217 protein-coding genes and 6 tRNA genes (1 of these 223 running past the window's edge) are annotated in these 224,906 nt (G+C 62.6%); 133 read left to right on the plus strand and 90 right to left on the minus strand.

Going from position 1 to position 224,906, the window contains the following annotated elements; translation table 11 throughout:
• Positions 1–738, plus strand: partial view of a class II fructose-bisphosphatase gene (glpX, locus tag ACMDCR_RS16445; protein WP_413987640.1) — the 3' portion only. The gene continues 261 nt to the left of window position 1, outside the view; 738 of the gene's 999 nt are visible here — the last part of the coding sequence; its start codon lies off the left edge, out of view; its stop codon occupies positions 736–738.
• Between the two features lie 232 nt (positions 739–970).
• On the opposite strand, the gene ACMDCR_RS16450 is transcribed toward glpX, so the two are convergent.
• Complete coding sequence (locus ACMDCR_RS16450; RefSeq protein WP_413993645.1) at positions 971–2,032, minus strand: class I SAM-dependent methyltransferase; 1,062 nt, start codon at positions 2,030–2,032, stop codon at positions 971–973.
• 391 nt (positions 2,033–2,423) lie between these two features.
• Between ACMDCR_RS16450 and ACMDCR_RS16455 the strand changes: the two genes are divergently transcribed.
• The 23 genes from ACMDCR_RS16455 to ACMDCR_RS16565 all read left to right on the plus strand — a co-directional run bounded on the left by ACMDCR_RS16455 (position 2,424) and on the right by ACMDCR_RS16565 (position 25,953).
• Positions 2,424–3,260, plus strand: coding sequence for a glycosyltransferase family 2 protein (locus ACMDCR_RS16455; protein WP_413987641.1), 837 nt, complete (start codon positions 2,424–2,426; stop codon positions 3,258–3,260).
• A 75-nt stretch (positions 3,261–3,335) separates the two neighbouring features.
• On the plus strand, positions 3,336–3,527 hold the full coding sequence (locus ACMDCR_RS16460; protein ID WP_413987642.1) for a DUF4089 domain-containing protein: 192 nt from the start codon (positions 3,336–3,338) through the stop codon (positions 3,525–3,527).
• A complete protein-coding gene (locus ACMDCR_RS16465) occupies positions 3,524–4,942 on the plus strand; it encodes an AtzE family amidohydrolase (protein ID WP_413987643.1) in 1,419 nt (472 codons plus the stop codon). The genes ACMDCR_RS16460 and ACMDCR_RS16465 overlap by 4 nt, the downstream gene beginning before the upstream one ends.
• A 165-nt stretch (positions 4,943–5,107) precedes the next feature.
• Positions 5,108–5,782: a hypothetical protein gene (locus ACMDCR_RS16470; protein WP_413987644.1), complete on the plus strand. Its 675-nt coding sequence runs from the start codon at positions 5,108–5,110 to the stop codon at positions 5,780–5,782.
• A gap of 93 nt (positions 5,783–5,875) precedes the next feature.
• A tRNA-Asp gene (locus tag ACMDCR_RS16475) sits at positions 5,876–5,952 on the plus strand.
• Positions 5,953–6,337: 385 nt separating this feature from the next.
• Positions 6,338–6,703, plus strand: a complete 366-nt coding sequence (locus ACMDCR_RS16480; RefSeq protein WP_413987645.1) for an NADH-quinone oxidoreductase subunit A — start codon at positions 6,338–6,340, stop codon at positions 6,701–6,703.
• Entirely contained in the window at positions 6,673–7,281 is a 609-nt protein-coding gene (locus tag ACMDCR_RS16485; RefSeq protein ID WP_413987646.1) for a NuoB/complex I 20 kDa subunit family protein, read from the plus strand. Before ACMDCR_RS16480 ends, ACMDCR_RS16485 begins: the two co-directional genes overlap by 31 nt.
• A gap of 27 nt (positions 7,282–7,308) precedes the next feature.
• The gene (locus ACMDCR_RS16490) at positions 7,309–7,920 is read left to right on the plus strand and encodes an NADH-quinone oxidoreductase subunit C (RefSeq protein ID WP_413987647.1); all 612 of its coding nucleotides are present in this window, start codon (positions 7,309–7,311) and stop codon (positions 7,918–7,920) included.
• Between the two features lie 68 nt (positions 7,921–7,988).
• Entirely contained in the window at positions 7,989–9,176 is a 1,188-nt protein-coding gene (locus ACMDCR_RS16495; protein ID WP_413987648.1) for an NADH-quinone oxidoreductase subunit D, read from the plus strand.
• A 60-nt stretch (positions 9,177–9,236) separates the two neighbouring features.
• Complete coding sequence (gene nuoE / locus ACMDCR_RS16500) at positions 9,237–10,352, plus strand: NADH-quinone oxidoreductase subunit NuoE (protein WP_413987649.1); 1,116 nt, start codon at positions 9,237–9,239, stop codon at positions 10,350–10,352.
• A gap of 78 nt (positions 10,353–10,430) precedes the next feature.
• Positions 10,431–11,732 (plus strand): NADH-quinone oxidoreductase subunit NuoF, encoded by a 1,302-nt coding sequence (gene nuoF / locus ACMDCR_RS16505; RefSeq protein ID WP_413987650.1) that lies wholly within the window; start codon positions 10,431–10,433, stop codon positions 11,730–11,732.
• A gap of 1 nt (position 11,733) precedes the next feature.
• Positions 11,734–12,201: a DUF3291 domain-containing protein gene (locus ACMDCR_RS16510; protein ID WP_413987651.1), complete on the plus strand. Its 468-nt coding sequence runs from the start codon at positions 11,734–11,736 to the stop codon at positions 12,199–12,201.
• Between the two features lie 154 nt (positions 12,202–12,355).
• Complete coding sequence (nuoG, locus tag ACMDCR_RS16515; RefSeq protein ID WP_413987652.1) at positions 12,356–14,434, plus strand: NADH-quinone oxidoreductase subunit NuoG; 2,079 nt, start codon at positions 12,356–12,358, stop codon at positions 14,432–14,434.
• Positions 14,435–14,447: 13 nt separating this feature from the next.
• Entirely contained in the window at positions 14,448–15,494 is a 1,047-nt protein-coding gene (nuoH, locus tag ACMDCR_RS16520; protein WP_413987653.1) for an NADH-quinone oxidoreductase subunit NuoH, read from the plus strand.
• Positions 15,491–16,018: an NADH-quinone oxidoreductase subunit NuoI gene (gene nuoI / locus ACMDCR_RS16525; RefSeq protein WP_413987654.1), complete on the plus strand. Its 528-nt coding sequence runs from the start codon at positions 15,491–15,493 to the stop codon at positions 16,016–16,018. Before nuoH ends, nuoI begins: the two co-directional genes overlap by 4 nt.
• A gap of 106 nt (positions 16,019–16,124) precedes the next feature.
• A complete protein-coding gene (locus ACMDCR_RS16530; protein WP_413987655.1) occupies positions 16,125–16,733 on the plus strand; it encodes an NADH-quinone oxidoreductase subunit J in 609 nt (202 codons plus the stop codon).
• Positions 16,734–16,735: 2 nt separating this feature from the next.
• Positions 16,736–17,044, plus strand: coding sequence for an NADH-quinone oxidoreductase subunit NuoK (gene nuoK / locus ACMDCR_RS16535; RefSeq protein WP_284311687.1), 309 nt, complete (start codon positions 16,736–16,738; stop codon positions 17,042–17,044).
• A 4-nt stretch (positions 17,045–17,048) separates the two neighbouring features.
• Positions 17,049–19,175 (plus strand): NADH-quinone oxidoreductase subunit L, encoded by a 2,127-nt coding sequence (nuoL, locus tag ACMDCR_RS16540; RefSeq protein WP_413987656.1) that lies wholly within the window; start codon positions 17,049–17,051, stop codon positions 19,173–19,175.
• A complete protein-coding gene (locus ACMDCR_RS16545; RefSeq protein ID WP_413987657.1) occupies positions 19,175–20,686 on the plus strand; it encodes an NADH-quinone oxidoreductase subunit M in 1,512 nt (503 codons plus the stop codon). The genes nuoL and ACMDCR_RS16545 overlap by 1 nt, the downstream gene beginning before the upstream one ends.
• A 14-nt stretch (positions 20,687–20,700) precedes the next feature.
• Entirely contained in the window at positions 20,701–22,128 is a 1,428-nt protein-coding gene (nuoN, locus tag ACMDCR_RS16550; RefSeq protein WP_413987658.1) for an NADH-quinone oxidoreductase subunit NuoN, read from the plus strand.
• A gap of 13 nt (positions 22,129–22,141) precedes the next feature.
• A complete protein-coding gene (locus tag ACMDCR_RS16555; protein WP_413987659.1) occupies positions 22,142–22,915 on the plus strand; it encodes a biotin--[acetyl-CoA-carboxylase] ligase in 774 nt (257 codons plus the stop codon).
• A gap of 62 nt (positions 22,916–22,977) precedes the next feature.
• Positions 22,978–24,648, plus strand: coding sequence for a ribonuclease J (locus tag ACMDCR_RS16560; protein ID WP_413987660.1), 1,671 nt, complete (start codon positions 22,978–22,980; stop codon positions 24,646–24,648).
• 105 nt (positions 24,649–24,753) lie between these two features.
• Positions 24,754–25,953, plus strand: coding sequence for a patatin-like phospholipase family protein (locus ACMDCR_RS16565; protein ID WP_413993646.1), 1,200 nt, complete (start codon positions 24,754–24,756; stop codon positions 25,951–25,953).
• A gap of 39 nt (positions 25,954–25,992) precedes the next feature.
• Here ACMDCR_RS16565 and ACMDCR_RS16570 read toward each other — a convergent pair whose 3' ends face one another.
• The gene (locus ACMDCR_RS16570; RefSeq protein ID WP_413987661.1) at positions 25,993–26,940 is read right to left on the minus strand and encodes an IS110 family transposase; all 948 of its coding nucleotides are present in this window, start codon (positions 26,938–26,940) and stop codon (positions 25,993–25,995) included.
• A gap of 546 nt (positions 26,941–27,486) precedes the next feature.
• On the opposite strand from ACMDCR_RS16570, the gene ilvD reads away from it, so the two are divergent.
• The 4 genes from ilvD to ACMDCR_RS16590 all read left to right on the plus strand — a co-directional run bounded on the left by ilvD (position 27,487) and on the right by ACMDCR_RS16590 (position 32,274).
• Positions 27,487–29,328: a dihydroxy-acid dehydratase gene (gene ilvD / locus ACMDCR_RS16575; RefSeq protein ID WP_413987662.1), complete on the plus strand. Its 1,842-nt coding sequence runs from the start codon at positions 27,487–27,489 to the stop codon at positions 29,326–29,328.
• A gap of 262 nt (positions 29,329–29,590) precedes the next feature.
• Positions 29,591–30,535, plus strand: coding sequence for an ABC transporter substrate-binding protein (locus ACMDCR_RS16580; protein ID WP_413987663.1), 945 nt, complete (start codon positions 29,591–29,593; stop codon positions 30,533–30,535).
• A 183-nt stretch (positions 30,536–30,718) separates the two neighbouring features.
• Positions 30,719–31,492 carry an ABC transporter permease gene (locus tag ACMDCR_RS16585; protein WP_413993647.1) on the plus strand — a complete coding sequence of 258 codons (774 nt, stop codon included), beginning with the start codon at positions 30,719–30,721 and terminating at the stop codon, positions 31,490–31,492.
• Positions 31,489–32,274, plus strand: a complete 786-nt coding sequence (locus tag ACMDCR_RS16590) for an ABC transporter ATP-binding protein (RefSeq protein ID WP_413987664.1) — start codon at positions 31,489–31,491, stop codon at positions 32,272–32,274. Before ACMDCR_RS16585 ends, ACMDCR_RS16590 begins: the two co-directional genes overlap by 4 nt.
• Positions 32,275–32,289: 15 nt before the next feature.
• On the opposite strand, the gene ACMDCR_RS16595 is transcribed toward ACMDCR_RS16590, so the two are convergent.
• The 5 genes from ACMDCR_RS16595 to ACMDCR_RS16615 form a co-directional block, all read right to left on the minus strand.
• Entirely contained in the window at positions 32,290–32,679 is a 390-nt protein-coding gene (locus ACMDCR_RS16595; RefSeq protein WP_413987665.1) for a RidA family protein, read from the minus strand.
• 133 nt (positions 32,680–32,812) lie between these two features.
• Entirely contained in the window at positions 32,813–33,577 is a 765-nt protein-coding gene (locus ACMDCR_RS16600; protein WP_413987666.1) for an amino acid ABC transporter ATP-binding protein, read from the minus strand.
• Between the two features lie 113 nt (positions 33,578–33,690).
• Positions 33,691–34,344, minus strand: coding sequence for an amino acid ABC transporter permease (locus ACMDCR_RS16605; protein ID WP_413987667.1), 654 nt, complete (start codon positions 34,342–34,344; stop codon positions 33,691–33,693).
• A 15-nt stretch (positions 34,345–34,359) separates the two neighbouring features.
• Positions 34,360–35,019, minus strand: a complete 660-nt coding sequence (locus tag ACMDCR_RS16610; protein ID WP_413987668.1) for an amino acid ABC transporter permease — start codon at positions 35,017–35,019, stop codon at positions 34,360–34,362.
• An 88-nt stretch (positions 35,020–35,107) separates the two neighbouring features.
• Positions 35,108–35,953, minus strand: a complete 846-nt coding sequence (locus tag ACMDCR_RS16615) for a transporter substrate-binding domain-containing protein (protein WP_413987669.1) — start codon at positions 35,951–35,953, stop codon at positions 35,108–35,110.
• Positions 35,954–36,088: 135 nt separating this feature from the next.
• On the opposite strand from ACMDCR_RS16615, the gene ACMDCR_RS16620 reads away from it, so the two are divergent.
• Positions 36,089–36,874 carry an IclR family transcriptional regulator gene (locus ACMDCR_RS16620; RefSeq protein WP_413987670.1) on the plus strand — a complete coding sequence of 262 codons (786 nt, stop codon included), beginning with the start codon at positions 36,089–36,091 and terminating at the stop codon, positions 36,872–36,874.
• Between the two features lie 67 nt (positions 36,875–36,941).
• Here the strand turns inward: ACMDCR_RS16620 and ACMDCR_RS16625 are convergent, their stop codons facing one another.
• On the minus strand, positions 36,942–37,448 hold the full coding sequence (locus tag ACMDCR_RS16625) for an N-acetyltransferase family protein (protein WP_413987671.1): 507 nt from the start codon (positions 37,446–37,448) through the stop codon (positions 36,942–36,944).
• Between the two features lie 64 nt (positions 37,449–37,512).
• Positions 37,513–38,172 (minus strand): alpha/beta hydrolase, encoded by a 660-nt coding sequence (locus ACMDCR_RS16630; protein WP_413987672.1) that lies wholly within the window; start codon positions 38,170–38,172, stop codon positions 37,513–37,515.
• 260 nt (positions 38,173–38,432) lie between these two features.
• Between ACMDCR_RS16630 and ACMDCR_RS16635 the strand changes: the two genes are divergently transcribed.
• The 11 genes from ACMDCR_RS16635 (at position 38,433) to ACMDCR_RS16685 (ending at position 48,125) form a co-directional block, all read left to right on the plus strand.
• On the plus strand, positions 38,433–39,605 hold the full coding sequence (locus ACMDCR_RS16635; protein WP_413987673.1) for a cysteine desulfurase family protein: 1,173 nt from the start codon (positions 38,433–38,435) through the stop codon (positions 39,603–39,605).
• Positions 39,606–39,758: 153 nt separating this feature from the next.
• Complete coding sequence (sufB, locus tag ACMDCR_RS16640; protein WP_413987674.1) at positions 39,759–41,231, plus strand: Fe-S cluster assembly protein SufB; 1,473 nt, start codon at positions 39,759–39,761, stop codon at positions 41,229–41,231.
• Positions 41,232–41,305: 74 nt separating this feature from the next.
• On the plus strand, positions 41,306–42,052 hold the full coding sequence (gene sufC, locus ACMDCR_RS16645; protein WP_413987675.1) for a Fe-S cluster assembly ATPase SufC: 747 nt from the start codon (positions 41,306–41,308) through the stop codon (positions 42,050–42,052).
• 2 nt (positions 42,053–42,054) lie between these two features.
• Positions 42,055–43,377: a Fe-S cluster assembly protein SufD gene (sufD, locus tag ACMDCR_RS16650; RefSeq protein ID WP_413987676.1), complete on the plus strand. Its 1,323-nt coding sequence runs from the start codon at positions 42,055–42,057 to the stop codon at positions 43,375–43,377.
• A 56-nt stretch (positions 43,378–43,433) separates the two neighbouring features.
• Complete coding sequence (locus tag ACMDCR_RS16655) at positions 43,434–44,678, plus strand: cysteine desulfurase (RefSeq protein WP_413987677.1); 1,245 nt, start codon at positions 43,434–43,436, stop codon at positions 44,676–44,678.
• Positions 44,679–44,689: 11 nt separating this feature from the next.
• The gene (locus ACMDCR_RS16660) at positions 44,690–45,073 is read left to right on the plus strand and encodes an SUF system Fe-S cluster assembly protein (RefSeq protein ID WP_413987678.1); all 384 of its coding nucleotides are present in this window, start codon (positions 44,690–44,692) and stop codon (positions 45,071–45,073) included.
• 179 nt (positions 45,074–45,252) lie between these two features.
• Positions 45,253–45,630: a HesB/IscA family protein gene (locus ACMDCR_RS16665; RefSeq protein ID WP_413993648.1), complete on the plus strand. Its 378-nt coding sequence runs from the start codon at positions 45,253–45,255 to the stop codon at positions 45,628–45,630.
• Positions 45,631–45,642: 12 nt separating this feature from the next.
• Positions 45,643–45,996 (plus strand): TfoX/Sxy family protein, encoded by a 354-nt coding sequence (locus ACMDCR_RS16670; RefSeq protein WP_413987679.1) that lies wholly within the window; start codon positions 45,643–45,645, stop codon positions 45,994–45,996.
• 12 nt (positions 45,997–46,008) lie between these two features.
• Positions 46,009–46,278: a DUF1467 family protein gene (locus ACMDCR_RS16675; RefSeq protein ID WP_413987680.1), complete on the plus strand. Its 270-nt coding sequence runs from the start codon at positions 46,009–46,011 to the stop codon at positions 46,276–46,278.
• A gap of 94 nt (positions 46,279–46,372) precedes the next feature.
• Positions 46,373–46,894 carry a DsbA family protein gene (locus ACMDCR_RS16680; RefSeq protein ID WP_413987681.1) on the plus strand — a complete coding sequence of 174 codons (522 nt, stop codon included), beginning with the start codon at positions 46,373–46,375 and terminating at the stop codon, positions 46,892–46,894.
• 283 nt (positions 46,895–47,177) lie between these two features.
• Entirely contained in the window at positions 47,178–48,125 is a 948-nt protein-coding gene (locus tag ACMDCR_RS16685) for an IS110 family transposase (RefSeq protein WP_413987661.1), read from the plus strand.
• A gap of 24 nt (positions 48,126–48,149) precedes the next feature.
• Here the strand turns inward: ACMDCR_RS16685 and ACMDCR_RS16690 are convergent, their stop codons facing one another.
• Positions 48,150–48,374 carry a DUF2842 domain-containing protein gene (locus ACMDCR_RS16690; protein WP_413987682.1) on the minus strand — a complete coding sequence of 75 codons (225 nt, stop codon included), beginning with the start codon at positions 48,372–48,374 and terminating at the stop codon, positions 48,150–48,152.
• Between the two features lie 153 nt (positions 48,375–48,527).
• On the opposite strand from ACMDCR_RS16690, the gene ACMDCR_RS16695 reads away from it, so the two are divergent.
• On the plus strand, positions 48,528–49,610 hold the full coding sequence (locus ACMDCR_RS16695) for a COX15/CtaA family protein (protein WP_413987683.1): 1,083 nt from the start codon (positions 48,528–48,530) through the stop codon (positions 49,608–49,610).
• Between the two features lie 100 nt (positions 49,611–49,710).
• On the opposite strand, the gene ACMDCR_RS16700 is transcribed toward ACMDCR_RS16695, so the two are convergent.
• From ACMDCR_RS16700 to ACMDCR_RS16720, 5 genes are all read right to left on the minus strand, one after another.
• The gene (locus tag ACMDCR_RS16700; protein ID WP_413993649.1) at positions 49,711–50,997 is read right to left on the minus strand and encodes an O-acetylhomoserine aminocarboxypropyltransferase; all 1,287 of its coding nucleotides are present in this window, start codon (positions 50,995–50,997) and stop codon (positions 49,711–49,713) included.
• Positions 50,998–51,080: 83 nt separating this feature from the next.
• On the minus strand, positions 51,081–51,602 hold the full coding sequence (locus ACMDCR_RS16705) for a CoA-binding protein (RefSeq protein ID WP_413987684.1): 522 nt from the start codon (positions 51,600–51,602) through the stop codon (positions 51,081–51,083).
• Positions 51,603–51,620: 18 nt separating this feature from the next.
• Positions 51,621–52,214, minus strand: a complete 594-nt coding sequence (locus ACMDCR_RS16710; protein WP_413987685.1) for a hypothetical protein — start codon at positions 52,212–52,214, stop codon at positions 51,621–51,623.
• Positions 52,215–52,219: 5 nt separating this feature from the next.
• A complete protein-coding gene (locus ACMDCR_RS16715; protein WP_413987686.1) occupies positions 52,220–53,041 on the minus strand; it encodes an NAD kinase in 822 nt (273 codons plus the stop codon).
• A gap of 147 nt (positions 53,042–53,188) precedes the next feature.
• The gene (locus ACMDCR_RS16720; protein ID WP_413987687.1) at positions 53,189–55,882 is read right to left on the minus strand and encodes an Rne/Rng family ribonuclease; all 2,694 of its coding nucleotides are present in this window, start codon (positions 55,880–55,882) and stop codon (positions 53,189–53,191) included.
• A gap of 696 nt (positions 55,883–56,578) precedes the next feature.
• Here ACMDCR_RS16720 and ACMDCR_RS16725 point away from each other — a divergent pair.
• The 4 genes from ACMDCR_RS16725 to ACMDCR_RS16740 all read left to right on the plus strand — a co-directional run bounded on the left by ACMDCR_RS16725 (position 56,579) and on the right by ACMDCR_RS16740 (position 62,789).
• Positions 56,579–57,919, plus strand: coding sequence for an N-acetylmuramoyl-L-alanine amidase (locus tag ACMDCR_RS16725; RefSeq protein WP_413987688.1), 1,341 nt, complete (start codon positions 56,579–56,581; stop codon positions 57,917–57,919).
• A gap of 202 nt (positions 57,920–58,121) precedes the next feature.
• Positions 58,122–60,572 carry a penicillin-binding protein 1A gene (locus ACMDCR_RS16730; RefSeq protein ID WP_413987689.1) on the plus strand — a complete coding sequence of 817 codons (2,451 nt, stop codon included), beginning with the start codon at positions 58,122–58,124 and terminating at the stop codon, positions 60,570–60,572.
• Positions 60,573–60,770: 198 nt separating this feature from the next.
• Positions 60,771–61,902, plus strand: a protein-coding gene (gene prfB, locus ACMDCR_RS16735) for a peptide chain release factor 2 (protein ID WP_413987690.1) whose coding sequence is annotated in 2 segments (ribosomal slippage) — positions 60,771–60,839 and positions 60,841–61,902 — 1,131 coding nt in all. Because the reading frame shifts where the segments join, the coding sequence is not laid out codon by codon here.
• A 104-nt stretch (positions 61,903–62,006) separates the two neighbouring features.
• Positions 62,007–62,789: an inositol monophosphatase family protein gene (locus ACMDCR_RS16740; protein ID WP_413987691.1), complete on the plus strand. Its 783-nt coding sequence runs from the start codon at positions 62,007–62,009 to the stop codon at positions 62,787–62,789.
• Between the two features lie 118 nt (positions 62,790–62,907).
• Here the strand turns inward: ACMDCR_RS16740 and ACMDCR_RS16745 are convergent, their stop codons facing one another.
• The 3 genes from ACMDCR_RS16745 to ACMDCR_RS16755 all read right to left on the minus strand — a co-directional run bounded on the left by ACMDCR_RS16745 (position 62,908) and on the right by ACMDCR_RS16755 (position 65,680).
• Complete coding sequence (locus ACMDCR_RS16745) at positions 62,908–63,474, minus strand: dual specificity protein phosphatase family protein (RefSeq protein ID WP_413987692.1); 567 nt, start codon at positions 63,472–63,474, stop codon at positions 62,908–62,910.
• Positions 63,475–63,671: 197 nt separating this feature from the next.
• Entirely contained in the window at positions 63,672–65,015 is a 1,344-nt protein-coding gene (locus tag ACMDCR_RS16750) for an ATP-binding protein (protein ID WP_413987693.1), read from the minus strand.
• Complete coding sequence (locus ACMDCR_RS16755) at positions 65,012–65,680, minus strand: response regulator (protein WP_413987694.1); 669 nt, start codon at positions 65,678–65,680, stop codon at positions 65,012–65,014. The genes ACMDCR_RS16750 and ACMDCR_RS16755 overlap by 4 nt, the downstream gene beginning before the upstream one ends.
• A 197-nt stretch (positions 65,681–65,877) precedes the next feature.
• Here ACMDCR_RS16755 and ACMDCR_RS16760 point away from each other — a divergent pair, with 197 nt between their 5' ends.
• The gene (locus ACMDCR_RS16760) at positions 65,878–66,123 is read left to right on the plus strand and encodes a hypothetical protein (RefSeq protein ID WP_413987695.1); all 246 of its coding nucleotides are present in this window, start codon (positions 65,878–65,880) and stop codon (positions 66,121–66,123) included.
• Positions 66,124–66,134: 11 nt separating this feature from the next.
• On the opposite strand, the gene ACMDCR_RS16765 is transcribed toward ACMDCR_RS16760, so the two are convergent.
• Entirely contained in the window at positions 66,135–67,868 is a 1,734-nt protein-coding gene (locus ACMDCR_RS16765) for a PHA/PHB synthase family protein (protein WP_413993650.1), read from the minus strand.
• A gap of 235 nt (positions 67,869–68,103) precedes the next feature.
• On the opposite strand from ACMDCR_RS16765, the gene ACMDCR_RS16770 reads away from it, so the two are divergent.
• From ACMDCR_RS16770 to guaA, 5 genes are all read left to right on the plus strand, one after another.
• Positions 68,104–68,469 carry a hypothetical protein gene (locus ACMDCR_RS16770; RefSeq protein ID WP_413987696.1) on the plus strand — a complete coding sequence of 122 codons (366 nt, stop codon included), beginning with the start codon at positions 68,104–68,106 and terminating at the stop codon, positions 68,467–68,469.
• Between the two features lie 92 nt (positions 68,470–68,561).
• Positions 68,562–69,779 carry an LL-diaminopimelate aminotransferase gene (locus ACMDCR_RS16775; protein ID WP_413987697.1) on the plus strand — a complete coding sequence of 406 codons (1,218 nt, stop codon included), beginning with the start codon at positions 68,562–68,564 and terminating at the stop codon, positions 69,777–69,779.
• Positions 69,780–70,029: 250 nt separating this feature from the next.
• Positions 70,030–71,526, plus strand: a complete 1,497-nt coding sequence (gene guaB / locus ACMDCR_RS16780; protein WP_413987698.1) for an IMP dehydrogenase — start codon at positions 70,030–70,032, stop codon at positions 71,524–71,526.
• A gap of 113 nt (positions 71,527–71,639) precedes the next feature.
• The gene (locus tag ACMDCR_RS16785) at positions 71,640–72,929 is read left to right on the plus strand and encodes an RsmB/NOP family class I SAM-dependent RNA methyltransferase (protein ID WP_413987699.1); all 1,290 of its coding nucleotides are present in this window, start codon (positions 71,640–71,642) and stop codon (positions 72,927–72,929) included.
• Positions 72,930–73,123: 194 nt separating this feature from the next.
• Entirely contained in the window at positions 73,124–74,674 is a 1,551-nt protein-coding gene (gene guaA / locus ACMDCR_RS16790) for a glutamine-hydrolyzing GMP synthase (protein WP_413987700.1), read from the plus strand.
• Between the two features lie 148 nt (positions 74,675–74,822).
• Here the strand turns inward: guaA and ACMDCR_RS16795 are convergent, their stop codons facing one another.
• Together ACMDCR_RS16795 and ACMDCR_RS16800 are read right to left on the minus strand one after the other, a co-directional pair.
• On the minus strand, positions 74,823–75,425 hold the full coding sequence (locus ACMDCR_RS16795; protein WP_413987701.1) for an NADPH-dependent F420 reductase: 603 nt from the start codon (positions 75,423–75,425) through the stop codon (positions 74,823–74,825).
• A gap of 177 nt (positions 75,426–75,602) precedes the next feature.
• A complete protein-coding gene (locus ACMDCR_RS16800) occupies positions 75,603–76,337 on the minus strand; it encodes an SDR family NAD(P)-dependent oxidoreductase (RefSeq protein ID WP_413987702.1) in 735 nt (244 codons plus the stop codon).
• Positions 76,338–76,626: 289 nt separating this feature from the next.
• Here ACMDCR_RS16800 and ACMDCR_RS16805 point away from each other — a divergent pair, with 289 nt between their 5' ends.
• From ACMDCR_RS16805 to ACMDCR_RS16815, 3 genes are all read left to right on the plus strand, one after another.
• Positions 76,627–77,523: a LysR family transcriptional regulator gene (locus ACMDCR_RS16805; protein ID WP_413987703.1), complete on the plus strand. Its 897-nt coding sequence runs from the start codon at positions 76,627–76,629 to the stop codon at positions 77,521–77,523.
• Positions 77,524–78,201: 678 nt separating this feature from the next.
• On the plus strand, positions 78,202–78,606 hold the full coding sequence (locus ACMDCR_RS16810; protein WP_413987704.1) for a nuclear transport factor 2 family protein: 405 nt from the start codon (positions 78,202–78,204) through the stop codon (positions 78,604–78,606).
• 20 nt (positions 78,607–78,626) lie between these two features.
• Entirely contained in the window at positions 78,627–79,526 is a 900-nt protein-coding gene (locus ACMDCR_RS16815) for an EthD domain-containing protein (RefSeq protein WP_413987705.1), read from the plus strand.
• On the opposite strand, the gene ACMDCR_RS16820 is transcribed toward ACMDCR_RS16815, so the two are convergent.
• The gene (locus tag ACMDCR_RS16820) at positions 79,523–80,470 is read right to left on the minus strand and encodes a GlxA family transcriptional regulator (protein ID WP_413987706.1); all 948 of its coding nucleotides are present in this window, start codon (positions 80,468–80,470) and stop codon (positions 79,523–79,525) included. The two genes, ACMDCR_RS16815 and ACMDCR_RS16820, sit on opposite strands and share 4 nt — an antisense overlap.
• A 223-nt stretch (positions 80,471–80,693) precedes the next feature.
• On the opposite strand from ACMDCR_RS16820, the gene ACMDCR_RS16825 reads away from it, so the two are divergent.
• Positions 80,694–82,010, plus strand: a complete 1,317-nt coding sequence (locus tag ACMDCR_RS16825; RefSeq protein WP_413987707.1) for an MFS transporter — start codon at positions 80,694–80,696, stop codon at positions 82,008–82,010.
• Between the two features lie 81 nt (positions 82,011–82,091).
• Positions 82,092–82,583 (plus strand): DUF3237 domain-containing protein, encoded by a 492-nt coding sequence (locus ACMDCR_RS16830; protein WP_413987708.1) that lies wholly within the window; start codon positions 82,092–82,094, stop codon positions 82,581–82,583.
• Positions 82,584–82,677: 94 nt separating this feature from the next.
• Here the strand turns inward: ACMDCR_RS16830 and ACMDCR_RS16835 are convergent, their stop codons facing one another.
• The gene (locus ACMDCR_RS16835; protein WP_413987709.1) at positions 82,678–83,562 is read right to left on the minus strand and encodes a LysR family transcriptional regulator; all 885 of its coding nucleotides are present in this window, start codon (positions 83,560–83,562) and stop codon (positions 82,678–82,680) included.
• 116 nt (positions 83,563–83,678) lie between these two features.
• Here ACMDCR_RS16835 and ACMDCR_RS16840 point away from each other — a divergent pair, with 116 nt between their 5' ends.
• Both ACMDCR_RS16840 and ACMDCR_RS16845 read left to right on the plus strand, forming a co-directional pair.
• A complete protein-coding gene (locus ACMDCR_RS16840) occupies positions 83,679–84,140 on the plus strand; it encodes a VOC family protein (RefSeq protein WP_413987710.1) in 462 nt (153 codons plus the stop codon).
• 34 nt (positions 84,141–84,174) lie between these two features.
• Positions 84,175–85,008, plus strand: coding sequence for an oxidoreductase (locus ACMDCR_RS16845; protein WP_413987711.1), 834 nt, complete (start codon positions 84,175–84,177; stop codon positions 85,006–85,008).
• Between the two features lie 317 nt (positions 85,009–85,325).
• Here ACMDCR_RS16845 and ACMDCR_RS16850 read toward each other — a convergent pair whose 3' ends face one another.
• Both ACMDCR_RS16850 and ACMDCR_RS16855 read right to left on the minus strand, forming a co-directional pair.
• Positions 85,326–85,874: a carboxymuconolactone decarboxylase family protein gene (locus ACMDCR_RS16850; protein WP_413987712.1), complete on the minus strand. Its 549-nt coding sequence runs from the start codon at positions 85,872–85,874 to the stop codon at positions 85,326–85,328.
• A gap of 106 nt (positions 85,875–85,980) precedes the next feature.
• Complete coding sequence (locus tag ACMDCR_RS16855; protein ID WP_413987713.1) at positions 85,981–86,703, minus strand: DJ-1/PfpI family protein; 723 nt, start codon at positions 86,701–86,703, stop codon at positions 85,981–85,983.
• 65 nt (positions 86,704–86,768) lie between these two features.
• Between ACMDCR_RS16855 and ACMDCR_RS16860 the strand changes: the two genes are divergently transcribed.
• From ACMDCR_RS16860 to ACMDCR_RS16875, 4 genes are all read left to right on the plus strand, one after another.
• Positions 86,769–87,761 (plus strand): GlxA family transcriptional regulator, encoded by a 993-nt coding sequence (locus ACMDCR_RS16860; protein WP_413987714.1) that lies wholly within the window; start codon positions 86,769–86,771, stop codon positions 87,759–87,761.
• A 140-nt stretch (positions 87,762–87,901) separates the two neighbouring features.
• Complete coding sequence (locus ACMDCR_RS16865) at positions 87,902–88,207, plus strand: putative quinol monooxygenase (RefSeq protein ID WP_413987715.1); 306 nt, start codon at positions 87,902–87,904, stop codon at positions 88,205–88,207.
• A gap of 51 nt (positions 88,208–88,258) precedes the next feature.
• Positions 88,259–88,573 (plus strand): EthD family reductase, encoded by a 315-nt coding sequence (locus ACMDCR_RS16870; RefSeq protein ID WP_413987716.1) that lies wholly within the window; start codon positions 88,259–88,261, stop codon positions 88,571–88,573.
• Between the two features lie 100 nt (positions 88,574–88,673).
• Positions 88,674–89,462: a sigma factor-like helix-turn-helix DNA-binding protein gene (locus ACMDCR_RS16875; RefSeq protein WP_413993651.1), complete on the plus strand. Its 789-nt coding sequence runs from the start codon at positions 88,674–88,676 to the stop codon at positions 89,460–89,462.
• A gap of 55 nt (positions 89,463–89,517) precedes the next feature.
• On the opposite strand, the gene ACMDCR_RS16880 is transcribed toward ACMDCR_RS16875, so the two are convergent.
• From ACMDCR_RS16880 to ACMDCR_RS16890, 3 genes are all read right to left on the minus strand, one after another.
• Positions 89,518–90,246 (minus strand): esterase family protein, encoded by a 729-nt coding sequence (locus tag ACMDCR_RS16880; protein ID WP_413987717.1) that lies wholly within the window; start codon positions 90,244–90,246, stop codon positions 89,518–89,520.
• Positions 90,243–91,208 carry an acetylxylan esterase gene (locus tag ACMDCR_RS16885; protein WP_413987718.1) on the minus strand — a complete coding sequence of 322 codons (966 nt, stop codon included), beginning with the start codon at positions 91,206–91,208 and terminating at the stop codon, positions 90,243–90,245. Before ACMDCR_RS16885 ends, ACMDCR_RS16880 begins: the two co-directional genes overlap by 4 nt.
• A 93-nt stretch (positions 91,209–91,301) precedes the next feature.
• Entirely contained in the window at positions 91,302–92,132 is an 831-nt protein-coding gene (locus ACMDCR_RS16890; protein ID WP_413987719.1) for a helix-turn-helix transcriptional regulator, read from the minus strand.
• 93 nt (positions 92,133–92,225) lie between these two features.
• Here ACMDCR_RS16890 and ACMDCR_RS16895 point away from each other — a divergent pair, with 93 nt between their 5' ends.
• Positions 92,226–93,122, plus strand: coding sequence for an SDR family oxidoreductase (locus tag ACMDCR_RS16895; RefSeq protein ID WP_413987720.1), 897 nt, complete (start codon positions 92,226–92,228; stop codon positions 93,120–93,122).
• Positions 93,123–93,202: 80 nt separating this feature from the next.
• On the opposite strand, the gene ACMDCR_RS16900 is transcribed toward ACMDCR_RS16895, so the two are convergent.
• Positions 93,203–94,111 carry a LysR family transcriptional regulator gene (locus ACMDCR_RS16900; RefSeq protein WP_413987721.1) on the minus strand — a complete coding sequence of 303 codons (909 nt, stop codon included), beginning with the start codon at positions 94,109–94,111 and terminating at the stop codon, positions 93,203–93,205.
• A 117-nt stretch (positions 94,112–94,228) separates the two neighbouring features.
• Here ACMDCR_RS16900 and ACMDCR_RS16905 point away from each other — a divergent pair, with 117 nt between their 5' ends.
• On the plus strand, positions 94,229–95,056 hold the full coding sequence (locus ACMDCR_RS16905) for a class I SAM-dependent methyltransferase (RefSeq protein ID WP_413987722.1): 828 nt from the start codon (positions 94,229–94,231) through the stop codon (positions 95,054–95,056).
• A 9-nt stretch (positions 95,057–95,065) separates the two neighbouring features.
• Entirely contained in the window at positions 95,066–95,572 is a 507-nt protein-coding gene (locus ACMDCR_RS16910) for a hypothetical protein (protein ID WP_413987723.1), read from the plus strand.
• 104 nt (positions 95,573–95,676) lie between these two features.
• On the opposite strand, the gene ACMDCR_RS16915 is transcribed toward ACMDCR_RS16910, so the two are convergent.
• Entirely contained in the window at positions 95,677–96,309 is a 633-nt protein-coding gene (locus ACMDCR_RS16915; protein ID WP_413987724.1) for a DUF6923 family protein, read from the minus strand.
• A gap of 63 nt (positions 96,310–96,372) precedes the next feature.
• Positions 96,373–97,593: a helix-turn-helix domain-containing protein gene (locus ACMDCR_RS16920; protein ID WP_413987725.1), complete on the minus strand. Its 1,221-nt coding sequence runs from the start codon at positions 97,591–97,593 to the stop codon at positions 96,373–96,375.
• A 123-nt stretch (positions 97,594–97,716) separates the two neighbouring features.
• Between ACMDCR_RS16920 and ACMDCR_RS16925 the strand changes: the two genes are divergently transcribed.
• Positions 97,717–98,517 (plus strand): DUF899 domain-containing protein, encoded by an 801-nt coding sequence (locus ACMDCR_RS16925; RefSeq protein ID WP_413987726.1) that lies wholly within the window; start codon positions 97,717–97,719, stop codon positions 98,515–98,517.
• 191 nt (positions 98,518–98,708) lie between these two features.
• Positions 98,709–99,104 carry an MmcQ/YjbR family DNA-binding protein gene (locus ACMDCR_RS16930; RefSeq protein ID WP_413987727.1) on the plus strand — a complete coding sequence of 132 codons (396 nt, stop codon included), beginning with the start codon at positions 98,709–98,711 and terminating at the stop codon, positions 99,102–99,104.
• A 73-nt stretch (positions 99,105–99,177) separates the two neighbouring features.
• Here ACMDCR_RS16930 and ACMDCR_RS16935 read toward each other — a convergent pair whose 3' ends face one another.
• The 5 genes from ACMDCR_RS16935 to ACMDCR_RS16955 all read right to left on the minus strand — a co-directional run bounded on the left by ACMDCR_RS16935 (position 99,178) and on the right by ACMDCR_RS16955 (position 103,605).
• Positions 99,178–100,278 (minus strand): Ldh family oxidoreductase, encoded by a 1,101-nt coding sequence (locus ACMDCR_RS16935; RefSeq protein WP_413987728.1) that lies wholly within the window; start codon positions 100,276–100,278, stop codon positions 99,178–99,180.
• A 72-nt stretch (positions 100,279–100,350) separates the two neighbouring features.
• A complete protein-coding gene (locus tag ACMDCR_RS16940) occupies positions 100,351–101,517 on the minus strand; it encodes an NAD(P)/FAD-dependent oxidoreductase (RefSeq protein ID WP_413987729.1) in 1,167 nt (388 codons plus the stop codon).
• Positions 101,518–101,657: 140 nt separating this feature from the next.
• Positions 101,658–102,479, minus strand: a complete 822-nt coding sequence (locus ACMDCR_RS16945; RefSeq protein ID WP_413987730.1) for an alpha/beta fold hydrolase — start codon at positions 102,477–102,479, stop codon at positions 101,658–101,660.
• Between the two features lie 96 nt (positions 102,480–102,575).
• Complete coding sequence (locus ACMDCR_RS16950; RefSeq protein ID WP_413987731.1) at positions 102,576–103,124, minus strand: isochorismatase family protein; 549 nt, start codon at positions 103,122–103,124, stop codon at positions 102,576–102,578.
• Between the two features lie 37 nt (positions 103,125–103,161).
• Entirely contained in the window at positions 103,162–103,605 is a 444-nt protein-coding gene (locus ACMDCR_RS16955) for a MarR family winged helix-turn-helix transcriptional regulator (protein WP_413987732.1), read from the minus strand.
• 120 nt (positions 103,606–103,725) lie between these two features.
• Between ACMDCR_RS16955 and ACMDCR_RS16960 the strand changes: the two genes are divergently transcribed.
• The gene (locus ACMDCR_RS16960; RefSeq protein ID WP_413987733.1) at positions 103,726–104,283 is read left to right on the plus strand and encodes a DNA-3-methyladenine glycosylase I; all 558 of its coding nucleotides are present in this window, start codon (positions 103,726–103,728) and stop codon (positions 104,281–104,283) included.
• A gap of 60 nt (positions 104,284–104,343) precedes the next feature.
• Here the strand turns inward: ACMDCR_RS16960 and ACMDCR_RS16965 are convergent, their stop codons facing one another.
• Positions 104,344–105,294 carry a GlxA family transcriptional regulator gene (locus tag ACMDCR_RS16965; RefSeq protein WP_413987734.1) on the minus strand — a complete coding sequence of 317 codons (951 nt, stop codon included), beginning with the start codon at positions 105,292–105,294 and terminating at the stop codon, positions 104,344–104,346.
• 118 nt (positions 105,295–105,412) lie between these two features.
• Between ACMDCR_RS16965 and ACMDCR_RS16970 the strand changes: the two genes are divergently transcribed.
• From ACMDCR_RS16970 to ACMDCR_RS16985, 4 genes are all read left to right on the plus strand, one after another.
• Positions 105,413–106,150 carry a GNAT family N-acetyltransferase gene (locus ACMDCR_RS16970; protein ID WP_413987735.1) on the plus strand — a complete coding sequence of 246 codons (738 nt, stop codon included), beginning with the start codon at positions 105,413–105,415 and terminating at the stop codon, positions 106,148–106,150.
• A 155-nt stretch (positions 106,151–106,305) separates the two neighbouring features.
• The gene (locus ACMDCR_RS16975; RefSeq protein ID WP_413987736.1) at positions 106,306–107,148 is read left to right on the plus strand and encodes a universal stress protein; all 843 of its coding nucleotides are present in this window, start codon (positions 106,306–106,308) and stop codon (positions 107,146–107,148) included.
• Between the two features lie 129 nt (positions 107,149–107,277).
• Positions 107,278–107,766, plus strand: a complete 489-nt coding sequence (locus tag ACMDCR_RS16980) for an NUDIX domain-containing protein (RefSeq protein WP_413987737.1) — start codon at positions 107,278–107,280, stop codon at positions 107,764–107,766.
• Positions 107,767–107,813: 47 nt separating this feature from the next.
• Positions 107,814–108,383 carry an HdeD family acid-resistance protein gene (locus ACMDCR_RS16985; protein WP_413987738.1) on the plus strand — a complete coding sequence of 190 codons (570 nt, stop codon included), beginning with the start codon at positions 107,814–107,816 and terminating at the stop codon, positions 108,381–108,383.
• Between the two features lie 321 nt (positions 108,384–108,704).
• Here ACMDCR_RS16985 and ACMDCR_RS16990 read toward each other — a convergent pair whose 3' ends face one another.
• Both ACMDCR_RS16990 and ACMDCR_RS16995 read right to left on the minus strand, forming a co-directional pair.
• Positions 108,705–109,172: a response regulator transcription factor gene (locus ACMDCR_RS16990; protein WP_413987739.1), complete on the minus strand. Its 468-nt coding sequence runs from the start codon at positions 109,170–109,172 to the stop codon at positions 108,705–108,707.
• Positions 109,173–109,355: 183 nt separating this feature from the next.
• A complete protein-coding gene (locus ACMDCR_RS16995) occupies positions 109,356–109,640 on the minus strand; it encodes a helix-turn-helix domain-containing protein (protein WP_413987740.1) in 285 nt (94 codons plus the stop codon).
• Positions 109,641–110,320: 680 nt separating this feature from the next.
• Here ACMDCR_RS16995 and ACMDCR_RS17000 point away from each other — a divergent pair.
• The 3 genes from ACMDCR_RS17000 to ACMDCR_RS17010 all read left to right on the plus strand — a co-directional run bounded on the left by ACMDCR_RS17000 (position 110,321) and on the right by ACMDCR_RS17010 (position 111,357).
• Positions 110,321–110,551 carry a hypothetical protein gene (locus ACMDCR_RS17000; protein WP_413987741.1) on the plus strand — a complete coding sequence of 77 codons (231 nt, stop codon included), beginning with the start codon at positions 110,321–110,323 and terminating at the stop codon, positions 110,549–110,551.
• Between the two features lie 34 nt (positions 110,552–110,585).
• Complete coding sequence (locus ACMDCR_RS17005) at positions 110,586–110,936, plus strand: hypothetical protein (RefSeq protein WP_413987742.1); 351 nt, start codon at positions 110,586–110,588, stop codon at positions 110,934–110,936.
• Positions 110,937–111,012: 76 nt separating this feature from the next.
• Entirely contained in the window at positions 111,013–111,357 is a 345-nt protein-coding gene (locus ACMDCR_RS17010; RefSeq protein WP_413987743.1) for a RidA family protein, read from the plus strand.
• Between the two features lie 130 nt (positions 111,358–111,487).
• Here the strand turns inward: ACMDCR_RS17010 and ACMDCR_RS17015 are convergent, their stop codons facing one another.
• From ACMDCR_RS17015 to ACMDCR_RS17030, 4 genes are all read right to left on the minus strand, one after another.
• On the minus strand, positions 111,488–112,093 hold the full coding sequence (locus ACMDCR_RS17015) for a histidine phosphatase family protein (protein WP_413987744.1): 606 nt from the start codon (positions 112,091–112,093) through the stop codon (positions 111,488–111,490).
• 154 nt (positions 112,094–112,247) lie between these two features.
• Entirely contained in the window at positions 112,248–112,583 is a 336-nt protein-coding gene (locus ACMDCR_RS17020) for a hypothetical protein (RefSeq protein WP_413987745.1), read from the minus strand.
• A 92-nt stretch (positions 112,584–112,675) separates the two neighbouring features.
• Complete coding sequence (locus tag ACMDCR_RS17025) at positions 112,676–113,101, minus strand: DUF1801 domain-containing protein (RefSeq protein ID WP_413987746.1); 426 nt, start codon at positions 113,099–113,101, stop codon at positions 112,676–112,678.
• A 43-nt stretch (positions 113,102–113,144) separates the two neighbouring features.
• Entirely contained in the window at positions 113,145–114,020 is an 876-nt protein-coding gene (locus tag ACMDCR_RS17030; protein WP_413987747.1) for a LysR family transcriptional regulator, read from the minus strand.
• A 95-nt stretch (positions 114,021–114,115) separates the two neighbouring features.
• Here ACMDCR_RS17030 and ACMDCR_RS17035 point away from each other — a divergent pair, with 95 nt between their 5' ends.
• A complete protein-coding gene (locus tag ACMDCR_RS17035) occupies positions 114,116–114,994 on the plus strand; it encodes a DMT family transporter (RefSeq protein ID WP_413987748.1) in 879 nt (292 codons plus the stop codon).
• Positions 114,995–115,005: 11 nt separating this feature from the next.
• Complete coding sequence (locus tag ACMDCR_RS17040; RefSeq protein ID WP_413987749.1) at positions 115,006–115,329, plus strand: antibiotic biosynthesis monooxygenase family protein; 324 nt, start codon at positions 115,006–115,008, stop codon at positions 115,327–115,329.
• A 103-nt stretch (positions 115,330–115,432) separates the two neighbouring features.
• On the opposite strand, the gene glnA is transcribed toward ACMDCR_RS17040, so the two are convergent.
• Together glnA and ACMDCR_RS17050 are read right to left on the minus strand one after the other, a co-directional pair.
• Entirely contained in the window at positions 115,433–116,842 is a 1,410-nt protein-coding gene (glnA, locus tag ACMDCR_RS17045; RefSeq protein ID WP_413993652.1) for a type I glutamate--ammonia ligase, read from the minus strand.
• Positions 116,843–117,005: 163 nt separating this feature from the next.
• On the minus strand, positions 117,006–117,344 hold the full coding sequence (locus ACMDCR_RS17050) for a P-II family nitrogen regulator (RefSeq protein WP_413987750.1): 339 nt from the start codon (positions 117,342–117,344) through the stop codon (positions 117,006–117,008).
• A 287-nt stretch (positions 117,345–117,631) separates the two neighbouring features.
• Between ACMDCR_RS17050 and ACMDCR_RS17055 the strand changes: the two genes are divergently transcribed.
• On the plus strand, positions 117,632–119,107 hold the full coding sequence (locus ACMDCR_RS17055; protein WP_413993653.1) for an NAD(P)H-hydrate dehydratase: 1,476 nt from the start codon (positions 117,632–117,634) through the stop codon (positions 119,105–119,107).
• A gap of 90 nt (positions 119,108–119,197) precedes the next feature.
• Here the strand turns inward: ACMDCR_RS17055 and ACMDCR_RS17060 are convergent, their stop codons facing one another.
• Both ACMDCR_RS17060 and ACMDCR_RS17065 read right to left on the minus strand, forming a co-directional pair.
• Complete coding sequence (locus ACMDCR_RS17060) at positions 119,198–120,136, minus strand: cation diffusion facilitator family transporter (RefSeq protein ID WP_413987751.1); 939 nt, start codon at positions 120,134–120,136, stop codon at positions 119,198–119,200.
• Between the two features lie 292 nt (positions 120,137–120,428).
• A tRNA-Leu gene (locus ACMDCR_RS17065) sits at positions 120,429–120,513 on the minus strand.
• 441 nt (positions 120,514–120,954) lie between these two features.
• On the opposite strand from ACMDCR_RS17065, the gene tig reads away from it, so the two are divergent.
• From tig to ACMDCR_RS17100, 7 genes are all read left to right on the plus strand, one after another.
• The gene (gene tig, locus ACMDCR_RS17070) at positions 120,955–122,376 is read left to right on the plus strand and encodes a trigger factor (RefSeq protein WP_413987752.1); all 1,422 of its coding nucleotides are present in this window, start codon (positions 120,955–120,957) and stop codon (positions 122,374–122,376) included.
• Positions 122,377–122,715: 339 nt separating this feature from the next.
• Complete coding sequence (locus ACMDCR_RS17075; protein ID WP_413987753.1) at positions 122,716–123,348, plus strand: ATP-dependent Clp protease proteolytic subunit; 633 nt, start codon at positions 122,716–122,718, stop codon at positions 123,346–123,348.
• A 278-nt stretch (positions 123,349–123,626) separates the two neighbouring features.
• Entirely contained in the window at positions 123,627–124,886 is a 1,260-nt protein-coding gene (clpX, locus tag ACMDCR_RS17080; protein ID WP_413987754.1) for an ATP-dependent Clp protease ATP-binding subunit ClpX, read from the plus strand.
• A gap of 514 nt (positions 124,887–125,400) precedes the next feature.
• Positions 125,401–127,824, plus strand: a complete 2,424-nt coding sequence (lon, locus tag ACMDCR_RS17085; RefSeq protein ID WP_413987755.1) for an endopeptidase La — start codon at positions 125,401–125,403, stop codon at positions 127,822–127,824.
• A 108-nt stretch (positions 127,825–127,932) separates the two neighbouring features.
• Positions 127,933–128,008, plus strand: a tRNA-Val gene (locus ACMDCR_RS17090).
• Positions 128,009–128,073: 65 nt separating this feature from the next.
• Positions 128,074–128,208, plus strand: a complete 135-nt coding sequence (locus ACMDCR_RS17095; RefSeq protein ID WP_413987756.1) for a hypothetical protein — start codon at positions 128,074–128,076, stop codon at positions 128,206–128,208.
• A gap of 385 nt (positions 128,209–128,593) precedes the next feature.
• Complete coding sequence (locus tag ACMDCR_RS17100) at positions 128,594–128,803, plus strand: hypothetical protein (protein WP_413987757.1); 210 nt, start codon at positions 128,594–128,596, stop codon at positions 128,801–128,803.
• A 20-nt stretch (positions 128,804–128,823) separates the two neighbouring features.
• Here the strand turns inward: ACMDCR_RS17100 and ACMDCR_RS17105 are convergent, their stop codons facing one another.
• From ACMDCR_RS17105 to rfbF, 5 genes are read right to left on the minus strand one after another with little or no spacing between them, the layout of a single operon-like run.
• Positions 128,824–129,780, minus strand: coding sequence for an ion channel (locus ACMDCR_RS17105; protein ID WP_413987758.1), 957 nt, complete (start codon positions 129,778–129,780; stop codon positions 128,824–128,826).
• Positions 129,781–129,783: 3 nt separating this feature from the next.
• On the minus strand, positions 129,784–130,314 hold the full coding sequence (gene rfbC, locus ACMDCR_RS17110; RefSeq protein WP_413987759.1) for a dTDP-4-dehydrorhamnose 3,5-epimerase: 531 nt from the start codon (positions 130,312–130,314) through the stop codon (positions 129,784–129,786).
• Positions 130,311–131,543: a methyltransferase domain-containing protein gene (locus ACMDCR_RS17115; protein WP_413987760.1), complete on the minus strand. Its 1,233-nt coding sequence runs from the start codon at positions 131,541–131,543 to the stop codon at positions 130,311–130,313. The genes rfbC and ACMDCR_RS17115 overlap by 4 nt, the downstream gene beginning before the upstream one ends.
• Before the next feature lie 10 nt (positions 131,544–131,553).
• Entirely contained in the window at positions 131,554–132,618 is a 1,065-nt protein-coding gene (gene rfbG, locus ACMDCR_RS17120) for a CDP-glucose 4,6-dehydratase (RefSeq protein ID WP_413987761.1), read from the minus strand.
• Positions 132,615–133,388, minus strand: coding sequence for a glucose-1-phosphate cytidylyltransferase (gene rfbF, locus ACMDCR_RS17125; RefSeq protein ID WP_413987762.1), 774 nt, complete (start codon positions 133,386–133,388; stop codon positions 132,615–132,617). Before rfbF ends, rfbG begins: the two co-directional genes overlap by 4 nt.
• A 75-nt stretch (positions 133,389–133,463) precedes the next feature.
• Here rfbF and ACMDCR_RS17130 point away from each other — a divergent pair, with 75 nt between their 5' ends.
• On the plus strand, positions 133,464–134,648 hold the full coding sequence (locus ACMDCR_RS17130; RefSeq protein ID WP_413987763.1) for a glycosyltransferase family 61 protein: 1,185 nt from the start codon (positions 133,464–133,466) through the stop codon (positions 134,646–134,648).
• Positions 134,649–134,672: 24 nt separating this feature from the next.
• Here the strand turns inward: ACMDCR_RS17130 and ACMDCR_RS17135 are convergent, their stop codons facing one another.
• Both ACMDCR_RS17135 and ACMDCR_RS17140 read right to left on the minus strand, forming a co-directional pair.
• The gene (locus tag ACMDCR_RS17135) at positions 134,673–135,449 is read right to left on the minus strand and encodes a pyrroline-5-carboxylate reductase (RefSeq protein WP_413987764.1); all 777 of its coding nucleotides are present in this window, start codon (positions 135,447–135,449) and stop codon (positions 134,673–134,675) included.
• 86 nt (positions 135,450–135,535) lie between these two features.
• Positions 135,536–137,434 (minus strand): potassium transporter Kup, encoded by a 1,899-nt coding sequence (locus ACMDCR_RS17140; RefSeq protein WP_413987765.1) that lies wholly within the window; start codon positions 137,432–137,434, stop codon positions 135,536–135,538.
• 143 nt (positions 137,435–137,577) lie between these two features.
• On the opposite strand from ACMDCR_RS17140, the gene recJ reads away from it, so the two are divergent.
• Positions 137,578–139,386, plus strand: coding sequence for a single-stranded-DNA-specific exonuclease RecJ (gene recJ / locus ACMDCR_RS17145; RefSeq protein WP_413987766.1), 1,809 nt, complete (start codon positions 137,578–137,580; stop codon positions 139,384–139,386).
• A 9-nt stretch (positions 139,387–139,395) separates the two neighbouring features.
• Here the strand turns inward: recJ and ACMDCR_RS17150 are convergent, their stop codons facing one another.
• The 3 genes from ACMDCR_RS17150 to ACMDCR_RS17160 all read right to left on the minus strand — a co-directional run bounded on the left by ACMDCR_RS17150 (position 139,396) and on the right by ACMDCR_RS17160 (position 140,973).
• On the minus strand, positions 139,396–139,686 hold the full coding sequence (locus ACMDCR_RS17150) for a cysteine rich repeat-containing protein (protein ID WP_413987767.1): 291 nt from the start codon (positions 139,684–139,686) through the stop codon (positions 139,396–139,398).
• Between the two features lies 1 nt (position 139,687).
• Complete coding sequence (locus ACMDCR_RS17155) at positions 139,688–140,593, minus strand: sterol desaturase family protein (RefSeq protein ID WP_413987768.1); 906 nt, start codon at positions 140,591–140,593, stop codon at positions 139,688–139,690.
• A 71-nt stretch (positions 140,594–140,664) separates the two neighbouring features.
• Complete coding sequence (locus ACMDCR_RS17160) at positions 140,665–140,973, minus strand: hypothetical protein (RefSeq protein WP_413987769.1); 309 nt, start codon at positions 140,971–140,973, stop codon at positions 140,665–140,667.
• A 184-nt stretch (positions 140,974–141,157) separates the two neighbouring features.
• On the opposite strand from ACMDCR_RS17160, the gene ACMDCR_RS17165 reads away from it, so the two are divergent.
• A complete protein-coding gene (locus ACMDCR_RS17165) occupies positions 141,158–141,880 on the plus strand; it encodes a response regulator (RefSeq protein WP_413987770.1) in 723 nt (240 codons plus the stop codon).
• Positions 141,877–143,235, plus strand: a complete 1,359-nt coding sequence (locus ACMDCR_RS17170) for a sensor histidine kinase (protein WP_413987771.1) — start codon at positions 141,877–141,879, stop codon at positions 143,233–143,235. Before ACMDCR_RS17165 ends, ACMDCR_RS17170 begins: the two co-directional genes overlap by 4 nt.
• Here ACMDCR_RS17170 and ACMDCR_RS17175 read toward each other — a convergent pair whose 3' ends face one another.
• Positions 143,236–144,261: an aldo/keto reductase gene (locus ACMDCR_RS17175; protein WP_413987772.1), complete on the minus strand. Its 1,026-nt coding sequence runs from the start codon at positions 144,259–144,261 to the stop codon at positions 143,236–143,238.
• A gap of 175 nt (positions 144,262–144,436) precedes the next feature.
• Between ACMDCR_RS17175 and ACMDCR_RS17180 the strand changes: the two genes are divergently transcribed.
• Complete coding sequence (locus tag ACMDCR_RS17180) at positions 144,437–144,871, plus strand: winged helix-turn-helix transcriptional regulator (protein WP_413987773.1); 435 nt, start codon at positions 144,437–144,439, stop codon at positions 144,869–144,871.
• A 35-nt stretch (positions 144,872–144,906) separates the two neighbouring features.
• Here ACMDCR_RS17180 and ACMDCR_RS17185 read toward each other — a convergent pair whose 3' ends face one another.
• Both ACMDCR_RS17185 and ACMDCR_RS17190 read right to left on the minus strand, forming a co-directional pair.
• A complete protein-coding gene (locus tag ACMDCR_RS17185) occupies positions 144,907–145,755 on the minus strand; it encodes a class I SAM-dependent methyltransferase (RefSeq protein ID WP_413987774.1) in 849 nt (282 codons plus the stop codon).
• A 302-nt stretch (positions 145,756–146,057) separates the two neighbouring features.
• On the minus strand, positions 146,058–146,666 hold the full coding sequence (locus ACMDCR_RS17190) for a TetR/AcrR family transcriptional regulator (RefSeq protein ID WP_413987775.1): 609 nt from the start codon (positions 146,664–146,666) through the stop codon (positions 146,058–146,060).
• A gap of 120 nt (positions 146,667–146,786) precedes the next feature.
• Between ACMDCR_RS17190 and ACMDCR_RS17195 the strand changes: the two genes are divergently transcribed.
• The 11 genes from ACMDCR_RS17195 (at position 146,787) to ACMDCR_RS17245 (ending at position 160,334) form a co-directional block, all read left to right on the plus strand.
• Positions 146,787–148,394 (plus strand): carboxyl transferase domain-containing protein, encoded by a 1,608-nt coding sequence (locus ACMDCR_RS17195; protein WP_413987776.1) that lies wholly within the window; start codon positions 146,787–146,789, stop codon positions 148,392–148,394.
• 8 nt (positions 148,395–148,402) lie between these two features.
• Entirely contained in the window at positions 148,403–149,164 is a 762-nt protein-coding gene (locus tag ACMDCR_RS17200) for an enoyl-CoA hydratase-related protein (RefSeq protein ID WP_413987777.1), read from the plus strand.
• Positions 149,161–151,179, plus strand: a complete 2,019-nt coding sequence (locus ACMDCR_RS17205) for an acetyl/propionyl/methylcrotonyl-CoA carboxylase subunit alpha (protein WP_413987778.1) — start codon at positions 149,161–149,163, stop codon at positions 151,177–151,179. Before ACMDCR_RS17200 ends, ACMDCR_RS17205 begins: the two co-directional genes overlap by 4 nt.
• The gene (locus ACMDCR_RS17210) at positions 151,176–152,099 is read left to right on the plus strand and encodes a hydroxymethylglutaryl-CoA lyase (protein WP_413987779.1); all 924 of its coding nucleotides are present in this window, start codon (positions 151,176–151,178) and stop codon (positions 152,097–152,099) included. The genes ACMDCR_RS17205 and ACMDCR_RS17210 overlap by 4 nt, the downstream gene beginning before the upstream one ends.
• Complete coding sequence (locus ACMDCR_RS17215) at positions 152,092–153,255, plus strand: isovaleryl-CoA dehydrogenase (RefSeq protein ID WP_413987780.1); 1,164 nt, start codon at positions 152,092–152,094, stop codon at positions 153,253–153,255. Before ACMDCR_RS17210 ends, ACMDCR_RS17215 begins: the two co-directional genes overlap by 8 nt.
• A gap of 9 nt (positions 153,256–153,264) precedes the next feature.
• On the plus strand, positions 153,265–154,455 hold the full coding sequence (locus tag ACMDCR_RS17220) for a thiolase family protein (RefSeq protein ID WP_413987781.1): 1,191 nt from the start codon (positions 153,265–153,267) through the stop codon (positions 154,453–154,455).
• A gap of 3 nt (positions 154,456–154,458) precedes the next feature.
• Positions 154,459–155,724, plus strand: a complete 1,266-nt coding sequence (locus ACMDCR_RS17225) for a 3-methyl-2-oxobutanoate dehydrogenase (2-methylpropanoyl-transferring) subunit alpha (protein WP_413987782.1) — start codon at positions 154,459–154,461, stop codon at positions 155,722–155,724.
• Entirely contained in the window at positions 155,724–156,737 is a 1,014-nt protein-coding gene (locus ACMDCR_RS17230) for an alpha-ketoacid dehydrogenase subunit beta (protein ID WP_413987783.1), read from the plus strand. The genes ACMDCR_RS17225 and ACMDCR_RS17230 overlap by 1 nt, the downstream gene beginning before the upstream one ends.
• A gap of 242 nt (positions 156,738–156,979) precedes the next feature.
• Positions 156,980–158,206 carry a dihydrolipoamide acetyltransferase family protein gene (locus tag ACMDCR_RS17235; RefSeq protein ID WP_413987784.1) on the plus strand — a complete coding sequence of 409 codons (1,227 nt, stop codon included), beginning with the start codon at positions 156,980–156,982 and terminating at the stop codon, positions 158,204–158,206.
• Positions 158,207–159,360: 1,154 nt separating this feature from the next.
• The gene (locus ACMDCR_RS17240) at positions 159,361–159,771 is read left to right on the plus strand and encodes a lysozyme inhibitor LprI family protein (RefSeq protein WP_413987785.1); all 411 of its coding nucleotides are present in this window, start codon (positions 159,361–159,363) and stop codon (positions 159,769–159,771) included.
• Between the two features lie 185 nt (positions 159,772–159,956).
• On the plus strand, positions 159,957–160,334 hold the full coding sequence (locus ACMDCR_RS17245) for a hypothetical protein (protein WP_413987786.1): 378 nt from the start codon (positions 159,957–159,959) through the stop codon (positions 160,332–160,334).
• 1,435 nt (positions 160,335–161,769) lie between these two features.
• Here ACMDCR_RS17245 and ACMDCR_RS17250 read toward each other — a convergent pair.
• The gene (locus tag ACMDCR_RS17250) at positions 161,770–162,474 is read right to left on the minus strand and encodes an SOS response-associated peptidase (protein ID WP_413987787.1); all 705 of its coding nucleotides are present in this window, start codon (positions 162,472–162,474) and stop codon (positions 161,770–161,772) included.
• Positions 162,475–162,935: 461 nt separating this feature from the next.
• Here ACMDCR_RS17250 and ACMDCR_RS17255 point away from each other — a divergent pair, with 461 nt between their 5' ends.
• Entirely contained in the window at positions 162,936–163,511 is a 576-nt protein-coding gene (locus ACMDCR_RS17255) for a hypothetical protein (protein ID WP_413987788.1), read from the plus strand.
• 193 nt (positions 163,512–163,704) lie between these two features.
• On the opposite strand, the gene ACMDCR_RS17260 is transcribed toward ACMDCR_RS17255, so the two are convergent.
• Positions 163,705–164,124, minus strand: coding sequence for a hypothetical protein (locus tag ACMDCR_RS17260; RefSeq protein WP_413987789.1), 420 nt, complete (start codon positions 164,122–164,124; stop codon positions 163,705–163,707).
• A 21-nt stretch (positions 164,125–164,145) separates the two neighbouring features.
• Between ACMDCR_RS17260 and ACMDCR_RS17265 the strand changes: the two genes are divergently transcribed.
• Positions 164,146–164,391 (plus strand): tyrosine-type recombinase/integrase, encoded by a 246-nt coding sequence (locus tag ACMDCR_RS17265; protein WP_413987790.1) that lies wholly within the window; start codon positions 164,146–164,148, stop codon positions 164,389–164,391.
• 11 nt (positions 164,392–164,402) lie between these two features.
• On the opposite strand, the gene ACMDCR_RS17270 is transcribed toward ACMDCR_RS17265, so the two are convergent.
• Both ACMDCR_RS17270 and ACMDCR_RS17275 read right to left on the minus strand, forming a co-directional pair.
• Positions 164,403–164,477 (minus strand) — tRNA-Glu (locus ACMDCR_RS17270).
• Positions 164,478–164,591: 114 nt separating this feature from the next.
• The gene (locus ACMDCR_RS17275; protein WP_413987791.1) at positions 164,592–165,032 is read right to left on the minus strand and encodes a VOC family protein; all 441 of its coding nucleotides are present in this window, start codon (positions 165,030–165,032) and stop codon (positions 164,592–164,594) included.
• Between the two features lie 116 nt (positions 165,033–165,148).
• On the opposite strand from ACMDCR_RS17275, the gene ACMDCR_RS17280 reads away from it, so the two are divergent.
• The 8 genes from ACMDCR_RS17280 to ACMDCR_RS17315 all read left to right on the plus strand — a co-directional run bounded on the left by ACMDCR_RS17280 (position 165,149) and on the right by ACMDCR_RS17315 (position 170,406).
• Positions 165,149–165,862: an SIR2 family NAD-dependent protein deacylase gene (locus ACMDCR_RS17280; RefSeq protein ID WP_413993654.1), complete on the plus strand. Its 714-nt coding sequence runs from the start codon at positions 165,149–165,151 to the stop codon at positions 165,860–165,862.
• Between the two features lie 171 nt (positions 165,863–166,033).
• Positions 166,034–166,624, plus strand: a complete 591-nt coding sequence (locus ACMDCR_RS17285; RefSeq protein WP_413987792.1) for a cold-shock protein — start codon at positions 166,034–166,036, stop codon at positions 166,622–166,624.
• 4 nt (positions 166,625–166,628) lie between these two features.
• Positions 166,629–167,105, plus strand: coding sequence for a DUF192 domain-containing protein (locus ACMDCR_RS17290; RefSeq protein ID WP_413987793.1), 477 nt, complete (start codon positions 166,629–166,631; stop codon positions 167,103–167,105).
• Positions 167,106–167,269: 164 nt separating this feature from the next.
• Positions 167,270–167,346: transfer RNA gene (locus ACMDCR_RS17295), tRNA-Pro, on the plus strand.
• Between the two features lie 35 nt (positions 167,347–167,381).
• Positions 167,382–167,687, plus strand: a complete 306-nt coding sequence (locus tag ACMDCR_RS17300) for an ETC complex I subunit (RefSeq protein ID WP_413987794.1) — start codon at positions 167,382–167,384, stop codon at positions 167,685–167,687.
• Between the two features lie 53 nt (positions 167,688–167,740).
• Positions 167,741–167,817: transfer RNA gene (locus ACMDCR_RS17305), tRNA-Arg, on the plus strand.
• Positions 167,818–167,897: 80 nt separating this feature from the next.
• Positions 167,898–168,608 (plus strand): hypothetical protein, encoded by a 711-nt coding sequence (locus ACMDCR_RS17310; protein WP_413987795.1) that lies wholly within the window; start codon positions 167,898–167,900, stop codon positions 168,606–168,608.
• 43 nt (positions 168,609–168,651) lie between these two features.
• A complete protein-coding gene (locus ACMDCR_RS17315) occupies positions 168,652–170,406 on the plus strand; it encodes an ArnT family glycosyltransferase (RefSeq protein ID WP_413987796.1) in 1,755 nt (584 codons plus the stop codon).
• Between the two features lie 87 nt (positions 170,407–170,493).
• Here ACMDCR_RS17315 and ACMDCR_RS17320 read toward each other — a convergent pair whose 3' ends face one another.
• Both ACMDCR_RS17320 and ACMDCR_RS17325 read right to left on the minus strand, forming a co-directional pair.
• Positions 170,494–171,762, minus strand: a complete 1,269-nt coding sequence (locus ACMDCR_RS17320; protein WP_413987797.1) for a DNA polymerase IV — start codon at positions 171,760–171,762, stop codon at positions 170,494–170,496.
• Positions 171,763–171,765: 3 nt separating this feature from the next.
• Positions 171,766–172,059, minus strand: a complete 294-nt coding sequence (locus ACMDCR_RS17325) for a DUF3572 domain-containing protein (protein ID WP_413987798.1) — start codon at positions 172,057–172,059, stop codon at positions 171,766–171,768.
• Positions 172,060–172,176: 117 nt separating this feature from the next.
• Here ACMDCR_RS17325 and ACMDCR_RS17330 point away from each other — a divergent pair, with 117 nt between their 5' ends.
• On the plus strand, positions 172,177–172,545 hold the full coding sequence (locus tag ACMDCR_RS17330; RefSeq protein WP_284311843.1) for a response regulator: 369 nt from the start codon (positions 172,177–172,179) through the stop codon (positions 172,543–172,545).
• A 176-nt stretch (positions 172,546–172,721) separates the two neighbouring features.
• Here the strand turns inward: ACMDCR_RS17330 and rpmG are convergent, their stop codons facing one another.
• The 5 genes from rpmG to rnr form a co-directional block, all read right to left on the minus strand.
• Positions 172,722–172,889 carry a 50S ribosomal protein L33 gene (rpmG, locus tag ACMDCR_RS17335; RefSeq protein WP_284311846.1) on the minus strand — a complete coding sequence of 56 codons (168 nt, stop codon included), beginning with the start codon at positions 172,887–172,889 and terminating at the stop codon, positions 172,722–172,724.
• A gap of 136 nt (positions 172,890–173,025) precedes the next feature.
• The gene (locus ACMDCR_RS17340; protein ID WP_413987799.1) at positions 173,026–174,207 is read right to left on the minus strand and encodes an MFS transporter; all 1,182 of its coding nucleotides are present in this window, start codon (positions 174,205–174,207) and stop codon (positions 173,026–173,028) included.
• Complete coding sequence (locus ACMDCR_RS17345) at positions 174,207–174,923, minus strand: NUDIX hydrolase (RefSeq protein ID WP_413987800.1); 717 nt, start codon at positions 174,921–174,923, stop codon at positions 174,207–174,209. Before ACMDCR_RS17345 ends, ACMDCR_RS17340 begins: the two co-directional genes overlap by 1 nt.
• Before the next feature lie 2 nt (positions 174,924–174,925).
• The gene (locus tag ACMDCR_RS17350; RefSeq protein WP_413987801.1) at positions 174,926–175,333 is read right to left on the minus strand and encodes a DUF983 domain-containing protein; all 408 of its coding nucleotides are present in this window, start codon (positions 175,331–175,333) and stop codon (positions 174,926–174,928) included.
• The gene (gene rnr / locus ACMDCR_RS17355; protein WP_413987802.1) at positions 175,330–177,633 is read right to left on the minus strand and encodes a ribonuclease R; all 2,304 of its coding nucleotides are present in this window, start codon (positions 177,631–177,633) and stop codon (positions 175,330–175,332) included. Before rnr ends, ACMDCR_RS17350 begins: the two co-directional genes overlap by 4 nt.
• A gap of 509 nt (positions 177,634–178,142) precedes the next feature.
• Here rnr and ACMDCR_RS17360 point away from each other — a divergent pair.
• Positions 178,143–178,544, plus strand: a complete 402-nt coding sequence (locus ACMDCR_RS17360) for a thiol-disulfide oxidoreductase DCC family protein (protein WP_413987803.1) — start codon at positions 178,143–178,145, stop codon at positions 178,542–178,544.
• 249 nt (positions 178,545–178,793) lie between these two features.
• On the opposite strand, the gene topA is transcribed toward ACMDCR_RS17360, so the two are convergent.
• From topA to ACMDCR_RS17385, 5 genes are all read right to left on the minus strand, one after another.
• Positions 178,794–181,469 carry a type I DNA topoisomerase gene (topA, locus tag ACMDCR_RS17365; protein WP_413987804.1) on the minus strand — a complete coding sequence of 892 codons (2,676 nt, stop codon included), beginning with the start codon at positions 181,467–181,469 and terminating at the stop codon, positions 178,794–178,796.
• 251 nt (positions 181,470–181,720) lie between these two features.
• Positions 181,721–182,872, minus strand: a complete 1,152-nt coding sequence (gene dprA, locus ACMDCR_RS17370; protein ID WP_413987805.1) for a DNA-processing protein DprA — start codon at positions 182,870–182,872, stop codon at positions 181,721–181,723.
• Entirely contained in the window at positions 182,869–183,483 is a 615-nt protein-coding gene (gene plsY, locus ACMDCR_RS17375) for a glycerol-3-phosphate 1-O-acyltransferase PlsY (RefSeq protein ID WP_413987806.1), read from the minus strand. The genes dprA and plsY overlap by 4 nt, the downstream gene beginning before the upstream one ends.
• Before the next feature lie 41 nt (positions 183,484–183,524).
• Entirely contained in the window at positions 183,525–184,817 is a 1,293-nt protein-coding gene (locus tag ACMDCR_RS17380) for a dihydroorotase (protein ID WP_413987807.1), read from the minus strand.
• A 10-nt stretch (positions 184,818–184,827) separates the two neighbouring features.
• Complete coding sequence (locus tag ACMDCR_RS17385) at positions 184,828–185,772, minus strand: aspartate carbamoyltransferase catalytic subunit (RefSeq protein WP_413987808.1); 945 nt, start codon at positions 185,770–185,772, stop codon at positions 184,828–184,830.
• A 52-nt stretch (positions 185,773–185,824) separates the two neighbouring features.
• On the opposite strand from ACMDCR_RS17385, the gene ACMDCR_RS17390 reads away from it, so the two are divergent.
• The 3 genes from ACMDCR_RS17390 to ACMDCR_RS17400 all read left to right on the plus strand — a co-directional run bounded on the left by ACMDCR_RS17390 (position 185,825) and on the right by ACMDCR_RS17400 (position 188,013).
• Positions 185,825–186,019: a hypothetical protein gene (locus ACMDCR_RS17390; RefSeq protein WP_413987809.1), complete on the plus strand. Its 195-nt coding sequence runs from the start codon at positions 185,825–185,827 to the stop codon at positions 186,017–186,019.
• A gap of 165 nt (positions 186,020–186,184) precedes the next feature.
• Positions 186,185–187,714: an ATP-binding cassette domain-containing protein gene (locus ACMDCR_RS17395; RefSeq protein WP_413987810.1), complete on the plus strand. Its 1,530-nt coding sequence runs from the start codon at positions 186,185–186,187 to the stop codon at positions 187,712–187,714.
• Between the two features lie 89 nt (positions 187,715–187,803).
• Complete coding sequence (locus ACMDCR_RS17400) at positions 187,804–188,013, plus strand: hypothetical protein (RefSeq protein WP_413987811.1); 210 nt, start codon at positions 187,804–187,806, stop codon at positions 188,011–188,013.
• Here ACMDCR_RS17400 and ACMDCR_RS17405 read toward each other — a convergent pair.
• From ACMDCR_RS17405 to ruvX, 4 genes are all read right to left on the minus strand, one after another.
• Positions 188,006–189,529 carry a D-arabinono-1,4-lactone oxidase gene (locus tag ACMDCR_RS17405; RefSeq protein WP_413987812.1) on the minus strand — a complete coding sequence of 508 codons (1,524 nt, stop codon included), beginning with the start codon at positions 189,527–189,529 and terminating at the stop codon, positions 188,006–188,008. The genes ACMDCR_RS17400 and ACMDCR_RS17405 overlap by 8 nt on opposite strands.
• Positions 189,530–189,611: 82 nt before the next feature.
• Positions 189,612–189,941 carry a hypothetical protein gene (locus tag ACMDCR_RS17410; protein WP_413987813.1) on the minus strand — a complete coding sequence of 110 codons (330 nt, stop codon included), beginning with the start codon at positions 189,939–189,941 and terminating at the stop codon, positions 189,612–189,614.
• Between the two features lie 318 nt (positions 189,942–190,259).
• On the minus strand, positions 190,260–191,621 hold the full coding sequence (locus ACMDCR_RS17415; protein ID WP_413987814.1) for an FAD-dependent oxidoreductase: 1,362 nt from the start codon (positions 191,619–191,621) through the stop codon (positions 190,260–190,262).
• A gap of 6 nt (positions 191,622–191,627) precedes the next feature.
• Complete coding sequence (gene ruvX / locus ACMDCR_RS17420; protein ID WP_413987815.1) at positions 191,628–192,092, minus strand: Holliday junction resolvase RuvX; 465 nt, start codon at positions 192,090–192,092, stop codon at positions 191,628–191,630.
• Between the two features lie 138 nt (positions 192,093–192,230).
• Here ruvX and ACMDCR_RS17425 point away from each other — a divergent pair, with 138 nt between their 5' ends.
• The 7 genes from ACMDCR_RS17425 to gatB all read left to right on the plus strand — a co-directional run bounded on the left by ACMDCR_RS17425 (position 192,231) and on the right by gatB (position 197,874).
• Positions 192,231–192,929: a metal-dependent hydrolase gene (locus ACMDCR_RS17425; RefSeq protein WP_413987816.1), complete on the plus strand. Its 699-nt coding sequence runs from the start codon at positions 192,231–192,233 to the stop codon at positions 192,927–192,929.
• 299 nt (positions 192,930–193,228) lie between these two features.
• Positions 193,229–193,516: an Asp-tRNA(Asn)/Glu-tRNA(Gln) amidotransferase subunit GatC gene (gatC, locus tag ACMDCR_RS17430; protein WP_413987817.1), complete on the plus strand. Its 288-nt coding sequence runs from the start codon at positions 193,229–193,231 to the stop codon at positions 193,514–193,516.
• Positions 193,517–193,599: 83 nt separating this feature from the next.
• On the plus strand, positions 193,600–195,138 hold the full coding sequence (gatA, locus tag ACMDCR_RS17435; RefSeq protein ID WP_413987818.1) for an Asp-tRNA(Asn)/Glu-tRNA(Gln) amidotransferase subunit GatA: 1,539 nt from the start codon (positions 193,600–193,602) through the stop codon (positions 195,136–195,138).
• A 2-nt stretch (positions 195,139–195,140) separates the two neighbouring features.
• Positions 195,141–195,476, plus strand: coding sequence for a chorismate mutase (locus ACMDCR_RS17440; protein ID WP_413987819.1), 336 nt, complete (start codon positions 195,141–195,143; stop codon positions 195,474–195,476).
• An 85-nt stretch (positions 195,477–195,561) separates the two neighbouring features.
• Positions 195,562–195,951, plus strand: coding sequence for a hypothetical protein (locus ACMDCR_RS17445; RefSeq protein WP_413987820.1), 390 nt, complete (start codon positions 195,562–195,564; stop codon positions 195,949–195,951).
• Between the two features lies 1 nt (position 195,952).
• Entirely contained in the window at positions 195,953–196,369 is a 417-nt protein-coding gene (locus ACMDCR_RS17450; protein ID WP_413987821.1) for a type II toxin-antitoxin system VapC family toxin, read from the plus strand.
• Positions 196,370–196,407: 38 nt separating this feature from the next.
• Positions 196,408–197,874, plus strand: coding sequence for an Asp-tRNA(Asn)/Glu-tRNA(Gln) amidotransferase subunit GatB (gatB, locus tag ACMDCR_RS17455; protein ID WP_413987822.1), 1,467 nt, complete (start codon positions 196,408–196,410; stop codon positions 197,872–197,874).
• A gap of 154 nt (positions 197,875–198,028) precedes the next feature.
• Here gatB and ACMDCR_RS17460 read toward each other — a convergent pair whose 3' ends face one another.
• Positions 198,029–198,406 (minus strand): DUF2147 domain-containing protein, encoded by a 378-nt coding sequence (locus ACMDCR_RS17460; protein ID WP_413987823.1) that lies wholly within the window; start codon positions 198,404–198,406, stop codon positions 198,029–198,031.
• Positions 198,407–198,633: 227 nt separating this feature from the next.
• Here ACMDCR_RS17460 and dusB point away from each other — a divergent pair, with 227 nt between their 5' ends.
• The 5 genes from dusB to ACMDCR_RS17485 all read left to right on the plus strand — a co-directional run bounded on the left by dusB (position 198,634) and on the right by ACMDCR_RS17485 (position 206,256).
• Positions 198,634–199,674, plus strand: coding sequence for a tRNA dihydrouridine synthase DusB (dusB, locus tag ACMDCR_RS17465; RefSeq protein WP_413987824.1), 1,041 nt, complete (start codon positions 198,634–198,636; stop codon positions 199,672–199,674).
• Positions 199,671–200,771, plus strand: coding sequence for a two-component system sensor histidine kinase NtrB (locus ACMDCR_RS17470; protein ID WP_413987825.1), 1,101 nt, complete (start codon positions 199,671–199,673; stop codon positions 200,769–200,771). Before dusB ends, ACMDCR_RS17470 begins: the two co-directional genes overlap by 4 nt.
• An 18-nt stretch (positions 200,772–200,789) precedes the next feature.
• On the plus strand, positions 200,790–202,229 hold the full coding sequence (gene ntrC / locus ACMDCR_RS17475) for a nitrogen regulation protein NR(I) (protein ID WP_413987826.1): 1,440 nt from the start codon (positions 200,790–200,792) through the stop codon (positions 202,227–202,229).
• 242 nt (positions 202,230–202,471) lie between these two features.
• A complete protein-coding gene (locus ACMDCR_RS17480) occupies positions 202,472–204,778 on the plus strand; it encodes an ATP-binding protein (RefSeq protein ID WP_413987827.1) in 2,307 nt (768 codons plus the stop codon).
• A 107-nt stretch (positions 204,779–204,885) separates the two neighbouring features.
• The gene (locus tag ACMDCR_RS17485) at positions 204,886–206,256 is read left to right on the plus strand and encodes a sigma-54-dependent transcriptional regulator (protein ID WP_413987828.1); all 1,371 of its coding nucleotides are present in this window, start codon (positions 204,886–204,888) and stop codon (positions 206,254–206,256) included.
• Between the two features lie 84 nt (positions 206,257–206,340).
• Here the strand turns inward: ACMDCR_RS17485 and mdoH are convergent, their stop codons facing one another.
• A complete protein-coding gene (mdoH, locus tag ACMDCR_RS17490; RefSeq protein ID WP_413987829.1) occupies positions 206,341–208,533 on the minus strand; it encodes a glucans biosynthesis glucosyltransferase MdoH in 2,193 nt (730 codons plus the stop codon).
• Positions 208,521–210,050: a glucan biosynthesis protein gene (locus tag ACMDCR_RS17495; RefSeq protein ID WP_413987830.1), complete on the minus strand. Its 1,530-nt coding sequence runs from the start codon at positions 210,048–210,050 to the stop codon at positions 208,521–208,523. Before ACMDCR_RS17495 ends, mdoH begins: the two co-directional genes overlap by 13 nt.
• A 381-nt stretch (positions 210,051–210,431) precedes the next feature.
• Here ACMDCR_RS17495 and glmU point away from each other — a divergent pair, with 381 nt between their 5' ends.
• Positions 210,432–211,787: a bifunctional UDP-N-acetylglucosamine diphosphorylase/glucosamine-1-phosphate N-acetyltransferase GlmU gene (gene glmU, locus ACMDCR_RS17500; RefSeq protein ID WP_413987831.1), complete on the plus strand. Its 1,356-nt coding sequence runs from the start codon at positions 210,432–210,434 to the stop codon at positions 211,785–211,787.
• A 232-nt stretch (positions 211,788–212,019) separates the two neighbouring features.
• Here glmU and ACMDCR_RS17505 read toward each other — a convergent pair whose 3' ends face one another.
• On the minus strand, positions 212,020–212,307 hold the full coding sequence (locus ACMDCR_RS17505) for a helix-turn-helix domain-containing protein (RefSeq protein WP_413987832.1): 288 nt from the start codon (positions 212,305–212,307) through the stop codon (positions 212,020–212,022).
• Positions 212,294–212,653, minus strand: coding sequence for a type II toxin-antitoxin system RelE/ParE family toxin (locus tag ACMDCR_RS17510; protein ID WP_413987833.1), 360 nt, complete (start codon positions 212,651–212,653; stop codon positions 212,294–212,296). Before ACMDCR_RS17510 ends, ACMDCR_RS17505 begins: the two co-directional genes overlap by 14 nt.
• Before the next feature lie 235 nt (positions 212,654–212,888).
• Here ACMDCR_RS17510 and ACMDCR_RS17515 point away from each other — a divergent pair, with 235 nt between their 5' ends.
• Complete coding sequence (locus ACMDCR_RS17515; protein WP_413987834.1) at positions 212,889–215,660, plus strand: valine--tRNA ligase; 2,772 nt, start codon at positions 212,889–212,891, stop codon at positions 215,658–215,660.
• Positions 215,661–215,728: 68 nt separating this feature from the next.
• Here ACMDCR_RS17515 and ACMDCR_RS17520 read toward each other — a convergent pair whose 3' ends face one another.
• Positions 215,729–216,442, minus strand: a complete 714-nt coding sequence (locus ACMDCR_RS17520) for an HAD family hydrolase (protein WP_413987835.1) — start codon at positions 216,440–216,442, stop codon at positions 215,729–215,731.
• 139 nt (positions 216,443–216,581) lie between these two features.
• On the opposite strand from ACMDCR_RS17520, the gene betC reads away from it, so the two are divergent.
• Both betC and ACMDCR_RS17530 read left to right on the plus strand, forming a co-directional pair.
• The gene (betC, locus tag ACMDCR_RS17525) at positions 216,582–218,102 is read left to right on the plus strand and encodes a choline-sulfatase (protein WP_413987836.1); all 1,521 of its coding nucleotides are present in this window, start codon (positions 216,582–216,584) and stop codon (positions 218,100–218,102) included.
• A gap of 541 nt (positions 218,103–218,643) precedes the next feature.
• Positions 218,644–219,390, plus strand: a complete 747-nt coding sequence (locus ACMDCR_RS17530) for a tetratricopeptide repeat protein (RefSeq protein WP_413987837.1) — start codon at positions 218,644–218,646, stop codon at positions 219,388–219,390.
• A 47-nt stretch (positions 219,391–219,437) separates the two neighbouring features.
• Here the strand turns inward: ACMDCR_RS17530 and ACMDCR_RS17535 are convergent, their stop codons facing one another.
• Positions 219,438–221,678, minus strand: a complete 2,241-nt coding sequence (locus ACMDCR_RS17535; RefSeq protein WP_413987838.1) for a CHASE2 domain-containing protein — start codon at positions 221,676–221,678, stop codon at positions 219,438–219,440.
• A 230-nt stretch (positions 221,679–221,908) separates the two neighbouring features.
• On the opposite strand from ACMDCR_RS17535, the gene ACMDCR_RS17540 reads away from it, so the two are divergent.
• On the plus strand, positions 221,909–222,676 hold the full coding sequence (locus ACMDCR_RS17540) for a FecR domain-containing protein (RefSeq protein WP_413987839.1): 768 nt from the start codon (positions 221,909–221,911) through the stop codon (positions 222,674–222,676).
• A gap of 22 nt (positions 222,677–222,698) precedes the next feature.
• On the opposite strand, the gene xth is transcribed toward ACMDCR_RS17540, so the two are convergent.
• The 3 genes from xth to ACMDCR_RS17555 all read right to left on the minus strand — a co-directional run bounded on the left by xth (position 222,699) and on the right by ACMDCR_RS17555 (position 224,892).
• Positions 222,699–223,481, minus strand: a complete 783-nt coding sequence (gene xth / locus ACMDCR_RS17545) for an exodeoxyribonuclease III (protein WP_413987840.1) — start codon at positions 223,479–223,481, stop codon at positions 222,699–222,701.
• An 86-nt stretch (positions 223,482–223,567) separates the two neighbouring features.
• Complete coding sequence (gene erpA / locus ACMDCR_RS17550) at positions 223,568–223,897, minus strand: iron-sulfur cluster insertion protein ErpA (RefSeq protein ID WP_413987841.1); 330 nt, start codon at positions 223,895–223,897, stop codon at positions 223,568–223,570.
• Between the two features lie 194 nt (positions 223,898–224,091).
• A complete protein-coding gene (locus ACMDCR_RS17555; protein WP_413987842.1) occupies positions 224,092–224,892 on the minus strand; it encodes an ABC transporter permease subunit in 801 nt (266 codons plus the stop codon).
• Positions 224,893–224,906 lie beyond the last annotated feature (14 nt).

Here is a 224,906-nt window from a genome sequence, read left to right on the forward strand (position 1 = left end):
CTGGGACCGAAGGTCGATATCGCCGTGGACCCCCTGGAAGGCACGACGCTCTGCGCCAAGGACATGCCGGGCTCCATCGCCGTGATGGCCATGGCCAGTGCCGGCTCGCTCCTGAATGCGCCCGACGTTTACATGGACAAGATCGCCGTCGGCCCGGGCTACTCGGAGGGCGTGGTCGATCTCGACGCCAGCGTCGAGGACAATCTGCACTCCCTCGCCAAGGCCAAGGGCGTCAAGCCGCGAGAGCTGACGGCTCTCGTGCTCGACCGTCCGCGACATGCGCCGATCATCGACGCAATTCGCAAGGTAGGCGCCTCCATCCGCGTCATCACCGATGGCGACGTGGCCGGCGTGATCTTCACGACCAATCCGCTCGACACCGGCATCGACATCTATCTCGGTATCGGCGGCGCGCCGGAAGGCGTGCTGGCGGCCGCTGCGCTGCGCTGCGTCGGCGGCCAGATGCAGGGACGCCTGATCCTCGACACCGAGACCAAGCGCGAGCGCGCGCTCAAGATGGGCGTGACCGATCCCACCAAGAAATACCGCATGGAGGAGCTCGCTTCGGGCGACGTCATCGTGGCCGCCACCGGCGTCACCGACGGCGCTTTGCTGCAGGGCGTGAAGTTCCGCGGACCCGTGATCACCACGGAAACCGTGATCTACCGCTCGCTGAACGGCACCGTGCGCCGGATCCACGGTGAACATCGCCAAATGTCGAAGTTCAATCTCGACTGAGGTGCGCTCCCTGGGATCGCGCGCTTCCAGCCTGCTCTTGCAAGTGCTGCGCGGGCAAGAAGGGGTGCAATTGGTGCGCCGATTTTCTCAGCCACATCGACCAACCGTCGATGTGGCGAGAACGGCATCTTCCGCTATGTCGAGGGCATGCAGGTCCGAAGACCGGCACGCCGATTGCCGCTCAAACCTTGGATGAATCGAGCGGGCAAGAGTCGCGCGATTCCGGCGCCTCCTACAACCTCACTTCCAGGATCAGGTTGAAGGGCGTTTCGGCGGCGCGGCGGAAGCGAGTGAAGCCGGCTTCTTCCGCGACCTTGCGCAGGCGTGCCTCACCGGCCTGGGCGCCGAGCGCAAGGCCGACCTCCTGGTCGAGCGAAGCCGGGGTACAGATCACGGTCGAGGCTGCGTAATAGACGCGCCCAACTGGGTTCAGATTGTCCTCCAGCCTGTCATTGGCGAAAGGCTCCACGAGCATGCAGGTGCCGTCGGGCGCCATCGTGCTGCGGATATGGCGGAGCGCTCCAACCGGATCGCCCATGTCGTGCAGGCAGTCGAAGAAGCAGACGAGGTCATAGCCGCCAGCCGGAACGGTCTTTGCCGTACTCACATCGAAGCTGACGCGATCGGCCATGCCGGCATCCCGTGCCGCCTGGCGGGCATCGTCGATCGAACCTTGATGATAGTCGAAACCGTGGAAACGTGAGTTCGGGAAGGCCTGCGCCATGATCATGGTGGAGACCCCGTGCCCGCAGCCGACATCGGCGACGGCGGCACCGCGCTCCAGCTTCTTCACGACGCCCTCCAGTGCCGGGAGCCATTCCTGGACGAGGTAGTGGCGATAGCTCGTGCGAAAGAAGCGCGCCGTGCCACAGAACAGGCATTTGTTACGCTTGTCCCAGCCGACACCCTTGCCGCTCTTGAAAGCATCGGAGATGAGAGGCTCGTCGCGCATGGTCGCCGCCACGAGATCGCCGACGGCGCCCAGGAAGACGGGGCTGTCATCGTCGGCGAACACGGCCGCCTGCTCCGGCTCCATCGAGAATTTGCCGCTGGCCGTATCGTAGACGATGTAGCCGGATGCTGCCTGGGCTGAAAGCCATTCGCGGACATAGCGCTCGGCTGTCCCGGTCTTCCCGGCGAGCTCAGAGGAGGTCATCGGGCCACCTTCGGCGAGCGCCTTGAAGAGACCCAGCCTGTCGCCGATGAGCAGCAAGGAGGCGTTCATCGCAGCGCCGACATCATTGAGCATCTTGCCCATGAAGGCGTTCAGCTTGTCTGGATCTATCGTCTGCATCTGTACGTTCATCGTCCAATCCTCGTCTCGATTTGTTTTGGCAGAACGAGCACTTGCCGGTTCGACACTCCAAACGCACTGATGCTTTCCCGCCCCCGCATGGCGATTTCGGCCATATGATATCGAGGGATGTGCGGAGATCCTGGCGCGGTTCAGGCGGTGGGAGCCGCTGTCCGACAAAAGTTACGTCTGTTCTAGGGATGAAGATTTGCTTCCGGTGTTGCGAGGAGTGCTCCAGCCGGCCCGACACGTCGCCACACTACAGGAAAGCTATAGGTGCCGCTCCTGACCAGAAGTCGTAATCCGAAAGAGGCGGCGCCTCGGAAGGTGCCGGTTGGCTGCGGCCGATGACAGGCTGGCCTTTTTGAAGCGCTTCGATTAGATCACGGCCATGTCGATCATCGCCAAGCCGCTCATCGCCCCGTCAAAGCCGAACCCCACGCCCGTGCCATCCAGCCCGCTGCCCCTCTCCGTCTTCATCATCGCCTTCAACGAGGCCGACAGGATCGGCCCGACGATCGAGGCTGTCCGCGAGTTGACCGACGATCTGGTCGTGATCGATTCGGGCTCGACGGATGGCACCCAGGAGATCGCGTCGAGGCTCGGGGGGCGGGTGATCCACAATTCCTGGCCGGGCTACGGGCCGCAGAAGCGTTTTGCTGAGGATCAGTGCCGGCACAACTGGATCCTGAACGTCGACGCAGATGAGGTCGTCTCGCCCCGCCTGGCTGCTTCGATCCGGGCCCTGTTCGAGGGTAGCGGTCCTGCTGCCGACGGTTATGAGACCACGATCGCCGAGATCTTTCCTGGCGAGCGCGAGCCCCATCCCTGGGGCCATACGCTTTCGCCTGTTCGGCTCTATCGCCTCGACCGCGGGCGCTATGTCGATTCGACCGTGCATGACCGGGTGCATTTCAATGTGAGCCCGCGAATCGAGCGACTCAAGGGCAAGATCCACCACTTCTCCGTGCGCTCCCTCGGCGACGAGATCGCCAAGTTGAACTCTTATACCGAGCAGCAGGCCGAGGATCTCGATTTACGCGGCAAGACGCTCAATACCTGGCGCATCCTCACCGAATTTCCGCTCAATTTCCTGAAGGCCTATATCGGCCGGCGCCATTTCGTGCGCGGTCTGTATGGCATTGCCACCGCGACGAATTACGCCTATTTCCGCTTCCTTCGACTGGCCAAGCACATGGAGCGGCGGCGAATGCGCGATCTGGAGTGACCCTTCCATATTGGGCTTGTCATCGAGCGGGGAAGAGGTGACATTTCCTGTCGGAATCCTCACGAGGGCGAGGCGATGGGCGACAAACCGGACTTCGATGCACTGGCTGTGATCGATGCCGTGGGGCCGATGATCGGCATTCCGATCTCCCCCGACTATCGCGAGGGCATCGCCACCAACCTGAAGATTACGGCCGAGTTCGCGGAGGCGGTACTTGCCTTTCATATGGACGATGCCGACCAGTCAGCTCCGGTCTTTGAAGCATGACGGGCCTTCTCGACGCCGGTTGCTCGCCAAGCCTGGGCATTCTCGAAATCTCCACGAGCGTGCGTAGCGGGCGCTTTACCGCGCGGGCGATGGTGGAACATGCGCTGGCTCGCATCGAGAAGTTCGACGACAGGATCGGAGCCTTCACGGCCATCGTGGCGGAACGGGCGCTGGCCAAGGCCGATGCCATCGATGTCAGGCACGCCGCCGGCAAGCCCGTGGGAGCGCTTGCCGGAGTGCCCTTCGCTGCCAAGAACCTTTACGACGTTGCCGGGGTGATCACGCTCGCGGGCTCCAAGATCAACCGCGTCAACCAGCCTGCCAGGCGCGATGCCACACTGATCGAGCGCCTGGAAGGGCAGGGCGCGATCTGCATCGGCGCCCTCAACATGGGCGAATATGCCTATGATTTTACGGGCGAGAATTTCCACGATGGCCCCTCGCGCAATCCGCATGCGACAGACCATATGGCCGGTGGTTCCTCGAGCGGCTCGGCGAGCGCCGTGGCGGCAGGATTCGTGCCTCTGTCGCTCGGCACAGACACCAATGGCTCGATCCGGGTGCCGGCGTCGCTCTGTGGCCTGTTCGGCTTGAAGCCCACCTTCGGTCGGCTGAGCCGGGCCCGGACTTTTCCCTTCGTCGCCAGCCTCGATCACACAGGCCCGCTGGCCCGTTCCACCCGCGATCTCGCACTCGCCTATGACGTGATGCAGGGGCCCGATCCCGACGATCCCGCCTGCACGGAGCGCCCCGCGCAGCCGGCCCTGTTCGAACTCGGCCGCGGTGTCGAGGGGCTACGCATCGCCGTCGCCGACGGCTACTTCGCCCAGTCGGGCAATATTGAGGCTTTCGAGGCGGTGCGGCGCTGCGCCAAGGCGCTCGACGCTACCGAGGTCGTTACCGTACCGCAGGCCGCCGTGGCGCGCGCTGCGGCCTTCCTGATCACCACGACGGAGGGCGGCGCCCTGCATCGCGAGCGGCTGATGACCCGCGCGCAGGACTTTGACCCCGCCGTGCGGGATCGCCTGATCGCAGGCAATATGGTGCCCGCAACCTGGGTGGCTCAGGCGCATAAGTTCCGCCAGTGGTTCAAAGGCGAGATGCATCGCATCTTCGAGCGAATCGATATCATCCTGGCGCCGGCGACGCCTTGTCGCGCTCCGAAGATCGGCCAGGCAACCATGGAGGTCGGCGGCAGCACCTTGCCGGTGCGCGCCAATCTGGGACTATACACCCAGCCGATCTCCTTCATTGGCCTACCCGTTGTCACCGTTCCGCTCTGGAGCGAAAACCAGAAGCTGCCCATCGGCGTGCAGGTGATCGCGCCAGCCTGGCGCGAGGATCTTGCATTGCGCGCCGCCTGGGCGCTGGAGACCGCCGGCGTCGCCCGTGCTCCCGTCGCCAATCTGGAGTAGGGTGCAGTCCCATCGCGGGAATCTGGCATGGGAGATGCCACGACTCTGGCAGCTTTCGCGAGGGGGTCGCGGGCGCCCTCAATCGCAATTTGGCTCCGCCTCCTGTTTCAACGCATTATTTGGCTGAAAGCGCCCAGGCTTCTGGAAAATGTTTCAAGGAAAATCATGCTGTCTTCTGCTTTGCGCGCAACCGGCCTGATTGCGCTTGCCGTGGGTTTGCTGTGCGGCTTTTCGTTTCTCGCCAAGCCCGCTTCGGCCATGGATTTCCGCACCGCCGACCTGGCGCTGGGCAAGTGCAAGGGCCGCTGTCCAAGCGTGATGGTTGCCACCGGCGAGATCACGTCTGGAACCACCCAACGCCTCATCGCTTTCGTGCAGCAGGCGGCGGGCCAGCGCGCCAGCAACGTGCTCATCATCGATTCGCCTGGCGGGCATCTCATCGAGAGCCTGAAACTGGGCCTCGTGCTGCGCAAGCTGAGAACCAGCGTCTTCGTTGGCCGCGTGGTCTCGTTGAATGGGCAGAGCATCGCGGTGAACGGCTCCTGCATGTCGGCCTGCGTCTACACGCTGATGGGCGGCAGCAAGCGCTTCGTAACGGCGGACTCGCACGTCGGGGTCCACCGCGAGTTCCTGCCCAACAGCACGGGTAGCGATCCGCTCTCCGTGTTGCGCAGTACGCAGCGCTTTCCACAGGTCACGCAATTGCTCCGCGCCTATTCCCAGCGCATGGGAGTGAGCCCGGCTCTGATCGATCTTGCCGAGCAATATGGCGGCGGTGGCATCCGGATCCTGACACCGCAGGACATCACGCGTTTTCGTCTCGCAACAATCGCAAAATGAATTTGGGGTGAGGGGCGAATTCGGCTTGACACTATGCAAGCCGGCACATAAACACCGCGCCACGCCAGCGCGGTTCGCCGCCGCTGACGGGACGGGGGAGTAGCTCAGTTGGTTAGAGCGTCGGCCTGTCACGCCGAAGGTCGCGGGTTCAAGTCCCGTCTCTCTCGCCATTAGTGACCAAAAAGCCAGCCTTCGGGCTGGCTTTTGCTTTTCTGGATCGCCGGGTGCCAGGAGAGTACAATACGGTGCATGCATCCAGGCTTTTCACGCAAAAGTGGGTATGCGTCATCCTCATGACAGAATTGCCATTTTGTTTGCCGCATTGCGGTAGGAATCTCCTGGCTGGAACGCTTCCAAGCTTGCGCCTCCCATAGCCGTGGTTTAAGGCTCGCTGCAGGCCGTCCTTGGTTCGGCGCGAGGGAATATTTCCAAAGCGCTATGGCAGGATGGCTGGCGTGAACGCCGCTACCAAAGCGACCTCATGCCCGTATCGTCCAAACCGTGGCGGCCAGCGTTTCAGGCGCTTTCGGCCAGCCACAGCCAGGGTTCGTGCTGATGGACAATCTTCTCGCCGGCTATCTGCCGCTCATCATCTTTATCGGGGTCTCGGCCGTGATCGGTCTGGCGCTTCTGGTGGCGCCCTTCATCGTGGCGTTCCAGCGCCCGGACCCGGAAAAACTCTCGGCCTATGAGTGCGGCTTCAATGCCTTCGACGACGCCCGTATGAAGTTCGACGTGCGCTTCTACCTGCTGTCGATCCTGTTCGTCGTCTTCGACCTGGAAGTGGCCTTCCTGTTTCCCTGGGCAATCACGTTCAAGCATCTTGGGGCGGTTGGCTTCATCTCGATGATGGTTTTCCTGGCCGAACTGGTGCTCGGCTATGTCTATGTATGGAAGAAGGGCGCACTCGAATGGGATTGAACCTCGATTCTGCCGGCGGCACGCTGGTTGCGCCGGCGCCCAAGGGGATCATCGATCCGAACACCGGCAAGCCGGTCGGTTCCACCGATCCCTTCTTCGTTGACATCAATGCCGAGCTGGCCGACCGCGGCTTCCTCGTGACCACGGCGGACAACCTCATCAACTGGGCCCGTACCGGCTCGCTGATGTGGATGACATTCGGTCTCGCCTGCTGCGCCGTCGAGATGATGCAGGTCTCGATGCCGCGCTATGACGTGGAGCGCTTCGGCTTCGCCCCGCGTGCCTCGCCGCGCCAGTCGGACGTGATGATCGTCGCTGGCACGCTGACCAACAAGATGGCGCCGGCCCTGCGTAAGGTCTACGACCAGATGCCAGAGCCCCGTTACGTCATTTCCATGGGTTCCTGCGCCAATGGCGGCGGCTATTACCACTATTCCTACGCCGTGGTGCGTGGCTGTGATCGCATCGTGCCTGTCGACATCTACGTTCCCGGCTGCCCGCCGACGGCCGAGGCTCTGCTGTACGGCGTGTTGCTGCTGCAGAAGAAGATCCGCCGCACCGGCACTATCGAGCGTTGAGCAGGGCTGAACCGGGGTAAGTTTCAAATGGCAAATACCGAAGTTCTGCAATCGATCGGCGAAGCACTCCAGACGGCTTTTCCTCAGGCCGTCATCGGGGTGGTCCATGCCTATGGCGAACTGACCGTCAGCACCGACCCTGAGAACATCCTCGCTGTGCTCAAGCATCTTCGCGACGATGCCGGTTCGCGTTTCGTGTCGATCATTGATGTCTGCGGCGCCGACTATCCGGCCCGCGAGAAGCGTTTCGATGTCGTCTACCACCTGCTGTCGCCGACGAAGAACGTTCGCATTCGCGTCAAGGTCGAGACGGACGAGGCGACGCCCGTTCCCTCTGCCGTGGATATCTTCCCCGGCGTGCTGTGGTTCGAGCGCGAGGCCTATGATCTGTACGGCATTCTCTTCACCGGCCATCCGGACCTGCGCCGCCTGCTGACCGACTACGGTTTCGACGGACACCCGCTGCGCAAGGACTTCCCGATGACCGGCTTCGTCGAGGTGCGCTGGGACGACGAGGCCAAGCGCGTCGTCTACGAGCCGGTGCGCCTCAACCAGGAATTCCGCAACTTCGACTTCCTCTCCCCCTGGGAGGGCACGGACTACGTGCTGCCCGGTGACGAGAAGGCGAAAGCCGGCTGATTGCAAGGACATCGATTGCGCGACTTGCCACCGAGAAGATTGGCCAGATCGGAAAGTTTGGGAACGAGATGAACGATCAACCACACCTGCGTAATTTCGCGATCAATTTCGGGCCCCAGCATCCGGCCGCCCACGGTGTGTTGCGCCTTGTCATGGAGCTGGACGGCGAAATCGTCGAGCGCGTCGATCCGCATATCGGCCTGCTGCACCGAGGCACCGAGAAGCTGATCGAAGCCAAGACCTACATGCAGGCGATTCCTTATTTCGATCGGCTCGACTACGTCGCGCCGATGAACCAGGAGCATGCCTATTGCCTGGCGATCGAGCGCCTCCTGGGCATGGAAGTTCCCAGGCGTGGCCAGCTCATTCGGGTGCTCTACTCGGAAATCGGCCGCATCCTTTCCCATCTCCTCAACGTGACCACGCAAGCCATGGATTGCGGCGCCCTGACGCCGCCGCTCTGGGGCTTCGAGGAGCGCGAAAAGCTCATGATCTTCTATGAGCGTGCCTCCGGCAGCCGCATGCATGCCGCCTTTTTCCGCACCGGCGGCGTCCACCAGGACCTGCCGCCCGAACTGATCGACGACATCGAGGCCTTCTGCGATCCCTTCCTGAAGGTCTGCGACGACCTCGAGGGCCTCCTCACCGACAACCGCATCTTCAAGCAGCGCAATGTCGATATCGGCACCGTCTCGCTCGAGGATGCCTGGGCCTGGGGGTATTCGGGCGTGATGGTCCGCGGTTCGGGCGCCGCCTGGGACCTGCGCAAGTCGCAGCCTTATGAATGCTATGCCGAGCTCGATTTCGACATTCCGATCGGCAAGAACGGCGACAATTTCGACCGCTACAACATCCGCATGGAAGAGATGCGCCAGTCGGCGCGCATCATGAAGCAGTGCTGCGCCCTGCTGCGGGCGGCCTCGGGGCTGGTCTCGACCCCGGACAACAAGGTCGTGGCGCCCAAGCGTGGCGAGATGAAGCGTTCGATGGAAGCGCTCATCCATCACTTTAAGCTTTACACCGAAGGCTATCACGTGCCCGAGGGCGAGGTTTATGCGGCAGTCGAGGCACCGAAGGGCGAATTCGGCGTCTATCTCGTCTCCGATGGCGGCAACAAGCCCTATCGTTGCAAGATCCGTGCGCCGGGCTTCGCCCATCTCCAGTCGATGGACTGGCTCTGCCGCGGTTACATGCTGGCGGACGTTTCGGCCATTCTCGGTTCGCTCGATATCGTGTTCGGCGAAGTCGATCGTTGATTTGATGTGTATGTCGCGGCCGAGGCTCTCGGTCGCAGGACAGGAAAGAGGATTGAGCGCATGTCCGTTCGCAGGCTCGCGCCCCAGGAACTCCAGCCGGCAAGCTTCGCCTTCACGGCCGAAAACGAGGCCTGGATCGACCAGCAGATCGCCAAATATCCGCCCGGGCGCCAGGCTTCGGCCGTGATCCCGTTGTTGTGGAAGGCGCAGGAGCAGGCTGGCGGCTGGGTCTCGCAGGCGGCGATCGAGGTGATCGCAGCCCGTCTCGGCATGGCAAAGATCCGAGTGCTCGAGATCGCGACCTTCTACACGATGTTTGCGCTCGAGCCGGTCGGCAAATTCTTCATCCAGCTCTGCGGTACCACGCCCTGTCAGCTATGCGGCGCCGAGGGCCTCAAGGATGTGATGCGTAAGCGCATTGGTCCACAGCACCACGTCACCGAGGACGGCAATTTCTCCTGGCTCGAGGTCGAGTGCCTGGGCGCCTGCTGCAACGCGCCGATGGTGCAGATCAACGCCGATTTCTACGAAGACCTCACCCCCGAGATCCTCAACAAGATCATGGACGACCTTGCCGCCGGCAAGGAAGTCAAGCCCGGCCCGCAGAATGGTCGCTTCTCATCCGAGCCTGAAGGCGGCGCCCAGACGCTGACCGATCCCTCGCTGTATGACGGCTCGGTCATCGGTTCCTGGAAGAAGCGCTTCGAGGAAGAAAAGGCCAAGAAGGAAGCTGCCGACGCGGCGAAGGCCGCCGCGGCCGCCAATCCCGCGCCCGCGCCTGCTGCTCCGGCGCCGGCCGCAACGCCTGCACCTGCCGCTCCAGCAGCAGCCGCTCCTGCTGCTCCCGCGCCGCTTGCACCGGCTCCGGCGCCTGTCGCCTCCGCGCCGGTATCCGACGAGTACAAGCCGGTCTTCCTGACGGCGGCCCGCGAAGGTGGCCCCGACGATCTCAAGCTGATCTACGGCGTCGGCCCGAAGCTGGAGGAAGTCCTGCACAACATGGGCGTCTACCATTTCGACCAGATCGCCGTCTGGAATTCTGACAATCTCGCCTGGGTCGACCAGAATCTCGGTGCCTTCAAGGGAAGGGCCGTCCGGGACGGATGGGTGGAACAGGCCAAGAAACTTGCAACCGGCTGGCGTCCCGAACGCTCGGCCGGCGACAAGCCGGACTGAGAATGGGCGGGGAGGGCGGCCTGAAGCCATCATCCCATCCCGATAGCGTTACAAAGTTTCCTTACTGACAGGTTCGCCATGCTTGCTGATCGCGACCGCATCTTCACCAATCTCTACGGGCTCCAGTCGCCCGGGCTCGAGGCCGCCTACAAGCGTGGCTCGTGGGATGGCACCAAGCTGATCATGGAGATGGGCCAGGACTGGATCATCAACGAGATGAAGGCGTCCGGACTGCGCGGGCGCGGGGGTGCGGGTTTCCCGACGGGCCTGAAATGGTCCTTCATGCCAAAGAAGTCGGACGGGCGGCCGAGCTATCTCGTCGTCAACGCCGACGAGTCCGAGCCGGGCACCTGCAAGGACCGCGAGATCATGCGGCATGATCCGCACACCCTGGTCGAGGGCTGCCTGATTGCCTCCTTCGCCATGAACGCCCATGCCTGCTACATCTATATCCGCGGCGAATATATTCGCGAGCGGGAGGCCCTGCAGCGCGCCGTCGACGAGGCCTATGCGGCCGGCCTGATCGGCAAGAACAACAAGCATGGCTGGGATTTCGATCTCTACGTGCATCACGGCGCCGGCGCCTATATCTGTGGCGAAGAGACGGCCCTGCTCGAAAGCCTCGAGGGCAAGAAGGGCATGCCGCGCATGAAGCCGCCCTTCCCGGCGAATATGGGCCTCTACGGCTGCCCCACCACGGTCAACAATGTCGAGTCGATCGCCGTGGCTCCCACCATCCTTCGTCGTGGCGCGGGCTGGTTCGCCGGTATCGGCAATCCGAACAACGTCGGCACCAAGCTCTTCTGCATCTCGGGCCATGTGAATAAGCCCTGCAACGTCGAAGAGGCGATGGGAATCACCTTTCGCGAACTGATCGACCGCCATTGTGGCGGCATCCGTGGCGGCTGGGACAATCTGAAGGCTGTCATTCCCGGCGGATCTTCGGTGCGCATGGTGCCGGCCGAGCAGATCATCGACACGCCGCTCGACTTCGACTCGCTCTCCAAGCTGCGCTCGGGTCTCGGCACCGCGGCCGTCATCGTGATGGACAAGTCGACGGACGTGGTCGCCACGATTGCCCGCCTGGCCTATTTCTACAAGCATGAGAGCTGCGGCCAGTGCACGCCCTGCCGCGAAGGCACCGGCTGGATGTGGCGCGTGCTCACCCGCATGGCAGAAGGTCGTGCCCAAAAGCGCGAGATCGACATGCTGCTCGACGTCACCAAGCAGGTTGAGGGCCATACCATCTGCGCCCTGGGCGATGCCGCAGCCTGGCCGATCCAGGGCCTCATCACGCATTTCCGTCATGAGATCGAAGCCAAGATCGACCAGTATGCCGCCAACCCGCATTCGGACCCGGTCCTGCAGGCCGCGGAGTGAGATGATGCATCTGGCGGAGCTGAACATAGCCAAGTTGCGTTTCACCGAGGGCGATCTCCGCGCGGCCGAGTTCTTCGAGAATTTGGCGCGTGTGAATGGCCTGGCCGAGCGCATGTCTGGCTTTGTCTGGCGCCTCAAGGATGAGGGGAGCGACAATGCCACCTCGTTCCGGATCAATGACGATCCCATGGTGATCAGCAATCTCTCCGTGTGGGAGAATGTGGAGTCGCTGGAAAAATTCGTCTTTCAGACCGTCCATACCGGCTTCTATCGCAAGCGCGAAGCCTGGTTCGAGAAGCCTGCCGCCCCGCATTTCGTGATGTGGTGGGTGGAGGAGGGACATCGGCCGGATCTGAAGGAAGCGGCGGAGCGGCTGGCCCATCTCGTCGAGCATGGGCCCAGTGATTTCGCCTTCGATTGGGCACAGGTCCCCGCCGCACAGCTGTGGCGGGAGGCCCGTTGCGCCTGACAATTTCGCCGGGGACGACCTGTTGCCCCCGGCCGTTCACAGCGCGTCTTTTTCGCATCGCAGCAGTTGATCGCGGCGCGGAATTTTGCGAAGTCGAGTTTGGAAAGAGTCTGGACTGCGTCCTGCAGTCCGGGCCTGATCGTCAAGGTTATCCATGGCCAAGTTGATCGTCGACGGACAGGAAATCGAGGTCCCGGCGGAGTATACGCTCCTCCAGGCTTGCGAGGTTGCGGGGGCTGAAATCCCGCGTTTCTGCTTCCACGAGCGCCTGTCTATTGCCGGCAACTGCCGCATGTGCCTGGTCGAGGTGAAGGGCGGCCCGCCCAAGCCCACGGCCTCCTGCGCGATGGCCGTGCGTGACCTGCGTCCCGGTCCCAATGGCGAGCCGCCGGTGGTGCTCACCAAGAGCCCGATGGTCAAGAAGGCCCGCGAAGGGGTGATGGAATTCCTGCTCATCAATCACCCACTGGATTGCCCGATCTGCGACCAAGGTGGCGAATGCGACCTGCAGGACCAGGCCATGGCCTACGGGGTCGACAAGAATCGCTATGCCGAGAACAAGCGGGCCGTCGAGGACAAATATATCGGCCCGCTGGTCAAGACGGTGATGAACCGTTGCATCCATTGTACACGCTGCGTCCGTTTCACCACCGAGGTGGCCGGCGTTTCCGAGCTGGGCGCCATCGGTCGCGGCGAGGACATGGAGATCACCACCTATCTCGAAAAGGCGATGACCTCCGAGCTGCAGGGTAACGTGCTCGACCTTTGCCCGGTCGGCGCGCTGACCTCCAAGCCCTATGAGTTCCATGCTCGCCCCTGGGAATTGTCGAAAACCGAGTCCGTCGACGTGATGGACGCGGTTGGCTCGGCTATCCGCATCGACGCCCGTGGCCGCGAGGTGATGCGCATCATGCCGCGCACCAATGAGCTGGTGAACGAGGAGTGGATCTCCGACAAGGCTCGCTTCATCTGGGATGGCCTGCGCACTCAGCGCCTCGACAAGCCCTATCTTCGCGTGGATGGTCGCCTCAAGGCCGTGACCTGGCAGGAAGCGTTCGGCGCCATCGCCGCCAAGGTGAAGGCCGCCAGGCCCGAGCGCATCGGCGCCATCGCCGGCGACCTTGCCGCGGTGGAAGAGCTCTATGCTCTCAAGGACCTGGTCACCAAGCTTGGCTCGAAGAATCTCGACGCGCGCCAGGACGGCGCCAAGATCGATCCTTCGCTTGGCCGGGCCAGCTATATCTTCAACCCCACCATCGCTGGGATCGATGAGGCGGATGCCATTCTGCTGGTCGGCACCAATCCGCGCCGAGAAGCGGCCGTGCTCAACGCCCGCATCCGCAAGCGCTGGCTGCGTGGCGCCAAGGTCGCGATGATCGGCGAACAGGCGGATCTGACCTACACCTACGACTATCTCGGAGCCGGTGCGGACACCTTGGCTGATCTAGCGGCCGGCAACGGTCCCTTCGCCGAAATCCTGAAGGGTGCCGCCAAGCCGATCATCATCGTCGGCGCCGGGGCTTATGCCCGGGCCGATGGCGCGGCGCTGCTGTCCCTGGCCGCCAAGGCCGCCGGTGCACTCGGCGTGGTCAAGGATGGCTGGAACGGCTTCGGCGTGCTGCACAATGCTGCCTCACGAGTCGGCGCTCTCGACATCGGCTTCGTGCCTGGCGAAGGTGGTCTCGATGCCGCCGGCATGGCCAAGGCCGGCGCGCTCGACGTGCTCTTCCTGCTGGGCGCCGACGAGATCCCCGTCGAGCCGGGCGCCTTCGTGGTCTACCAGGGCAGCCATGGCGACCGCGGCGCCCATCGCGCCGACGTCATTCTGCCGGCCGCAGCCTATCCGGAGCGTTCCGGCCTCTATGTCAACACCGAGGGCCGTGTGCAGCTCGCCAACCGCGCAGCTTTCCCGCCCGGCGAAGCGCGCGAGGATTGGGCCATCCTGCGGGCGCTCTCCGAGGCGCTCGGCGCCAGGCTCGGCTACGACTCGCTGGCTGCGCTGCGCAAGACGCTCACAGCGGCTTTCCCGCAGTTCGGCTCGGTCGACCATGTCGTGGCCGGCGATCCAGCTGCAGTCGCCAGGCTGGCCGATCTGGGTGGCACGCCGGACAAGGCTGCCTTCGCGGCTTCCATCGGCGACTTCTATCTGACCAATCCCATTGCACGCGCATCGGCGGTGATGGCGCAGTGTTCGCAGCTCGCCTCGGGTGCGCTGCCACTGGCTGCGGAATAAGGGCGGGCGAAAGATGACCTTTTACAGCTTCCTCGTCACTGTCATCCTGCCGCTGATCTACAGCGTGGTGCTGCTGGTCTGTCTCCTGATCTTTATCGCCTATTACCTTCTGGCGGATCGCAAGATCTGGGCGGCGGTGCAGCTTCGCCGCGGACCCAATGTGGTCGGCCCCTTCGGCCTTTTGCAATCCTTCGCCGACCTTCTGAAATTCGTGCTGAAGGAGCCGGTGATCCCGGCGGGGGCCAACAAGGGCGTCTTCCTCCTGGCGCCCTTCGTCACCTGCGTGCTCGCTCTGTCGGCGTGGGCGGTGCTGCCGATCACCTCAGGCGTTATGATTGCCGACATCAATGTCGGCATCCTCTACGTGTTTGCGATCTCCTCGCTCGGTGTCTACGGCACCATTATGGCCGGCTGGGCGTCGAACTCGAAATATCCCTTCCTCTCGGCCCTGCGCGCCGCGGCCCAGATGGTGTCCTATGAAGTCTCGATCGGCTTCGTCATCATCACGGTGCTGCTCTGCGCGGGATCGCTGAACCTCACCGCCATCGTCGATGCCCAGCAGACGCGCGGCCTCGCCAGCCTGATCGGCCTGCCCTGGCTGACATTCCTGAACTGGTACTGGCTGCCGCTTTTCCCGATGTTCATCATCTTCTTCATCTCTGCGCTCGCCGAGACGAACAGGCCGCCCTTCGACCTGGCCGAAGCTGAATCCGAACTCGTTGCCGGCTTCATGGTCGAATATGCCTCGACGCCGTACCTCTTGTTCATGCTCGGCGAATATGTGGCGATCATGACCATGTGCGCCCTGACCACCATCCTGTTCATGGGTGGCTGGTCGGCGCCGCTTTCCTTCCTGCCGTCCTGGGGCATTTTCGGCGTCATCTGGTTCCTCCTGAAGGTGAGCTTCGTCTTCTTCATGTTCGCGATGGTGAAGGCCTTCGTGCCGCGCTACCGCTATGACCAGCTGATGCGTCTTGGCTGGAAGATCTTCTTGCCGCTGTCGATCGCCATGGTGGTGATCGTCGCTGGCGTCCTGCAATTCACAGGGTGGGCACCATGAGTTCAACTGATCTCTCCGGCGCACCACGCCCCAAGGTTGGTCTCGACCAGGCGGCGAAGTCGCTGTTCCTCAAGGAATTCGTCTCGGCCTTCTTCCTGTCGATGCGCTATTTCTTCAAGCCGAAGGCGACGCTCAACTATCCCTTTGAAAAGGGCCGGTTGTCGCCGCGCTTCCGTGGCGAGCATGCGCTGCGACGCTATCCCAATGGCGAAGAGCGCTGCATCGCCTGCAAGCTGTGCGAAGCCATCTGCCCCGCCCAGGCCATCACCATCGAAGCCGGTCCGCGCGGAAATGACGGCACCCGCCGCACCACGCGCTACGACATCGACATGGTGAAGTGCATCTATTGCGGCTTCTGCCAGGAGGCCTGCCCGGTGGATGCCATCGTGGAAGGCCCGAATTTCGAGTTCGCGGTGGAGACACGCGAGGAGCTCTTCTACGACAAGGACCGGCTGCTTTCGAATGGCGACCGCTGGGAGCGGGAAATCGCCAAGAACATCGCCAAGGACGCGCCTTACCGTTAGGGACTTCTGCCTGCCCCTAAGGGGCCGAGAATAACAAGGCTCCGGCACCGCCTGGAGCGCAGTACGATGTAGACGGCGCGGAAACGAGCCGGAGAGGGGTTTGAACATGAATGTGGCGACAGCCTTCTTTTACCTGTTCGCCTTTGTTTGCGTGGCATCGGCCTTGATGGTCATCCTGGCCCGCAACCCTGTGCATTCGGTGCTCTATCTGATCCTGGCCTTTGTCAACGCGGCTGGCCTGTTCATGCTGGCCGGGGCGGAGTTCCTGGCGCTGATGCTGATCGTCGTCTATGTCGGCGCGGTGGCCGTGCTCTTCCTCTTCGTCGTGATGATGCTCGACGTCGACTTCACTGAGCTGCGCCAGGGCTTCCTGCAATATCTGCCGATCGGCTTCCTCGTCGGCCTGATCGTGTTGATCGAGCTCCTGATGGTGGTGATCGGCTGGGTGATCTCGCCCGGCGTCGTGCCCAATCCAAACACGCAGATCGATACCTCCGTCACCAACACCGAGGCGCTCGGCCACGTTCTCTATACGCAGTACGCCTACTTCTTCGAAGGCGCGGGCCTGGTCCTGCTGGTCGCCATGATTGGCGCCATCGTGCTGACCCTGCGCCACAAGGAAGGCATCAAACGCCAAAATCCGGCTCTGCAATCGGCGCGTACGAAGGCGCAGTCGGTTGAGGTCATCAAGGTTCAGCCAGGGCAGGGGATCTGACAATGGCCGTCGATCTTTCCAATTTTCTTGCCGTCGCCGCCGTCCTCTTCACCATCGGCGTGCTGGGCATTTTCATCAACCGCAAGAATGTCATCGTCATCCTGATGTCGGTGGAGCTCATTCTCCTGTCGGTCAATATCAATATGGTCGCCTTCTCCGCCGCGCTGCATGACATTACGGGTCAGGTGTTCACCCTGCTGATCCTCACTGTGGCGGCCGCGGAGGCTGCGATCGGTCTGGCTATTCTCGTGGCGTTCTACCGCAACCGCGGCTCGATCGCCGTCGAAGATATCAACGTGATGAAGGGCTGAGGGCGTGTATAACGCAATTGTCTTCCTGCCGCTCCTCGGCTTCCTGATCGCCGGCATTGCCAACATGCTGACCTGGCGGATGTCGCCGCCGGATGCTGCCGAGACCTCCGCCCATGGTCACGATGATCACGGTCATGATGCCCACTCGGCCGATACACACATGGCCGAGGCCCATGGCGACGATAGCCATGGCTATGACGATCATGCCGTCGAGGCCTCTCCCCATTCGGACGGCAAGATCCGCTTCGCCGAATATCTGACCACGGGCCTGCTCTTCGTCTGCTGCCTGCTCTCCTGGATTGCCTTCTTCAGCGTCGGCTTCGCCGGCAATACCACTCTCGTGCCCGTGCTCGACTGGATCCATGTCGGCAAGCTGCAGGTCGACTGGGCCCTGCGCATCGATACGCTGACGGCGGTGATGCTGGTGGTGGTGACGACTGTGTCTTCACTCGTCCACCTCTACTCCGTCTCCTATATGGCAGATGATCCCTATCGGCCGCGCTTCTTCGCTTATTTGTCGCTGTTCACCTTCGCCATGCTCATGCTGGTGACCGCCGACAATCTGGTGCAGATGTTCTTCGGCTGGGAGGGCGTGGGCCTGGCGTCTTATCTGCTGATCGGCTTCTGGTTCAAGAAGCCCTCCGCCAACGCCGCCGCCATCAAGGCGTTCGTGGTCAACCGCGTCGGTGATTTTGGCTTCTCGCTCGGCATTTTCGCGGTGTTCGCGATCTTCGGTCAGGTCGGTTTCGAAGGCATCTTCCACGATGCCGCCGCCAAGGCCTCGACCAACATCCACTTCCTGGGCCATGACTGGCCGGCGCTGGAAGTCGCCTGCTTCCTGCTCTTCATGGGCGCGATGGGCAAGTCGGCGCAGTTCCTGCTGCACACCTGGCTGCCGGATGCCATGGAAGGGCCGACTCCAGTCTCCGCCCTCATCCATGCGGCCACCATGGTCACCGCCGGCATCGTGATGGTCGCCCGCCTGTCGCCGCTGTTCCAGCATGCGCCGGAAGCTCTGACCTTCGTTACCTTCATCGGTGCCACCACGGCCTTCTTCGCCGCCACGGTCGGCCTCGTCCAGAACGACATCAAGCGTGTCGTCGCCTACTCGACCTGCTCGCAGCTCGGCTACATGTTCGTCGCGCTTGGCGTCGGCGCCTACAATGTCGGTGTCTTCCACCTCTTCACGCACGCCTTCTTCAAGGCTCTGCTGTTCCTCGGTGCTGGCTCGGTCATCACCGCCATGCACCATGAGCAGGACATGCGGAAGATGGGCGGCCTGAAGGCCAAGATCCCGCTCACCTATTGGGCGATGATCATCGGCACGCTGGCCCTCACGGGCGTCGGCATTCCTTTCACGCAGATCGGCTTCGCCGGGTTCAACTCCAAGGACGCCATCATCGAATCCGCCTATTCCGCCTATGCGGAGAGCGGTGGCCTGGTGCCGCTCTATGCCTTCTGCATGACGGTGATCGCCGCGCTGATGACTTCCTTCTATTCCTGGCGCCTGATCTACATGACCTTCCACGGCGATACCCGCGCGGATCATCATGTCTATGATCACGCCCATGAATCGCCGATGCCGATGATGATCCCATTGGCGGTACTGGCCTTCGGCGCGACCTTCGCCGGCATGATCTTCCACTACTCCTTCGCGACAACCGAAGGCCTGGAAGGCTTCTGGCGCGAGGCTCTCTCGCTGGGCGATGGCACCAAGGTCATCGAGGGCATGGAACATGTGCCGTGGTTCGTGCATCTGGCGCCGTTCACGATGATGGCGATCGGCTGGGTCACGGCCTGGTACATGTATCGCGTCAACCCGTCGGTGCCGGTCAGCCTCGCCGAGCGCAATCCAGTACTCTACCAGTTCCTGCTCAACAAGTGGTACTTCGACGAGATCTATGACTGGGCCTTCACCCGCCCGGCCAAGTGGCTCGGCCGCTTCCTGTGGAAGAAGGGCGACGGCGCCACCATCGACGGCCTCGGCCCCGATGGCGTCTCGGCCCGCGTGGTCGACGTCACCCGCGGGGTGGTCAAGCTACAGTCGGGCTATCTCTATCATTATGCCTTCGCCATGCTGATCGGCATTGCGGCCTTGTTCACCTGGTCCATGCTCGGAGGCACGCACTGATGTCGTCCACTTTCTCCTGGCCGGTTCTCTCGGTTACGACGTTCCTGCCGATGGTCGGTGTCGTGCTCATGCTGATCCTTCGGGGCGATCCCGAAGGCATCAAGCGCAACTCCCGTATCATCGCACTGTGGACCACCGCGGCGACCTTCATTGTCTCGCTGTTCCCGCTCTTTGCCTTCGATCCCTCCAACACGAACTTCCAGTTCGTGGAGACCGCGAACTGGCTCGGCGGCACCGTTGGTGGCGCGATCAGCTACCGCATGGGTGTCGACGGCATCTCGCTGCCCTTCGTCATCCTCACCACCTTCCTCATGCCCTTCTGCATCCTCGCCTCCTGGCGCTCGATCCAGAACCGCGTGCGTGAATACATGATCGCATTCCTCGTGCTGGAAACGCTGATAATCGGCGTGTTCTGCGCACAGGACATCGTGCTGTTCTACCTGTTCTTCGAAGGCCAACTGATCCCGATGTTCCTGATCATCGGCATCTGGGGTGGACAGCGCCGCATCTATGCCAGCTTCAAGTTCTTCCTCTACACGCTGCTTGGCTCGCTGCTCATGCTCGTCGCCATCATGGCGATGTACTGGAACGCCGGCTCGTCCGATATCGCCGTGCTGCTGAAGCACCAGTTCCCGGCTCACATGCAGACCTATCTCTGGCTCGCCTTCTTCGCCTCCTTCGCCGTGAAGATGCCGATGTGGCCTGTGCATACCTGGCTGCCTGACGCCCATGTCGAAGCGCCCACCGCGGGTTCGGTCATCCTGGCGGGCGTCCTCCTGAAGATGGGCGGTTACGGCTTCATCCGCTTCTCCCTGCCGATGTTCCCGGTGGCTTCCGAATCTTTCGCGCCGCTGGTGTTCACGCTCTCGGTCGTCGCCATCGTCTACACCTCGCTGGTGGCGCTGATGCAGGAGGACATCAAGAAGCTGATCGCCTATTCCTCGGTCGCCCATATGGGTTTCGTGACCATGGGCCTGTTCTCGATGAACGAGCAGGGCGTGCAGGGCGCGATGTTCCAGATGATCTCGCACGGCATCGTCTCCAGCGCACTCTTCCTCAGCGTCGGCGTGGTCTATGACCGCATGCATACCCGCGAGATTGCGGCCTATGGTGGCATCGTCAATCGCATGCCATGGTATGCGCTGGCGCTGATGGTATTCACCATGGCCAATATCGGCCTGCCCGGCACCTCGGGTTTCATCGGCGAGTTTCTCACCTTGATCGCTGCCTTCTCGGTCAATAGCTGGGTGGCTTTCTTCGCCACTTTCGGCGTGATCCTGTCGGCCGCCTATGCGCTCTGGCTCTATCGCCGCGTCGTCTTCGGCGCGCTGGAGAAGCCGAGCCTTGCCGGTGTCGCCGACCTGACCTGGCGGGAGTTTGTCATCCTTACCCCCCTTGTGCTCCTCACCGTCTATTTCGGCGTCTATCCCAAGCCGGTCCTGACCATGAGCGAAGCGGCGGTCACCAATCTCGTCCAGGCAGCCAAGGCTGCCATCGTAGCGCTCAACTGATCTGAAGGTCCGCCATGTATGCTTCTCAAATCGCAACGGCCCTTCCAGAGATCGTTCTGGTGCTCGGTGCCATTGCGCTCCTGCTGATCGGGGTGTTCTCGGCGCCGCGCGCCTATGGCCTCGTGACTTCCCTCTCAGTGGCCCTGCTGGCAGTGGTCATTGTGCTGGTGGCGATGAGCCCCGACGCAAAGGCCTTCAGCGGCTCCTTCACGGTGGATGCCTTCTCGCGCTTCACCAAGATCATGGTGCTGATTGGCGCCGGTGCCGCGATCCTGATGTCGAACGACTATCTCAAGGCCAAGGGCATCGAGAAGTTCGAGTATCCGGTGATGATCTTGCTGGCCGTCACCGGCATGATGATGATGCTGTCGGCCAACGACCTCATCGCGCTCTATATCGGGCTCGAACTGCAGTCGCTGGCGCTCTATGTTGTGGCCGCTATCCATCGCGACGACTTGAAGTCGACGGAAGCGGGCCTCAAATATTTCATCCTCGGCGCGCTGTCCTCGGGCATGCTGCTCTACGGCGCCTCGCTGATCTATGGCTTCTCCGGCACGATCTCGTTCACGGGCATCGCCGCAGCGGTGAAGGATCACGTCGGTCTCGGCCTGATCTTCGGCATTGTCTTCCTGCTCGCCGGCCTGGCCTTCAAGATCTCGGCGGTGCCTTTCCACATGTGGACACCTGACGTCTATGAGGGCGCTCCGACGCCGGTGACGACTCTATTCGCCGGTGCTCCCAAAATCGCCGCGATGGGCCTCCTGGTGCGGGTGATTATCACCTCATTTCCCTCCGCCTTGGCGCAGTGGCAGCAAATCGTGGTGTTCCTCGCCATCGCCTCCATGGCGCTCGGTTCCTTCGCCGCCATTGGGCAGAACAACATCAAGCGCCTGATGGCCTATTCCTCGATCGGGCACATGGGCTTCGCTTTGGTTGGCCTCGCCGCCGGAACGGTGGAAGGTGTGCAAGGCGTGCTCATCTACCTCGCGCTCTATTTGGGAACGGTCATGGGCAGCTTTGCCTGCATCCTCTCGATGAGGCGAGACGGCACGTATGTCGAGAGTATCACCGACCTCTCTGGCCTATCCAGCACGCATCCCGTGCGGGCCTATGTGCTGGCCGCGCTGATGTTCTCGCTGGCCGGTATTCCGCCTTTGTCAGGCTTCTGGGGCAAATGGTATGTCTTCGTCGCCGCCGTGCACGCCAATCTCTACTGGCTGGCCGTGCTGGGCGTGCTCACGAGCGTGGTGGGTGCCTTCTACTACCTGCGTATCGTCAAGCTCATGTTCTTCGATGCGCCCTCACAGAGCCTCGAACCGATGTCCGGCGCCATGAGGGCGGTGCTGTTCGTCTCGGCGGTGACGCTCGCCTACATTCTCTATCCGGCGCTGATCAACGGCCCCGCCGCTTCTGCGGCGGCGTCGCTATGGCCTGCGGGTTGATTTCGTCGAGGCAATGAAACTCGGCACAGGGGCACAGACGGCAGGCTTCCGTCACCTGCATCTCGACATCACGGGTTCAACCAATGTCGAGGCTTTGGCACGCGGGCAGGAGGACCGGCTCTGGGTCACCGCCCGCGAGCAATCGGCGGGCAGGGGACGCCGTGGTCGGGCCTGGTCCTCTCCAGCCGGCAATCTCTATGCCTCGGTCGTTCTGGCCGATCCGGCCGAGCCAAGGCGGGCGGCGGACCTGTGTTTCGTTGCCGCACTCGCAGCCAGTGATGCCATCATAGCCACGGCGCCGCGAGCCGCCACGGCCATGACGCTGAAATGGCCCAACGACATTCTCATCAATGGCGCCAAGGTCGTCGGCATCCTGGTCGAGGGCGCTCATGCGGGCGATGGTTTCTCCGCCGTGATTGGCTGGGGCGTCAACATCGTCAGCCACCCCGACCATACGCCCTATCCGGCCACGCATCTCGCCGCGACCGATACGGCGCTGAATGTGGACATTTACTTCGCCGCCTTGTCGGATGCCTTTGCCAAGCGCCTGGAATTGTGGCAACGCGGGGCGGGGTTCGCCGAGATCCGCAACGCCTGGCTGCGCCGAGCCGCCGGGCTCGGGCGCCGCATCGTGGTGCGCCTGCCCTCCGGGGATCTCGAGGGCGTCTTCGAGGCCCTCGACAGCGAGGGCGCCCTGATCCTGCTCGACGACGCCGGCCAGCGTCGCCCGGTTTCCGCCGGCGAGATCTTCTTTCCGGGGCTTGTTCCAAGTTCCATCGATCCATGAATGTCCTGGCTGCAGATCCTGCAGCAGGAATAATGGCGCTTCGCGCCTGTTAGGAGCCTGTTATGGCACGCGATACGGCCGACCTCGTCTTCTGTGCCCTGGGCGGCATCGGCGAGATCGGCATGAACATGGCCGTCTATGGCTATGGCCCGGCGAACAAGCGCCAATGGCTTATGGTCGATTGCGGGGTTTCCTTTGCCGACGAGGCCCTGCCGGGTGTTGATCTTGTGATGCCCGATACCCGCTTCATCGAGGCTCAGCGCAAGAACCTGACAGGCATCGTGCTCACCCACGCGCATGAGGATCATTTCGGCGCGCTGGTGCATTTATGGCCGAAGCTGCAGGTGCCCGTTTACGCGACCAAATTCACCGCAGCCCTGCTGGAGGCCAAGCGCCTGCATGAGCCGGACGCGCCCCAGATCGACATCCGCGTCATCCCTTCGCAGGCCCGCTTCACCCTCGGCCCGTTCGATATCGAGCTGGTCAATGTTGCGCACTCCATTCCCGAATCGAACGCGCTCGCCATCCGCACACCCGCCGGCATGGTCGTTCACACCGGCGACTGGAAGATCGATGAGACGCCCGTCATCCCGCCGTTGACCGATGCGGCCAAGCTCAAGGCGCTGGGCGACGAGGGCGTGCTGGCCCTCGTCTGCGATTCCACCAATGCCATCCGAGAAGGGCGCTCGCCCTCCGAACGCGATGTCGCCAAGAGCCTCGCCGAGATCATCGCCGCAAAGAAGGGCAGGGTGGCGATCACCACTTTCGCCTCCAATGTCGGGCGCATCCGCTCCATTGCGGAGGCGGCCGTGGAGAACGGTCGCAGCGTCGTCATCGTCGGCCGCGCCATGGAGCGCGTTTGCCAGGTGGCGCGCGAATGCGGCTTGCTCGATGGCATTCCTGATTTCCTCAGCCCGGAGAACTATGGCTTTCTGCCGCGCGACAAGGTCGTGGCCGTGCTCACCGGGAGCCAGGGCGAGCCACGTGCGGCGCTCGCCCGCATCGCCCGCGGCGAGCATCCCGAGGTGACCCTGGCCAAGGGCGATACGGTGATCTTTTCCTCCCGCACCATCCCGGGCAACGAGAAGGCGGTCGGCAATATCATCAACGGCCTCGTCAAGCAGGGCGCCGACATTGTCACGGACCGCAACCAGCTCGTGCACGTCTCCGGCCATCCGCGCCGGGGCGAGCTCACGGATATGTATCACTGGACCCGGCCCAAGATCGCTATCCCCGTGCATGGCGAAGCCTGGCACCTGTCCGAACATGCCGAACTGGCGCGCTCGCTCGGCGTGCCGGAGGTGATCGCGGCCGGCGATGGCCAGATTATCGCGCTGCGGGCCGGGGATACGAAGGTGATCGACGAAGCCCCTACCGGCCGCGTCTGCCTCGACGGCGATATCCTGGTCAACGTCGCCGAGGAAACCATTCCCCAGCGCCGGCGGCTGTCCTGGTCCGGCGCGGTCACGGTCGCGCTGGCCCTCTCTGACAGGGGCGATATCATCAGCGAGCCGGATGTGAAGTTCTCCGGCCTGCCCCAGAAGATCGGTGACGGCCGGGCCATGGACGACGTCATCGCCGATGCCGCCCTGCTGGTGCTGGAGGGCCTGCCCAAGCCCAAACGCCGCGATCCCGACGCGGTGGAGCTTGCGGTTGAGCGTGCAGTCCGCTCGGCCGTCAACGCCGTCTGGGGCAAGAAACCGGTCTGTCATGTGATTGTGCTGGTGGTTTGAGGTCAGCAACGCCGCAGCGCTTGGTATGCCATCTGTCTGTCTTGGTCGTTTGGTAAGGCCGCTGTTCTGGGGCGCATGAACCGACCGAAAGGGTGAACCTTGCCTGTGAAGACCGCGCGAGCTGCCGCCTCTCAAACCAATGTTGCCACGAAGCCCGAGACGCCGGAACTTCACGACAAGCATGCCGATTTCGAACGCGTCGCGCTCCTCCTCCAGGGCGGCGGCGCGCTTGGCGCCTATCAAGCCGGCGCCTATCAGGCGCTGGAGGAAAACGGCATCCAACCCAACTGGATCGCCGGCATCTCCATCGGCGCCATCAACGCATCCATCATCGCCGGCAACGGGCCGGGGGAGCGCGTGGCGCAGCTGCGCCGCTTCTGGGAGATGATCACCGATCCGCCTTTCGAACCGGCGTTCGAATGGGTCAAGCTTTTCGCGCGCGAAGGCGATCGTCAGCATCGATTCGTCAACCAGCTTCAGGCCGGGCAGGTGCTGCTGAAGGGGGCGCCGAAATTCTTCGAGCCGCGCTTTCCGCCGCCCTATCTCATGCCACCCGGGGTGCTCGGCGCCACCAGCTTCTACGACACCGCGCCCCTGAAGCAGACCCTGCTGGAACTCGTCGATTTCGACCTGTTGAACACGTGCGAGACGCGGTTCGCCGTCGGTGCCGTTAACATCGCCACCGGCAATTTTGCCTATTTCGATAATGGCCAGGGGACGCCGCGTATCACGCCCGAACACATAATGGCGAGCGGGGCGCTGCCGCCGGGCTTCCCGCCCATCGAAATCGACGGCCAGTTCTATTGGGATGGCGGTCTCGTCTCGAATACGCCGCTCGAATGGATCCTGCACGACAGGGACCTCGATACGCTCGCCTTCCAGATCGACCTGTGGAACGCCCGCGGCGATATCCCCAAGGATCTCGCCGAGGTCGAAGTGCGTCAGAAGGAGATCCAGTATTCCAGCCGCACGCGTGCGGCGACCAACCGCGCCCGCGACTTCCAGCGTCTGCGCGGTGCCCTGAAGCGCATCCTGGCAAGGCTGCCGGAGGATTTCGGCTCGGAGGAGGATGTCGATCTCCTGACCCGCGCTCTCAACCGCAAGACCTGCAATGTCGTGCAGTTGATCTACCGCGCGCAGAAATATGAGGGAGCGAGCAAGGACTACGAGTTCTCGCGGCTGATGATGGAGGAACATTGGGCGGCGGGCTATCGCGACGCCTGGCATTCGCTCGAACATCCCGAGATTTTCCGCAAGCCCCGCAATGCCGAGGGCTTCGTGAGCTATGATTTCGGGGTGGAGTAGCCGCCGGGAGCGCTGCTTCCTGGGAGTATCCGTATTCGGTCAAGCAGCTTTAGGCGTCCAAATCCGATTATCTCGCAAGAGGGCGTTAGCGAGGATGATGAGCTTGCGCATGATGGCGACGATGGCGATTTTTTTGGGTTTTCCGGCGGCGACCATGGCCTGGTATTTAGCGGCGAGGTCGGGGTTCCATCGGATAGCGGCGACCATGGGCATATAGAGGGCTCGTCGCAGAAGGGCTCTTCCCCCGCGAATGAAGCGCTTGCCATTTTTGCTGCCGCTGTCGCGTGGGACAGGGGCGAGGCCGGCCAGGCTTGCGGCTTGAGGGGGAGACAGGGTGCCCAGTTCAGGCATGTGGATGAGCATGGCGTGAGCTGTGATGGGTGCCACGGCGGGGATGGAATCGAGGATTTCGGCTCTGCGCTTGAAGGCGGGATCCTTGTCGGCCCGCCTGGCGATCTCCTCGTCGATGGCGTTTATCTGCGCTTGGGTCAGAGCCAGTGTCTTGGCGAGTTGGCGCTTGATCAGGGGGAGTTCGGCGGTTTGCTGGCGGGTCTGGGTTGCCACTTTGATCTTCATCAGGGCGTCCCGCGCCGCGGCCAATTGCTTCATCTCCTCAAGGGCCTGGCTGACGATGAGGGTCGGCTCGGGCTGGACGGCCTGGCCATAGCGGGCCAGGGTCATGGCATCGATGCGATCGGTCTTGGCCAGCCTGCCAATACCTTCGGCAAAGCGTCGGGCCTGGCGCGGGTTGAGCTTGACGGCCGGCAGGCCGGCCTGGTTGAGCGCGCGTTCGAAGGCGCGATGATAGGCCCCCGTTGCTTCGAACACCACACGCTCGACAGTCCAGGAAGAAAGCCAGGCAAGCAGGGCGCGATGGCCCGCCTGGGTGTTGGCAAAGCGCTTGATGAGGCCTGCCGGGTGGACAGCCACATCCAAATGATCCTTGCCGATGTCGGTGCCGACATTGTGTGCTAGGCTGCTCGTCATCTTTTCCAAGTCCTCTGCTTGTCTCCGGAGCAATGCCGGTATCCGTTCAGGCCTCATGGAAAAGAGAGGGGTGGTCAGACTCCTAAGTCAGTCCTTCGATTATCGCAGGCACGACCCGTCCCCTCCCGCCTCCAGCTCGGCGGCCACCGAGCTGGAGGCATCCAAAAGCTAGGCTTGCACGATGGGATTGAAATAGACAATCGCAGGCATCCTTGCCTGCTCTTGGAAACGTAGCGCTCGCCGGAAGCAAAGATGCAGGCAAGGATGCCCATAGGCGCTAACTTTGTGGAAAAGGCGCAGGGAACGCGGAGTGGCGATCTCCGATCGCCATCTTCTTCACCGGCAAGCACATCGTTTCCAAGATTGGCGATCGGAGATCGCCGCTCCAAGCCAGTGCCCTCCCACCCAAAGTTGGCACCCATAGGCAAGGATGTCTGCGATCCCAGGGCCTCCGCGCTCCCGGCTTCCTGCTTGCCTTCTGCCCGTCACAGGCCCATATACGGTCCCTTGCTCAACCTTTTTCTGAAAAAGCCATAGAGAAGACCCATGCCTGCCTATCGTTCCCGCACAACCACCCACGGCCGTAACATGGCCGGTGCTCGCGGCCTCTGGCGCGCGACTGGTATGAAGGACGGGGACTTTGGCAAGCCGATTATCGCGGTCGTAAACTCCTTCACTCAATTCGTGCCCGGGCACGTCCACCTCAAGGATCTCGGCCAGCTGGTGGCGCGCGAGATCGAGAAGGCGGGTGGCGTCGCCAAGGAGTTCAACACCATCGCGGTCGACGATGGCATCGCGATGGGCCATGACGGCATGCTTTATTCGCTGCCCTCGCGCGAGCTCATAGCCGACAGCGTCGAATACATGGTCAACGCCCATTGCGCCGACGCGATGGTGTGCATCTCCAATTGCGACAAGATCACCCCCGGCATGCTGATGGCCTCGCTGCGGCTCAACATCCCCTCGGTGTTCGTCTCGGGCGGCCCGATGGAGGCCGGCAAGGTCATCCTGGGCGGCAAGCAGAAGGCGCTCGACCTTGTCGATGCCATGGTGGCGGCCGCCGACGACAAGGTCTCGGACGAGGACGTGAAAGTAATCGAGCGTTCGGCCTGCCCGACCTGCGGCTCGTGCTCTGGCATGTTCACCGCCAATTCGATGAACTGCCTCACCGAGGCGCTCGGCCTGTCGCTGCCCGGCAATGGTTCGACGCTGGCGACCCATGCCGACCGCAAGCGCCTGTTCGTCGAGGCGGGCCATCTTATCGTCGATCTCGCTCGCCGCTATTACGAGCAGGAGGATGAGAGCGTGCTGCCGCGCAAGGTTGCGAGTTTCGGTGCCTTCGAAAACGCAATGACGCTTGATATCGCCATGGGCGGCTCCACCAACACGGTGCTGCACATCCTGGCAGCCGCCCATGAGGGCGAGATCGACTTCACCATGGACGACATCGACCGCCTTTCGCGCCGCGTGCCGGTGCTCTGCAAGGTCGCGCCGGCCGTGTCCCATGTTCACATGGAAGACGTGCACCGCGCCGGCGGTATCATGGGCATCCTGGGCGAGCTCGATCGGGCCGGCCTGATCAACCGCGACCTGCCGACGGTGCACTCCTCGAGCATGGCGGACGCGCTGGAGCGCTGGGACATCGCCCGCACCAAGAGCGAGAGCGTGCGCCACTTCTTCATGGCAGCGCCGGGCGGCGTGCCGACGCAGACCGCCTTCAGCCAGGACCGCCGTTGGGACGACGTCGATCTCGATCGTGAGAAGGGCGTCATCCGCTCGGCCGAGCATGCCTATTCCAAGGATGGCGGCCTCGCCGTGCTGAAGGGCAATCTGGCGCTGGACGGCTGCATCGTGAAGACGGCGGGCGTGGATGAGTCGATCCTGAAGTTCTCCGGCCCCGCCGTGGTGTTCGAGAGCCAGGACGCGGCTGTGGACGGCATTCTCAACAACAAGGTGAACGCGGGCGACGTCGTCGTCATCCGCTATGAGGGACCGCGTGGCGGGCCGGGCATGCAGGAAATGCTCTACCCGACCAGCTATCTGAAGTCGAAGGGCCTGGGCAAGGCCTGTGCGCTCATCACCGACGGCCGCTTTTCGGGCGGCACATCCGGCCTTTCCATCGGCCATGTCTCTCCGGAAGCGGAAGAGGGCGGCACCATCGGCCTGGTCGAGCCTGGGGATATGATCGAGATCGACATCCCCAACCGCACGATCGTGCTTGCGGTGCCGGAAGAGGAGATCGTGCGCCGTCGCCAGGCCAAGGGCAATGGCCCCTGGCGTCCGGCTGCGCCACGCAAGCGCAGAGTCACAGCCGCCCTGCGCGCTTATGCCTCGATGGCGACCAGTGCCGCCAAGGGCGCGGTGCGCCAGGTGGCGGATTTCGACTGACCCGGTGGGAGCGCGGACATCCTGTCCGCTCTTGAAACGATAATGTTGTGAGAAAAGGGTGCGACCGCGAGGTTTGCGCCCTTTCTTTCACGCGCACTGTTTCCAAGAGCGGACGAGGACGTCCGCGCTCCCAGGAAGCGCTCCCGGCGCCTTTGACAGCGCTTTTGAAAGCATGCGAGAAACATGAAATGCCGGTAATGTTTTCCGGCCGCATCGCTTTCATTTTCCCGTATTCACCGCCTCGCCATAGGAGCGTATTCCCGTGAAGAAGACCCTGTTCGGCTTGTCCCTGGCCCTTTCCCTCGGCTTGGCGGCGCCCGCCATGGCCGCGACCTCGGTCGCCATCGGCATCAGCGGCTGGACCGGCTTTGCCCCGCTGACCTTGGCCAAGGTCGCCGGCATCTTCGAGAAGCACGGGCTCGATGTCACCATCAAGAAAATACCGCAGGCCTCCCGCCCGTTGGCTATCGCCTCGGGTGATCTGCAATGCGCTGCAACCACTGTGGAGACATGGATAGTCTGGAACGCCAGCGGCGTCACCACCAAGCAGATATTTCAGCTCGATGAATCCTATGGCGCCGATGGCATCGTCGCGCGGGGGGCCATCAAGACGGTGGCCGACCTCAAGGGCAAGCAGGTGGCGAGTTCGGCCCCCGGTACCTCGCCCTATTTCCTGCTTGCCTGGGTGCTCAACAAGAACGGCATGAGCACCAAGGATGTCACGGTGGTCAATCTCGAGCCGGATGCTGCGGCTCAGGCTTTCCTGGCCGGGCAGAACGATGCAGCTGTGAGCTATGAACCCTATCTCTCCGCCGTGCGCGACAAGCCTGACCAGGGCCACATCCTGGCGACGACGCTCGACTATCCCATGGTGATGGACACGCTCGGCTGCACGCCCGCTTTTCTCGACGCGCACCCCGACGCCGCCAAGGCGCTGGCGGACAGCTATTTCGAGGCGCTCGACATGATCAAGGCCAGTCCCGACAAGTCGAACGAGATCATGGGCGCCGATGTGAAGCAGTCGGCGGCGGAATTCGCGGATTCGGCCAAATATCTGCGCTGGGCCAACCGGGATGACAACAAGAAGTTCTTCAACGACGAATTCCCAACCTTCTCCAAGACGGCCGCCGATCTGCTGATCCAGATGGGCCTGATCAGCTCGGCGCCCGATGTCTCGACGCTCGCCGATCCGCGCTTCGTGAATTGAGAGTACAGGAACCTATCCGCATACGCGGCTATCATTTGCGCACATCCCGGCGAGCAGCGCGGGTCATCCTTCTCCGCAACTAAAGGAAAGGTCATCCGCGCCTCTTTCAGCCTGGATGAATCCTGCACGCGTCGAGAGGCGTGCACGTTCGTCACCCGCCCTATCCATCACAGGATCCCGATGCTGCGTCCGCTCGAACCCATAGGCACACTGCTCCGGATCGTCCTGGGTATTTCGTTCTTCGTTCTTTTCGTGGGTTTCTGGGCGTGGCTCACCTTTAGCGGCCACGTCGCGCCGCTCTTCCTCGCCAATCCCCTCAAGATGCTCGCCGATGGCTGGGACTTGCTGGTGCGCGAGAATTTTCTCCTGGATATCCTCATCACTGTCTGGCGCGTGGTGGGCGGTTTTCTGCTCGCCGCCGTGGTGGCTGTGCCGCTTGGCATCCTGATGGGTGCCTGGAAGCCGGTGGAGGCGCTTCTGGAGCCCTTTGTCTCCTTCGCGCGCTACCTGCCGGCCTCCGCCTTCCTGCCGCTGCTGATCCTATGGGCGGGCACGGGCGAACTCGAAAAGCTGCTGGTCATCTTTCTCGGCTCGGTCTTCCAGATCATCCTGATGGTGGCCGTTTTCGTCGGCAATACACGGCGTGACCTGGTCGAAGCCGCCTATACACTGGGCGCCGGCAACACCAGCATCGTCAAGCGGGTGATCATTCCGGCTAATGCGCCCGACATTGCCGAGACGCTGCGACTGGTACTCGGCTGGGCCTGGACCTATGTCATCGTCGCCGAACTGATCGGAGCTTCGTCCGGCATCGGCAATATGATCATCTTCAGCCAGTCGAAGCTCGCCACGGGCCGGATCATCTTCGGCATCATCGTCATCGGCCTGATCGGCCTTGTTTCCGATACCGTGTTCAAGCTGCTCAATCGCCGGCTTTTCGCCTGGAGACTGGCATGAGCATGGTTGTCATCAAGGGTGTCTCGCGCAGTTTTGCGGGCCGCAATGGCGGTGCGTCGGTCAAGGCGCTTGAGCCGATCAACCTTTCTGTCGAGCGCAATGATTTCCTCACCATCCTCGGCCCCTCCGGCTGCGGCAAGTCCACCTTGTTGCGTATCGTGGCCGGCCTCGATAAGCCGACCATCGGCGAGGTCTCCGTCAATGGCCGCCCGGTGACGGCCCCGGGACGGGACCGCGGCATGGTGTTCCAGTCCTATACGCTTTTCCCCTGGCTGACAGTAGCCGAGAACGTCGCCTTCGGCTTGCGCGAGAGCGGCCTGGCGGAGACGGAGTGCCGGGCCGTGGTGGCGCAGTGGTTAGAGCGCATCGGCCTGCAGAGCTTCGCCCAGCACTACCCCAAGCAGCTCTCCGGCGGCATGCAGCAGCGCACGGCCATCGCGCGCGCGCTCGCCAACAATCCCGACATGCTCTTGCTGGACGAGCCGTTCGGCGCGCTCGACAACCAGACGCGAAGCCTGATGCAGGAATTGCTGCTCGGCATCTGGGAGCGCGAGGCCAAGACCATCCTGTTCGTGACGCATGACATCGAGGAGGCCATCTTCCTCGGCTCGCGCGTGGTTGTGATGTCGGCGCGCCCCGGCCGCATCAAGACGATCCTGCCAGTCGACTTGCCGCACCCACGTCACTACACGCTGAAGACGGCGCCGGAATTTTCCGAGCTGAAGCGCCGGCTGACCGAGGAGATCCGGGTGGAGGCGGTGCTCGCCGCGAACGAGCATTGACCAAACAGGCTGGCCTCACGCGGCCGGCGCGTAGGCGATCGCCTCGATCTCCACTTTGCAGTCGACCATCATGTCGGCTCTCACGCAGGAGCGGGCCGGTAGCGCGGCTCCGAAATACTCGGTGTAGACGCGATTGAAGCTCCAGAAGTCCCGCGTATCGGCGAGCCAGGCAGTGACCTTGACGACGTGGCTGAGATCGAGGCCAGCGGTGGCCAGGGCCGCCTTGACGTTTTCGAGGGTCAGTCGGGTCTGCTCGACAATGCCGCCTTCGACGATTTCACCGTCCGCGCCCATCGGCACCTGGCCGGATATGAAGACGAAGTCGCCGGCGCGCACGGCCTTGACGAAGGGCAGGGCTTTGCCGCCCGCGCCGCTGCCGGCCGATCCGAAACGTTCGATGCTCATGTCAAATTCTCACTTGCTACACGAAAGAGGGTTAGAGCGCTTTACTTTCAAATCGGATCACCAAGAATCGCAAAATGCATTCGATACCAACGCGTTAAGACGGCAATCCGGTCCCGTCTGAATGCATTTTGCTCTAGTGGCGAGCGCTGCCGAGGAATTCTGCCAGGCGCTTGCTCTTGGGATTGCCGAAAATCTCCGAAGGTGGCCCCTGCTCGGCGATCAGTCCCTTCTCCATGAAGACGACACGGTGGGACACGTCGCGGGCAAAGCGCATCTCGTGGGTGACAAGCAGCAGCGTCGCTCCCTCAGCCGCCAGGGCCTTCACGGTGTTCAGCACTTCCTGCACCAGTTCGGGATCGAGCGCCGAAGTGATTTCGTCGAGCAAGACGAGCTTCGGGTTCATCGCCAGAGCACGGGCGATAGCGACGCGCTGCTGCTGGCCGCCCGAAAGCTGGCTTGGATAATTGTCCATTCGTTCGCCAAGCCCAACCCGCTTGAGCCAGGTTTCGGCGATCGAGCGGGCCTCCTCCTTGGCGAGGCCCTTCACCTTGCGCAGGCCGAGCATGACATTGCCGGCGGCGCTCAGATGCGGGAAGAGGTTGAAATTCTGGAAGACCATGCCGGTCATCGAGCGCTGGCGCGAGAGTTCGCGGTCGCCAAGGCGATGGCGCCTGCCGCCCTGCAGGCGATAGCCTATCGATTCGCCGTCGAGCAGCACCTCGCCGCCATCGAACTCCTCCATCAGATTGACACAGCGCAGCAGCGTCGTCTTGCCAGAACCACTCGATCCGATGATGGAGACCACTTCCTTTTCATGCACATCGAGATCGACACCCTTGAGAACCTCGACTTTGCCGAAGTGCTTGTGAAGCGCCTTGATCTGCAAAAGTGGCTGCATGTTGGTCTCCTCTAAAGCAAAATGCGTTCGGGGAAAAACTGATTTCCAAAACAACTCGTTGTTATCAAAAGCATTTTGCGACTCTTGGTGATTCGATCTGGAGATGAAACGCTCTAGCGGAATGCGACGCGGCGCTCGACGGCTTTGCCGAGACGTTCGATGGCGAAGTTGAGGATGAGATAGATGCCGCCGGCCAGCAGGTAGAACTCCATGGTCATGGAGTTGCGCGCGATGATCTCCTGCGTCTTAAGCAAGAGTTCGCCAACGCCGATCACCGACAGCAGCGTCGAGGCCTTCACCAAGTCCACGCTTGTGTTGATCCAGGTCGGCAGCATCGAGCGCATCGCCTGGGGCAGCAGCACATAGAGAAGGGTCTGCGGGAAGGTGAGGCCAATGGAACGGCCTGCCTCGGTCTGCCCGCGCGGAATAGCCTGCAGGGCGCCGCGCAGGATCTCCGCCACATGCGACCCGCAGAAGAGGGTGAGGGCGATGATGCCTGCGATGAAGGAGCCAGTCTTCAGGCCGAACACCGCCGGCATATAGAAGGTCGCCAGCACGAGCACCAGCACCGGCGTGCCGCGCATGATGTCGATATAGATGCGGCAGAGATAACGGACGATCAGCGGCCCATAGACGAGCGCCAGACCGACGGTCGTGCCGAGCAGCGTGCCGAGGATGATCGCCAGCGCGGAGATCTCGATCGTGTTCACCACCCCCAGCAAAAGAGGAAAGCGGGCGATCCATATTTCGTTGAGAATGGACGACACAGGCGGCCCTCGCGCTCAGAATTTCGGGAAGCGGCGCTCGAGGCCGCGCAGGGCGGCAGCCATAAGCAGGCAGGTCGCGATGTAGAGGGCGCTCGCCACCGTCCAGGTCTCTATGATGCGGAAGCTCTCCACATTGATCTTGCGGGCCTGATAGGTGAGTTCCGGCAGGGAAATGGCTGCGGCGATCGAGGTGTCCTTGAACAGGGATATGAAGGTGCTGCCGAGGGCGGGCAGGGCATTCCGGACCATGATCGGCGCCACGACATAGGCATTGGTCTGCAGGCGGGTGAGGCCAATGGCCCGCGCTGCCTCGACCACGCCCTTGGGCACCGAGATCAGCCCGGCGCGGAAGACTTCCGCCAGGTAGGCACCTGAGTAGACCGTGAGCGCGGCGATGAAGCTTGGGATCTTGTCGAGCCTGATACCGACCTGCGGCAGGGCGAAGTAGATGATGAGCACGATCACCAGGATCGGCGTGTTGCGGATGATCGCGACATAGCCGGCCACCAGCCTGCGCGCCAATGGCGAAGGGCCCACGCTGGCAAAGCCGCAGACGAGGCCGATCACCGCGCCGAGCGCCACCGAGGCGATGGCAAGGCCGATGCCGAGGGCAAGGCCCCAGACCAGCTTGTCGAAGCTCGCCCAGACTACCGAGAAGTTCAGCGTGTAACCCATGGCCCGCTTCCTCACCCCCTCCAGCCGTCACGCTGTTGCGTGATTGGCCGGCAGCGAAGCGCCCGAATGCGCTCCGCTGCCCGTGCAATCAGCGCATCTCGGTTGGAAAGCCCGGGGTCGGAGCAGGCGGGGTGACGCCGAACCAGGTTTCAAAGGACTTCTTGTAGTCGGGGAAGTCGACGCCCGTCATGGCCTCGCGCAGAGCTGTGTTGACGAAGTTCAGCCAGTCCGCATCGCCCTGCTTGACGGCGCAGGAATAAGTCTGCGGGTTCCAGGCATAGCCGGCGTCGACATATTTGTCCGGGTTCTTTTTCATGAACCAGCGAAGGGAGGAGAGATCGGTCGCCGCGGCGTCGGAGCGGCCTGAGTTGAGAGCCTGATACATCAGGTCGAAGCTGTCATACTGATCGACCTTGGCGTCCGACAGGGCCTGGTGGACCATGTCCTCGGCGTAGACGTTCTGCAGCACAGCGACGGTGACACTGGAACCTGCCGACTTCAGCGCATTGTAGTCGGCATATTTGCCACCCTTTGGCAGAAGCAGGCCGACGCCCTCGCGATAATAGGGGATGGTGAAGGCCACCTGCTGGGCACGCGGCGCTGTCACGGTCATCGCCTGGCAGGTGATGTCGACCTGGCCGGTTGTGATGTTGGGAATACGCGCATCCGAGGATTGGGTGACGAACTCGACCTTGCTCGGATCGTTGAACAGGCCCTTGGCCAGGATGTGGGCGATGTCGATGTCGAAGCCCACAAGCTCACCCTTGTCGTCCTGGAAGTGCCAGGGTGGGTTGGTGCTGCCGGTTCCGACGATGAGCTTACCACGCGCCAGTACCTCCTGGAGCTTGCCGTCGGCCTGCGCCCCGCTGATTGCGGACAGGCAGAGCGTCGCCGCGCCCAGGCCGGCGACGAGCACTTTCATGAAGCGGTTCATCTGTTTTCCCTCTATAGGCCTGCTCGTGCGATTGTCTTGTATTTCGGACAGTCGTCTTTTATGCAGGACAGCATGACGCTATACGGGCAGGTGTTTTTGTGTCAAGAGGGGCTGTTGCGAATTGGAAGAAGCCGAATGGATGAGCGGGTCGGTCAGTCGAAGCCATCTCCCGTCTCGCTGACGGAGCGTCAGCGGGGTATCGATCGCGTCATCGATGTCCTGGAGGCCTTGCTGCGGCTGCGCCAGCCAACCAAGGTCGGCGATCTTGCCCGCAAGATCGGGGCGCCACGCTCGACGCTCTATGCCATCGTCAACCGACTGGTCGAGGCGGAGATGCTCGAGCCGGTGGGGGAGGACGGCTATATCTATTTCGGCAAGGCTATGCATCTCTATGGCCGCGCCTACGCCGAGGCAAATCCGCTGCATCGCCGCTGTCGAGCCGTGTTGGACAGATTGGCGGCGGAGACCAGTGCGACGGCGCAGCTCTGTGCTCTGCGCGGCCACAAATATGTCGTGGTAGATTCTAGCGATGGCTCCGGCCTCTTCCGTATCACCACCGATATCGGCGTCGAGGTGCCGCTGCCCTGGACGGCGTCAGGCCGGCTCCTGCTCGATCACATGACGGCTGCGGAGGTTCGCGCTTTCGTACCGGCCGAAGATTACAGGCTGCCCGACGGCCGCATGGTGGATACCGAGGAGTTCGTGGCCGGCGTGGCGGAGGCTCGGATCAACGGGCGTTGCATGACGACAAGCCTTTCCGACCGCTTCACCTCCTGCCTTGCCGCGCCCATCCGCGACCGGCGTGGCGTCGCCGTTGCCACGATCTGCCTTGTGGTGCCGGCCGATACGGCGGATGGCCGCAAGCGTGAACTGCTCGACAAGATCGTCGCGGCTGGGGTCGACCTTTCGGACCGGCCGTGAATGGAAGTGGCGGCCTCCGGATCGCCATTGCCCTATCCGGTAAGCATATCGTTTCCAGGAGTGGTGGTCAGGGACTGTCACTCCCTTTCGCCAACGCCTCCAGCGCTTCGCCGGTCAATCTGCAGCCGATCCATTCCTTGCGCAGGATGGCGCCGTGCTTCTCGTAGAAGTCGATGGCGGGCTGGTTCCAGTCGAGCACCGACCATTCGAAGCGGCCGAGCTTTTCGGTGAGGCAGCGCTGGGCGAGGTGTCGCAGCAGCGCTTTGCCGATGCCGTGCTCACGGAATTCCTGGCGGACAAAGAGGTCCTCAAGATAGAGGCCATGGCGGCCGAGGAAGGTCGAGTAGTTGTAGAACCAGAGGGCAAAGCCCGCGGTCTCGCCGTTCCACTCGGCGATGTCGCAGAACACGCGGGGCTGATCGTCGAACAGGGTTGCCGTGATGTCTGCATCGCTGGCGGTGACCTCGTGCAGCAGCCTCTCATAGACGGCGAGCTGCCGAATGAGGTCGAAGATGGCGGCGGCATCCTTCGGTTCAGCGCGGCGAATGGTCAGCGAGCAGATCGTCGGGGACATGGGGGCTCTTCCAGCAAAATGCCCGCCGGGAAGGCGGGCTTGAAACGAAGCTCGCTGATGAAGCTCAGGCTGCGTCGATCTCGTTGAGGCCGAGGCGCTTGTCGAGATAGGAGGAGCAAGAGGCGATCAGCTCATCCGTCTTGTTGTCGAAGAAGTGATTGGCGCCCGAGATCACCGACTGTTCGATGATGATGCCCTTCTGCGTCTTCAGCTTGGAGACCAGGGTCTCGACATCCTTGAGCGGTGCCACGCGGTCGGCGTCGCCATGCACGATCAGGCCCGAGGAGGGGCAGGGGGCGAGGAAGGAGAAGTCGAAGCGGTTGGCTGGGGGCGCGACCGATATGAAGCCCTCGATCTCCGGGCGCCGCATCAGGAGCTGCATTCCGATCCAGGCGCCGAAGGACACGCCTGCAATCCAGCAGGACTTGGCTTCCGGCGTCACCGCCTGAACCCAGTCGAGCGCCGAGGCGGCATCCGACAATTCGCCCGCACCATGGTCAAACGAACCCTGGCTGCGGCCGACACCACGGAAATTGAAGCGCAAGGCCGAGAAGCCGCGCTGCACGAAGGCATAGAACAGATCGTAGACGATCTTGTTGTTCATCGTCCCGCCGAACTGAGGATGGGGATGCAGGACGATGGCGATGGGGGCTCCGCGCTGCTTGGAAGGCTGGAACCGGCCCTCGATGCGGCCTGCAGGGCCGGTGAACGTAACTTCGGGCATAGATAAAGCGCCTCTTTGTGTGCCTTGAACCCGCGCTCCGGCTCCGACGACTGGCCTTGACGGCCGGGGAGAGAAGGAGTAGTTCTTTAGAATAATTCTAAAGAGACCGTCGCCTGGGCGACGCGCTCCGGTCCCTGCGTCGATAAGGACGCATTACACCCAGCCCGCGTTCGGGTAGCGCTTCTTAGCACGAAGAGCAGGGCGTTTTGCAAGCTTTTCCGTATCGATGGACTGCCTAAACGACGGATATTTGACGTTTGATGAGATCGCGCCTCTATCTGGACCACAACGCGACGACGCCGTTGCGGGCTGAAGCCCGTGACGCGATGGTCGTGGCCTTGGATCAGTGCGGCGCAGCGTCCTCCATACATGGGGACGGGCGCGCCGCGCGCAAGCGTGTCGAGGCAGCGCGACAGCAGGTTGCCACCCTTGTCGGCGCGCAGGCGAAGAATGTCGTGTTCTGCGCCTCCGCCACCGAAGCCAACAACATGGCGCTCAATCTCGATTGGCAGCGAGGCGGCAAGCCGGTCGTTCAGCGCATGGCTGTATCCAGCATCGAGCATGCCAGCGTCCTGAATGGAGGTCACGCCAGCGAAGCCCCCGTGCTTCTGCCCGTTAGTCCCGATGGCGTCATCGACCTCGAAGCCGTGAGGACATTGCTGGCCCGCTGGCGGGCTGAAGGCGTCAACGGCCTCGTTTCCGTGATGCTCGCGAACAACGAGACGGGCGTGATCCAGCCGATGTCGGAGGTTGCGGCTCTGGTGCATGCGGCAGGGGGCCTCGTTCATTGCGACGCGGCACAAGCGGTCGGAAAGATCTCTTTCTCAATCAACGAGATCGGCGCTGATCTTCTTACGCTTTCGAGCCACAAGATGGGCGGCCCGCTCGGTGCCGGCGCGCTCGTGCTCGGCAGCGACAGCCTTCACCAGCCCCACCCGTTGATCCGCGGCGGGGGGCAGGAGAGGGGCATGCGGGCCGGCACAGAGAATGTGCCCGCCATTACCGGTTTCGGCGCTGCCGCCGAAGCTGCGCAGCATGGCTTCGGCGTTTTCGGCGGTCATGTGCGGGCCTTGCGTGACGAATTGGAGCAGCGCCTGCGCGCGAATTCGCCGGATCTGGCGGTTTTCGGCGAGGGCGGAAAGCGCCTGCCCAACACGCTCAACTTCGCCGAGCCGGAGATGCCGGCCGAAACGGCATTGATCGCGCTGGATCTTGAGGGTATTTCCGTTTCGTCAGGATCAGCCTGTTCGTCGGGCAAGGTCAAGGTCAGCCATGTGCTGACGGCCATGGGTGTGGCCCCTGGACTCGCGAACTGCGCGTTGCGCGTGTCGCTGGGGCGCGAAAACACAGTCCAGGACATTGAGTTTTTCATCGCAGTCTGGACAAGGCTGCGGAAGAACATACATGAGAGAAAGCAGCATCGGGCGGCTTAAACGCTTGTCTGGACTGTACAATTTGCCGCTTTCGGGTGGCGCCAAGGCGTTTTGCGATTTGACGGAAACGGCAAGAATCGCAGATCGCGTCAAAACAGGAGGCTAGAGCAAGACCGGTTTTCGTCGAAACGCGTTTTGCTCTTGGAATTTAGTATGCCTGCAGTTCAGGAAACCGTCGAACAGGTCCGGGCGATCGACGTCGATCAGTACAAGTACGGCTTCGTCACGGATGTCGAGATGGAGCTTGCACCCAAGGGCTTGTCCGAGGAGATCGTACGCTACATCTCGGCCAAGAAGGGTGAGCCTGTCTGGATGACGGAATGGCGGCTCGATGCCTATCGCCGCTGGAAGACCATGCAGGAACCGACCTGGGCTCGCGTCGAATACCCGAAGATCGACTACCAGGATCTCTATTACTACGCCGCGCCCAAGATGAACGCGGCGCCGAAATCGCTCGACGAGATCGACCCCGAGATCCTCAAGACCTATGAGAAGCTCGGCATCCCCCTCCGGGAGGTGGAAGCGCTCGAGGGCATTGCCCCGGCCAACCGCATTGCCGTCGACGCAGTGTTCGACTCCGTCTCGGTGGTCACTACCTTCAAGGCGGAATTGGCCAAGGCCGGCGTGATCTTCTGCTCGATTTCGGAAGCACTGCGCGAGCATCCGGATCTTGTGAAGAAGTATCTAGGCACCGTGGTGCCTTCCACCGACAACTTCTTCGCCACACTGAATTCGGCCGTGTTCTCGGACGGCTCCTTCGTCTATGTGCCTCCGGGCGTACGCTGCCCGATGGAGCTGTCGACCTATTTCCGCATCAACGAGGAAAAGACCGGCCAGTTCGAGCGTACGCTGATCATTGCCGACAAGGGCGCCTATGTGTCCTATCTTGAAGGCTGCACGGCGCCGCGTCGCGACGAGAACCAGCTTCATGCCGCCGTGGTGGAACTGGTCGCGCTCGATGATGCCGAGATCAAGTATTCGACGGTGCAGAACTGGTATCCTGGCGATTCGAAGGGCAAGGGTGGCATCTACAACTTCGTCACCAAGCGCGGCGATTGCCGCGGCGCCCGCTCGAAGATCTCGTGGACCCAGGTTGAGACCGGGTCGGCCATTACCTGGAAGTACCCATCCTGCATCCTGCGCGGCGAGGGCTCGCAGGGCGAATTCTATTCGATCGCCGTGTCGAACGGGCGCCAGCAGGTCGACAGCGGGACCAAGATGATTCATCTCGGCAAGAACACCAAGAGCCGCATCATCTCCAAGGGCATCTCGGCAGGGCGTTCCAACAACACCTATCGTGGCCTGGTCTCGGCCCACCGCAAGGCAAGCAATGCGCGCAATTTCACCAATTGCGACTCGTTGCTGATCGGAGAGCACTGCGGCGCGCACACGGTGCCCTATATCGAGTCGAAGAATTCGTCGGCCGTATTCGAGCACGAGGCGACCACCTCGAAAATCTCGGACGACCAGTTGTTCTATTGCCTCCAGCGCGGCCTTTCGGCTGAGGAGGCGACGGCGCTGATCGTCAACGGCTTCGTCAAGGACGTGCTGCAGCATTTGCCGATGGAGTTCGCGGTCGAGGCGCAGAAACTCATCTCCATCAGCCTGGAGGGTAGCGTCGGCTGATCCGGCACCCTCCCAAGAAATTCAGCGCCGGGATCTCCGCGATTCCAGTGCCACCATATTCAGGACCGATAGAAATGCTCGAAATCAAGAACCTTCATGCCGAGATCGACGGCAAGCCGATCCTTCAGGGGCTCAGCCTCAAGGTGGCCGACGGCGAGGTCGCGGCCATCATGGGCCCTAACGGCTCCGGCAAGTCGACCCTCTCCTATATTCTAGCCGGCAAGGACGATTACGAAGTCACCGAGGGCGAGATCCTGCTCGATGGCGAGAACATTCTGGAGGTGCCGGTGGAGGAGCGCGCTGCCCGCGGCGTATTCCTGGCCTTCCAGTACCCCCTGGAGATCCCAGGTGTCGCCACCATGACATTCCTCAAGGCCTCGCTCAATGCCCAGCGCAAGGCGCGCGGCGAGGGTGAATTGTCGACGCCGGAGTTCATCAAGCGCGTGAACAAGGCGGCGGATGATCTGAGGATCCCACGGGAAATGCTGCGCCGTGCCTTTAACGTCGGCTTCTCCGGCGGCGAGAAGAAGCGCATGGAGATCCTGCAGATGTCCCTGCTGCAGCCGAGCCTTGCCGTGCTCGACGAAACTGATTCCGGCCTCGACATCGACGCGCTGCGTATCGTCGCCGAGGGCGTGAACGATCTGCGCTCGCCCAAGCGCTCCTTTATCGTCATCACCCACTACCAGCGCCTGCTCGAGCATATCGTGCCCGACAGCGTGCATGTGCTTTCCAAGGGCCGCATCGTGAAGTCCGGCGGCAAGGAACTGGCGCTCGAGCTCGAAGCCAATGGCTATCGCGATTACGAGGAAGCGGCGTAACCATGGCCAACGTCATCCCAGTCAAGACTCCGGCGGAGACGGCGCTGGACGAAGCCTATGGCGGCCTGCGACAGGTGCTGCCGGGCGAGGCCGGCGTGCGCAGCCTGCGCGAGAACGCCATTGCCAATTTCCGCGCGAGCGGCCTGCCGCATCGCCGCGTCGAGGACTTCAAATATACGGATCTGCGCGCCCTGATGCGCGACGCCAATCCGGTTTCCACCGGCCCCAAGGACCTGCCTTCGGCCGACGGGAAGGCGGAAGCCTTTCTCGCTGGCATCGACCATGTCCGCCTCGTCATCGTCGACGGTGCCTATTCGCCTTCGCTCTCGAATGTTTCGGAGTTGCCGGCTGGCCTGCATGTGGCCTCGCTGGCCGAGACGCTGGTTTCTGCCGATGCGACCTTGGTCGCCGAGCTCGGCGCCAGCGCGCCCGACAATGCCGTGCTCGATCTTAACACCGCCTTCATGAGCGACGGCGTGGTCGTTACGGTCGATCCTGGCGTGGCGATCGCGAAGCCGGTAGCCATCGAAACGCGCCACAGCGCCACCGCGGCGCAGGCGACGTTCACCCGTTCTCTGGTCGTTCTGGGGGCCGGCGCCCGGCTGACGCTGATCGACAGCTATGAGGGGCCGGACGGCGTGGCGCATCAGACTAATGCCGCACTGGCGGTGAAGGTCTGTGATGGTGCGGAGCTGCACCGCCTTAGCTTCCAGGCGCAAGGGCTTGAGGCGCAACACCTTTCCTCGTTACTCATCACGCTCGGCAGAAACGCCCGGTTTCAGAGCTTTGCTTTGGAAGGCGGCGCGTCCGTGTCGCGCAACCAGCTCTTCCTCACCTACACGGGCGATAATGCCAAGGCCCTGCTCAGCGGGGCGACGTTGCTCGCCGGTACCCGACATGCCGACACCACGCTTGTAGTCGACCATCTGGCATTGGGGGGCGAGAGCCGCGAACTGTTCAATGCGGTGATCGACGGCGAAGCGCGTTCAGTGTTCCAGGGCAAGATCGTGGTTCGCCATGGCGCCCAGAAGACGGACGGTCGCATGATGAGCCGCTCCCTGCTGCTCTCCGAAACTGCCGAGGCCAATGCCAAGCCGGAGCTCGAAATTTTCGCCGACGATGTGCAATGCGCCCATGGGGCGACCTGCGGCGCGCTCGACGAGGACCTTCTGTTCTATTGCAAGGCCCGTGGTATCCCCCAGGCCGAGGCCGAAGCGATCCTGGTGCAGGCTTTCGTCGGCGAGGCGATTGAGACGGTCGAGAATGAAGCGCTGCGGGAGAAGTTGAGCGCCCTTACAGAGGCGTGGCTTACCCGCCGCGTGTGATGCGCTGACGCTCCCTCCTCGGAGTGGGCGTCAGTGTGCATGGAAGGAATTGTATTGTGAACAAGCCCGTTGCCGCCATTCCCTATGATCTCGCCAGGGTCCGGGCCGATTTCCCGGCGCTGGCCCTGAAGGTCTATGGCAAGCCGCTCGTCTATCTCGACAACGGCGCCTCGGCCCAGAAGCCGCAGGCGGTTCTCGATCGCATGATGCATGCCTATACGCATGAATATGCCAATGTTCACAGGGGTTTGCACTATCTTGCCAATGCGGCGACCGAAGCCTACGAGGCCGGCCGCGAGAGTGTACGCAAATTCATCAATGCGGCATCGACCGAACAGGTCATCTTCTCGCGCTCGGCCACCGAGTCGCTCAACCTCGTGGCTGCCTCGATGGGCCGCCTGCTCGAGATCGGCGAGGAGGACGAGATCGTCCTCTCCATCATGGAGCATCATTCCAATGTGGTGCCCTGGCATTTCCATCGCGAGCGCGCCGGCGCCGTGCTGAAATGGGCGCCGGTGCGCGATGACGGTTCCTTCGATCTCGAAGCCTTCGAGAAATTGCTGACGCCGCGCACCAAGATCGTTGCCATCACTCACATGTCCAATGTCCTCGGTACGGTGACGCCACTCAAGGAGATTGTGGCGATTGCCCATGCCCGCGGCATTCCCGTGCTCGCCGATGGCAGCCAGGGTGCGGTACATCTCGATGTCGACGTCCAGGATCTCGACGTCGATTTCTATGCTTTCACCGGCCATAAGGTCTATGGGCCGACCGGGATCGGCGTGCTCTACGGCAAGAAGGAATGGCTGGAGCGGATGCCGCCCTTCAATGGCGGCGGCGAGATGATCGGCGAGGTCACCGAAGACGCCATCACCTATGCCGCGCCGCCACATCGCTTCGAAGCCGGCACGCCGCCGATCGTTCAGGCTATCGGGCTCGGCGCGGCGCTCGAATATATGATGGCGCTCGGGCGGGAAAATATCCGTGCGCATGAGCAAAAGCTGCTGGATTATGCGCAGGAGCGGCTCTCCAGGCTCAACTCGATCCGAATCTTCGGCACGGCGCCCGGCAAGGGCGGTATCGTGTCCTTCGAGTTGAAGAATGCCCACGCGCATGATGTCGCGACAGTGCTCGACCGCTATGGTATTGCAGTGCGAGCGGGTACACATTGCGCTCAGCCGCTTTTGGCGCGATATGGCGTGACATCGACATGCCGTGCCTCCTTTGGGCTCTATAATACGCTCGACGAGGTGGACGCGCTGGCGGAAGCGCTCGTCAAGGCGCAGACATTTTTTGCATGACGGAGGCATTGATGGCCGACGGAAATCTGGCCGAGGCGCGGCCCAATGAACCGGCGGTCGCCAAGGCGAGTGCGTTGCCCCCGGAAGAGATCGATCGGCTGACCGATGGCATCGTCGCGGCACTGAAGACCGTGTTCGATCCGGAGATTCCGGCCGATATCTACGAACTTGGCCTGATCTACCGGGTTGAGATTGCCGACGACCGCAAGGTGACGATCGACATGACGCTGACCGCGCCAGGCTGCCCGGTTGCCGGCGAAATGCCGGGATGGGTCGAGAACGCGGTGTCGTCCGTGCCGGGTGTGTCGGAAGTACATGTCAATATGGTCTTCGATCCGCCGTGGGACCAGTCCCGCATGTCGGACGAAGCACGCGTGGCGCTGGATATGTGGTGAGTGATGGGAGCGGGTCTTTAGACCCGGCCTCTTTCTCGTGGGAGTAACGTTTGTCGGCAGCTCTGAAGACCTGCCCGCCGATCCCCTCGCATTTGTGCGGATTCGCACTTATATTCGTCTCGTGTTGTCCGAGCGTCGGGCCTTGAACCCGGCGCTGTTGGAGTGATCCCGTGAGCAAGATTCGTCCCCAGTTCAAGGTTGTGTCGCTGACCGAAGCGGCGGCCGAGAAGATCAAGGCCATCATGGCCAACGCCGACGAGCCTTTCGAGGGCGTACGCGTTGGCGTGAAGAATGGCGGCTGCGCGGGCATGTCCTACACCATGGAGTATGCCCAGAGCGTCAATCCGCTCGACGAGGTGGTCGAGGACAAGGGCGTTAGAGTCCTGATCGACCCCAAGGCGGTGCTTTTCCTGCTGGGCACGCAGATGGATTATGTGACCGATAAGCTCTCGGCCCAGTTCGTCTTCAACAATCCGAATCAGACCTCGGCGTGCGGCTGCGGCGAATCGGTCGCAATCACGCCTGCCTCGGGTGAGGCGCTGGCCGCGACGGCGTGAGTTCCGCCGCGGATGGACCACGAACATCTGCGCGACCTTTTCGCCGGCCTGCCGCGGCTTTCGATCCGACGCCTATTCGGCGGTGTCGGCCTCTATTCGGACGGGATCGTCTTCGCGCTGGGGGCCTTCGATGAGATCTGGATCAAGGCGGATGTAGAGACCGTCCCGCTGTTCGAACAGGCGGGATCCCGGCGCTTCTCCTATCAGGGCCGCAATCGCACGGTGCAACTCCCTTATTGGAGCCTGCCCGATTCGGCGCTCGATGATCCAGACGAGGCGCAGAAATGGGCACGCCTCGGTATCGCCGCCTCCTTGCGGACACCCAAATCGGCGCCTAAGAAAGCAAGGTCGAAGAAACAACCATAAGAAAACGCCGCCATGTCCCCTGTGCTCTGTATCGCGCTCTTTTTCGTCATCTGGTGGATGGTCCTGTTCGCCGTGCTGCCGCTCGGCGTGAAGAGCCAGTTCGAAGCGGGCGAGGTGGTGCCGGGCAGCGAAGGGGCGGCGCCGCAGCAGCCGATGCTCCTGAAGAAGGCGGGCATCACGACGGTAATCGCTCTCATCCTGTTCACCATCGTCTATCTGGTGGTGACCAAGCATCTGATGCCACATCAGATCTTTGATCTCGTGCCGAATCTCAAGCAGTAATAGTGGCAGGCACGTCTGCTCTTGGGCCGCCGCGCTTTGCACGGTGGTGCGGGCGGAGCGTCCTACTTCCAAATTTGCCTGGAGTCCGCCGCCAATGGCCGCACTGACACGTGATATCGAACCGCAGGATCATGTGAAGGGGGTCGACGATGCTCCCGTCACCCTCGTGGAATATGGCGATTTCGAATGCCCTTATTGCGGGGAGACGGTGGGCGTCATCGATGGCGTCCAACTCCTGATGGGCGAGCGGCTGCGCTATGTTTTCCGTCACTTTCCCCTGATTGAGCCGCATCCCCACGCGCTGCATGCCGCCGGCCTGTCGGAGGCAGCGAGCGAGGCCGACAAGTTCTGGGACGCTCATCGCATCCTCTATGACAACCAGCATGCCCTCGACGACCGCTCGTTGCGCAATTACGGCCGCCGGCTTGGGCTGGCTGCCGACGCAATCGAAGCGGCTCTGGCGGGGCGTTACGCCAAGCGCATCGATCTCGATTTCCAGAGCGGCATCGAGAGCGGAGTGAACGCCACCCCGACCCTGTTCATCAACGGCCAGCGTTATGATGGACGGCGCGATGTGCGGGGGCTGCATGCCGCGCTGCTTGCAGCTGCGGGGTAGTTCCCGGGATCGCGGGCATCCCTGCCTGCTCTTGGAAACGAAGCGCCCGTCGGAAAGGAAGATGCAGGCAAGGATGCCTGCGATTGTCTATTTCAATCCCATCGTGCAAGCCTAGCTTTTGGATGCCTCCAGCTCGGTGGCCGCCGAGCTGGAGGCGGGAGGGGACGGGTCGTGCCTGCGATAATCGAAGGACTGACTTAGGAGTCTGACCACCCCTCTCTTTTCCATGAGGCCTGAACGGATACCGGCATTGCTCCGGAGACAAGCAGAGGACTTGGAAAAGATGACGAGCAGCCTAGCACACAATGTCGGCACCGACATCGGCAAGGATCATTTGGATGTGGCTGTCCACCCGGCAGGCCTCATCAAGCGCTTTGCCAACACCCAGGCGGGCCATCGCGCCCTGCTTGCCTGGCTTTCTTCCTGGACTGTCGAGCGTGTGGTGTTCGAAGCAACGGGGGCCTATCATCGCGCCTTCGAACGCGCGCTCAACCAGGCCGGCCTGCCGGCCGTCAAGCTCAACCCGCGCCAGGCCCGACGCTTTGCCGAAGGTATTGGCAGGCTGGCCAAGACCGATCGCATCGATGCCATGACCCTGGCCCGCTATGGCCAGGCCGTCCAGCCCGAGCCGACCCTCATCGTCAGCCAGGCCCTTGAGGAGATGAAGCAATTGGCCGCGGCGCGGGACGCCCTGATGAAGATCAAAGTGGCAACCCAGACCCGCCAGCAAACCGCCGAACTCCCCCTGATCAAGCGCCAACTCGCCAAGACACTGGCTCTGACCCAAGCGCAGATAAACGCCATCGACGAGGAGATCGCCAGGCGGGCCGACAAGGATCCCGCCTTCAAGCGCAGAGCCGAAATCCTCGATTCCATCCCCGCCGTGGCACCCATCACAGCTCACGCCATGCTCATCCACATGCCTGAACTGGGCACCCTGTCTCCCCCTCAAGCCGCAAGCCTGGCCGGCCTCGCCCCTGTCCCACGCGACAGCGGCAGCAAAAATGGCAAGCGCTTCATTCGCGGGGGAAGAGCCCTTCTGCGACGAGCCCTCTATATGCCCATGGTCGCCGCTATCCGATGGAACCCCGACCTCGCCGCTAAATACCAGGCCATGGTCGCCGCCGGAAAACCCAAAAAAATCGCCATCGTCGCCATCATGCGCAAGCTCATCATCCTCGCTAACGCCCTCTTGCGAGATAATCGGATTTGGACGCCTAAAGCTGCTTGACCGAACACGGATACTCCCAGGAAGCTACTTCCTTCCCGGCTTCTCCATCCATTTGATGATCGCCATCGCCGGGAAGATCCAGGCGATGCCGAGGATGGCGTAGAGCGGCAGTTGCAGCCAGGGCGAGGCCTCTGTAATGCGCCCTTGCGCGAAGGCGGTGGCGAAGAGGGCGTAGACCACCACGAGCACCAGCATGGCGAGAACGCCAACAAGCTTGCGTAGGGAAGGGGGCTTGTAGTCCTGGGCCATATTCGCTCGGCTCTGTCGTCAGGCCCGGCTGCGACGCGAGCGCGCGTTGCCGTGGGCCAGTGTCTTCTGTATCTGTGCGCCTTCTAACGCATCCGACACAAAAGTGCAGAATATTCGGGTGCGCGATGTGGCAAATTTCGAAAGGCTGATAGCGTGACGGCGATCGCGGGTGGCAGGGTGACGGCCAGCAGCACCTCCAGTCATTACGGCATCATCCGCGCCTGGCTCATCCTGGTCGCGCTGATGGTGGTGGGCATGGTGGTGCTCGGCGGTGCCACGCGCCTGACGGGATCGGGCCTTTCCATCACCGAATGGAAGCCGATCCGCGGCACCATTCCCCCACTTTCCGATGCCGACTGGGCAGCTGAATTCGAGCGCTACAAGCAGATCCCGCAATATGTGAAGTTGAACCTCGGCATGTCGCTCGATGAGTTCAAATTCATTTATTGGTGGGAATGGACGCATCGCCTTGTCGGCCGGCTGATTGGCTTCGTCTTCTTCGTGCCCATGCTGGTGTTCTGGCTCAAGGGCTGGCTGACGCGCGAGCTCACCTGGAAGCTGGTCGGGCTTCTGGTGCTCGGCGGAAGCCAGGGGGCGCTCGGTTGGTGGATGGTGGCTTCGGGCCTCGCCGATCGCACGGAGGTCTCGCAATATCGCCTGGCGATGCACCTGACGCTGGCCTGTATCATCCTCCTCGCCATTGCGTGGGTTGCGTCCTCGCTGACCGACAGACGCGATGGTGGTGTACTGCCTGGTTCCGCCAGGGCGATCGCCTTCGGGCTGGTGCCACTTGTGATAGTGCAGATTTTCATGGGCGGACTGGTGGCGGGCCTACGCGCTGGCCTGTCCTACAACACCTGGCCTTTGATGGACGGGCACTTCCTCCCGACGCTCGGCAATCTCTACATTATGGCGCCAAGTTGGGTGAACCATTTCGAGAATGTGCTGACGGTTCAGTTCCAGCACCGCATGGTGGCCTATCTCATCGTGATCCTGGCGCTGCTCCAGGGCTTCCTGGCCCTTAGCCAGGGTAGCGGCGCGGCTCGCAGCCGAGCCTTGCTGATTGCGTTCATCGCCCTGGCACAGGCCGGCATCGGCATCATGACGCTGCTGCTGGTGGTGCCGCTATGGTCGGCGATCCTGCACCAGCTTGGCGGCGTCATCCTGCTTGCGGCCGTGACCGTGCATGCACAACGGCTGACGGTTGGAGCCGACGGGCTTGCCACAGCGGGATAGCCCCGGACCGGCATGCGAAGGCGGCGCCTGTTCGTGGGCGCCGCGGTCCGAAGAGCCGCCTGGAAGCCAGCGGTTCCAACAGCGACAATCCAATAGACGCTCAGTCCGTGGCCATAGCCTGGTCGAGGTCGGCGATGATGTCCTTGACGTCCTCGATGCCCACGGAAATGCGCACGACGTCCGGGCCGGCGCCGGCCGTGACCTTCTGCGTGTCGGAGAGCTGCCGGTGCGTGGTGGAGGCGGGGTGGATGATCAGCGAGCGCGTGTCGCCGACATTGGCGAGATGCGAGAACAGCTTCACGTTGGAGACCAATTTCACGCCAGCTTCGTTGCCACCCTTGAGGCCAAACGTGAACACCGCTCCGGCGCCCTTGGGACAATATTTGCGGGCGAGGGCGTTGTAGCGGTCGGTGTCGAGCCCGGGGTAGGACACCCAGGATACCTCCGGATGTTCCGAAAGATAGGTCGCGACCGCCAGGGCATTGTCGGAATGCTTCTGCATGCGCAGCGGCAGCGTCTCGATGCCGGTGAGGATCAGGAAGGCGTTGAAGGGCGAGAGCGCCGGGCCGAGGTCGCGCAGGCCGAGAACGCGCAGCGCAATGGCGAAGGCAAAATTGCCGAAGGTCTCGCCGATAACGATTCCGCCATACTCAGGCCGGGGCGAGGACAGGAAGGGGTAGCGCCCGGACGACAACCAGTCGAACTTGCCGCCGTCGACGATAACGCCGGCGATCGAGTTGCCATGCCCGCCAAGGAACTTGGTGGCCGAATGCACCACGATGTCGGCGCCAAACTCGATGGGACGGCACAGATAGGGCGAAGCCAGCGTGTTGTCGACGATCAGGGGGATGCCCGCCTTCTTGGCGATGGCCGAGATTGCCGCGATGTCGGTGACGATGCCTCCCGGATTGGCGATGGATTCGATGAAGATCGCCTTGGTCTTCGGGGTGATCGCTGCGGCAAAGCTGGAAGGATCGTTGGCGTCGGCCCAGCGCACATTCCAGTCGAAGGAGCGGAAGGAGTGGTTGAACTGGTTGATCGAGCCGCCATAGAGCTTGTTGGAGGCAATGAACTCGTCGCCAGGTTGCAGCAGGGCGTGGAAGACCAGCACTTGCGCCGCATGGCCGGAGGCAACGGCGAGGGCGGCCGTGCCGCCCTCAAGGGCCGCGACGCGCTCTTCCAGCACGGCGTTGGTGGGATTGCCGATGCGCGAATAGATATTGCCGAAAGCCTGGAGACCGAACAGGGAGGCCGCGTGGTCGACGTCATCGAAGACGAAGGATGTCGTCTGGTAAATCGGCGTGGCACGGGCGCCGGTGGTCGGATCGGGCTGCGCGCCCGCATGGATGGCAAGCGTCGAAAAGCCCGGTTGCTGCTCGGCCGACATCATTTCCTCCTGAGATCATGTTCTAAGGACGTATTCGTCTGATAAAAATGCGCACCGTCAAGGTGCCGTTGGGTGGGCTCGGCCTAATTGCGCAGGCCGAGGCGCTGGAAACCGCGCGTGTCCCGTGTAGCGCGCTTGGAGGAAAGCGCGCGTGAATTGACCCCGGCCCAGCCGATTTCGCCGGAGAGGCGGCCGTATTCGATCTTGGGGCAGCGATTCATCACAACCTTGATGCCCGCCGCCTCGGCTTTCGCGGCCGCCGCATCGTTTCGTACCGTGAGTTGCATCCAGATCACCTTCGGCAGCACGGGCAGGGCCAACACCTCATCGACCACCCCTGCGGCCGCTTCCGAATTGCGGAAGATATCGACCATGTCGACCGGGAGCGGCAGTTCGGCCAGGCTGCCGTAGACTGGGAGATCCAGGATAGTCTTGCCGGCCAGGCCTGGATTGATCGGGTACATCTCGTAGCCGCGGAGCTTGAGATATTTCAGCACGAAGTAACTCGGCCTCACCTCATTCGCCGAAGCGCCAACCATGGCGATACGGCGCACGCTGCGCAGGATATCGTTGATATACTCATCCGAATAGGAATCGTGGTTCATTCGCAATCCGCTGGTCGATCAATTGGATTCGGCTATCGGCTTGAGCCTGTCGAGATAGGGCTCTACGGCCTCCGCGTTGCCGGGCAGGGGCGTTGAATCCTGCAGCGAGGCGTATTGGTCCTCGATCTGCTGCAATGCCTCTTTCTTCTTGTCCGGCGTCAGGCTGGTGTCGGCTTCGACCTCAGCCCTGGCTTTGGCCTTCTCGGCGTCGAGATCGACCTGCGAAGCGCCGGGGGTGGCTTGGTTGTCCCCGTTATCGGGAACGTCCGCCTGGTAGGCAAGCATCACCGAATTGGTAACGATTTCAAGCTCATCGAAATCCTTGTAATGAAATTTGGCGAGAAGAGCCGCGGTCTGCGCCTTGGCTTCGGGAACGTTGTCGAAGGCCGGCAGGGAGGCAACGGGGTCATCGCCCGGCGTCTCCGAACGGTCTCCATACTTCCTGGTGAGCCCGGCCGCCAGTGCCGACAATTCGCCATGGGCGGCGATGAAATTCTCGATGATGGGGCCAGTGAGCCTGATCTGGTCGTCCTGCGCCGAGGCCGGCGCCACGAAGCCCGCCACCGGAACGATAAAGCCCGAAGCAAGCCAAAGGAGGCGGAGGAAGCGCATGGCGACTACCAGTCGAATTGTTCGCGCAGGATGCGCTCATCGAGCGAATGTCCGGGGTCGTGCAGCATGACGAGATCCTGCGACGAATCCATGGCTATCTCCACCCGGTGCACATCCTTCACCTCGAAATTGTCGGCAACAGCATTGACCGGGCGCTTGGCCGGCTCCAGCACCTCGATGGTCACATGCGCGCGCTGCGGCAGGATGGCGCCGCGCCAGCGCCGTGGGCGGAAGGCCGAGATTGGCGTCAATGCCAGCAGCGGGGCGTCCAGCGGCAGGATCGGGCCGTTGGCGGAGAGATTGTAGGCGGTCGATCCAGCCGGGGTGGAGAGGATCAGCCCGTCGCAGATCAAGGTTTCCAGCCGGACATGATGGTCGATGGAAATGCGCAGCTTGGCGGCCTGGAAATTGGCGCGCAGCAGCGAAACCTCGTTGATCGCATAGGATTTGGTGCACTGGCCGTGTATGTCGGTGGTGTTCATGCAGAGGGGGTGCACCACGCTCTTGCGCGCCTTGGAGAGGCGCTCGTTGAGATCATTTTCCCGGAACTCGTTCATCAGGAAGCCGACCGAGCCGCGGTTCATGCCATAGATCGGGATCTTGCGACCGCGCTGCTTGTGCAGGGTCTGCAGCATCAGTCCGTCGCCGCCGAGCGCCACGATCACATCCGCCTCGCTGGGCGGCACATTGCCATAGCGCGCCGTCAGCGATTTCAGCGCCTTTCGCGCAGAGGGCGCGGTGCTCGCGACAAAGGCGACCTTCATGTAATGGTGCTTGCTCGTCACTGATGGCAACGGAACGGTTTGTGTTGGGAAATCAAGGGGCATTACGCGGTTTCCTCATCTGATGGATGGGGAAATCGCAGTGCCCCCTTCATGAATCTATCTTGAAAGAATACCACCTGCCAATGCCCCGCAGACGAAAACGCCGCACTGAAGGCCAGTGCGGCGTCAACGGCCCAGCGGATCAGGCCTTTACTTCTTCGACCACCAGCCTGCTTTCTTAGGTTTGGCGGGGTCGACGGTGTCGACATAGACGTAGGCTGCGGGATTGGAAACCGCGACTTCGCGCACGACCGGTGCGGGAGCCTCTTCCGGCACGGGCTCGGGCTCCGGTTCCGGCGCGGCGGCGACCGGTTCGGGCACGACAGGAGCCGGCGCGGGTTCGGGGATGCTTTCCACGACTGGCACGCTGTCGGCCTCGACGGTGATCGGCACTTGCTTGCGCCCGCGACGCTTGGGCTTGGCGGGCTTTTCCTCGGCTGGCGCTTCCGCAATCACAGGCGCAGGTTCGGCATCGACGGTCACGACATCGGGTGCAGCGGCCTCGGCGGCCTCTGCAGCCGGCGCGGCCTCGTCCTCTGCTCCGCGACGGCCACCACGGCGTCCCCGGCGGCGGCGTTTGCCGGCCTCGACCTTCTCTTCCTCAGAGGGCTCGGCAGCCACGGTCTCGGCGGCGGTGGTTTCCGCGGCGGACACGATCTCGTCCATGCCAACATCCGCGGGCTCCGCAACCGCGTCCACGCCATCACCCTCGTTGCCCTCTTCATTCGAGGTGGCGGCGGTGGACGAGGCTTCCGCCTCGGCGCTGCCGTTGCCCCGCCGGCGACGACGGCGACGGCGGCGCTTGCGGCCCCCTTCGCTGCCTTCGCCTTCGCTTTCGGCACGATGGGGATGCGGCTTGCGGCCACCCTTCGGGGCCTCGGACTCTTCGTCCTCCTCCTCTTCGATCTCCTCTTCCTCGACCTCGACGATTTCCTCGACGGGCGGGAAGGAGTCGACCTGAACCGTGGTCACCGCCGGGCGCACTTCCTGCGGGGTAGCCAGTTCACCGCGTTCGATAAGGTAATTCTGGCTGCCGACAATGGTCTCGTCGGCGCTGACGGTGATCAGCACGCCGAAACGAGCTTCAAGCGCATAGAGATGGCCTCGCTTGTGGTTGAGCACATAGAGAGCCGTGGCGGTGCGGGTGCGCAGCACGAGGTTGTGCGTGGCGCTCTTGAGGAGCTGATCTTCCAGAGCGCGCAGGATATGCAGCGCCACGGATGTGACCGAGCGGACATGGCCACTGCCGCCGCAATGCGGGCAGACCTCGGTAGAGGACTCCAGGACGCCAGTGCGGATGCGCTGGCGCGACATCTCCATGAGGCCGAAGTGTGAGATCCGGCCGACCTGGATACGCGCGCGGTCGTTCTTGAGGCAATCCTTGAGCTTGCGCTCGACGGTGCGGTTGTTGCGGCCCTCGTCCATGTCGATGAAGTCAATGACGATAAGGCCGGCGAGGTCGCGCAGGCGCAGCTGGCGGGAGACTTCCTCCGCCGCTTCCAGATTTGTCTTGAGGGCGGTGTCCTCGATATTGTGCTCGCGCGTGGCGCGGCCGGAGTTCACGTCGATAGAAACCAGCGCTTCAGTCTGGTTGATGACGATATAGCCGCCGGACTTGAGGCTCACACTGGGCGAGAACATGGCGTCGAGCTGGGCTTCCACGCCGAAACGCTGGAAGAGTGGCGCCGCCTCGCGATAAGCCTGCACGTTCTTGGCATGGCTCGGCATGAGCATGCGCATGAAATCCTTGGCCTCGCGGTAGCCGTCGTCCCCGGCGACGATAACTTCGTCGATATCCTTGTTATAGAGATCGCGGATCGAACGCTTGATCAGCGACCCCTCTTCATAGACCAGCGTGGGCGCGGCAGACTTGAGCGTGAGGTCGCGAACATTTTCCCACAGGCGCAGCAGATATTCGAAGTCGCGCTTGATCTCGACCTTCGTCCGCGAGGCGCCGGCGGTGCGCAGGATGACGCCCATGCCATCAGGCACATCCAGCTCGCCGGCCACGGCCTTGAGGCGCTTGCGGTCGACCGCATTGGTGATCTTGCGGGAGATCCCGCCACCGCGGGCGGTGTTGGGCATCAGGACCGAATAGCGACCGGCCAGCGATAGATAGGTGGTGAGAGCGGCGCCCTTGTTGCCGCGCTCCTCCTTGACCACCTGCACCAGGAGGACTTGGCGGCGCTTGATCACTTCCTGGATCTTGTACTGCTTGCGGGTGCGCACCACGCGCTCGGGAATGTCGTCCGCGACGTCACCGCCGCCAAGCGCCTCGACATGCTCTTCGTCGCTGCCGGAGCCAACTTCGACGATGCCGCCGGAACCGCCTTCCTCGCCGCCACCATTTTCGTCGGCACTGTTGTCATCGCGGGCCTCGACTTCGGTCTCAGCCTCTGGCGCGGGAGTGGAAATGCTGGCATCGCCTTCCGACGCCTCCGCCGCTTCCGTTCTGTTCTGGCCGCGATTGCGCCCGCGGCGACGATCGCGTCCGCGCCGGCCTTCACCGCCGCCAGTGCCAATGCCGCCCTCATCCTCGTCATCCTCGTCGCGATGCGAGCGCTGCTCTTCAGCCAGGAGGGCGAGGCGATCGGCCACAGGGATCTGGTAATAGTCGGGATGGATTTCCGAGAAGGCGAGGAAGCCATGGCGGTTGCCGCCATACTCCACGAAGGCCGCTTGGAGCGAAGGCTCGACCCGAGTTACCTTGGCAAGATAGATATTGCCGCGCAGCTGCTTGCGATTGGCTGCTTCGAAATCAAATTCTTCAACGCGATTGCCGCGGACCACCACGACCCGGGTCTCTTCCGGGTGGGCGGCATCGATCAACATTTTGTTGGCCATTATTATTTTCTCTCTCGCAAGCGCGGCCATGATCACTCGGATAGCTGGCGGCAATAACGGCCGGCACAGCCATGCCGATGAGGCAGGCGCTTGCTCTGTTGGCGGGGACAAGTCTCGATGAAGGGCGACTGGTATGTCCCGAAGGCGAAAGCGACAGTATCCGGGCAATCCCATGAGGGAGTGCACGCTGCTTCACTTCGTTGCGTCCGGGGGATGCTATTGTCTGCATCGCTCCATCACCGGGTTCGGGTCGCAAGAGGGGCCTTGCGACGGCGCTCTCGGTCGATGGGCAGGACGGGATATCCAACTGGCGCTCGCGCCAACCCGGATCGCAAGGCGATCCGCACACCACCGGTGATTCTCCTTATCCTCTGAGGACACATCAGCAGCCGGATGAAGATCGGCTAGGCCGGCACCGCATACGATCGTTACGCTTGTGCTGCGCAACCGGTCTGCAGGGACCCTTCTGATGCTCGAATTCGGCATGGTCGGAGAACCATTCGAGAGCAGAAATTGTTTTATCGAGTTCTTGTTCGATTTGGCAAGGATTTCCGTAGCCTGTTGCAGGAAGGACACGTATTTCGAGCCGGTGGCGTTAACGCAAGACATACGCTTTTCGACGATCATCATTGTTTCGCCACTTCGTCACGGATATGTGCACGGACGAGGGAAAGGGCAAGCCGACGGGCGGCCCTGATGATGGAGATGACGGCTGGGATGAAGCTCGTCGCCGCGATGGTCCTGGGAATGCTGACTATTGTCGACTGGCACGGCGCTCTCGCCGCCCAGGGCGACCCCGCGCCCGTGCCCGCCGTAACCCAGGCGGCCCCGGCGCCGGCCGCGACAGCACCCACTTTGGCGCAGGCCGATGCACTGGCCGCCAGCGATGCCCGTCTGGCCGGCGATGAGAAGCGCACCCGCCTCGTTATTGACCTCAATGGGCCGACCGACAAGCTGAACTTCCGTGTCTTCGTGCTGGCTGATCCCTATCGCGCCGTGGTCGACCTGCCACAAATCACCTTCAACATTGCCCCGGACATCGGCAAGCATGGCCGCGGCCTGATCAGCGCCTATCGCTTCGGCCTGATCGCGCAAGGCAAGTCGCGCGTCGTCATGGATCTGACCGGCCCGGTTTCGGTGGACAAGTCCTTCCTGCTCGATGCGGTCGACAACCAGCCCGCGCGCCTCGTCATCGATCTCGTCAAGACCGACAGGCCGACCTTCCTGCGTACGGTGGCGGCACAAAAGGCTTCCGACATGACGGCCACCCCACCACCTCCGCAGGACGCCGATACGCTGCTGCCGGAGATCCAGCCCGGCCTTCCTATCGTGGTGCTCGATCCCGGACATGGCGGCATCGATGCCGGCGCAGCCTCGCCCTCGGGCGAACAGGAAAAGACCATCGTCCTGGAATTCGCCAAGAAGCTCGCCGAGAAGATCAACGCCACTGGCCGTTATCGTGCGGTGCTCACGCGAGAAGACGACACCTTCATCACGCTGTCGGGCCGCATCCAGTTTGCCCGGGCCAATCGCGCCTCCCTGTTCGTCTCCATTCATGCTGACACGCTGCATGATCCGTTCGGCGTGAGGGGTGCCACCATCTATACCCTCTCGGACAAGGCATCCGACGCCGAATCGGCTCGCTACGCCGAGCAGGAGAACAAAGCCGATGCCATCGCCGGTGTCGATCTCACGGCCGAACCCGGCGATGTCGCCGACATCCTGATCGACCTCACGCGGCGGGAGACCAAGACTTTCTCCAACCGCTTCGCCAAGGTGCTGATCGACGAGTTCCAGGCGGCCGCCACGCTCAACAAGAACCCGCACCGCTCCGCCGGCTTCATGGTGTTGACCGCACCGGACATCCCCTCGGTCCTGCTTGAGCTCGGCTATCTCTCCAGCCGGGACGATGTGAAGCTGCTGACCTCCGACGATTGGCGAAATCGCGCGACGGATGCAGTGGTCACCGCAGTGGATGCCTTTTTTACGCAGCGTCGCCAGAGCCAGCCGGCAGTCTCCAACGCTGCGGCGCCCTGATATCATTAATGATATGTTGCGGGCGGGCCGCAGTTTCTCCACAAACGACCTGCAAAAGCGTAACCATGCCCCTCCCGCCCTTGGGTTCGGTTGCCGGGACATGGTAGAGAAGGGGAAGAAAGCGCCGCTTGCGCGTAGGTGCAGCATGCACTAGCCCCAGGCCCACCCGGATGGGGACGATATTGCCGATGAAAGCGTTGTGATGAGACTTCTGGTTCGATTCCTTGGATTTTTGTTCACAACGGCATCGATGTTGTTCCTTGTCGGGGGCTCATTCGTTGCCCTCTATGTGTGGGCGAATACCCGCGACCTGCCGGATACCGCCGCGCTCAAGGATTACGAACCTCCGGTGATGACCCGCGTGCATGCGGGCGACGGCACGCTGCTCGCCGAATATGCACGCCAGCGCCGGCTCTATCTGCCGATCGAGGTGGTGCCGCCCTTGCTGACGCACGCCTTCATGTCGGCTGAGGACAATGATTTCTACAATCATATCGGCATCGATCCCAAGGGCGTGCTGCGAGCCGCCCTGTCGAACCTCACCCATCACGGCCGCAGGCCGCAGGGCGCCTCCACCATCACACAGCAGGTTGCCAAGAACTTCTTCCTCGCGCCCGACCAGAGCTATGTCCGCAAGATCAAGGAAGCCATCCTGGCGCTTCGCATCGAGCAGACTTATCCGAAGGACAAGATCCTCGAGCTCTATCTTAACGAGATCTATCTCGGCATGGGCAACTACGGCGTCGCCGCCGCGGCCCTCAACTATTTCGACAAATCGGTCGACGAACTGTCGATCGCCCAATGCGCCTATCTGGCGGCGCTGCCGAAGGGGCCGAATAACTACAATCCGATCACCAAGCACGATGCGGCCATCGAGCGCCGCAACTGGGTGATCGGCCAGATGGTCGAGAACGGCTATATCACCAAGGAGGAAGGTCGGAAGGCACAGGCCGAGCCGCTTGCCGTCAATCCCCGCATGGTGAATGGCGCCCAGACCTATGCCGCCAACTATTTCACAGAGGAGGTCCGCCGCGAGATCGCCGAGCGCTATGGCGAGGACAAGCTCTATGAAGGCGGGCTGTCCGTGCGCACCACGCTCGACCCCAAGCTCCAGCGTGAAGCCCGCGCCGCCATGGTCGAAGGGCTGGTGCGCTTCGACGAGCGCGGGGGCTATCGCGGACCGGTGAAGAATGTCGATCTCGGCGAGGATTGGGGCGTGACCCTCGGCGCCGAGAAGCGCCTGAGCGATATCGCGCCCTGGCAGCTCGCCATTGTGCTGGAAGCCGGTGACACCAGCGCGCGTGTCGGCCTGCAGCCACCGCTTGACCGCTCCGGCAATGTCGCGGGTGACCGGCCGACCGGCACCGTCAACCTCGATGGCGTCAAATGGGCGCGCTGGGCCAGCGGTCCGCTGCGCGGCAAGGCGGTGGGCAAGGTCAGCCAAGTGCTGAAGCCCGGCGATGTCGTCTATGTCGAGCCGCAGGCGGATGGGAGCTATCGCCTGCGCCAGATCCCAGAGATCTCCGGCGCCATGGTGGTGATGGATCCCTATACCGGCCGCGTGCTCGCCATGGTCGGCGGCTTCTCCTACGACCAGTCGGAATTCAACCGTGCCACCCAGGCCCAGCGCCAGCCCGGCTCTTCCTTCAAGCCGTTCGTCTACGCCGCGGCCCTCGATAGCGGCTACACGCCCGCGACACTGGTGAATGACGCGCCGGTCGAGGTGAACCAGGGTAATGGACAGGATACCTGGAGGCCGGAAAATTACGGCGGAAAATTCTATGGGCCGGCGACCCTGCGTTTCGGCATCGAATATTCCAGAAATGTCATGACCGTCCGCCTCGCCCAGGACATGGGCATGCCCCTGGTTGCGGAATATGCCCGCCGCTTCGGCGTCTATGACGACTTGCCACCCTATCTTTCCATGGCGCTGGGGGCAGGCGGCACCACCGTGATGCGGATGGTCGCCGGCTATGGGATGCTCGAGAATGGCGGCCGCCTGATCAAGCCGACCTTGATCGACCGAATCCAGGATCGCTGGGGCCACACGATCTACAAGCACGATGAGCGTGTCTGCCAGGACTGCAATGCCGACAGTTGGAGCAACCAGCAGGAACCCAAGCTGATCGATAATGCCGAGCAGGTCTTGGATCCGATGACGGCCTATCAGGTCACCTCGATGCTGGAGGGTGTAATCCAGCATGGCACGGCGCAGGTGCTGAAATCGCTCAATCGTCCGCTCGCCGGCAAGACAGGCACGACCAATGATGAGAAGGATGCCTGGTTTGTAGGGTTTTCGCCGGACCTCGTCTGCGGCCTCTATATCGGCTATGACGTGCCGCGGCACATCGGCAACGGCATTACCGGCGGCAGCCTGGCCAGTCCTATCTTCGGCGCCTTCATGAAGCAGGCTCTCGCCGACAAGGCGCCGGTGCCCTTCCGCGTGCCGCCGGGAATCAAGCTGATCAGCATCGACCGCAAGTCCGGCATGCGGGCCTCCGGCGATGGGTCCAACGTCATCCTCGAAGCCTTCAAGCCCGGCACCGCACCGCCCGATTATTACTCCGTCATCGGCTCTGGCGGCGGAGGAGCTGGCGGCCCACAGGCCGGGGGCGGCGGCGCGGTTTCCGCCGGGACCGGCGATCTTTACTGAGGATCGAACTCGAAGTGGCGATCCGCCATCGACCTCCTTGCGGCAGGCAGATCGTTTTCAAGATTGTCGATCTCCAGCCACTTTGGCGAAGCCAAGGGGCGTGATCGACACTCCGCGCCATCGCGATTCACCCTTTCACTCGGTCGAGGGCTTGCCTATATGGTGCCCGGCCAATCAATTTAAACGAGCGATTCACTCATGCGCGCTGAAATCCTGTCCCTGGCGGACGACATCAAGCAGTCTGCGGGACTGCTGAGGAGGCATCTTTGACTGGGATACGTCCTACGCCCGCCTGCAAGAGCTGAACCATCTCACCGAGCAGCCCGACTTCTGGAACGATGCCGAGAGGGCGCAGAAGCTGATGCGCGAACGCACCGATCTCGATGATCGGCTGTCTTCGCTCGTCCGTATCGAGAAGGATCTCGACGAAACGCTGGAGCTTGCCGAACTCGGCGAAGCCGATGGCGATGAATCGATCGTCGATGAAGCTCAGGCGGCACTCTCCAGCCTGAAGACCGAGGTGGTCGAGCGCCAATTCGAAGCCCTGTTCTCAGGCGAGGCCGACGGCAACGACACCTATATCGAAATCAACTCCGGCGCCGGCGGTACCGAGAGCCAGGACTGGGCCAACATGCTGCTGCGCATGTATACGCGCTGGGGCGAGCGGCACCGCTTCAAGGTCGAGTTGATGGACTTCACCGACGGCGAAACCGCGGGCATCAAGTCCGCGACGATCGTGGTGAAGGGCGAGAAAGCCTATGGCTGGGCCAAGGTGGAATCGGGCGTACATCGCCTGGTGCGCATCTCGCCCTATGATTCCAACGCCCGGCGGCATACCTCCTTTGCCAGCGTATGGGTCTACCCGGTGATCGACGACTCCATCAATATCGAGATCAACGAGTCGGACTGCCGTATCGATACCTACCGCGCATCTGGCGCCGGCGGTCAGCACGTCAACCGGACGGACTCGGCGGTGCGCATTACCCATCTGCCTTCCGGCATCGTGGTGGCCTGCCAGCAGGACCGCTCCCAGCACAAGAACCGGGCCACGGCCTGGGGCATGCTGAAGGCGCGCCTCTACGAGGCCGAGCTCAAGCGGCGCGAGGAAGCGGCGATGGCGACCCATGCCGGCAAGAGCGACATCGGCTGGGGCCACCAGATCCGCTCCTATGTGCTGCAGCCCTACCAAATGGTGAAGGACACGCGCACCGGCTACACCTCCGGCACGCCCGGCGACGTGCTGGACGGCGACCTCGACGATTTCATGAAGGCGGCCTTGGCCCAGCGCGTCTATGGCGGTGGTCCGGAAGGGGTCGAGGATATTGACTGATCCGGCGTGCCAATCTCCAGATCGGCAAGTTTTTTACATCGCCGCTGCCTTTCTCCGAGGGCTCGTGCCTGCGGAATTCACTGAGATTCAAAGGACTAGAGACGGTGTCTGATCCAATTTATCAGCGTTATTCCTTCGCCCATGGCCTGATCCGCGAGGCGGGTGCGCTCGCGTTGGGGTATTTCAACGAGCTTGGTTCCCTGACCGTCAAGAGCAAGGGCTTGCAGGATGTCGTGAGCGAGGCTGATCTGCAGACCGAATTGCTGATCAAGAAGCGCATAGCCGAGGCCTATCCCGAGGATGCCTTCTTCGGCGAGGAGACGGGACCAACCGGTATCGAGAGCCAGCGCGGCGTCTGGGTAGTCGACCCTATCGACGGTACGCAGCCTTTCTTGAGCGGGATCTCGTCCTGGTGCGTGTCGATCGCCTTCGTCCATGACGGCGAGCTGCAATTCGGCCTGGTCTATGCACCCAATGACGACGAACTCTTCGCCGGTGGGCTGCAGGCGTCCTCGACGCTGAACGGCCGGCCGATCGAATTGCAGAAGGGCGCCCAGCTAACCGACGGCGTCGTGAGCGTGGGCTACAACAATCGCATCCAGCCCGAAACGGTGATCTCCACCCTGGAGCAACTCCTCAAAGCCGGCGGCATGTATCATCGCAATGGCTCGGGGGCCTTGTCGCTGTGCTATGTCGCCTGTGGCCGCCTGCTCGGCTACGTCGAGTCTCACATCAATTCCTGGGACTGTTTGGCGGCGATTGCCATCATCCGTGCCGCTGGTGGGCGAACGAACGACTTCCTAGCCCAAGATGGCCTGATCAACGGCAATGCCATCATCGCCGGCAACGCGGCCGTCTATCCCGCTATCGAGGCGTTGGTGAGCTAAAGCACTCAACCGAGAAGTTCGAGGAATCTCGACCCTTTGTCATCACTGGGCTTTACTCGACTGACGTGCGACTTTCGAGCCAAGTCCCGCAATCGGACGCGTAGCCCCGTCAACGAGCTCAGGAGTTCTTGAACCCCAGCCAGGGTTCGAGATTCTCGAAGGTAAGGTCCATCGCATAGGCGGCGCTGAGCGGCGAAGAGATATGGCCGAAGCGGATAGAGAGCTGCCGCTCGGCCGTCGCCTCGTCGACCTTGCTAACGGCGGCAAGGTAAAGCGCTGAAGCGAGGCCACTACGATCGGCGCCGCCTTCGCAATGGATCAGGATCGGCTTCGGGGCGGTCCTGAAAATCTCGATGAGAGCCTGCGCCTGCGCTTGCGTGAGCTCCCGCTTGGCCGACATCGGGAAATCGATATGGGTGAGGCCAAGCACCTTGGAAGCCCCGACCTCGGAATCGTACCACAGAGTGCCGGGATTGCTGCCACGCAGGTTAACGATCGTCTTGATCTTGTACCGGTTGGCGTAGGCGGCGATTTCCAGCGCATCGGGCTGGGCCGAGCGGTAGAGCTCCCCTGGGCGAACTTCGTTGAAATTATTGCTAAGCACAATGTCGGCGGCATAGCCACCCGCGGCGGACAAGGCCAGCAGGACAAGGCCGGCGAAACCGTAGAACCAGGCCCGTCTCATGGAAGAATGAGCTTTCGCCCGGCGAGCGGCGAAAGTGCCCCGACTATGATCGTCCGAATGCAGACGAGCATAGCCGAGGGTTCAACCAGCCTGTTGAGTTGGTTAAGGGAAAAGAGTTTGGCCATATTGCAGCCCATTCCTTAGGCGTGCCGTGAAAAGACCGGCCCAGCGCCGTGGAATTCTCTAGGCTGTGAGAATTAGGGGTGAGTTAGAGGGGCTTCCGGCTGGCCGAAGGGGCCTGGAAGCCGCAATTCGGCGATAAGACCTGTCCGGTCCGCGCGATTGTGCAGGGTGAGGTAGAGCCTGTGCCGCTCGGCAATGGATCGTGCGATGGCAAGGCCAAGACCGCTGCCCTCGACCTCCTGCCCGGCGACCCGATAGAAGCGCTCGAAGACCCGTTCGAGCAGCGGCCCGGGAATGCCGGGTCCTTCGTCTTGGATTGTAACGACGATGTCGTTCTCGGCAGCTTTGACCTCGACCTCGACCTTGCCGCCCTCAGGCGAGTGGCGCACGGCATTGTCGACGAGGTTTGAGATCAGGACCTTGAGCTCGCCAGGCGAAGTTTCCACCGAGGGAAGTTCCGCCGCCTGCAGCTCGAGTTCGGTGCTGCGGCTGCGAGCGAGCGGAGCGATTGCGGCGATGCATTCGCGGACAAGGAGGGTGACTTCGGTCGGCTCGGGCGGCGCGGGGGTGGCCTCGGCGTCATAGCGCGCCAGCTTCAGGAGCTGCTGCACCAGGGCAGAGGCGCGGCTGACACCCTGATCCACTTCGTCCAGTCGCTCCTTAATGGCGCGCGTCGTAGCGATGCTGCGGACATTGCTCACCTGCAGCTTCAGGGCGGCAAGCGGGGTGCGCAGCTCGTGGGCGGCATCCGAGACGAAGCGGCGCTGACGCTCCATCGAGGCCTGCAGCCGGAAGAGCAGGTCATTGATCGCTCGGATGAAAGGCGCGAGCTCGCGCGGGACATCTTCTACCGCGATAGGCTCCCTGCTCGTCACCTGCCGTTCGGCGACGCTGGCTGCCAGCTTGTCGAGCCGGCGGCTGAGACGATCGATCACCAGGCCCAGCAACAGCCAGGAGAGCGGAATGAGGATGGCGATCGGGATGGCAGCGCGCAGCGCGGCGTCGGCCGAGAGCTCTTGCCGTACATCCAGGCGCTGTGAAACCTGCACGGTGCGGCGCGCATCGATATCGGTGAAGGTACGCCAGGCGTGGTTCGCCGTCCGGACATTGTTGAAGCCGTTCTGGGCCTGCCGGGGAACGGCGGCCGTTGGATTGGATGACCGCGCCTGCGTCTCGCCCGCCATCCAGAGCTCTACGACGAAGTTCTCCTCTGCTTCGAAGGAAGGATTGTAGGGCACGGGCTGCAAATCCGTGGGCAGGGCCTCGCCGATATAGTGAGCAAGCTGGCGCAGCTGGTTGTCGAGCAGTTCGTCGGACTCCCGCGTAACCTGAATATAGGAAGCCACCGTGGTGACGATTCCGCTGAACAGCAGCAGCAGCGAGAGCCAGATGAAGGCTGTGCGCCGCAGCGAAATCATCGTGTTGCCTTGTCGATCATCCAGCCCACGCCGCGCATGTTGAGTATGATGTCCTTGCCGAACTTGCGCCTGATATAGTGGATCAGCACGTCGATGGCATTGCTTTCTACTTCCTCACCCCAGCCATAGAGCTGCTCTTCCAGTTGGGCGCGCGAGAAGATGGCGCCGGGCCGCTCCATTAGGGTGCGCACGAGCGCGAATTCCTTGGCGGGGAGGATATGGGTGGTGCCCCTGAAGGTCATCTGATGACTGTTGAGGTCGAGCGTTATCTCGCCGTTAGTGAGGTCGGAGACAGCCTGCCCACCGTGACGGCGGCGCATCACGGCCCGCATGCGAGCGAGAAGCTCGCGCATCTCGAAGGGTTTGACCAGATAGTCATCCGCTCCCAGATCGAGGCCGTCGACCCTGTTGTCGATATCGTCCCGCGCCGAGATTATCAAGGTGGAGATCTCTACGCCCTTGTCGCGCAGGCTGCGCAGCAGATCGAGGCCGCTGCGGCCGGGCAGGCCAATATCGAGGAGGATGAGAGTGTAGCTGTGCGTGACGAGGGCATGCTCCGCATCGTTGGCGTTGCGGACCCAATCGACGGTCATCGCCTCGTCCCTGAGAGCGGTGCGCAGGGCCTTGCCAATCATCGGATCGTCCTCGACGATCAGGACACGCATGGAACCGGGCTCACGTTTGAAACGGATCTTCCTTAGACGGGGTGGAAGCTTAGATAGTGAGAATTAGTTTAGAATGAGGGAAAACACGCCTCATAAGTCATTGGTTTGGGCCTTACGTCACGCCCGATATCCTCATCCTAAGCCTCCCCTAAGTCACGGCTTATAGGGTTGGAGCGTCCTGCACGGAGCGCTCCCACATGGAACCTGGACGTGAAACGATCAGATCGGTGGCTTTCGCCATGGGCTACGTCGCCCTCGGCCTGAGCATCGGCCTGTTCGTGGTCGATCTCGGATCGATGCATTTTGCCATGGCTTTCCGCATGCTGGCGCCCGCCATCCTTCAGGCGTTCTCGCTCTTCCTGTTTCATGACAGCTTCGCCATCCGGCACGCGGCCAAGGACAAGGCGGCGGCAAGTTCAGCCCACCTGCCTCACGTCGGTTGAGGCGGCGGCGTCTAACCCTTCACATAGGTTCCTGGCGCATCGCCTAATGTCTTGCGGCGTCCGCCCGGCGAGCGCTTGCTCGCGGGGACTTCCTCCGGCGCCTGATGCTTGAGCCAGGTCAGCCAGTCCGGCCACCAGGAGCCGGCGTGCTCGGTAGCGGCGGCGAACCAGTCCTCGAAACTGCCGGCAGGATCGCTGCCGAGCCAGTACTGGTATTTCTTGCGGACAGGCGGATTGACGACGCCGGCGATGTGGCCCGAGCCCGATAGCACATAGCGCACTGGACCGCCGAAAGCCTGGGCACCAATGAAGACCGAATTCGGCGGGGCGATATGATCCTCGCGCGTGGCCAGCTCGTAGACCGGGATCTTCACCTTCCTGAGGTCGAGGGTTTCGTCGCCCACAACCATCTTCCCGCGGGTGAGATTGTTCTCAAGATAGCAATTGCGCAGGTAGAAGGAGTGGTTCTTCTGCGGCATGCGGGTGGCGTCGGCATTCCAATAGAGCAGGTCGAAGGGCGTTGGCTGCCTGCCGCGGACATAATTGTTGACGAGATAGGGCCAGATCAACTCCTGGCTGCGCAACATGTTGAAGGCTGCGGCCATTTTGGCGCCGGGGAAATAGCCGTGCTCGTCCATCTTCTTCTCGATGGACTGAATGTGGTCTTCATCGGCGAACACCTTGAGGTCGCCGGCATTTTCGAAATCGACCTGGGTTGCGAAGAGAGTGGCGGAGCCGATGCGGGCGTCGCCCTTGGCGGCCATCCAGGCGAGCGTCACCGAGAGCAGGGTGCCGCCGACGCAATAACCGATGGCGGAGACCTCCTTTTCGCCCGTGATCTTGCCGATCTCGTCAAGAGCGGCGAGGGGGCCTTCCTTCATATATTCGTAGAAGCCCTTGTTGCGCTGCTTCTCGTCCGGATTGACCCAGGAGATCACGAAGACGGTGATGCCCTGGTCCACGCACCATTTGATGAAGCTCTTCTCCGGAGTCAGATCGAGCACGTAGAATTTGTTGATCCAGGGCGGGCAGATCAACAAAGGCCGCTTCAGCACGTTCTCCGTGGTCGCCGTATATTGCAGGAGCTCCATGGTGGCATTGCGATAGACCACCTTGCCAGGCGTGGTCGCCAGGTTGATGCCCACCTCGAACTTCGAGGTATCGGACTGACGGATCCTGAGATCGCCGCCGCCCGCGTCGATGTCTTCCTTGAGCATATGCAGGCCGCGCACCAGATTCTCGCCGTTCTCCGCAAGCGTGTCGCGGATCAGGGCAGGGTTGGTGGCGATGAAATTGCTCGGTGAGATCGCGGCGGAAACCTGGCGCACATAGAAGTCGGCTTTGTGGCGCAGATGCGGGTCCAGGCCATCGGCATCCTTCACCAGCTTTTCGGCCCAGCGCGTGGTGATGAGATAGGCCTGCTTGAGAAGATCGAAATACTGGTTCTCGCTCCATTCGGGATCGCGGAAGCGCGAATCCCTGGGATCGGGCTCGGCGGCTGGCTTGGCTTCCTCGCCCGTCATGCGCTGCAGGGTGGAGGCCCACAGCGACATGAAGCCGGTGGCAAGGCTCGCCTGTGCCTCCAGCGTCCGCTGGGGATCGGTCAGCCAATATTCGGCGAGATGACCCAGCGTGTTCACCGCGTCGGTGACTTCCTCGGCGAAGTCGTTCTTGACTCTTCCGTCTTCACGCGGTCGCAGATAGGCAGCGAGGGCCTTGCCGCCTTCCTCGACAGCCCGGCCCATATTGCGCGCGAGCGATTCGATGTCGATCGGTCCGAACGCGGCGGTACCGTCGGCGGAATGCTGTTGGCCTGTTGGCTTATCGTTCTTCATAAGCAACCATTAGAGCATGTTTTCGCACCATGTGAACGCTCCTGTAAGCATCGCTTGTGCACCATGGTTTCGAAATGCTCGATTTCCCTCTATTTGCCAGACGCCACGCATCATATAATCGGAACGCGAAAATTGTGAGATGCTAATGCGGATCCTCGTACTCGTTACCACTGCCGCTCTGGCAGCCATCGGTCTTGCCGGCTGCGCGAGCGATACGAAGCAAACGGCTCATGCGCTGGGTTTGACCTCCGGGACCCTGCCGGCGCCAAAGCCCTTCGTGGTCGAGTCGCGTCCCGCGCAGACCCCCATTTATCCGGCTGTCGGCGTGACCCCGCCGCCACGCAGCGACCGCGTTCTCGGGCAGGATGAGCGCAAGGCGCTGGAGGCAAGCCTCCTCGCCACGCCGGGGCGGCAACCCTCGCCGGACGAAAAGGCAATCAAGAAGACGGGTGCAAAAAAGCCGGTGGTGCCTGCCAAGCGACAGAAGGCCAGCTTCTTCCCGTCGAATTAGGCCCGGCATTTCTTTTGCCATCTTTGACCGAAATGATTTAGAGGTACGTCCCCTTCAACCTCGAAAGCGCTGTTGCGCGCGAAAGCACTGCGATGTCTGACTTCTACTCAACCCGCCGTTTGCCGCCTTATGTCTTCGAGCAGGTCAACCGGGTAAAGGCAGCAGCGCGCGCGCAGGGAGCCGACATCATCGATCTCGGCATGGGCAATCCCGACTTGCCGACGCCGAAATTCATCACTGACAAGCTGATCGAGACAGCGCAGAAGCCCCGCACCAATCGTTATTCCGCCTCCAAGGGCATTCCCGGCCTGCGCAAGGCGCAGGCGAACTACTATGCCCGCCGTTTCGGCGTGAAGCTCGATCCCGATCGCCAGGTGGTTGCCACGCTCGGTTCGAAGGAAGGCTTCGCCAATATGGCGCAGGCGATTACCGCGCCCGGCGATGTCGTACTGTGCCCCAATCCGTCCTATCCGATCCACGCCTTCGGCTTCCTGATGGCGGGCGGCGTGATCCGCTCCGTGCCGGCCGAGCCGAATGAGGAGTTCTTCCGTTCGGCGGAGCGGGCGGTGAAGCATTCGATTCCCAAGCCTATCGCGGTGATCGTGTCCTATCCCGCAAACCCCACTGCCTGCGTCGCCAGCCTCGATTTCTATCGGGATCTCATTGCCTTTGCGAAGGCGAACGACCTGTTCGTGCTCTCGGATCTTGCCTATTCCGAGATCTATTTCGGCAGCGAGCCGACACCCTCGGTGCTGCAAATCCCAGGTGCCATGGACGTGACGGTGGAATTCACCACACTTTCCAAGACCTTCTCCATGGCGGGCTGGCGCATGGGCTTTGCCGTCGGCAATGAGCGCCTGTGCGCGGCGCTCGCCCGCGTGAAGTCCTATCTCGACTATGGCGCCTTTACGCCGATCCAGGTTGCGGCAGCCGCTGCCCTGAACGGGCCGGAGGATTGCATCGTCGAAATGCGCGAGACCTATCGAAAGCGCCGCGACGCGCTTGTCGAGAGCTTCGGCCGCGCCGGCTGGGACGTACCGATTCCGCCCGCCTCGATGTTCGCCTGGGCGCCGATTCCGCCCAAGTTCAAGGATCTCGGCTCGGTGGAATTCTCCAAGCTCCTGATCGAAAGGGCCTCCGTCGCGGTGGCGCCCGGCATCGGTTTCGGCGAGCATGGCGACGATTACGTGCGCATCGCCTTCGTCGAGAACGAGCAGCGCATCCGCCAGGCTGCCCGCAACATCCGCAAATTCATGGATGGGGCGGAGCAGACGCTGCACAATGTGCTGCCGATGTCGAAGAGCGCATAGGCCGGGAGGGCGGGTCTTCAGACCCGCCTTTTTTGTAACGCCTGTGTTCCATGCCGGTCTGAAGACCGGCACCCCAAAGGCGACCCTGCCGAGAAATTGCATGGCTGACAGGCGCCAAAAAGACATCTGACCGTCTTCCGCTTGTCGATTCCAAATGGTAAACGATCGCGCCAACCAAGTTCGGGCAGCGTGGGCGTCGTTCGCCCACTGCCCATCTTATTTCCGCTTCTTCATACTTTGAGAGTTGGCAATGACACGCATCGTTGATTCATCGCTTTTTCCCGAAGCGCTCACCTTTGACGATGTGCTGCTGACCCCAGGCCATTCAGAGGTAATGCCGGGGCAAGCCGACATCCGCTCGCGCGTCACCCGCTCCATCTCGGTCAATCTGCCGCTGCTGGCCTCGGCGATGGACACGGTTACGGAAGCCAACATGGCGATCGCCATGGCGCAGAATGGCGGCATCGGCGTCATCCACCGCAATCTCACCCCCGAGGAGCAGGCCGAGCAGGTCCGGCAGGTCAAGCGCTTCGAAAGCGGCATGGTGGTCAACCCGATTACCATCCCTCCGGAAACCAGGCTGGCCGATGCGCTGGCCCTGATGAAGCGTCATCAGATCTCCGGCATTCCGATCGTCACGGGCGCCGCGCCTGGCGTGCCGGGCATCCTTGTTGGTATCCTGACTAACCGCGATGTGCGTTTCGCCGACAAGCTCGACCAGCCGGTCGCCGAACTGATGACCAAGGAGCGCCTGGTCACTGTGCGCACCGGCGTCGCGCAGGAAGAGGCCAAGCGCCTGTTGCATCAGTTCCGCATCGAAAAACTGGTGGTTGTCGACGAGGACTATCGCTGCGTCGGCCTGATGACCGTGAAGGATATCGAGAAGGCGACGCTCCATCCCAATGCCTGCAAGGACGAGCAGGGTCGTCTGCGCGTCGCCGCCGCATCGACGGTGGGGGATGGTGGTTATTCGCGCTCGGAAATGCTGATGGATGCCGGCGTCGACATGATCGTCGTCGACACGGCCCATGGTCATTCACAGAAGGTTCTCGACGCCGTCTCCCGCATCAAGCGGATATCCAACTCCGTCCAGGTCGTCGCGGGTAATGTCGCCACTGGCGAGGGCGCGAGAGCGCTGATCGGCGCCGGCGCTGATTCCATCAAGGTCGGCATCGGCCCGGGCTCGATCTGCACCACGCGCATCGTCGCCGGTGTAGGTGTGCCACAGCTTACCGCCATCATCGACGCCGCCAATGCTGCGCGCGAGCATGACGTACCTGTGATCGCCGATGGCGGCATCAAGACCTCGGGCGACTTCGCAAAGGCGATCGCCGCGGGTGCCTCGGTTGCCATGGTCGGCTCGATGCTCGCCGGCACCGACGAGACGCCCGGCGAGGTCTATCTCTACCAGGGCCGCTCCTACAAATCCTATCGCGGCATGGGCTCGATAGGCGCCATGTCCGCCGGTTCGGCCGACCGTTACTTCCAGGCCGACATCAAGGATTCGATGAAGCTGGTTCCCGAGGGCATCGAGGGGCAGGTCGCCTACAAGGGGCCGGTCTCTACCGTGCTGCATCAGCTTGCCGGCGGCCTGCGCGCCTCGATGGGCTATGTCGGCGCCGAGACGATCGAGGAGTTCCAGGAGCGGGCCCGCTTTGTGAAGATCACCGGCGCGGGCCTGCGCGAGAGCCATGTGCATGACGTGACCATCACGCGCGAGAGCCCGAACTATCCGGGGCGAAACTGACTTTCCTGGGATCGCAGGCTTCCAGCCTGCATCTTCCCCTTCTCTTCTTCCCTCCGTTTCCAAGAGCAGGCAAGGATGCCTGCGATCCCAGGAAGCGTGCTCCCAGGTGATATTTGACCCCCGCCGCCCGCCTTTCTGCCGCCATCGAAATCCTCGCCGACATCGAGACCCGGCGCCGCCCGGCCGCCGATGCCCTCAAGGATTGGGGCCTTTCACATCGGTTCGCCGGCTCCGGCGACCGCGCCGCGCTGGCGGGCCTCGTCTATGACATGCTTCGCCGCCGCGCGTCGGCGCGTTGGCTCATGGAGGCGGAGACGCCGCGTGCCACGCTGCTCGGCATGCTCGCCCTGCAGCGTGGCGAGACGCCTGAAAGCCTCGCCGGCCTGTTCAACAGCGAGCGTTTCGCGCCGGAACCTCTCACAACGCACGAACAGGCGGCGCTCGCAACCCGAAGGCTGGCCGATGCCCCGCCTGACGTGCAGGCGGATGTGCCGCATTGGCTCTGGACGTCGTTCGAGGCGGCTTTCGGAGCTGGCGCGGTCTTGGAGGGGCAGGCGCTCGCCGAGCGCGCGCCCGTCGATCTGCGCGTCAACACGCTGAAGGCTTCGCGCGAGAAGCTGCTGGCAGAACTTGAGCCTCTACATGCTGCCGTAACGCCGCTTTCGGCCTGGGGCCTGCGTGTGCCCCTGGGACCCGACGGCCGCAGTCCGGCCGTGCAGGCCGAGGAGAGCTTCCAGAAAGGCTGGTTCGAGATTCAGGATGAGGGCTCGCAGCTTGCCGGCATCATCGCAGCGGCCAAGCCCGGCGAACAGGTGCTGGACCTCTGCGCCGGCGGCGGTGGCAAGACGCTGGAATTCGCCGCGGCGATGGAAAACAAGGGCCAGATCTTCGCCACTGACAGCGACAAGCGCCGCTTGGCGCCGATCCATGAGCGTCTGAGCCGGGCTGGTGCCCGCAATGTCCAGGTGCGCACGCCGCGCGGCGCTCTGGCGATCGAGGATCTCGACGGCCATATGGACATGGTGCTGGTGGACGCGCCCTGCTCGGGTTCCGGCACCTGGCGTCGCAACCCCGACGCCAAATGGCGCCTGCGCCCCTCCAGCCTCGCCGACCGCCAGAAGGATCAGGCGGCGGTGCTCAAGGCCGGTGCCAAAGCGGTGAAGCCGGGCGGCCGTCTCGTCTTCGTCACGTGCTCGGTGCTGCCCGAGGAAAACGACGCCTCCGTGCAAGCCTTCCTTGCCGACCACGGCGATTTCAAGCCGGCGCCTCTTCAAGCGCTGGCGAAGGCTGCCGACTTCCCCGGCTTCGCGCGTTTCGCCTCCTCGCAGGGCTTTGGCCTGCAGCTGTCCCCGAACCGCTCCGGGACCGACGGCTTTTTCGTCTCGGTTCTGCACCGGGCCTGAAGTCTCCGGGTGCACGGGCATCCTGCCCGTTCTTCAACGCAACCGCTTCCAAGAACGGGCACGATGCCCGTGCACCCGGGGAGTTTGCGCGTGCGCACAAATCTTTTCCCGTACACCTTCATTTCATTGCTGCCATGCAAGAAATTCGCCGTGCCTCGGTTGCATAGACAGCCCCGGTCGACTACCTCGCTCCCATGACACACAACGCCATTCTCATCATTGACTTCGGTTCGCAAGTCACCCAGCTGATCGCCCGTCGCGTGCGAGAGGTCGGCGTCTATTGCGAGATCCATCCCTTCCAGTCGGCGGCGGAAGCCTTCGAGAGATTGAAGCCGAAAGGCGTGATCTTTTCGGGCGGGCCGGATTCAGTGACGCGCCTCGGCAGCCCGCGGGCGCCGCAGGCGGTGTTCGATTCCGGCGTGCCGATCCTGGCCATCTGCTACGGCCAGCAGACCCTGGCGACGCAGCTTGGCGGCAAAGTCGAAGGCGGGCACGCTGCCGAATTCGGCCGCGCCGATGTCGAGATCAAGGAGGCAAGCCCGCTGTACGCAGGCCTCTGGGAGCCCGGCAAGCGCTATCCGGTATGGATGAGCCATGGCGACCGGGTCACGCAACTGCCCGAAGGCTTCAAGGTGGTCGGCACCTCGGAAAACGCCCCTTTTGCCATCGCGGTGAATGAGGAGCGCAGATATTACACCACCATGTTCCACCCCGAGGTGGTGCATACGCCCGACGGAGGCAAGCTCCTGCGCAATTTCGTGCGAGAGATCGCCGGCGTCGAACCTGACTGGACGATGTCGGCCTACCGCGCCGAGATGGTCGAGAAGATCAGGAAGCAGGTCGGAGCTGGCAAGGTAATCTGCGGCCTGTCGGGCGGCGTCGACTCCTCCGTGGCGGCCGTGCTCATCCACGAGGCGGTCGGCAACCAGCTCACCTGCGTCTATGTCGATCACGGCCTGATGCGGGCAGGGGAGTCCGAGCAGGTCGTGGACCTTTTCCGCGACCACTATAACATCCCACTTGTCCATGTTGATGCGTCGGAGCTGTTTCTCGGCGCGCTCGCCGGTGTCACCGACCCGGAGATCAAGCGCAAGACCATTGGCCGCCTGTTCATCGAGGTGTTCGAGGCAGAGGCGAAGAAGATCGGTGGCGCTGAGTTCCTGGCCCAGGGTACGCTCTATCCCGACGTGATCGAAAGCGTCTCCTTCTCCGGCGGCCCCTCGGTAACCATCAAGTCGCACCACAATGTCGGCGGTCTGCCCGAACGCATGAACATGAAGCTCGTGGAACCGCTGCGCGAACTCTTCAAGGACGAGGTGCGCACGCTCGGCCGCGAGCTCGGCCTCACTGAAGCCTTCGTCGGCCGCCACCCTTTCCCGGGCCCGGGCCTTGCCATCCGCATCCCCGGCGAGATCACCCGCGAAAAGCTCGACACGCTGCGCGCCGCCGACGCCATCTATCTCGACGAGATTCGCAAGGCCGGCCTCTACGACAAGATCTGGCAAGCCTTCGCCGTGCTGCTGCCGGTGCGAACGGTAGGCGTAATGGGCGACGGGCGCACCTACGACAGCGTCTGTGGCCTGAGGGCGGTGACCTCGGTTGACGGCATGACGGCGGATTTCTTCCCCTTCGACATGAACTTCCTGGGCAGAGCGGCGACGCGGATCATCAACGAAGTGAAGGGCATCAACCGCGTGGTCTATGACGTCACGTCGAAGCCGCCCGGGACGATTGAGTGGGAGTGAAGGGGAGTACCGTGGAGTGGTAACGGATAGCAGAGGACATTCGAGCGAATCCTAGGCCATCGATAGTAGTCGATAGATTCTAAGCGACCCGCAGATCTTCCGCTCCGTTGGGTGTCTCCCCGCTCTTTGAACGGCGCCGATACGCCGATTACTGCTCCTTCTTGAACAAGTCCTGGAAGATCAACTGGCCCCAGATGCGACCGCGTGCGTGCACCAGCGCGCCACCTTCGCTGAGCTTTCCCAGCTTGACGGGTGCGAACCCGAGTTGTTTGGCCAAATCCGCCACTGGGGCGATCGCATCCTCGCCGTCGTCGCTCGACAGAAAGATGACCCGGTGGCCGCCCTCGACGATCGGATCGGCAGCCAGGGTGGCGGCAATCAGGTGATTGAAACCTTTCACGAACTTGGCGCCGGTGAACGACTTTGCAACGAAGGCGGAGGAAGGGAGGCCGTCCAACTCCTCAAGGGGAACTAACGCGTTCGTCGCGTCGATGATCGTCTTGCCTTTCCAGTCTGGCAGGGCCTTCGCGACCTCGCGATGCTCCCCGAACGGGACGGCCAAGATGATTGTGTCTGCCTCGAGTGCATCCCGCAGCGACTTGGCGACGACCGTGGATCCAATCGCCCGAGCCTGCGACGCCAACGCCTCGGGCGGCCGGCGGCTCGCGACGGTCACGTCGATGTTTTTACGGGCGAAGGCGTGGGCGAGGGCCTGGCCTACCTTGCCGAATCCTACAATCGCATAGCTCATAATACTTCTCCAATCCGTGTAGATATTGATTCCCCGGCCTTCAACGGCGCTGGGTCATCGGTTCTGCTGTGTGGCGACCTTCGCGTAGACGTGCTGTCGTGAACGACTTCGCGGCCGGGTTGACCGTTCAGCGCGGAAGTCCTACCGATCAGCCACTTCCCGCGATCCGGCGCGAATTCAGATGGCGGAGAAACCGCCGTCGACAGACAACTCCACCCCATTCACGAAGCTCGAATCGTCTGAAGCAAGAAACAGCGCGACCGCCGCAATTTCCTCAGGACGACCCATCTTTCCCCGCGGGATCAGGGATTCGAACATCCGCTTCGCCTCCTCGGTGAGAACTTGGTCCTGCATAGGTGTGGCGATCGGCCCCGGGCTCAGCACGTTCACCCGGATATTCCTGCCCTTCAGTTCGTTGAGCCAAGTGCGTGCGAATGAGCGCAACGCCGCCTTGCTCGCCGAATACACGCCGTAACCAGGAAAACCTTTCACCGAAGCAACTGACCCGGTCATGAAGATCGATCCGCCGTCGTTGAACAGCGGCAACGCCTTCTGAACCGTAAACAGCGTGCCGCGCGTATTCAGGCCGAAGGTCGCATCGAAATGCTGCTCGGTAATCTCGCCCAGTGGGACAGCTTCGCCCGTACCGGCGCTCGCGTACAGGACGTCGATCTTGCCCCTTTCCCGCTCGACTGTATCGAACAGGCGGTCGAGGTCGTCGAGATTGGACACGTCGCCACGTACGCCGGTCACGTTCCGGCCGATCAGCTTGACGGCCTCGTCCAGCGCCTCCTGCCTTCGGCCCGTGATGAAAACATGGGCGCCTTCTTCAACGAACCGCTTGGCGCTCGCCAGCGCCATGCCGCTCGATCCACCCGTGATGACTGCAACCTTACCCTCAAGCTTTCCCATGACTTCTCCCTTCCGGCTCCGTCTTTGATCGTTCGGGGAAGCCCCCGAGAACCTCGACATGGGTCTGCGGGCGTCAGGCGGTGAGTGCAGAAGCGCGCACATCGGTGGTGCGAAATCGATCCGGCTGGGCGACTGACGCCAGCCGCGACGATCGGTGTCCGCCATTCAGGATTGGGCCGCGCATGTCGGCATAGACTATGACGACTGCGGCGCTACCCACATACGAGACGCTGTTCGATGTGTTAGATACGGGCTTTGGAAGGCGCACCGCGCGGTGCCGGATTGCACCATGATCGATTGGGATGACGTTCGCTATTTTCTTGCCGTTGCGCGCGGAGGCTCGGTGCGGGCTGCCGCCGAGCGCCTCGGTGTGAACCACTCGACCGTGCTCCGACGCATCGCCCAGCTCGAGGAACGCCTCGGGGTGCACATGTTCGAGAAGCTGCCTTCGGGCTACCGCCTGACGGCTGCAGGCGAGGAGGTCCTCGAGTTCGCGGACCAGATGGAAGCGTCGTCGCACCTGCTGGAGATGCGCGTCTTCGGGCGCGATCAGAGCGTGCGCGGGCTTCTGCGGGTGACGCTGGCACCGCCCCTCGCGACACACCTGCTCATGCCTGACTTCGCCGATTTCGCGCGTCTGCATCCGGATATCGAGATGGAAATCCTGTCGTCCGGTGATCTGGCAAATCTGACCAACCGAGAGGCCGACGTCGCGATCCGCGTCGTCTACGACCGCAAGACCCTGCCGCTCAATCTTCACGGCCTGAAGGGACCGGATGTATTCGGCGGTATCTACATGTCGCGCGATCTGCTAGCCGCGTGGCGTGCGGGGGTGCCGGATCCGATCCGGTGGATCGTCATAAGCATTCATGGAATCCCGGACTGGGCTGACGAGGGTGAGGTTCGCACCACGGGGGTTCCATTCAGGACCACGGACGCCGGGGCGCAGATCGTTGCAGTACGGCAAGGGCTGGGGATCACGACACTGCCGTGCTTCGTCGGAGATGCCGACCCTCTGCTGGCGAGAGTGCCGGGCACCGACCTGCACATGTACGGAACGCTCTGGCTTCTCACACAGGGGGAGACACGCAAGACGAAGCGCGTGCGGCTCTTCACTGAGTTCGTGTCCCGCAGGCTCGCCGCGTACGCTCCGCTTCTCGCGGGGCTGTCCATATCGCGCGATTGACGCGCGGCAGGTCGCCGGCGACGCTTGCCTTAATCCAGTCGGAAGCCGAACTGCGATCGCTCCAAGTGACATCGCCGCCAACACCTGCGCTGCTGACTGTCGTCTTCGGCTATGGCGGCGGTGCAATGTTGCCAGTGGATTCGAGAAAAGGGGAGCGATCGATATTGTTCGTCGCTGAAAGTGGAGATCTTCTGCAGCGATCAAATTCCTCTTTTAATTCAAAAGGCATGCGCATCTGACGGTTCGGGCGACGGGAGTTTTCAAGGTGGAGGAATTTTTGCAACGACAAATCAACTCGTTAGGCACGATGCGAACAATCGAGTGGGAGTGAGGGGCATGCTGTGGAGTAGAATGGAATAGTACAGAGTAAGTGAACGGCGTCGGCGCAGCGATAGCAGTCGATAGCGCCTATGTCCCGACCGTGCGTCGGCATTCTCGCTGACATTGTTCGTCGCACCAGATCTCTTCATAACGAGCTGATATATAGAAGGTTTTTCGATAGTTGAGTATCGGTGCCGCCGGGCCATTCCCTAAGGGGATGGCGGGCGATGTCCCGAACTACTGGTGTAAGTGACATTGGAGTCGCCGCATCCGCGACATACAACTGAACGATGCCTGGAGCACTGACCGAGGTCGATAACGGCGGCCAACGGCAAGGTGACGCGGAAGAGAGCCGTGATGACGGACGCAGCCACTATCGATGACGCCAAGGCGATCGTGAAGTCCTTCTATGACGGCGGCGCACGAGGCGAGATCACCAGCTTCGCCGACCGGCTGGCGGAAAAATTCGAGCTCTTCGTCCCACCGTCGCTTCCCTGGGGCGGGCATTTCGACAAGGCGCAGTATCTTTCCATCCTGCCGCAGGTCGCCGCGATCCTCGATTTTGCGCGGATGCACTACATCAGCCTTACCGCCGAAGGTCAGCATGTCGTGGCGCTGATCGACATCGGGGTGCAGGGCACCGACAAGTCAGTGATCATCTCCGAGCATTGGGACATCGAGGACGGCAAGGCAATCCGGCTTCTGGTCGCCTATTTCGATCCGAAGATCCTGCTCGACCAGATCAACTCTTCTCAGAATTGACCCATCCGGAGGACATCCTCATGTCGACGCAGGACTATTCGGCCCGCGACAAGGCGGTCCGCCACAACATCTACGCCTCGGTTCGCCGTCGTGAGGGTGTGCCGCATGACCTGTTCACGAGCTATTGGCGCGACGTTCACTCGACGCTCTGCTCGCGGCTTCCCGGTCTCGGCTTTTATGTCCAGCAGCATTTCGACCGCGATCGCACGGCCAATCTCTGGCCGCTCGCCGATGGCGTGCGTCCTATCCGGACGGTCCTCGACGGTTCCGCCGAACTCGGCTTTGCCAATCTCGATGATCGGGCCACCTTCGCGAAAGCCGGCACGATCCTTTATGGCGACGAGGCCAATTTCATCGGCGAAGCGGTCGCCTATGCCCTTCCGAACGGCTCGCTGACCTATGTCGACAGGGAAGAGGATGGGGCCCGCAACGGTCCGGACCGCTATCATCGTGTGCATGTCTACATGAACCGCAAGCCTGGTCCGGCATCCTCCGCCTGGCTCGCGGAGACCAGTGCCGAGCTTGCGCGGTCCGAAGCCGTCCAGAAATGGAAGCTGCACCTGCCGGAACCCTACAGCAACGAGCATCCTGCGCCGCCGTCCCCCAATGTTGAGCACATAGTGGACGACGATCGGCTCAACCTCGCAGTCGCCGAAGTGGCCTTCATGAGCGCCCGCGCCGCGCGTGAGTTCTTTGCGACGCCGACCTTTCAGAAGGTTCTTGCGCGACAGGGCAAGCACGTCGATGCACTCGGCGCCTATCTCGTGACCGGCTTTTACACTTTCGTGCGCGATGGACGTCCAACGACCGCGGGTTTGCGTGGCAGCCGCCCGGCCGAGCTCATCGATGCAGCCGGCGCCGCGAACCAGCTCGAGGCCGCGGTGGTCGGCCTGTTCACGGCAGATGGCCGCGGCGTCTAAGCGTCGGCACCCAACCGCGCGGCGCGCCGGATCGTCTGCGGCGGCTGGCCGAAGGCCCGCAGAAAGGCGCGGCGCATGCGCTCGCGATCGGTGAAGCCGTTCTCGATCGCGATCTCATCGAGTGTGTGACGGCTTTGCTCCAGCATCAGTCGCGCCGCCTCGACACGAAGGTTCTCCACCGCTCGGGCCGGCGTCTGGCCCGTTTCGGCGCGAAAGGCGCGGCTGAACTGGCGTGGACTGAGATGGGCGGCCTCTGAGAGTTGCTCGACGCTCAGAGGCAACCGGAGATTCTGCCGCGCGAAGACCAGCGCGTTCTGGATGCGATCCGACTTGGCATCCATCTTGAGGAGTGTCGAATGCTGGGACTGGCCGCCCGCGCGCCGGTGGTAGACAACGAGGTTCTGCGCCACGACGCGGGCAAGTTCGGCGCCGTAATCATTCTCGATCATGCCCAAAGCGAGGTCGATCCCTGCGGTCATGCCCGCCGATGTCCAGATCGGACCGTCGATAATGAAGATGCGGTCCTCCTCCATCCTCACCCGCGGGAAGCGAGCCTTCAGGTCGCGTGCGAAGAGCCAATGCGTCGTCGCTCGCCGGCCGTCCAAGAGCCCGGCTTCCGCGAGAATGAAGGCGCCGGTGCAGATCGACGCCACCCGTCTGCAAGCGCCACCAGCCGCGCGGAGGAAGGCGATCAGGCCGTCCGACGATGGTTTCGGCATCATCAGCCCGCCGGTGATGACGGTGTCGAAAATCCCGGGGTCGTCGAAACGCTCGGTCTCGAGGCCTGCACCAAGCGTGTTCTTCACCAGGCCCCCATCCTCCGAAAGGAGGGTGATGTCGTAGCGCGCCTCGCCCGCCGCGACATTGGCGACCTCGAAGGCCGAAATCGCCGCAAAGCACATCATCTGAAATCCTGGCGAGAGCACGATCGCGATGCGAGGCAAGGGCGGCTCCTGCATGTCCTGATTAGCTAGGATCTACGACATTTAAGGCACCATCCGGGATACTTACAATACGCCTGGCTGGAGATCATCGTGATCTGTCGGTGCCGAATCCAATCCCGGAACCCGTCGAGCGGAAGTTGCATCCCATGAAGGCTATCCAAGCCATCGGTATCGGCCACCGCTTTCCGGATCGGCCGATCTACAACGTCTCCGAGTTCCTCTGATGGAGGGCATCAAGCCACCGGTTTTGCCACTGCGGCTGGTTCCGTTGCTGGCAGTTGCGTGTGGTTTGTTGATCGCAAATCTCTATTTCATCCAGCCGATTGCCGACCTCGTCGCCACCGACTTCAGGATACCTCGCCAGCAAGTCGGCCTACTTACCACGCTGCCACTCGCGGGTTATGGAAGCGGCCTGCTGCTGGTGGTGCCATTGGGCGATCTCGTCGAAAATCGCCAGCTCATACTTGTAATGACAACGACCGAAGCAATCTGCTCGGCCTTGCTGTGGTTCGTCGGCCAGCCCGGTCTGTTCCTGGGAATTGGTTTCGTCGCGGGTGTTTCGGCGAGTGCGATCCAAGTCATCATGCCCTATGTCAGCCAATTGTTGCCCGCGGAGCGCCAGGGGCGGGCCGTTGCGAACCTCGTGAGCGGAGTGATGCTGGGCATCATGCTGGCGAGGCCGGCATCGAGCTTCATCGCTGACACACTGGCATGGCGCTCAGTCTTCCTCATCGCCGCGGCTCTGATGGCGTTGATGACCGCCATCTTGTTCATTTCTCTGCCGGTTCGTCGGCCCTCCGGCGCTCAGACCTATGGTGAGCTCATGCGATCGATGGGAGACATTTTTCGCAAAACCGAAATCCTTCGGCGCCGAGCCTACTACCATGCAGCAATGTTCGGCTCCTTCATCTGCTTCTGGACGGCGGTTCCTCTGTGGCTGGCCGAGGCGCCGTTCAATCTCTCGCAAGGTGGTATCGCGTGGGTCGCGCTCGCTGGCGTCGCCGGCGCAATTGTGCCGCCGGTCGCGAGCCGTCTCGTCGACCAAGGCTACAGCCGCGCAGCGACGGCGGGCGCAATGATCCTTGCAATGCTGGCGTTCGGCGCGACGCTCCTGGCCAGCAGGGGGATCGTCACGATCGTCGTGATCGCGGCGATCGTGCTCGACGGCGCGGTGTCGGCGAACCTCGTGTTCGGGCAGCGGGCGATCTATGCATTGGCGCCAGAGCAGCGGGGCCCGATGAATGCGCTCTATATCGCCATCTTCTTCGTTGGCGGGTCGGTGGCGTCAGCCAGCGCAGCCTGGAGTTTCGCCCACTTCGACTGGCCGGGCGTCGTCGTCGTGGGCGTGCTGCTGCCTCTGTCTGCGCTCCTCTACAGTTTTAGCGAGGAAACGAGCCCTTGTTTGGCGAGTGCCAGTTCATCACAGGCCGGGTCGGTCGAGATCTTCACCGTGGATTTTAGAGAGCGCCTCAGTTCAGACCTGCCCTGTCCTGAGAAACGACCGCAATCCGGACCGCCATGTCCGCCTCGTCCAGACTGACGGTAATCCAAGACTTCAAGCCTTTCGCCAATACCTTGGGGCGCCTCTGCTTTGAATCCCAGCTCGATCTTTGGAGGTCACATGCTTGCCATTCCAACAGACTTACCGGCATCGCTGCTGTCCGTGGGAACTCGGCCGCTCTTCGTGATGCATATGCAGGTCCAGCCCTATCAGATCATCGGAGGGGCGCCTGGCGCTTTCCGACGGGTTGGCGTGGTCCCAGGCGGCATTTTCGCAGGTGAAAGCCTGTCGGGGAAAGTCCTGCCCGGAGGAAACGACTGGCAGACCGTTCGAAGCGACGGCAGCACGCTGCTTGAGGTAAGGCTGGTGCTCGAAGCGGTAGACGGCGCGACGATCGGCATGTTCTACAAGGGGCTCCGCCATGGTCCGGCGGATGTCATCGAGAGGGTCAACAGGGGCGAGGACGTCGACCCTTCAACTTACTACTTCCGAACCAATCCCATGTTCGAGACGGCGGCGCCGGCGTATAGCTGGCTTAACGGTATCATCGCGGTTGGAGTCGGTTACCGCACTCCATCTGGCGTTTTCTACAGCCTCTTCGAGATCCTTTGACCGCATGCCCCGCCGATCCGGCGCCAACGACCGACTCGCACCCTTATCGAAGGCGGCTGGACCGACGTCCGCAAAAGGCGCTGCAACCGATACACTAGACACGCAGTGCTTCGACGACTGCACGCAGCCCGGCCGAGATATGCTTGCGTGTAGGATAGTAGACATAGAGCCAGTCTTCCGGCGCGCACCACGATGCCAGGCACTCCACCAGTTCTCCATTTGCAAGGTGGGAGCGGGCGCGATCCTCCCAGACATAAGCAAGGGCCACGCCGGACATGGCCGCCTCGACCATCAGTTCCTGATCATCGAGCGAGAGCGGTCCGGTTGGTTCGAATTCGATGATATTTCCGGCGCGGCTGAATTCCCATGGGTAGGCCCTGCCACTGGGGTGGATGTTCCGGATGCATACATGTTCCTTAAGGTCAGTCGGCGTCCGAGGCACGGGATACCGCGCGAAATAGGCAGGGGATCCGACAACGGCTAGACGCAGGCGCGGCTTGATCTTGACCGCAGTCATGCCGTCGCGAAGGCTCTCGCCAAGACGGATACCGGCGTCGAAGCCTTCCTTGACGATGTCGACGAGCCGGTCAGTCGCAACGATCTCCAGCTCGAGATTGGGATTATTGGCGAGCAGCGGCCCCATCACCGGCCCGAAGACAAAGCGTGCGATCGAGTTGGGCGCGTTGATCCGCACCTTGCCGAAAGGCGTGTCGCGATACTGGTTGAGCGCATCCAGCGCCGATCCGATCTCGCCGAAAGCCGGCGAGAGCTGGGACAACAGCATCGCGCCCGCCTCCGTCAGCGAGACGCTGCGTGTCGTTCGGTTGAGCAGGCGAATGCCGACACGCGCCTCCAGATTGCTCACCGCGTGGCTGATTGCCGAGGCGGTGACCCCTCGTTCCGCGCCCGCGCGACGGAAGTTGCGGTGTCGTGCCACGGCATCGAAGGCCGCCAGCTCGGACAGGTCGGTTGCACGCATTGTTGAACCCTGTTCAGTATTGACAGGAAATTTATCGCGCTAATCAGAGCAATGGAAAAGCCTCAAATTCCCCTCGTGGGCCGGCGCTGGTGCCGACCCGAAAAAGGAGGCAGATCATGGCCGACTTCATTTCCCCCGCGCCAAACAGCTCTTCGCCATTCGCCGACATGCGTGGTCACCACGTCGCCGTGCGGACCCCAGATCTTGAGACCGCCAAGCGCTGGTATGTCGAGAAGCTCGACTTTCGCGTCATCGCCGAGTGGGACTATGCCGACGAGCAGCTTGCCTATATCGTGCCCGCGACCGACGACCACTTCTACATAGAGATCCTGGGTGGTGGCGATCCAATCCCGCAGGATGCCAATCCTTATACCGACTTGGGCGACAGCCTGAACTGGGCCGGTTACCATCATTTCTGCCTGACCGTGAACAGCCTCGACACGACCGTCGAGACGCTCCGCTCTCGCGGCGTCACGATTGTGACCGAGCCGTTCGAGTTGCCTGCCATCAGCCGGCGCCTCGCATTTTTCCGCGATCCCTTCGGCAATCTCATCGAGTTGGCCGAGGTGCTCCCCTGAGCCATCCCTCATCCAATCTGAAGGAGTAGTCGCCATGAAGACATGGTTCATAACCGGCGCCTCGCGTGGGTTTGGCGCCCTCGTCGTCGAACGCGCACTGGCCAAGGGCGACGCGGTCGTCGCCACTGCCCGCAACCCGCAAGTCGTCATCGACCGCTTCGGCCCGCATCCGAATCTCCTTGCCGTCGCACTCGACGTGACGGACGAGGAGAAAGCGGTCGCCGCGGCTAAGGCGGCGGTCGACCGCTTCGGCAGGATCGACATCCTGCTCAACAATGCCGGCTTCGGCTTGATGGGCGCCGTGGAGGAGGCAAGTGCTGCCGAGGTCGAGGCAGTCTATCGCACCAACGTGTTCGGGCTGCTAACCGTCACCCGTGCTGTCCTGCCGCATATGCGCGCGGCGCGCTCGGGACGCATTCTCAACATCTCGTCGATCGGCGGCTATCACGGCGCTGCCGGCTTCGGTATCTACAGCTCGACAAAGTTCGCGGTCGAGGGGCTGTCCGAGGCCCTGCACGACGAGCTCGCCCCGCTCGGCATTCATGTGACGGTCGTCGAGCCCGGCTATTTCCGGACCGACTTCCTCGATGCCTCGTCGCTGTCGGTCAGCCCGGCCCGTATCGCTGACTATGATGCGACGGCAGGCAAGGTAAGGACCGTGGCTACCGGCCTCAGTCACAATCAGCCGGGCGACCCCGAAAAGCTCGCCGAAGTGCTCTCGACATTCGTCGACGCACCGAATCCACCAGTGCGCCTGCCGCTCGGCAGCGACACGGTGGCGGCAATCGAGAGGAAGCACGAGGCCGATCGAGCCATCCTGGCGGAATGGCGCGCTGTATCGGTCTCCACCGATTTCGTGACGGAGTAGACCTCGGACAGCCGGAGCGAGGACGGACGCTTCGCGCCGGCACGCCTATTTGCAAGTCTGCGTGGACGTTCAGTCGGCTGAGGTCGCGTCGTCCATCCGGGTTTTCGGCGCGACCTCCATGGTGGCGGCTTTGTCGACCAGCAACGTGACCCTACCCAGCTTGGACTCCGTTGCGTCGAATAAGGCCGAGACATCATCGGGGGTGCTGGCATCTGCTCTAGCGGCGACGTCAAAGCCATCCCCGCCAGGCCGCATGACGCTGGCGGCGCCGATCCTTCTCGACGCCCCCCGTGACGATCACCACTGGCGACAACGTCTCAGCCTTGCCAGGCGTGTGCCTGAAACGGAGCCTCCAGCGTGGGCTTCGTGATGCTGCCTGTGTAGTTGGTGATCGTGGACGCGGCGACCGCGGCGATCACTTCGAGGAGATGATCTTTGCCGAAGCCCGCTGCGAGGAAGTGGTCGACGTCCTGATCGCTGAGACGTCCGCGCTTCTCGATCATCGTCTTCGCCAGGGCCGACAGCGCCGCGTATTTGTCGTCCTTCGGCAGGCGACCTTCGCGGATGGCCTGCACATCGGCCGGGTCGATCCCCTCCTTAAGCGCCAATGTAGTATGAAATGCGACGGCCCATGCGCTCGCATTGGTCACCGCGTCGGTGAGCAGGACGATCTGGACCTGGGCTTCCGTAAAGCTGCCGCCATGCACGTTGCCGAACAGGCCGACAAGGCTGTTGATCAGGATCGGAGAGGTCGATATCGCCCCGGCGATGTTCGGGATCATGCCGAAAGCCGACTGCAATTGCTGCAGCGCCGGCTTCGAGCGTTCCGGGGCGGATTCCATTGTGTGAACGGGGAAAGTCGTCATAGGCGTCACTCTCGTTGAGGTTGATTGCGATGTGACCTATCTAGGACGACTGCTCTTGGCGGGGGCGCCAATAAACCCTCGTTTCTCGCCAAACGGGGCGGGGAGGCTACACGTTGTCCGCGGCCGGAGCGACGATCCCAAGCTTGGCGGCGATACGCCGCGCGGTTTGTTCGCGCTGCTCGGTGATGGCCAGCGCCGAGCGCCGGGCTTCAGCCAATATCGCGGGCGGCGCAGTTTCCGGCGTGCCGCTGTTGAACGGCGGCTCAGGCGCGTAGGCCATGTAAAGCTGGATCGCCTGTGCGACCTCCTCGCCGCGCAACTCGGCAGCAAGCCGCAAGGCACCGTCAATTCCGGCCGTCACACCCGCCGCAAAGACGAAAGCTCCGTCGACGACTACGCGTTCGTTGACGGGGATCGCGCCAAAGAACGGCAACAGGTGGAATGCCGACCAGTGTGTGGTCGCGCGGCGGCCCTTGAGCAAGCCCGCAGCGCCGCAGATCAGGGCACCCGTGCATACCGAGAAAATGCTGCACGCGCTCGAGGCCTGCTGCCGGATCCAGCCCAGTACCTGGGCGTCTTCCATCAGGGCCTCCTGACCATGACCGCCCGGTACATGGAGGACATCCAGCGGCGGCGCCTCGGCCAGGGTTGCGTCAGGTGTAAGTCGCAATCCCTTCAAGTCGCGAACCGGCGATGCGGTCTTGCCATAGATCCGATAGGTCGCGTTGGGGAGGCGTGAGAGCACCTCGAACGGCCCCGCCAGGTCGATCTGATCGAGACCCTCGAACAGGAGGGAACCGATATGCAGGTGGACATCGTGCGGTATCATCGTCGTCTCCATGCCCACGATCAGCGGTGGACAGGGTGAGCCTAGCGGGGTATGGTTTGGCGAGAATGCCAAAACACCCTCGTTCCTCGCCAAACGCCATTCGAACCATCGAGGTGCTCGCTTTTCCAGCGGTGCAACTGCTCGATGTCACCGGGCCAGTTCAGGTCTTCGTCTCCGCCAATGATCTGGTCGCCAATGCTGGAGGTACGCCGCCTTACCGGCTCAAGCTTGTGACGCAGGGCGATGAGGGTGTCATGTCCTCGGCTGGGGTGGCATTGACGGCAAGTCCGCTCAGTCGACACGGCGAGCCGCTGGATACCTTGCTTGTCGCTGGAGGCCCGGGAGTGGAGGCGGCCGCTGCAAGCCCCGTGTTCGTCGATTGGGTGCGTCAGCGATCGACGCGGGCGCATCGCGTGGCTTCCGTTTGTACCGGCGCATTCTTGCTTGCAGCGGCAGGCCTGCTGGAAGGCCGCCGCGCGGTGACCCATTGGAAGGATTGCACTAGACTTGCTCAGCGCTATCCCAGCGTGCGTGTCGAGCCAGATCCGATCTTCGTGCGCGACGGCCCGATTTGGACTTCGGCTGGGGTGACGGCAGGGATTGATCTGGCCTTGGCGCTCGTGGAAGAGGACCTCGGCCGTTCCGTGGCGCTTGCCGTGGCTCGACACCTCGTCGTTTTCCTCAAGCGGCCGGGCGGGCAGGCACAGTTCAGCGCCACTTTGGCTCTACAGGCAGCAGAGGATAGATTCGGCGCGCTTCACGACTGGATAAACGACCATCTGAGCGATGATCTCTCGCTTTCTGCCTTGGCCGAGCAGGCGGGCATGAGCGAGCGCAGCTTCAGCCGCCACTATGCGGAGGTGACGGGGCAAACACCGGCCCGCGCGGTCGAGCGGCTGCGCGTGGAAGCAGCGCGACGCCTGCTTTCCGAGTCGGGCACCCCGGTCAAGCGCATCTCACAGCGTTGCGGCTTCGGTTCGGAGGAAACCATGCGCCGCAGCTTCCTGCGCCTGCTTGCCGTCACCCCGCAGGACTATCGTTCGCGATTCACGTTTTGAAATTCGCAATTCCAATTGGCGTTGCAGATTTCGGCAAAGCGCACTGCTTCGAGATCATTTTCCAAAGAACCTACTACGTCGCGATCCGTTTCCACCCTTCGGGCCGTCCTTGGTGTGTCTGAAACACAAGGAGACATGCCATGTCCGACGAGTCCGTTATTTTAATCAATCTGCTGAAGGTCAAGCCCGGGAAGCAGGATGCGCTGATCGCGCTCCTGAAACAGAACACCGACACGGTGGTCCGCACGCTCCACGGCTGGAAGAGCACCCGGCTGATCGCGGCAAACGACGGCGCCGGTGTCGTCATATACTCCGAGTGGGAGACCCCGGCAGCCGTAGAGGCGATGCGCTCCGATCCGCGCATGAAAGCCTATTTCCCGCAGATCATCGAGCTGGCGAGCTTGAACTCGATCGTAGGTTCGCCGGTGTTGAGCGAAACCCGGTGAGGGTGAACACACAGCAAGTTTGCATCACACACGCAACAAGGGAAAACCGCAATGGCTCGCATGGTCGTGATTTACCGTACACCGAAGAACCCGGAAGCATTTGACCGACATTACTTCGAAATCCACGTGCCTCTCGCCAAGAAGATTCCGGGTCTCAGGAAATACGAGGTCAGTGACGGCCCCATCGCAACGCCGGTAGGAACCTCCGACGTTCATCGGATCGGGACGCTCTATTTCGACGACCTTGCGGCGATCGAAAGGGCGTTTGCAAGCCCGGAGGGAAAGGCGGCTGGAGCGGACCGCCGAGTTTTTGCGCCCGACGACTCGGGCGTTCAAATGTTCCTTTTCGACAGCAGGGAAGTTTAAGGGGCGCGGAGGCGCCAATAGGTCTCGACAAATGGACACTGACGAATTCGAGGATCGCCTGAAAGTGCTGCGGCCACGCCTTCATCGCTACTGCGCACGCATGACGGGATCTGCGGTCACTGGCGAGGATGTATTGCAGGATACCCTCGTCAAGGCCCTTCACGCGAGAGCCCAGGGCGCCACGGTGGACAATCTCGAGGGCTGGCTGTTTCGCATCGCTCACAACGCGAGCCTCGATTTCCTACGCGACAGGTCCCGGAACACGGTCGTTCCGCTTACCGAAGATATCGAAGCGGCGCCGATACCTGAGGCGGACATCGTCGCAATCAGCTTTCAGACGTTTCTGCGGCTGCCTGAACTTCAGCGCTGCGCGGTGATCCTCAAGGATGTTCTGGGTCATTCGATCGACGAGATCGCAGGCATCGCCGAGTGCTCTCCGGCGGCCGCCAAATCGGCGCTTCAGCGCGGGCGCGCCGCGCTGCGGCAGCTCGCGCAGGCGCCCGAGGACACCCGCCTGCCGCTGATGTCCGATTCAGACCGGCGGAAGATCGCCGCTTATGTCAATCTGTTTCGAAGCGGCGATTTCGACGCGATCCGCGCCATGCTCGCCGACGACGTGAAGCTCGATCTGGTGAACCGACTCAAACTGGAAGGGCGCGACAAGATTGGCATTTATTTCACGCGCTATGCGGAAGAGGCCAAATGGCGGTTCGCCCTCGGTGCGGTTGAAGGACGGCCGGCCATGCTGGTCTTCGACGGCACCGGCCCGATGGAAAGACCTGCGCATTTTGTGCTGATCGACTGGTCGGAAGGCCGGATCCTCGAGATCCGGGATTTCCTGTTCGCCCCCTATGTGCTCGAAGCCATAGATTGGGTGCGGCTGGGCTGAAAGGTTACGCAGCCAGTTTCCTCCGGCATTCTCTCCGGTTCAACTTCACCCAACCTCAAACATACAGCGCCGCCATCCTTCGCCATGCCCCGGCGCGATGGGCGCGTCCGTCCCAGAAATGAAGCTGGTGACGAATGCTCTTTTCGTTGAGGAGGTGGCTGAGGTGACGGTTGTTGTCGAGGAAAGGGTCGGCATTTCCGATGACGAGGACGATGTCCAATTGGCGCAGCTTGTCCAGCCGCCAGTCGCAGTTGAGGCCGGGCAGGAAGTGCGTCGGGGTGTGGAAATAGATGTCGTCGCTATAATAGCCGTCGAACAAGTCTCCGAAACATTCCACCTGCATTGTAAGGTCATAGCGGCCGGAGAAGGCGACGAGCTTGCGGAAGAGGTGCGGATGCCGGAAAACCAGGCTGGCCGCCTGGAAGGCACCGAGACTGCAGCCCAGCGCCATCGTGCAATCGTGCGAGTTGGTCGAGGCCATCAGCGGCAGCACCTCGTTGAGGATGTATTCCTCGAAGGCGGCATGCCGGCGGATGCGGTCCGAGGGATGACGACCTGCGTCGTAGAAGGTTTCCTGCGCCAGCCCCTCGATGCAATAGAGCTGCAAATGTCCGGCATTCACCTTGTCGGCGAGGCTGGCGACGATGTTGAGCTTCTCATATTCCCAGAAGCGTCCGTCCCGTGTGGGGAACATGAGCACCTTGGCTCCGGCATGGCCGAAGATCAGTAGCTCCATGTCCCTGTGAAGCCGCGAACTATACCAGCGCCGATAATCTCGCCTCATGTCGCCCTGAAGAACTGCCTGACCTTTTCCGTAAGGAGTGCTTGCTGCTCCTCGCAGCCGGGATAGTCGAAATGACCCGCATCCAGCATGACGGTTTCATGATCGTTTGATGTCGGCAGCGCATTGGCCACCGAGAACTGGCAGGGCGGCGCCACCACTGGATCGAAGCGGGCGACGGCGAGGAGCATGGGAACCTGAATACGCGTCGCCGCCGTCGCCGCATCGAAAAGGCTGAGGGTATCGAGCACGCCCTCGTGGGTCTTCCGATAGTTCTGAACGGAATGGGCGCTGCCGGTGGTGGGCAGGGTCAGCCAGAGCGGCATGTTGCCGAAGGTCGGCACAACCAGATGGCCACGATCGATGCGTCTGTCGAAGGGAATCGCCAGTGCCCCGATGCCGCCACCGAAGCTGATGCCGCCATAGCCGATCCGCCCCTCAAGCTGGGGATAGAGCTCGGTCAGAACGGAGATGGCTACCCACAAATCCTCGACACACCCACCAAGGATATAGCTCCGCAGCTTGTCGATATCATTGAGCACGTGCCAGGCGGGATCGCTCGAAATCGGTGGACGGCTGCTGCGCGAGAGCCCGCGAAAGCAGGGAAACAGCACCGCTGTCTCCTTGACCGGAATGTCGAAATCCGGCTGGTCGCGCCCGCCATAGCCGTGGCCGACGACAAGGCCACGCCTGATCGTTCCCTCTCGCGGCAGCAAAAGCCAGCCGCCGATCCGGAAGTCATCGGTCGAGGTGTAGACGATGTCTTGGACGTGCCAGTTCGGATGGCTCAACTCGCTCTTGTCCAGTTGCGGCTGTGGGGTCACACCCAGCGCCTCGACATAACGCGCGCTCCAGAAATCGTCGAAGTGAGCCGGCGCCTGGGGCGGCCTTATCGCGCGAAGCTCGTCGAGCCCAAGGCCGTAGGTTGGGTCGAAATCATAGGGATGCTCTGTCGGAATGGTCATGAGATGCTTGTTTCGTCAAAACGGGCGGGAGGTGAGCGTGGCTCTGGGCCGCGGCTCGCGCTGACACGCTCCGCGCGTCCACCGTAGAACGGGTCATTGGGCGTCGAGCAGCGTCTTTATCCGCTCCGCATCCCCTGGGGTCACCAAATTGTAGACCACCATGGTGAGATCGAGCCGACCGTCGACCGCGAAGGCTGAATACTCGAAAACCAATGGGCCGAGAACGGGGTGTCGTATCTGCTTGAGGCCCTCCACATGGCTGCTGACGTCGTTGTCGCGCCACATCGCCCTGAATTCGGGGCTGAGACGGCAGAGTTCGTCGACGAGAGGCTCGACCTCCGCTGCCGCTCCGGCGCGGGCGGCGTCTACCCGGAAGGCGCCCACCACGAAGCGCGCCACGCTCTCCCAGTCATATTGCGCGGCGCGGAAGCGGGGATCGAGAAAGATGAAACGCAGGATGTTGCGCTGCTCCGGAGGCAGGGATCCATAGTCGATAAGCATGACGGTCGCCGCCCGGTTCCAGGCCACGACATCCCAAATGGCGGTGCGGATGAGGGCTGGGCTCGGCAGTAATGCGTCGAGCACGCGTTGCAGCCGTGGGGTGACGCCCTCGCCCTTCTGGTAACGCACCTCGGGCGGCCGTCCGAGGCCGAGGAGAAAAAGGTGCTCGCGCTCGACATCCGTCAGAAGCAGGGCATGGGCGATGCGATCAAGCACATCCGCCGAAGGTGCGCCACCCCGACCCTGTTCGAGCCAGGTGTACCAGGTGGGGCTGATATTGGCGCGCTGCGCCACTTCCTCGCGGCGCAGGCCGGGCGTGCGGCGGCGCTGCGAGGAAAAGCCGAAGGAGGCTGGATCGAGCTTCGCCCTGCGGTCCTTCAAATAGGTCCCGAGCAAGGCTTCATGCGTGGCGTGATCGCTCATCCTGTTAGCCATTATAATACGATAATGTCACTACTTTACCAGAATAAATCATCAGCACATGTTTGTCTTCATCCAAAACAGGAGATCGCGCTCATGCGTGTGTTTGTGACCGGCGCCGCCGGATTTATCGGCTCGGCCGTCGTCAAGGAAATGATTGGTGCGGGCCATCAAGTTTTGGGCCTGACCCGCTCGGACAAGGGGGCGCAAGAACTGGCTGCGGCCGGCGCCGAGGTGCATCGTGGCTCCCTCGAAGATCTGGACAGCCTCAGAGAGGGCGCCGCTCGATCGGACGGCGTGATCCATCTCGCCTTCAATCACGATTTCTCCAGATTCGTGGCCAATTGCGAGGATGATCGGCGTGTGATCGCGGCTCTCGGTTCGGCTCTTGCCGGTTCGGACCGCCCACTGATCATCACCTCCGGGACCCCAATAGCCAACACCGTGCCCGGTCAACCGGCTGAGGAAGACAATCCGATCATCGGTTCCGACGTGCATCCTCGCGCTGCCTCGGAAGAGGCGGGGCGCGCTGTCGCTGCCGATGGGGTCAATGTGTCGGTGATGAGGCTTCCGCAGGTTCACGATGCGGCGAAGCAGGGGCTCATCACCCCGCTGATCGAGATGTATCGCGAGAAGGGCGCCTGCACCTATGTCGGAGACGGACTTAACCGCTGGCCGGCGGCCTATGTGCTCGACGTCGCCCGCCTCTACAGGTTGGCGGTCGAAAGGGCTGAGCCGGATGCCAAATATCATGCGGTCGGGGAAGAGGGTGTGCCGACGCGCGACATTGCCGAAGCCATCGGCCGGCGCCTGGAGCTGCCGGTGAAATCCATCGCCCCGGAAGAGGCACAAGCCGCTTTCGGCTGGCTCGCAATGTTTGCCGGGCGCGACATGCCAGCCTCCAGCGCGCAAACGCGGCGAAAGTTGGGATGGCAGCCCTCCGGGCCGGGACTGCTCGCCGATCTTGAGCGATTGCATGTCTCTGGTGCCTGAAGCTTTCTGGCGCTCGAAGCGCGCATGGGTTTCGACGGAGGTCCCCGGTGTCGCGGCTGGCGTTTCCTTGCTATCGGAAGTCAGCCCTGATGCCTGACATGCTCTATGAAGGCGCGCAGTTTCGGCAGGACTTGGCGCCGGCCTGGGTGATAGAGGAAAACCCCCGGTGTCGACACGGCGAAGGAAGATAGCACCTCCAGCAATCGGCCATCGGCGATCGGTGCTTGCGTGATTGGCGCAGGCACCTGGGCGAGACCCAGGCCCTGGATTGCCGCCCCGAGGAGTGTGGGGTAGTCGTGCGCGACGAGCGGGCCGGAGACGATGGCTTCGACCGCCTTGCCGTCCTCCATAAAAGACCAGGATCCAATGGAGCCGTTCGAACGGCGGATACGCAGGCAGGCATGGCCGCGCAGGTCGTCGATGCGTTGCGGCGGTGGGTGCCGGTCAAGATAATCGGGGCTCGCGACGACCGCGAAAGGGAAGGGCGGCGTCAGGCGGATGGCGACCATGTCGGGTGAGATGAACTGGCCGAGGCGGATGCCGGCGTCGAAGCCGTGTGCCGCGAGGTCGACCATTTCCTCGCTCGCTGCGATCTCCACTTCGATTTCGGGATAGGCTTGACAGAAGGAGGCGATCTGCGGCTCGAGAAGCAGCGGCACGACCGCTCGGGGCACGGCGAGACGCAGGAGTCCGGCGGGACGTTGCCCCAGATCGCGGGCAGCCTCAGCGGCGGCCACAAGTTCCTCGAAGGCGGGCGCCGCCCGTTCCAGGAAGCGTTTGCCGGCCTCGGTCAGCCCGACACTGCGCGTCGTGCGGGTGAGAAGCGCGGCGCCAACCCTTGCTTCAAGCAGACGTATCGTCTGACTTACGGCCGACGTCGTGACGCCCAGAGCCGCCGCCGCCCGACGGAAACTGCGGTGCCGAGCGACGTTCAGGAACGTCTCCACACCGTCCAACGCACCTTGTCTGACTGTGAAGTTCTGCTTCATGGCCCGTCAACATTATCGCCGATAGAAGCTCACGGGAAGCTGTCTTACATCTGGCTTGTGCACCAGAGCCGGGAACCGAAACCGGCAATACCCCTGAAGCCGAGGAGAAATCCTGCCATGACCGATCTACTCGACGATGTGCGTGATCACTATCGCGCCACCGGTCTCATCGAACGACTGACGGCGGCGCTCGCCGTTCTCGGGCCCGAGGAGAGGCCGCTCACTCCCGAACAATTGAGCGGTCTCGACCAGTTTCACACGCGCGGTCTCGCGGCGACCGCCGAACTGGCGAAGCTGGCCGGAATCACGGCCGATACGCGCGTGCTCGATGTCGGTTCAGGCATCGGCGGGCCCGCGCGTTTCCTTGTCGCGACCCATGGTTGCCGCGTGGCGGGCGTCGATCTCAGCGAGTCCTTCGTCGAGGCCGCGCGCTATCTGACCGCTCGCACCGGACAGGGTGAGGAGGTCTCCTTCGAGGCCGCCAGCGCCCTGGAACTTCCTTTCGGCAACGCCAGCTTTGATGTCGCGTTGCTCCAGCATGTCGCCATGAACATCGCCGATCGGCCGCGCCTCTACCGCGAGATCCGTCGGGTGCTTAAGCCGGGCGGGCGGTTCGCCACATATGATGTCGTGCTGAGGGGCGGTGAGCCGCATTACCCGCTCCCCTGGGCGCGCACGCCGGCAACGAGCTTTCTCCTGACGGCCGAGGGCACACGCGAGGCGATCGAGCCGGCCGGCTTCCAGGCCCTCATCAGGCAGGACGACACCGAGACGGCCAAAGCCTGGTTCGCCGGATTGCGTGCTTCGGGACCGCCGCCTTCCCCCAATCTTGGCGTGGTGATGGGGCCGGAATTTCCTGCGCTTACCGGCAATCTAGGGCGCAGTCTCATGGAAGGCCGGCTGGGCATCCTCACTGCGGTGTTCGAAGCCGTGGCGGTTCGATAGGAGAGGCAGATGTCACCCGAAACCCTCTTCCGTATTCATCTCGCGTTGGGCTACGTGGCATGGCTGCTTTGCTTTGGCACCTATATCCTGCCCAGGCTCAAGGCGATGGACCCGGTCGATGCACTTCGCGCCATTGCGACCCTGCACAGTTTCCGCTTCTTCGGGCTTGTCTTCATCCTGCCCGGCGTCGTCGGCCCCAATCTGCCGGCGGACTTCACGGTGTTCGCGGCCTATGGCGACTTCGCCACAGGCGTACTGGCCATGATCGCGCTGATCACAGTGAGAATGAGGTCGCTCTTTTGGCTGTTCGTCATTGCCTTCAATCTCGTCGGAGTGACGGACCTCATTGTCGATTATGTTCACGCCACCCAGGTAGACCTGCCAGCGCGGGCAGGGGAATTGGGAGCCACCTATGCGATCCCGATCCTCTATGTGCCGTTGCTGATGATCACGCATGTCGTCGCGTTCTATCTGCTGCTGCGTTCACCGCTCCGGCGGGAACGCCCCATCACTTGAGCCGGCGCTGGCGCTCCATCCCCGCCTGCTCGGTTCCGCCAGCTGGAAGTCGCCAGTCTTTACGGCACCGCCGGGCCGGGGGCTTGGCGCCAGCCGACGGGGCCTCAGTCCGATCGGCGGACGGCTCTCACTTTCCCGCTTCGCCCGCCCCCGCAGAAGAAGCAGCCATTGCCGTCGCTTTCCAGCCCGGAGATGCCCGCGCCGGCAGGCATGTCGAGCCTTTCCAGCACCTTGCCCGTGGCAGGATCGATGCGCCGCAGCTCGCTCTCATCGTTCTCCCAGGTGCCGTGCCAGAGTTCGCCGTTGGTCCAGGTGACGCCTGTGACATGGCGGTTGGAGTCGATGGTACGCAGAACTTTTCCCGTTTCTGGGTCGATCTGGTGGATCTTGCGGTCGCGATATTGTCCCACCCACAGCGTCCCCTCGGCCCAGGCGAGGCCGGAATCGCTCCCGCCGCCCGGCGCGGGGATGGCAGCAAGCACATCGCCGGTGGCCGGATCGATCTTCTGGATGCGATCCTCGGCGATCTGGAACAGGTGCTGTCCGTCAAAGGCCGTGCCGGCATGCGCGGGCACCTCGATCGAGCGTTCGATCTCGCCGCTCTGGGGATCCAACGCATTCAGCCTGTCGCCCGCGGCGAACCAGACTCGCTGGCCGTCGAAGGTGACGCCACCCACCTGCTCGACGCCAGGAAAGGGACCGTATTCGCGCACGATGTTCGCTGCTGATCTTGTCATGCTTTCGCCCTCCATGTCTCATCCACTCCGGCGCCGGCCGGCTGTCATCTGGTCGACCGGATGCTAGCCGCCCGGCAGCGGCGCCGGGAGTAACAAGGTCGTCGTGAAACCTGGAACCGGCGTGGTCATCCAGCGCAACGCCCGTCCGCGACCGACGGATTGTACCTTGCCCGCCAGGGCGAGCCCATCGAGAGCGCGCTGTACCGTGCGCTGGCTGGCGCTGAGCGCCAATGCCAACGCGGAGCTCGACCAGGCTTCGCCATCGGCCAGGAAGGCGAGTACGGCCCCGTGCTGTTCCTCGACCGGCCGCGCCAGGATGAGGACATCGCGGGCCCGGCATGGCGCCAGCGCAAAGCCTTGCTTGGTGGCGCTGATGTCGGCGACGGAATGCAGAATGCTGCGAAGGCGGCCGATCTCCACCCGCAGCCGGGCGCGGTGCGATTCATCAGCGTGTCGGGCGCCGAAAGCCCGCGCCAATAGCAACTCCCGCGTGACATCGCCTGGCCATGCTTCGGCGAGGGTGCGCGCCAAGGCAAACAGGACGGGGCGTGTCGCAAGCGGTATCGCTGCTTGCGCGTCACGCACCACATGACGGCAGGCGTCCACCACCAGTGCCTCGGAGGTTTGCAGCGCTTCGACCTCGTCCAGCAGCAGCGGCCGCTCCTTTCTGCCGGAGATCAGGCGCGCGGCAGGGCTGTTCAGTGCCTGAGCCGTGCTTTCGACCTCCGCGGTGAGGGCGGGAATATCAGCCTCGTGTGCGGCCTGTTTGGCCCGGGCGAGGGCGTCGCGTGCAGTTTTGGACCGAAGACGCCGCATGGCGATGCCGGCGATCGCCAGCTCGTGCGCAGTTCTCAGGGCTGGCGGCAGGAGATCGGGATCGAGCTCGCCGAGTTTGCGCTCAGCTTCGTCCAGACGCCCGATCAGGAGCAGGCGGCGGGCTTCGAGATGGCGGGCGTGAGCGCCGTTCACCCGGTCACCATGCCGCTCCAGTGTTGCCCGCGCTGCGTCGAGCGTCTTGGCGGGCCAGCCGAGGTCGCGCGAGACCAAGGCGATTTCGGCCTCCGCCACGATGCATCGCGCCCGCGAGAGCGCCTCTTTCGGCCCGAAGGCGCGGGCGGCCTGACGCAGCAGAAGCTTCGCGCGATCGAGATCGCCGAGCTGCGCCATCGCGATGCCACGAAGTGCCAACGCAGGCGGATCGTTGCGCAGGGCAACCCGGTTCAGGGCGCCGAAGGGGTCACCCGCGGCCAAGGCATGTGCTGCGGCTGTGATCAGCGAGTCCATCGAAATCCCGCCACACTTGTCACTCCCACCTTCGATAGCCGGTTACTAATCTATCTCACGACCACCGACCAGCCGCCATGGCGCCGGGTGGCGAATGGCGGGGTTAAGCAAGGGAGAGCAAGGATGACGACGACTCATAAAATCGGCACGCGCGAAGAATGGCTGGCAGCCCGGCTCGACCTGCTCGAAGCGGAGAAGGAACTGACGCGCCGCAGCGACGAGGTGGCGCGCAGGCGCCAGGATCTGCCATGGGTCCGCATCGACAAGACCTATCGCTTCGAGACAGAGGCGGGGAGCGCCACCCTGCCGGATCTCTTTGGCGGACGCTCGCAGCTCCTCGTCTATCACTTCATGTTCGGCCCGGATTACAAGGCAGGCTGCCCGTCCTGCTCGGCGATTGCGGACGGCTTCGACGGCTTTGCCGTGCATCTCGCCAATCACGACGTGATGCTCCATGCGGTGTCACGTGCACCGCTTGGGAAATTGCAGGCTTATAAGCAGCGGCTGGGCTGGCGCTTTCCTTGGGCCTCTTCCTTCGGCAGCGACTTCAACGCCGATTTCAACGTCGGCTTCACCGATGCGCAGCAACGCGAAGGCGGCATCGAATATAACTACCGGCGAGAGCCTGCATGGGAAGGGCAGGAACCAGCGCCGAAGGAGCGGGCGGAGAACCCGCCTGCCGAAGGGGGAATCCTTGCCGAGATCGCGGCCACGGCCGGCACCGATCCCTCGACATTCATCCGCGAGCGGCCGGGCATGAGTGCCTTCGCGCTGGTAGATGGCGCCGTCTACCACACCTATTCGACCTACGCGCGTGGACTCGACGGCTTGTGGGGCATGTATCAGTGGCTCGACCGAGCGCCTCTGGGCCGCAACGAAACGGGCATGTGGTGGCGGCGCCGCGACGAATACGCAAAGGCTTGAAACCCGGTTCATAGGGTACCCGCATAGAATGACGGCCCCGCAAGGGGCCGCTCCGGGTACCGTCCATCGGAAGAGAGGGCAGTGGCGCGCTACGCCTGGCGGGAATGCCAGGTGGAGCGCCCTTGCAATATGTTCTCATTTTGTTCTATGTTGTTTTTGTCCAGGATGAGGTGCCTGTCTCTGGGAGTCCGATGAATCCTTTCGAACCCGAAAGCTTCGAGCGCTTCGCTCTCTCGCTGGCCGGCGTTTCGCTGGTTGAGCAGTGGGGAGCCAGGGTCGCGAAGGTGGGCGGCAAGGTGTTCGCGCTGGTGAGCCTGACGCCGCCCGATCTGCACCATCTGGTGTTCAAGACCGGCGAGATGAGTTTCGAGGTGCTGACTGCCCTGGCGGGCGTCAAGCAGGCGCCCTATTTCGCCAAGCGGCAATGGGTCTGCGTTGCCCCGGACGCCGCGCTGAGCCCTGACGAAATCGAGGCTTATCTGAGACGGTCCTACGGGCTGATCGCCTCGAACCTCACGAAGAAGCTGCAGCGCGAGCTGGGTCTCCTGGAGCAAAGCGCGTTTACACGCAAACGCCCATTGCTCTAACTCCTTGTTTCAACGCGTCTTTGCGATTCTTGCCGATTCCGCCGAATCGCAAAACGCTCTGGAGCCGTGAGGATCAGGCGCCGAGCAGGAAGGGGGCTCCGGCTGCAAGGGCAATCTCGCGGATTTTCTCGAGAAGCCCCGCCGACATTGGAATGCCGTCGACGAGGCGCTGCTCTCGTGTGAGCCATTCGGGATCGCCGGGGATTAGCACCGGCTCGTCCGGCTTGATGGGACGGGTCGCTCTGAGGGTGGCAACGACATCCTCGACATCGCGCTGGAACTCGTCGAGCGGGCGGAAAGCCTGTGGGTCGATGGCCATGAAGAAATGGCCGATATTGTCGGGATCGCCCGGCTTCTGGGTCTTGTTGCGTGTCGGCGAGAAGGAGCCACCGGAGAGCGAGCCGGCCAGGATCTGGGCGAACAGGCCTAGACCGTAGCCCTTGTGGCCGCCGAGTGTCGTGCCGGCGCCTCCGATTGGGGTAAGGCCACCCTCGCCATTGCTCGACAGGCGCTGAAAGGCGAGGCCAGACTCACATACGACTTCGCCCCGGGCGTCGACTACCCAGCCCGCCGGAAGGGATTTGTCGGCGAGGGCATAGATCTTCACCTTGTTGCTGGCGACCACGCTGGTGGCGATGTCCAGAATGATCGGCAGGGCATCACCCGAGGATGCCGCCAGAGAGATGACATTGGTGCCGAGCACCGCTTCGGCGGCACGTGTCGGCACCACGCTTACAAACCGGGTGGTTGAAACAGCCATGCCGATCAGGTTCGCCCTGGCGGCCATGTGGCTATAGATCCCCGCGGCGCCGAAATGATGCGAGTTGAAGACCGAGACAGCGGCAATGCCCATCGCCTTGGCCTTGTCGATGGCAAGCTCCATCGCCATGGCGGAGACGGGATGGCCGAGCCCGGCGCCGCCATCGATCAGCGCCGTGGCTGGCGTCTGGCGCATGATGCGCGGCTCGGCCTTGAGCTTGAGTTGGCCGGTTTCATAAATCTGGCGATAGAGCAGCAGCATGGAAATGCCGTGGGAATCGACACCGCGGAGGTCCGTCTCGGTCATGATCTCGGCGGTGGTGCCGATCTTGTCCTCGGGCATGCCCCATGCCCGCAGCACGGCCTCGATCTGCGCACTCACGACGGCGGCGGGCACGTTCAGGAAGTCGGTCATCGATCATTTTCTCGCGGATATATATGTTTATTGTCAAATGGATATGGAAAAAAGCTACTATGATTTCTCAAGTTAGGCTGGTCTTTGCATAAGCGCCAGGCGCTTCACTTCCTCTGCTATGGCAAGAGAGGAGGTAAGGCCCGGAGATTCAATGCCGTAGAGGGAGAGGTAAGCGGGGTGGCCGGTCTGCCAGGGGCCATGAATGACGAAATCGCCTGCGCCGCCGCAGGGGCCGGTGATCTTTGGGCGCACACCGGAGTAGGCAGGCTGCAGGGCGCCATCACGAAGGCCCGGCCAATAACGCCGGATGGCGGCGTAGAACTTCTCCGCACGACGCGGATCCACCTCATAGTCGATCGTCTTGGTCCACTCGACGTCGGGACCGAAGCGGGCTTGTCCCGCGAGGTCGAGGGTGAGGTGCACGCCGAGCCCACCAGGTTCCGGCACGGGATAGATTAGGCGCTGCGAGGGCGCCCGGCCTGCCAGCGAGAAATAGCTGCCTTTGGCGAGATGGCGTTCCGGTATTGTGGTCTTGTCGAGCCCCTCGATGCTGCGCGAAACCGCCCAGGCATCGAGTCCCGCGCTGTTGACCACGAGCTTCGCCTCGATCTCGATGGGATCGCGGCCGCCAACGCTGAGAAGCATGCGGTTGCCCTCAAGCCGGCCGCCCAGCACGGGCGAGTGGGTGACAACGCTCCCGCCATGGGTCTCGATATCGGCGACATAGGCCGCCATCAGGCCATGGCTGTCGACGATGCCGGTGCTCGGCGAAAGCAGCGCCGCCGCCGCGACCAGGTCGGGCTCCATCCGTCGCACGGTGTCGCCGTCAAGAAGTATGCAGTCGTTGACATTGTTGGCGATGGCCTGCTTCTGCAGCTTTTCCAGATAGGCCAGCTCGGCCTCATTGGCGGCGACGACCAGCTTGCCGCAGCGCCGGTGCGCGATGCCACGCTCCTCGCAATAGGCATAGAGCTTGTCCTTGCCTTCGACGCAGAGCTTCGCCTTCAGGCTGCTGGTCGGATAATAGAGGCCGGCGTGGATTACCTCGCTGTTGCGCGATGAGATGATGCTGCCGGTGATCGCCTCGGCCTCGAGCACTACCACCTCCCGGCCGGCCAACGCCAGGGCCCGGCCGATGGCAAGACCGATGACGCCGCCGCCGATCACCACGCTATCGAGGGCAAGGCGCGAGGAGGCTGAGAAACTTCCGCCAGGGTTCTCGACCGACGCCTCGCTCATTCAATAAACATCCAGGGAAAACGCCATGACTGAAGGTCTAGCCTCCGCGAGCCGAGGGTCAAGCGCCGAATTAGAATGTTTGCGAGCGGGCTCATTTGAGCCAAGCCCCCATCACAAAAAGTCGAGGTTCCTCCGTTCGTTCATTCAGGACTTGGAGCGTTGAAGACTCTGCTGACGAACGTCAACATCGCTTGGTTGAACAGCGCCGGCCGCTGCAGGGGCGCGAAATGGCTGACGCCGGGCAGGATCACCAGCCTCGCGCCGGGAATGCTGCGTGCTAGATATTCGGCGTGGTCGAGCCTGATGAACTCCTCATGCTCGCCTTGCGAAATGGTGACGGGTACGCGTATGCGGGCGAGATCCTGCGCTGTGTAGTTCGGCTGGGTCTTCATCATTTGCGTAACCGCGGCCACGAAAGGTTCGAACTCGTCCGGCGTCGGCGATAGCGCGGCATAATCTTGGCCGTGGCGCGCGAAGCAGCGGTCGAGCGCCACGCTCGGCTGCAGCTCCTTGGTGCCGCCAGGATCCATGTTGCAGGCAAAAAAGAACACGCCGGCCACACGCTCCGGCGCCTTGTCGGCCAGGATCAGGGCGATGCAGGCGCCGTCGCTCCAGCCGACAAGGGCGGCCTTTTCGAGTTTCAGCCCGTCCATCACGCCCAGGACGTCGCCGGCCATGCGGTCATAGCTGTAGGGCTGCTCGTCGCGGCTGCTGTGGCCATGGCCGCGGCTGTCCATCAGGACCGCCTGGTAGCCGGCCGCGAGCAGGGCGGGTACCTGATAACCCCAATTGCCGCCGTGCCCGAGCCCGCCATGGAGCAGGATCACCGCTGGCCCGGCGCCGAAGGACGCGTACCAGATATGGGCGCCATCATGTTCGACATGGCCCTCCTCGCGCCCGGGCGGCAAGGGCGCCGCCCCATGAGTGGCGAAATGCTCGAGCTCGTCGTCTCGGAATTCCATAGTGGTATCGCTCCCGTTGATTCCTCTGAAAGACGCGCAGGGCGGGAGGATACCGACAAGGCGGTGCGATGCTCAGGCTTTTTCTGGGGCTCTCGTTCAGCCGAGCCTCGCGAGCACCTCCTCGGTGCTGGTGCTTTCGCCGATGCGAGGGAAGGTTCTGGCGAGGCTGTTCTCGTGCGCTTCGGTATTGAGATCGGTCATGGCGTCCGTCACCAGCACAACATTGTAGCCATGGTCGTAGGCGGTGCGGGCGGTGGCTTCCACGCCGACAGAGGTGGCCATGCCGGCGAAAAAGACCTGGGTCACTCCACGCCGGCGCAGGATCTGTTCCAGGGCGGTGCCATAAAAGGCGCCAACCTGCATCTTGGTCACTGTGTAATCGTCAGGCTGCCGGTCGAGCTCGGAAACCAGATCCGTCCAGTCGGCCGGCGGCGTGAAGTTGAAGGTGGCATCGGTGCGGCCCGGTGCCCTGCCGGCGACATTCACGAGCACCACGGGCAGCTTGCGGGCGCGAAAGGCGCGGGCCAGCCTGGCCGCGCGCTCGACGATCTGCGCGGCCGGATGGGCAGTCGGCAAGCCAACGATACCCTTCTGGAGGTCGATGACGACGAGGGCGGCATTGGTGTCGATTTGGGACAGAGCCATTGTGCAATCCTTCGGTACTAAAAGTGGAGGAAAAGGTTCAGCTTTCGGAGAGACGTCGGATGATCGCCACGGCAGCTGTGAGGGTTTCGCGATCCGCCTCATCGAGCTTCGCCATGGCGGCGGAAAGCCATTCGCGCTTCAGGAGCGTGTGTTGCTGGCGCGTGTGCAGGCCATGGTCGGTGAGTCCATAGAGGACCTGCCGGCCATCGCTGGGGTGGGGGCGGCGCTGTACCAGGCCGTCCTGCTCCAGGCTCGCGAGGGAAGCACCCATCGACTGGGGCTTCACGGCCTCGGCGCGGGCAAGATCCGCCGTTGTCATCCAGCCGGCCTGTTCGAGGCGGGCGAGGACGACGGCCTGCGACCAGGTCAACTCGCTGGGGTTGGATTCCGCCCGAAGTCGGCGCAACAGCTGTCCCGCTGCCTGCAGGAGGTCGGAGACGGCAGTCTCGAAGGGCAGGGGTGCATCGGCCTTTCTGATCATGGAGCGAGCATAGATATTAGAAGCTTAACTGGCAAGCTACCCTTCTAATTTTCCTGCTTATCCACCTGCTATGCTGCCGGGAGATTCGATTTCCGGTCAGTCGTCCAGAAAGGCCTTCCCATGAGCGACACCCACCTCCACCACCGTTGCAACTGGGCTGAGGGCGATCCACTGATGCGGGCCTATCATGACGAGGAATGGGGCGTGCCGCAGCGCGATCCGCGCATGTTGTGGGAAATGCTGATGCTGGAAGGCTTCCAGGCGGGCCTCGCCTGGATCATCGTGCTGCGCAAGCGCGAGGCCTTCCGCGAGGCTTTCGCCGGCTTCGATCCCCGCAAGGTCGCCAAATTCGACGGGAAGGACGTAGAGCGGCTTATGGCCGATCCCGGCATCGTGCGGGCTCGGGCCAAGATCGAGGCGACCATTCGCGGCGCACGGATCTATTGCGAGATGGAGGATAGCGGCGAGAACTTCGCCGATTTCTGCTGGTCTTTCACGGATGGACAGGTGCTAAAGGGCGACGGCACCAGCTGGATCGCTTCCTCGCCCCTGTCGGAGAAGATCTCGAAGGAGCTGAAGAAGCGCGGCTTCAAATTTGTGGGCCCGACCATTGTCTATGCCTGGATGCAGGCCGTCGGCATTGTCAACGACCATGCTCTCGGTTGCTTCCGGCGCTGACGGAAGCAATGCGAAGATGGGCTTGCAAAACCCATCCGCTGCAAATGAACCGCTCCATGCCTAACCAACGCGCCTCCTGATTTCGCGCACACCACGCCCCAGTCGGCGCCGCAGGAGCGTCCGCAATGTCGAGCCCTCGGCATAGCCGACCTTCCGGGCGATGGCATCGACGCTCTCGGTTCCGGTCCGGAGGAGATGGACAGCCCGCTCCATTCGCAGGTCCTGGATGTACTCGACCGGCGTCTTGCCGAGCACGTCACGAACGCGCCGCGCCAGCGTGCGCTTGCTGCTGGCGAGGGCTTCGGCAGCCGCCTCCAGCGTGAGGGCGCTATCGAGATGATCGCGCACCCAGCGATCGAAGCGGCTCACCAGCGGATCGGCATGAGCGAGATGGTCGGGAATGACGTAGGCCGATTGCGAGGGACGGGTGTCGATGATCAGGTAGCGAGCCACCAGGTCGGCAAGATCCGGGCTGCTGCGCCGGATCAGCCAGAGAACCATGTCGACGACGCTGAGAGCCGCGCCCGCGGTGAGAAAAGCGCCGGAGGGCACGATGATGCGATCAGGTTCGAGCTGAACCTGCGGATAGCGCTCGCGGAAGAAGGGCGCCAGCCACCAGCTGGTGGTGGCATGCTCCCCGTCGAGAAGGCCGCTCTCGGCCAGCACGAAGGTGGCGATGCAGGAGGCCGCGATGGCCGCGCCGTCCTTCGACCAGGCACGCAACAGCGCGCCTGCGCTGGCGATGTCGGGCAGGGCAAGGGCGGTGCGCAGCGCCTCCGGCATCTTGTGACCGATAGCCGGCACGAGCACCCAGTCGAACACCATGTCGGAGGCGGCCACCTGCAGGGGAATGCGAAATCCCTGCGCGCTGACGGCCTCGTTGCGAAGGCCGATAAGGCGAACCGTGAAGCGCTCTTCGCCGGAGAGGTCGTTGGCCGTGGTCAGCACATCGAGGATCGCCGCAAGCGCGGTATCGAAGACATGGTCGAGCACAAGAATGGCAATCTTCATGGCCGTATCGATATCAAAGATGTCAATCCTGCCAATATCCACGATTAGGGGCAGTGGGTAAAGTCCCATGCAAACACTGGCTGGCCACAATGTAGGCCTGCACTCGAACGAGAAACCCATGTCGAACATTGGAATTGCGTCATCGGCCCATGTGCTTGATCATCCGATCTGGAGCGCGCTCAACGGCACGCAAAAAGCGCTGGCCGAGGGCGGCGTTCTGGCGCGCCGCTATCCCGTCGACGTGGCGCCCTTCGCCGCGTTGCGGGACAATTCGGCCGAGTGTTTCACGGCGCTCGCCAGGCCGATGACGCTAGGGGATCGTGCCGCGCTTTGCACGATCGAACCGGTGGAGCCGCCCGAAGGCTTCGAGGTGCTGATGGCTCGCAAGGGAGACCAGATGATCGGCGTGCCGGCAGATATTCCTGCCAACTCGGCCGAGATCGTGGAACTCGGCGAGGAGGATGTGGCGGCAATGATGGAACTGGCGGATCTGACCAAGCCCGGCCCCTTCAACACGCGTACCCACAGCCTCGGCACCTTTCTCGGCATAAGGGTCGCCGGGCGACTGGCCGCCATGGCAGGCGAGCGCATGCGGCCGGGCCGGTATACTGAGATCACGGCCGTGTGCACGCATCCCGATCATCGCGGCCATGGCTATGCGCAAGTCCTGTTGGGGGAGGTCGCCCGCCGAATTCACGGTCGCGACGAGATCCCGTTCCTGCATGTCTTTTCCGACAATCATGCCGCCATCGGGCTCTACCGGCGTCTCGGCATGCACACACGCCGGCAGTTGCATTTTACCGCTCTGGGGCTTGCTTCCCGGAGCATTGTTGGCCCCCCGCGCCAGGGGCGATGATCGCAGGTCGCTCCCGCGCCAGTTCAGTGCCCGAAATCGATTTTACGCTTTGGTCAGGACCAATTTACCTTGCGGATCGGTGAGCATCGTGGTGCAAATTCAGGACTAAAGAAATTCTTGCGTCTTCAAGAAGACGATAAGTCCCTGGTTTTCGCATGCCCTATCCAAATCTGCTGGTTCACGTCCAGGATGACGATGACAGTGACGCGAGGATCCGTCTGGCAATTTCGCTCGCACGCCGGTTTGGAGCCAAGCTGACAGGCGTAGCGGCCGCCAAGATCGATCCTGTCGTTTCGGCGCCCACCGCTCTGGCACGCCCAACGCATACCGGCGCTGTGACGATGGTGGACCTCGAATTCATCGAGTCTGGCCTGCGCGCTGCGGAGGCGCGCTTCCGGCGGATCATCACGGCGAGCCGGATTCGTACGTCTTGGCACAGTCGCCTCGATTATCCCGCCGAGGCCCTCTGTCTCTATGCGATGACGAGCGATCTGGTGGTCGCCGGTCGGCGGGCAGAGGCAACGCTGCATGCTCCGCAGTCGGCCTTCGATCCCGCCGACGTCATCATGAAATCGGGCAGGCCAGTGCTGGTGGTGCCGCCGGGCATGCCGGGCCTCTCCGGCGCGCGGGTGGTCGTGGGCTGGAAGAACACGCGGGAGGCACGGCGCGCCATCATCGATGCGCTACCCTTCCTCCAGGCTGCCACGCAGGTGAGCGTTGTTGAGTTCGCGCGCCGGCAGGATATGCCGGCGGCACGCGAGCAGACTGTGGCCGTGGCCGACTTCCTGCGGACCCATGGCGTTGCCGCCACGAGCGAGGCCGTGCCCTATCGAAGGGGCACCACCGCCGAACAGATTGTCGCCTTTGCCGAGCAGGCCAACGCCGATCTGATCGTGGCAGGGGCCTATGGCCATACCTGGCTGCATGAATGGATCTTTGGCGGCGTTACGCAGGTCCTGCTGCAACGCTGCCCCGTCTGCTGCCTTTTGAGCCACTGAGGCGTCGTCCAGTCCCACTGTATACATATGCATATTCCGTCGGGGCTACGGCCGGACCGCTGCGGGGTTGCCAGTCGTAGATGAGCGCGCCACAGTGGGCTCTCCCCGGACAAGCCTGAGGAGCTTGAGATGCCTTCCCGAAGCGCCGGCATCGTGCTCTACCGCCAGCGCGGCGAGACGATCGAGGTCCTGCTGGTCCATCCCGGCGGCCCCTTCTGGGCGAGGAAGGACCTCGGTGCCTGGTCGATCCCCAAGGGAGAATACGCGGAGGGCGAGGACCCGCAAGCCGCTGCCAGGCGGGAATTCGAGGAGGAGTTGGGCCACGGGCTGCCGTCCGGCGATCTCCTCTCGCTCGGCGAGGTCGTACAGTCGGGTGGCAAGCGGGTGCAGGGCTGGGCACAGGCGGGCGATTTCGAGGTGACAGCGCTTCGCAGCAACCTTTTCGAGTTGGAGTGGCCGCCGCACAGCGGCAAGCGCATGCAATTCCCAGAGGTCGACCGTGCGGCATGGCTCGATCCGGCGCGGGCGGCAGAAAAGATCATCCCGGCCCAGAAGGCGTTCCTCGACAGGCTCATGGCGCTTTTGTCCGAGCGCGGGCCGGCATCGCCATCACCGTAAATCGACCCAGGAATCGAAATTCGTCATCGAAGAGAAGGAGACCGAACATGTCGCTGAAACCGCCGATCACGCCCTCAAGCCAGAGCGGACCTCTTCTCAGCCAATGGGGCATCTTCCTCGCCGAAGGGATCATCCTGCTGATACTGGGTTGCGTGGCCATCGTCGTGCCGCTGCTGGCGGGCCTGGTGACGACGGTCTTCCTCGGCTGGCTCTTCCTGCTTGCCGGCATCATCGGCCTCGTCGCCACTCTTCGCGCGCGCGAAGCCCCCGGCTTTGCCTGGGCGCTGATCTCTGCCCTCCTGGCCATCCTTGCCGGCGTCGCCTTGATCTGGAACCCGCTGCAGGGCTTGCTCTCGCTCACGCTGCTGCTAACCGCCTTTTTTGCGATCGACGGCATCCTGATGATCGTGTTGGCCATCTCCCACCGCCGCAGCCTCTCCGGCCGCTGGGAGTGGATGCTGGTGAATGGCGTCGTCGATCTCATTCTGGCCGCCTACATCATCTCAGCACTGCCGGGTTCAGCCCTCTGGGCCATTGGCCTGATCGTTGGTATCGACCTCGTTTTTGGCGGCGCCACGTTGATCGCAATGGCTCTGGCCGCCCGTAGGGACAGTTGATGTGCCACTGGTGTTGACGCCATGGAGCCGGTCGAAAGGATGCTCCTGGTTCCAGCCGGTCTTCGGCAACCGCGCCTGGTATGAGCCAATGACCAGTGAGCCCAACACAGGCATCCTACTCCCGGCTCCGATCAGTTGCCTGGCGAGACCTCGCAGCCGCATCGGCAACTCCCGCATGGTAATGCCGTCGCGCGATGCGTGGGCCGATGACAACGATCCTTGGATCAACAAGTAAATGCAATCGTTTCGGGAATTAATATTCTTTTATCAATCTATGATTGTACATTTGGTGTTTGGACATTGTCGTGTGGCGGAGCGTGCTCATGGGCCTTCATTCACGACTTTTTGACCGGCGATCTTCGCGGCCTCCCCCCTTGTCGTTACATCGAGGACACGCAGGAGGAGCGAGACGTGGTTGCGCACCGTAAATGGAGAGATTGAAAGCGCACGCGCGATCTCCTTGTTCGAGCACCCCATCGTGATCAGCTTCAGGATACTTGCCTGGCGCGGTGTCAGCAGGGGAGTAATCTGGGCCATTGGCGGTTGGCGAACGCAGGCGCCCAATTGAGAGACGAATTCGGGCAGCAGCCGCGTTGTGGCGCCAGAACCATTGGGACCTTCGTCCACGAAATGGATGGAGGCTTGCGGGAATTGTCTGCGCAGTTGCCGGACTAATTCCTCTCCCTCGGCATCGATGATCACCAGGATGCGCCGGCGGCCTGCGGAACCGGAAGAAGCGGGCGGCGGGAAATCGTCTTGTTTGGAATGAGCCATTGCGACCGTTGCCATGTCAGGCTTTGGTCGCCGAGAGGCAGGCCGCGGACAATGAGGGGAACAACAAGCGGACCTCGAAGACGGTTACAATGCAACCAATGCTTCCGCTTTTAGATCGATTCCGTCTGTTCCCTGGGTTACTGGAGGCGGCCTTTGTGAAGCACCAACTCTTCCCTGCGCATCTCAATCAAGAGGCCATCAATCGTCGTTCTCCGCGGTGAGTTCTTCCGGTCGCAGCCAGGCCTGCCTTATGCCGCGGCGCAGGCGCAGGCCGGGGCCGTTGCCATCATCGGGGAGGAAGACGATGCCGGCTTCCTCGAAGGCAAGCTGGAGCGCAACTACATCCTGCCGCTGAGGCGTTCTCTCGCCCTTCTCATACTCTGCGATAATCGTCCTGGGCACGCCGGACTTCCTGACCATGTCGGCAATATCGAGATCAAGAAATGCTCGGGCGGCGCGGCTGAGAGCGGGAGAAAGAAACATGAGGAAACGCCTTGCGCTGTTGAGCCGGGTTTCATTGAGCGCTCGCGCGCCTTAATGGGAGATGTATGAAATGTGAAATCAGTTCGTACATGTTCGCACTCGTAAACTTGGGCGGTCGATCTCCTTGAAAGCACAACGCTTTAAGGTTGTTGAGTGTTCGTCTTCGAGCGTTGGCTTTCTTGCCAGGGGGGGGTAGCAACGCTGTCAGCCGTCAGATGCGGACGTCGCACTCAGACTCCTTTTCGATGGTTAGCCTCGCATTGGATCAAGTATGACGAAATCTGCCTAGGATCGGCAATCCAAATTGCCTTAATCCGCGACCGTCTTTTGGATGACCCTGTCTCTGCAAAGGATTTACACCGTAACACTTTTCGTCGATTTTCGTGCCGGGTTCGCACTAACGAAGGCGAGAATGAAGCCTTAAGTCGCCCAAACTTGATACGTCCCTGAGTTACAATAGTGCTTCAGATCGAATACATTCCTGGATACTGCTTCTGCAATCTATTGGGCGATGGTTCTTATGGCGACGAAAAGTAATTTTCTTATGGAAGATTACCGAGGAAACGCTATTCTGTAAGCAAGAACAAGGTAAACACAAGTTCGTAGCACGGCTCAAGCGAGTGTACGGTTTGTTTTTGTCATCCTCTATGTCACAGGCGGCAGCAAACCCTGGTGAAACAATGCGTGCGAAACTCAGCACGGTCGCAGTCGTCTTTACCGCAGCCTTTGCGGTTGAAGTCGATGGCCCGCATGCAGGCGCGGCGTCTATCGTGAACAGGCTGTCCGCCGAATTTGATGATGTTGTTGTCTATTCGCATGAAAACCACCATCAGTTTCCCTGGACCGAGGACGCCAAGGACGCCTTCAGGTGGCGCTGGCCAGGCGTGACACTGGTCACGCATTTGCGATGATCCGGATGTCATCGCGGCTGTTGCACCCTTTCCCTTGATCGAGTTGCTCGGCTTCGTGGGAAAGATCGAGGAGGTGCATGCGCGCGGCAAGGCCGCTCTGGTGCCCGCTGAGGGGACGGGGCTGAAGATGAAACTCAGTTCCGCCTTGGTCTCAGGTTTGCCAGCTCTTGCATCCACCCAGGCCTTTGAAGGTTTGCTGTCCGACTATGGCGGAGCCGTTATCCAGATCAACGAAGCGAAGCTACGGAGCGTGCTGGACGCCGATCAAATTCTTGCCAAGGCCCATGCGAGCGCGATCCGATGCCATGCGATATTCGACGCCACTGGAGAAGCCGATGCGGCCCCGTCGGCCGTCCGATCCGTCCTCTCATTGCCGTCATCGTGAAACGACGCTCGAGCGATGGCGGAGCGCGGGCAGGCCTGCTAGATGAGGCGCGCAGTTTCACAAAGAGGAACGACCCATGATCAAGCGCCTTCACCCCGGTCCGCGTTTCTGCAAGGCGGTCATCGCCAACGGCATCGTCACTACCGCCGGCATCACGGCCAGCAACGCCAATGCCGACACTGTTGCCCAGACAAGCGATATCCTGGCCCAGATCGATGCGCTCCTGGCCGAGGCCGGTACGTCGAAGGCCAATCTGCTTACCGTCAATATCTGGCTGCGCGACATCGCCCATTTCGCCCAGATGAACAGCGTGTGGGACAAGTGGATCGACATGAACAATTTGCCGGTGCGTGCCACCGTCGAGGCTCGCCTCGCCGCGCCCGAGTTGCTGGTCGAGATCCAGGTCTCTGCGACTGTCTGAGCGGACTTGTGAGCCGGGGGGCTCGCGATATCGTCGTCGCCGAGCTCCCGACCTGCGCATTCGAAATGTGACATATGATGGCAGTCATGTGCCATAGCGCGGAGTTCAAGGGGGGCAAGCGTCATCAATCTCAGCTGCGTGCCACTTTCTCATAGGCTGCGCCCGACAACCATTCGCAGTTCTCGATCGGGCGGGCCTGGAAGGCGGTGAGAAAGCGTTCCATATCGGTCTTGTCGCTCGCGGCGGGATTGTTGGCGAGGAGCCGCCAGGCCTGCATGATGTGACCGTGGGTGAAGATGGCCATGGTTCGCGCCGGACTTGCCTCGATGCGCCTCGCCGCCTCGCGCACCCGGTCCAGCATTTGCGCGAAGGATTCAGCGCCGGGGCCGTCGATCAGGGAAGGGTCGCAGGCTTTCCAATAGGCATCCACCAACGGCCGGCGCTGCTCGACCGTGGTGTTGGCGCAGCGCACCGGCGAGAGATAGGTGAATTCCTGCACGGGCCAGGTTTCGATCGGCGTATCCGCAAAGCGCTCCGCCGTGGGCCCGGCCGTCTGGCGGGCGCGCAAATAGGGGGAGACCACGATCAGGTCGGGCGCCGCGGAGAATTTCTCCGCCATCTCGCGAGCCTGGTGCCAGCCCTTGTCGGTCAGTGCTATGGATGAAGCATCCTTGGTGGCCAAGCCGGCATTGGCCGTGCTTTCGCCGTGGCGAATCAGCCATATTTCTTTCGACACGCGCGTATCCCTTCGAGCAAGGCGCGCTTACACATAAACGCTCATTGCTCTAACTCCTTGTTTCAACGCGCTTTTGCGGTCCCTGCCCCATTCGGCAAGATCGCAGGACGCTTTGGAACACACGGGTGCTGTTAGCACAGTCCAGCCGGAAGACCTATTGAGCCTGGTCCGTTGTGGATGGCTGATCAGGATACCAGGACGAGGAATCGGGACCGATATTTGGGTAGAGCGGGCGTTGCCTGGCGGTGACGCTCAGCTTGCAGCACGCGCTGTTGGCACCGTCGCCGAAGGTCTTAGCCGGCTTGTCGCTGTCATCGGCGCTCCATTGCGACTTGGCCTTCGTCAGCGGCGCAGCCTTGGCCGGCTTGGGCTTGAGCTGCGCCGGCTTGGGTTGGTCGAGCGTGAGGTCGGGCGGTGGGAACTTATCGGTCGCGAGAGCGGGGGGCGCCGCGAGCACCATGGCCGTGATGAGGAAAGCGATGGTCTTCATGTCGTCAATCCGCCTGCATGCCGGCAGATTGCTATCAGCGCGGCAAAAAAGCGAGCGGAGATTCTGTGTGATCGTGCGGGAGTGGCGGAAAATCAGACGCCGCGTTTGGCATGCACATGATAGGTCAGGGCCATGGCGATGCAGTGACGCAGCGGCTCGGCCGGAATGGTCGCCCCGACGTCGAATAGCAAAGCGCGGCTGCCTTCAATGCTGAACGTCTCAGGGTAGTGCTGCTGGATCATGGCGGCTAGCTGCGTCGGGCAGGGGAAATAGAGCGCATAGCAGCGCAGAGAGCCGCGATGGGCATTGATGCTGATGGTGGTGCCCATCCGCGCCTTCACGGCGTGATAAGCCGGCTCGTTCCATTTGAGTGTTTCGATGAGGCCGCCGAGCTGTGGTAGCCCTGCCGCGACATCGAAGATGGTCTGGCGCAGATGCAACAAAGGTTGGCGCAGGGAGCCAGGTAGGGCCTCGAATTTGGCGGCGACCAGCGGATTGTCGAATGGGGCTGGCGGCAAGGTGCTCTCCTGTTTCGCCCTGTCTTACACCACCGGCCTTGATCTATCTTGCGGAGAGGATTGGCGGCAGGGCCCTCATCGCCTCGCTCAGGTGATCGGCCAGCAGGGCGCCTGCCCTGGAGAGGCTCGGCGCGCGGTGCAGGCGGATCTCCGCCGCGGGCAACGGCGGCAGACCGTGTTCGCCCGACAGCACCTGCAGCCTGGCTGGCTGGAAGCTCGACTTGACGACGGTCACGGCCAGGCCCTGCGCCGCGATCGCCTCGACGGCCGAGAGGTTGTGGCTGATGAAGGCGAGGCGCCAGGCCCGCTCGGAACTGTCCAGCGCCTCGATGGCCCAGCGGCGGAAGAGGCAGCCATGCGGGTAGAGCGCCACGGGCAGGGGATCCATCTCCCACACCCGATGCGCGGCACTGGTGACCCAGACAGCCTGGTCGCGCCTCAGCAATTCGCCTTCCCGATGACCCTCGGGATGCATGGCGACGACGAGATCATAGGCTTCGCCGAGCCGGCCGACCATACCGCTGGTGAGGCCGGTCTCCATCTCGACATGAATACGCGGATAGAGGGCGATGAAACGGGCAAGCAGCGCCGGCAGCACCAGTGTGCCGTAATCGTCCATCACGCCGAGGCGCACGCGTCCTTCGAGGTGATGCTGGCGCAGCCGCCCGATGGCTTCCTCATTGAGGCTGAGGATGCGGCGCGCATAGGAGAGTAGCCCTTCGCCGGCGCTGGTGAGGTCGACGGTAGCCTTGGTACGGTGAAAGAGTTCCGTGCCCAAGCGCTCTTCCAGCCGCTTGATCTGCATGCTCACCGCCGATTGGGTGCGGTTGAGCAGGCTGGCGGCGCGGGTGAAGGAGCGATTATCCGCCACTGCGACGAAGGCTTGCAGGAGTTCGGGGTTGAGAAGTGGCTGGGTCATAACGGAATATGATGACCAGCATGGCAGAAATTCAATTCCTTTATGGCATCGCCTGCGCGTAGATGAGGTGAGGTTGATGTTTCGGAGAGCTGGCGATGTGGGGCGTTCTGGCCGCTGTCCTTTCGAGTGGCATCGGCGGTACCGCCGTGGTGGCCACGCGTGCTCTGTCTGGAATGATCGATCCAATATCGCTCGGTGCCCTGCGCTTCGGCCTGGGCTTCCTCTTCCTTTTGCCGGTGGCCGCGCTGCAGAAGGAAGCCTGGCCCGCCAAGATGGACTGGCCGCGGGTTGCCGGCCTTGGCGTGCTGTTCTTTGCCGTGTTCCCTTTCTTCTTCAATGCCTCGTTGCATTTCACCACGGCGGCGCGCGGGGCGCTGGCGCTCTCGACCCTGCCACTGTTGACCATGGTGGTGGGAGCGGGGCTCGGCGTCGAAGCGATCACGGCGCGCAAGACGCTTGGGGTTCTCATCGCCATGGCCGGCGTGGCACTGGCACTGCTTTCTGGCCTCGCCAATGCGCCGGAGGGCGCTTGGCAAGGCGATCTCCTGATGGTCTGCGCTGCGCTCTGCATGGCCCTCTACACCATCTGGTCCCGCCCGCTCATCCTCCGCTCAGGGCCGATCCGTTTCACCGCCGTGGCCATGGGCGTGGGAGCGTTCTGCCTCGTCGCGATCTCGGCCGCGGATGGGGGCCTCTCGCGCACCTCCGCCCTCGCGCCGGGGCAATGGCTGGCCTGCTGCTATCTCGGCATCGTCGGAAGCGCCTTCATCTTTTTCCTCTGGGCCTTCGCCATCACCCGCACCACACCGACGCTGGTCGCCATCTCAGTGGCAGTCAATCCGATCATGGCATCCCTCGCCGGCCAGGTCTTCCTGGATGAGCCGTTGCGCTGGAACATCATTGCAGGTCTGATCACGGTATGCACTGGCATCGGCATTGCCACTACGGCGGCTAGGATGCCGGCGCGAACCTGAAGGAGGAGACCATGATTGGGGATAGCGACGACAAGCCGAAGTTCATCCGTATCTGGCGGGGGCGGACGCGCAAGGAGGATTTCGAGGCCTATTCGCGCTATCTGCACGAGGCGGGCGTACGCAAGATCGAGAGCATTCCCGGCAACATCAAGGTGGAGATGTTCCGCGCGCTGCGCGGGGACCAAGCCGAATTCATGGTGGTCTCCTACTGGCCGAGCCTTGAAGCTATCCGCGCCTTCTCAGGCGAAGATGTCACGCGCACGCGTCATCTGGAGAAAGATCCGGACTTCCTGCTGGAACTGCCGACCTTCGTGGAGTTGTTCGAGGTTTATTGAACAGCACTGACGCCGATATGAAACCGGTCGGCAAGTCCAAAAGAAAGAGGCCGATGCGTTGCCGCACCGGCCCTTCGATCTGTGCCCCTGGATTTTGGGCTTCTTAAACCGAGTAATACATCTCGAACTCGACCGGGTGCGGCGTCATCTCGAAGCGCATCACTTCCTGCATCTTCAGTTCGATATAGGAATTGATGAAGTCGTCGGTGAACACACCGCCCTTCTTGAGGAAGTCACGATCCTTGTCGACGGCGCCGAGCGCTTCGCGGAGCGAGCCGCAGACGGTTGGGATCTTCTTGAGCTCCTTCGGCGGGAGATCATAGAGATCCTTGTCCATGGCAGAGCCGGGGTCGATCTTGTTCAGGATGCCGTCCATGCCGGCCATGAACATGGCCGAGAAGGCAAGATAGGGGTTCGCCGCCGGATCGGGGAAGCGGACCTCGACGCGCTTGGCCTTCGGGTTCGTGGTGTAGGGGATGCGGCAGGAGGCCGAGCGGTTGCGGGCCGAATAGGCCAGCAGCACCGGTGCTTCATAGCCCGGAACCAAGCGCTTGTAGGAGTTGGTCGCCGGATTGGTGAAGGCGTTCAGCGCCTTGGCGTGCTTGATGATGCCGCCGATATAGTAGAGGCAGGTTTCCGACAGGTCGGCGTATTTATTGCCCGCGAACACCGGCTTGCCATCCTTCCAGATCGACTGGTGCACATGCATGCCCGAGCCATTGTCGCCGAACACGGGCTTGGGCATGAAGGTTGCCGTCTTGCCATAGGTGTGGGCGACGTTGTGGATGCAGTACTTGTAGATCTGCAGGTGGTCGGCCATGCTCACCAGCGTGCCGAACTTCATGCCGAGCTCGTGCTGGGCGGAGGCGACCTCGTGGTGATGCTTCTCGACCACGACGCCCATCTGCTGCATGGCGGCGAGCATTTCCGAGCGCATGTCCTGCGCAGAATCAAGCGGGGGAACTGGGAAGTAGCCGCCCTTGGTGTTGATGCGGTGGCCGAGATTGCCGCCTTCATATTCGGTGTCGAAATTGGAGGGCAACTCGGTCGAATCGAGCTTGAAGCCCGTGTTGTAGGGATCGGCCTTGAAGCGCACGTCGTCGAACACGAAGAACTCGGCCTCGGGGCCGAAGAAGGCGGTGTCACCGATGCCGGTCGACTTCAGATAGGCCTCGGCGCGCTTGGCGATGCCGCGCGGGTCGCGGCTGTAGCCCTCGCCTGTCGAGGGCTCGACCACGTCGCAGGTAATCGACATCGTGGCGGCCGAGAAGAAAGGGTCCATGGTCGCCGTGGTCGGATCCGGCATCAGGCACATGTCGGATTCGTTGATCGCCTTCCAGCCGGCGATCGAGGAGCCGTCGAACATCGTGCCTTCGGTGAAGATCTCATCGTCCACCAGGGAGACGTCGAAGGTTACGTGCTGCCACTTGCCACGCGGATCGGTGAAGCGGAAATCGACATATTTAACGTCATTGTCCTTGATCGCCTTCAGGACGTCCTTGGCGGTCTTCATCATATAGCCTTTCCTTCTCTAGGCACGGTTTCCTAAAGCAAAGCGCGTTTGGGCATAAACGCTCTTTTGCTTCAACTCCTTGTTTCGAACGCGTCTTTGCGGTTCTTGGCGACAGCGCAAAATCGCAAAGCACCTTGGCGCTAGGCGATCTGCCCACTTTTGCTTAGATAGCGTCGAGGCCGCTCTCGCCGGTACGGATGCGGATGGCTTCTTCGATATTGAGGACAAAAATCTTGCCATCTCCAATGCGCCCGGTCTGGGCAGCCTTGCGGATGGCTTCGATGGCGCGCTCGACACGCTCGTCGGGCACCACAACCTCGATCTTCACCTTGGGAAGAAAATCGACGACATATTCGGCGCCCCTGTAAAGCTCGGTGTGGCCTTTCTGCCGCCCGAAGCCTTTTGCCTCCGTCACCGTAATTCCCTGCAGGCCAACCTCCTGCAGCGCCTCTTTCACCTCGTCCAATTTGAAGGGCTTGATGATGGCTTCAATTTTCTTCATGGGGTCTCCTCGATTTCAGCACATAGTGCGCAGAAACCTTCTTGCTGGTAGCAGGTCGCATGCCAAACCGCCAACAGGAAAATTCGTGTTTACGTTCAAAGTGTTGTCGTATTGAGGGCCGGGAATTGGGCAGGTGACGCAGCAAGACTGCACAAAGTTTCGCCAGCCTGCCAACAAATTGTGCGATTGCGAAGTGTAATTTTCGCACAGCAACGCATTTTTTGATGATTTTTCGACCGAATGCGACGAGGTGGCGCATATGAACCAGGGGATTGGAGGGGATCTTGATCGAATTGTTGAGTCCGTCCGAAATGGCCGACGCCGACCGTCTTGCCATTGCGGAAACCATGACGGCCGGCCAGTTGCTCGAACGGGCAGGGCGGGCCGTCGCGGATGCGGCCTCGCGCTGGCCCTTCAACACCCCCATCCTCGTCCTCTGCGGCACCGGCCTCAATGGCGGTGACGGCTTCGTGGCGGCCCGAATTTTACGCGAGCGCGGCTACCGGGTGCGCTTGGGCATGATCGGGCTGGTCTCTTCGCTGGGTGGGGAGGTCGCCTATGCCGCCGAGCAATGGGGCTCACCGATCGAGGATGCCTTCACCCTGACGCTGTCCCGGGAAGGCATCGTCATCGACGCACTGCTCGGCGCAGGGCTCTCGCGCGACATCACCGGGCCGCTCGCAGGCTTGATCGAGCGTGTCAACGTTTCAGGCCTGCATGTCATCGCGGTCGACCTGCCATCGGGTATCGATGGCAACAACGGGCAGATCCGTGGCGTCGCCATCAAGGCGCAGGAGACCGTGACCTTCTTCCGGCGCAAGCCCGGCCATCTCCTCGTGCCGGGGAAGGTCAATTGCGGCGCGCTCCGGGTCGCCGATATCGGCATCAGCGAAAGCGTTCTGGAGACGATAAAGCCGAAAACCTTTGCCAACCAGCCGGTGCTGTGGCGGCAGCACTTCCCGCACCTGATGCCTGAGGGTCATAAATATGCCCGCGGCCATCTCGTCGTGCTGTCGGCCGGAATCGAGGGCACGGGCGCCGCGCGGTTGGCGGCCAGGGCGGGGCTGCGCGCCGGCGCCGGCCTCGTCACCGTGGCGAGCCCCTCCGATGCCCTGCCCATTCATGCCGCCGCGCTCGACGCCATCATGGTGCGGCGCTGCGATGGGCTGGAGGGCCTTGCCGCCATTCTCGAGGACAAGAGGCGCAACGCCTTCGTTATCGGCCCGGCACTGCCGCCGGATGAGGAGACCCGCTCGCGGGTCGACATGGCCCTGGGCGCGAGCCGGGCGGTGGTAATCGATGCCGGCGCGCTCACCGCCTTCGCCGCCGAGCGCATCCGTTTCATCGCGACGCTACGGGCTGCGAAGGGCGCCGTCGTGCTTACTCCTCATGAGGGCGAATTCGAACGTGTGTTCGAAGATATCTCCAGCAAGCATGCTTCCAAGCTCGAACGCGCCCGGGCAGCCTCCGAGGCAACCGGCGCCGTGGTCCTGCTCAAGGGCGCCGATACCGTGATCGCCGCGCCGGACGGGCGCGCCGCCATCAACGCCAACGCGCCGCCGACACTGGCGACCGCCGGATCGGGTGATGTGCTGTCGGGCCTGATCGGCGGATTGCTGGCACAGGCCATGCCGGCCTTCGATGCGGCCTGCGCCGGCGTCTGGCTGCATGGCGAGGCGGCCAACCAGTTCGGGGTAGGGCTGACGGCGGATGACTTGCCGGGGATGCTTCCGACGGCGCTGGCCGGGTTGATAAAGACCTGACTACGACGCTCTCCTGAATGCGCCTGGAAGGAAGGATTGGTCGGCCTCCTCGAGATCTGAAGTGTCAAAGACCATTGCTGGTCATTCTCGCTACTGGTTATGGACGGTCGCCATGTGTGCTTCGGAAGGCGCCTTCTCAGTTTGCAGCGTCACATGCCCGATCCCGAAATGCTCCTTCAACTCTTCGGCCGCATGAAACAGCGTTTCATCGGAGGGCGGGCTTTCCGGCATAACCAGATGACAGGACAGCGCGGTTTCGGTTGTGCTGAGGGACCAGACGTGCAGATCGTGCAAATCACTCACGCCCGGCAGGTCGAGCAGAAAAGTGCGCACCTTATCCATGTCGATACCGGGCGGCACCGCGTTGAGCGACATGGTGAGCGAGCCGGTCAGCAGGCTCCACGTCCCAACGACGATCACGACATTGACAACAATGCTTATCGCCGGGTCGATCCAGTGCCATCCGGTCAGCAGGATGACGAGCCCCCCAACGACAACGCCAAGCGAGACGAGAGCATCCGAGGCCATATGCATGAACGCGCCACGCACATTCAGGTCGCCCTTGCTGCCTGATGCAAACAGCCACGCGCAGAAACCGTTCAGGACGATGCCACAAGCAGCGACAATCATTACGGTCTTGCCGGCGACTGGCTCTGGCTGTGACAAGCGCTGAAGGGCTTCCCATGTCAGCCCGCCGACGACGACCAGCAGGAATACGGCGTTGAACAGGGCCGCTAGAATGGAAGTGCCCCCCAGGCCGTAGGTGAACCGGCTGGTGGGCTTGCGCTTCGCCAAGATGACAGCTGCCCAAGCGACGCCGAGGCCGAGCGCATCCGACAGATTATGCCCAGCGTCCGCCAGCAGCGCGACCGAATTGCCGAGTAGCCCGTAGACGACTTCGATCACCACAAATATGGCATTGAGCGCCACGCCCAACGCAAAGCGCGTCCCGAAATTGGCGGGCGCGTGGACGTGACCGCCGTGGCCGTGCCCTTCGTGGTCATGCGCGTGCTGGTGGTTGTGCGTCATGCGTACGCTCCCCCGAGAGAGATATCTGCCTACATGCTATAGCGGCTAGAGAAGCAAGCCTTGTGACTACGGGATGGCGAGGTTTGATTCCTGGAAGACACCCATCCCTATCTCAAGGGGCGATACCCTCCTTGTGGATGTGCTTATAGCGAGATTCGATCTAATCAGGATTAGCACTGCGCGGGGCGACACGATCATCTGCTGCAGCAACTGCGGTGTCGAAGCTTTCTGAAGCCCTCCTTGCCATCGGGCAAGGAAACCTATCGACAAGCCGCCGCGCGCCATTGCCGTATGGTGCCCTGCGAGGGACTTGAACCCCCATGCCTCTCGGCGCGAGAACCTAAATCTCGTGTGTCTACCAGTTCCACCAGCAGGGCAAAGCGAAAGGTGATCTTTCAAAACGCGCAGTGACACGAAGAGCAAACCCTTGGCAAGTGCTTTCTGTCGCGGATGGCAAGGAAGGGCGCAACTGGTCCCGTCGGCCTCTTGTCGGCCCGTTTATACCAAAAAGAGCCACAGAACAGCTTGCAATCCACAAGGCGGTGGATGTAAAAGCCCCAATCCAATCGCCACCCCACGTGGCCAATGATGCGCCACATCTTCGCCCCAGGGCCTGATGGGCCGTATTGGCGCCGGAGGGTGGTATAAGGTAAGTCCTTGTTATCCCAAGGTTTTGGGCTTTCAGTCGTGTCGGGCCACCGGATATCTTTCTCCGGTGTTGAAAGTCGTGGGAACGCCGCTTCCCCGCCGACACAACCGTCTGTCTTCGAAGCCGGGATAAAGGGCGGCAACGAACTCACGGATTCGGGACAAGATTTATGCAGGTGACCCAGACCCTGGCCGATGGCCTGAAGCGGGAATTCAAAGTGGTTGTGCCGGCGGCCGATATCGCCTCTCGCGCCGACGCTCAGCTCGAGGACATGAAGACCAAGGTCCGTGTCAACGGCTTCCGCCCGGGCAAGGTGCCGGTGGCGCATCTTCGCCGCCTCTATGGTCGCTCGGTGACCGCCGACATCGTCAACAATTTCGTAGGCGAGGCCAACCGCAAGATCGTCGATGACAACCAGATCAAGCTGGCCATGGAGCCCAAGCTGGATTTCGGCGCCGACGATGAAGGCGTGACCAAGGTTCTCGACGGCAAGGCCGATCTCGCCTGGACCGTGGCCGTGGAAGTGTTGCCGACCTTCGAGGTCGGCGACGTCACGGGCATCAAGATCGGCAAGCCCGTGGCCGATGTGGAGGATTCCGAGGTGCAGTCGCGCCTGGAGGACCTTGCTCGCCGCAATGTCACCTATAGCGACAAGAAGGCCAAGTCGAAGGCCGAGAGCCGCGACCGCGTGATCGTCGATTTCGTCGGCAAGATCGACGACGTCGAATTCGAGGGCGGCAAGGGTGAGGACATCTCGGTGGACCTCGGCTCCAACACCTTCATCCCCGGCTTCGAGGATCAGCTGATCGGCGTCACCGCCGGCGAGGAAAAGATCATCGACGTCACCTTCCCGGTGAACTACGCCTCCGACACGCTGGCTGGCAAGGCCGCGACCTTCGATGTCAAGGTCAAGGCTGTGCAGGCCCCGGGTGAGCTGGTTGTTGACGACGAACTCGCCAAGTCGGTCGGCCTGGAGTCGCTCGACAAGCTCAAGGAAGTGATCAAGACCTCGATCGAGAATGAATATGCGTCGGCCTCGCGCAGCAAGGTCAAGCGCCAGCTCCTCGACGCGCTCGACGCCAAATATTCCTTCGATCTGCCGCCGACCCTGTTCCAGCAGGAGTTCGACAATGTCTGGCAACAGGTCGAGCGCGAGATGGCGCAGAGCGGCCGCACCTTCGAGGAAGAAAACACCACCGAGGAAGCCGCGAAGGAAGACTATCGCAAGATCGCGGCCCGCCGCGTGCGTCTGGGCCTCGTGCTCGCCGAGATCGGCGAGAGCAACAAGATCCAGGTGACTGAGGAAGAAGCGACCCGCGCCGTGATCGATCGCGCCCGCCAGTTCCCGGGCCAGGAGCGCCAGATCTGGGAGTTCTACACCAAGAATCCGCAGGCTATTGCCGAGCTGCGCGCTCCGATCTTCGAGGACAAGGTTGTCGACTACATCCTCGGTCAGGCCGAGATCACCGAGAACAAGGTGAGCAAGGAAGAGCTCTTCAAGGAAGACGACGAGGAGACTGCTCCCGCCGCCGCTGCCGAAGAGAAGCCGGCCAAGGCCAAGAAGGCCAAGGCCGCGAAGGCTGCAGAGTAAGTGCCGCACGCGGCCTCCTCTGTAAACGTCTGATGCGGTGGCCGGATAGATCTCGGTCCAAGGAAATCCGATGCAGTGGCCGGGCATGTCCCGGCCACTGTCGTTACCTGTGCAGGAGCCATGCAAAAAGGGGCGGGCAGGGGGGCTTGCGGTGGGCACTTCGACGACACATTTGCGACAGAGGGGCTCTCTCTGACGTGGGGCGGGCTCCACTCTCGACCCTTTCGGTGCCTGTCCGTTCTTGCTGCCGGGGGCGAAGGTTCACTTGACAAATGAACCTGCAATCCCCGCCCTGAGAGGGAACACCGAATGCCTAGATTCGCCTTCTGGAGATAATTGATGCGCGACCCTGTCGATTACTACACCAACAACCTGATCCCGATGGTGGTCGAGAGCACCAACCGGGGCGAGCGGTCCTGGGACATCTACTCACGCCTGATGCGCGAGCGCATCATCTTCCTGACTGGCGCGGTCGAGGACTATATGGCCTCCGTCGCCGTCGCCCAGCTGCTCTTCCTTGAGGCCGAAAACCCCAAGAAAGAGATCGCCATGTACATCAATTCGCCGGGTGGCGTGGTCACTGCCGGCCTGTCGATCTACGATACCATGCAGTTCATCCGCTGCCCGGTCTCGACGCTCTGCGTCGGCCAGGCTGCTTCGATGGGCTCGCTCCTGCTGGCGGCCGGTGCGAAGAACATGCGCTTTGCCTTGCCCAACGCCCGCATCATGGTGCACCAGCCCTCGGGCGGTTATCAGGGCCAGGCCACGGACATTCTCATCCATGCGGAGGAGACTCGCCGCGTGAAGCAGCGCCTCAACGAGATCTATGTCCGCCACACCGGCCAGGACATAAAGAAGATCCAGGAGGCTCTCGAGCGCGACAACTTCATGGACGCCGAGCAGGCCAGGTCTTTCGGCCTTGTCGACCAGGTGCTCGAGAAGCGGCCGGACGAAGTGGGCACGAAGTCCTGAGACAGGTCTTGGGATGACAGGCCCAGGGATTCTTGGTTCGAATCTCCGGGCGCAAGAGTTTCGCCACAGTTCGTTGCGATGGATATCGTTAATGACCTGTTGACGTGGGCGGCGCTAGATTCCAGCATCATGCTGAAATCTGGTGCGCTCGTACCGAGAATGGCAGGGGCCAGGCGATTGGCACGGCCTTTGCCTAACGAAATGTTATCCCGCAGAATGGTATCCTGCGGAATTATGCGGAATTCTGTTCCGCCGAGAGAGCCCGAAAGGGGGACGCCATGACCAAGGCCGGCAGCGATTCGAAGAACACGCTCTACTGCTCCTTCTGCGGCAAGAGCCAGCACGAAGTTCGCAAGCTCATCGCCGGCCCGACCGTTTTCATCTGCGATGAATGTGTCGAGCTGTGCATGGACATCATCCGTGAGGAGAATAAGTCCTCATTGGTTAAATCACGTGACGGCGTGCCGACGCCGCGCGAGATCTGCAAGGTGCTCGACGATTATGTAATTGGCCAGATGCAGGCCAAGCGCGTGCTCTCTGTAGCCGTGCACAATCATTACAAGCGCCTCAACCATGCCACCAAGCACAGCGACGTGGAGCTGGCGAAGTCCAACATTCTGATGATCGGGCCGACCGGCTCGGGCAAGACGCTGTTGGCCCAGACCATGGCCCGCATCATCGACGTGCCCTTCACCATGGCCGATGCCACCACGCTGACGGAAGCCGGTTATGTCGGCGAGGATGTCGAGAACATCATCCTCAAGCTGCTCCAGGCGGCCGACTACAACGTCGAGCGTGCCCAGCGCGGCATCGTCTATATCGACGAGGTCGACAAGATCAGCCGCAAGTCGGACAATCCCTCGATCACCCGCGACGTCTCGGGCGAAGGTGTGCAGCAGGCGCTCCTGAAGATCATGGAAGGCACGGTGGCGAGCGTTCCCCCGCAAGGTGGGCGCAAGCATCCCCAGCAGGAATTCCTGCAGGTCGATACCACCAACATCCTCTTCATCTGCGGCGGTGCTTTCTCCGGGCTCGAGAAGATCATTTCGGGCCGCGGCAAGGGTACGTCCATCGGCTTTGGCGCGCATGTGACCACGCCCGAGGATCGCCGCACTGGCGAGATCTTCCGCGAAGTCGAGCCGGAGGACCTGCTGAAGTTCGGCCTGATCCCTGAGTTCGTCGGCCGCCTGCCGGTGATCGCGACGCTTGAGGACCTCGACGAACCGGCCTTGATCAAGATCCTGACCGAGCCGAAGAACGCTCTGGTCAAGCAGTATCAGCGCCTGTTCGAGATGGAAGGCATCGACCTCACCTTCCAGGAGGAGGCTCTGTCGTCGATCTCGAAGAAGGCGATCGAGCGCAAGACCGGCGCGCGTGGCCTGCGTTCGATCATGGAGGGTATCCTGCTCGACACCATGTTCGAATTGCCCGGCCTCGACGGTGTCGAGGAAGTGGTGATCTCGAAGGAAGTGGTGGATGGCGCGGCCAAGCCGCTCTTCATCTACTCGGAGAAGCAGGAAGTCTCCTCGACCGCCTGAAGCTCGTCCGCAAGCCCTGACATTCCGCAGTGCCGGCCGCGAACGCCGGCGCTTGCTTGTTAGGGTTTGTTACAAGGTTTGATCGAGACAGGCCCTTGGTTGCGTCACCGCGGATTGCGCCTCGGGAGCCGGGGGATTAATCTGGCCCTTGTAATAGCCGGTCGAATCAAAGCCGTTTGGCGGCCAACACTTCTGCGTTCCAGCATGGTTTTTTGCTTGAAACGACCAAGTTGCCGGTGATGAAAGGCAAGGATCCGGTGCAATTTTCGATCGTGTCTGTGCGAAATTACACAGGCAATTTGTTGAGAGTAAAACAAAGTCAGACCAGCTCAATTTACAGGCACGGGCTGGCTTGACACTGTGCTCACTGCTCTCCACCTAATCAGCATTGAAACAACTGCGCCCATTCGGGGTGGTTGGGAATGCCTTCAGGGTCGGGTCTCGCGTTGACCAGGGAGGGTGGCGCCGCTGGCACGGCTATTGCAGCGTGATACGGCGCAGGAAAGGATAAGCAATGACAACGAATAAACAGCGTCCCCCGGTGCCGGCTGGCACTGTCGGTACTTTTCCGGTGCTGCCGCTTCGCGACATCGTCGTATTTCCGCATATGATCGTTCCGCTCTTCGTCGGCCGGGAAAAGTCGATCCGGGCACTGGAAGAGGTCATGCGTACCGACGGTCACATCTTGCTGGCGACGCAGCTCAATGCTGCCGAGGATGATCCGGCTACAGACGCAATCTACAAGCTCGGCACGCTCGCCACTGTCCTGCAGCTCCTGAAGCTGCCCGACGGCACCGTGAAGGTGCTGGTCGAGGGCGTGGACCGCGCGAAGGTGATTCACTATTCGAGCCATGACGACTACTACCAGGCCCAGGCCGAGGTTCTGGGCGATGGCAATGGCGAGAAGGTCGAGGCCGAGGCCCTGGCCCGGTCCGTCGTGTCCGAATTCGAGAGCTATGTGAAGCTCAACAAGAAGGTCTCGCCCGAGGTCGTAGCCACGGTCACCCAGATCGAGGACTATTCCAAGCTGGCCGACACCATCGCCGCCCATCTGGCGGTGAAGATCTCGGACAAGCAGGAAGTGCTGGAGATCCTGTCGATTCCGGCGCGCCTGGAGAAGGTTCTCTCGCTGATGGAAAGCGAAATCTCGGTCCTTCAGGTCGAGAAGCGTATCCGCACGCGCGTCAAGCGCCAGATGGAGAAGACGCAGCGCGAGTATTATCTCAACGAGCAGATGAAGGCGATCCAGAAGGAGCTGGGCGACGAGGAAGGCAAGGACGAACTCGGCGAGCTTGAGCAGAAGATCAAGCAGACCAAGCTCTCCAAGGAGGCCCGCGACAAGGCGCAGGCCGAGATGAAGAAGCTACGCCAGATGTCGCCGATGTCCGCCGAAGCCACCGTCGTGCGCAACTATCTGGACTGGCTCATCTCCTTGCCCTGGGGCGACAAGTCCCGGATCAAGAAGGATCTGCCGCATGCCCAGGAGATCCTGGATGCCGATCACCATGGCCTGGAGAAGGTCAAGGATCGCATCATCGAGTATCTCGCGGTGCAGCAGCGCGCCAACAAGCTGACAGGCCCGATCCTGTGCCTCGTCGGTCCTCCGGGCGTCGGCAAGACGTCGCTCGCCAAGTCCATCGCCAAGGCGACGGGCCGTGAGTATGTCCGCATGTCGCTCGGCGGCGTGCGCGACGAAGCCGAGATCCGCGGCCACCGTCGCACCTATATCGGCTCGATGCCCGGCAAGGTCATCCAGTCGATGCGCAAGGCCAAGAAGCAGAATCCGCTCTTCCTGCTCGACGAGATCGACAAGATGGGCATGGATTTCCGCGGCGATCCGTCTTCGGCCCTGCTGGAGGTGCTGGATCCCGAGCAGAACTCGACCTTCAACGACCATTACCTCGAGGTCGATTATGACCTGTCGAACGTGATGTTCGTGACGACGGCGAATACGCTCAACATCCCGCCCGCCTTGCTGGACCGCATGGAGATCATCCGTCTCGCCGGCTATACGGAGGACGAGAAGGTCGAGATTTCGAAGAAGCACCTCATCCCCAATGCGGTGCAGAAGCATGGTCTGAAGGCGAAGGAGTTCGCCATCGATGACGAGGCCCTGCTCACTCTGGTGCGCCGCTATACGCGGGAAGCCGGCGTGCGTAACCTCGAGCGCGAGATCTCGAACCTGACCCGAAAGGCCGTCAAGGACATCCTGATGTCCAAGAAGAAGAGCGTGCGTGTCACCCCGGCTCTGCTCGAAGAGTATCTGGGCGCCCCGCGCTATCGCTACGGCCAGGCTGAACTGGAAGACCAGGTCGGCGCGGTGACGGGCCTCGCCTGGACGGAAGTCGGCGGCGAGCTTCTGACCATCGAAGCGGTGATGATGCCCGGTAAGGGCAGGATGACCGTGACGGGCAATCTGAAGGATGTGATGCGCGAATCGATCTCGGCGGCGGCCTCCTATGTCCGCTCGCGGGCGATCGACTACGGCATCGAGCCGCCGCTGTTCGACAAGCGCGACGTCCACGTGCATGTGCCGGAAGGCGCTACGCCCAAGGACGGTCCGTCCGCCGGCATCGCCATGGCCACCGCCATGGTGTCGGTGATGACGGGTATCCCGGTCCGCCGCGATGTCGCCATGACGGGCGAGGTCACCCTGCGCGGTCGCGTGCTGCCGATCGGTGGCCTGAAGGAGAAGCTGCTGGCCGCCCTGCGCGCCGGTATCAAGACTGTGCTCATCCCTGAAGAGAATGCCAAGGATTTGGCCGATCTCCCGGACAATGTGAAGAACAGCCTTGAGCTGGTGCCGGTGTCCCGGATGGAAGAGGTTCTGCGCAAGGCGCTGGTGCGCATGCCCGAGCCGATCGTCTGGGAAGAGGACAAGAATGCTCCGCCGCCGGTGGTTGCCGGTGACGATGCCGGCGCTGTCGTCGCGCATTGAGGCTTGACGACACAGGAAACGGCCGTGCCTCCGGGCGCGGCCGTTTTATTTTGCCTTGCGCAACAGGCCCAAGCACAATAGACAGGCGCCGTGGCCCTTGCGCCACCCGGGCGGTTAGCTCAGTTGGTAGAGCATCTCGTTTACACCGAGAGGGTCGGCGGTTCGAGCCCGTCACCGCCCACCAGAATTGATTTCTGGCCAGCAACCCTCCACCTCCTTGTACATTTGCTGTCTTGTTGGTCTTGGCTCTTGTTTAAGAAGGGTGCCTTTCCTTCGCACAAGGAAGCCCGCGAGACTACCATCCGCTATCGCCGTCATGCCGCTGGCTACGGGGCCGAGGCGCGCACCGATCATGTGCTGGCCGTGATCGTATACAGCGACTGAGACAACCGCCGCCTCGGCCGTACCTGAGCAAGGCGAACCGGGTACCCCATTGCGGCGCCCCGGCCGCTTGATGCGGTCAGACATGCTCTACCCATGGGGAAGCGCGGGGGGCTACCCTGGCTGCGTGCTCTGCCAAAGATAGCGATTGCAAGATCGTCCAGGGTCTTTGTACCTGAAGAGACCTACCCCAAGGTTGATAATTATTTTCTATTGAAGATTGTACCTTCGTAAACTTGGCAATCTCATCGCTCTCGGGGGATATGCTGTTCGATAACATTTACGTGATCGCGCGTAGCCCTCGTTAAGCAATTCTGTTCAAGAATCATTCATGGGCGGTCGCTAGTTTGTCTGCAGCGCTGGGGAGCGCCTCAAGGAAGCCAATATCATGAAGAAGATTGTTCTCGCTGCCGCAGCTCTGTCCTTCGCCGCTCTTGCTTATGCTCCCGTTTCGGCTTCGGCTGCTCCGGTGCGTGACACCGCTTCGGTCGGTGCGGGGATGTATCACCATCACTATCACCACCACTGCAAGATCGTGCGGACCAAGGTCCGCCATCACGGTCATTGGGTCTGGACGTCGCGCAAGGTCTGCCGCTGAGGCCAGAGCCTGAACCGCGTTCACAGCTGCCGCCGGTCCGTTTCCTCGGGCCGGCGGTTTTCATTTGTCAGCAGGTTGTGCGGGATGGTGTCGTGGAACCGCGAGTAATCCATGATGATGGAGTTGTCGGCCGACGGCGTGAGAATGTCGGCAAAACTCGCATGCCAGTCGATATCCTGATGCCCATAGATCTTGCGCGCACGGACATCGTCATTGGAGGTCTCGTCGCGGCCACGCACGGTGACGATCAGGTTCACATCGCTGGCTTCCAGAGCAGCGGCGTCCATATTGTGGAGCAGGCTGGTCTCGTCGATGACATGGATCAGCGTCCAGCTCAGCGCAAAGAGGGGGTTCTCGCTGCGATCGAGCTTGAGGGCGTGAAAGCGCCGGTAGCGGGCGCTCTCCTGATTGGTCTCCAGCCGTGTCATCCAGAGCTTGGCGGTGGCGTCCGAGATGAGGTTGTGCCGGGCATTGGCAAAGCGTGCCATCAGCACCGGCTTGCGGTCATAGCGTGAGACCACCAGCTTCTGGGTGAAGAGGATCTGTGCCCGCGGACGCGAGAAGCGCGCGAACACCAGGCCGGTGAGGATGGCGATCGACATCGTTCCCATGAATATCTCGATCGTCGCCAGGATGTGGCCATAATGCGTCTGCGGATGCATGTCGCCATAGCCGACGGTGGCGAGAGTCTCGACCGAGAAATAGAAATGGTCGACAAAGCCGCCGGTCGGGACATTTGCGACCGGTGGGTAGCCAAGGCGCGCGAGCCACCAGAAGGCCAGCGCGAAGATCGCCGCAACGCCGAGATAGACAACTGCCGCGGAAAGAAAGAAGCGCGGCCAGCTCGCCGTCATCGCTCGGTAATAGAAATCGCCGAACGGGTGACGCCTGAGCCCCCTGATGACGAAATGGCGCCCCGCGAGCGTGATGCCCTGGCCACGAGGCGTATGGTCTCTGGGCTTGGGCAATCTCGCCATGTGCTATCCAGCGAAAGCCGGCCAGGTCTGGTCGGCTTGGGAGATGGAAGCCGGCGAGTGCGGCCAGTCAATGGCGAAGGCCGGATCGTCATAGCGATAGCCGCGGGCATGGCCGGGCACGTATTTGCGCCCCATGCCGTAGAGCACGTCGGTGTCGGCGGTCAGCGTCAGGAAGCCGTGGGCGCAGCCTTCGGGAATATAGAACTGGTTGGTCCTCTCGGCCGTCAGCTCGACGCCGACCCATTGCCTGAAGCTCGGGCTTTCCGGGCGCAAGTCGACGGCGACATCGAAGATGGCACCGCGCGCTACCTGCACCAGCTTGGCTTCAGCGAGGGGCGGATCCTGGAAATGCATGCCGCGCAGGGTGAAGGCCTTGTCATTGCGCGACAGGTTGCTCTGCGCCAAAGTGAAGTCGATGCCCGCCGCGGCAAATTCGTCGGGGCAGTAGATACGGGAAAAAAACCCCCGGTCGTCGCGCCACCGCTGGGGCTCGATCAGAAAACACCCGGGGATTTTGGTTTCGGTGAAGATCACGGCATCATCTTGATTTGGGGCACGGCGGTGACGAACAGGCTGCCTGCCGGCATCAGCGGGCGGGTCTGCTCCATCACTTCCTCGGCGATGTTCCAGGGCAGGATGACGAGATAATCGGGCGCAATTTCGCTGATCTTGTCCGGCGAGTGGATCGGGATCTGGCTCCCGGGCAGAAGACGGCCCTGCTTGGCAAGCGAACGGTCGAACACCGCGACGATGTCGGCCGGCGTGGCGCCGCAGAAATTGAGGAAGGTGTTGCCCTTGGCCGCCGCGCCATAGGCGGCGATCTTCTTGTTGGTGGCCTTTGCCTCGGCCAGGAAGGCGAGGAAGCCGCGCTTGACCTCGGCAACCTTGTCGGCGAAACCCTCATAGCCGGCCAATGTGTCGAGACCGGCGGCATGCTCCTTGGCGCGCAGGGCGTCGAGACGGGCCGAGGGCTGATGGCTGGAGCTGGCGGGCGCGGCATAAAGGCGGAGAGAACCGCCATGCGTCGGCAGTTCCTCGACATCGATAGCCTTGAGGCCTACGGAAGCGAACACCTTCTCAACTGTAACCAGCGAGAGATAGGAGAAGTGCTCGTGATAGATGGTGTCGAACTGCACCTTCTCGATCAGGTTCAGCACATGCGGGAACTCGAAGGTGACGACACCCTCCGGCTTCAGGAGCGTGGCAAAGCCACCGACGAAGTCGCGGATATCGGGCACGTGGGCAAGCACATTGTTGGCCGTCATAAGATCGGCCCGCTTGCCTTCGGCGACCAGGCGCCTGGCCGTCTCGACGCCGAAGAAGGCGACTTCGGTATCGATGCCCTTGGCACGCGCCGTCTCGGCTACATTCGCCGCCGGTTCAACCCCGAGCACCGGTACGCCGGCCGCCTTGAAATGCTGCAGGAGGTAGCCGTCATTGGAGGCGATCTCCACCACCAGCGAATCCGGGCCGAGATGGAAGCGCCCGATCATCGCCTCGGCGTAGCGCTTGGCGTGAGCGACCCAGCTGTCCGAATAGGAGGAGAAATACGCATAGTCGGAGAAGATGGCATCCGGCGGCACGGAATCGTCGACCTGCACCAGCAGGCAGCTCGGGCAGACGCGGGCGTGCAGCGGAAAACTACGCTCGGGATTCTTATCGTCCGGCAGGCGATAGTCATTGGCGAGCGGCATGGAGCCGAGATCGCACAAGGTTGTGGTGAGGGGCGTCGCGCAGAAACGGCAATTGGGGACGAGGGGCATGGCAATTGCCTCAGAGCATTGAGAAATGGGAGATTTGATCGAGAGTGAAGGCATGCATGTCCTGGCCCGCGGCCTCGGCAGCATACCACTGCGCCGTCCATTCCAGGCTGGGTTGTCCGGCGAGCAGGTCCTGCCAGCCGAGCAAGCGGCGCGCTTCGTTGGAATCGACGGTGAGCGCCTTCATCTCGATGGAGCCGGGAACGGGCCTGTGCGCCCAGTCGGGCTTGCGGCCGAGGGCCGCAAAGACGGCATCGGCCACGGCGGCGACGGGCAGGGGGTGGTTGGGATCCGGCCCGAAATTAAGGGCGCGTGGCATATCCGGTCCATCCACGAGCGCCTCGGCGTAGACAAGATAGCCGTTCACGCAGTCGAGCACATGCTGCCAGGGACGCGTCGCCTCGGGATGGCGCAGTTCGAGCGTCCTGTCGCTGCGCACGGCGCGCACGATATCTGGCACGAGACGGTCGGCCGAATGATCGCCGCCGCCAATGACATTGCCCCCACGGGCCGTGGCGAGCGGTACGCCGGCCTTGTCGAAGAAAGAGCGCGCATAGGAATAAGCGACGATCTCGGAAGCCGCCTTGGACGCGGAGTAGGGGTCCTTGCCGCCGAGCTTGTCGCCCTCGATGAACGCGGCGCCCTTCTCCTCGTTGAGATAGACCTTGTCCGACGTCACGGCCAGGATGCCCTTTAGCCCCTCGCTGCCGCGCAGGGCCTCCAGCAGATGAGCGGTGCCCATCACATTGGAGGCGAAGGTCTCGATCGGGTCGGCGAGGGAGCGGCGCACCAGGGCCTGCGCCGCCAGGTGCAGCACGATGTCAGGCCGCGTCTCGGCGACGACGCGCTTGACGGCGGCCAGGTCTCGCAGGTCTCCGAACACCGAGCGGATGCTGCGTTCGACGCCGGTGGTCCGGAAGAAGGGCTGGTCCACTTCCGGCGGCAGGGCAAAGCCTGTGACTTCGGCACCAAGTCTGTGCAGCCAGAGGGCGGCCCAACCTCCCTTGAAGCCGGTATGGCCCGTGAGGAGGACCTTCCTGCCACGCCAGAATTCAGCCTTTGGCAGCGCGCCGCTCACGCCCACACCTTCCAGGGGGCCTTGCCCTGTGCCCAGAGCTGCTCCAGATGGTTCTTGTCGCGCAACGTATCCATTGGATGCCAGAAGCCTTCGTGACGCCAGGCCATCAACTCGTCATTACGGGCCAGCGTTTCCAAAGGCGCGGCCTCCCACGGTATTGAATCGCCGGCGATGAGGTCCGTCACGCTTGGGTCGAGCACGAAGAAGCCGCCATTGATCAGCGTGTTGTCGCCCGGCGGCTTCTCGACGAAGCTGGTGATGCGATTGCCGTCCAGGGTGATGGAGCCGTAGCGACCCGGCGGTACCACGCCGGTCAGGGTCGCGCGCTTGCCATGCTCCTTGTGGAATGCGATCTGGGCGGTGATGTCGATATTGCCGACGCAGTCGCCATAGGTGAAGCAAAAGGGCTCCCCGGGGGTGAGAAACGAGGCAACGCGCTTGAGGCGCCCGCCTGTCATACTGGCCTCGCCCGTATCGACCATGGTCACGCGCCAGGGCTCGGCCTTCGGATTGTGATAGGTAATCTCGTTCTTCTCTGCGTCGATGGTCACATCCGCATTGTGCAGGAAGTAGTTCGAGAAATACTCCTTGATCATGTAGCCCTTGTAGCCGAGGCAGATCACGAAGTCGTTGATGCCGTGATAGCTGTAGATCTTCATGATATGCCACAGGATCGGGCGGCCGCCGATTTCGATCATGGGCTTGGGGCGCAGATGCGATTCTTCCGAAATGCGCGTGCCCATGCCGCCGGCGAGAATGATAGCTTTCAAGGTTTGACTCGATAGACAGAGGGTAATTGCGCGGCTATAGCCGCTTGGCTACTCAATGGCAATCAATTGGCAGAAATGGCGCGCGTCAAATCCGGATTTCGCAAGCGTTTTAACATCCGCTATTGGCGCTGGCAGGCGACCCACGCCACCATAGGCAAAATAGGCGTTCTGCGCCGCCGCTTTTCCTTCTATCCCCGGGCTGTTCACCCCACCAGGGTGGCAACGCGAGTCCTGGAAGACAGATCCTTCGACCTCCCAACCCTGTTTACCCCGGAGGAGACGGCGTTCGTCCGCGATAAATGCTGGCCTTACGACACGCTGGCGGGCGACTGGGCGGGCGAGCCCTCCGCCAAGGCGCGCCAGATCGCGGTGACGATTCGTGATGCGGAAATGCTGGGCCATGTCGGCCTGATCATGGCCCCGCAGCATCAGGCCGTGGTCATGTCGCAGGAGGGAACAGCCAATTGGAACTTCGCCAAGGCGAAAACGCTGCGCCAGGACCTGCCGGTCGCCGGGCGCTGCCATTTCCTTGCCCGCACGGACAATTACTACCACGCGCTGTTTCACGACCTCGTGCCGCTGGTGGATTATCTGGAAAGACTGCATCCCAGAGGCATGCCGCTCACCCTGGTGTGCACGCCCGCACGGCTGGCGATCCTGAGACAGGCCTGCGCGCTGCTGGAGAAGGCTTATCCGGGGCTGCGCACGATTGAACTGGCTGAGGATGCGAAGGTGCCGGTGGGAGAGGCCCTGTGGCTGTCCTTCGAGGCCGGCAACGCCGAATGGAACTTCGCGGATGCCGCTCCCGTGCATCGCCTTGCAGAGATTTTCCGCGAACATTACGGGGTGCCGCGCGGCGGCAGTCGCCGGCTTTTCTTCTCGCGCGGCGGCAGCAAGATCCGGCGCCTCCTCAACGAGGATGCCCTTTTCGAGATCGCGAAGGCACATGGTTTCGAGCGCTTCGAGGCACGGGCCGACAATCAAGCCGAGCAGGTTCGGTCCTTCAGCGAGGCCGATATCGTAATCGGCGTTCATGGCGCCGGGCTCGGTAATCTGGCTTTTTGCCGGCCGGGCACGAAGATGCTTGAGATCTTCCCCGAGAATTTCACCAAGAGTACCTATTTGTGGGTGAGCCGGCATATCGGCCTGGACTACCATTGGATCGTCGGTGGCCGGGGAGACTACGACCAAGCCTTCAGCCTGGACGAAACTGCCTTCAGACAGAAGCTGGAAGCCCTGTTGCGGCAGGAGCTCACCTGATCCCCACAGGCTGGTTGGCCTGCCTCACGATTGGGACGCCAGGATACGCAGATGCACACTGCCCAGGCTCTCCGCGAAAGCATCGAACATGCCCCGGGCCGTCAGTTCGCGCAGGACCTGTTCATTGATGCCGCCACGCGTCGCATATTCTTCGGCGAGGTGCATGAAGCCTGGATCCGACGTCGCGTCCGGCGCGTGCGCCAGCGCCTTGTAGATTGTAGCGATATAATCATTCGCCTTCGCATCGGCGACGCCGTGGTCCTTCAGCCAGCCATAAACGGTATCGAGATATTTGAAGTAGGCAGCAAAGGTCGCGGTGACCACGCTAAGGGCGTTGAATTCATCGGCATCGTCAGTCGCAATCACTTTTCCCAATCGCCCGAAAAAATCCGCCATGTCCGGATCGGACGGGTAGATCAGCGTCGCGCCCTGTCTCCGGGCGATCATGGGCATGGGCAACGCCTTCGTCACCCGCGCCGCAGGGGAGGCGAGGCCTGCAATGTCCTCACGGGACAAGGTGGCGATCAGGCTGACGACGTGATGATCGGGACGAAAACGCAAGGCCGAGAGTATCTCGCGTGCGACCTGAGGCCGGACAGCGACCATGATGGTGTCACACGCGTCGAGCACCGCCTGATTGTCGGTGGCAACCCGTACATCCGCATAGCGGGAGGCGAGATCGTCGGCAATTTCCTGGTTGCGGGGCGACAGGAGCACCGGCACGGAATTGTCGGTGTGGGATTTGAGCCCGGAGACCACCGCGGAGGTGAGCGCCCCCGTCCCGATAAAACCAAGTTTCATGAATGCCCGCCCCCTGTCCTCGGAAAAGTCGCCGGCCGACGATAGTCGGGGCCACGCCGTCGACAAACCCATAACGGCAAGCAGTGTCAGATTTCGATCTCGGCGCCGAGCTGCACCACCTGCGTGGCCGGGATGCGGAAATAGGAGGCCGAGCGTTCTGCGTTGCGCTGGAGCATGGCGTAGAGCACCTCGCGCCAGAAGGCCATGCCCGGGAGCTTCTTGGCCGGTATCACGGTCTCGCTGCCGATATAGAAAGACATCCTGGCGAGGTCGACTTCCGGGATCAGGCCGCGCTGCAGCGCCAGACGCAAGCCACGCACCACATCCGGTTCCTCCATGAAGCCGAAATGCAGGATGACGCGCTGGAAGTCCGGTCGCAGCGGGATGATCTCTACCCGATCTTCCTCCTTGATGCGGGGGATCTCTGCACTCTCGACCGTCACCAGCATGACCCGTTCGGGAATGGCGTGGGTGTGGCGCAGGAAGATGCTGAGCGAGAGCGGCATGCCGGACGATGCGGAACTCAGGAAAGCCGCTACGCCGGGTAGCCGGACCGGCCTTTCGGCCTCCATCGTGTTGAAGAAGGTCGTCTCCTCGACGCGCAGATGCTTGCGGGCGTTTTCGGCGAGGATCTGGCCACGCCGCCAGGTCAGCATCAGCATGGCGACTGTGACGGCCAGCAGCAGCGGATACCAGCCGCCCTCGAACAGCTTGATGCCATTGGCCGCGACAAAGATCACATCGACGATGAAGAAGGCGCCGTTGACCAGGATGACGAGGAAGAGGTTGTAGCCCCACTGCCGTGCTACCAGCGCCGCCAGCAGCGTCGTGATGGCCATCAGAAGCGACACTGCGATACCGTAGGCGCCGGCCAGGGCCGCCGAAGAGCCGAAGCCGACGACAGCCACGATGGTACCGATGCAGAGCAGCCAGTTGACGGTGGGCACATAGATCTGGCCGAATTCGTCATGCGCCGTCTGCTTGATGGTAAGGCGCGGCAGGAGGCCGAGCTGCATGGACTGGCGGGCGAGCGAGAAGGCGCCGGAAATGATGGCCTGGCTCGCGATCACCGTCGCGGCCGTGGCGAAGATGATGATGGGGAAGTGCAGCCAGGCCGGCACCAGGTTGTAGAACGGATTGTTGGCCGCGCTCGGATCGCTGAGCAGCAGGGCGCCTTGCCCCAGATAGTTCAGCGCCAGGGCCGGCAGGGCAACGACAAACCAGGCGAAACGAATGGGATTGCGGCCGAAATGGCCCATATCGGCATACATCGCCTCGCCGCCGGTGACCGCCAGAAAGGCGGCGCCGAGCACGGCGAAGCTGACGGCTGGATTGGCGTTCAGCAGGAAATGCAGGGCGACGAAGGGGTTGAGCGCCATCAGGATCGCGGGATCGCGGGCGGTGGCGAAAGCCCCCAGCAAACCGATGGCGATGAACCAGAGCAGCATGATCGGTCCGAACAGGCGCCCGATCAGGCCCGTGCCATAGCGCTGCATCAGGAAGAGGGCGAGCAGGATGACAACCGTGAGCGGTACCACGATCTTCACCAGCGAGGGCGCGGCCACCTCCAGCCCCTCGATGGCGGAGAGCACGGAGATCGCGGGCGTGATCGCACCGTCGCCGTACAGCAGGGCAGCGCCGACCAGGCCCACCACCAGGAGGATAGTGCTCTGACCCGCCTTGCGCCGCCCGCTGCCTTCAAGAATGGCGAGCAGGGCCACGATGCCGCCTTCGCCTCGGTTGTCGGCGCGCAAGATCAGGATGGCGTATTTCAGGGAAACAATGAGGATCAGCGCCCAGAAAATCAGCGAGACCACGCCCATCACGATCCAGGACTGCGTTGCTCCGCCCGGGCCGCTGGAACCGATGGCTGTCTGCAGGGCATACAGCGGGCTGGTGCCGATATCGCCATACACGACGCCGAGCGCTGCAAGGGCCAGGCCGGGCGAAAGGCGGGATCCGGAGGCAGGCGCCTTTGCTGTCATGGATGTCGCCCGAAACCGCGTGACCACTCTGAGGCGGTTAATGGCAGATTGTGAGGCGACGTCAAGGAAGGTAGACAAAATTGCTGCGCAATCCGGCAGAAAATCTGTGGCGAAGCAGTGTTGAGCGCCGATATGCTTCGACCATGCAAGCAGCTTCAACTTCAGCGCGTTTTTTTCTGGACGTGCAATCCTCCTTCACGGGGAAGGCTTGGCGCGAGCGCCTCGACAGCCACGGCCAGATGCAGGCGGTGGCGCTGGCGCAGCGTGCCGGCCAACCTGATCTCCTCGCGCGCGTCCTCGCGGGGCGGGGCGTGACGCCGGAGGAGGCGGAGGCCTTTCTGGCGCCGACGGTGCGCCACTACATGCCCGATCCCTCACGCCTGACCGATATGGACGCGGCGGCCGACAGGCTCGCCGATGCGGTGATGCGGCAGGAGAAAATCGCCATCTTCGGGGACTACGACGTCGACGGTGCAACATCCTCGGCACTGCTGGCCGGCTGGCTGCGCGAATCGGGGCTGGCCCCACGCATCCATATTCCCGACCGCATCTATGAGGGCTATGGCCCCAACGAGGAGGCGATACGCCTATTGTGGGCCGACGGCGCCAGCCTTCTTGTGACCGTCGATTGCGGCACCACGAGCGTCGAGGTGCTCGGCAACGCGGCGGAGATGGGCTTTCAGACGCTGGTCGTCGATCATCACCAGGCTGGAGAGACACTTCCTCCTGCGGTGGCCGTGGTCAATCCCAACCGTCTCGACGACCTCTCCGGCCAGGGGCATCTGTGCGCCTGCGGCGTGACGTTTCTTCTCATCGTCGCCACGAGCCGCACGCTGAGGCGGCGCGGTTGGTGGACCACCGCGCGCCCGGAGCCGGATCTCCTGTCACGGCTCGATCTGGTCGCTCTCGGCACGGTGGCCGATGTCGTGCCGCTCAAGGGGCTCAACCGGGCCTTCGTGGCGCGCGGCCTAGCCGTGATGCGCCAGCGCCAGAGGGCGGGTCTCAGGGCCCTGATGGACATGGCGCGGCTGGACGGGCCGCCGAGGCCCTATCATCTCGGCTTCCTGCTCGGTCCCCGTATCAATGCCGGCGGGCGCATCGGCGATGCGGCATTGGGCGCGCGGCTGCTGCTGACGGAAGACGAGCAGGAGGCCGCGTCGATCGCCGCGACCCTCGATCGTCTCAACCGCGAACGGCAGACGGTCGAGGCGATCATGCTCGAGGAGGCACTCAACGAGGCCGTTGCCTCTCTCGGGCTGGAGGAGAAGGGCGCGACCGTGGTCACGGCTTCGAGCAACTGGCATCCCGGTGTCGTCGGGCTGGTCGCAGCGCGCCTCAAGGAGCGTTTCGGCCGCCCGGCCTTTGCCATTGCATTCAACAAGGAGGGCGTCGGCACCGGCTCAGGCCGCTCCATCGGCGGTGTCGATCTTGGCCGCGCCGTTCGTCTCGCCGTCGAGCGCGGCCTTCTCTCCAAGGGCGGCGGCCACGCGATGGCGGCGGGCGTGACCCTGGCCCAGGCCGAGCTCGGTGCCTTCCGCGCTTTCCTGGAAGCAGAACTCGCCGCCGGTGTCGAGGCGGCGCGCGCCAGTGCCGCGCTCGAGATCGATGGGGCGCTCTCGGCCGGCGGTGCCACCACCGGCCTCGTCGAGATGCTCGAACGCGCCGGCCCCTACGGCCAGGGCAATCCGGAGCCGATCCTGGCGTTGCCGGCCCACGAGCTTGCCTTCGCCGATGCGGTGGGCGAGAGCCACCTTCGCATGCGCCTCAAAGGCCATGACGGCGCCCTGGTGGACGCGATCGCCTTTCGCGCTATCGGCCAACCCCTTGGCGATGCCCTCATCGGCCAGCGCGGCAAGGCGATCCATGTGGCCGGCACGCTCAGCGTCGACCGCTATGGCGGGCGAGAACGCGTGCAGTTCCGCGTCATAGACGCCGCGCCCGCCGGGGCCTAGGCCGACAGCTTATTGGCCGTCCTGCTTGTTCTGAAGCGCTTTCACGCTGATCATGCCCTGCTTGCAGGCAGCGCTGAGTTCGTCCTTGTGGCTGATCAGGCACTGCACGATGCGGCCATTGCCCTTTTCCACATTGCTGCAGAACTTGCGGTAGTCCGGCAGGCAGGGCTTGAGCATGGTACGCGCCTGACTTTTCATTTCCGGTGACATCTGCGGAAAGGCGGTTGCCGGCAGCAGCAGAACCAGGGCGCCGAGGGCGAGGCCGGCGACGGTCAGGCTGCGGGTGAGATATCCGTTCATGTCATTCTCCAGACAGGCGAGGCGGGTGGTTGAAAAAGGAAGCGGTTACGTCGCGGCGCGGCTTGCGCGAATGTGGGGCGCCAGGCGGAGCAAAGAGGGCTCGCCAGCGTTCCGGCCATGAGGCGCTTCTGTAAAAATCTCCGAACACCGCGGCCCATTGACCGAGAGCGATGCGCAGCGGGTTCAGGCTCGGGGGAACCCCAAGGAGACCATAGTGAAGCGGCTGGTCCTTCGGGGCCTCGGCGAATGTGCCGAACAGCCGGTCGAAGACGATCAGGATGCCGCCGTAGTTCTTGTCGAGACAGGAGCGGTTGCAGGCGTGATGCACGCGATGATGGGTCGGCGTGTTCAATACCCATTCCAGGGCACCGAGCCTCGGCGACAGCTCCGTGTGAATGAAGAATTGGTACATCAGGTTCAGCCCCAGCATGGCCACGATGGCGAGGGGATGAAAGCCGAGCAAGGCCAGTGGCAGGAAGAACAGGAAATTGCCGGAAATGTTGCCGGTCCAGCCCAGGCGGATCGCGGCCGTCAGGTTCAGTTTCGTGGCCGAGTGATGCACGCTATGCGTGGCCCACATCCAACGGATGCGGTGGGAGGCGCGATGATGCCAGTAATAGAGGAATTCACTGCCTATGAAGAGCGCAGCCAGGGCGAGCGGGCTGGTCTGCTCGAAGTCGAACAGGCGGTGCTCGTAGACGAAGACGAAGGGCATCGCGACGACCACGGCCTCGATGCTCCGCATGAGATTGTGCCCCAATGCGACGCCCAGTGTGGCGGCGCTCTCCTTCAGATCATGGGTCTCGTGATGGACAAGCCGGCCGAGGGCATATTCCAGCACCATGAAACCGACAGCGGTGGCCAGAATGATCAGGCGGACTTCCAGGCCGAAGATATGAGCCAACATCGGGTTACTCGGGCAACAATAGGCTGCGCGTGAGAAAGCCGGCCCGGAACGAGATCCGTGCCGGCCGGGCTTCAGTAATATGAGGAGCCACCATAGGTGTGGGTGTTGCCGCGCGGGCCGGTGAACTCGCCGTTCCAATTGCAGGTGCCGCCTCCGCAGGCGGCCTGGCCCTGCCGGCTCCAGCTGTTGCCGCGGAAGCCCGTGCCTCCCCCTTGCCAGGAGCAGGAGCCGCCGGCGCAACTGCCCGAACTGCCCCAGCTCGTGGTGCCACGCGGGCCGGTGACGGAATGCGAGCGGCTCCAGGAACCGGCATTGGCGTCCGCGATGGCGGCGACGGACAGGATGGCGGCAAGGGCAGGAATGGCGATAAGCCTCGTCATGAACTCTCTCCTTGTTCAGGGAAGGGCGCTGGGCGCCGGGAACCAGGAGAGGTTGCGGTGGATATGTCGATGCAGTTTCACCGCTACACAACTTTTGTTATCGATTGATCGCCCGCGTGTAACGATTTGTAAAAACGGGCGTCGCTGTCTTGCTGGCTGGTCGGCTCTGTTGAAGACTGTCGCGATGAAGGACGCAACGAACCTTGTTCTCATCGTTGAGGACGACCCGGAAATCAGCCGCCTGGTGGCGGACTTTCTGCGCCGCGAGGGCTTCGCAGTCGAGGTAGCCGGGGATGGCCGGGCGATGGATATGGTGCTGCAGCGCGAGCGCCCCGACCTGATCGTGCTCGACCTGATGTTGCCGGGCGAGGATGGCCTGTCGATCTGCCGCCGCCTCAGGGCTGCGAATACCATCCCCATCCTCATGCTCACCGCCAAGAGCGATGAGATCGACCGGGTGGTGGGCCTCGAAATGGGCGCGGACGATTATCTCGCCAAACCCTTCGGCCCACGCGAACTCCTGGCCCGCATCCGGGCGATCCTGCGCCGGGTACAGATCAGTCAGCCCCAGGTCGCCAGCCGCCGCTATGCCTTCGACCGTTTCATTCTCGACATCGATGCACGAAGCTTCCACGAGGTCGAGAACGAGGGTAGCCCCATCGCTCTGACCAGCGCCGAATTCGACCTGCTCGCCTGCTTCATCCAGCGCCCGCGCCGGGTACTGAGTCGCGAGCAGATCCTCGACTGGACGCGGGGGCGCTCGGCCGATCCCTTCGACCGCACCGTCGACATGCTGGTCTCGCGCCTGCGCAAGAAGCTTGAGGCGGCGAGCCCCGGCTCCAACCTGTTTTCCACCATCCGCAACGGCGGCTACCTCTTCACCGCGCCGGTCAAGCAGATCCAATGATGCTGCGCCTTACCCTGGCGACGCGTATGGCGTTGATCATCCTGGTCGGCTTGATCGCGGTCTGGATCGTGTTGCTGGCGAGCCATTACTGGGCGCGCGGCGGCGACATGGAGAGCGCGCGGCCGCCGCCGGCGCGTATTGCAGCGCTGGTGGAATTGCTGGAGGGCGCAGATAGCCGGCTGACGCCTCTGATTCTGACGGCTGCGACCACCGCAGCCTTCGAGCCCAGGCTGGTCTCCGCCGGCAGCGACGCCGAGACCATCCTTCCCCTCGTCGATATCAGCGAGCGCAGGCCCTATGAGCAGGTCCTCGGCGGGCGTCCGTTGACGATGACGATCTCGCCCGATCTTTCCTTTGGCCACCGCTTGCGCCGGCTGGCCGCATTGGCCAATAACGGCCTGGAATTCCGCATCGGCCTGAGGACCGGCCAGAGCCTGGTAATCGACACGAGAAGTCCGGTTGCAGTGAACCGCTTCGGCCTGCCGGTCGGGTTCTTCGCCGGCCTGGTGGGCACGGTGATCGCCTTGCTGGCGCTTCTGGTGATGCAGCGCGAGACAAAACCGCTGGTGCGCCTGGCCGCCGCCGTCGATCGGGTCGATCTTTCCAACGCGCCCGTGCCCTTGCCGCAGCCTAGGCGCAGCGCCCCGGAGATTCGCGCCGTCATCAATGCCTTCAACCGGCTGCAGGGGCGCCTCTCCGGCATGATGCGCGCGCGCATGGCGCTGATCGGCGGCATTTCCCACGACGTGCGTACCTTTGCGACGCGACTGCGCCTGCGGGCGGATTTCATACCCGAGGAGATGGAGCGCCAACGAGCCATCGCCGATATCGACGACATGGTGCGCCTGCTTGACGATGCACTTCTTTCGAGCCGGGCAGGAGCGGGCGAACTCTCCCAGGAGATCGTCGACTTCCAGGAGATCGTTCGCGCCGAGGTCGCGGATCGACAGGCCTCCGATGCGCGCATCGTTTTCACACCGGCGACCGGCGCAGGGGGCGCCAATGTGCTTGGCGACAGGCTGGCCTTGCGCCGGATTGTCGCCAATGTCACAGACAACGCTCTGAAGTATGGCCAGGCGGCGCAAGTACAGACCTTGCGCGACGGCGAAGCGATTGTCCTTGTTGTCGATGACGAAGGGCCGGGCATTCCGCCCGATCAACGCGAGATCCTGCTGGAGCCGTTCAGCCGGCTCGAAAGCTCGCGTAGCCGCGGCACCGGTGGGGCAGGTCTGGGGCTGTCCATCGTCCGCACGCTGGCCGAAGCGCATGACGGCACGGTTGAGATTTCGGACGCCCCCGGTCGGGGCGCCCGCGTGAGTGTCAGGCTGCCTTTGTTTGACAAGGGCAGGAGTTGATCACACCGGTGCCGGATTGCGTTCGGTGAAGCCGCGCTGGTGCCAATAGGGATAGGGCAGGGTGACCGTGCTGGCTTCGTCCAGCTTGGCGATCTGCTCCGGCGTGAGGGACCAGCCGACAGCGCCGAGATTCTCGCGAAGTTGTGCCTCGTCACGGGCGCCGATGATGATGGTCGCCACGGTCGGGCGGTGCAGCAGCCAGTTCAGGGCGATCTGCGGCACGCTCTTGCCGGTCTCGGCAGCGACGGCATCAAGCGCATCGACCACGCGATAGAGCAACTCGTCCGGCACGGGCGGGCCGTTCTCCGCCGTCGTGTGCAGGCGGCTGCGCTCCGGCAGCGGCGCGCCGCGGCGCAGCTTGCCGGTGAGGCGGCCCCAGCCGAGCGGGCTCCACACCACCGCCGAGACCCCCTGGTCAAGGCCGAGCGGCATCAGCTCCCATTCATAGTCGCGGCCGACAAGTGAATAGTAGGCCTGGTGGGCGACATAGCGCGGCAGGCCGTAACGGTCGGAAGTGTCGAGCGATTTCTGCAGGTGCCAGCCCGAGAAATTGGAAACGCCGATATAGCGGATCTTGCCTGCACGGATGAGCGTATCGAGCGTATAGAGCACCTCGTCCACAGGCGTCATTGCGTCGAAGCCGTGGAGTTGGAAGAGATCGATATAGTCGGTGCCAAGGCGCTTCAGCGACTTCTCGATCGTCTGGGTAAGGTGGAAGCGCGAGGAGCCGACATCGTTGGGCCCGTCGCCGGAGCGGAAGGTAGCCTTGGTGGAAATCAGCACCTTGTCGCGCCGGCCGGCGATCGCCTTGCCCAGCACCTCTTCCGCAAGGCCGTTGGAATACACGTCAGCGCTGTCGAACATGGTGACGCCGGCATCAATGCAGATGTCGATGAGATGCCGCGCCCCGCCGGCATCCGTATTGCCCCAGGCCTTGAAGAAGGCATTGCCGCCACCGAACGTGCCGGTGCCGAGGCTCAGCACCGGCACCTCGAAGCCCGAACTACCCAATTGACGATATTCCATTTCAATCCTCATTCACGGTCATCATCCACCTTGGCAGGTGTTCAGGTCCATCCGGTAGATGGGCGTGAAATCGCTGCTTCTGTGTTTCTGTCCAGGAGACCCGCCCGGGACATCGCTTGTGGTGTGGCAGTATGCTAGTCTCGAATGAAGACCAGCATCAAGAGTGAGAGTAGATATGTCTGCACGGGAAACGGCTCTGGCCCGTCTCATGCCTGTGGCGGAGCCGATCAGGCTGGCCCGCGGCAAGCGCGCGCGTCCCGAATGCGCCATTCGCGATATACTCGATCGAATCGGGGATAAATGGAGCTACCTCCTGATCATGACACTGGCGCAGCGCCCGCACCGCTTCGGCGAGCTTCGTCGTGCTGTCGATGATATCTCCCAGCGCATGCTCACCGAGACGCTGCGCAGCCTGCAGCGCGATGGGCTGATCGAGCGCACCGTGTTTCCCACCACGCCGCCGAGCGTCGAATACCGCCTGACCGAGCGCGGCCGCTCGCTGCAGGCGCCGATGCGCGGCCTGATCGACTGGGCTGATGCGGAAATGCCTGCGATCAAGCGCACGCGCGAGGCGTTCGATGCCATGGCGAGAGATGGCTCCGTCGGCTGATCACGCACAATTGCCTGTCAGGTATTGACGCTAGATCACGACATATCAGCCACGGTCGACCAAGCGCCGATTTCGTATCGGCCAACCAGGATGCTGCCCTTTTCCTCCACCTCTGCCTGAACGCGGGAGTGAAGAGTGGCGATGTCGATCTCTTCCAATGTCGCAACGCCCATCTGCGCGATAACGGGCGCCAATGTCGTCACCAGATCGGTGATCAGATCGATGCCATTGGTCTTGCTGGCGCTGCCTCCTATCAGTGTGTGCAAGGCCATCGTCGGGGCAGGAAGCCCAGCGTCGACAAAGGCTGAGTACAGATCGATGCACATTTGCGGATTGGTGCCGACTCTGCGGAAAGTCTGCACGATCCAGTTGTGACAGCGGTCATACAGCGGCGCCGGGGGGTACGACTGCGCGCCCAATCCGCCGGCCTCGTGAAACACCATGATCCCGCCAGGGCTCAAGTGAACCCGCAGCTTTCGGAGCATCGCCACCGGGTCCGGCGAGAAACACAGGATATATCGGCCAACGACCGCATCAAACGAACGGTCGAAGACAAGTTCGGCTGGATCACCAACGAGGAACGACACGTTCCGCAGGTCCCGCCTCTGTGCAGCCCTGGTTGCCTCCGCGACGGCAAGGGAGGATCGGTCCGTGCCGACAACTTCACCACCGGGGCCAACGAGCTCGGCTACGAGGAAGGCAACATCGCCCGCGCCACTGCCGACGTCGAGGACGCGCATCCCCGGGCATAGGCCGGCGCTCTGGAAGAATTGACGTGTCATCGGATTGACCAGGAGGGCCTGCCTGTTCAACCGCTTGAGCTCGCTATCGGTATGACCGAGCTCATAATCATGGCTTCGCTTGACTGCGCCAGCCTCGGACATGCTCTGCTCCCCCAAAAGAGCAAGTGGCACGGTTCACTTCAACGGATGGGTCGAACTGCAAGGATGGCAAGGGCCTTGAAGATTATATCCTGATCCACGGAGCACATAGTCCAGCATCGGGAAAACATCGGCTCCGTGAATGCTTGATAAAGCAGCGCGACCGCCGCCATGTTTCTATCATTTGTAGATATAGCGTAGCAAGTACAACCGACCATAGCAGAGTGCCGCCTCGTGGACCATAGCGTGCGCTTGTTTTGGCAAGGGCGATGGTTCAATGACTCGTCATATTGGCGATGTCCTGCCTACCGCGTGACCTCACCAGTTCGCACGATACCTTCCAAGACCAACCTGCGGTGGGTCGAGATGATTTCCTCTTCGCTCAGCCTGCCGCCCGGATCGTACCAACTGACCACACCTGTCAGCAAAGCCAGCAGGGCATAGGTCGTCACGGGAACATCCGGTACCGACAGGACTCGCTGTTCCACGCCTTCGGCCAGGATGGCGGCAAGCCTGGCTTCGTATGCCCGCCTCAAGCGGGTTATCACCGTGAGATTTGCCGGCTCCAGGCTGCGCAGCTCCGAATTGTTGACGAACACCTCCATCTTGCGGGTGAGATGATAGCGCAGATGGAAGTCGATGAAGGCGTCGAGCCGGGCGAGAGGCCCCTCCACCCCGGCGAGCGCCTCGTCGAGCGCCGCGGTGAGCGTGCGCATATGCTCGGACAGCAGTTCGAACAGCAGGGCCTGCTTGGTGGCGATGTGGTTGTAGAGAGAGCCAGGCTGCACGCCGACCATCTCGGCAAGATCGCGTAGGCTCATGCCCTCATAGCCGTGCTCGAAGATCAGCCTGAGGCCGGCGGCGCGGATCGCCTCTGCCGTCTTCGCCCCGTCCGAGCCAGCCCTGCGTGCCATGTTTTTTCGCCGTGCTAATTCACTTGCGGATCAACCCGCGTCTCATTATAAAAACTAACGTACGTTCTTTTATGATGAAATGCTGGCTGCGACAAGCAGCCGAAAGGCAAGGCGCACTGCATGCCGATCATAGGGGATACAATCGATCGGCGTTCGGATGCGTATCGACGCAATCGCGAAACGCTGTTCTCTCTCAGCTCGGACCTGAAGGAAAAGATCGCGCAGGCCGCCTTGGGCGGCTCGGTCTCGGCGCGCGAACGGCATGTGAAGCGGGGCAAGCTGCTGCCGCGCCAACGTATCGATCTCCTGCTCGATGCCGGTTCGCCCTTCCTTGAGCTCTCGCAGCTTGCCGCCTTCGGCCTTTACGACGACGAGGTGCCGTCCGCAGGCCTGATTACCGGGATCGGCCGCGTCAAGGGGCGCGAATGCATGGTGGTGGCGAATGACGCCACGGTGAAGGGCGGCACCTATTTCCCGATGACGGTAAAGAAGCACCTGCGGGCTCAGACCATCGCGGCGGAGAATCGTCTGCCCTGCCTCTATTTGGTCGATTCCGGTGGCGCCTTTCTGCCCAAGCAGGACGAGGTGTTCCCCGATCGCGAGCATTTCGGCCGCATTTTCTTCAATCAGGCCAGGCTGTCATCCGCCGGCATTCCGCAGATCGCCGTGGTGATGGGAAGTTCCACCGCGGGTGGCGCCTACGTGCCCGCCATGGCCGACCAGGTCGTGATGGTGCGGGAGCAAGCGACGATCTTTCTTGGTGGTCCGCCTCTGGTGAAGGCCGCCACCGGCGAGACCGTCAGCGCCGAGGAACTTGGCGGCACCGACACCCATACGCGCATTTCCGGCGTCGCCGATTACGCCGCCGAGAGCGATGCGCAGGCGCTCGGACTGGCCCGCGAGATCGTCGCTGGCCTCAACCGTCGCAAGCCGGAGGTCGGCGAGAGGCGGGCGCCACGCGCACCGCTCTACGAAGCTGACGAGATCTATGGCATCGTCTCGGCCGATCCCCGCAAGCCCTATGACGCCAGGCAAATCATCGCCCGCATGGTCGATGGCTCGGAGTTCGATGAGTTCAAGGCGGCCTATGGCGCGACGTTGGTCACCGGTTTTGCCCATATCTGGGGCTATCCGGTCGCCATTCTCGCCAACAATGGCATCCTTTTCTCAGAATCGGCTCTGAAGGGAGCGCACTTCATCGAGCTTGCCTGCCAGCGTGGTATACCGCTCGTCTTCCTCCAGAACATCACCGGCTTCATGGTCGGGCGCGACTACGAGGCCGGTGGAATCGCCAAGGACGGCGCCAAGCTGGTGGCCGCAGTGGCGGCGGCTGACGTCCCGAAATTAACCGTGGTGATCGGCAATTCCTTTGGGGCCGGCAATTATGCCATGTGTGGGCGGGCCTACGACCCGCGTTTCCTATGGATGTGGCCGAACGCCCGCATTTCGGTCATGGGCGGCGAACAGGCGGCCAATGTGCTGGCGCAGGTCCGGCGAGAGGCTTCTCGGAACGATCGGTCCATAATCGATGAGGAAGCGGAAGAGGCCTTCAAGGCGCCGATCCGCGCCCAGTATGAGGAGCAGGGCAGCCCCTACTATTCCACCGCGCGCCTCTGGGACGACGGCATCATCGACCCGGCTGAAACGCGCATGGTCCTGGCGCTCGGCCTGTCGGCAGTGCGCAACGCCCCGGCCAGGGAGACACGCTTCGGCGTGTTCCGCATGTGAGCCTGCATGTGCACAGGGAAGGCGCCGTTGCGGTCCTCACGCTCGACCGGCCCGAGGTGATGAACGCCTTCGACGATCATCTCATCGCCGAACTGACGCGGGCCTATGGTGCCGCCGGCCAGGACCCGGCGATCCGTGCCATCGTTCTGCGCGCGGAGGGCGCGGCCTTCTCTGCGGGAGCCGATCTTGCCTGGATGCGCCGGGTGGCCGACGCATCTCCGGAGGACAATCTCGCCGACGCCCGGCTACTCGCCGAATTGATGCGCGTCGTCGATACCTGCCCCAAACCGACGCTCGTCCGCATCCAGGGCGCCGTCTTCGGTGGGGCGGTCGGCCTGATCGCCTGTTCGGACGTCGCCATTGCCGTGCAAGGTGCGCTTTTCGCTCTCAGCGAAGTGCGGCTCGGCCTGATCCCTTCAGTCATCAGCCCTTATGTCGTGCGCGCTGTCGGCGTGCGTGCGGCCCGGCGCCTATTCGTAACGGCCGAACGTTTCTCGGCCGAGGAAGCACTGCGCCTGGGGCTGATTCACGAGGTCGTCTCGATGGACGAACTGGACCAGGCCATCGAACGCGCCCTGTCGGCCATTCTGTCCGGTGGGCCGCTGGCGGTGCTCGCGGCGAAGAAGCTCGCCTGCGACATGGATGGTCCGATTACGGCTGAGCGGATCGAGGAGAGCGCCCGGCGGATCGCCAATATCCGCTCATCGCCCGAAGCCCGTGAGGGGCTGGCCGCCTTCTTTGCCAAGCGCAAGCCGGGATGGATGCCGTGAGCGTTGGCGTCCGGACGCGGATTCGCACCTTGCTGGTCGCCAATCGCGGCGAGATCGCGGTGCGCATCATCCGTACGGCTCGCGCCATGGGCATTCGGAGTGTCGCGGTGTTCTCGGACGCCGATGCCGGGAGCCTTGCCGTGAAACTCGCTGACGAAGCTGTCTTCATCGGGCCGCCTCCGGCCCGCGAGAGCTATCTCGCCATGGAGAAAATCACGGCGGCGGCCAAGGCAAGCGGCGCTGACGCCGTGCATCCCGGCTATGGGTTCCTCGCCGAGAATGCCGATTTCGCTGCCGCCTGTGTCGAGGCTGGCCTGCTCTTCGTGGGCCCCACCGCCACCACCATCCGCGCCATGGGTGACAAGGCGCAGGCGCGGATGCGCATGTCCGCTGCGGGCGTGCCCGTGCTTCAGGGGTATGATGGGGAGGAACAGTCGCCCGAAGTGCTGGCAAAGGCTGGCGAAACCATCGGCTTTCCCTTGTTGATCAAGCCTTCGGCCGGCGGCGGCGGCAAGGGCATGCGTGTCGTGGAAACGGCCGGGGATCTTCGCGCAGCGCTGCAGACGGCGCAGCGCGAGGCGGTAGCCGCCTTTGGCGATGGGCGGCTCATCCTGGAACTCTACCTACAGAACGCCCGGCACGTCGAAGTTCAGGTTTTCGGCGACAGTTTTGGAAATGTCGTGCATCTCTTCGACCGCGATTGCTCGGTGCAGCGCCGCCACCAGAAGGTGATCGAGGAGGCGCCGGCGCCTGACCTGCCGCAGGCGCTGCGCCGGGATCTCCATGAGGCCGCCATTACCTGTGCTCGCTCCGTCGACTACCGCGGCGCCGGCACGGTGGAATTCCTGGTGGCCGATGACCGCTTCTTCTTCATGGAAATGAATACGAGGCTGCAGGTTGAGCATCCGGTCACCGAGGCGATCACCGGCCTCGACCTCGTCGAATGGCAGCTGCGTGTGGCCGCTGGCGAAAGGCTGCCGCAGCCTCAGTCGGCGATCACCTGTCAGGGCCATGCGATCGAGGCGCGGCTCTGCGCCGAGGATCCCGACAGTGGCTTCCTGCCGAGCACAGGCCGCATCGAGCATCTGGCGTTGCCTGAAGAGAGAGCCGGCATACGCGTCGATACCGGGTTCCAAACAGGCGACAGCATCTCGGTCCATTACGATTCCCTGCTCGCGAAGATCGTCGCTCGCGGCGCGGATCGAGGGGACGCCATGGCACGCCTCGCTGCGGCGCTCAAAGCCACGGAAATTGTAGGTCCCGCGACCAATCGCGCCTTCCTCGCGCGCATTGTCGACCATCCGGCCTTCGCGGGAATCGATGATCTCGACACCCGTTTCATCGAACGCCATGACGCGGATCTGCTGGCAGCTGCGCCTCCACCGGACGCCCTCGTGATCGCTGCAGCTGCTTTCCTCGCATTGCGGAGAATGGAGCGTGCCGCCGGTCAGGCGGCCGATCCGGCCGACCCATTTTCGCCCTGGGACCAGACCCGTGGTTGGCGGCTCGGTGGCGCGGCAAGTCGGCGGCTCGAGCTCGAGATGGCGGGCGACACCACTGCCATAGACGTAACCTGGGTGCCGGAAGGGTACAAGCTTGCCTTCGCCGGACACCGCTTGTCGGTGGCGGGTCGTGCCGAGCCGGAGGGTGCCGCAAGGCTACGGATCGATGACCAACTCGTCAATCTGCGCTTCTTCGCACAGGGCGCCGATATCCATCTTTTCGCCCGGGGGATCGCTTATCATTTCACGGTCCTCGATCCCGGGCGCTCGCGCGGGGGCAAGGAGGTCGCCGGCGGCCGGATCGTCTCTCCGATGCCCGGCCTCGTCCTCGCAGTCTCGGCGGCGGCGGGCGATGCGGTCGAGAAGGGGCAGGCACTGGTGGTGATCGAGGCCATGAAGATGGAGCACACCGTCGCAGCGCCCCGCGCCGGCAAGGTGCGCTCGGTCGATGTCGGCGTGGGCGAGCAGGTTGTCGCCGGCGCGGAGCTCGTTGTGCTGGAGGCGGAAGCATGAGCCGGGCGAGATCGATCCATATCGTCGAAGTCGGCCCGCGCGATGGGCTGCAGAACGAGGCGAGGATCCTGCCGGTCGTGGCCCGCATCGGCCTCATCACGGCCCTGGCCGAGGCGGGGCTCAGAACGATCGAGGCCGGAAGCTTCGTCTCGTCCAGGCATGTGCCGCAAATGGCCGATACAGCCGGCGTGCTGGCTGGTTTGTCGCTGCCGCCGGAGGTCGATCTGCCGGTCCTGGTGCCCAATGGCCGGGGTTTCGGTGACGCCGTCACCGCCGGGGCGCGCAGCATAGCCGTGTTTGCCGCGGCCTCGGAATCCTTCAGCCGCCACAATATCGGGCGTGGCATCGACCAGAGCCTTGCGGACTATCGGCCCATCGTGGCCGAGGCGCGCGCCAAGGGATTGCGGGTGCGCGGCTACGTCAGCTGCGTGCTTGGCTGCCCCTATGAGGGCAAGGTGCCGCTGACGAGGGTCGTCGATGTCGCCACACGGCTCGCGGACATGGGCTGCGAAGAAGTCTCCCTCGGCGATACCATCGGGGTCGGCACTCCCGATGCCGCCCGCGCAATGGTTTCGGCGGTTGCCGGGGAAATCGGCATCGCGCCGGTCGCGCTGCATTTCCACGATACCTATGGGCAGGCGCTCGCCAATGTCCTTGCCTGTCTCGACCTCGGCGTGACGACGGTGGATTCGGCCGTAGCCGGTCTTGGCGGCTGCCCCTATGCGCCAGGGGCCAGCGGGAACCTGGCGAGCGAGGATCTGGTTTACATGCTGGCTGGTCTCGGGGTCGAAACCAGCATCGATCTCGGGCGGCTCACTGCGGCAGGAAAGGCCGTCTGCGCGGTCCTCGGCACCAAGCCACGATCGCGGGCGGCGCAGGCCCTGGCGGCGCAAATGGCGGTGGAGAGCACCCATGTATGATGGTGGTCTGAACTTCGGTCTGGACGCCGAAATCGAGGCCCTGCGCGATGGCGTCCGCCGCTTTGCCGCCGCGAAGATCGCCCCTCGCGCGGCCACCATCGACCGCGAGAACAGCTTTCCGCGCGATCTGTGGCCCGCGCTTGGCGATCTGGGTCTGCTCGGCATCACCGCCGAACCCGAATATGGCGGGGCCGGCATGGGTTATCTGGCCCATTGCGTGGCGATGGAGGAGCTCAGCCGGGCCTCGGGAGCTGTCGGCCTGTCCTATGGCGCCCATTCCAATCTCGCCGTCAACCAGCTCACACGCCATGCCACGCCCCAGCAGAAACGGCGCTATCTGCCCAAACTGATCTCCGGCGAGCATGTCGGGGCCCTCGCGATGTCCGAAGCGGGATCCGGTTCCGACGTGGTGTCGATGGCACTGCGGGCCGAGGCAAGGGGTGATGGGTTCGTGCTCAACGGCACCAAGATGTGGATCACCAACGGGCCCGACGCCGATGTGCTGGTCGTCTATGCCAAGACCGATCCCTCTGCCGGCCAGCGCGGCATCACCGCCTTCATCGTCGAGCGCGGCTTTACCGGCTTCCGATCCTCGCCCAAACTCGACAAGCTTGGCATGCGCGGCTCCAACACCTGTGAACTCGTGTTCGAGGATTGTCGTGTGCCGGCCGAAAACGTGCTCGGCAAGCTCAATGCGGGTGTCGGCGTGCTGATGTCCGGCCTCGACTTCGAGCGCGTGGTGCTGGCCGGCGGGCCACTCGGCCTGATGGCGGCGGCGCTCGATCTCGTCGTGCCCTACGTGCATGAGCGCCGCCAGTTCGGCGAGCCGATAGGTGCTTTCCAGCTCATGCAAGGCAAGCTCGCCGACATGTACACCGCCTCGAACGCTGCCCGCGCCTATGTCTATGCGGTCGCAGCGGCCTGCGATCGCGGTCAGACATCCCGCAAGGACGCGGCGGGCTGCGTGCTCCATGCCGCCGAAGCGGCCACGCAGGTCGCGCTCCAGGCGATCCAGGCCCTGGGTGGCAATGGCTACATCAATGATTACCCGGCCGGGCGTCTGTTGCGCGACGCCAAGCTCTACGAAATCGGAGCCGGAACGTCGGAGATCCGGCGCATGCTGATCGGTCGCGAGCTTTATCGCGAGACCCAGTGAGGAGACGATATGGCGGATGATCCCATCGTGATCGCATCCTATGCGCGGACACCCATCGGCAGCTTCCAGGGCGCCCTGTCGAGCCTGAAGGCGACGGAGCTCGGTGCCCGCGCCGTGCACGAGGCGGTCAAGCGCGCCGGGGTGGAGGGGGATGCCGTCGACCAGATCTTCATGGGGTGTGTGCTCCCCGCGGGCCTCGGCCAGGCGCCCGCACGCCAGGCTGCCCTTGGCGCTGGCCTGCCCGGGAGCGTAGCCGCGACCACTGTCAACAAGGTCTGCGGCTCCGGCCTGCAGGCGGCTATCCTCGCCAGCGGCATGCTCGCCACCGGTGCCGCCGATATTGTCGTCGCTGGCGGTATGGAGAGCATGTCGAACGCGCCCTATCTGCTCGCCAAGCATCGCAGCGGCGCGCGTATCGGCCATGACCGCATCGCCGACAGCCTCTATCTCGACGGGTTGGAGGATGCCTATGACGAAGGGCGGCTGATGGGCGTCTTCGCGGAGGAGACCGCCGCCGCCCACCAGGTTACCCGCGCCGATCAGGACGCCTTCGCCCTCGAAAGCCTCACCCGGGCACGGCAGGCGCAGGACAACGGCGCCTTCGAGCGTGAGATCGTGCCAGTCCTGGTCAAGGGCCGAAACGGCGACAGCGTCGTGCAGTATGACGAGCAGCCGAAGCGCGCTGATCCCGGCCGCATTCCGCGACTGAAGCCGGCCTTCGGTGCCAACGGCACCATCACGGCCGCCAACGCTTCCTCCATCTCCGACGGCGCCGCCGCCCTGGTGCTGACCCGGGCCTCCGTGGCGCGGGAGCGGCATCTGCCGCAGCTCGCACGGGTCGCGGCCCATGCCGTGCACGCGCAAGCGCCGGCCGACTTCGCCACTGCGCCCGCCCCGGCGATCCGCAAGGCGCTGGTCAGGGCCGGTTGGGATCCCGAAGAGGTCGATCTCTATGAGATCAACGAGGCCTTTGCCGTGGTGGCGCTGCTCGCCATGCGGGACCTCGGGATTCCGCGCGAGAAGCTCAACGTCAATGGTGGCGCCTGCGCGCTCGGCCATCCCATCGGTGCCTCCGGGGCGCGGGTGATGGCGACGCTGCTGGCGGCGATGGAAGAGCGCGGGGCGCAGCGCGGTGTCGCCTCGCTGTGCATAGGTGGCGGCGAGGCCGTCGCCATGGCCGTCGAGCGTTTGGGAGGATAGAAGATGAAGCACGAAGTGCCGCCCCTCAGCCTGCATGTGCCGGAGGCGCATTTCCGCCCAGGCGATACGCCCGACTTCGGCTATCTAGACCTGCCGGCGGCGGGTGAGGCCCAGCGTCCGCCCATGGACGCCAAGGCCTCCGAAACGCGCGAGCTCGCCTTCGGCCTCGTGCGCGTGCTCGACGACGAGGGCAAGGCAGTCGGCCCCTGGGACCCCAAGCTCGACGCCGAGACGCTACGCAAAGCCCTGCGCGCCATGATGCTGACGCGCGCCTTCGACGAGCAGATGTTCAAGGTCCAGCGCCAGGGCAAGACGTCCTTCTATCTCAAATGCACGGGAGAGGAGGCGGTCGCCATCGGCCAGGTCTTTGCTCTCGAGCCTGGCGACATGTGCTTTCCGAGCTATCGCCAGCAGGGCCTCCTGATCGGGCGCGGCTGGCCGATCTTCGACATGATGTGCCAGATTTATTCCAACGCGCTCGATCGTCTGAAGGGTCGCCAGTTGCCGGTGCTGTATTCGGCGAAGGAGGCCGGCTTCTTCTCGCTATCCGGCAATCTGGCGACACAGGTGCCCCAGGCCGTGGGCTGGGCCATGGCTTCGGCCTACAAGCATGACCGCCACATCGCCGCCGCATGGGTGGGCGAGGGGGCCTCTGCCGAGGGCGATTTCCACCACGGCCTGACCTTCGCCGCCGTCTATCACGCCCCGGTGATCCTCAATCTCGTCAACAATCAGTGGGCGATCTCCTCCAGCCAGGGCGTCGCCGGCGGCGAGGAAGCGACCTTCGCCTCGCGCGCCATCGGATTCGGCATCCCTGGCATAAGGGTCGACGGCAACGATCTTCTTGCCGTCTACGCGGTGACGCGCTGGGCCGCCGAACGGGCACGCTCCAATCATGGGCCGACCTTGATCGAACTCTTCACCTACCGTGTCGCCCCGCACTCGACGAGCGACGATCCCTCCCGCTACCGGCCCGGCAACGAGGAGAAGTTCTGGCCGCTGGGCGATCCCATCGAGCGGCTCAAGCAGCATCTCATCGGCCTCGGCGAATGGAGCGAGGAGCGCCATGCCGAGCAGGCCACGGCGCTGCAGGAAGAGGTGCGCGCCGCCAATGGGCAGGCGCAGAGCCATGGCATCCTCAGCGACGGCCCGCACCACGAGGCGGGCACCATGTTCGAGGATGTGTTCAAGGAGATGCCCTGGCATTTACGCGAGCAGCAGGCTGAGCTGGAGCGCTTCAATGCCAGGGCCGAAGAGGAGGGAGCGTGATGGCGACCATGAACATGGTGCAGGCGCTCAACTCCGCCATGGATGTGATGCTGCAGCGCGACCCGGATGTGCTGCTCTTCGGCGAGGATGTCGGCTTCTTCGGCGGCGTCTTCCGCTGCACCGAGGGGCTGCAGCAGCGCTATGGCGACCAGCGCGTCTTCGATGCGCCCATTGCCGAGGGCGGCCTGATCGCAGTGGCGATCGGCATGGGCGCCTACGGGCTCCGGCCGATCATCGAGTGCCAGTTCGCCGACTACATCTATCCGGCCTTCGACCAGATCGTCTCCGAGGCGGCACGGCTGCGCCATCGCTCGGGCGGCGAGTTCAATTCGCCCATTACCATCCGCTCGCCCTATGGCGGCGGCATCTTCGGCGGACAGACCCACAGCCAGAGCCCCGAAGGGCTGTTCACCCATGTCTGTGGCGTGAAGACGGTGATTCCATCCAACCCCTACGACGCCAAGGGCCTCCTGATCAGCGCGGTGGAGGACGACGATCCCGTGCTGTTCTTCGAGCCGAAGCGCCTCTATTCCGGCCCCTTCGACGGCCATCACGACCGTCCCATGCGCCCCTGGACCGACCAGCCGGGTTCGGATGTGCCGATCGAGCATTACACCGTGCCGCTCGGCAAGGCAGCGGTCGTTCGGCCCGGAGCGGACCTCACCGTGCTGGCCTATGGCACCATGGTGCATGTCGCGCTGACGGCGGCCGAGGAAATGGACATCGACGCCGAGATCCTCGACCTGCGCACATTGCTGCCAGTCGATATCGAGACCATCGAGGAGTCGGTGAAGAAGACCGGCCGCTGCCTGATCGTGCATGAGGCGACCCGCACCGGCGGCTACGGCGCCGAGCTTTCGGCCCTGGTGCAGGAGCGTTGCTTCCATCATCTCGAGGCGCCGATCCAGCGCGTCACCGGCTGGGACACGCCCTATCCGCACACCTTCGAGTGGCACTATTTCCCCGGTCCCAGGCGTGTTGGGGAGGGGATGAAACGCGTGATGGCGGGCTGACTGGGAGCGCGGAGGTCGCAACGTGTGATGACAAGGGAGAATGCGGACCGGATGTCCAAGGACGCTAGCTTTGTGGGTGGGGCGCACGAAACGCGGAGTGGCGATCTCCGATCGCCATCTACCATCGTGGCAAACGCGCTGTCTCCAGGGATGGCGATCGGAGATCGCCACTCCAAAGCCGCGCCTCTGCCGGCAAAGTTAGTGCCAAATCGACAAGACGTCCGCGCACCCGGGAGAAAATCATGAGCAACTTCGTGTTCAAGCTGCCGGATGTGGGCGAGGGCATCGCCGAAGCCGAGATCGTCGCCTGGCATGCCGAAATCGGCCAGGACATCAAGGAGGACGATCCGCTGGTCGATGTGATGACCGACAAGGCAACGGTGGAGATTTCCTCACCGGTCTCCGGCCGCATCCTCTCGCGCCGGGGAGAGGTTGGCGCCATGGCCGCGATCGGCTCCGAGATCGTGGTGATCGCGACCGCGGCCAAGCCGGAAAAGGCGGCCTCCAACGGTAAGGCAACTCCTGCTCGCAAGCCGGCGCCAAAGCCTGCTGCCCCGCCGACGGAATCGGCAGCGCCGCTTGCCAAGGCAGCGGAGATCCGTTCCGGCAAGGTCCTAGCGGCGCCGGCGGTGCGGGCGCGGATGGCGGCGCTGAGGCTCGATCCCGCCACCCTGCGGGGCAGCGGCCCGGAAGGGCGCATCGAGCACGCCGATCTCGACCGGGCGCTGACACAGCTCAGCCGGCCTTCGACACCACCCGTGGAGGCTTCCGACGCGGTCGAGGAAGTGAAAGTCGTCGGCCTGCGCCGCCAGATCGCCGAGCGCATGCTCGAATCCAAGCGCCGCATCCCGCATTTCTCCTATGTCGAGGAGATCGACGTCACCGGCCTCGAAACGCTGCGTGCCGATCTCAACGGCTCGGAAGAGGGGGGCCGGCTGACACTGCTGCCCTTCCTGATCCGGGCGATGATCCGCGCCATCGCCCAGCATCCCGGTGTCAACGCCCATTACGACGACGAAGCCGGGATCATCCGCCGCCACGCGGCCGTGCATATCGGCGTGGCCACGCAAACACCGCGCGGCCTTGTGGTTCCGGTTATCCGCCATGCCGAGACTCTCTCGCTACAGAGGCTGGCGTCCGAGATCGTCAGGCTCAGCGAGCTTGCGCGCAACGGCAAGGCGGGGCGTGAACTGCTGACCGGCTCGACCATCACCGTTTCCAGCCTCGGTCCGCTTGGCGGCATCATGGCGACCCCGATCATCAATCCACCCGAGGTCGCCATTGTCGGCGTCAACAAGATCGTCGAACGGCCGGTGGTGCGCGAAGGACAGATCGCCATCGCCAAGCTGATGAACCTGTCATCGTCCTTCGATCACCGCGTGGTCGACGGTTTCGATGCTGCAGCCTTCATCAAGAGCGTGAAGGCCGAGCTGGAGGCGCCCGGGCGGCTGATTCAGGCGAGAGGTTAGGGAGCGCTATTAAGTGCTTCAAGCGCGACGCTTTCGCGCCATTCCTTCTCTCTGAACACCGGCTTGCCGATTCCCTGGAGCATAGTGGCCTTAGACCCGATAACCAACGAGGCAGGGGAGGCTGTCATCCCCGGCGCGCGTAGCGCGGGAAGGGGATCCAGGGGCCACGCGTGATACCCTTTAGCCCCTGGATCCCCTTCCTTTCACCCTCTCTCGCAGTCACAAGCAAGAGCTTGTGACGCGCTCGCGAGTGGCTCAACCGGGGATGACAGCGCGCTGATTCCTTGACGATCCACAAGCGTCGGACTCTCTCGCCTCCGCCGTCGTCCCACCGCGATGCGCACACGCTCGCGTTCCCACGCCCTTTCCGGCTGGGTTGATTGAGGAGACCGGGCGATGGCGGCTGCGGGGCAGCCGTGAAAGCAGGATCATGGAAGATGCAGGCCGCAGTGTCGATGCGAGCCGCCATCGCCCCGTTCCGGCGGCCGGGCACGCTGACAAAGCATGCAAGGCCACCTGTTTTTCCGCCTTGCGAAGGCGGAGGCGAGCCGGGAGCGGATGGCACGGACCATCCGAACCCGGCCCAGCCGGCTCGGCACAGGGGCTGAGCGACGTCCGTCCTGGCCGGATGGTGGCATCAGCCGTCTTCACCGCATCGGCGGGAGGAGGGACGAAGGCGTTGCCGGGCTCAAGCCCTTCACGCTCCGTCCAGGGATCACAGGGCACTTCCATGGGGTGCCGATCCCGTCTGTCCCGCCCGTCACCCCTGGAAGCCAGCTTCGAGAGAAGCGCAGCCTCCGTGCGCCAATCACTTGGACAGGCTGTCGGGGTGGATGGAGGCGTTCGGGGCCGGGTTGTACAGACGCCGGCCGCTGACGCCTCATTCCGTTACGGAATAGAGCATGGGAGAGAATGAAAGTCAAGAGGTGTTCGTTTTCTGTTCGTTGCCTTCCAGCTGCTTCTCTCATCCTCTTCGATGATGCCATGAAGCGGGACCTAAGGGCTCTCCGCCAGGAAGTCGTGGAGATGAGCCAAAGTGTCCGGCCTACGCCTGGTACCTCCTCCATCGGCGGTAAAATGCACGTCTGAAGCTTGCCTTTCCCCGCTTTACGGTTAGCTTCCTGCCGCCTGCATAACGCTTTGGGGAGTAGGATATGAGAGAAACTTTGATCGCCATGGTGGCGCTCTTGGCGGGGTCGCCGTCCCTGGCGTTGGCCGCTACTGATTGCAGCAATCCCCAGGACCAAGCCACGATGACCGAGTGTGCGGGTCGGGACCTGAAGGAAGCCAACGCGAAGCTCAACGCCCAGTACAAGGAAATCGAAAAGCGGCTGGCGGACAGCGCGGATGCCAAGAAGTTGCTCGTTTCCTCGCAGCGGGCATGGGTAGCCTTCCGGGACGCGGAGTGTTCCTTCCAGGCATCGGGGGCGGCAGGAGGAACGATCTACGGAACGATCTACGCGAACTGCGTCACTGCACTGACGACGGCGAGATCCAAGGATTTCGATGGCTACCTCAAATGTCAGGAAGGCGACCTGAGCTGCCCCGTCCCGGCGGGCGATTAGAGATTGCCGAGAAGCGGCAGCAGGCGACTTCGGACCAGACTTTCAGACCGCCAAGGTAGTCTGCCGATATTTCGCCAGAGTGACTTCATCACACTCTTATAAGCGGGGGGCACCCCACCCGGTTTCCCATTGGCGACCATCCCTCCGCGTGCAATCTTCCGGGAAACGCGAAGGGAGGCATGGCGATGGTGCGAAGCATGACCGGTCTGGTGGCTCTCGGGGTTTTCATAATGGCGCCCTCGATGGCCCTCGCCGATGGACTGCCAAAGCGGGTGGGTCAATGCGTTGAGACCCGCATCAAAGAGCTTGGGCCTCGCCTTGAAGGCACCCCTGACAGTGGCAGTACGGTCATCTACGAGAACGGGGTGTTCGGCGTCTCCTACGAGATCGAAGCGGCGCTCAAGAGTGCCCGTGTGGGCGATCCGGTGAAGCTCTGCCTTGTATCGGTGCCGAAGGGTTGCCCTCCCGGGGATGACCGCGGGAAGGAATACAAGGGCACGGACCTCAGGACACACCGCAGGTGGACCTTGCCGGACGCGGAGCATATGTGCGGGGGAGCGTGAGGCCACGATGACCCGAGCAGCCGGATATGCGGATTCGCTCGGTCGCAGAATCCTACGGAGTGTGGCGATCCCCTCGGTGGTTCTAGTGATCTTCCTCGGATATCTCCTCGCGCCCGCGTCAGCCCCAAAATGCGATGGCCAAGACGAAACTCCGTCGGCAAGGAGTCTTGTAACTAAGCGGTCACCGGATGCCGGCGGTAGGTTGAACATGGATGGCATAGGGATCAGCGCAATAGAAACAATCGGCACCTCAGCGGATAGCGTGGTGAGGTGTCGGGCGATGTTCGAGTTTAATGGCGGACCTATGGACATTGGTAAGCCAACCGCGAGGGCCAAGGCTGAGGAGGTCCGCAGGCTTCATATAGAAGGGAAAACTCCCACGGAGATCGCGAAGCAACGCGGGATCCGCCCGGGGGAGCATCTCTCGGGCTATTGAAAGCGTGAGCGCATAGCTCGGCCCGAGAGGCTTAGAACCAGCGGCCCCTGCCGTAAAATCCTCCGCCACCCAGGAGGATGATGAGCAGGACGATAACGAGAATGGTGGTCATCGGGGAAACTCCTTGGTCCCCGCGTGATCGGCGTAGAGGCTGCCTTACGGGGGCTCAAAGGGCCAACATTAGCTGGACCCGAATAGTTCCCCAGGCAGACTATGAACCGGCCTCCTCCTCCAATAGACGCTCGATGCCTCTAGAGAGCCCACAGCGAGTCACTGGCGGGCCTACTGCTTTTTGGAGTCGGGAGTGCCCGGGGGAGGAAGGTGGCGCTTACGGCCTGTCTGCGGCGCTGGGGGCGGCAAGGCGTCCTGAGGCGGCCAGTCGGGGGGCCTTAAGCTGCGACCGGAGATAGCGTGGCGCCAGATCCAGGGTCCCGTACAGATCACTATGGCGCTGAGGACGACCTCGCCGGCAACGCCAAGCCAGCCCGAGGCTGTGGCCTCAAAGCCAGCGCCGCTAATCTGCACATGAATAGTGGGGTCCATCTCGCCGCCTCGCAGCCTTCACCAAAAGGAAAACTGCAAACGGGAGAAATATATGAGGGCCGATTCGTCCCGCGGCCGCATGTGGCCGCTATAAAAATATATCGCTTGGATGGCTTCAGTACCGGATTTCCCAGGCAGACGACCTGTTTACAGTACCCCTTTTGTGCCCCTGATGTCTCCCAATACCTTGTCGATCAACAACCTAAGTTGCTGTTAATTCATGGGTTACCCATCAGGACGCCACGTCGCGTTCGATTCCGCTGGGAGCTCTCCGCCAATACGGTGTGCACAGCAAATGCAATAGAGTAAAGGCCGGGAGAAATAATTAGCGTTCTCGGCCATCTCTTGCCATGTAAGTCATTGATTAAAAACAAGGAATTAGGCGTGACGTTGAATGAAGGTCACCGAGTCGCCCCGCCCCACGCCCCGTGAGGGTCCGCGAGGACGCCGCAGCGTTCAGAGCAACTGATCATCCTCTATCGGGTCCGTCACGTCCGGCTGATTGTAGCTCGCAGTGCTCACCTTCGAGGAGATCGGCCACATGGCCATAAGCTCGGACGGGAAGGGGACCATGAGGTCCCTCGGGTCCGGTTCGATGTTGGCCATCCAGCGCTCATAATTCTCCGGGGCGATGATCACCGGCATACGGTCGTGGATGGTGGCGATGAGGCTATTCGGCGCGCAGGTCACGATGGAAAAGCTGCGGGTAATGATGCCCGTGGCCGGGTCGGTCCAGCTCTCCCATATGCCGCCCAGCGCAAACTTCGAGCCGTCCGCCATGGCGATGGCATAGGGCTGCCTTGGCCCTTTGAGGGGCTTGCCGTTCTCCCCGAGCGTCTTGCGCCACTCGAAGAAGTTGTCCACTGGAACAAGGCAGCGGCGGCTCTTGTAGGCACCCCGAAAGGCCGGTTTGTCCTGAATGCCCTCGCACCTCGCGTTGAACATCAGGGGCATGGTGGTGGGGTCTTTGGCCCAATTCGGGATAAGGCCCCAGCGCATCAGGCAGTGCTCATTGCGGCCCGAACCGGGGATGCGGCGGACGATCCACAGCCATTGCGTGGGCGAGCCGTTGTAGTGGGCCTTCCAGGCGCTGGCGACTTCCTCCTCGGTGGAACCCATCTCCGAGTAGATGCCCGGAAGTTCCGGGCCTGTTTGCTTCACGCGTCCGCACATTGCGTGAGCGTCCTGGCTGGATGGCGGTAGGAATATGATGTGGGTAGGGATGCGGGGACGCAAGCTCAGAAACCACAAGGGGCCTCAATGCGGTGCTTACGCTATATAGCGCCGCATCCCGCCAATATTCATAGCAGACGCATTTTGCTTGGGTTTGAATAAGTCTGGCGCGCCCTAGAGTTGCGGTAATTTCTGAGATATATCAATCACTTAGGCGTTGTATTGCCAGACCTGCCTCCAAAACCTCCCCATTGATTTGTAAGGCTTTTTTTCAGGGGGTGCCAACCCCTCCGAAGGCAAGAACGCCCGCCAGTTTCTCGGCGGTCTAACTCTTAGCTAATTCAGGTTGTATTCAGCAGGGCACCGCAATGATTGATGGACGCACCTCTCCTCGCGTCCGCTTTTTCCTTACGAGTTCTATGCGGCCGGGGAACCACAGGGAGAAACTCATGCTTCGCAACAGCAACCCGACGACCATCGCCAAACTCGCATCGGCCGCTTTGCTGGGCGCTGCCCTCGTTGTCACCCCGGTTCTTGCCAACAACGGCAAGGGAGGCGGCAATGGCGGTGGAAACGGCAATGGCGGCGGCAATGGCAATGGAGGCGGTCATGGCCATAGCCACGACGCAGGCTCTGGATCCGCCAATTCGGACGGTCAGGGCCAAACTGGCCAGGATGCGATCAAGCGGCACGCACGTACCTACGGCAAGTTGAACGGCTTCCTGCATGCCTCGCCATCCGCTCTGGAGCATGCCTCGCCCAAGTCCGAGGTTGGCAAGGTCGCGACTGTCTATGCAGGTCTTCTTCAGAACTATCTTTCGCCCGGCCAAGGTACTACTGCTCCAACGGCCGAGCAGGTAAAGGCTGCCCTCGCGGCCGCCGCGAACAAGCCTCTCTCGATTGGAGTGATCAAGGCCGTCAACGCCAAGCTTGCGGCGACCAATCCGAACTTGGCGACAGAGATTTCGGCCTATAATGGCGGTGCGACGGGCCTGGCAACGGACATTTACAAGGCAGCGCCATAACCCACAGTCGCCGACTCTGGCGCCCCGCCGTTGCGTAGCGAACTGGGAACTTCAAAATCAAAAACAGCCTGATTTTTAGCGGGCGGCGCGCCCGCTAGCCTCCCCCTCCCTGGAAAGTACCTTTCCCCTGCTACGGCAACCCGCATTCCGTGGCTTCTCGTGGCCGCTGGCGGGCTCTATGGTCCGCCCGCTGTCAGCAGCGGATTAGCAAGATGGCCGCCCTGGGCTTGGTGCGCGGGCCGGTAGACACTATGGGGGCCCCTCCTCGGCATCGCAGTTGCCGCGCGCGCCCGAGCGTCAGATATTGTTCTGATCCAAAGGAGATCAGATCAGCGACCGTAACGCTCGATCCAGATGGCAGCAGCGCATCAAACAATGCCTTGACATTGACGCCGGTCCCCATCGGGAACACGCGGGTGATGTATGTTCCCGTGGTGCGGATCCGCCCCCCGATCAGCATCGTCCCCGGGTAGAGGACCGGGCTGATCTTGTCGGATCCGCCAATGACAGCGTGCAGGGTAATGGTTTCAGAGATGAACTCATCGGCCGCATAGTTCTGGGCTGGCGCCAGTTTGAGTACGCTGCTGTCGGCTCGAACGATCTCGTAGCGCATCCGAACATCGGCGAGGCGGGCGTGCCGGACCGATGCATCACCCATCATATCAGGAAAGCGGCGGCCCGGCGCTTGGCCGAGGTTGGCTGCTCGTCGAAGGAAATTGCCGCGATTACTGGCCACAAATCGCTTGTCGAGGTCGAGCGTTACGTCCGCGCAGCTGAACAAAGGAAGCTATCCCAGGCTGCAATCCGGCGGCTCACGGATGCCGCCGATTGCCAAACCGCTGCCTGGGTTTGGCAATTTAGGGGGATAAGCTATCGATAAGTCGGGATGCTTGGCGCGCCCTAGGGGAATCGAACCCCTCTCTCCACCGTGAAAGGGTGGCGTCCTGACCGATAGACGAAGGGCGCGGCGGGGCGGACATATAGATTGGGGAATCGAAGGCGGCAAGAGGAATATGCCGCCTTTTGACAATTATGTGGAAACCGGCAGTTGCAGGCTTTTTGGGCCTGAAACGCTGCGAATTACCATACGCCGGTGTTGCCCATCGAGGCCCAGGGCTCGGCCGGGGCCAGGGCGTCGCCCTTTTGGAGGATCTCGATCGAGATGAGATCGGGCGAGCGCACGAAGGCCATGTTGCCATCGCGCGGCGGGCGGTTGATTGTGACGCCGGCTTTCTGCAATCTGGCACAGAAGTCGTAGATATTGTCGACCTCATAGGCGAGATGGCCGAAATTGCGGGCCGAGCCGTAATCCTCGGTATCCCAATTGTAGGTCAGCTCAAGGGCAGGGGCTTTGCCGGCCTTGAAGGCATCGAGATCCTCCGAGGCCACCAGGAAGACGAGGGTATAGCGGCCCTTCTCGTTCTCATGGCGGCGGGCCTCGACCAGGCCGAACAGATCGACATAGAATTTAAGGGATGCATCGAGGTCGTGGACGCGGACCATGGTGTGCAGATATTTCATCGTTTCCTCATCGAGTTTCTGGGGCAAGTGAGTATTCGGGGTACTAAGGCCTAATGCCTGAGATCGTTGACGACAAGAAGACTGTGCCTGCCGAGGACCTCGCTCGCTTCGATGTGATGCTGCGATCGGCCAATCGCATCGTGGCCTTCACGGGGGCGGGCCTGTCGACGGAAGCCGGCATTCCCGATTTCCGCTCGCCCGGCGGGCGCTGGAGCCGGATGAAGCCGATCCCGTTCCAGGATTTCCTCGATAGCGACGAAGCGCGGCGCGAGACCTGGCGGCGGCGCTTCGACATGGACAACGAGATGCGCCTCGCCCGCCCCACCCGTGGGCACAAAGCCATCGCCTCCTGGATCAAGGCCGGCAAGAGCCCCGCCGTGATTACCCAGAACATCGACAATCTACACCAGGCCTCCGGCATTCCCGACGATGCTGTGATCGAGGTGCATGGCAACACGACCTATGCGGCCTGCCTCGATTGCGCCAAGCGCTATGAGATCGAGGATTTGCGCGGTTCGTTCGAAGCAACGGGCGAGGCGCCTCGCTGTGATGGCTGCGGCGGCTTCGTGAAGACCGCCACCATTTCCTTTGGTCAACCGATGCCGGAAATCGCTATGCAGAAGGCGACTCAACTGGCCAGGACGAGCGATCTATTCGTCGTGGTCGGTTCTTCGCTTGTGGTCTACCCGGCGGCCGATTTGCCAGGCATGGCACGCAAGCAGGGGGCCAATGTTGTCATCATCAACAGGGAGCCGACGCCTGGCGACCTCTATGCGCACCTCCTGCTGAGGGGCGAGATCGGTGACATATTGGAGGATTTTGTGCTCTAGGGGTGCGCGAAGCCACGAAAATCAGGCGAATTCGAGGAAGTATCTGCGTTGCACGAAGTTGATGCATAAAATTGTTAATTCGGGCTTTCCGTGACGCCTAGCAGTGTTATCGTAGCAACGTCAAGAATCGTGCGGCAGCCCAATCCGTGGGCGATGTGTTGGATGGCGTAGATGGGTACGAACGATTTTGAATCCAGGTTCGGGCCAGGTCGGGAAACCGAGGATCATCTGGATGAGAGACCGGTTGGCCTGATCGAGATTGCCGGCGCCATCAAATGGTTCGACGTCGCCAAGGGGTATGGGTTCATCGTGCCCGACAGTGGCGGCCAGGATATCCTTCTCCACGTGAGCGTACTCAGGCGCGACGGTTTCCAGGCCGCGTATGAAGGCGCGCGGGTGGTCGTCGAGGCAACCCAGCGCGCAAAGGGCCTACAGGTCTTCCGCATCCTGTCGATGGATGAATCAACCGCCGTGCACCCCGCCCAGATGCCGCCGGCGCGCACCCATGTGCAGGTGACGCCGTCCGGCGGCTTCGAGCCCACCACGGTGAAATGGTTCAACCGCCTGCGTGGATTCGGTTTCGTCTCGCGTGGTGACGGCACGCCAGACATCTTCGTTCATATGGAGACGCTGCGCCGCTTCGGCATTATGGATCTCAAGCCGGGACAAACCCTTATGGTGCGCTTCGGCAATGGGCCCAAGGGCCTGATGGCGGCGGAACTGAAGCTCGCCGATGGCCCGTCCGGCCCTCAATCGCACTAAAAAGATGCCAGAATATTCTATTATTCCAAAGATTTATATCGCTTTCTTCGCGTTTTTTATCAGCTTTCTTGCGCTTCCCGGCGCCTTCGCCGAAGACGGGGTCTTCGAGCCTCTTTCGATTACCACAGCCAGCGGCAAGCATGATTTCCAGGTCGAGGTCATGCGAACGGACGACGAGCAGCAGCGCGGCATGATGTTCCGCCACAGCCTGGACGACGACAAGGGCATGCTGTTTCCCTTCCCGAACGAGCGGATCGCGACCTTCTGGATGGAGAATACCTATGTCTCGCTCGACATGATTTTCATCAGGAGTGACGGCACCATCCAGCGCATCGAAAAGCGCGCCGAACCGCTGTCGACGAATACCATTTCCTCGGGCGCGCCCGTGCTGGCCGTGCTGGAGGTGATCGGCGGCCTCTCCGACAAGCTGGGCATCAAGCCCGGGGACAAGGTCGGCTATCCCATCTTCAAGGCGGAGTGAAGTCCGGGTGCACGGGCATACTGCCCGTTCTTGCTGGACAGCAAGCGTTGTGGTTCAAGAACGGGCAGCATGCCCGTGCACACGGAACAGCTTTGATAAAAGCCTCCCAAGGGCTCTTGCGGTTCGCGCCGCGTGCCCTTACTAAGCACATCACTCATTCTGAACGGGGTATGGCGCAGCCTGGTAGCGCGACAGTTTTGGGTACTGTAGGTCGTAGGTTCGAATCCTGCTGCCCCGACCAGACATGAGGACAGACGAGAAAGCGGACGGTCAACGATGACAGCCAAGATCTACAAGCCGGCACGCACGGCCATGCAGTCGGGTTCCGCGAAGACCAAGGACTGGCTTCTGGAGTTCGAGCCGGAAGAGCCGCGTTCAGTCGAGCCCCTGATGGGCTGGACTTCCTCTGGCGACATGAAGCAGCAGATCAAGCTGCGCTTCGCCACCAAGGAAGAAGCGATCGCCTATGCCGAGCGCAACGGCCTCGCCTACCAGGTCTTCGAGCCGCATGATCCGTCGACCAAGATCCTTTCCTATTCTGACAATTTCAAGGTTTCGCGCGTCGGTCAGTGGACCCATTGAGGCCCCGCGCCGGCTGAACGCAAGTACGGGCTGGCTCTTGCCGCCGGCCTCGGGGCCCCATAGCTCAGCTGGATAGAGCGAGCGCCTTCTAAGCGCTAGGTCGCAGGTTCGAGCCCTGCTGGGGTCGCCATTGGCGGGCATAAGGATGTTATGAACGATAATCGGGTTGTTTTTCTTTTTCCGCACATTCTCAAATGTGCCGGGATCAGTGTGCGCAACTTCCTCATGGACGCCTTGCCGCCCGAACAGGTGGCTCTGATCTACAGCGAGAAGGAGCGCGATCCCTGGCTGAAGCCGCTTCAGCACGTGCCGCAGAGCCAACGGGACGCCCTGCGTATCCTCTACGGACATCGGCTGCCGCGTAACGCCATTGAAGGTTTCCACGGCCACCCGATCTGGGAGGTCGGTCTCCTGCGTGATCCGACTTCCTGGTGCGTTTCAATGTACAACTTCCTGCAAACGGCGGCCGAGCGGCACCGCGTGAAAGGCTGGTCGTTCGAGAAGTGGTACGGCACCATCAAGCGCAACCGTGTCAGCCGTTTCTACCTCAAGAATTACTACCGCCTCTCCTCGACGAAGCTGCGCTTCATGTCGGAGCGCAATCGCTTCGACTTCATGTCCGAGCATTTCGAGAAGTTCTGGTTCGTGGGAGACTACCGCAATTGCGACAATGTCGTCGCTCGGATTGCGGAGGAACTCGGCGTGCCTTTCGAGAAGCTGCCGCACATCCATGCAGCCCCCGAGAACAGCGTGCGGGTGCAGGATCTGAGCGATGCCTTGCGCGCGCGCATTCGCGAGGAAAACGCCCTTGATCAGGCGCTCTACGATGCCTGGGGCAAGCGCCTGTGGGATGGGAAGCCCGATCTGGACGCCGGCAGCGATCTTCCCTCGCGCTGGACCTGGGCCAATATTGCGAGCTGACCGGCGTGGCCGGGCGCGTGTAAGCTCGAAGGGGAGATGGTGAATGGCGGATACACTCAATCCCCCGCTCTTCCAGAAAAGCACTCTCGGTCAGCTATTCGATCGTGTTGCGGCGTCCAACCTGCTGGCCATCGCAGCCCTGCTGCTGACCGCCTTTCTTGCTCTGGCGCCTGGCTTCACCACGCTGCCGCCGATGGACCGTGACGAGCCGCGCTTCGCCCAGGCCTCCAAGCAGATGCTGGAGAGCGGCGACTATGTCTCGATCCGTTTCCAGGACGAGGCGCGGCTGAAGAAGCCGGTGGGTATCTACTGGCTGCAGGCCGCGGCGGTCAGCCTGGGTGAGAAGCTGGGCGTGCCCGAGGCGCGCACCACGATCTGGCTCTACCGCATCCCCTCGCTCATCGCCGCGATCGGCGCCATCCTGCTGACCTGGTGGACAGCGCTGCCCCTTGTCGGCCGTCGCGCGGCGCTGCTGTCGGGCCTGATGATGGCGGGCTGCGTGCTCCTCGGCGTGGAGGCGCGGCTCGGCAAGACGGATGCGACGCAGCTTTTCACCGTGATGGCGATGGTGAGCGTGCTGGCGCGCTTCTTCATGGCCTCTCGCAAACGCCTGGCGCAGCCGGACGGCTTTGCTCTGCCAGCGATGTTCTGGATCGGCATGGCAGCCTCGATCCTGATCAAGGGGCCGATCGGCTTGCTCCTGGTTGCGCTCACCTGCCTAACGCTCGTCGTTCTCTGCCGCCGCGCCGATGCACCCGCCGTCGGTCCAGGCAGTGGCTGGTTCGCCACGCGCGACTGGCAGTGGCTGAAGAGCCTGCACTGGCTTTACGGCCTGATCTTCACGCTGGTGCTGGTCTCGCCCTGGTTCATCGCCATCATGATCCAGACGGGCGGCGCGTTTCTGCAGCAATCGGTCGGCGAGGATATGCTGAACAAGGTGGCCGTCGCGCAGGAGTCGCATGGCGGGTGGCCGGGCACCTATCTGGCTGTCTTCTGGGGCACGTTCTGGCCGTTTGCACCCCTGGCGGCGCTGGCTGCCCCCTGGGTCTGGCGTCACCGCCGCGAGCCCGTGGTGATGTTCCTGCTGGCCTGGCTGGTGCCGTTCTGGCTGGTGTTCGAGTTCTTCCCCACCAAGCTGCCGCATTACGTGCTGCCGGTCTATCCGGCGATATCGATCCTCATAGCGGCGGCGCTGTTCGATGGCGCACTGCCGCTGGGGCGATGGGCGCGCCTCGTGGCCGGGCTGATTCCGCTGCTCGCCATCGTGCTCGCAGCGATCGCCGTCGGTGCCGTCTGGTTCTACCAGCGGGAGATCGCCTGGCTTGCCCTGCTTCTCGGCCTCCTCGCCATTGCCGCCTCTGTCCTGTGCTGGAAGCAGTTGGGGCAGGGGCGCCAGGTCGAGGCCGTGCTGAGCTGCCTTGCCACCGGCCTGCTGCTTTATTGGGGCGTCTATGCCGGCGCCATCCCCAAACTTCAGGCCATCGCCATCAGCCCGCGTCTGGTCGCGGCGGCCGCAACTCCGCAATGCCCGCACGTGCAGGCCGCCAGCGTCGGCTTCCGGGAACCGAGCCTGGTGTTTCTTGCCGGCACGGACCTGCAGCTGCCGGACGCTGCCGGCGCCGCCGATTTCCTGGGGCAGGGGACCTGCCGCGCTGTATTCGTCGATGCCAAGTTCGAGCCGGCCTTCCTGGCGCGCCTGGCGGCGAATGGCACCAAGGCAGCGCTGGTGAGCCGGGTCGACGGCATCAACATCAATGGCGGCAGGAAGCTCGATATGGGGGTGTATCGGGCGCAGTAGCTCCGGGTGCACGGGCATCCTGCCCGTTCTTGGAACCGCGGCGCTTATAGGAAAGGAAGAACGGGCAGGATGCCCGTGCACCCGGAGCTATCCCTCGTCCTTCTCCGGCCTGAACGCGATACCTTTCTGCACGGCGGTCTTGCCGAACTTCGCGCGCACTGCGTCGATGGCATCCTCGGCCGCTACGAGGCGCTTGGCGAGCGGGTCCGCGAGGTCGCCATGGTCGGCATCGGCCATATCGACCAATCCGGTGACGCCGATGCCGATCAGGCGGTATTGCGTACCGTCGGTCTCCTTGGCCAGCAGCTTCTTGCCGGTTTCGAAGATGCGCGTGGCAAGGCGCGTCGGTTCGTGCAGGCCCTGGGCACGGGTGCGCAGCTTGAAATCCGCCGATTTCAGCTTGAGCGTCACCGTGGAGCCGGCGATGGAGGCGTTCTTCAGGCGCGAGGAGACTTTCTCGGACAGGCGCCAGAGGATGGGCAAGAGGTTCTCGCCAGTCGCAAGATCGTGCTCGAAGGTGGTCTCGGCCGAGACGGATTTGCGATCGCCTTCCGGATCGACCTTGCGGGTATCGCGACCGAAGGCGAGCCGCGCCAGCCGCTGGCCTTCGACGCCGTAGCGCCTGATCAGCGGGATCTCGCCGGCCTTCTGCAGGTCTGCGATGGTGCGCAGGCCATCCCGCTCGTAACGCGCCGCTCCGGCCTTGCCGACGCCCCAGATGAAGGAGATCGGTCGGGGGGCCAGGAAGGCGGGTGCTTCCTCCGGCGAGAGCACCGCAAAACCGCGTGGCTTTTCGAGATCCGAGGCGGTCTTGGCCAGGAACTTGTTGCCGGAAAGGCCGATGGAAACGGTGATGCCGAGTTCCTTCTCCACCCGGTTGGCAAAGAGCAGCAGCGTGCGGGCGGGGCTGGCGTGATGCAGGCGTTCGGTGCCGGTGAGGTCGAGAAAGGCCTCGTCGATCGAGAGCGGCTCGACCAGTGGCGTCAGCGCCAGCATCCTCTCGCGCACCTGCCGTCCCACCTGGACATATTTTTCCATGTTCGGCCGTATGACGACGGCCTCGGGGCAGAGCTTCAAGGCCTGGAACATCGGCATGGCCGAGCGCACGCCATAGGTGCGGGCGATATAGCAGCATGTGGAGACCACGCCGCGCTTCGCCCCGCCCACGATCACCGGCTGGTCGGCGAGGGAGGGATCGTCGCGCTTCTCGATAGTGGCGTAGAAGGCATCGCAATCGACATGGGCGATCGACAGCTTTTCCAGTGCCGGATGCCTGATGATGCGGGGCGATCGGCAGGCGGGACAGCGCTCCCCTTCGCCGACATTGCTGAGGCAATCACGGCAGATTGCGCCCATGGCTCAGTCCCAATGGAGTCCGAGGCGGGCGGCGGCGCGCTGGAGATCTTCCGGCGTCAAACCATTCTCGGCGGCGAAGGCAGATGCGCTATCCTCGTCGGAGAGCACATGCTGGAGGACGGAAGCAAGAAAACCGGGTTGGCTGACGGCGCCACGAATCTCGTCGGGCGCCAGGCCAGTCAGCGCAAAGAAATTCGCGAGCCGATCCTGGTCTCCGGCTATGAAGCCGAGTGCCCGGGCGGCGATTTCTTCCGCGCGTTGCTTTTGCGCCTCTTCGCCGCCTCTTTGCCTGAGCATCGAATTTCCCGTTTGGTAAGGACTGACTGCTAAGTGAAAATGCCGTGCAGGATCACGGGAGCAAGAGATTCGGGTCTATCCCGTTTCGCTTTTATTATATCGCAGACGAGGGGCTCAATGGCCAAGAAAGTCCTGATCGTGGAAGATAATGAGCTCAACATGAAGCTTTTCCACGATCTGCTGGAAGCTCACGGCTATGACATCGTGGAAACGCGCAGCGGCGTCGACGTGATGAATCTCGCCCGCACGCATCGCCCCGACCTCATCCTGATGGATATCCAGTTGCCCGAGGTCTCGGGGCTGGAGGTCACGCGCTGGCTGAAGGACGACGACGAACTGAAGTCGATTCCCGTGGTCGCCATCACCGCCTTCGCCATGAAGGGCGACGAGGAGCGCATTCGCCAGGGCGGCTGCGAGGCTTACCTCTCCAAGCCGATCTCCGTGGCAAAATTCCTGGAAACGGTGCGCAGCTTCCTGGGGGAGTAGCTGGGAGCGCGGACGTCCTACGACACTCAAGAGAGTGTCGGACGATCCGCTCGCATAAAATAGAAAGGCGGGCCACATCGGACCCGCCTTTGCCATTTCTACGACGTTCGTGGTTCAAGGGCGGATCGTCCGAAACTCTCTTGAGTGTCGCGGGACGTCCGCGCTCCCAGGAGATCTTACTTGATCTTGGTTTCCTTGAACTCGACATGCTTGCGCGCAACGGGGTCGTACTTCTTCATTGCGAGCTTTTCGGTCTTCGTGCGGGTGTTCTTCTTGGTGACATAGAAGTAGCCCGTATCAGCTGTCGAAATCAGCTTGATCTTGATGGTTGCGGCCTTGGCCATGGTGGTTGCTCCGAATATTGCTACCGGACCACTGAGGGGCTAAGGCAGCAAAGCCGCGCAACGGCGCGGCCCTTTGAATCTTGGCGCAAACTACTCAGGAACGCGCCGAAGTCAACCAGAGAAACGGCCGAATGCCTCAATTCGCGCGCTCTCCGAGCCGGCAGGCCACCAGAAGGGCATAGAGGCCGAAGAGCGTCGCCAACCCGAACGCGAAGCCATGCGGGCGCACCGCGTCGATCACGACCCCGAGCACGGGTGTCGAGATCATCATGCCGAGAGCGTAGAGCATGATGAAAGTGGCATTGGCGGTTGCCAGCGCCGTTCCCGAGAAGCGCGAGCCGAGATGGGCGAGCCCGACGGTGTAGAGCCCGCCCGCCATGCCGCCGGTGAGGAAGACGAGCACCATGAGGAGCGGCAGGCTGCCGGAGCAGAGCGGCATCGCCAGGGCCCCGACGGCCGATACCAAGGCGCAGCTCAGCAGGAGCAGCGGACGGTTCACCCGATCCGACAGCAGCCCGAGCGGGATCTGCGAGACGACGTTGCCGAGGCCGAAGAGAGTGAGCAGCCAGGCGCCATTCTCCTGTCCGAGTTTCAGCGCTTCGCCATAAAGTGCCATGAAGGCGAAGCTTCCCTGTTCCACCGCGCCGTAGATGAAGGCCGCCATGGTTGCGACTGGCGCGATCAGGATGAAGCGCCAGATCGAGAGGCCGGCCCGGCCCTCCAGCGGCGGCGCGTCGCGGCCAGCGAAGAAGATCGGCACCGCCGCGACGGCGAAAAAGCAGGCGCCTACTGGGAATAGCGACAGGCTGGCGCCATCGTTCAGCACCAGCAGAGCGGGGCCGGCCGCGAAACCGAGCGACAGGGATGTCGCGTAGATACCCATGATGAAGCCGCGGCGGGCATTCGGCGCGGCGGCATTGATCCAGTATTCCGACAGCACGAACAAAGCGTTGATCGAGCAGGCGAACAGGAAGCGCAGCACCGACCAGGCGAGGAAGCTCGGCAGCAGCGGGAAGAGGCTCATGGTGAATGCCGCCAGAGCGAGCGTCGCCAGCAGGAAGTTGCGCAGCCCGAAGGAGCGCGCGAGGCGTGGCACGAAGGGGCTGGTAAGGAGGCCGGCCAGGCTGGCAAAGGAAGTCTGGGCGCCGATCGCCGCGGCGCTCACCCCCTGCGCGGAGAGGAGCAGCGATATCAGCGGCGCGGTCAGCGACAGGCCGATACCCGCAACGGAGATGCAGATAATCGCTGCAGCGATGGTGACGAGGCGGGCCCGATCAAGGGTCTGATCGGCCTCGGACAGGGCGGATTCGACAGACATCAGATTTCGTCGCACCGCCACGTACCACGCCACTCATGGAAGAAGGGCACTGGCAGGTCCTTCTCAAGCCCGAGCTCGAGCCGCTTCCCCACCTCGGCGAGAATCATGCGGGTGATATCCGCGAGATTTTCCTGCTTCGTCTCCTCGACCGTCAGCCACCGTGTTTCGACGAACTCGGAATCAGGGCCGGTCACGTCCTCTGTCTGGGCGGCGATGTGGCTGGCATCGGCGGCGAAGAAACGCGTATCGAAGCGGCGCGGAAAGCGGCTGGGCGTGATCGCGCGGGCAACGAATGAAAGCGGCTCCGGGGCCGGATAGACCTCGCGCTCGGCAAAGGCGCGCCAATGTGCGCTGCTGGTCGCCGGCGCACCCAGACCGCTTTCGCCAATGAGAATGCCGGTCTCCTCGAAGGTCTCGCGGATGGCGCAGAGTGCCAGTGCCCGGGCCTTGCCCGGCGAAGGGCGCGCCATGCGGGCGAGGAGGTTGCGCTCGGTATGAGCCGCCAGCGAGCCATAGACCCGCATCGAACGGTCGGCGGCCTCCACCCGCCCGCCTGGGAAGACCATGAAGCCGGGCATGAAGACATGGCCGGGATGGCGCTTGCCCATCAGCACCCGCGGCTTGCGGCCTGAGCGGTCGACGAGAATCAGCGATGCCGCATCACGGGGTGTGACTGGTCGTGTCCGGGCAGGAGCGGGGATCTCGGCGTCGGGCATGGTCAATAGGGCGAAATGGCGTCTGGATCGGCTTCGCCCGAGAAGCCATGCATGCGGTTGGCCCATTGCAGGCCGATGATTGCGCCCTTGATCATCGGCAGCAGCACCAGCGAGAGCACGACGGTCAGCGTGCCGAAGACGACGCCGAGGATCCAGAGGGGAATGTCGGAGGTCATCACGCAGGCGAGGATGCCGGCCACTACGATGTGGCCAACGATCAGCATGGTGAAATAAGGCGGCGCATCGTCGGCCCGATGGTGCGAGAGGTCCTCACCGCAGACGCTGCAGCGGGGCGCTACCTTCAGATAGGAGGTGAAGATCTTGCCCTTGCCACAGTTGGGGCAGCGCCCGAAGGCGCCGCGCCGCATGGCTAGCGACACGTCCCGCTGCTGAGGCCGATACTCGATCATCGCCGTCTCTTGCCCCCTGCGGCCTGGGCCGCCTTGCGCTTGGCGCCGTTGCCCTTGCGGTCCGTGATGCGCGGCCGCCTCATGGCGCCGGCTCTGCGGCCCGGCGGGCGCCGGCGCGTGCCGTCCGAGACGATCTCGAACCGCAGGGCCCCGGCGAAGGGAGCCGCTTCCACGAGCTTGACGGATACCACGTCGCCGAGCTGGAAGGATTCGCCCGTCGCCGCACCGATAAGCTGATGTGAGCCTTCTTCGAAACGATAATAATCGTGACCGATCGTCGCGGCTGGCACGAAACCGTCCGCTCCCGTCTCCAGGAGTTTCACGAACAAGCCCGATTTGATCACGCCCGAGACGCGGCCCTGGAAGATCTCGCCGACATGATCCGCCAGGAAATGCGCGATGAGGCGATCGATGGTCTCGCGCTCGGCGGTCATGGCCCGGCGTTCGGTGGCGGAGATCCTGCCGGCAATCTCGTTGAGCAGTGCCGGCGTCATCTCCGACGGCAGTCCGTCCTCCCCCAGGTGCAGCGCGCGGATCAAGGCACGGTGCACGATGAGGTCGGAATAGCGCCGGATCGGTGAGGTGAAATGGGCATAGCGGCGCAGATTCAGGCCGAAATGCCCGATATTATCGGCCGAATACTCCGCCTGGCTCTGCGAGCGCAGCACCACGTCGTTGACGAGATGGGCATTGTCGGTGCCCGCCACGCGTTCGAGGATGGTGTTGAACTGGTTCGGCCGCATCGCCCCCTGCTTGGAAAGCGGGATGTCGAGCGTGTGGAGGAACTCGCGCAGGGCGATGATCTTTTCCATCGAAGGCTCGTCATGCACGCGATAGACGAGCGGTGTCTTCTTGGCTTCCAGCGTCTCGGCCGCCGCGACATTGGCGAGGATCATGAATTCCTCGATCAGCCGATGCGCGTCGAGCCTTTCGGGGACGATGACACGATCGACCGTGCCGTTGGGCTTGAGCAGGATCTTGCGCTCGGGCAGGTCGAGGTCGAGCGGGCCACGCCCGTCACGCTCGGCCTTGAGAGAGGCATAGGCGGCCCACAGCGGGCGCAGGACCGGCTCGAGGAGCGGCCCCGTCGTCTCGTCCGGATTGCCGTTAATGGCAGCCTGGGCTTGCTGGTAGGAGAGCTTGGCGGCCGACTTCATCATCACGCGATGGAAGCTGTGGCTGAGCTTGCGTCCGTCGGCGGCGACGATCATGCGCACGGCCAGCGCCGGGCGGTCGACATTGGGACGCAGAGAGCACAGATCGTTCGAGATCCGCTCGGGCAGCATCGGCACGACGCGGTCCGGGAAGTAGACCGAATTGCCGCGGATGAGAGCCTCGCGGTCGAGCGGGGTGTCCGGCCTCACATAAGCGGCGACATCGGCGATGGCTACGGTGAGGATGTGACCGCCCGGATTGCCCGGGTTGGTGTCCGGCTCGGCGTGGACGGCGTCGTCATGATCCTTGGCGTCTGCCGGATCGATGGTGATCAACGGCAGGCGCCGCCAGTCCTCCCGGCCAGACATCGTCGCCGGCTTGGCCGCTTCGGCTTCCTCCAGCGTATCCTTTCGGAATACATGCGGAATGTCGTGGGAGTAGATGGCGATCAGGCTGATGGCCTTCTCGCTGTTCACCTCGCCGATGCGTTCCACGATGCGGGCCATAGGCGGACCGCCACGCGAGCCGCGCAGGGGCTCGATGGCGACAAGCTCGCCATCCCTGGTGTTGGCCGTGTCGCCGGGACGGACCATGAGGTCGCGACCGGCGTTGCGCTTTTCGATGGGTACGACCTGGCCTTCGCCATTGGGCAGGCGACGGAAGACGCCGAGAATGCGCTGGCGCAGCTTTTCCAGCACCTTGATGACGCGCCCGCTCGGATGGTGGTCCGAACCGCCATCGGCCAGGCGCAGCAGCACGCGCGAGCCGACACCGGGCGCCGCGCCGCCGAGGCGCTTGGGCACGGTGACGAGGATGCGCGGCGGCTTGCCGTTGTCATCGTTCCACTCGGACGGTACGGCGATGAGTTCGCCATCGCGGTCGCGCCCCGTGATATCGGCGACCAGCGAGGAGGGCAGGGCGCCGGGGGCATTGAAGCCCTTGCGGGTGCGCTGGACGGCGCCTTCCTCTGAGAATTCGTCGAGGAGGTGCTTGAGCGCGATCTTGTCGGCGCCACTAAGCCCGAATTCACGGGCGATCTCTCGCTTGCCGACACGGCCGCGGGACCGGGCGATGAACGCGAGGATATCCTCGCGGCTGGGAAGAGAGGGCTCCAGCGCTTGGGTAGATTTATAATTACGAGCCACAGAAAGAATTCCGGGTTGGCGTTGGGAGCCGGGACTTGAAAGCCGGCATCATAGACCAACGCGCAGGGTATTTGTCGAAGCCAAAGAGAGGCACACGCGTTTTTGCGCGGCAGCTGAATTGGCGATGATATCTGTCGAGGATGATCTGCGCGGCGATCCCCAAAGCAAAGCGCGTGGCAGCAGGAAGGCTGCTTCGCTCTCGCTTTTTGTATCGAGGCGTCTCTGCGATTCGTGGCGATTCCGCCAAATTGCAAAACGCTTAGGGGACCTCTCAGCGCGGCAGAGCCAGGGTTAGGCAAAGGGCAGGAGAGCAAAGAACATCGAAGTGCCCCGGGACAGACAGTCTAGCTTCTAATGGCAATTGGCTGGCACGGTCCGGATTGCAAAAGCGGCCCAATCGGGCCGGACGCAGCTCATATAGTTGTGCTGCGACATGTTGTCAATGCCAATGTTGCACTGCAACATAAGTGAGGGGTGCTATCCTGCGCAGAGGTTGAGGAAGAAGTGGGATGGCGGACAACGAGGCGCGGGGAACCGTTAAACCCTTGACGGTCTGGTACAACACCAAATGCCCCGTCTGTGATGCCGGCATCCGGCACCAGCGCAGCAAACTGCTGGATGCGGTCAAGGCTGGCCGCATCGAATTTCTCGACATCAACCTGCAGCCCGATGCGCTGGCCCGATTCGGCGCCAGCCTCGATGACATCCGGCGGCGGCTGCATGCAACGGATGAGAGCGGTCGGCTGCTGGTGGGGGCCGACGTTGCGCTGGAGATCTGGCGGCGCACGCGGGGGCAGGGATGGATCGCCTCGATCCTCGGGGCGGCCGGGATGCTGCAGCTGACGCGCTTTGCCTATGACCGCTTTGCCGATGTGCTGTTTGCCTGGAACAAACGGCACGGGCGGTGGTGAGGCTGGGAGCGCGGACGTCTCGTCCGCTCTTGAACCACGCCAATTCCCAGAAAGGATGGTCGCGATCTGGTATCACAGCCGAAAACGGATGCGCTCCATTTCGAGAGCTCTGTGGTTCAAGAGCGGACGAGACGTCCGCGCTCCCAGAGCAAAGCGCGTTTACACGCAAACGCGCATTGCTCTAACTCCTTGTTTCAACGCGTCTTTGCGGTTCTTGCCGATGCCGTCAAATCGCAAAACGCCATGGCCTCAATCCTTGTCGAAAGGCACTTCGTCGGAGTCGATGATCGTTTTTGCCTTGGCTGACGGGGCCTTCTTGCTGCCGGCGGTCTTCTTCGAAGCCGGCGCCTTGGCGGTTGCCGGTTTTTTCGCCGTCGCGGCCTTCTTCGCCGGGGCTGCCTTACCACCCTTGGCGGCGATAAGCTCGATCGCCTGTTCCAGCGTCACGGCATCCGCCTCGACACCCTTGGGCAAGGTCGCGTTGACTTTGCCGTTGGTGACATAGGCACCGTAGCGGCCGGGGCGCACCTCCACCTTGCCGCCGCCGGGGAAATCTCCCAGCGCCCGGCCCGCGGCGGCTGCCGCGCCGAAGCGTCGGCCGGCACCGCCGCTCTCCTTGGTATGAATGAGGTCGATTGCGCGGTTGGCGCCGATCGAGAGCACGTCATCGTCCTTGTCGAGATTGGCGTAGGTCCGCTCATGCTGGACATACGGACCGTAGCGGCCGATGCCGACCAGGATGGGTTTGCCGCTCTCGGGATGGATAGCGACCTCCCTCGGCAGCGCCAGCAAGGCGAGCGCCCGTTCGAGGTCGATGCCGGCAGGGTTCATGCCCTTGGGCAGGCTGGTGCGCTTGGGCTTGTCGCCCTCGCCGAGCTGGACATAGGGACCGAAGCGGCCATCGCGCAGGGTGACGTCAAGGCCCGTATCCGGATCGGCGCCCAGCTTCTTGGCGCCGGGCTCGCCGCCATTGCCGTTTTCGCCTTCGCTGGCCTGCTCGCCACTGGCGGAAAGCTGGCGCGTATAGCGGCATTCGGGATAATTGGAGCAGCCGATGAAGGCACCAAATTTGCCCAGTTTGAGCGACAACGTACCTGTGCCGCAGACTTGGCATTGGCGCGGATTGGAGCCATCGCCACGGTCTGGGTAGATGTGCGGGCCGAGGAGGTCGTTCAGCGCATCGAGCACCTGCGTGGTGCGCAATTCCTTGGTGCCATCGATGGCGGCCGAGAAATCCTTCCAGAAGTCACGCAGGACTTCCTTCCAGTCGAGCTCATGGTTGGAAATGCGGTCGAGCTGCTCTTCCAGTGCCGCCGTGAAATCATATTCGACATAGCGCGCAAAGAAGCTCTCGAGAAAGGCGGTGACGAGCCGGCCCTTGTCCTCGGCCTTGAGGCGTTTCTTGTCGATGGAGACATAGTCGCGGTCTCGCAGCGTGGCGAGCGTCGCGGCATAGGTCGAGGGGCGGCCGATGCCGAGCTCTTCCATGCGCTTGATCAGCGTCGCCTCGCTGTAGCGCGGCGGCGGCTCGGTGAAGTGCTGGGTCGCGGCGATCGACTTCTTTTCGAGATTCTCGCCAGAAGACATGACCGGCAGGCGCTTGCCATCCTCGTCATCGCCGTCGTCGTCCCGGTCCTCGTTGTAGAGCGTCAGGAAGCCGTCGAATTTCACCACCTGGCCTGTGGCGCGCAGATCGAGCTTGCGCCCGCCTGCTTCGACCAGGATGTCGACCGTGGTGCGTTCGAGTTCCGCCTGCGCCATCTGGCTGGCGATGGTACGCTTCCAGATCAGCTCATAGAGCCGCGCCTGCTCGCTATCGAGGAACCTCGCCACATCCTTGGGCAGGCGGAAGGGATCGGTCGGGCGGATGGCCTCATGGGCTTCCTGGGCATTCTTGGCCTTGGTCGTGTATTTGCGAGGCGTTTCTGGCAGATAGGGCGGCGCGTAGCTCTTGCCGATCATGTTGCGCACGGCGGCGATCGCCTCGGGCGCCATGTCGACACCATCCGTTCGCATATAGGTGATCAGGCCCACCTGCTCGCCATTGAGATTGACTCCTTCATACAGACGCTGGGCGATCTGCATGGTGCGGTTGGGAGACAGGCCGAGCTTGCGGCTGGCTTCCTGCTGCAGGGTGGAGGTCGTGAAGGGCGGAAAGGGATTGCGGCGAGCGGGCTTGGCCTCGACGCTGGCAACCACGTAACGGCCCTGGTCGAGCGCTGCGCGGAAGGCGAGCGCCTCCTTCTCGGTACCGACATCGAGGCGCTGGATCTTCTTGCCGTCGGCGCCGACGAGGCGTGCCTCGAAGATGTCGCCGCGCGGCGTGGCGAGCGTGGCGACCAGCGACCAGTATTCCCGCGCCACGAAACGCTCGATCTCCAGCTCTCGGTCGCAGACCAGACGCAGAGCGACGGACTGGACCCGGCCTGCCGAACGAGCACCCGGTAGCTTGCGCCACAGCACCGGCGAGAGGCGGAAGCCGACGAGATAGTCGAGGGCGCGACGGGCGAGATAGGCATCCACGAGCCCTTCGTCGATGTCGCGCGGCGCTTTCATCGCCTTCTGGACGGCATCCTTGGTGATGGCGTTGAAGGTGACGCGTTCGACGGGAATGTCCTTCAGGGCTCGCTTCTGGCGCAGAATCTCCAGGACATGCCACGAGATCGCCTCCCCCTCGCGATCGGGGTCGGTTGCCAGGATGAGCTTGTCGCTGGCCCTCACGGCATTGGCGATATCGGTGAGACGCTTGCCCGCCTTGGCGTCATTCTCCCAGATCATGGCAAAATCGGCATCCGGCTCCACGGAGCCATCCTTGGCCGGCAGATCGCGGACATGGCCATAGGAGGCGATCACCTGATAGCCGGAACCGAGATATTTATTGATCGTCTGTGCCTTGGCGGGCGACTCAACGATGACAACAGGCATGGGCGGGCCGTTCACAATACGAAAACGAAGCAATCCTTAGCTTAAACGGACCCTTGGCGAGGCCTGTCGGGGCAAGGCATGAAATCGGGCAGGTCGCCCTGGCGCCTTAAAAGGGCGAGCGACACGCTGCCAAATAAGGATAAATCCGAAAATTGCAATCCGGCACATTCATCGGACAAGATGACGCTGTCGTCATCAATGAGGCGGCAAGATGGGCAAAAGCCTCCCCCAAGTCAATTCTACCAACATGATTATAACAACGAAACCATACCGTTGCCGTGTCTTTCGATCCGTCCCGCAAGATCCAGGTCGAGCAGGATAAGTTGGACGCGGCGAGGTTCGAGACCGGAAGCGCGTACGAGATCATCCATAGCAACGGGCGAAGGGCCGAGCAGGCCAACCAAGCGATCCTGATCGGCGTCGCCCGAAAGAATCGGTTGGGTGCGCGGGGCGGGTGGTCCATCCAGGGCATCGAAATCGAAACGAGGCTGGGCTTGCCTTGAACTCGGCACTGGCAGCGATCGCTGTTCCACCAAAGGCGCAATGACTTCGAGAACATCCCCAGCATGCCGCACCAGCGTGGCGCATTCGCGAATAAGCTTGTTGCAGCCATCATGCCGGGGATCGCGCGGCGAGCCGGGCACGGCCATCAATTCCCGCCCCTGTTCGAGAGCAAGCCGGGCGGTGATCAGAGAGCCCGACTTCATGGCCGCCTCGATGATGACGACGCCCAGCGCCAGGCCCGAGACGATGCGGTTGCGCTTGGGAAAATCGCGGGCAGTGGCCACCCAATCGAAGGGCGCCTCCGTTATAACGCAGCCCGTGCCGATGAGATCCTGCACCAGGCTCTCATGTTCCGGCGGATAGATTTTGCCTAATCCGCCGGCGACGACGGCCACCGTGCCGCTGCGCAAGGTCGCCTCATGAGCGGCCTTGTCGATGCCACGGGCGAGGCCGGAGACCACGGCGTAGCCGGCATTGGCGAGATTGGCTGCCATTTCCGCCGCGACGCTCTGGCCGACGGCGGAGGCATTGCGGGCGCCGATGATGGCGACCATGGGCTTGGACAACACCGCGAGCGAGCCTCTTACGGCGATGAGCGGCGGGGCCGAATCGATCGAGGCCAGTGCCTCGGGATATTCGGGTTCGCCGATCGCGATGAAGCGCGCACCCAGCTTTTCCATTGCGGCGAGTTCGCGCTGAAGGCTCGCCTCCGATGGCAGACGCAGGGAGCGGCCGCTGCGCCTGATGATGTCCGGCAGCGCCTCGATGACGGCGCCTGCGCTGCCATGGCTGTCAACCAGGCCTTTGAAGCTGATCGGACCGATGCCTTCGCAGCGGATCAGGCGCAGGCAGTCCAGCCGCTCGCCATCGGTGAGGACGCGACGCTGCGAAGCTCTCACGCCTTCTTCCCGATCTTGCTTTCCGTGCCGTCGAGCAACCGGCCGATATTGGCACGGTGCATATACCAGAGCGCCAGGGAAAGGAGGGCGAAGAGGATGGCTTCGCGGGGATATCCGAGCAGCAGCAGTGCGATCGGGCTGACCAGGCTCGCAGTCAGCGCCGAAGCCGAGGAATAGCGTGTGGTGAAGGCGACGGCCATCCATACGAGGGCGAAGACGATCGCCACGGGCCAGGCGAAGGCGGCGAGGAGGCCGAGATAGGTGGCGACGCCCTTGCCACCCTTGAACTTCAGCCAGACCGGGAAGATGTGACCGATAAAGGCGAAGAGGCCGGCGATGATTGCCGCTTCCATGCCCCAGAGATAACGAGCGACCAGCACGGCGATCGTGCCCTTGATTGCATCGAGCAGCAGCGTCGCCGCCGCCAGATCCTTGCGACCGGTGCGCAGCACATTGGTGGTGCCGATATTGCCGGACCCGATGGCGCGGATGTCGCCGAGACCCGCGGCGCGTGTCAGCACCAAGCCGAAGGGAATGGAGCCGAGCAGGTAGCCCAGGACCGCGGCGGCGATCAGGGCAAGCGGCGAGGCAAGGAACTGTCCGTCGGTCATGGGCCTGCTCTGCTTCGATGATCCGGATGGCTGTCTCTATATCAGATCTGGTAGACGAGTCTGCCGGCAACGAAGGTGCGCGAAACCTGCCCCTGAAGGCGTGCGCCGTCGAACGGCGAGTTCTTGCAGCGCGACTTCAGCTTCGCAGCATCTAGCACAAAAGGCGTATCGGGATCGAAAACCACGAGATCCGCCGGCGCGCCCTTGGTGAGAGTACCGCCGGGCAGGCGCAGGATTTCGGCCGGGTGGGTCGAGAGCGCCCGCAGCAAGGTCAGCAGGTCGAGCGAACCGTCATGGACCAGCCGCAGACCGGCCGGGAGCATGGTCTCCAGCCCGATGGCCCCATCGGCGCATTCGGCGAAGGGTTGGCGCTTGGTCTCGACGTCCTGCGGGTTGTGATCGGAAACGATGGCATCGACCAAGCCGTCCTTGACCGCCTGGACCAGGGCGATGCGGTCGTCCTCATGGCGCAGCGGCGGGGACACCTTGCAGAAGGTGCGGAAGGCGCCGATGTCGTTCTCGTTCAGCGTGACATGGTTGATCGAGGTGGAGGCGGTGACCTTGAGCCCGCTTGATTTGGCCCTGCGCAGCACATCGAGCGAGGCGCGGCAGGTCACCGTGGCGGCGTGATAGCGGGCGCCGGTCAGGGCGACGAGGCGCATGTCTCGCTCCAGCAGCATGGCTTCGGCCTCGGCGGGGATGCCGGGCAGGCCGAGGCGGCTGGCAAACTCCCCCTCATTCATCACGCCGTCGCCGGCGAGGTCAGCGTCCTGGGTGTGATGAACGACCAGGGCATCGAAGTCCCGGGCATAGGTAAGGGTGCGGCGCAGGACACGCGCATTCATCACGCTGCGCGCGCCGTCCGTGAAGGCGAGGGCACCGGCTTCACCGAGCAGGCCGATCTCGGTCATTTCCTGGCCAGCCAGGCCCTTCGTAAGGGCGGCCATGGCGTGGATATGGACGATCGAGGTATCGCGCGCCCGGCGCAACACGAAGTCGACGATGGCGGGATCGTCGATCGGCGGATGGGTCTCGGGCGTGCAGACAACCGTGGTGACGCCGCCCGCCGCCGCAGCCTGAGACGCGGTGGCCAGCGTCTCGCGATGCTCGGCGCCGGGCTCGCCGGTGACGGCGCGCATGTCGATCAGGCCGGGAGCCAGAACCTCGCCGCCGCAGTCGAGGATCTCGACATCGGAGCCCACCTTGTCCTTCGTCAGGCCGGGGCCGAGATCGGCGATGATGCCGTCCGCGATCAGCAGGGCGCCGCGCATTTGCGTACCGGCGGCCGGATCAGTCAGCAGGGCATTGGTAAGGAGGAGGGAACGGGTACTCATCTTTGTTCCCTCAAACATTGGGCAGGTTGCGGGCGAGCGCTTCGAGCACCGCCATGCGCACCGCGACACCGGCTTCCACCTGCTCGCGGATCAGCGACTGGGCGCCATCGGCGACGGCCGTGTCGATCTCGACGCCGCGGTTCATCGGTCCGGGATGCATCACCAGAGCATCGGGCTTGGCATATTTCAGCTTCTCCTCGTCGAGGCCGAAATAACGGAAATATTCCTTCGTCGAGGGGATGAAGGCGCCGGCCATGCGCTCACGCTGGAGGCGCAGCATCATCACAATGTCGGCGTCCTTGATGCCCTGCCTGATATCCCTGTAGACCTCCACGCCGAAGCGCTCGATCTCCGCCGGCAGCAGGGTCGAGGGTGCGATCAGGCGTACGCGGGCGCCCAGCGTGCCGAGCAGCAGGATGTTGGAGCGGGCGACGCGCGAATGCAGGATGTCGCCGCAGATCGCCACGGTCAACCCGGCGATGCGGCTCTTGTGGCGGCGGATGGTGAGGGCGTCGAGCAGGGCCTGCGTCGGATGCTCATGTGCGCCGTCACCCGCATTCACCACCGCGCAATCGACCTTGCGGGCGAGCAAATGCACGGCGCCGGCCTGGTTGTGGCGCACCACGATCACATCGGGCCGCATGGCGTTGAGGGTGATCGCCGTGTCGATCAGCGTCTCACCTTTCTTCACCGATGAGGAGCCCACCGACATGTTCATCACATCGGCGCCCAAGCGCTTGCCCGCGAGTTCGAAGGAGGACTGCGTGCGGGTGGACGGCTCGAAGAAGAGGTTGATCTGAGTTCGCCCGCGCAAGGCGGACGACTTTTTTTCGATCTGCCGGTTGAAGGCGATGTGGTCGTCAGCCTCATCGAGCAGGCTGAGAATGTCGCTCTCCCCAAGACCTTCTATGCCGAGGAGGTGGCGATGCGGATAGGTGGCTGCTGGCTTGGTCATCAAAGCCGAGTTCATAGGCTGTGTCGGCGGCGGCAGCAAGGATTGAGATCGCGTGTCGCGGCTTTTCCACCCTTGCGTCCGCCAGCAGGCGGCAAATGCCCATGGACCTTTCTTGTCTCGTCCCGCAAGCGATGTTATTTCTGCTGCGATTCATATCGAGAAAGGAGGGTTGCGCGTGATCGTCTACTTCCAGCACCATCGCCAGCGTGGCCCAGTCAATGCCCTGCAGATGCGTTTGCAGGGCTGACCGAAGACGTTCTCGAACACTCTTCCTGGTCTGCCCTTCGTGGCAACTCAGCACCTCAACTGAGGTGCCAGCGTTTATCATCAACGCCGAGTTTGATATTCGCGCATCCGACGATGGCTGTATGCCCCGGATAGCGTGATCGCTCGGCAAGACCAGAGAACGATCATGAGCCTTGTTAACATCCGCAATCTCGGCGTGACGCTGAGCGCTCCGCTTTTTTCCAAACTGAACCTTGCCGTCAATGCCGGCGACCGCATCGGCCTCGTCGCTGCCAACGGGCGCGGCAAATCCACGCTGCTGCGCTGCATCGTCGGTCGCATGGAGGCGAACGCTGGCGACATCATCAAGTCGCGCGGCCTGACTATCGGCTATGTCGAGCAGGACGTACCCGCGGCCCTTCTCGACACGCCATTCTACCAGACGATCGTTGAAGCGTTGCCTGCGGAGGAACGTCCAAGCGAAAGCTGGCGGGTGGATGTGACGCTGGACTCGCTGCAAGTGCCGGAAGCGATGCGGGAAAGGACCTTGAAACATCTCAGCGGAGGCTGGCAACGACTTGCGATGCTGGCCCGTATCTGCGTGAAGGAGCCGGACGTGCTTCTGCTCGATGAGCCGACCAACCACCTCGACCTTGCGAAGATCGGCCAACTTGAGGAATGGCTCAACGCGCTGCCAAGCGACATGCCGGTCATCATCTCGAGCCACGACCGCGCCTTCCTCGATGCGACGACCAACCGGACGCTGTTCCTGCGGCCGGAGCAGTCGCAGACCTTCGCGTTGCCCTACACAAGAGCACGGGCAGCCCTGGACGAGGCGGATGCCGCGGACGGGCGCCGCTATGAGCGCGACATCAAAGTGGCCCAGCAACTGCGAAAACAGGCCGCCAAGCTCAACAATATCGGCATCAATTCCGGCAGCGACCTTCTCGTCGTGAAGACCAAGCAGTTGAAGGAGAGGGCGGAGAAGCTAGAGGAGGCGGCCAGACCCGCACATTTCGAACGGTCGGCAGGCGCGATCAAGCTCGCCAATCAAGGCACACATGCAAAGGTACTGGTGACACTTGATGACGCCGCCGTCGAAACGCCTGACGGAACCTTGCTGTTCAGAACCGGCAAACGCTTCATCCGCCAGGGCGATCGCATCGTAGTGCTTGGGCAGAATGGCGCCGGCAAGACCCGGCTCATGACGATGCTGCGCAATGCCATCGAGAATCCGGAAACTACGCAAGGCGGCATGAAGGCAACGCCTGCCCTCGTCCTGGGCTATGGCGATCAGGCGTTGGCCGATCTTGTCGATGAAGAGACGCCGATGCACGCGATCGTCCACCGGTTCGATGTCGGAGATCAGCGTGCGCGCTCCTTGCTCGCGGGCGCTGGCATTGCCATCGAAAAGCAGAGCCGGCCGATCGGTCGGCTCTCAGGCGGACAGAAGGCTCGGTTGGGTCTGCTCTTGCTGCGGCTTGCCGAACCGAATTTCTATCTGCTCGACGAACCGACCAACCATCTCGATATCGAAGGGCAGGAGGCTCTGGAAGGCGAGCTTCTGGATCCGCGCGCCAGTTGCCTGCTGGTCTCGCATGATCGCAGCTTCGTGAGGGCCGTGGCAAACCGGTTCTGGCTCATCGAAAAGAAGAAGCTGGTGGAACTCGATGGGCCGGAGGACTTCTTTGCCTCCATCGGTGCGGCGCGTGATTGACGCGCCCGTGGCTTCTCGCGGCGTTCCATTTGAGCGCCTGCGAGGTCACTACCTGCCGGCAATACTGAGAAAAGCTCTGAAAATTGCCGATGAGCGGCCAAGTTGAGTTGGAGATTACGGGGAGCGGCAAGAATATCAAAGCGCAGTCGAAAGATCTTGCCAACAATCCTGGTGACCGCCGCAACGGTGTTCACATTCCCGGCCGGAGCGCGGCGTCCGATAGGGCCATCGAGCTGCCCGCCGCGCTTGTCGCCACCCTCGAGGCCTATCTCAAATCCGCCTGGCCACTCCTCAGGTGAAAAGCCCCTGCTGGGTGAGGAATGGATTGAGGAACATGCCATTGGGATCGAGCTGCCGCCGCAGAGTGTTGAAAGTCTGCAGGTTTTGACTCGGATAGAGCGATTTCACGTTCACATGCGGCGTGATGTATTGCCAGTTCTTGGCCCAATGCGGGCGGCCGTGCCTCGTGCCGATCCAGTCCGGCATGACGGCGTTGATCATGGCGAGGTGGGGCGCCATGGCAGCCGCCCGCTTGCCGGCATCGGGCTCCGACTTGGGATAGGCGCTCAAGATTTCCATCCAGCAGATCCGGTCTTCCGTGGCGGTCGAATAGGCCGGGGACAACAAGGACTGGCTCGTCTTGGTGAAGCGGGCGTGCAGGCAGGTCGTGAGCGGAAAGGCGCCCTGGAACTTGTAGGCATAGTTGAGGGCCGCGTACCAGGCACGCACGATATTGCCGACATCCCAGGTTCCCGGCCCCGTGCTCGGGATGGGAATGGCAACTTCGAGATCGAGGATCGGGAAGGCCTGGTCGGCATAGAACATCACGCGCGGGGCAGGAGCAACGAAGCCCCCCTTGGCTTCGATGGCTTTCGCCCTGTCGTGGATGGTGTTCCAGGCCAGGGACAGGATCGGTGACCAGAACAAGGGATGGGTGGAGGTCCACTCCATCACGGAGGTCGCCATCTTGTCGATCCAGCCATCCGGCCGCAGAGGGATGTCGCGGGGCTCGTCCTGGGTTCGATTGAATTTCTTGATCCAGATCTGCCCGTTGTTGTAGCCGCTGCCCGGGAACCAGAAGAGCTCCACATACTCGTTCTCGGTCACCAGCTTGTGCAGGTTCTCCGGCCTGATCTCGCCGCCTGTCCCATCCGGATTCGGACCCATCACGCTCTCGGTCGCAGTGACGATTTCCTCGTCATGCAGATTGTAGAGCGGCTCGACCCGGAGCGTCAGTTTGGTGATGATGCCGAGCGTGCCGAGATTGACACGCACGGACGGCATTTCGTTGGGCGTGGTTTCCTCGGAGAAGACATGCAACTGGCCGTCGGCGGCAACGAACTCCACCGCGTAAACAAAGTCGGACACGGTCTGCTGGCTCCAGCCGGTGCCGTGGCATCCGGCAGCCACGAAACCCGTGGCATTGATCGAGGCCAGAGCCCCGGTCGATGACAAATACATCTGAGGCAGCGAGGGGTCCGGCGCGGTGAGCGCATCGCGAACATCCGCCCAGGGCGCCGACGGCAAGAACGAGACCAGATCGATCCCCTTGTTCTGCCAGCGCCAGGCCTTTCGCGGGCCATCGGCGTAATGCGACATCTCGACCAGGGTTTCGCCGTTGTTGACGATCAGGGGGCTGAAGGAATGTCCCGTGCCTATCGTGCGCATGGTGGTGCCGGCAGACCGTTTCACCAGCGCCTGCACATCCGCCAGGCTGGTGGGATGGGCAATCTCATCCGGGACGCTTGTCAGGTTTCCGGCCCAGTTGGTCCAGCGGTTTTCATTGCCGTCGCCGCCGTTGTCTTGATCGCTCACAATCCATCTCCCCGAAAATCAAGTCCTGCAGGCTACAGCCGGGGCGCTGCGGCGATGCGCTGCAGCGCCCCGAACAGAAGCATCAGCCCACGGAGATCAAGCCGAGCGTGTTGCTCAACGTCGTGCCGGTGATCGTATAATTCGCCGTCACGGAGCTTCCCTGCTTGTAGATGAAGGATTGCCGCGCCTCGTTATCCGTACCCCACACGACAAAGACGTAGAGGGATATGATGGTCCCATCCGGAACACCAAGTTTCTCGGGGTCAACATCCTTGGTTTGCCCAAGAAGAATATCTCCGGCATTGCCGGAAAGGTGCTTCTCGCCGTTTTCATCAAGATACGCGACTTCGCCTCTGGCAACAAAACCGCCGCCATTGTGCAATGTAAACTTACCGATTTGCGTCATAGCCATGTGAATGCGCTCCGTAAACAAGCGGAAATGGGTTGTATCTCGGTTTTGCTAGCATGGAGAGAACGTATACTACCAAGGTGCTATCCACAATACGTCTTTTGTAAGAATCCAATAATATTACTTCAAACGTCGGCAAACATTATGTCGGCTAAATATTTTTACGAACGGAAATAAAATGGCTCTATTACTTTATTTGAATTTATATAAGAGAAATCAATAACCTGAATTTCCATCAAGACTTTATGGTTGGGCACGTGCAAATGCGTACCGGGCGCAGACGCGCCCGATCCAACGATGCGACGGAACGAAGAGGGGGATTCAGGCGATCCGGGCGCCTTGCCTGCGCAGTTCGCGCTGGACCAGGCCAATGTCCACGTCGTGGAACGAGCGGCCGCTTTTCAACGAGACCGCCGCCGCAACTCCGGCTCCCTGGCCGTCAACCGCGCAGCACATCATGTTGCGCACCGCCGCATGCGAGACCTTGTCGCCGCCGATGCTGCGCCCGGCCACGATGAGGTTACCGATTTTCTTCGGCAGCATGGCCCGATAGGGCACCTGGAAGTAGCGTCCGGTGGTCGGCAGGATCAGGATACCGTAGCCGTCGATGAATTCCGGGAAAATGCCGATCGAATCGTCGAAGCGTCCCTGCTCGCGCACATCGGTGCCGGTCATGTTGTAATGGGCGTCGATCTTGCGCGTGTCGCGAATGCCGATGGTCATACCGAAATTGCGGAGCTTGGCCTTTTCGCAGCCCGGCATGTAGTGGCGCAGCGCCTCGACCGCCATGATGGCCTGGCGACGTCCTTCGATCTCGTTGGCGGTGAGATCATTGGGGTCGGTGCCATCGCAGGAGGGCAGGTGCACAAGGTTGAGGTAAGTGAGATCGCCCTGATCCGAAACGGCGCCCCAGGTGCCGGCGATGGTGGTGAGATTGGCGGGGATCTCGCCGGCCGCCATCGCCTGCTTGAATGGCTTGCGCAGGAAGGGCGAGAAGAGGGTGTCTTCCTTGCCGGTGGTCTCGATGGTCCACTCGCCGCCTTCCCAATCCTTGTAGGTCTGCGGGTCGGCCTTGACGGCGTCCAGGAAGCGGCGCTTGTCGACGCCGCACATCGAAAACATCACCGAGGCCGCCTGCATCTCCTCGCGCGGCGTCTTGTAGGTCGGTGCTCCGGCCCGCTCGGCGATATCGGCGTCGCCGGTGGCATCGACCACGCGTCTTGCGAGGATCGCCTCGCGTCCGGCCTTGCTCTCGGTGATGACGCCCCTGATGACGCCGTCCTCGACGATGGTGCCGACGACGAGACGATGCAGCATCGGCCTGACACCGGCTTCCTGCACCAGAACATCCGCGACATATTTGAAGAGTTCGGCGTCGAGGGCGTAGCTGTGCGACTGCGGCTCGGGCTGGGCTGCGCCCATCGCCTTGGCTCGCTGCTCGAACTCGATGCCGATGCCCTCGCTGTCGATGGTCTTTTCGTGCCGGTACCAGGCAAACCCTTCGACGCCGACCTGCGTGATATTGCCGCCGAAGCAGCCATTGCGCTCCAGCAGGGTGGTCTCGGCCCCGGCACGCGCCGAGGCGAGCGCCGCCGCTAATCCCGCCGGGCCGCTGCCGACCACGAGCACGTCGGTCTCGAGGATCACGTCGATCTGACGCGCCGGTTCGCTGATGGTTTTCATAATGCCTTATCGCCCGTAGCCCAGGCGATCGAGTGCGCCTTGCAGGATGAAGGATGCCGCCATTTTGTCGACGACTTCCGCCCGCCTGCGACGCGAGGCGTCGGCTTCAAGCAAGGTGCGCGTAACGGCAGCGGTGGAGAGGCGCTCATCCCACAGGGCGACGGGCAGGTCGCTCAGGCGCTGCAGATTGCGCGCGAAGCTCTCGGACGCCTGCGCGCGTGGGCCCCTGCTGCCATCCATGTTGAGCGGATAGCCCAGCACCAGCCCGCCGACCTGGTGCTTTGCGGCAATGGCGAGGAGCTGCTCTGCATCCGCGGTGAACTTGGTGCGCCTGATCGTTTCGAGCGGCGTCGCGATGGTCAGCATGACGTCCGAAAGGGCAAGACCGATGGTCTTGGTGCCGAGATCGAGCCCCAACAGGCGCTGCTCCTGCGGCAGATTTTCGGCGAGGTCGAAGAGGTCAACGATCAAGTCGATCCGGATCCCATGAGAACGTTACCACCGAAAGGTGATCCCGAATCCCGATAGCATTTTGTCGCCTATGGGCGTTATGGTTTTGCGATGGGACCGTCCGGTTTCAACTCTTTCCTGCATTGAGGATATTGCATCATGCGTATTACCTGGCTCGGTCACGCAGCCTTTCGCGTCGAGTTCGACGGCAAGGCCGTACTATTCGATCCCTTTTTGAGCGGCAATCCTTCCTTCAACGGGAATCGCGCCGCCGTCAGCGCCGGCGTCAGCCATATCCTGATCACCCATGGTCATGGCGATCATGTCGGCGATACCATCGAGCTTGCGAAGGAAACTGGAGCGACCGTCGTCTCGAATGCCGATCTCGTCACCTTCCTCGCCAGCAAAGGCGTGGAGAAGGTCGAGCCGATGAACACCGGCGGCACCATCGATCTCGGCGGCTTCAGCGTGACGATGGTGCGGGCCGATCATTCCGCAAGCCTGATCGACAATGGCATGAGCATCGCCGTCGGCAATGCCAACGGCCTCATCCTCAAAGCGCCGGGGCAGCCCGCGCTCTATCATCTCGGCGATACCGATATCTTTTCCGACATGGCGTTGATCGCCGAACTGCATGAGCCGAAGATCGGCCTGGTGCCGATCGGCGACCGCTACACCATGAGCCCGAAGGTGGGGGCGTTGGCCGTTAAGCGCTATCTCAACCTCGACGTCGCCATCCCCTGCCACTATGCCACCTTCCCCGGGCTGGCCAGCAATGCCGATGTGTTCGTCGAGGGGCTTGCGGGCACAAAGACGAAGGTGCTGACGCCCAAGCCTGGTGAAGCGGTTGAGGTGTGATCTGGTGTGCTGATCTTCAGGCCTGCGGAACCGTCATTCCGGGCGACCCTATCCTCACAAGCTTTTGCTTGTGAGTGGAGACCCGGAATCCATGAACACTGTCCTTTGGGGTTTCAACACCGTCCCTCGAGGTTCGTGCTCATGGATTCCGGCGCTCCGGCCGGAATGACAAATCGACATGTCGACGCTTTCGTTAAGCATGGTGCGCGACGTCAGGGGTTCCCAGCGAAGGGTTGCGCCTGCAAAGGCGCGCGTGATAGACCGCGCCGTTCCGTTTTCGTGCACGATCCGAGGATTTCATGTCTGTCGATGCCGCCACGGTGAAGCGCATCGCGCGTCTTGCGCGCATCGCCGTCCCCGAAGAAGATGTTCCGCATTTGCAGGGTGAGCTCAACGCCATCCTGGACTTCGTGGCGCAACTGGACGAGGTCGACGTCACCGGCATCGAGCCGATGACCTCGGTCACCCCGATGGTGATGAAGAAGCGCCAGGATGTGGTGACCGATGGCAATATCGCTGCGAAGATCGTCGCCAATGCCCCGGCGCGCGAGGACAATTACTTCCTCGTACCGAAGGTCGTCGAATAAGCTCGGGCCGTAGCGACCTCCTTGCGACCTGGCCGGTGTACGTGCCGGTCCGCTGCCCAGATTTCCTGTTCAGGATCCTACCTGTGAGCCATATTACCGATCTTACTCTCGCTGAAATCCGCGATGGCCTGAAGGCGAAATCCTTCACCTCCGCCGAGACGACCAAGGCATATCTCGACTCCATCGAGAAGGCGCGCGGCCTCAACGCCTATGTGCTGGAGACGCCGGACCGGGCCCTTGCCATGGCGGCCAAGGCCGACGCCAGGCTTGCGAAGGGCGAGGCCGGGCCGCTGGAAGGCGTGCCGCTCGGCATCAAGGATCTCTTCGCCACCGAAGGCGTGCGCACCACCGCCTGCTCGCACATTATCGACAACTTCGTGCCGACCTATGAGTCGACCGTGACGAGCCAGCTCTGGCGCGACGGTGCCGTGATGCTCGGCAAGATCAACAATGACGAGTTCGCCATGGGTTCGTCGAACGAGACCTCGGCCTTCGGTCCTGTCGTCTCGCCGTGGCTGCCGCCGAACTGGAGCGCCGAGCAGGGCAAGGAAAAGCTGGCCGCCGCCCGTGCCGCCGGCACGGCGCCGAATGGCTTCCTGGTGCCCGGCGGTTCTTCCGGCGGTTCGGCCGCCGCTGTCGCCGCGCGCCTCTGTCCGGGGGCCACCGGCACCGACACGGGCGGCTCGATCCGCCAGCCCGCCGCTTTCACCGGCATCGCCGGCATCAAGCCGACCTATGGCCGCTGCTCGCGCTGGGGAATCGTCGCCTTCGCCTCCTCGCTCGACCAGGCCGGGCCTTTTGCCCAGACGGTGCGCGACTGCGCCATCATGCTGAAGTCCATGGCGGGGCACGATCCCAAGGACACCACGTCCATGGATCTCGCAGTGCCGGATTACGAGGCGGCGATCGGCAAGTCGGTAAAGGGCAAGGTCATCGGCATTCCCAAGGAATACCGCGTCGACGGCATGTCGGCGGAGATCGACGCGCTTTGGCAGAAGGGCATCGACTGGCTGCGCGATGCCGGCGCCGAGATCCGTGAGATCAGCCTGCCGCATACGAAGTATGCCCTGCCGGCCTATTACATCGTGGCTCCGGCGGAGTGCTCCTCGAACCTCGCCCGCTATGACGGCGTCCGCTATGGCGAGCGTGTCGCCGGGCGCGAGATCACCGAGCTCTACGAGAACACCCGCGCCGCAGGCTTCGGCGACGAAGTGAAGCGCCGCATCCTGATCGGCACCTATGTGCTCTCGGCCGGCTATTACGACGCCTATTATGTCCGAGCCCAGAAGATCCGCACGCTGATCAAGCGCGACTTCGAGCTGGCTTATGCGGACGGCGTCGATGCCATCCTCACGCCGGCCACGCCGTCCCCCGCTTTCGGCATCGGCGAGAAGGCCGGCGCCGATCCCGTGGAGATGTATCTCAACGACGTCTTCACCGTCACCGTGAACATGGCAGGCCTGCCGGGCATCGCCGTGCCTGCCGGGCTGTCGAACGAGGGCCTGCCCCTCGGCCTGCAGCTCATCGGCCGCGCCTTCGACGAGGAGACGCTGTTCACGATCGGCCATGCCATCGAGCAGGCGGCAGGCTCGCTTGGCAAGCCGCAGAACTGGTGGGCCTGATCATGACCGAGGCGGAGCATACGACGGAGCGACTGTCGGATCTGCGCAAGGAGATCGACGCGATCGACGAAAAGCTCGTGCATCTCCTCGCTTCCCGTCTCGAGGTCGTGCAACGGGTCCTCAAGGTGAAGACTCGGGACGGTCTGCCCGCCAATATTCCCGAGCGTGTCGAGGAAGTGGTGACGTCTGCCCGCCGGATGGCCGAGGCCCAAGGCGTGCCGCCGGAACTGGCCGAAGTGATCTGGCGCAACATGGTGTCCTGGACCATCGACTACGAGGACCAACACCTCGCGGCCCTCACCAATCAACCGTCGGACCAGACAACGCGGCGCCTTTGAAAGACATCCTTCGAAGAGAGAGTTGCAGCCAGAAACACACACTGTTACAAAGTGTGTGTTTGTCAGCGCCCAAGGAGTTTTGACCATGGGAAAATACGCCGCCCTCGGCGACTACCTGCGCGGTCATGCAACGCGCGAGGTGCCGATGACTTTTGCTGAAATCGAACGGGTCATTGAAGGAGATCTGCCCCCGACCGCATCGCATCATCGCGCCTGGTGGAGCAACAATCCTTCGAACAATGTCATGACGAAGGTCTGGCTGCAGGCCGGATTCTCTTCCGAGCAAGTCGATCTGGAAAGACGCCGGCTGGTATTCCGGCGCGTGCGCGATCTGGAACATAATCCCGCACCCAAGCCGGCGCCGGCTTCCGGCAGGCACGGCTTTCCTTTCGGAGCCATGAAGGGACTGGTTCGGGTCATCGATGAAACAGATTTAACGGAGCCTGCGGATCCGGATTGGGGCGGACAGAACTGAGATGCCCGTGAAACTGTTGCTCGATACATGCGCTGCGATCTGGGTAGCGGAGGGAGCGCCGATCAACGACGCAACTCTCAAGGCGCTCGACGAGGCGGCGGGGGAAGGCCACGCCGTCTACGTGTCGCCGATGACAGCCTGGGAGGTTGGCATGCTCGTGTCACGCGGACGGTTGGCTCTCACGGTAACGCCGCAGGTCTGGTTCAAGTCCTTGCTTTCCGAACTCAGCCTGCGACTTACCGAGCTTGCGCCCGAGGTCCTCATCGCCTCATCCTTCCTTCCCGGAGATCCGCCGCGCGACCCCGCGGATCGGATCATCGCGGCGACCGCGCGGGAGAAGGGCTACACCCTTGTGACCAGAGATCGTCTCCTCTTGGCCTACGGCGAACAAGGGCATATTCAGACCCTCGCATGCTGACGACGCACAACTTATGATTATTAGCCAGGACAAATACCATGCACGCCACGCTTGACCCCAAGAAGCTGATCAAGGGTGCCACGGGCGATTGGGAAGTGATCGTGGGCATGGAAATCCATGCCCAGGTCACCTCGGAAGCCAAGCTTTTTTCGGGCGCCTCCACCAAGTTCGGCGGCGATCCCAACAGCCATGTCTCTCTCGTCGATGCCGCCATGCCCGGCATGCTGCCCGTCATCAACGAGGAATGCGTGCGCCAGGCGATCCGCACCGGCCTCGGCCTCAAGGCACAGGTCAACCTGAAATCGGTGTTCGACCGCAAGAACTATTTCTACCCCGACTTGCCGCAGGGTTACCAGATCTCGCAGTACAAGCAGCCGATCGTGGGCGAAGGCACCGTCATCGTCGAGGTGCCCGAGAGCGGCGAGACGCTGCATGTGGGCATCGAGCGCCTGCATCTGGAGCAGGATGCCGGCAAGTCCATGCATGTGGGCGACGTCTCGCTGGTCGACCTCAATCGCTCGGGCGTGGCGCTGATGGAGATCGTTTCCCGTCCGGACCTGCGTTCGGCCGACGAGGCGCGCGCCTATGTGACGAAACTGCGCACCATCCTTCGCTATCTCGGCACCTGCGACGGCGACATGGACAAGGGCAATCTGCGCGCCGATGTGAACGTCTCCGTACGCAAGCCCGGTGATCCCCTGGGAACGCGCTGCGAGATCAAGAACGTCAACTCCATCCGCTTCATCGGCCAGGCTGTCGATGTCGAAGCCCGTCGCCAGATCGGCATCATCGAGGATGGCGGAACGATCGATCAGGAGACACGGCTGTACGACCCCAACAAGGGCGAGACCCGCTCGATGCGCTCGAAGGAAGAGGCGCATGACTACCGCTACTTCCCCGATCCCGATTTGCTGCCGCTCGAGTTCGACCAGGCCTATGTCGACGAACTTGCCCGCCATCTGCCGGAGCTGCCCGACCCGAAGAAGGCACGCTTCGTCAGCCAGTACGGCCTCTCGTCCTATGACGCCGGGGTCCTTACGGCCGAACGCGAATCCGCCGATTTCTTCGAGGAGGTCGCCAAAGGCCGCGACGGCAAGAGCGCGGCCAACTGGGTGATCAACGAGCTGTTCGGCCGCCTCAACAAGGAAGGCCTCGATATTTCGTCTTCGCCGGTCTCTGCCGGCCAGCTCGGTGCCATTGTCGATCTCATCGGTGAGAATGTAATTTCGGGCAAGATCGCCAAGGACCTGTTCGAGATCGTCTGGACCGAGGGCGGTGATCCACGCTCCGTGGTCGAGGCTCGCGGCATGAAGCAGGTGACGGATACCGGCGCCATCGAGGCGGCTGTCAACGCTGTGATTGCGGCGAACCCGGACAAGGTGGAGCAGGTCAAGGCCAAGCCCACCATGCTTGGCTGGTTTGTCGGCCAGGTCATGAAGCAGACTGGCGGCAAGGCCAATCCGCAGGCGGTGAACGATCTCCTGAAGGCGAAGCTGGGACTTTGAGTCTCTTCCTGGGATCGCAGGCATCCTTGCCTGCTCTTCTCATCGTTAAACGCCGTCGCTTCCAAGAGCAGGCAAGCATGCCTGCGATCCCGGGAAGAAGGCCTCACCACATCGGCAAGAGCCGGTGTGGTGGTGGAGACCGCCACTTCGGCTCCTATTGGCGCGCCCAGGTCACTGAGCGGCAGATCAGGCCACCAAGCATGCAGCCGGCCGTCGTGAGCTTGTCGCCGTTGAGCGTCATGGTCCCCGTATAGGTCTTGCCATCGTCGGGGTTGAAGGCCTTGCCTTTCCATTTGTTGTCGCCGTCTGGGACCATGTCATAGAAGACGCGTTTACCGACGCTGCCCTGCTTGGCCGCTTCCTTCACCCATGTCACCGAACCACAGAGAGCCGCGCCGCAGGAGCCGATCTTGACCTTCGATTCGCCATTGTCCCGAAGCCAGGTGCCTGACGCGTCGCCGGCCCGGGCGGCGCCAATGAGGAAAGTACTGCAGATAGTGGCCATAAGAGCCTGATATAGAGGGCGTTTCATGCGCGTTACTCCCAGCGTCAATGCCTTGCGATTCGCTATAGGCCCTTGCGTAACGACATCATTTTCCAAAGCTCCAAAATCTGCAAATCCCGCCTCGCAGGACGGAGAGCCGGGCGCTGGCGCTTATGCACTGCCCGTTTTGCGGGCATGCTTGTTTTCGAGGCGCTTTGCTCTTGCTGAGCGAGCGGCTACTGGCTAAGTTGTAGGCATGAAGGAGTCCTGCATTTATGGTAGGCAGTGAGAGGATCGCGCCGCACGCAAGGGAGACGCTGCCGTCTCTAAGGTTGGGTGCGGTAGAATTGGCCAATCAGGTGATCCTCGCGCCCATGTCCGGCGTGACGGACGCCGTACTGCGTCGTATTGCCCATCGCTGCGGCGCAGGGCTCGTGGTTTCGGAAATGGTGGCGAGCGACAGGCTGGCTGTTGGCGACGAGGAGGCGCGCCTGCGTGCCGAGGCGCCGGGGAACGGTCCGCACGTCGTCCAGCTTGCCGGGTGCGAGCCGCACTGGATGGGCGAGGCCGCGCGCGTGGCCGTCGACTCGGGCGCCGATGTCATCGACATCAATATGGGCTGTCCCGCCAAGCGGGTGACGGGCGGTTGGGCCGGTTCCGCCCTGATGCGCGATCTCGACCACGCCTTGAAGCTGATCGATGCCACGGTCGCGGCCGTGAACGTACCAGTGACCGTGAAGATGCGCCTTGGCTGGGACCATGGCAGCCTTAACGCCGCCTCGCTTGCCCGGCGGGCCGAGGAGGCCGGAGCGGCGATGATCACGGTGCATGGCCGCACCCGCATGCAGTTCTATAAGGGCAGTGCCGATTGGCGCGCAATCCGCGCGGTGAAGCAGGCCGTGTCGATCCCGGTTGTCGCCAATGGCGATTGCCGCAATCTTTCGGACGCGCTGGCGATGCTTGGCCAGTCCGGCGCCGATGCCGTGATGGTTGGGCGCGCCGCCCAGGGAAGGCCCTGGCTGCCGGGGCATGTCGCACGCGAGCTCAAGGTGGGCCATGCATTGCCCGTGCCCACGGCGCAGTTCCAGAAGGAACTGGCGCTGGAACACTATGATGGGCTTCTGGCGCTTTATGGCGCCAGGCAGGGCATCCGCCATGCACGCAAGCACCTGGCCTCGGCCATGGACGCTGCCGAGGACTATTTCGGCGGCGGCGATAACAGTCTGCGCCAGAAGGTCCTGACCGGCGAGGAACCGTCGCAGGTGACGGCCTGCTTCTCCGCTTTTTATGCAAGTCTCGAACGGATCGCAGCATGACGGCCTTGCCAAGACATTTGCCCAATCATGAGGCTGTCCTGAACGCCTTGCCGCACGCCATCATTTCCGTGGACGGGCAGGGCAGGGTGGTGGACGCCAATATGGCGGCCGAAGCCTTCTTCGACATCAGCGCGCCTGTCATGCGCCGCAACTTTCTCAAGGACCTGCTGCCTTTCGGTTCGCCCTTGCTGGCGCTGATCGAGCAGGTGCGCGGGCGCAATGCGCCGGTGAACGAATATCGCGTCGATCTCGGCTCGCCCCGGCTCGGCGGCGAGCGGCCAGTGGATATTCAGGTGGCGCCGATGCAGGACAATTCCGGCGGCGTGGTGATCATGCTGCAGGAGCGCACCATCGCCGACAAGATGGATCGCCAGCTGACACATCGCGGCGCCGCCCGTTCGGTCACGGCACTCGCCGCCATGCTGGCGCACGAAATCAAGAACCCGCTTTCGGGCATCCGGGGCGCGGCGCAATTGCTGGAGCAGTCGGTCGACGATACCGATCGCGCCTTGACCCAGCTGATCTGCGATGAGGCCGACCGTATCGTCAAGCTCGTCGACCGCATGGAGGTCTTCTCGGATGAGCGCCCGGTTGCCCGCAGCCCCGTGAACATCCATGTCGTTCTGGAGCATGTGAAGAAGCTGGCCCAGTCCGGCTTTGCCCGGAAAATCAAGTTCGTCGAGGACTACGACCCCTCGCTGCCGCCCGTGCACGCCAACAAGGACCAGTTGATCCAGGTCATCCTCAACCTGGTCAAGAACGCCGCGGAGGCGATCGACGGCAGTCCTGAAGGCGAGATCATCCTCACCACGGGCTTCAAGCCTGGCGTGCGACTGTCTGTGCCGGGCTCGGCCTCCCGCGTGAGCCTGCCGATCGAGGTGTGCATCAAGGACAACGGGCCGGGCGTCGCGACCGACCTTCTGCCCTATCTCTTCGATCCCTTCGTCACCACCAAGACCAGCGGCACCGGCCTTGGCCTTGCCCTGGTAGCCAAGATCGTCGGCGACCACGGTGGCATCGTCGAATGCGAGAGCCAGAACAAGCGTACCGTCTTCCGTATCCTCCTCCCCATGTACCGCTCAGACCGCAGCGCATAGCGCATAGGAATATCCAGTATGCAGGCAGGCTCTATCCTCGTAGCCGATGACGACGCAGCCATCCGGACCGTGCTCAACCAGGCCCTGTCCCGCGCCGGCTACGAAGTGCGCTCCACCGGAAATGCCACAACGCTCTGGCGCTGGGTGAGCCAGGGGGAAGGGGATCTCGTCATCACCGACGTGGTGATGCCCGACGAGAACGCCTTCGACATGCTGCCGCGCATCAAGAAGCTCAGGCCTGAGCTGCCCGTCGTGGTGATGAGCGCCCAGAATACCCTCATGACGGCCATCCGTGCCTCGGAGAAGGGCGCCTATGACTATCTTCCCAAGCCCTTCGATCTCAAGGAACTGATCGCCATCGTCGGCCGCGCGCTCAGCGAGCCCAAGGGCAAACCCGCGGTGCGCTCCAGCGACGAAGCCGAAAACATGCCGCTGGTCGGCCGCTCGGCGGCGATGCAGGAAATCTACCGCGTGCTCGCCCGCCTGATGCAGACGGACCTCACGGTGATGATTTCGGGCGAATCCGGCACCGGCAAGGAACTGGTAGCCCGCGCCCTCCATGATTACGGCAAGCGCCGCAGCGGGGCCTTCGTCGCCATCAACATGGCGGCGATCCCGCGTGACCTGATCGAATCCGAGCTGTTCGGCCATGAGAAGGGCGCGTTCACCGGTGCCAACACCCGCTCGGTCGGCCGCTTCGAGCAGGCCGAGGGCGGCACGCTCTTCCTCGACGAGATCGGCGACATGCCGATGGAGGCGCAGACCCGTCTGCTCCGGGTGCTCCAGCAGGGCGAATATACGACGGTCGGCGGACGCACGCCGATCAAGACGGATGTGCGCATTGTCGCCGCCACCAACAAGGATCTGCGCGTGCTGATCCAGCAGGGGCTCTTCCGCGAGGACCTGTTCTTCCGCCTCAACGTGGTGCCGCTGCGTCTGCCTCCGCTGCGCGAGCGCGCCGAGGACGTGCCGGATCTCGCCCGCCACTTCTTCAAGCTGGTGGAGCGTGAGGGCCTGCCACCCAAGCACCTCGACATTTCGGCGGTGGAGCGCCTCAAGCGGCATCGCTGGCCCGGCAATGTTCGCGAGCTTGAGAATCTGGTGCGCCGCCTCTCTGCGCTCTATCCGCAGGAGACACTTACCGCCGCCATCATCGAGCAGGAACTGGCGACGTCGGAGACGATGCCGCTCGAATCCGAAAATCCGAGCGACGAAACGCTTTCCGCCTCCGTCGAGCGGCATATGACTCGCTATTTCGGCAAGTTCGGCGAGGAACTGCCACCGCCGGGTCTCTACCACCGCATCCTGCGCGATATTGAGGAACCGCTGATCGGCGCGGCGCTGGCGGCTACGCGGGGTAATCAGATCAAGGCGGCCGAACTGCTTGGCGTCAATCGCAACACGTTGCGCAAGAAGATTCGCGATCTAGACATCCAGGTGATTCGCTCGATCCGTTAGCCGGATCGAGCCTCCCGCCCTTAGGGCAGATTTCGAATCCTTTCCCATCCACAGAAATATCACCCCGAACCCGCCTGCAATTGCCATTTGCGGGGGATGCTGCGTGGTTTTCTCCGAGGCCTCGCCTTGATTCTGTTACAATTTGGCAACAGTGTTGCAGGAATAACTCAGCACGCGGAGGCGGGGTAGGCGTGTGCTCATGGCGCCCCGTTCGAAGGCAAAGGCGCGGAGCAGCTTCAGGCATGGCAATTGTAGACAAGGCTGAGACAGCGGTGCTCGAAACCACCGGCATGCCGGCCAGGCGGCTTGGCCTGCTCGGTTTCGGCCTGGTGATCCTCTCGGTTGCCTCCGCAATCGGCACCTTCTTCGTGCTTGTCGACGTCGAGCCGGTCGCGTCGCTGCTGAAGAACCTCGTGTCCCAGTTGCGCTACTGGCTGGGGATCGATGCCGCGCCCCTGCAATCGACGACGGATGCTGCCTACAGCAACGCCATCGATGCTCTCTTCATCGTCAACGCCTCCTTCATCGTGGCTCTGCTGGTGCTGCTGGCGGTGGAGGCCGGCAACCTGATCGTCGCCCGCCGCCGCGGCCAGGCGGGTGCGGCGCTGCACATGCGGGTGATCGGGCTTTTCTCCGTCGTTTCCGCCGTGCCGGTGTTGCTGCTGGCGACGGTTGCCATCATCTCGCTCGACCGCGGCCTGGACAATCTATTCTCGACCCGCGTGAGCAACATCGTCCAAACCTCTGTGGCTGTTGCGAATTCCTATCAGGATGAGCAGGCTCAGCAACTGCGCTACGCCGGTCTTTCCATGGCCGCCGACCTCAATAAATATTCCTCTCTCTATAGCGATCGTGACCAATTTCAGCGTCTCATGGACGTCTTGGCCGCCAATTACGGTCTTTCCAGCGCCGTGATCGTGACCCATCAGGGCAAGGTGACCGAGCAGGCCTATATTCCCGGGAATCTACCCTTCCCCCTGCCGCCCAAACTTTATCCGGCCCTTAGTACCGCAGATACGGTGCCGAGCGTTCGCATCGATCCCGGGTCCCGCGACATCATGGGCCAGGTGCTGAAGCTGTCGGCATATAACGACCGCTATCTCTTCATCATCAGACCCTTCGACCCCAAGATCGCCGAATACATTCGCCAGACGAGCGAGGATTCGGCCCGCTTCGAGGATCTGAAGGCGACGCGCTTTCCTACGCAGGTCAATTTCGCGCTGCTCTACGCCATCATCGCTCTGAACATGCTGCTGGCGGCGATCTGGATCGGCCTTTCTTTCGCCAATCGCCTGGTCGAGCCCATCCGCCGTCTCATCAGTGCCGCAGATCAGGTCGCCGGCGGCAACCTCAAGGTGCATGTGCCGGTGACGCCGGGCTCGGGCGATCTCGGCAAGCTTGGTGACACCTTCAACCACATGACCGATACGCTCCAGACCCAGCGCAACGACCTGCTTGGCGCCAATGATCTGCTCGACAGCCGACGCCGATTCATCGAGGCAGTGCTCTCCGGTGTGTCGACCGGCGTGATCGGCATCGACGACGAGGGCAAGATCACCGTCGTGAACCCGCTGGCGAGCCAATGGATCAAGTCCCGCCAGTCTCCCGTGGGCCGGCCGCTTGCCGAACTGATGCCGGAACTGTCTACCTATCTTACCGATGCGCTGCATACCCGTTCGCGTCTGGTGCAAGGCCAGATCACCATCAATCGGGAAGGACGCGAGCGCAATGTCACCGTGCGCGTCACCTCCGAGCAATCGACCATGCGCGAGCATGGCTATGTGGTGACGCTCGATGACATCACCGAGCTCGTGGTGGCCCAGCGCAGTTCGGCCTGGGCGGACGTCGCCCGCCGTATCGCCCACGAGATCAAGAACCCGCTGACGCCGATCCAGCTCTCGGCTGAACGCATCCGCCGCAAATATGGCAAGGTGATCGTCGAGGACCGCGAGGTCTTCGACCAGTGCACCGACACGATCGTGCGCCAGGTCGACGACATCAAGCGCATGGTCGACGAGTTCTCCTCCTTCGCCCGCATGCCCAAGCCCTCGATCGAGAGCGAGGATTTCGGCGAGATGGTGAAGCAGGTCGTCTTCATGATGCGCATCGGCTATCCCGACATCACCTTCACCTATGATCCACCGCCAACACCCGTCATCGCCCGCTTTGACCGGCGCCTGCTCTCCCAGGCAGTGACGAATATCGTCAAGAACGCCACCGAGGCGATTGCCGGCATGCCCGACGGCAACAGGGCGCCGGGCCAAGTGGGTGTCTCGGTGATCCATAACGGGCCGAATGTCATGGTCCAGGTCATCGACAACGGCATCGGCCTGCCCAAGGAGAACCGCCAGAAGCTGCTCGAACCCTATGTCACCACGCGCGAGAAGGGCACGGGCCTCGGCCTTGCCATCGTCGGCAAGATCATGGAGGAGCATGGTGGTGGCATCGAGCTCCTGGACGCCCCGTCTGTCGCCGATGGCGGCCATGGTGCCATGATGCGCCTGTGGTTCCCTGCCGAGCCGGATACCAAGAGCGAGGCTGCGCAATGAGCCCCCCTCGCCGTGGCACTCCTTTTCATCCCATCCGTTTGCGTTTTTTAAACAGGTCCTGGCGAGCCTGGTCGGCTTGCCGAAACTTATCCATATGAGGCTAGAGAATGGCGACCGATATTCTGATCGTTGACGATGAGGCCGATATCCGCGAACTCGTGGCCGGCATTCTCGAAGATGAAGGTCACGGTGCCCGTACGGCCAAGGATTCCGATGATGCGATGGCGGCAATCGCCCAGCGCCGGCCGCAATTGATCTTCCTCGATATCTGGATGCAGGGCTCGCGCCTTGACGGCCTGCAATTGCTCGAGGTTCTGAAGGCGGAGCATCCGGAGGTGCCCGTGGTGATGATCTCCGGTCATGGCAACATCGAGACGGCGGTCGCGGCCATCAAGATCGGCGCCTATGACTTCATCGAGAAGCCCTTCAAGGCCGACCGTCTTGTGTTGGTGGCCGACCGGGCGCTCGAAACCTGGCGCCTGCGCCGTGAGGTCACGCAGTTGCGCCAGATCTCAGGTTCTTCCTCCAAGATGATTGGCCGCTCCTCGGCCATGAACCAGCTGCGTCAGATCATCGAGAAATCCGCGCCCACCAACAGCCGCGTGCTGATCGCCGGTCCGCCGGGCTCGGGCAAGGAACTGACGGCGCGCAGCATCCATCAGGCTTCCGCACGTGCGAACGGCCCCTTCGTGGTGCTTAACTCGGCCTCCATCACGCCCGAGACCATGGAAACCGAGCTATTCGGCGTCGAGGGCGGCGAAGGACGTACGCGCAAGATCGGCGCCTTCGAAGAGGCGCATGGCGGCACGCTGTTTTTCGATGAGATTGCCGACCTGCCGCGCGAAACCCAGGGAAAGATCCTGCGCGTCCTGATCGACCAGAGCTTTACCCGCGTGGGCGGCGCAACCAAGGTGCATGTCGACGTACGCATCATCACCTCGACCTCGCGCGACCTCACCGAGGAAGTCTCGGACGGACGCTTCCGCGAGGACCTGCTGCACCGCCTGTCGGTGGTGCCGATCCGCGTGCCCGGCCTGTCCGAGCGCCGCGAGGACATTCCCGAACTGGTCGACTATTTCCAGGGCCAGATCGCTTCCGCGACCGGCCTGCCGCGCCGGGTGGTGGGCCCGGACGCCATGGCGGTGCTGCAGTCGCATGAATGGCCCGGCAACGTCCGCCAGCTGCGCAACAACATAGAGCGCCTGATGATCCTGGTCGGCGGCGAACCCGATGCCACCATCACGGCCGAGATGCTGCCGCCGGAGATCGGCGCGCTGATGCCCACCCGGCCGAACGGGCAGGGCGGCGAACAACTCATGGGCCTGCAATTGCGCGATGCCCGTGAATTGTTCGAGCGCGAATATCTGATCGCCCAGATCAACCGCTTCGGCGGCAACATTTCGCGCACGGCCGAGTTCGTCGGCATGGAGCGCTCGGCACTGCATCGCAAGCTGAAGTCACTGGGGGTGGGAGCCTGATTCCAGGCCGGACTGGCCGGCCTTCTCATCCGTACAGCGTTACCCGTTGTTTCTGCCAGGCAGGAAAGGCTATCGACCGGACGCTCAGGCGGGTTCCTGCGCCTTGGTCGGCTGGTGCAGGCGTGACAGGCTTTCGATCAGCCCGCGATCGTGCAATGCCACGAAGCGCTCCTTTGGGTTCAGCCACTTCACCGCTTCCTCGATCGAGGCGGCCTCGGCGATCTTGGCCTGCGCCATCACGCGGTCCTGTTCGAAACGGCCACGCTCGCGTATCGGCGAAGCCGGCAACATGGTCTCGTGCAAGGCGCGGAAATCGGCGTCGCGATAGACGACCTCGATGGCATCGCTGTCATCCTCGCCCGCCGCGGCGAGTTCCTCGCTAAGGATATTGGCGCGGGTGGCCACCTCGGGCGGATGGGTTTCCTCGGGCGTTGCCAGAAAGCCGTGGCGGCGCAGCCACAAGCCGATGCTGAGCTGGCCGGAAGCCCACGACAGCGGGATGGCGAGCAGCAGGCCGATGATGGTCGGCGACATCCAGGTGAACAGATACGGCGAGATGATATAGGCGGCAACGCCGGCGAACAGGCCGAGGATCGTGTGCGAGCGGTGCCGCTTGACGATATCGCCGAAGGGTATCGAGCCATCGTCCCGTCGTTGCGGCTTCCAGCCGGAATCGCGGCCGACGAGGATTTCGAACACCGAGCCCGACTGGATCAGCATCATCACCGGTGCCAGAAGGGCCGAAAGGAAGATCTCGATGAGCCCAGACAGCACAAGGCGGATGGCGCCGCCACTGGCCCTGCGGTTGGGACCGTCCAGCAGCATGATGATGATGCCGAAGAACTTGGGTGCGAGCAGGATGCCCATGGTGCCGCCGAAGAGTGCCAGAGCGAGCTCGGCGTTGAACACCGGCCAGGCCGGGAACAGCGAAAACTCGTCGGTGAAATATTCGCGGCGGATGAAATGCGCCTGCAGGGCGATGGTCAGACCGACGAGCAACTGCAGCAGCCAGAGGGGGCTGGCGAGATAGGAGAAGATGCCGTTGGCGAAATGCTGGCGCGTGCAGGGATGGAAGCCTTTGGCGCCCATCACGCGGGCGTGCTGGAGGTTGCCCTGGCACCAGCGCCGGTCACGGGCCGAGAGATCGATCAGCGATGGCGGACTTTCCTCATAGGAGCCGGTGACGTCGTTGAGCATGTAGACGGCATAGCCGGCACGGCGGATCAGGGCCGCTTCCACGAAGTCGTGGCTAAGGATGTGGCCACCGAAGGGAGGTTTGCCAGAGAGATCAGGCATACCGCAATGGGCTGCGAAGGCCCTGGTGCGAATGATGGCGTTGTGGCCCCAGTAATTACCGTCATGCCCCATCCAGAGCGACAGGCCCTCGGCGATCACCGGACCATAGACCCGGGCCGCAAATTGCTGGATGCGGGCGAACAGCGTGTTGCGGTTGATGATCAGCGGCAGGGTCTGGATGATGCCGGCATCGGGATCGCGCTCCATGGCGGCGGCAAGCTGCGTGATGGCGCCGCCGGTCATCAGGCTGTCGGCATCCAGCACCAGCATGTGATCGTAGGAACCGCCCCAGCGTGTCACCCAGTCGGCGATATTGCCGGCCTTGCGATTGGTGTTGCGCTGGCGGTGGCGGTACCACAAGGCGACATTGGGGCCGAGGCGCTCGCGCATGGCTACGAAGGCGCGCTCCTCGGCGATCCAGACATTGGGGTCCGTGGTATCGGAGACGAAGAAATACTCGAAGGCCCTGCCGAGACCGGTCTGCTCCACCGATTCAATGATCGCCTGCATTGCCGCGAAGACGCGGCTCGGCGCTTCGTTGTAGATCGGCATCAGCACCGCGGTGCGGGTTGCCAGCTGCGGAGGCAGGGGCTGCGTGATGCGCCGATGGAACAAGAGATAGACGAAGCCTGCGATTGCCGCGGTGAAGGCGAGCGCGATCCAGGAGAAGTTCAGGACGAAGAGGCAGACCAACGCCCACTCGAGCAGGGTGACGCCGCCGACCTCGACCACCTTGTACATTTCCCAGGCGCCAAAAGCCGTTAGCAGGATCATGCCGCCGAAGACGAATAGTCGAATCGCCCAGGAGCCGTGATGCAGCGCCGGGTGGATCCAGGAACGTTCCTCGGCGCGAGACCACTTCGATAGCGACTGGATCGGCATCGACAGCTGATTCTCCTCGGGCATGGCAGGCCGGAGGTCTGGCCTTTCCCGCGAGAGGGCCGGTGTGTCTGTGCCGGGTTGATCCGCTACGGTGTCCATCGATAAAGCCACGTCTCACTCACTGGCTTGCCATCCTTCATCAGGACGGCACGCATTTCCGAATAGGTCTCGCTGCCCGGTTCAAGCCCGAAGGTCAGCCGTCCGATGCGCCGGTCCGTGTCGAGAGTCAAACTCACATCGCTGAGTTTGCCAGGATTGGCGGTGATATCCGGCGTTACCCCGTTGAGATTATCGGGGTTCGAAAAAAGATCACCTTGAAAATCGATTACGAAAAGGCGGCGTTTCTCGCCGAGGGCGCCGACGCGGGTCGCATGGGCGAGCGCCATCTGCGGCTGCTGCGGGGGCGTCCAACACCAGGTGGTGCGGTAGCTGAAGGGATATTCCTGCCCTATTTCCAGCGGGTTCTTGGGTCGCCAATAGGTGATGATGTTGTCGTGGATCTCGGCGTCGCTGGGTATTTCCACCAGCTGGATCGAGCCTTCGCCCCAATCGCCTTTGGGGGTGACCCATACGCTCGGCTGTGTCTCGTAGCGATGGCGGCTGTCCTCGAAATCGGCGGGATTGCGGTCGCGCTGCAGCAGGCCGAACCCCTTTGGGGCCTTGTCGACGAAAGCGGAAATCTGCAGATTTTCCGGATTCTGCAGCGGGCGCCAGATCCATTCGCCGCCGCCCGACAGCATCTGGAGGCCGGAGGAGGCATGCACGGCCACGCGCACGTCATCGACACCCTTGTGGTCGTTCGTGCCGAACAGATACATGGAATTCAGCGGGGCGATGCCGACATGGTCGATCTTCACGCGGGGATATATGGTGCATTCGACATCGATCGTCGTCGGGTCGTTCGGATGCAGCGTCAGCTTGAAGGCGCCGGTCGCCGCTTCCGAATCGAGCAAGGCATGGACCACCAGGTCTTGAGCGTCCTGCGCGGGGCGTTCGATCCAGAAGGATCGGAAGAAGGGGAATTCCTCACCCGTCGCCTCGCCGGTGTTGACGGCAAGGCCGCGTGCCACGGCGCCATAGACCTGGTTCTTGGCGATGGCGCGGAAATAGCTGGCACCCTGGAAGATGGCAAAATCATCGAAACGATCCGGGGCGTCGATTGGCGATTTCAGACGGAAGCCGGAGAAGCCGAGCTTCGAATCGGCGGCCGGCGGCGCGATCTTGCCGAAATCGAACATATCCGGCTCGTAGGGCACCACGAGCACGCGGCCATCCTCGACCGTGAAAAGATCGACTGGAGCGGCATAGATGAAGCCGCGATGCAGGGGCTCGATCACGAAGCCGCGGTGATCCGTGCTCCAGATCGCCCGGTCGGGTCGGAAGCGGATCGAGACATATTGCTCGTAATCGAGGTTCTGCAGTGCGGAAGGCAGGGTCGGATCCGGGGGCTGATAGCTGCTCTTGGCGAGGTTCTTGGCGTAATCCAGCAGCTTGTCGCGGGAAAACACCTCGCCTTCCTTCAGGCCGGGCGCATCGATTGCGGCCATCGCGCGGCAGGGATAGGCCAGGGCGCCAGCGGCGATGGTCGCAAATGTCAAAAAGTCGCGTCTGTTCATGGGCTTCTTAACGCGCTTTTGAAAGGCGCAGTGCGGGTGAGAGGGCAGGGAGGTCCCTTCGAAGGAGGTGCGGTCGCAGGTCACCATAGGTGATACGGTGACAGGCAACAACTGCTGGACACAATTGTTCCGCCAGCTTCCATGCCGACTGAGGACCCGCTGACCCTCCATCAGCCGAAGAATCGTGACGGCCTCATGATGGAAGCAAGGAACTTTCCATTTTCTTGTCGTAAGGTTTCGTCTTCGCCGATGGGAAGGCTTGCGCGACAGGCCCGCCTTCCCAATAACGGCTAAAGCGTTTTGCAATCTGACGGAATCGGCAAGAATCGCAAAACGCGTATTGCTCTAAAGACAACCTGTCGCACTTTTCCGGATGATTCCATGGCCAGACCAACCCTCGCTGTAATCCTCGCCGCCGGCGAGGGCACCCGCATGAAGTCATCGCTGCCAAAGGTGCTGCACGCCATCGCGGGCAGGCCCATGCTCGCGCATGTCCTCGCGAGCGTGCGGGAGGCCGGCATTGACGATGCAGCCGTGGTGGTCGGGCCCGGGCGCGAGGATGTCGCCACGGTTGCGCAGAAGGACTTTCCAGGCTGCACGGTCTTCACCCAGGCCGAGCGCAAGGGCACGGGACATGCCGTGCTGGCCGCGCGTCAGGCCCTGCTGGGCGGCAAGGACGTCATCGTGCTCTATGCCGATACGCCGTTGGTGCGTGCCCAGTCGATCGAGACCCTGAAGGCGGCTCTCGATGACGGTGCCAATGTTGCCGTGCTCGGCTTCCACGCTGCCAACCCCACCGGCTATGGCCGCCTGATTGTCGAGGATGGTGCGCTGACCCGGATCGTCGAGGAGAAGGACGCTACGCCCGACCAGAAGGCCATCGGCTTCTGCAATGGCGGACTGATGGCGCTCCGTGGCGAGACCAGCCTTGCGCTGCTGGACGCCATCGGCAATGCCAATGCCAAGGGGGAGTATTACCTCACCGACGCCGCCGAGATCGCGCACCAGCGCGGCCTGAAGGCTGTGGCTCGTCCGATTGCGGAGGAGGAGGTGCATGGCGTCAACGACAGGGCCCAGCTCGCCGCCGCCGAGGCCATGATGCAGGTCCGCCTGCGTGCCGCCGCCATGAAGGAGGGAGTGACGCTGATCGCACCGGAGACAGTGTTCTTCTCCTATGACACCGTGATCGGCAATGATGTGATTGTCGAGCCCAATTGCTGGTTCGGGCCGGGCGTGAAGATCGAATCCGGCGCGGTGATCCATGCCTTCTCGCATCTCGAAGGCGCCAAGGTGGCCGGCGGGGCCTCGGTGGGGCCGTTCGCACGCCTGCGGCCGGGAGCGGATCTCGGCAGGGATGTCAAGGTCGGCAATTTCGTGGAGATCAAGGCCGCCCAGGTCGAGCAGGGCGCAAAGATCAGCCATCTCAGCTATATCGGCGACGCCCGTGTCGGGGCCGAGGCCAATATCGGCGCCGGCACCATCACCTGCAACTATGACGGCTATCTCAAGCACAAGACCGATATCGGGGCAGGGGCCTTCATCGGCTCCAACTCGGCGCTGGTGGCACCCGTCAAGGTAGGCGACAACGCCAATGTCGGAGCCGGATCGGTGATCACGCGCAATGTTGCGGAGGATGCCCTGGCGGTCGCCCGCGGCCGCCAGGTCGAAATCGTTGGCTGGGCCAAACGCTACCGGGAGGTCAAGAAGGCCGAGAAGGCGTCGAAAGCCAAGGGGTGAGACTTGGAACGTCTTTTTGGCCCGTTTGCAGACTCAACGCAGAAGCTTGAGTTCAGCAACGATAGCGCAAGAGCACTGGAGGTCATGGTGGAAATGGTTCCAGACCGGTATGTTCGCCTGACTGGACCACGCCACTGGAACCTGCCACAAAATGAGGAGCCGTAGTAATGGCCTTCTGTCTTCTCAAATTCCATAAAGGGAGCGCGTCACGAAATCCGCGACCCTTGCAACGCTAAGCAGCAGTCAGGAGTTTCTCGACAGTCTCAGGATCACGGTCGATGAGGGACAGCAGCACACGCGCCGGAGCATCCGGCACGCGCCGTCCTTGCTCCCAGTCCCTAAGCGTTCCAATGGGGATATGGAATGCCTTGGCAAACTGAGGCTGGGATTTGCGCGTTCTCTCACGGATCGCCTTCACATCCAGCTCTGCGATCACGCGAGCGCGCGATGCATCTCCCTGCACGAAGGAAATTGCGTCATCGAGCCCAGCTAGAATGCCCTTGAAATCATTGTCCTTCATTTCGCAATTCCTTCTTTAACTGCGATGTCAGGCGCTTGAAGGCGTTTTCCTGAGCATCAGTCAGTGTCTCATCCTCGGATTTGTCGATAATCCAGAGGAAAAATACGGGGTCGCGTTCATCCGCAAAAAAGCTGAAGACACGATATCCGCCACTCTTTCCCGTGTCTGACTTCGAAATCCTTCCTTTCCGCAGGCCGCCTGTACCGCGAACGATCTGTCCATAGGACGGGTTGGCAGCATATGTGTCATAGAGAGTCGCCATTTCTTCGGCCGTGACCTCAAGCCGCCGGGCTTGACCGGTAAAGGCGGTGGTCTCGACAATGGAATGCGTGGGAACAGGCGGCATCTAAGGTATCATACGGCAATGCCGTATCGTTTTGCAAGATCAAGCTGTGACGAAGTGGCCTGTTCAGCCGTTGCAATCGTGCTTGACAGCACTCGATAGTCCGTCGACGGACGCGGAGGCCGATGGCGATCACACTCCACCGGTTTCATTGACTTTCGGGCGATGTTTCTGCCACTAACCACGCGAATATCGCTGCCCTGTCGGGTCGCGCTCAGCATTGCCTTGAAAGAACATCATGATCGAGACCACCTTTGATCCCGCCAGCGTCGAGCCGCGCGTGTCGGCGGCCTGGGAAGAAGCGGGTGCCTTTCGTGCCGGCCGCGAAGACCGCAAGACCGCAGCGCCCTATTCGATCGTGATCCCGCCGCCGAACGTCACCGGTTCGCTCCATATGGGCCATGCCCTCAACAACACGCTGCAGGATATCCTCTGCCGTTTCGAGCGTATGCGCGGCAAGGATGTGCTCTGGCAGCCTGGCACCGACCATGCCGGCATCGCCACCCAAATGGTGGTGGAGCGCCAGTTGCAGGAGCGCCAGATCCATCGGCGCGATATCGGCCGCGAGAAGTTCCTCGACTATGTGTGGAAGTGGAAGGAAGAATCCGGCGGTACCATCATCAATCAGTTGAAGCGCCTGGGCGCTTCCTGCGACTGGTCGCGCGAGCGCTTCACCATGGATGAGGGGCTTTCCAAGGCCGTCATCGAGATTTTCGTGCGCATGAACGAGGCAGGCCTCATCTACAAGGACAAGCGCCTCGTCAACTGGGATCCGAAACTCCTTACCGCCATTTCGGATCTCGAAGTGGTGCAGGAGGAGATCAACGGGCACCTGTGGCATTTGGCCTATCCTGTGGTCGATGATGCCGGCAACGAGACGGGCGAGACCATCACGGTGGCGACCACTCGTCCCGAGACCATGCTTGGCGATACTGCGGTGGCCGTGCATCCCACCGATGAGCGCTACACCCATCTGGTTGGCAAACGAGTGAGGCTGCCGCTGGTCGGCCGCCTGATTCCGATCGTCGCCGACGACTATTCCGATCCGGAGAAGGGTACCGGCGCGGTGAAGATCACGCCGGCCCATGACTTCAATGACTTCGAGGTCGGCCGCCGGCATGACCTTGAGGTGATCAACATCTTCACGGCCGAAGCCCATCTCAACGATGCCGTGCCTGAGGCCTACCGCAACCTGGAGCGTTTCGAGGCGCGCAAGCGCATCGTCGCGGACATGGAGGCGGCCGGTCGTCTGGTGCTGGTCGAGAAGCACAAGCACCAGGTGCCGCATGGCGACCGTTCTGGCGTGCCGATCGAGCCTTGGCTGACCGACCAGTGGTATGTCAACGTCCGCCCGCTCGCCGACAAGGCCGTCGACGCCGTGCGTCGCGGCGAGACCCGCTTCGTGCCGCAAAACTGGGAGAAGACCTTTTTCGACTGGCTGGAGAACATCCAGCCCTGGTGCGTCTCGCGCCAGCTCTGGTGGGGCCATCAGATCCCGGCCTGGTATGGTCCTGATGGCGACTATGTCATCGCACGCGACGAAGCCGAGGCCCGCGCCAAGGCCGACGCCAAATGGGGAGCCGGCGCTGCCATCACGCGCGACGAGGACGTGCTCGACACCTGGTTTTCCTCGGCGCTCTGGCCCTACTCGACCTTCGGCTGGCCGGGTAAGACGCCGGAACTCGCCAAATATTATCCGACCTCGGTGGTGGTGACGGGCTTCGACATCATCTTCTTCTGGGTCGCCCGAATGATGATGACGGGCCTGTTCACCCAGAACGACGTGCCGTTCCGCGACGTCTACATCCATGCCCTCGTCCGCGACGAGAAGGGCGCCAAGATGTCGAAGTCGAAGGGCAACGTGATGGACCCGCTCGACATCATCGACGGGATCGAGCTGGAGCAGCTGGTTGTCAAGCGCACCTCTGCGCTGGCTGACAAGCGCGACATCGCCCATGTGACCGCCGAGACGCGCAAGCTCTATCCCAATGGCATCGACCGCTATGGGGCTGACGCGCTGCGCTTCTTTTTGGCTGCCATGGCGGCGCCCGGGCGCGACGTGAAGCTGTCGATCGACCGCGTCAAGGGCTATCGCAATTTCGGAACCAAGCTGTGGAATGCCACGCGCTTTGCCGAAATGAAGGGCTGCGTGCGCGATCCTTCCTTCGACCCGAAGACCGCCAAGATCGCGCTCAACCGTTGGATCGCCGGCGAGGCTGAGAAGGCAGTGGGGGAGATCCAGCGCGCCATCGAAGCTTATCGCTTCAATGACGCTGCCGGCGCGGTCTACCGTTTCATCTGGAACGTGGTGTGCGATTGGTATGTCGAGCTTTCCAAACCGCTGATCGACAATGGCGATACCGCGGCCAAGGCCGAGACACGCGCCATGGTGGCGTTCATCCTCGACCAGGCAACGCTCCTGCTGCACCCCTTCATGCCCTTCATGACCGAGGAATTGTGGACGGTGACCGCTGGGCCGCAGCCGCGTGGGCAACTTGCCGCGCTCACCCCCTGGCCGGATCTCGGCGGGCTCTTCAATGCCGAGGCGGATGAGGAGATCGGCTGGCTGGTCGATCTCGTTTCCCAGATCCGTTCGATCAAGACCGAGGTGGGTGTCCCCGGCGGCGCGCAGACGCCGCTTGTGATGGTGAATGCCTCGCCGGCCGTGGAAGCACGCGTGGCTGCCTATGGCGACACCCTCAAGTTCCTCGCCCGCATCAGCGAGATCTCCTACGCCCCGGCGGCGCCGAAGGGATCGGTGCAGATCATCGCCCGTGGTGCCGTGGCGGCGCTGGCGCTCGAGGGTGTGATCGACATCGAAGCCGAGAAGGCACGTCTCAAGAAGGAGATGGACAAGATCGATGGCGAGATCGCCAAGATCAACGCCAAACTCGGCAATCCCGACTTCATTTCCCGCGCCAAGGAAGAGGTGATCGAGGAAAATCGCGAGCGGCTGGAGGAAGCGACGGTTCGCCACGCCAAATTGCAGGACGCGCTGGCGGGGCTGTGAAAGGGGCGCTTTCAAACGCGCCTTCGTCACAGGACTGTGTTTCCGGGCGGGTTTGAAGACCCGCCCCCTTATTCCTTCAGCGTCTCAATCAATGCAGCAAGTTTCTGCAGGCCCTCGATCTCCCTGAAGCGCGGTTCGTGCAAGGGCGCTTCGGCGTGTTCGTAGACCCAGGTCAGATGGTGGGGGACGTAAACGCCCCAACTGCCAACCTGGAGGGCCGGTATCACATCCGATTTCAGCGAATTGCCGATCATCATGCTGTTGGCCGGCCCGTCGCCGTGGCGCGAGAAGGCGCGGGCATAGGTGTCCGCGCTTTTCTCGCTGACGATCTCGACGGCCTCGAACATGCCTTTGAGGCCGGATTGCTCGACCTTGCTTTCCTGGTGGAACAGATCGCCCTTCGTGATCAGCACCAGCCGGTAGGATCCAGCCAGTTTTTCCACCGTCTCGCCGGCGCCCGGAAGAAGTTCGACCGGATGGCTGAGAATCTCCTTGCCGATCGCCAGGATCCTGCCAATCGTGGGTGCGGGCACCTTTCCGCCACTGATTTCGATCGCCGTTTCGATCATCGAAAAAGTGAAGGTCTTCATGCCGAATCCATGGCTGCGCACATTGCGCATTCCGGTTTCGAGCAGATGGGCCAGCAGCGCTTCGCGGTCGGCAAAGTCGGCGAGCAGTCCGACGAACTCCTCATGGGCGACGCCGAAATATTGCTCGCTTTGCCAGAGCGTGTCGTCGGCGTCGAAACCGATTGTCGTGAGGTGGGGCAAGGCAGTGGCCATGGTGTCAAACCTGAATCCGAATGCCTTCCAATAGTCCCAAAAGCGTCGCGGAAGCCAGCCCGCGTCGGATGCGGGCAAGGCCTGTTCGGCGGTGTCTTACAACAATCGCCGATCCCGCCGTCCAGAGTCTCAAGCGTTCATGTCACAGACCAAGCCGAACATCCTCATCATCATGGTCGATCAGCTTTCGCCCGCTTTCCTGCCGATCCATGGCTTCGATCTCGTCAAGGCGCCGAATATCTCGAAGCTCGCGGAGCGGGGTGTCGTGTTCGACAGTGCCTATTGCAATTCGCCGCTCTGCTCGCCCTCGCGCGCCGTGTTCATGAGCGGGCAATTGCCGTCGCGCTCGCTGGTCTACGACAATGGGGCGGAGTTTCGTGCCGATATTCCGACCTGGGCCCATTATATGCGCCGCGCAGGATACAAAACGATACTGTCCGGCAAGATGCATTTCTGCGGCCCCGACCAGCTCCATGGCTTCGAGGAGCGCCTGACTACCGATATCTACCCGTCGGATTATGGCTGGACGCCTGACTGGGACCACCCGGAAAGGCGGCCGAGCTGGTACCACAACATGTCCTCGGTGACGGACGCCGGGCAGACGGTGCGCACCAACCAGCTCGACTTCGACGACGAGGTGGTCTTCACCTCCCAACGGGCGATCTATGACCACGTGCGCAGCTCCGACAAGCGCCCGCTCTGCCTGATCGCATCGATGACCCATCCGCACGATCCCTATGCGATCCCGAAGGAGTATTGGGATCTTTACGCTGATGTCGAGATCCCGCTGCCCGAGCATGACATGGCGCCCGGCGATCTCGATGCCCATTCCAAGCGTCTGCGCCATGTCTGCGACATGGACAATGCCGACATTACCGCGGAGCAGCTGTGCAACGCTCGCCGCGCTTATTTCGGAGCGATCTCCTATATCGACGATAATATCGGCAAGCTGATGAAGGCGCTGGATGCGGCGGGCCTTGCCGACGACACCATCGTGATCTTCACCAGCGACCATGGCGAGATGCTGGGCGAGCGCGGACTGTGGTACAAGATGAGCTGGTTCGAGAACTCCGCCCGCGTCCCGCTGATAATCTCGGCTCCACGGCTCTACCAGCCCCGCAGGGTCGAAGAGAGCGTCTCGCTTGTCGACATCCTGCCGACCCTCGTCGACATGGCCGATCCCGAGGCTGCAAGGGCGCTCACCGATATCGATGGCCACAGCCTGGTGCCGCATTGCACGGGGGAGGGCGGTCGTGACGAGGTGATCGGCGAATATTTGGCCGAAGGCGCCATTGCCCCGGTGATGATGATTCGAAGAGGCCGCTTCAAATTCGTGCATTCGCCGGTCGATCCGGATCAACTTTACGACCTTACCGTCGATCCGGCGGAGCTCACTAATCTTACCACCAGCCAGGAGCACGCCGATGTGCTCGAAGCCTTCCGCAAGGAAGCGTCCGAGCGCTGGAACTTTGCCGAGATCGACGAGGCGGTCCGGCAGAGTCAGCGCCGCCGTAGAGTCGTCGACGCCGCCCTTACCTCGGGAAAGCTAAGCCCCTGGGATTTTCAGCCTTTCAGGGATGCTTCCAAACAATATATGCGCAACAGCATTGATCTTGATGATCTTGAGGCCACGGCTCGCTATCCTCGGGTGCGACCGTGACAACTATAGTTAATGCTTTATTGGGCTGTGTGGCAATCGAGCAACACGGATTTTAAGTCTTCTGTCTACGCCGCTCCGTCGTTGGCTTGGCCTAGATCCTGCCACAAAGTAAACGCTGAATTCGACCCGCCGACAGAGAGCGTACATGTGCTCAGCCGCCGGCGGGACGGCAGTGATAGTGGTTGAGTGGCGGTCGAATTTGAATATGGCTTTTCACAATCAGGCAGCGAACGTCGCCCTTGTTGCCTGCGGCAATGACCGCAGCACGGGAGGTGTTGCGGCGCTGTCCTCCGATGTCGTGAAAAAGCCATCAACTTTGCCGCTTTTGCGTGGGCGCCGCCGTGAAGTGGCCCAAAAATCGGCAGAAGTTTCCTTTACTTCGTCCTCCATGACCGATGTTTCCCTCATAGCCGAGCGGCATTTTTCGCCAGACCTTGCGTGCAGGGTTCCGGCCGGTTTGCGCCGTGGCGGGAGGTCGGCTTGGATTCTCGCTGTTTTGCAGGCGAGCGGCCTGGGTGTCCTGCTCACGCTTGGCTGTTGCTTGGGGGCGCATGCCTTCGATGGCACCAAGACGCCAGCCGACGATCCAACCCCGATGGAGGCCTTCCGATCGGGCACGCAGGCCTATAAGGCAGGCGATCTCTCCGGGGCTTCGCAGATGCTGGAATTTGCTGCCAGCAAGGGCCATGCGCTAGCGCAGTGGAAGCTGGCGCGCATGTATTCGGAGGGCGATGGCGTCCCTCACGACGATTACAAGGCCTTCCAGTATTATCAGGCGATCGTGGATGCCCATGGCGAGGATAGTCCGGATACGCCGCAGGCCCGCTTCGTCTCCAGTGCCATCGTGGCTCTCGGCTCCTACTACCTGACCGGCATCCCGAATTCACGCATCCAACCCAATCCCAGGCACGCCAACGAGATGTTCCAATACGCCGCCACCTACTTCGGTGACAGCGATGCACAGTACAATCTTGGCCGTATCTATCTCGACGGCAATGCCGCCCAGCAGCGCGATCCTATGATGGCTGCACGCTGGCTGCGTCTGGCCGCGGACAAGGGCCACCACCCGGCCCAGGCGGTTCTCGGCCATGTGCTATTCTCGGGCGGCGACATGCCCCGCCAGGCGGCCCGGGGCCTGATGTATCTGACCTTGGCGCGGGACGGAGCCTCCGGCGACGGTGACCAGTGGATCATCGACCTCTACAACGATGCCTTCGCCAAGGCCACGCCGGATGAGCGTGACATGTGCCTGACCTATCTCGGGCAATTCCTCAAGGATCACTCCTGAGCGCAAGAAATCGGCTGCAATTGCCTGAAAAACTTGAAGAGCCCAGATCAGAGCTGGGTCACGCCCTGCCAGTCGATTCTCGGATCCATAATCAAATTATTGAAGTGGCTGGTGTAATAGGCATGCAGCCGGCTGTAGGCTCCCTCATAGAGGGCAACATTCCTCTGCAACAGTTCCTGCGCCTCGGCAAAGGCCCCCTTGCGGTAATTGGCCAGGACCTCCTTCTGGACAGCCTGGAGATCGGTGAAGCCCTGGCTGGCCGGGCCGGTATGCAGGGCAAACAGGCCAGTGGCTCCCTCGCGGCCGCGCACTGTCACGCGGTCGATTTCCAGGAAGGGCAGGTCTTTGGCAGCCTTGCAGGTATCTTCCGTGACGACGATTTCAACGCCGTAGATCTTGGTCAGCGGCTCGATGCGTGCGGCCAGGTTCACCGCGTCTCCGAGCGCTGAATATTCGAGCCGCTGCTCGGAGCCGAGATTGCCGACACAGGCCTCCCCGGTATGCAGGCCGATGCCGATCCTGATCGGCGGGTCTTCGAAATTGCGGGCCATCTCGGCGATGTCGAGCGCTGCCTTGCAGGCAAGCAAGGCATGGTTGGGCATGTCGAGCGGAGCGTTCCAGAACGCCATCATGCCGTCGCCGATGAACTTGTCGAGGGTGCCGCTATGCTTGAGCACGGCCTCTGTGGCGGGCGTATGGATGCGACGGATCAACGAGACGACGCCCTCCGGCGACTGCTTCTCGGCAATGCCCGTGAAGTCGCGCACGTCCGAGAACATGATGGTGAGTTCGCGGATCTCGCCGCCAAGAACGATGCGGTCGGGCGCTTCGACAAGGCGCTCGACCACTGCCGGCGTCACGAAGCGGCCGAACATGGAACGTACCTCGGCGCGGCGGTGCTCGGCTTCCTGGAAGTGGTAGATCGTCGCCGTGAGGAACACGCTGAGAATGCCGATATCCGGGATCACGGCGTCGAAGAGGAAGCCTTCGCGCACGAAGAGGATCCATGACCAGGAGCCGAGCAGGATCGGTATAGAGAGGCCTGCTGTCGCCGAAACGAGCGGCATATTGCGGGTGCGCCGCAAGATCCAGGCAAGCAACCCACCGAGGGCGAGCACGAGGAAGGCCTCGACCGCCTGCATCCAGTCCGGCCGCACCAGATTGGCGCCGGCCAGGATCTGCTCGACAGCCTGAGCGTGCACCTCGACACCGGGAATTGCCGGCTCGACCGCCGTGGTTCTCTGATCGCGCAGGCCGATGGCGACAGCACCGACGAAGACGATGCGGCCCTGGACGTCGTCTGGATTGAACGAGCCGTCGAGTACCGAGGAGGCCGAGACCCAGGACTCGGGCTCGGATCTGCGGGCGATCAGCCGGATCTCGCCGTTCCACTCGGTGTCGATGATGATTTGGGCCGGCGAGCCGGCATCGCTTCCCTCGTTCTCGATCCGGATGGCGTTGACGCCGGACTTCTGGCCGAAGGCCGTCTGCCCACTGGCGTTGGAGGAGCGCACCTGGATGTTCCTGGCACGCAGTGCAACGCGTATTGCCTCAAGGGACAGGGAAGGCGCCAGCTTGCCGCCCGCCGATATCAGCATGGGCACCTTGCGAATGACGCTGTCTGCTTCCGGGATCCAGTTGATGGCGCCAATGCCCTGGGCAGCATCGAACAACTCTGGAATCGGCATCACCGCGCTATCGAAGTGTGGGACGAAGTCGACTGGGTCGTCGCCCAGGATGGTAAAGCAGGCCGGCACCAGGTCATTCTTTTCGTCGCACCGGGTCGCCGGTTTCGGCTCGGCGGCGACTGGCGTGCCTGCATCACCCCCGATGAAGCCGAGGACGACGGGGGACTGTCTCAACGCCCTTGCAAAAATGGCATCGTAGGAAGCGTCGGTCGACGATATCGCCTTTTCGAGGGCGTTGCGCTCCTCGCTGGTCGGCAACCGCTTGACCAGCAAGTTGGGTGAATTCTGGTCGGGCTCGCCAAAGGCGATATCGAATACGATAGCTGCCGCACCGGCATCGGTGAGCTTCTGCGTCAGCTTGGCGATGGTGTCGCGCGGCCATGGCCATTGGCCAACCTTGGCCAGGGACTTCTCGTCAACGGCGACGATGCGAACGGGCGAGTCGGGATCGCCGTGCTGTGCGTGCCAGCGCTGATAGCCGTCGAATACGATCTCGCTGAGGCGAGGCAACGGGTAGGGGGAGAAGAGGGTCAGCAGGCTGGCGACCAGGAGCGGCACGGCCATGATCAAAGGATAGCCCAGAAAGCGTTTCAGTCGCATATCGATGTCACGCTCATATTCGGACGTCCAAATTACCTTCTGGATGAAATCGCAACATTCTGCCAGAGATTTTGTCGGCCTATTCCAAGGTTCCGAACAGATTGGCTGGCAATGTGGAGTGTAGAAATGGCCCCTTGATCGGATGTCCGAATGCGTCATGATGCATCGATATCCCTGTCTTGCCTTTCCTTCTCCTCCAGAGGCTGTTTCGCTCCAACAGGTTTGCCGGCATGCCGCTTTCGCGCCTTTCATCTCTGCGTGCCCTGGGGGTTATCGCGGCATCATTGCTGGTCTCGCCTGGAGCCCTCGCTGCCGAAGCGATAGGCGATGCGGTGGGTGTGACGCCGGCGGCGGTCGGCACGGTTTCCGGGGATCTCGGCATCAACGTTGCCGTCTATCGCGACGAGACCGTGCAGACCGGCCCCACAGGCGTTCTTGAGATCAAGTTCCTCGACCAGACCCGGCTGGCTCTCGGCTCGAGCTCTTCCATCAAGCTCGATCGTTTCGTCTATTCGGGAGGGCAAGCCAGCGATGTCGTGGTTGGCCTATCGAAGGGCGTCTTCCGCTTCGCTACCGGCGTCTCGCGCAAGAAGGCCTACTGGATTGAGACGCCACTGGCCGGCATCGGCGTGCGCGGCACCAATTTCACGGCCGAGATCAGCGCTGCCTATGAGCGTTACACCATCTGGGAAGGCGCCATCGAAATCTGCCCACGCCAGGCAGGCCTGACGATCGACCAGGAACGCAGGCGCCAGAACTGCCCCGTGCTCAGGCGCCCCGGCGATACGCTGACCGTATTGCCGGGTGGCACGATCCGACGAGGAGGCTCGCCGGTGACCATGGCTCTCAGTTGCGCCCAAACGGCAGGAGCCGTGCTCTGCGGCCAATATGGTGGTGGCCGTCCCGGACGGAACGGGCAGAATCGACCAGGCTTCAACTTCCCCACTTTCAATCCACCGACGCCGCGGCGCGGTGGCGTGGTCACGCCGGCGCAATAGTTTTCCTGGTCTAACTCTGACTTCAGAGCGCGAGATCGCAGCGGATGGGCACGTGATCGGAAGCCTTCTCCTGGCCGCGCATCGCCTTGTCGATGGCGCACCCCTGGAGCCGGGCGGCAGCTTGCGGGGAGAGCAGAAGATGGTCGATGCGAATGCCGTTGTCCTTCTGCCAGCCGCCGCCCTGATAATCCCAGAAGGTGAAGTGGCCCGGGCCGTGCTCGCAGGCACGGAAGGCATCCGTCAGCCCTAGCGCCAGCAATTCGCGGAACTTGGCGCGGCTCTGCAACAGGAACAGCGCGTCATTTACCCATTCAGCCGGGTTCTTGGCATCCTCTGGCATGGGGATGATGTTGTAGTCGCCCGCCATGACGAAAGGCTCTTCCAGGGCTAGCAGTCCGGCGATATGGACTCTCAGGCGTTCCATCCAGCCAAGCTTGTAGGGATATTTTTCCGTGCCGACGGGATTGCCGTTCGGCAAATAGATGGAGGCTACGCGCAGCGCACCGGATCCGGTCGATATCACCGCCTCCAGATAGCGTGACTGCTCGTCGGCATCGTCGCCGGGTAGGCGCGCCTTCACTTCGTCGAAGGGATGCTTGGAGAGGATGGCGACGCCGTTGAAGGTTTTCTGGCCGTGGATGGCGACATTGTAGCCCATGGCCTCGATTTCCAGCGAGGGGAAGGCTTCATCCAGGCATTTGATTTCCTGGAGGCAGACCACGTCAGGCTGGGCATCTTTCAGCCAGCCGAGCAGATGGGGAAGCCTCTGACGAATCGAATTGACGTTCCAGCTTGCCACACGCACGAGAGTGTTCCACCTTCAGATTGAACCACTAGGAATCGCTAAATGCTTTTTGATAGCAAAGAGTTAATCTGAAGAGGCGCTTCTGCCTACACGGAGAAACTGGTGCCGCAGCCGCAGGCTGCCACCGCCTGCGGATTGTTGATCTTGAAGGCGGAGCCGATCAGGTCCTCGACATAGTCGAGCTCGGCGCCCTCCATATATTGCTGCGACATCTCATCGATCAGCACGGTGGCACCTTCCCGATCGATGGCAAGGTCGTCCTCATGACGCTCCGTATCGAAAACGAATTTATACTGGAAACCGGAGCAGCCGCCCCCCTCGACGCTGATGCGCAACATCGAGCCCGAGGGCTCGCCCTGGAGGATCTTGGCAATCCGGCGAGCGGCGCGCTCGCTGACGGAAACGGTAGGGGTCATGGCGTCCTGCAACCTCAAAGCATCGGGGCAAAGCCGGAGATCGTTTTCGACCGCTACGATGCAACGACAAGAATCTACAGCATCGAAACCGATTCAGAAATGAGGTTCGATGCCATAGTCGCTACTGCCCCAGAAGTTAGGCATGAAACGTCCGGCATTCAATGCTCAAGCACATCCGCCTGCGCATGGCAGCCTCAGCGATTGGTGCTGGCCTTCACAGGGACGCGCTCCAAGCCTACCAGCAACAACAGCGTGGCGGCAACCAGCACCATGGTGAGCGCGGCACCGGAAAAAATTGCGCCACGGTCGGTCTGGCTGAAGATGGCAACGGGCAGGGTGACCCATCCCGGCGGATACACCATCACGGTGGCCCCGAGTTCGCCCATCGAAAGAGCAAAGCTCAGCCCGAAGGCCGCAATCAGGTAGGGCGCGATCAGAGGCAGGGTGACATGCCAGAGGCGGTAGGCCGGCCGTGCGCCGAGACAGGAGGCGACCTGCTCGTAATCGGGCGCAAGGCGGGACAGGCCGGCCGAGACGTTGCCGAAGGTGAAGGCCGAGATCAGCACGAAATGAGCCACGATCACGATGGCGATCGTGCCATTGAGCAGGATGGGGCGCTGGCTGAAGGCAACCAGCAGGCCGAGGCCGACCGAAACGGAGGGCACCGCGCTTGGAATGAAGAACAACAGCCCCAGCAGCTTTTGCAGGTGCTCACCCTGTAGGCGCAGGGCGAGCGCCGCCCACGTGCCCGTGGCCAGGGCCAGGAGGCTGGCCAGCAGCGCCGTCACCAGGCTCGCCCAGACCGCATCGCCGTTGGCGCCGGTGAAGACGTCGCCGTAATTCTCCAGCGTCGCCCCAGAAGGCAGCACGCCATTCCATTGGTCGGCGAAGCTCGCCATCAAGATCACCGCGAGCGGAGCCAGGAAGAGAACGGTGAGCAGCAGGGCACCAACAGCCCAGATCACGATGCGACCGGAGCGGGACCAGACCAGCATCTTAGGGCCCTCCA

This window comes from Labrys okinawensis, assembly GCF_047345005.1.
In the GTDB taxonomy this organism is placed as follows: Bacteria; Pseudomonadota; Alphaproteobacteria; order Rhizobiales; family Labraceae; genus Labrys; species Labrys okinawensis.

Bases quoted from the DNA above. Each gene is read 5' to 3' on its own strand.
- ACMDCR_RS16450 (WP_413993645.1), bottom strand. From the start codon at position 2,032: ATGCAGACGATAGATCCAGACAAGCTGAACGCCTTCATGGGCAAGATG.
- ACMDCR_RS16455 (WP_413987641.1), top strand. From the start codon at position 2,424: ATGTCGATCATCGCCAAGCCGCTCATCGCCCCGTCAAAGCCGAACCCC.
- ACMDCR_RS16460 (WP_413987642.1), top strand. From the start codon at position 3,336: ATGGGCGACAAACCGGACTTCGATGCACTGGCTGTGATCGATGCCGTG.
- ACMDCR_RS16465 (WP_413987643.1), top strand. From the start codon at position 3,524: ATGACGGGCCTTCTCGACGCCGGTTGCTCGCCAAGCCTGGGCATTCTC.
- ACMDCR_RS16470 (WP_413987644.1), top strand. From the start codon at position 5,108: ATGCTGTCTTCTGCTTTGCGCGCAACCGGCCTGATTGCGCTTGCCGTG.
- ACMDCR_RS16480 (WP_413987645.1), top strand. From the start codon at position 6,338: ATGGACAATCTTCTCGCCGGCTATCTGCCGCTCATCATCTTTATCGGG.
- ACMDCR_RS16485 (WP_413987646.1), top strand. From the start codon at position 6,673: ATGGAAGAAGGGCGCACTCGAATGGGATTGAACCTCGATTCTGCCGGC.
- ACMDCR_RS16490 (WP_413987647.1), top strand. From the start codon at position 7,309: ATGGCAAATACCGAAGTTCTGCAATCGATCGGCGAAGCACTCCAGACG.
- ACMDCR_RS16495 (WP_413987648.1), top strand. From the start codon at position 7,989: ATGAACGATCAACCACACCTGCGTAATTTCGCGATCAATTTCGGGCCC.
- nuoE (WP_413987649.1), top strand. From the start codon at position 9,237: ATGTCCGTTCGCAGGCTCGCGCCCCAGGAACTCCAGCCGGCAAGCTTC.
- nuoF (WP_413987650.1), top strand. From the start codon at position 10,431: ATGCTTGCTGATCGCGACCGCATCTTCACCAATCTCTACGGGCTCCAG.
- ACMDCR_RS16510 (WP_413987651.1), top strand. From the start codon at position 11,734: ATGATGCATCTGGCGGAGCTGAACATAGCCAAGTTGCGTTTCACCGAG.
- nuoG (WP_413987652.1), top strand. From the start codon at position 12,356: ATGGCCAAGTTGATCGTCGACGGACAGGAAATCGAGGTCCCGGCGGAG.
- nuoH (WP_413987653.1), top strand. From the start codon at position 14,448: ATGACCTTTTACAGCTTCCTCGTCACTGTCATCCTGCCGCTGATCTAC.
- nuoI (WP_413987654.1), top strand. From the start codon at position 15,491: ATGAGTTCAACTGATCTCTCCGGCGCACCACGCCCCAAGGTTGGTCTC.
- ACMDCR_RS16530 (WP_413987655.1), top strand. From the start codon at position 16,125: ATGAATGTGGCGACAGCCTTCTTTTACCTGTTCGCCTTTGTTTGCGTG.
- nuoK (WP_284311687.1), top strand. From the start codon at position 16,736: ATGGCCGTCGATCTTTCCAATTTTCTTGCCGTCGCCGCCGTCCTCTTC.
- ACMDCR_RS16545 (WP_413987657.1), top strand. From the start codon at position 19,175: ATGTCGTCCACTTTCTCCTGGCCGGTTCTCTCGGTTACGACGTTCCTG.
- nuoN (WP_413987658.1), top strand. From the start codon at position 20,701: ATGTATGCTTCTCAAATCGCAACGGCCCTTCCAGAGATCGTTCTGGTG.
- ACMDCR_RS16555 (WP_413987659.1), top strand. From the start codon at position 22,142: ATGAAACTCGGCACAGGGGCACAGACGGCAGGCTTCCGTCACCTGCAT.
- ACMDCR_RS16560 (WP_413987660.1), top strand. From the start codon at position 22,978: ATGGCACGCGATACGGCCGACCTCGTCTTCTGTGCCCTGGGCGGCATC.
- ACMDCR_RS16570 (WP_413987661.1), bottom strand. From the start codon at position 26,940: ATGACGAGCAGCCTAGCACACAATGTCGGCACCGACATCGGCAAGGAT.
- ilvD (WP_413987662.1), top strand. From the start codon at position 27,487: ATGCCTGCCTATCGTTCCCGCACAACCACCCACGGCCGTAACATGGCC.
- ACMDCR_RS16590 (WP_413987664.1), top strand. From the start codon at position 31,489: ATGAGCATGGTTGTCATCAAGGGTGTCTCGCGCAGTTTTGCGGGCCGC.
- ACMDCR_RS16595 (WP_413987665.1), bottom strand. From the start codon at position 32,679: ATGAGCATCGAACGTTTCGGATCGGCCGGCAGCGGCGCGGGCGGCAAA.
- ACMDCR_RS16600 (WP_413987666.1), bottom strand. From the start codon at position 33,577: ATGCAGCCACTTTTGCAGATCAAGGCGCTTCACAAGCACTTCGGCAAA.
- ACMDCR_RS16610 (WP_413987668.1), bottom strand. From the start codon at position 35,019: ATGGGTTACACGCTGAACTTCTCGGTAGTCTGGGCGAGCTTCGACAAG.
- ACMDCR_RS16615 (WP_413987669.1), bottom strand. From the start codon at position 35,953: ATGAACCGCTTCATGAAAGTGCTCGTCGCCGGCCTGGGCGCGGCGACG.
- ACMDCR_RS16620 (WP_413987670.1), top strand. From the start codon at position 36,089: ATGGATGAGCGGGTCGGTCAGTCGAAGCCATCTCCCGTCTCGCTGACG.
- ACMDCR_RS16625 (WP_413987671.1), bottom strand. From the start codon at position 37,448: ATGTCCCCGACGATCTGCTCGCTGACCATTCGCCGCGCTGAACCGAAG.
- ACMDCR_RS16630 (WP_413987672.1), bottom strand. From the start codon at position 38,172: ATGCCCGAAGTTACGTTCACCGGCCCTGCAGGCCGCATCGAGGGCCGG.
- ACMDCR_RS16635 (WP_413987673.1), top strand. From the start codon at position 38,433: ATGAGATCGCGCCTCTATCTGGACCACAACGCGACGACGCCGTTGCGG.
- sufB (WP_413987674.1), top strand. From the start codon at position 39,759: ATGCCTGCAGTTCAGGAAACCGTCGAACAGGTCCGGGCGATCGACGTC.
- sufC (WP_413987675.1), top strand. From the start codon at position 41,306: ATGCTCGAAATCAAGAACCTTCATGCCGAGATCGACGGCAAGCCGATC.
- sufD (WP_413987676.1), top strand. From the start codon at position 42,055: ATGGCCAACGTCATCCCAGTCAAGACTCCGGCGGAGACGGCGCTGGAC.
- ACMDCR_RS16660 (WP_413987678.1), top strand. From the start codon at position 44,690: ATGGCCGACGGAAATCTGGCCGAGGCGCGGCCCAATGAACCGGCGGTC.
- ACMDCR_RS16670 (WP_413987679.1), top strand. From the start codon at position 45,643: ATGGACCACGAACATCTGCGCGACCTTTTCGCCGGCCTGCCGCGGCTT.
- ACMDCR_RS16675 (WP_413987680.1), top strand. From the start codon at position 46,009: ATGTCCCCTGTGCTCTGTATCGCGCTCTTTTTCGTCATCTGGTGGATG.
- ACMDCR_RS16680 (WP_413987681.1), top strand. From the start codon at position 46,373: ATGGCCGCACTGACACGTGATATCGAACCGCAGGATCATGTGAAGGGG.
- ACMDCR_RS16685 (WP_413987661.1), top strand. From the start codon at position 47,178: ATGACGAGCAGCCTAGCACACAATGTCGGCACCGACATCGGCAAGGAT.
- ACMDCR_RS16690 (WP_413987682.1), bottom strand. From the start codon at position 48,374: ATGGCCCAGGACTACAAGCCCCCTTCCCTACGCAAGCTTGTTGGCGTT.
- ACMDCR_RS16700 (WP_413993649.1), bottom strand. From the start codon at position 50,997: ATGTCGGCCGAGCAGCAACCGGGCTTTTCGACGCTTGCCATCCATGCG.
- ACMDCR_RS16705 (WP_413987684.1), bottom strand. From the start codon at position 51,602: ATGAACCACGATTCCTATTCGGATGAGTATATCAACGATATCCTGCGC.
- ACMDCR_RS16710 (WP_413987685.1), bottom strand. From the start codon at position 52,214: ATGCGCTTCCTCCGCCTCCTTTGGCTTGCTTCGGGCTTTATCGTTCCG.
- ACMDCR_RS16715 (WP_413987686.1), bottom strand. From the start codon at position 53,041: ATGCCCCTTGATTTCCCAACACAAACCGTTCCGTTGCCATCAGTGACG.
- ACMDCR_RS16720 (WP_413987687.1), bottom strand. From the start codon at position 55,882: ATGGCCAACAAAATGTTGATCGATGCCGCCCACCCGGAAGAGACCCGG.
- ACMDCR_RS16725 (WP_413987688.1), top strand. From the start codon at position 56,579: ATGATGGAGATGACGGCTGGGATGAAGCTCGTCGCCGCGATGGTCCTG.
- ACMDCR_RS16730 (WP_413987689.1), top strand. From the start codon at position 58,122: ATGAGACTTCTGGTTCGATTCCTTGGATTTTTGTTCACAACGGCATCG.
- ACMDCR_RS16745 (WP_413987692.1), bottom strand. From the start codon at position 63,474: ATGAGACGGGCCTGGTTCTACGGTTTCGCCGGCCTTGTCCTGCTGGCC.
- ACMDCR_RS16750 (WP_413987693.1), bottom strand. From the start codon at position 65,015: ATGATTTCGCTGCGGCGCACAGCCTTCATCTGGCTCTCGCTGCTGCTG.
- ACMDCR_RS16755 (WP_413987694.1), bottom strand. From the start codon at position 65,680: ATGCGTGTCCTGATCGTCGAGGACGATCCGATGATTGGCAAGGCCCTG.
- ACMDCR_RS16760 (WP_413987695.1), top strand. From the start codon at position 65,878: ATGGAACCTGGACGTGAAACGATCAGATCGGTGGCTTTCGCCATGGGC.
- ACMDCR_RS16765 (WP_413993650.1), bottom strand. From the start codon at position 67,868: ATGGGCCGGGCTGTCGAGGAAGGCGGCAAGGCCCTCGCTGCCTATCTG.
- ACMDCR_RS16770 (WP_413987696.1), top strand. From the start codon at position 68,104: ATGCGGATCCTCGTACTCGTTACCACTGCCGCTCTGGCAGCCATCGGT.
- ACMDCR_RS16775 (WP_413987697.1), top strand. From the start codon at position 68,562: ATGTCTGACTTCTACTCAACCCGCCGTTTGCCGCCTTATGTCTTCGAG.
- guaB (WP_413987698.1), top strand. From the start codon at position 70,030: ATGACACGCATCGTTGATTCATCGCTTTTTCCCGAAGCGCTCACCTTT.
- guaA (WP_413987700.1), top strand. From the start codon at position 73,124: ATGACACACAACGCCATTCTCATCATTGACTTCGGTTCGCAAGTCACC.
- ACMDCR_RS16795 (WP_413987701.1), bottom strand. From the start codon at position 75,425: ATGAGCTATGCGATTGTAGGATTCGGCAAGGTAGGCCAGGCCCTCGCC.
- ACMDCR_RS16800 (WP_413987702.1), bottom strand. From the start codon at position 76,337: ATGGGAAAGCTTGAGGGTAAGGTTGCAGTCATCACGGGTGGATCGAGC.
- ACMDCR_RS16805 (WP_413987703.1), top strand. From the start codon at position 76,627: ATGATCGATTGGGATGACGTTCGCTATTTTCTTGCCGTTGCGCGCGGA.
- ACMDCR_RS16810 (WP_413987704.1), top strand. From the start codon at position 78,202: ATGACGGACGCAGCCACTATCGATGACGCCAAGGCGATCGTGAAGTCC.
- ACMDCR_RS16815 (WP_413987705.1), top strand. From the start codon at position 78,627: ATGTCGACGCAGGACTATTCGGCCCGCGACAAGGCGGTCCGCCACAAC.
- ACMDCR_RS16825 (WP_413987707.1), top strand. From the start codon at position 80,694: ATGGAGGGCATCAAGCCACCGGTTTTGCCACTGCGGCTGGTTCCGTTG.
- ACMDCR_RS16830 (WP_413987708.1), top strand. From the start codon at position 82,092: ATGCTTGCCATTCCAACAGACTTACCGGCATCGCTGCTGTCCGTGGGA.
- ACMDCR_RS16835 (WP_413987709.1), bottom strand. From the start codon at position 83,562: ATGCGTGCAACCGACCTGTCCGAGCTGGCGGCCTTCGATGCCGTGGCA.
- ACMDCR_RS16840 (WP_413987710.1), top strand. From the start codon at position 83,679: ATGGCCGACTTCATTTCCCCCGCGCCAAACAGCTCTTCGCCATTCGCC.
- ACMDCR_RS16845 (WP_413987711.1), top strand. From the start codon at position 84,175: ATGAAGACATGGTTCATAACCGGCGCCTCGCGTGGGTTTGGCGCCCTC.
- ACMDCR_RS16850 (WP_413987712.1), bottom strand. From the start codon at position 85,874: ATGACGACTTTCCCCGTTCACACAATGGAATCCGCCCCGGAACGCTCG.
- ACMDCR_RS16855 (WP_413987713.1), bottom strand. From the start codon at position 86,703: ATGATACCGCACGATGTCCACCTGCATATCGGTTCCCTCCTGTTCGAG.
- ACMDCR_RS16860 (WP_413987714.1), top strand. From the start codon at position 86,769: ATGCCAAAACACCCTCGTTCCTCGCCAAACGCCATTCGAACCATCGAG.
- ACMDCR_RS16865 (WP_413987715.1), top strand. From the start codon at position 87,902: ATGTCCGACGAGTCCGTTATTTTAATCAATCTGCTGAAGGTCAAGCCC.
- ACMDCR_RS16870 (WP_413987716.1), top strand. From the start codon at position 88,259: ATGGCTCGCATGGTCGTGATTTACCGTACACCGAAGAACCCGGAAGCA.
- ACMDCR_RS16875 (WP_413993651.1), top strand. From the start codon at position 88,674: ATGACGGGATCTGCGGTCACTGGCGAGGATGTATTGCAGGATACCCTC.
- ACMDCR_RS16880 (WP_413987717.1), bottom strand. From the start codon at position 90,246: ATGAGGCGAGATTATCGGCGCTGGTATAGTTCGCGGCTTCACAGGGAC.
- ACMDCR_RS16885 (WP_413987718.1), bottom strand. From the start codon at position 91,208: ATGACCATTCCGACAGAGCATCCCTATGATTTCGACCCAACCTACGGC.
- ACMDCR_RS16890 (WP_413987719.1), bottom strand. From the start codon at position 92,132: ATGAGCGATCACGCCACGCATGAAGCCTTGCTCGGGACCTATTTGAAG.
- ACMDCR_RS16895 (WP_413987720.1), top strand. From the start codon at position 92,226: ATGCGTGTGTTTGTGACCGGCGCCGCCGGATTTATCGGCTCGGCCGTC.
- ACMDCR_RS16900 (WP_413987721.1), bottom strand. From the start codon at position 94,111: ATGAAGCAGAACTTCACAGTCAGACAAGGTGCGTTGGACGGTGTGGAG.
- ACMDCR_RS16905 (WP_413987722.1), top strand. From the start codon at position 94,229: ATGACCGATCTACTCGACGATGTGCGTGATCACTATCGCGCCACCGGT.
- ACMDCR_RS16910 (WP_413987723.1), top strand. From the start codon at position 95,066: ATGTCACCCGAAACCCTCTTCCGTATTCATCTCGCGTTGGGCTACGTG.
- ACMDCR_RS16915 (WP_413987724.1), bottom strand. From the start codon at position 96,309: ATGACAAGATCAGCAGCGAACATCGTGCGCGAATACGGTCCCTTTCCT.
- ACMDCR_RS16920 (WP_413987725.1), bottom strand. From the start codon at position 97,593: ATGGACTCGCTGATCACAGCCGCAGCACATGCCTTGGCCGCGGGTGAC.
- ACMDCR_RS16925 (WP_413987726.1), top strand. From the start codon at position 97,717: ATGACGACGACTCATAAAATCGGCACGCGCGAAGAATGGCTGGCAGCC.
- ACMDCR_RS16930 (WP_413987727.1), top strand. From the start codon at position 98,709: ATGAATCCTTTCGAACCCGAAAGCTTCGAGCGCTTCGCTCTCTCGCTG.
- ACMDCR_RS16935 (WP_413987728.1), bottom strand. From the start codon at position 100,278: ATGACCGACTTCCTGAACGTGCCCGCCGCCGTCGTGAGTGCGCAGATC.
- ACMDCR_RS16940 (WP_413987729.1), bottom strand. From the start codon at position 101,517: ATGAGCGAGGCGTCGGTCGAGAACCCTGGCGGAAGTTTCTCAGCCTCC.
- ACMDCR_RS16945 (WP_413987730.1), bottom strand. From the start codon at position 102,479: ATGGAATTCCGAGACGACGAGCTCGAGCATTTCGCCACTCATGGGGCG.
- ACMDCR_RS16950 (WP_413987731.1), bottom strand. From the start codon at position 103,124: ATGGCTCTGTCCCAAATCGACACCAATGCCGCCCTCGTCGTCATCGAC.
- ACMDCR_RS16955 (WP_413987732.1), bottom strand. From the start codon at position 103,605: ATGATCAGAAAGGCCGATGCACCCCTGCCCTTCGAGACTGCCGTCTCC.
- ACMDCR_RS16960 (WP_413987733.1), top strand. From the start codon at position 103,726: ATGAGCGACACCCACCTCCACCACCGTTGCAACTGGGCTGAGGGCGAT.
- ACMDCR_RS16965 (WP_413987734.1), bottom strand. From the start codon at position 105,294: ATGAAGATTGCCATTCTTGTGCTCGACCATGTCTTCGATACCGCGCTT.
- ACMDCR_RS16970 (WP_413987735.1), top strand. From the start codon at position 105,413: ATGTCGAACATTGGAATTGCGTCATCGGCCCATGTGCTTGATCATCCG.
- ACMDCR_RS16975 (WP_413987736.1), top strand. From the start codon at position 106,306: ATGCCCTATCCAAATCTGCTGGTTCACGTCCAGGATGACGATGACAGT.
- ACMDCR_RS16980 (WP_413987737.1), top strand. From the start codon at position 107,278: ATGCCTTCCCGAAGCGCCGGCATCGTGCTCTACCGCCAGCGCGGCGAG.
- ACMDCR_RS16985 (WP_413987738.1), top strand. From the start codon at position 107,814: ATGTCGCTGAAACCGCCGATCACGCCCTCAAGCCAGAGCGGACCTCTT.
- ACMDCR_RS16990 (WP_413987739.1), bottom strand. From the start codon at position 109,172: ATGGCAACGGTCGCAATGGCTCATTCCAAACAAGACGATTTCCCGCCG.
- ACMDCR_RS16995 (WP_413987740.1), bottom strand. From the start codon at position 109,640: ATGTTTCTTTCTCCCGCTCTCAGCCGCGCCGCCCGAGCATTTCTTGAT.
- ACMDCR_RS17000 (WP_413987741.1), top strand. From the start codon at position 110,321: ATGCGTGCGAAACTCAGCACGGTCGCAGTCGTCTTTACCGCAGCCTTT.
- ACMDCR_RS17010 (WP_413987743.1), top strand. From the start codon at position 111,013: ATGATCAAGCGCCTTCACCCCGGTCCGCGTTTCTGCAAGGCGGTCATC.
- ACMDCR_RS17020 (WP_413987745.1), bottom strand. From the start codon at position 112,583: ATGAAGACCATCGCTTTCCTCATCACGGCCATGGTGCTCGCGGCGCCC.
- ACMDCR_RS17030 (WP_413987747.1), bottom strand. From the start codon at position 114,020: ATGACCCAGCCACTTCTCAACCCCGAACTCCTGCAAGCCTTCGTCGCA.
- ACMDCR_RS17035 (WP_413987748.1), top strand. From the start codon at position 114,116: ATGTGGGGCGTTCTGGCCGCTGTCCTTTCGAGTGGCATCGGCGGTACC.
- ACMDCR_RS17040 (WP_413987749.1), top strand. From the start codon at position 115,006: ATGATTGGGGATAGCGACGACAAGCCGAAGTTCATCCGTATCTGGCGG.
- glnA (WP_413993652.1), bottom strand. From the start codon at position 116,842: ATGAAGACCGCCAAGGACGTCCTGAAGGCGATCAAGGACAATGACGTT.
- ACMDCR_RS17050 (WP_413987750.1), bottom strand. From the start codon at position 117,344: ATGAAGAAAATTGAAGCCATCATCAAGCCCTTCAAATTGGACGAGGTG.
- ACMDCR_RS17060 (WP_413987751.1), bottom strand. From the start codon at position 120,136: ATGACGCACAACCACCAGCACGCGCATGACCACGAAGGGCACGGCCAC.
- tig (WP_413987752.1), top strand. From the start codon at position 120,955: ATGCAGGTGACCCAGACCCTGGCCGATGGCCTGAAGCGGGAATTCAAA.
- ACMDCR_RS17075 (WP_413987753.1), top strand. From the start codon at position 122,716: ATGCGCGACCCTGTCGATTACTACACCAACAACCTGATCCCGATGGTG.
- clpX (WP_413987754.1), top strand. From the start codon at position 123,627: ATGACCAAGGCCGGCAGCGATTCGAAGAACACGCTCTACTGCTCCTTC.
- lon (WP_413987755.1), top strand. From the start codon at position 125,401: ATGACAACGAATAAACAGCGTCCCCCGGTGCCGGCTGGCACTGTCGGT.
- ACMDCR_RS17100 (WP_413987757.1), top strand. From the start codon at position 128,594: ATGAAGAAGATTGTTCTCGCTGCCGCAGCTCTGTCCTTCGCCGCTCTT.
- ACMDCR_RS17105 (WP_413987758.1), bottom strand. From the start codon at position 129,780: ATGGCGAGATTGCCCAAGCCCAGAGACCATACGCCTCGTGGCCAGGGC.
- ACMDCR_RS17115 (WP_413987760.1), bottom strand. From the start codon at position 131,543: ATGCCCCTCGTCCCCAATTGCCGTTTCTGCGCGACGCCCCTCACCACA.
- ACMDCR_RS17130 (WP_413987763.1), top strand. From the start codon at position 133,464: ATGGCGCGCGTCAAATCCGGATTTCGCAAGCGTTTTAACATCCGCTAT.
- ACMDCR_RS17135 (WP_413987764.1), bottom strand. From the start codon at position 135,449: ATGAAACTTGGTTTTATCGGGACGGGGGCGCTCACCTCCGCGGTGGTC.
- ACMDCR_RS17140 (WP_413987765.1), bottom strand. From the start codon at position 137,434: ATGACAGCAAAGGCGCCTGCCTCCGGATCCCGCCTTTCGCCCGGCCTG.
- recJ (WP_413987766.1), top strand. From the start codon at position 137,578: ATGCAAGCAGCTTCAACTTCAGCGCGTTTTTTTCTGGACGTGCAATCC.
- ACMDCR_RS17150 (WP_413987767.1), bottom strand. From the start codon at position 139,686: ATGAACGGATATCTCACCCGCAGCCTGACCGTCGCCGGCCTCGCCCTC.
- ACMDCR_RS17155 (WP_413987768.1), bottom strand. From the start codon at position 140,593: ATGTTGGCTCATATCTTCGGCCTGGAAGTCCGCCTGATCATTCTGGCC.
- ACMDCR_RS17160 (WP_413987769.1), bottom strand. From the start codon at position 140,973: ATGACGAGGCTTATCGCCATTCCTGCCCTTGCCGCCATCCTGTCCGTC.
- ACMDCR_RS17165 (WP_413987770.1), top strand. From the start codon at position 141,158: ATGAAGGACGCAACGAACCTTGTTCTCATCGTTGAGGACGACCCGGAA.
- ACMDCR_RS17170 (WP_413987771.1), top strand. From the start codon at position 141,877: ATGATGCTGCGCCTTACCCTGGCGACGCGTATGGCGTTGATCATCCTG.
- ACMDCR_RS17175 (WP_413987772.1), bottom strand. From the start codon at position 144,261: ATGGAATATCGTCAATTGGGTAGTTCGGGCTTCGAGGTGCCGGTGCTG.
- ACMDCR_RS17180 (WP_413987773.1), top strand. From the start codon at position 144,437: ATGTCTGCACGGGAAACGGCTCTGGCCCGTCTCATGCCTGTGGCGGAG.
- ACMDCR_RS17185 (WP_413987774.1), bottom strand. From the start codon at position 145,755: ATGTCCGAGGCTGGCGCAGTCAAGCGAAGCCATGATTATGAGCTCGGT.
- ACMDCR_RS17190 (WP_413987775.1), bottom strand. From the start codon at position 146,666: ATGGCACGCAGGGCTGGCTCGGACGGGGCGAAGACGGCAGAGGCGATC.
- ACMDCR_RS17195 (WP_413987776.1), top strand. From the start codon at position 146,787: ATGCCGATCATAGGGGATACAATCGATCGGCGTTCGGATGCGTATCGA.
- ACMDCR_RS17210 (WP_413987779.1), top strand. From the start codon at position 151,176: ATGAGCCGGGCGAGATCGATCCATATCGTCGAAGTCGGCCCGCGCGAT.
- ACMDCR_RS17215 (WP_413987780.1), top strand. From the start codon at position 152,092: ATGTATGATGGTGGTCTGAACTTCGGTCTGGACGCCGAAATCGAGGCC.
- ACMDCR_RS17220 (WP_413987781.1), top strand. From the start codon at position 153,265: ATGGCGGATGATCCCATCGTGATCGCATCCTATGCGCGGACACCCATC.
- ACMDCR_RS17225 (WP_413987782.1), top strand. From the start codon at position 154,459: ATGAAGCACGAAGTGCCGCCCCTCAGCCTGCATGTGCCGGAGGCGCAT.
- ACMDCR_RS17230 (WP_413987783.1), top strand. From the start codon at position 155,724: ATGGCGACCATGAACATGGTGCAGGCGCTCAACTCCGCCATGGATGTG.
- ACMDCR_RS17235 (WP_413987784.1), top strand. From the start codon at position 156,980: ATGAGCAACTTCGTGTTCAAGCTGCCGGATGTGGGCGAGGGCATCGCC.
- ACMDCR_RS17240 (WP_413987785.1), top strand. From the start codon at position 159,361: ATGAGAGAAACTTTGATCGCCATGGTGGCGCTCTTGGCGGGGTCGCCG.
- ACMDCR_RS17245 (WP_413987786.1), top strand. From the start codon at position 159,957: ATGGTGCGAAGCATGACCGGTCTGGTGGCTCTCGGGGTTTTCATAATG.
- ACMDCR_RS17255 (WP_413987788.1), top strand. From the start codon at position 162,936: ATGCTTCGCAACAGCAACCCGACGACCATCGCCAAACTCGCATCGGCC.
- ACMDCR_RS17260 (WP_413987789.1), bottom strand. From the start codon at position 164,124: ATGCGCTACGAGATCGTTCGAGCCGACAGCAGCGTACTCAAACTGGCG.
- ACMDCR_RS17275 (WP_413987791.1), bottom strand. From the start codon at position 165,032: ATGAAATATCTGCACACCATGGTCCGCGTCCACGACCTCGATGCATCC.
- ACMDCR_RS17280 (WP_413993654.1), top strand. From the start codon at position 165,149: ATGCTGCGATCGGCCAATCGCATCGTGGCCTTCACGGGGGCGGGCCTG.
- ACMDCR_RS17285 (WP_413987792.1), top strand. From the start codon at position 166,034: ATGGGTACGAACGATTTTGAATCCAGGTTCGGGCCAGGTCGGGAAACC.
- ACMDCR_RS17290 (WP_413987793.1), top strand. From the start codon at position 166,629: ATGCCAGAATATTCTATTATTCCAAAGATTTATATCGCTTTCTTCGCG.
- ACMDCR_RS17300 (WP_413987794.1), top strand. From the start codon at position 167,382: ATGACAGCCAAGATCTACAAGCCGGCACGCACGGCCATGCAGTCGGGT.
- ACMDCR_RS17315 (WP_413987796.1), top strand. From the start codon at position 168,652: ATGGCGGATACACTCAATCCCCCGCTCTTCCAGAAAAGCACTCTCGGT.
- ACMDCR_RS17320 (WP_413987797.1), bottom strand. From the start codon at position 171,762: ATGGGCGCAATCTGCCGTGATTGCCTCAGCAATGTCGGCGAAGGGGAG.
- ACMDCR_RS17325 (WP_413987798.1), bottom strand. From the start codon at position 172,059: ATGCTCAGGCAAAGAGGCGGCGAAGAGGCGCAAAAGCAACGCGCGGAA.
- ACMDCR_RS17330 (WP_284311843.1), top strand. From the start codon at position 172,177: ATGGCCAAGAAAGTCCTGATCGTGGAAGATAATGAGCTCAACATGAAG.
- rpmG (WP_284311846.1), bottom strand. From the start codon at position 172,889: ATGGCCAAGGCCGCAACCATCAAGATCAAGCTGATTTCGACAGCTGAT.
- ACMDCR_RS17340 (WP_413987799.1), bottom strand. From the start codon at position 174,207: ATGTCTGTCGAATCCGCCCTGTCCGAGGCCGATCAGACCCTTGATCGG.
- ACMDCR_RS17345 (WP_413987800.1), bottom strand. From the start codon at position 174,923: ATGCCCGACGCCGAGATCCCCGCTCCTGCCCGGACACGACCAGTCACA.
- ACMDCR_RS17350 (WP_413987801.1), bottom strand. From the start codon at position 175,333: ATGATCGAGTATCGGCCTCAGCAGCGGGACGTGTCGCTAGCCATGCGG.
- ACMDCR_RS17360 (WP_413987803.1), top strand. From the start codon at position 178,143: ATGGCGGACAACGAGGCGCGGGGAACCGTTAAACCCTTGACGGTCTGG.
- topA (WP_413987804.1), bottom strand. From the start codon at position 181,469: ATGCCTGTTGTCATCGTTGAGTCGCCCGCCAAGGCACAGACGATCAAT.
- plsY (WP_413987806.1), bottom strand. From the start codon at position 183,483: ATGACCGACGGACAGTTCCTTGCCTCGCCGCTTGCCCTGATCGCCGCC.
- ACMDCR_RS17380 (WP_413987807.1), bottom strand. From the start codon at position 184,817: ATGAGTACCCGTTCCCTCCTCCTTACCAATGCCCTGCTGACTGATCCG.
- ACMDCR_RS17385 (WP_413987808.1), bottom strand. From the start codon at position 185,772: ATGACCAAGCCAGCAGCCACCTATCCGCATCGCCACCTCCTCGGCATA.
- ACMDCR_RS17395 (WP_413987810.1), top strand. From the start codon at position 186,185: ATGAGCCTTGTTAACATCCGCAATCTCGGCGTGACGCTGAGCGCTCCG.
- ACMDCR_RS17400 (WP_413987811.1), top strand. From the start codon at position 187,804: ATGAGCGGCCAAGTTGAGTTGGAGATTACGGGGAGCGGCAAGAATATC.
- ACMDCR_RS17410 (WP_413987813.1), bottom strand. From the start codon at position 189,941: ATGGCTATGACGCAAATCGGTAAGTTTACATTGCACAATGGCGGCGGT.
- ACMDCR_RS17415 (WP_413987814.1), bottom strand. From the start codon at position 191,621: ATGAAAACCATCAGCGAACCGGCGCGTCAGATCGACGTGATCCTCGAG.
- ACMDCR_RS17425 (WP_413987816.1), top strand. From the start codon at position 192,231: ATGCGTATTACCTGGCTCGGTCACGCAGCCTTTCGCGTCGAGTTCGAC.
- gatC (WP_413987817.1), top strand. From the start codon at position 193,229: ATGTCTGTCGATGCCGCCACGGTGAAGCGCATCGCGCGTCTTGCGCGC.
- ACMDCR_RS17440 (WP_413987819.1), top strand. From the start codon at position 195,141: ATGACCGAGGCGGAGCATACGACGGAGCGACTGTCGGATCTGCGCAAG.
- ACMDCR_RS17445 (WP_413987820.1), top strand. From the start codon at position 195,562: ATGGGAAAATACGCCGCCCTCGGCGACTACCTGCGCGGTCATGCAACG.
- ACMDCR_RS17450 (WP_413987821.1), top strand. From the start codon at position 195,953: ATGCCCGTGAAACTGTTGCTCGATACATGCGCTGCGATCTGGGTAGCG.
- gatB (WP_413987822.1), top strand. From the start codon at position 196,408: ATGCACGCCACGCTTGACCCCAAGAAGCTGATCAAGGGTGCCACGGGC.
- ACMDCR_RS17460 (WP_413987823.1), bottom strand. From the start codon at position 198,406: ATGAAACGCCCTCTATATCAGGCTCTTATGGCCACTATCTGCAGTACT.
- dusB (WP_413987824.1), top strand. From the start codon at position 198,634: ATGGTAGGCAGTGAGAGGATCGCGCCGCACGCAAGGGAGACGCTGCCG.
- ACMDCR_RS17470 (WP_413987825.1), top strand. From the start codon at position 199,671: ATGACGGCCTTGCCAAGACATTTGCCCAATCATGAGGCTGTCCTGAAC.
- ntrC (WP_413987826.1), top strand. From the start codon at position 200,790: ATGCAGGCAGGCTCTATCCTCGTAGCCGATGACGACGCAGCCATCCGG.
- ACMDCR_RS17480 (WP_413987827.1), top strand. From the start codon at position 202,472: ATGGCAATTGTAGACAAGGCTGAGACAGCGGTGCTCGAAACCACCGGC.
- ACMDCR_RS17485 (WP_413987828.1), top strand. From the start codon at position 204,886: ATGGCGACCGATATTCTGATCGTTGACGATGAGGCCGATATCCGCGAA.
- mdoH (WP_413987829.1), bottom strand. From the start codon at position 208,533: ATGGACACCGTAGCGGATCAACCCGGCACAGACACACCGGCCCTCTCG.
- ACMDCR_RS17495 (WP_413987830.1), bottom strand. From the start codon at position 210,050: ATGAACAGACGCGACTTTTTGACATTTGCGACCATCGCCGCTGGCGCC.
- glmU (WP_413987831.1), top strand. From the start codon at position 210,432: ATGGCCAGACCAACCCTCGCTGTAATCCTCGCCGCCGGCGAGGGCACC.
- ACMDCR_RS17505 (WP_413987832.1), bottom strand. From the start codon at position 212,307: ATGAAGGACAATGATTTCAAGGGCATTCTAGCTGGGCTCGATGACGCA.
- ACMDCR_RS17510 (WP_413987833.1), bottom strand. From the start codon at position 212,653: ATGCCGCCTGTTCCCACGCATTCCATTGTCGAGACCACCGCCTTTACC.
- ACMDCR_RS17515 (WP_413987834.1), top strand. From the start codon at position 212,889: ATGATCGAGACCACCTTTGATCCCGCCAGCGTCGAGCCGCGCGTGTCG.
- ACMDCR_RS17520 (WP_413987835.1), bottom strand. From the start codon at position 216,442: ATGGCCACTGCCTTGCCCCACCTCACGACAATCGGTTTCGACGCCGAC.
- betC (WP_413987836.1), top strand. From the start codon at position 216,582: ATGTCACAGACCAAGCCGAACATCCTCATCATCATGGTCGATCAGCTT.
- ACMDCR_RS17535 (WP_413987838.1), bottom strand. From the start codon at position 221,678: ATGCGACTGAAACGCTTTCTGGGCTATCCTTTGATCATGGCCGTGCCG.
- ACMDCR_RS17540 (WP_413987839.1), top strand. From the start codon at position 221,909: ATGCCGCTTTCGCGCCTTTCATCTCTGCGTGCCCTGGGGGTTATCGCG.
- erpA (WP_413987841.1), bottom strand. From the start codon at position 223,897: ATGACCCCTACCGTTTCCGTCAGCGAGCGCGCCGCTCGCCGGATTGCC.
- ACMDCR_RS17555 (WP_413987842.1), bottom strand. From the start codon at position 224,892: ATGCTGGTCTGGTCCCGCTCCGGTCGCATCGTGATCTGGGCTGTTGGT.